Genomic DNA, 221,018 nt, shown 5'->3' on the forward strand with positions numbered 1-221,018 from the left:
CCCCATAAGCGGTCCCCACGCGCCCCTCTGACCTGGGGGGGGTGGGGGTGGTGTTTCGCGGGGGGCGGCGGGGGTCCCCGCGGGGGGGGGGGGCGGCCCCCGCCCCCCCCCCCGCGCCTGGGGGAGGGGGCCTGGGGCGGTGACCTCGCGGTCACATCGCCGGACGGGCACGCAGCTCGGGCGCACAGGGCGCGGGCGGCTGCTGCTTAGGCTTGCGCTGGAACCAGAACGGACGCTGGAAGTCGTGCTTGATGCGGTCCTGCCGGTACTTGATCTCGGCCCGCACCGCGTCGGTCGAGTACATGAACATGATCTCCTCCGAGCTCCTGTCGATGAGTAGACAGTGCGCCCCTGAGGAGACCCCCCACATCCGCACAACTCCCTATGCCCGAGGCAACCAACCCCTTAGAAGCCTCCCCGGCCTACTGCGGACAGCCCCGCGCGCTCCGCAGAGCACGCGGGGCGGCTGTTCGCAGTACGGGTCAGCTGCGGTAGGAGAGGCTTAGTTCGTAGTGGTCTGGGTCCAGGAGTTCGTCGGCGTGTTCGGCGAAGCGGTCGTCGGCGGTCCAGCTGGTGCGGGTGGTGTGGAGGAACCAGGTGCCGGCGGGGCGGTTCAGGTGGCCGGCTTCGACGGGGGTGAGGGGGCGGCCGCGGAGGCGCTGTTCGCAGTGGTCGAGGTAGAGGCCGGCGCGGTTGAGGGTGACGCTGATCGAGCCGTTGTCGAGGCCGCGTTCGGGGAGGTCCCGCAGTGCGTCCAGCGCCGGGATCCGGCTGCGTTCGAGGGAGATCGCCGTACCGTCCGTCAGCTGCCGGACCCGCTCGATCACCACCACCTCGGGCGATTCCAGACCTAGCCGGGACGCCAGCCCGGGATCGGTCGAGCGTTCGATCCGTACCGTTCGCATCCGGGTCTCCACGCCCTGCTCGGACAGGGCATGCGTCCACCCGAGCCGCCCGTCCAGCGGCCGGCCGTCGAACAGCACGTACGAACCCTTGCCGGTATGCGTCGCGATCAGCTGTTCCTCGGCCAGTACGGCGAGCGCCGCGCGGACCGTGTTGCGACTGACCGAGAACCGGCGAGCCAGCTCCACCTCCCCGGGCAGCTGTGCACCACGCCGTACGACGCCGGACTTGATCTCCCGCGCGAGCACCCGTGCGACCCGCTCGTGTTTCAGGGAGATCCGGCGCATCATCGCAATTGCTCCACGTGCACGATCTCGATCATCGGCGCGTACAGCCGCATGATGTCGATCGCCTTGCGATGGTTCTCGTCGGTCGATCCGGCACACGCCTCCTCGACGACCTGGACCTGTACGCCGGCGTCGACCGCAGCCAGCGCCGTACTGATCACGCAGCAGTCCGTCGTCACCCCGCCGAGGACAAGCCGACCGTCCGCCGCGGCCGCCAGCTCCGGACCCCACTTCCCGAAGGAGATCTTGTCCAGAGTTGGAGCGCCCTTGAACTCGTCGACCAGCTCGTACTCCGTCGCGTCGGGCGGCTGCAACGCGAAAGGGAACTCCTGGTAATAAGGCACCCAGGCACCGAACGGTTTCTCCGGCGCCACGAACCGGGTGAAGACGACATCCGACCCGAAGATCTCCAGCAACTCCTTGGTCGGCGCGATCACCCGCTCGAAGCCCGGGGTCGCCCAGCCGGACTCCGGGTCCGCGAAGATCCGTTGCAGGTCGATGAGGGCCAGGACCATCAGGCGGTCGCCTCCTGCCGGCGTACTGCGGCCCCGCGGCCGAACCACTGCACGAGGAACCCGATCACGAGCGCCGCGAGTACGCCGAGGTTCGCGTACGCCCACGCGCCTCCCTTGCCGCCGAGACCGAGCGGCCCGAGCAGGTAGCCCTGCCAGGTCAGCCACGACGCCAGCGTGTTCGTGACCAGGCCCCAGCCGATGCCGGTGGCAACGAGCATCGTGGCCACGGGCAACCACTGCACATCGCCGTACCGCCCGTTCGGCCGGTAGAGGTCGTCCTCGGCGTAGTTCTGGCGCCGGGCCGCGATGTCGGCGAGCATGATCCCGCACCAGGCCGCGATCGGAACGCCGAGCGTGATCAGGAACCCCTGGAACTGGCCCAGGAAATCGCCGCCGTAGAAGACGACGTAGATCGTCCCGCCGATCATCACCACCCCGTCGATGAACGCCGCGACGTACCGCTTGACCGGCAGTCCGAGCGACAGCAGCGCGAGGCCGGACGAGTAGATGTCGAGTACGGCGCCACCGACCAGGCCGAGCACCGCGACGATCACGAACGGCACCAGGAACCACGTCGGCAACGCGCTTGCCAGCGCGCCGATCGGGTCCGCGCCGATCGCCTTACTCAGGTCCGCCGACGAACCCGCCAGCAGCAGACCGAAGATCAGCAGTACGACGGGAGCCACCGAGCCGCCGAACGTCGTCCAGCCGACCACGCCGCGACTCGACGCCTGGCGGGGCAGGTACCGCGAGTAGTCCGCGGCCGCGTTCACCCAGCCGAGCCCGAAGCCCGTCATCAGGAACACCAGCGCGCCGATGACCGCCTGCGACGAACCGCTCGGCAGCGCGGACACCGTGCTCCAGTGGATCTGGTCGGCGACCAGGATGATGTAAACAACGGTGAGTACGCCGGTGACAACGGTGATGACTGTCTGCGCCCGCATGATCAGGTCGAATCCGAGTACGCCGCAAGCGACCGTCAGCAGACCGACCACGACCAGCGCGATCACCTTAGTGAGGTTGCCGCCGCCCCAGCCGAGCCGCTCGAACACGGTCGCGGTCGCGAGCGTCGCGAGGATCGTCAGCACGGTCTCCCAGCCGACGGTCAGCAGCCACGACACCAGTGACGGCAATTTGTTGCCTCGGACACCGAACGCGGCGCGGCTGAGCACCATGGTCGGGGCCGAACCGCGTTTGCCGGCCAGCGCGATCAGCCCGCAGAGCAGGAACGAGAACACCACCCCGATCAGGCCGGCGATCGCCGCCTGCCAGAACGAGATCCCGAATCCGAGCGCGAACGCGCCGTAGCTCAGCCCGAGCACGGAGACGTTCGCTCCGAACCACGGCCAGAACAGCTGGCTCGGGCGGCCCTTCCGGTCCGCGTCGGCGATCACGTTCAGCCCGTTGCTCTCCACCTGGAGCGCGCGGGTCTGCTGCACCTCGAGCTGGTCAGCCATGGTGTCTCCCCACCGGAGTGGACCTGTTCAGTCCTGTTCAACCACGGTAAGCCTGGGTGTGAGAGTGGTCAACACTGCGCGGTTGCCGAAAACTGAGGGCCATGCTGACTGAAGCGGTGGACGGATTCCGGCTGGCGTACGACCGGATCGGCGAGGGCCCGGCGGTAGTGCTGTTGCACGGATGGCCGGGCGATCGCACCGATTACCGGCTGCTCGCGCCGATGCTCGCGGAGCGCGGCTTCGACGTGGTGGTGCCGGATCTCCGCGGGTTCGGTGAGTCGGACGCGGCCGATACCGACCCGGCGCAGTACGGCGTCGCCGCGCAGGGGCGGAGCGTGGTGGGTCTGATGGAGGAGCTGGGGCTGGAGCGTCCGGTGCTCGCGGGGTACGACGTCGGCAGCCGGATCGCGCAGGGGATCGCGCGGAACCAGTCGGAGCTGATCGACGGCATCGTGATCGCGCCGCCGCTGCCGGGGATCGGCAAGCGGGTGTTCTCCGAGCAGGCGCAGGCGGAGTTCTGGTACCAGGCGTTCCATCGGCTGCCGGTGATCGAGGAGTTGATCGACGGGAAGCCGGACGCCGTCCGCTCGTACCTGAACCACTTCTGGACGCACTGGTCCGGGCCGGGGTTCGAGCCGGAGCTCGATCACCTGGTGGATACGTATTCGCAGCCCGGTGCGTTCACGGCGTCGATCCAGTGGTACCGGGCGGGTGCCGGGTCGGTCGCAGTGTCCGCGGCCGAGACGGCGCCTCCGTCGTACGACCGGATCGCCGTACCGACTGTGGTGCTGTGGCCAGAGTTCGACCCGCTGTTCCCGCGGGCGTGGTCGGACCGGGTGGACGACTTCTTCAGCGACGTCCGGGTGCGGTACGTCGACGGCGTCGGGCACTACGCGCCACTCGAATACCCGGAGATCCTCGCGGAGGAGATTGTCGGACTAGGCTGAGCGCATGACCGAGCTGGGGATGCCGACGGTGCGACCGGAAGTCGGCGCGCTGGCAAGGCTCGCGCCGGAGCCGGTCCGGTACCTGCTGAACTGGGGGCGCAAGTACTCGCTCTGGGTGTTCAACTTCGGGCTGGCCTGCTGCGCGATCGAGTTCATCGCCGCGTCGATGGGCCGGCACGACTTCATCCGGCTCGGCGTGATCCCGTTCGCGCCCGGACCGCGGCAGGCCGACCTGATGGTGGTGTCGGGCACCGTCACGGACAAGATGGCGCCGGCGATCAAGCGGCTGTACGACCAGATGCCCGAACCGAAGTACGTGATCTCGTTCGGCTCCTGTTCGAACTCGGGCGGCCCGTACTGGGACTCGTACTGCGTGACCAAGGGCGTCGACCAGATCATCCCGGTCGACGTGTACGTGCCCGGCTGCCCGCCGCGGCCGGAGGCGTTGCTGCAGGGGATCCTCAAACTGCAGGAGAAGATCGCGGGCGAGGCGCTCGCCGACCGGTACGAGGAGCCGTCCGCGGCGGCGCTGACCCGCGGCCTGGTGCAGCCTTGAGCGCCGACGCACTGGAGGCGCTGACGAGTGCCGGCATCACCGCGACGTCGACGGACAGCTTCGGCCCGACCGCGATCGACGTACCGCCGGAGTCGTGGGTGGCGGCGCACGAGGTACTGCGGGATGCCGTCGGGCTCACGTTCTTCGACTTCCTGAGCGCTTCGGACGAGCTGACTGACGGCTTCCGGGTGGTGTCGCACCTCGCGGACTTCTGGGGCGGGTCGCACGTCGATCATGTGCTGGTGCGGACGCTGGTGCCGCGGGACAAGGCGGTGCTGCCGACGCTGTCCGAGGTGTACGCCGGGGCGAACTGGCATGAGCGCGAGACGTTCGAGATGTTCGGAATCAGCTTCGAAGGTCATCCGAATCTGATCACGCTGCTCCTGCCGGACGAGTTCGAGGGCCACCCGCTCCGCAAGGAGTTCGTCCTGGCCTCCCGGGTCGCCAAGCCCTGGCCGGGCGCCAAGGAACCCGGCGAATCCGACCACGCCCCCGCCGGCGCCCCCAGCCGCCGCCGCACCCTCCCACCCGGCGTCCCCGACCCCGAAACCTGGGGCCCGCGCCCACCAGGCTCCCCCGACCCAGACCCGCTAGCGGCCGCGCAGGCAGCCGCAACTCCCGCGCGCCCCCGACGAGCAGCAGGCGCAGGCGGGGAGCGCCGTGCGCGCCGCCAATCCCCGCCCACCGACGCGGCTCCGGCGAGCCCCCCGGACGCGCCGCCTGCGGAGCCCGCGACCGAAGCCGGGCCTGCTGAGCGGTCGGGGGATGGGTCGCCGGAAGAGTCGTCGTGATTCCTTCGGCCGAGGAGCTGGCGCGGTACACGTTGGAGCGTCAGCATCCGTTGACCCGTACGTGGGTCGACGACGCGCGCCGGCTGGCGATCCTGGCCGAAGAGCATGCGGCATTGGACATCCTGCTGGCCGAGGACCTGGACATCGCGACCCAGCGGACCGCGCGCCTGGCGCCGGGCAAGCCGGTCGAGGCGATGCTCAACCATTGGGTTGCCGTAGGCAATGACCTCCAGGTGATGTTCAGCATGCGCTTCGAGAACATGAACCTCGCCAAGCCGTTCGTCGACGCCACCCCGATGAGCCGCTCACCGAAGCCGAGCGACCTATCAGCGCTCGCCGAGGCGGCCCAGGAGTACTACGGCATCCACAATCCGCTCTACCTCCGCCTCTGGAGCGCGGACGCCGGCGTCGAGGGCACCGTGCCCGACCGCCGCTTCCTCGCCGCACCGATCAGCGAGCTGCAACCACGCGACGTACCGCCCGGCCTCGCGCTGCGCCCCGCGAAGAGCGTCGAACACTACGACGAGGCGCGCCGCGCATACGAGGCTGTGGACGCAGACCACCCGCACCACACCGAAGAAGCTGCCATCCAGGACCTCGAGGATCTCCAGGAATCCGCCGACGACGGTTTGCTCTTCGAGATCACGGTGAATGACGAGTGGGCCGGGTACGCCGCGGCCATCATCAAACCCGACGACGCCCTGGGCCTCCCGGCGTACGTCGTCCGCGAGCTCATCCTCGCCAAGCACCATCGCGGCCACGGCTACGGCCCCCACCTGAGCACCCTCCTCGCCCAGGCCCTCCCCGACCCGACCCGCATCTTCATCGGCACCATTCACTCCGCCAACCACGGCGCCCGCACCGCCGCCCTGACCGCCGGCCGCCACGACGTAGGCGGCTGGGTTCAGCTCCCGCTACGTCAGACCTGAGCGAGCCGCTCTGTCGGCTGCCCGGTGAGATTGGCGATGAGTTCGAAGTCCTTGTCCAGGTGAAGTAGAACCAACCCGGTCTGCTCGGCGGTAGCGGCGATCAATAGGTCTGCCACCGAAGGCGCTCGGTGCTGGCCGGCGGATGCGAGCTGCGACTGAACGACGACGGCACGACGCTCGGTCGCTGGGGTGACGTTTTCCACCGGCATAGCTGCGACGGGTGGCTGCTGCAAGAGAGAGCGATGCTCGTCCGCGGATCGCGCCGAGAACCCGACCTCGAGCAGGGTCACCGTGGTGACGTGCACGAGCCCGCGGTTGATGCGGTTCGCCCACTCCTCCCGATCGGGAGCCGTGCTCAGGCGTACCAGAGCCGACTTGTCGATCAGCCAGCGCCGGGAGTCGACGGTTGGTGTCATGACCAGGCCTGGTCCATGACCTCAGGGTCTTCCAGATCGCGAGCCAGGTCTGAGAATCGCTCCAGATCCGCCACGGTCACGGTAACCTCAGAGCGTCCAGCCTCCTGGCTGAGCTGTCGTCGCAGATACTCACTCCTGGACAGGCCCAGGCCGGCCGCTCGATGGTCGATCACCGCGAGCACGTCGTCCGGAACGTCGCGAATGAGAACGTCGCTCATGACGCACCTCCCTCGTCCGATATCTCATGATATCAGGACGGCGCAGGCGTGTAGTAGAAGACGTCTTCGCGGGTTATGTGGCCGGACTCCACGGTGCAGAGGGAGAGTTTGGTGGTTTGGGATTGGGCGCCGGTGGTGGTGTTGCGTTGGGTGAAGGTGAAGCGGATGGCGAAGTGGTTGGTGTGGAGGAGTGGGCCCAGGGTTTCGACGGCGAGGTATTCGATGTCGGTGTTGAGGCGGCGGGCGTTTTCGAGGATTGCGGCTACGCCTTTGAGTTCGGTCGCGGATTCGAGTGGGGCTGTGCGGATCACGTCCGGGGCCAAGTAGGCGACTGCTTCGTCCAGGCGGCCGGCGGACAGTGCGTCGACGTACCCCTGGGCGACCTCGGCCGTGGAGAGGACGCGGAATTCGTCGGCGTGCTCGCGGGCCCACTCCGCGAAGGTGAGGGCGGGGCGGCCGGTTAGTTCGGCGACTGTCGTGGTGACGGGCTCAGGGTTGTCGACGAGCGAGGCCCAGTAGCTGACGGCGCTGGCGGCGAGGGCTGGATCGGCGCCTTGGTCGAGCATGGCCTGACGGGCCTCGTCCCCCACGAGTGGTACGACGTGCATGTCCTTGCCGACCGCACGGGCGATGGTGGCGACCTGCTCGGCCTGGGTGAGTGCCTCGGGGCCCGTGAGCTCGTAGATCTGGCCGACGTGGCCGGGGTTGACGAAGCTGAGTACGGCGACCGCCGCGATGTCGCGCTCGTGGATCATCGACCGCGACGCCTCCGGGTACGGCAGCCGCAGCGTGTCGCCGGAGCGGAAGTCGGCGGCCCACGCCTGAGCGTTCACCGCGAACCCGCTCGGGCGCAGGAACGTCCACGCCTTGTCGGCATCGCGCAGCAACTGCTCGACATCACCCCACACCCCACCCTCGGCGGCGCTGAGCGAAGACAGATACACGACTCGCGAAGGCAACGCCGGACGATCTGCGACGCCCCGTCCGCGCTGAACGAGGGCCACAGCAGGAACGCAGCATCCACGCCGGCCGCAGCCCGTCGTACGGCGGCGACGTCGGTGATATCGCCCTGGATCAGCTCGATTTCGGGTGGGAAACCGGCGAGGTCCGGCGTACGGACGAGAGCGCGAACGGTCACCCCCGCCGCGCGCAGTCCGGCGACGACATGCCGGCCGACCCGACCGGTGGCTCCAGTGACAAGAACGGTAGTCATGACACGATCCTTTGACCTCAACGTTGGTTGAGGTCAAGCCGGACACACTAGGCTGGCGGTCATGCTGGAGTTCGTGGTGCGGGTGGTGGGCGTCCTGGTCGCCTTCCTGGTGGCGCCGTTGCTGGTCGGTCAGGCCGAGCACAAAGTGATGGCACACATGCAGTCACGGCTCGGCCCGATGTACGCCGGCGCGTTCCACGGCTGGGCGCAGCTGGTTGCCGACGGGGTGAAGTTCGTCCAGAAGGAGAGCGTCGTCCCGGCGGCCGCGGACAAGCGGGTCTTCGAGTGGGCCCCGGTCGTCGCGATCCTGCCGTACCTCGCCGCGCTCGCCGCGATCCCGCTGGCGCCCGGCATCGTCGGCGCCGACCTGGATTCCGGGCTGTTCTTCGTGCTCGCGGTGATGAGCATCGGCGTACTCGGTTCGCTGATGGCGGGCTGGGGCAGCGGCAACAAGTACAGCCTGCTCGGCGGACTCCGGGTCGCGGCCCAGCTGATGAGCTACGAGCTGCCGTTCGTGCTGTCCGCCGCGAGTGTCGCGGTCGCCGCCGGATCGCTCAGCCTGACCGGCATCGCGCACGCGTGGAACCCGTGGTGGCTGCTCTGGCAGCTGCCGGGCATGATCGTGTTTTTCATCGCGGGTCTTGCCGAGTTGCAGCGGCCGCCGTTCGACATGCCGGTCGCGGACTCCGAGGTGATCTTCGGCCCGTACACGGAGTACACCGGCCTGCGGTTCGCGATGTTCCTGCTCGCGGAGTACGCCGGGATCGTCGTCCTCGCGGGGCTCACAACGGTGCTGTTCCTCGGCGGCTGGAGCGGACCGGGCCCTGAATCGATCGGCTGGATCTGGACCATCGTGAAGGTCGCGCTGGTCTCGGTCGTGGTGATCTGGGTGCGCGTGTCGTTCCCGCGGATGCGCGCGGACCAGCTGCAGAAGCTCGCCTGGCAGGGCCTGGTGCCGGTGGCGCTGCTCCAGCTCGCGCTCACCGGCATCGGCGTCGTCGTCTTCTGACCCGGACGTGCGCCACTGACCAAACCCGCCTGAGGTGCCGCGCCGCGGGTGTGGTGAGCGCGCGTGCGCGTAGGTCGGGTCAGTTGGTCAGTGACGCAGGTCCGCCTAGGTCGTGGCCAGCGCCTCGGTGGGCGACAGCCGCGAGGCGCGGACGGCGGGGTACAGGCCGGCCAGCGCACCGATTACGAGCGTCGCCACGACTCCACCGGCAAGCGCCCAGACCGGGATCACCGTCAACCAGTTGTGGTACGACGCGTATGCCGCCGTGACCGCGGATCCGAGGAGCGCGCCGCCGACCCCGCCCAGCGCGGAGAGCAGCAGCGACTCGGTGAGGAACTGGGTGCGGATCTGACCGCGGGTCGCGCCGAGCGACCGGCGCAGGCCGATCTCCGCGCGGCGTTCGAGCACGGAGATCACCATGATGTTGGCGACCCCAACGCCGCCGACCAGGAGTGCGACCGCGCCGAGTCCGAGCAGCAGGCCGGTGAACGCCTGTCCAGCTGCTTGCTTCGCGGCGAGCGCGTCGGACGGCCGCGAGACCTCGACCTCGTTCGGCGCCTCGGGGTTGGCGGTTGCCCCGAGCACCGATCGGACCGCCGGCACCTGGGCGTCGTCCGACCTCGTGTAGATCGTGGTCGGGTGTCCGTCGAAGGACAGCTTGCTCGCCGCCGGCCAACCCATGAGCGCGGCGCTGTCCAGCTCCGGTGCGAGTGCGGCCGGCTCGAGGATGCCGAGGACGGTGAACCAGACATGGCCGATCAGCACCTGGGTGTCCGGTCCCGCCTTGGTGATCCCGAGCCGGTCGGCGGCGCTCGAGCCGAGCACGGTCGCCGGGTACGAGCCGGTCGCCGCGTCGATCCACTTGCCGCTGCGGACGGTCGCGCCGATGGTGTCGAGCAGGTTGGCGCGGGCGGCGTACGCGATGATGCCGTTGGTCTCGACGTCCGGGATCTTGTTGGTCCGGTAGACGGACGTGTCGTCGACCTTGCCGACCGCGGACTCGGCCCGGACCGGGCCGATCCGGCGGACCATAGCCTCGGCGGTGAGTGGCAGTTGGGCCTGCTCGCCGGTCAACCGGGTGCCGGGGGCAACCGTCAGAAGATTCGTGCCCAAGGCATCGAGTTGCCCGTCGAGCTCGGCCCGGGAGGACGACGAGATCCCGACGACGGAGACCATCGCGGCAATCCCGATCGCAATCCCCAACGCGGACAGGAACGCGCGGGTCGGCCGGGTCCGCAGACCGACGGCGCCTACCCGGACAACGTCACCCAGCTTCAGGGACGCCGGCTTGAGTTCGCCTCTCATGACCTCACCTCCTCGATGATGCGGCCGTCGCGCATGCGGACCTGGCGGGGGAGGGAAGCGGCGATTTCCCGGTCGTGCGTGATGACGACGACCGTCGTACCGGCCGCGTGCAGGTCGCGCAGCAGTTCCATCACGCCGGCGCCGGATGCGGAGTCGAGTGCCCCGGTCGGTTCGTCGGCGAGCAGTACGGCGGGTTCGCCGGCGACCGCTCGCGCGACGGCGACGCGCTGCCGTTCACCACCGGACAGCTCGTGCGGCTCGTGATCCAGCCGGTGCCCGAGCCCGACCCGTACGAGTGCGGCCGCGGCACGCTTCCGTCGTACGGACAATCGAAGGCCGGAGTAGAGCAGGCCGTCCGCGACGTTGTCCACCGCACGTACGCCCGCGGCCAGGTGGAACTGCTGGAACACGAAGCCGATCCGGGTCGACCGCAATGCCGACAACCCGGCGTCGGAGAGCCGCGCCACGTCGTACCGATCGATGTGGACGGTGCCCGAGGTCGGACGATCGAGAGTGCCGAGCACGTTCAGCATCGTGGATTTGCCGGAGCCGGACGGGCCGACGATCGCGACCAACTCGCCCGCCTCGATCCGCAAGCTGACTCCGTCGAGCGCGTTCACACCGCCCGGGTAGACCTTGGTGACCTCGCTCAGCTCGATCACTTCGGGATCCCCACCGTGGTGCCGGCCTTGATTCCGGAACCGCTGACCTCGACCTGGCCGCTCGCGAACAGCCCTGTCTGCACGGGCACGTAGTGCGACGTCGTGCCGTCGGTGACCTCGACGCCGAACCCGCCTTCGCGGAGCGCGACCAGAGCCGCCACCGGGACGGTCAGCACGTTCTTGCGTTCCGAGGCAGTGAAGGTGACATCAGTTGCCGCTGACGACCAAGCGGCCACCGCCTTTTGGTTGGCGATGGCAACGATCACTTCGACCTTGGTCTCGGGGTCCTTGTCCGGGCTCTCCGCCGGGATGATCACCGTCGACGCCTTCTCGATCCGGCCCGGCACGGTCCTGCCGTCCGGCAGCGCTACCGTCACTGCCGCGTTGAGCGTGGCGAGCCGCTGGTCCGCCGCGTCGAGCTGGACCGTGACGGCCCGGGTCGTGCCGGTGTAGGACAGCACCGGCTGGTTCGGGCCGAGCGGTGTGCCCTCCTGACCTTGCACGCTGTCGACGCGGATATGACCGGGCGCGAACAGCACGCTGCCGAGCTCGACGACGCCGGTCTCGTCCAGACCGAGATCGTCCTGCCACTCCTCGACCGCTTCGGCGGTGGCGGCGGTGTACTCGTCGTCGACGGTGAATCCCGCGTATCCCATCGCCCTGAGGTTCTGCTCGAGCTGCAGCACATCGTTGCCCTCGGCCCCGATCGACAGCCTCCGGTACGCCGGGAGCGCGCCGTACAGCAGGATCGTCGGCTTGTTGTCGATGCTGTAGACGGTGTTCCCGCGCCGCAGCTCCTGCCCGCTGTCCGGTACGGCGGTGACCGTGCCGGCGATCCGGCTGACGGCAGAGGACGTCGTACCGAAGCCGAGCTGGCCGTCCTGGGTCTCGGTGTCCTTCAAGGTCTGTTGCGTGACCTTGGTGGTGTTGACCGGCAAAGCCTGCGCCGGCTGATTCGATGCCTGACTGGTATCGCCGCGATTCACCAGGAACGCGCTCGCCGCGCCCCCGGCGGCCAGGACGACCACAGCCGTGAGGGCCTTCCGCATCACCGCGCCGCCAGGATGCTCTGGCACGCGTCCTGCGCCTTCTGGAAGTCGGGGTCGTCGGCGACGCCCGGGCCGATCATGATGCCGCGCTGGTCCGGCTTCGGGTCCGGGAACTTCTCGACACCGTTCTTCCGCATGCACTCGGCGTACTTGCGCCCGTTCTCGGCCTGCTGCGGGTTAGCGCTGCCCTGCGCCTGCGGGTCGTACTCACGGCAGGCCTCCATCGCCTTCTGGACCTGCTCCTGGGTGACACCGGAGTTCTTGTCGAACCTGAGCATCGGCCCCTTGCCGGGCTCCGGGTCCGGGACATTCAGGCCGTTCTCCCGCAGGCACTGGGTGAACTTGACCGCCATCTCGTCCTGGCTGAGGCTGGCCGGCGCGCTGCTGGGGGCGGTCGACCGGGCCCCTCCACTACCGGAGGCGACCTGAGTGTCGGGCTTGTCCGCTCCGCAGCCGGTGACGAGTACGGCGGCCGCCAGCACGGTGGTGGCCAGGATGGTCTTGCGCATCGGTGCGCTCCTCTCGTTTCCCCGCAGCCTTCGCCGTACGCCGTTTCCCGGCCGTTTCCGAGTGCGCTAACACGGGGGAAACACGGTCGTCGGGGATCATGGGGTGCGTGCGGGTTCTGGTGGTCGAGGACGAACCGTTGCTGGCGGCAGCGATCGCGGAGTGGCTGCGTGACGAGTCACATGCGGTCGACGTGGCCGGTGACGGCGGCGCCGCGCTCGAACGGCTGTCGGTGAACGCGTACGACGTCCTCGTGCTGGACCGCGACATCCCCGTCGTGCACGGCGACGAGGTGTGCCGGCAGTTGGTGCAGTCCGGGTCGGATACTCGCGTGCTGATGCTGACGGCCGCCGCCGCGGTCACCGACCGGGTGGAAGGCCTCGGGCTCGGTGCGGACGATTACCTGACCAAGCCGTTCGCGTTCGCCGAGTTGGCTGCCCGGGTGCTCGCGTTGGGGCGGCGAAGTCGTCCGGCCGATCCGCCCGTACTGCGACGTGCCGGCGTGACGCTGGACCCGGCGCGGCACGAGGTGTTCCGCGACGGCCGGTACGTGCCGCTGTCGAAGAAGGAGTTCGCCGTACTCGCGGAGTTGCTGCGGGCCTCCGGCGCGACCGTGTCGGCCGAACAACTGCTGGAGAAAGCATGGGACGAGCACGTGGACCCGTTCACCGGGGCGGTCCGGCTGACGATCCTCAAGCTGCGCCGGAAGCTGGGCGAGCCGGGGCTGGTCGAGACCGTCACCGGCGTCGGGTACCGCATCCCATGAGGCGGCTGACGCTGCGGGGCCGGCTGACCTTGCTGTACGGCGGGTTGTTCATGGTTGCCGGCGTGGTGCTGCTCGGGGTGACGTATGCGCTGTTCAACGCGAACCTCGGCCAGCAGTACCGCGTGATCGTGAAGGGGACGTACCTCAGTCCGGCGCCTGGAGCCCAGAAGCCACCGCCGCCGACCAACGACGTCTACGTGATGAACAAGGACGGCGCCGTACTCACCGGGTCGGATGCGGAGAGGGTGCTCGAGCAGCAGCGCGAGCAGGTCCGCCAGGCGGCGATCAAGTCGTTGCTGATCCAGGGGAGTGTCGCGCTGGTTGTAGTGGGTGGATTGGCGGCGGGATTCGGATGGTTGGTGGCCGGGCGGGTGCTGGCGCCGCTGCATCGAGTCACCGACACGGCTCGCCGGATCTCGGCTTCACCTGCGGCCTTGCACGAGCGGATTGCGCTCAAGGGGCCTGACGACGAGGTGAAGAACCTGGCCGATGCGTTCGACACGATGGTCGAACGGCTGGACCATTCGTTCGACGGCCAGCGCCGGTTCGTGGCCAACGCGTCGCATGAGCTGCGGACGCCGTTGACGCTCGGCCGGGCGCTGGTCGAGGTCGCGATGCACCGGCGTACGGCGTCTGCCGACGTGAAGGAACTGGGCGAGAGCCTGCTGACGATCAACGCGCGACACGAGCAGCTGATCGAGGGTTTGCTGATCCTCGCGGACTCCGAGAAGCAGCTGACGGCGGTCTATCCGGTGAATCTGAGCGACGTGCTGGACCACGTCTGCAGACAACTGTCCGCTGAGGCGGCGGAAGCGGGCGTCGAGGTGATCCGCGGACCGGGCGACGCGCCGGCGCGGGGGGATGCGCTCCTGCTCGAGCGCCTGGTGCACAACCTGGTACAGAACGGTATCCGCCACAACACGGATCCCCAGGCCATCACAATCGAGCCGCGCCGGGGCGAACAGGCGGGCGACAGTGCGCAGCCGCCAGTTGTGATGGGGCTGGGATCCGGGTCCGCCCGGTGGGTTCGCGTGATCAGCAAGACGGTCGGGGCGTCCGTGCAGGTGATCGTGACGAACACCGGGCCGGAGATCCCGCCGTACGAGGTGGAGAGCCTGTTCAAGCCGTTCTACCGGCTGGGCGCCGAACGGCTGGTCAGCGGGAAGGGCGCCGGGCTCGGGTTGTCGATCGTCCGCTCGGTGGCCGAGGCGCACGGCGGGACTGTCATCGCCGTACCGCGAGCCGGAGGCGGTCTGGAAATTACTGTGGAGCTGCCTGTCGATCCGGGCTGAGGCCATTCGTACAGATGACGAGAAGGAGGACACGATGAACCAGTACCTGCTCAGCATCTACCAGCCCGACGGTCCGATCCCCGAGCCCGAGGTCCTGCAGCCGATCCTGCGGGAGCTTCAGGCGTTGAACGAGGAGATGCAGGCGGCCGGCGTCTGGGTGTTCGCGGCCGGTCTGCACCCGCCGGACACCGCGACCGTGCTGAAAGCGCACGGTGACGAGGTGCTGATCACCGACGGCCCGTTCACCGAGGGCAAGGAGCACCTGGGAGGTTTCACCGTCATCCAGGTCGACGACCTCGACGCCGCACTCCACTGGGCCCGCCGCCTGGCCAAGGTTCTCCGCAACCTGTCCGTAGAAGTCAGACCCTTCCAGTCGTGACACCTGATCTGGCCGCGATCTTCCGCGCCGAGCACGGGCGGGCGGTCGCAGTGTTGACGCGGGTCTTCGGGGATCTGGAGATCGCCGAGGACGCCGTACAGGATGCCTTCGCGACGGCGGTGGAGAAGTGGGCGGAGAGCGGCGTACCGCCGAGTCCGGCCGGCTGGATCATCACGACCGCCCGGAACCGGGCGATCGACCGGCTGCGCCGCGAGTCCGCGCGGGCCGACAAGCAGGCCCAGGCGGCCCAGACGGCACTGTTGCATGCCCAGGACGAGCCGGAGGAGGTGGGTGCGGTGGACGACGATCGTCTGCGGCTGATGTTCACCTGCTGCCACCCGGCCCTCGCGCTGAACGTCCGCGTCGCGCTCACCCTCCGCATGCTCGGCGGCCTCACCACCACCGAGATCGCGCACGCGTTCCTCGTCCCCGAGCCGACGATGGCGCAACGCCTGGTCCGCGCCAAGGCGAAGATCCGCGCGGCCGGTATCCCGTACCGCGTCCCGTACGAGGCCGATCTGCCCGAGCGCGTGCGCGGCGTACTCGCCGTCGTCTACCTGATCTTCAACGAGGGGTACGCCGCGTCGTCGGGCGAATCCCTCGTTCGCGACGAACTCGCGCTCGAAGCCATCCGCCTCGGCCGGCTGGTGGCCGACCTCATGCCCGACGAACCCGAGGCCGTCGGCCTGCTCGCCCTGATGCTCCTTCAACAAGCCCGCCGCCCCGCGCGGGTCGGGGCCGACGGCGGGCTCATCCGCCTCCGCGAGCAGGACCGCACACTCTGGGACCGCCCGCTGATCACCGAGGGCCATGCACTGGTACGCCGATGCCTCCGCCGCAACCAGCCCGGCCCGTACCAACTCCAGGCAGCCATCAACGCCGTCCACGCCGACGCGACATCAGCCGAGTCGACGGATTGGCGCCAGATCGTCCAGCTCTACGACCACCTCCTGACCCTCGAGCCCTCTCCGGTGGTTGCCCTCAACCGAGCCGTCGCAGTCTCTGAAGTCGATGGCCCCGCCGCGGCGCTGACCCTCGTCGACGCGCTCGACCTTGACACCTACTACCTCTTCCACGCGATCCGCGCCGACCTCCTGACGCAACTGGGCCGCGCGCCAGAGGCGCAAGCGGCCTACCAGCGCGCTCTCGCCCTGACCCCCAACGAAGCCGAGCAGCACTTCCTCCGATCACGCCTCGAGCACCTCCCGCCGGGCTGACCCGCCGTTCTGTAAGGTCCACCCGTGCGGGGATTTGAGTTGGTTTGTGAGGTGGAGCCGCCTACCCGGCCTGATCTGAAGCGGGTTCGGCATCAGATCGGGGTGATGAGTCCGATCGCGGACGGGTTCCTGATCCCGGACAACCACATCGGCCGGGCGACCGTTTCCAGCGTCGCGGTGGCCAACGAGGTGCAGTTGATGGGTGCCCGGGGCATCGCCTGCCTCAACTCCCGTGACCGCAACCTGCTCGGCTTCCGCAGGGATCTGCTGACGGCGGCGGCGTACGGCGTGGAGCAGTTCTTGTTCGTCCACGGGGACGAACCCGCGGAAGGTGCCCGGACGAGTCAGCTCACGGTCCGCACGATGATCGAGCAGGCACGCGATACGACGTACCCCGGCTGCAACCCCTTCCAGGTCGGCGCCGCGACCCGCCTGACCAAGGTTCCGCGCTGGAAGGCCGAGGCCGACTTCCTGTACGTGCAGGTCAGCTACGACCTCGACGAGCTCCTCCGCTGGCGCGACTCGGTCGACCTCGGCATCCCGGTGTACGCCGGCGTGATGGTGCTGGCCTCGGCGAAGATGGCCCACGACCTCGCCGCTCTGCCCCAGCTCAAGATCCCGCCGGCCCTGATCGAGGCGGTCGACCAGGACCGCGACGCCGGCGTCGACCACGCCTGCGAGCAAATCCTCGCGATCCGTGACTCGGGTGCGTTCGACGGCGTTCATCTGATACCGGTGAGCCGGTACCGGCAGGTCGCCGCCCGGCTCGAGCGCGAGCTTTAGCGCGCCGGATCGGGTCGTGGGAGGCTAGTGTCCTGCTTAGAGACGGGAGGTGGAGCGTGGGGGTGCCGGGTAAGGGGCTGGTCGAGGGGCTGAAGGTCACCGCGAGGACGCTGGCCCGTCGGTCTGTCACCGAGCAGTATCCGGATGTCCTGCCGGAGTTGCCGCCGCGCAGTCGTGGTGTGATCGCGCTGATGGAGGAGAACTGCACCTCCTGCATGCTGTGCGCCCGCGAGTGCCCGAGCTGGTGCATCTACATCGACTCGCACACCGAGACCGCGCCGTCGGTCGGTGAGCAGGCGCGGGAGCGCAGCCGGAACGTGCTGGACCGGTTCGCGATCGACTTCAGCCTGTGCATGTACTGCGGGATCTGTATCGAGGCCTGCCCGTTCGACGCGCTGTTCTGGTCGCCGGAGTTCGAGTACGCCGAGACCGACCTGCGCAACCTGACCCACGAGAAGGACCGCCTCCGCGACTGGATGTGGACCGTGCCCGCGCCGCAACCCATCGACCCCGGCCCGACGGCAGAGCCCCCCGGCCCGACGGCTGAGACCCCCGGCCCGACGCAAGAGGACGAGGCGTGACCACAGCCCTGTTCAGCGTTGCGGGAGCCGTCGCCCTCATCGCCTCGGTCCTGGTCGTGACCTCCCAGCGGATCGTGCACGCCGCGCTCTGGCTGGTCGTCGCGCTCGGGGCGATCGCCGGCTGCTTCGGCGTCCTGCATGCGGAGTTCGTCGCGCTGGTCCAGATCCTGGTGTACGTCGGCGCCATCGTCGTCCTGGTGCTGTTCGCGCTCATGTTGACCAAAGCGCCGACGAACCCACTGCCGAGCCTGACGACCGGCCGCAGCCCGTTCGCGGCCGTCGTCGCGGCCGTGCTGGCACTGGTCCTCGGCGCCGGCGTGGTTCTTGCTTTTGGCAACGAGAAGATCAAGCCGGTGGTGGACGGATCCGCGCAGGCAGTGGGAACGCAGGTCTTCAAGACCTGGGTGCTCCCGTTCGAAGTTCTCTCGGTCCTCCTGCTGGCCGCGCTGATCGGCGCGATCGCCCTGTCCCAGCGGAAGAAGGAGGACTGACGTGCCGTTGATCCTCCCGCTGCTGCTGGCCGTCGTGCTGTTCTGCATCGGGGTGTACGGCGTTCTCGCGCGTCGCAACGTGATCACCCTGCTGATGGCGTTCGAGCTGATGCTGAACGCGGTCAACCTCAACCTCGTCGCCTTCGACGCCTGGCGGATCAACGACGCCACCGGCCAGACGCTGGCCGTCTTCGTGATCACGCTCGCGGCGGCCGAGATCGGTCTCGGCCTGGCGATCGTCCTGCTGCTGTTCCGCGGCCACGGTCACGTCGACGCCGACGCCGCGCGGGACCTCGCCGAACAGGACGATGCTGAACGGAACGAGCTGGTCGAACAGGAGAAGGCCACGTGATCGCCACCGCCTGGCGGGTGGCCGGCGTCGGCTTCTCGCTCCTCGTCGTGCTGGCCGCCGCTCTCCTGTACGGCGTGGACCCGCAGCAGACCAAGGCCGGCGGCGCGATGATCGGCGAGGACTTCTGGTTCTCGTACGAGTTCCGCACCGACGGCCTCACCGTGCTGATGCTCGCCGTCGTCGGTGTCGTCTCCGCCTGCGTCCAGATCTACTCGATCGGCTACGTCCGCGAGCGCATCGCGTCGTACACGGCTCTTGTCACCCTGTTCACGGCGGCGATGGTGACCGTCGTGATCTCGGACAACCTGTTCGTCCTGCTGATCGGCTGGGAGGTGATGGGCGCCTGCTCGTACCTGCTGATCGGTCACTACTGGGAGCGCCGCGACGCCCGGGCCGGTGCGATGAAGGCGTTCCTGATGACCAGGCTCGGCGACGTCGGCTTCCTGTTCGGGATCTTCGTGCTCGGTGTCGGCTACCACACCTTCCGGATCTCCGAGCTCGGCAGCGGCCCGATCGAGCCGCGCACGTTGACGATCGGCACGATCCTGCTGCTGGTCGGTGTCATCGGCAAGTCTGCGCAGGTCCCGCTGCAGACCTGGCTTCCGGACGCGATGCCTGGCCCGAGTCCGGTCAGTGCGCTGATCCACGCGGCGACGATGGTTGCCGCCGGTGTCTTCCTGATCGCCCGGCTGTACAACGTGTTCGTCGAGGCCCGGACCACCCTGACCGTGCTGGCCGTCGTGGCCTGCGTGACGATGCTGTTCGCCGCCTCCTGCGCGATGGCGGCCGTGGAAGTGAAGCGGGTACTGGCCTGGTCGACCGTCAGCCAGTTGGCGATCATGTTCGCGGCGCTCTCGCTCGGTACGCATGACGGTCGACGTGCAGCGCTCTTCCAGCTGTTGACGCATGCAGCGTTCAAGGGCCTGCTGTTCCTGTGTGCCGGCGTACTCCTGCATCAGGTCGGCAGCGCCGCCTTCGTCGTACTGCGTCGTTACACGCGCCGCGGTGCTTCGCGGAAACAGTTGCGCGTGACGTTCGTGACGATGACGATCGGCCTCGCGGCGCTGGCCGGCGTACCGGGGTTCTCCGGGTTCTTCTCCAAGGACGCCGTGGTCGCAGCAGCGTGGGAGCAGGCGAAGGACGGTTCGACGGTCGGGTGGATCGTGCTCGTCTCGGTCTGCCTGACCGCGGCGATGACGGCGTTCTACTGCGTGCGCATGTGGCTGTGGGTGTTCTTCCGTACTCCGGCGCTCGCGGGCGCGGTCGGCGCGTTCGAAGGCGACGACCCGATGGCGGATCTCGACGAGCCCGACGCGAACAAGCTTCGCGACGGGTCGTGGCTGATGCTCGCGCCGATGGTGCTGCTCGCGATCGGCGCAATCGGGCTGGGCTACGTCGACGGCGTCCACCTCAACCTGCCGATCGCGCTGGTCACGACCGTTCTCGCAGTGCTCGGCGGCTTCGCGGCGTACTCGCTCTGGCAGCGGGGCGCCGATCCGCGACCGGTCGTGCTGGAGCGTGAGTACGGCGTGGATCCGGCGTACCAGCGACTGTTCGTCGTGCCGGTGGAATGGCTGGCGAAGCTCGCGGTCGGCAACGACCGGGACGTGATCGGGGGCTACGTGCGGGCGGCCGGGCGGGCCGGCGTACTGGCCTCGCAGGGCTTCCGGAAGCTGCAGACGGGCAACGTGCAGACGTACCTGACCGCGGCCGTGATCGGTGCGGTCGCGCTGGCGATCCTGGCGGGGGTGATCGGCTCGTGAGCGAATCGTTGCTAATCGCCCTCATCGCGGTGCCGACGCTGACGGCTGTCGTCCTGTGGGCGCTGCCCGTCGTGACGGCCGATCGTGTCGCCGCGCTGGTCGGGACGGTCGTGTCGGGGGTCCTGCTGGTCGCGTCGCTCGTCCTCTGGTGGGACATGCGCCGCCCGCACTGTCCATGCACAGTGGAGGCTGTTTACGGTCCGCTGCCGAGGACCTTGCCCGGCAAGTTGACGCCGGACGTCGACATCAACGTGCCGTGGATCCCGTCGCTGGGCGTGCGATTCCATCTCGCCGTCGACACGATCTCGCTCCCGCTGATCACGTTGACGGCGCTGCTGGTCCTCCTGTGCTGCGTGTACTCGTTGAAGATCACCCCGCGCATCGGCCGGACCCGGTCCCTGATCGCGTTGCTGCTGGTGATCGAAACCGGTGTGATCGGCGCCTTCGCGGCCGCCGACCTCGTGCTGTTCTTCGTGTTCTTCGAGATCGTGCTGATCCCGATGTGGCTCGTGATCGACATCTGGGGCGACGACCACGACCGCGCCGGGCGCCGACGCGCCGCGACCACCTTCATCCTGATGACGGTGTTCGGCTCGGCCTTGATGCTGCTGGGCTTCCTGCTCGTCCATCGGCACGCGGGGACGTTCGACCTGGTGTTCCTCGGGCAGCATCCGATCAAGGGCGGACACGGTGTACCGCTTGCCGCCGCCATCCTGATCGCGGTCGGGCTCGCGGTGAAGATGCCGCTCTGGCCGCTGCACATCTGGTTGCCGGACGCTCACGCCAAGGCACCGACGGTCGGCTCGGTGCTGCTGGCCGGCGTACTGCTGAAGCTGGGCAGCTACGGCATGATCCGCATCCTGCTGCCGGTGCTGCCTGATGCGACGGCCACCATCGCGCCGTACCTGGCCGGGTTCTCGGTCGTCGCGATCGTCGCCGGGTCGCTGGCTTGTCTGGCGCAGACCGATGTGAAGCGGCTGATCGCTTATTCGAGCGTCGGGCACATGGGCTTCATCGGGCTCGGGATCGCGACGATGTCACCGGAGGGTCTGAACGGCGCGCTGTACGCGAACCTTGCCCACGGCATCATCACCGGCCTGCTGTTCTTCCTGGCCGGGGCGATCAAGGACCGGCACGACACCAGCGATCTGCGCGCGATCGGCCGGGCGCTCTACGCGCGGCTTCCCCGGATCAGTGGGCTGCTCACGTACGCCTGCCTCGCGTCGCTCGGGCTACCCGGCCTGGCTGGGTTCTGGGGTGAGATGCTTGTCCTGCTCGGCGCCTACCACCCGGCCGATTGGTTGCCTCGAGCCACTTTCATCGTGCTGATGGTGATCGCCGGACTGGGCGCCGTACTGACCGCGGCGTACTTCCTCCGGCTGATCCGCGAGCTGTGCCAAGGTGATCCCGCCGAGAACCCGCCCGCCGCGTTCGCCGTCGACCTGAGCCGGATCGAGTTCGTGACCTTCGTCCCGTTGGTCGTGCTGACTGTGTTCCTCGGCCTCTGGCCCTTCACGTTGCTCAACCAGTGGACGTTCCTATGACGCTGACCTGGACCGATTGGCAGGCGATCGCCGTACCGCTGGTGCTGGCGATCGGCGCGGTTGCGGTGCTGCTGGTCGACAGCTTCTGGAGAAGCGCTTCGGCCGAGTTGCGCCATACCGTCGTCACGCTGCTGACGAGTGCGGTGATCCTGTTCGGGCTCGTCTTCGTGTGGGCGCAGCGGGGCGGATTCAAGCCCGCGTTCTGCCGGCCGGCGGTCGAAGGGCCGGCGGAGTGCAGTTTCGTGTTCGAGCCGTTGACGGCCGGGTTGTGGGCGGTGCTGCTGGTCGGCGGGCTCGGCGTGGTGGGCCTGTCGACGTACCGGCTCCTGGCCTCGGACGTGCCGATCGGTGAATACCACTTCCTGCTGCTGAGCGCGCTGACCGGCGCGACCGTCCTGGCGGGTGCGCGCGATCTCGCGACGCTCGTGATCGCGCTCGAGGTGGTGTCGCTGCCGAGCTTCGCGATGGTCGGACTGCGGCGGGACCGACGCGGATCCGAGGGCGCGATGAAGGCGTTCCTGGTGTCGGTGCTGTCGACCGCGGTGATGCTCTTCGGTGTCTCCTACTTGTACGGCGTGACCGGCTCGCTCTACCTGGCCACGATCGCGAACCGGCTGAACGGTCTCGACCCCGACCTCGGGCGGGTGGCGTTCGCGGCCGGGCTGTTCGTGATCGTCGGGTTCGCGTTCAAGATCGCGGCGGTGCCGTTCCACGCATGGTTGCCGGACACGTACGTCGGAGCGCCGATCGAGGTCACCACGTTCCTTGCGGTCGTCTCGAAGTCGGCCGGGGTCGCCGGACTGCTCGTGCTGGTGACGGCCGGGATCGCGCCGGACGGCTCGCACCTGCGCACCGTGATCGCGATCCTGGCGGCTCTCACGATGACGGTCGGCAACCTCGCGGCGCTGCGTCAGGTCGAGGCGGTCCGGCTGCTCGCCTGGTCGTCGATCGGTCAGGTCGGCTTCCTGCTCGCACCGTTGGCCGTCGGCGACGCGCAGGCGGTGGTCGGGTACCTGGCGGCGTACGTCGTGGTCACGCTCGGCGCGTTCGGAGCGGTCGCCGTCGTACAGCGTCATCGCCCCGGTGGCCTGTTGACCGACTATCGCGGCATGGTCCGCTCCGAGCCCGGTCTCGCCGCGGCGCTGATCTTCTTCCTGGTCGTTCTCGCCGGTCTGCCGCCCGGTCTGGCGGGCCTGTTCACGAAGTTCGCCGCCTTCCAGGCTGTGATCGACGCACACCTCGGCTGGCTGGCGATCGTGATGGCCCTCAATGTGATGATCGGCCTCGCCGTCTACCTGCGCTGGGTCGCCGAACTCTTCCGGCTCCCCGCCGACGACCCGTTCTCGGTCGACATCGAGACCCCAGCCGTCGCGATGCTCTCCCTGTTCGCCGCCCTCACCGCGGTCGTCTCAGTCCTCCCCAGCGTCCTCTTCGCGCTGGCGACCTAGGAAGTCTTCGTACTGCGACCACACGCGGCGCCAGAGCTGGTCGCGGTCGGAGGCGCTGTAGTGGGGGAGCGGGAGGTGGAAGAGGTCGGCCAGGGCACTGAAGTAGTCGGTCGGGTTTTCGAGCAAGGTGTTGTCGACCCGGTCGGCGAAGGTCTCACTCAGACCGACAGAGCGCAGTACGACCACGGATTTCGGCGTACGGCGGAACGCGGACGCGAGTCGCACGAAAGGTGAGGTGGGATCCGTCGACAACCGAGCGTGCTGGGCGGCGAACGCGTCCAGCCCGACCGGCGCCGACTCGAAGTCCATGCCGATGAGATTCGCGCGGGGATCGTGGTCGAGGCGCCAGCCGTCGGTCAGCTCCGACGGACGCAGGCGCAGCGTGAACGGATACTGATCCACCTCCCCGACCTCGAGCGGCATCGGCTGACGCAGACCATCACCGAGACCGACGTCGGCCAGCCAGACGCGGTCCGGGTCCTCGATCAGTCCGGTCACCGTGAGGACCATGTGGCTGGCGTCGACTCCGCCGGGACGGTTGACCGTTTGTACGCCGCCGCGGTGCATCTGCACGCCGTACCCGAGCTCTGTCAGCAGCAGCGCGAACGACCCGTTCAGCTGAAAGCAGTACCCGCCGGCCTCCCGGGTGATCATCCGCTTCACCACGTCCTCCGGCTCCAGCGGACCGCCCGGCGTCAGCTGGTACTGGATGGACTCGTACGGCACCTGGTCGACAAACGCCTCGTGCAGTCGCGTCAACGCCTCCAGCCGCGGCGGACCGTCATACTCGCCGATTCCGATCCGCTGCAGGAACGCCGTGGTATCCATGCGCCTTAGGCTAGGCGAGGTGATCGACGTCCTCGACCGAACAGCAGCGCTCGCCATAGCTCCTGAGCTCGGGGAGGTGTTCGCCGCGGCCTTCGGCGCTCCTGGGTACGACGAGGAGCCTGATCCCGGCCACTTCGCGACCGACCAGCTCCCGACCCACGCGGACCGCGACGACTTCAGGCTGGTCGCCGCTCGCTCGGACGGGAGTGTCGTCGGCTTCGCGTACGGGTTCACCGGGCAGCGCGGGCAGTGGTGGTCGGATCGGATCGCCAACGCTGTGACGCCGGAGCTCGCCGACGAATGGATCGGCGGCCACTTCGAGGTCGTCGAGCTCGCCGTACGGCCCGATGCCCAACGCAACGGTCTCGGAGCGGAGCTGATGACGGCGTTGATGGCGGGTCTGCCGCATCGCCGGGCGCTGCTCACGACGTACTCCGATGACCGTCCGGCGCCGCGGCTGTACCGACGGTTGGGGTGGCAGCTGCTGGTCCAGGACCTCGGCTGGGGCAGCGCGCTCTACGGTTTGGACAGAGGTGTGCCGGAAACGCGTTGACCTGGCAGGGTAGGGCTCATGACTTCTGAGCGGATCTATGTCGGGAGCTACACCAGTCAGGCCGGCGGCGGCGACGGGATCGCGTTCGGCCCCTTGGACGGGCTGGAGACTGTGGCGACGATCGCCGACCCGTCGTTCCTGGTCAGGTCCGCGGACGGGCGGTTCCTCTACTCGACCGACGAGGAGGACAACGGCCGGATCGCGGCGTTCGCGATCCAGCCGGACGGCGGCCTCGAGCTGCTCAACCAGCAGCCGACCGGCGGCATGCACCCCTGCCATGTGGACGTCGACCCGTCCGGCCGGTTCGTCCTGTCGGCCAACTACACGTCCGGGTCGGTCGCTGTCCACCCGATCAACGAGGACGGCTCGCTCGGCGAGAGGACGTACTTCGTCCAGCGCTCCGGGACCGGACCGAATGCCGAGCGTCAGGAAGGTCCGCACGCGCACCAGATCGCGTTCGACCCGGCCGGTGAGTACGTGTTCGACGTCGACCTTGGGTCCGACACCGTGTACTCGTCGACGCTCACCGAGGACGGGCAGTTCGAGGAGGTCGACCGGTTGCACATCCACCCGGGTGCCGGACCGCGGCACATCGTGTTCCACCCGACGGCGGGCGCGGCGTACGTCATCAACGAGCTCGACTCGACGCTGACCGTCTGCAGCTACGCCGCCGGGAAGCTGCAGACCGTGCAGACCGCTTCGACGAGGCCGGCCGACTCGCCGGGCGAGAACTTCCCGGCCGAGCTGCTGATCTCCGCCGACGGCCGGTTCCTGTACGGCTCGAACCGCGGTGACAACACCATCGCGGTCTTCGCGACCGCGGCCGACGGCCTGTCCGTGGAACTGGTGCAGACCATCGGCTCCGGCGGCGACTGGCCGCGACACCTTGCCTTCAGCAACGACGGACAGACGCTGTACGCCGCCAACGAGCGCTCGGACCAGATCGCGACCTTCAGCATCGCCGACGACGGCCGGCTGACCGCTACAGGTGAGCCGGTCAGCTGGCCGAAGCCGGTGTGCATCCTGCCTGTCTAAGACCTAGACGAGCTTCTCGAAGAAGAACTCGTGCTTGAGGAACGACACGTCGTACTCGTGACCCGGGTACGGCGGGTTCAGCTGCGACGCCTGGAACAGACGCCAGCCGTCCTTGAGCGCGTCCAGTCCGGTCGTGTACGGCGGCTCGTCGGAGTCACCCGTGGTGGGGTGGGTCTCGCCGGTGCCGTCGTACGTCGACCAGCCGACCACGCGCGCGTCCAGCGCGGAGGAGGCCAAGTAGAGCACCAGCACCTGCTGGCGCAGTCCGGTCTGCGCCGGGGTCTCTGCCGTGGCGGTCATACCATCTCCTTCTTGACCTTGGCGTGCGGGTTGTTGGCGCGATCGGTGATGACGCGCTGCGGCCGGTTCGAGACGCGGGTGACCCAGTAGTTCGGGTCGTAGGTGTCGTCGCCGCTGATCGCCCGCCACAGCACGATGCGGTTGTACTTCTCCAGCCGGCCGGTCGCGTTCTCGTACCAGGGGAAGTTCTGCTCGAGCTCCGCCGCGACCGCGTCGTCGTACAGGTCGTCGGTGTTCCAGAGCCGGACCTGCCGGACGGTCGGGTTGAAGCGGATCTTGAACATGTAGCGGTCCAGGTCGCTGTCGTTCTTGCGACCGCCGTGCCAGATGCCGTGGTGCAGGAACTGGACGGTGCCGGCCGGGCAGACCAGTCGGGTCTGGCCGAGCAGGTTCTGGTAGCGGCCGGTGTCGGACTCGTTGGTCCGGCGCAGGTGGCTGCCGGGAACGCTGAGCGTGCCGCCCATCTCGAGCGTCACGTCCTGCGGGTAGTACATGAGTTGTACGTCGAAGGCGTCGGTGCGGACGTCGATGATCGCGTCACCGTGCAGGTTCTGCGCCTCGCCCTCGTGTGCCTTGCGGATGTGCACGGCGTGGTGGTCGACGGTCGGCTCGGGGCCGACCAGGCTGTGGATGGCGCCGGCGACCTCCGGCAACTCCACCAGCCGCTGGACGAAGTCGCTGTCCACGAACGCCTCGGACAGTGGAGTGCCGTACGGGACGGCCGGCACCCCGGCTTTCAGGACCTCGATCGCCTGCTGGTTCATGTCGTCCGGTACGACGGCGTCCATCCGGAGCGCGCCGGTGGCCACGAAATGCGCCATCTGTACCGAGGTGAGCAGGTGCTTGCGATGCGGATGGGGCATCAAGACTCCCATGGTGGGTAGTGGTTACTACTCCTCCAGCGTAAGTTTGGATAGCGTTGTCTCGCGTGGGCTGTGATCACCACTAGTGGTAATTTCTCACCATGATCGAGCTGCATCTGGCCAGTCCGCCCGAGGTGGTGAACGTCGGCGCGGGGATCCACGGGGTGCGTAAGCGCAGGGACGTCTTCCGCCTGCCGGACCTCTGGCAGCTGCACGTCTACAACTACACAGCCGACCTGACCGTCGACGGCACCACCTACGCCGTCACGCCGGGCTGCGTCTCTCTCACCCCTGCGGGGGCGTCGGTGCAGTTCGACTACCTGGGTCGTTCGGAACACCTGTACGCCCACTTCCGGCCGCGCGTGTCCGGCCAGCCGTCGCATGTCCCCGTCGTACAGGACGCGGCCGCGATTGCGCCCCTGCTCTCCACGCTGCTGCGGTCCGCGATCGAGTCCTCCCCGTCCGGCTCCGGGCGTACCACCGCCGAGGTCTGGACCGCTCTGTGGCGCATCGCCGACCTCACGCCGGCCACGACCGAGACCGGGCATCCAGCCGTCGCCACCGCCATCGCCTACATCGAGGCGAACCTCGCCCAACCGCTGACCGTGCCCGCGCTGGCCCGGCTGGCCGGTGTCTCGCACAACCACCTGACCCGTCTCTTCCAGCACGAGACCGGTCAGACGGTCATCGCCTACATCCGCACCCGCCGGATGAACCGCGCCCGCCACCTCCTGGTGTCGTCCACGTTGTCCATCCCCGCGGTGGCCGCGTCGGTGGGGATCCCCGACCTGCAGGCCTTCAACAAGACGTGTCACCGCGAGCTCGGCGCGTCGCCGCGCGCGGTGCGTAATGCGGTGGCCGGAGCAGGGCCGGCGGGCTAGCGTTCCAGCCATGTACGAGCTGATCCCGGTCGCCGACGCCCCGCAGTACGACGAGGAGGCCGAGCAGCGCTTCGTCGAGGAGTGGCCGGAGTTCATCTTCCACGACGAGGGCGTGAAGCCGTACCGGGATCGGCGTGTGCAGTACTTCCCGCAGTGGGAGTTCTATCTCGTGTCGTCCGACGAACGGCTGATCGCGGGGTGCTGGGGAGTGCCGATCGCGTGGGACGGGACGGTCGCGGATCTGCCCGGTGGGTTCACGGATTCGCTGGCGCGGGCGGTGACGTCGTACGAGGAAGGCGTCGTACCGAACACCTTCGTGCTGATGGCGGCCGCCGTACGCTCCGACGAACAGGGGCAGGGCCACGCCGGCCGCGTGATCACGGCCGTCCGCGACCGTGCGATCGCCGGCGGCCTCCCGCAGGTCATCGCCCCGGTCCGCCCCACCCTGAAGTCGCGCTACCCGCTGACCCCGATCGAAACCTTCATGACCTGGACCCGTCCCGATGGTCTACCGCTGGACCCCTGGCTCCGCACGCACGTCCGCCTCGGCGCGACTCTGCTGGCCCCGGCGCCCGCGTCGCAGACCATGACCGGCACGGTCGCCGAGTGGGAGAAGTGGACCTCGATGCTGTTCCCGTCATCCGGCACCTACACGATCCCTGCCGGCCTGACCACTCTGGATGTCGACCGCGACGCCGACCTCGGCACGTACGTGGAGCCCAACATCTGGCTCCGCCACGCCTAGGCCGTGTCGGCGAGGGGGAACGCCGTAGCGACGGCGGCGGTGCGGCTGTTCACGCCGAGACGCTCGTAGATGTTCTCCAGGTGCTTGCGAACGGTGCCTTCGGCAACGAATAGCCGGCGGGCGATCTGGGTGTTGCTGTGCCCGGCCGCGACCAGGCGGAGCAGCTCCCACTGGCGACTGGTCAGATCGGGGATGCCGGCCCGACGGCGCTCCAGGTCGCGGCGGATGTCGACCAGGTGCGGCCGGAGCAGCTGAAGCATCAACCGCTCGCGCTCCGAGAACGCCTGCGCGGTGGTGCGGAACAGCAGCATCCGGCGGTCCTCGCCGTCGTGCTCCGGGAACGGCACCGCGATCTCGCTCCGTACTCCGTTCATCCGCTCCCACAGGCCTGCCTCGCTGTTCGCCAGTTGGCGCGCGGACAGGTAGTCGGACATCATCCAGACGCTTTCGTGGTCGCCGGTCTGCTGGGGCCGGCTGCAGATCTTGTGCCGCCAGTACAACTGCCAGAACAGCTCGTCGCAGTCGTCGTCCAGGCCCGGAGGCGAGCCGGTCAGCTCCTCCAGGCCGATGAACACGCGATCCTGCGGCCGGCTCACCTGGAACGTGATGTCGTCGGCCGGGATCAGCTCGCGGAGGGCACGGAGTACCTCCCGCGGGAACTCCTCCCCGGCGCCGCCCCACCGATGGTGATCGACGACGTCGAGCATCCGGCGCAGATCGCGTTCGGTGACCGTCAACTGTTCCATGGCTGCCTCCCCCCTGCAATTCAGCCTAGATCCGATCTCCCACGGGGCAATACGCCGAACTTCGTATGGCCTGCCGGGCCCGGTCGCGGCAACGGTGGATGAGGGCGGTATCGCGCCGCCCGTTCTCGGGAAGGAACGACCATGAAGCAACTGACTCGTCTGGCCGCACTGCTGGTCACGTTGATCCTGTCCGCGGTGGCCTTGTCCGGTACGGCGTTCGCCATGGAGCCGCGTGATCCTTGGGGGCATTCACCCGTTGCCGCGCCTTCGAGTGCCCCGCCGTCGAACGTCGCGCCATCGATCGTTCATGTGGTGGGACCGTCCACACTGCAGGTGATCGGCCTGATGCTGTGCGCGGCCGTCATCGCATCGATCCTGACCGCCCTCGTCCTGCACCGGCCCCACCTGCACGCGACCGGAATCTCATGAAACCTGCGGCCTCGCCGTGTGCCGCTGCTGCGTCAGGGCTCGGCGCTGACCGCCAACGCTGCGAGGCCGTGGTTGAGGATGCCTTTGACCACGGCCAGCGCGTAGGACTCGTCCGGACCGGTGATGACCTGGTGGGACCAGCCGATGACGTCCTCGAAGGCTCTGACATGGCGGTAGTAATGGATGGCGTCCTGGTCGATGGCGTGCGGGCCGTAGCCGTCGAGGAACGCTTCGAGCTGGGTCGGCGTGGTGGGGCCGACGTCGCCCATGCCGCCGAGCATGAACATCAGGTCCTGCTCGCGGGGCGCGAAGATGACGTCGTCCCAGTCGATGAGATGCAGATGCTCGTCGACCAGGACGTTGCCGAGGTGCGGGTCGCCGTGGCAGACCACCCGCGGGCCGGACGGCGCGGGCGGGCGGTTGGTTCTGAGGTCCGTGATGATGAGCTCGTACTGCTTCCACACCGCCGCCAGCTCCTCCTCGACCTCCCCCTCAGGCGTCTCCAGGCGCTTGCCGACCTCCTCCGCGATCGCCGGCGTCCGTACGTCGATGTGGCTGTGCTTCGGCAGGGCATCCCTCAGGCGCTGCGGCGGCTCCGAGTCGTGCACCCGCCGGATCAGGCCGCCGTACTCCGACCACTGCTCGTCCGTCAGCCCTGATTGAGCCGCCCGCACGCCGTTGATCCACGGCGTGATCGTCAGCCGCTTCTTGGCGTGGACGGACCACAGGCCGCCCTCCGTGGTCCGGATCAGCTCCGGTACGCCGGGCAGCCCGCTGTCGGCCAGGAACGCCGCAACCTGATGACCCGTGTTCGTCCCGGCGGCGCTCCACTTCACGGCGTACGTGTTGGTCGCCGTACCGGCCTTCCACACCTGCGCGGCGATGTCAGCCCCGTACGCCACCGGTGTGAGCTCCACCACCTCGAGCCCGAAGTCCGCCAGCAACCACTTCCGCAGCAACGTCTCACCCACGCCCGCCAGCATGCCCGGCAACCGTCGCGGGTGCGAGCCGATTACCGGGCGTGGCGGCGTCGGCGGGTCAGCGGTAGTTGACGAACTGGACGGCGAAGTCGAGGTCCTGGCCCTTGATCAGAGCCTGAACGGCCTGCAGGTCGTCGCGGCTCTTGCTGGAGACGCGGAGTTCCTCGCCCTGGATCTGCGCCTTGACGCCCTTCGGGCCCTCGTCGCGGATCAGCTTGGACAGCTTCTTCGCGTTCTCCTGCGTGATCCCGGCGTCGATCGTGGCGGTGATCTTGTAGATCTTCCCGGACAGCTTCGGCTCGTCCGCGTCCAGCCCCTTGAGTGAGATCTGCCGCTTGACCAGCTTGTCCTTGAACACGTCCAGCACGGCGCTCACCCGCTCCTCGGTGTTCGCCTGCATGTCGATCGAATCACCGGACCACTTGATCCCGGCGTCCACGTTCTTGAAGTCGAACCGCTGGCTGATCTCCTTCGCCGCCTGGTTCACGGCGTTGTCCACCTCCTGACGGTCCACCTTGTTCACGATGTCGAAGGAGGACTCCGAAGCCATGGGCACATCCTTTCCGATTTGCTGTCAGGGCCACTACCTGTTGTATCGTCTCCCACGCCGGTTCACGAACCGGCAGCACCCTGGCGGGTTGCCCGAGCGGCCAAAGGGAGCAGACTGTAAATCTGTCGGCGTATGCCTACGCAGGTTCGAACCCTGCACCCGCCACCAGCACCAAAAGAGCCTCTGACCTGCGGAAACGCGGACCAGGGGCTCTCTTGCTATGTCCGGCTGTGTCCGGCTGGCTACGGCGATCTACGGGCGTTCCTGTCGAATACCTGTCGAAGTTGCTGTCGTGGGCTGCGCGATGTCTGCTCGGACGGGGGACCGAGCTTGGTCGCACCCTCCTCGCCTGCACCTGCGCACAGCCGTCGAGCGCCGTGCATCGCTGGGTCCTGGCCATGGTGCCAGCAACCGCGGTAGCAGCTGTCCACCGACGGTCGCGAGAAAGTTAGTAGAGCTGGTCGTTGGAGTGGGGGACCATCAGCACCATGAGCGATGAACTGGATGATCAAGCCGAGAGGCTGCGTCGAGCTTTTGCCGTGTTGCCGAAGACTGATGAGGTACGGGCGGTCATTACGGGACTGATCCACCCGAATCGACTTGGGTGGATGTTCGACAACGTGATCCCGTTCTCTTTCGGCGAAGCCAGCTTCGAATTGTCTGTCCACGATGGGCAATTCAACGTTCTGGTCGTCGCAAAGTGGCCAGATGACCCAGCCACGTTCCTGAACGACGTAGGCACGATGGTCCAGGGGTGTGTGGACTCGTTGGGGTTCTGCTTGGCTACACCGCTGCGCGCCGAGATCCTGTCTATGTCGGTCGAGGGGCGAGTCCTGATCTACAGAGCGTCGCAGTGGCCCGATCTGCTCGACGGCAACTCTTCATCGCGCGTCGAGGGCGAGCGACTCGAGCCTCTGACGTCGGCGGCCATCAACGAACCGCTCCTTCGTCTGGCGCTTGCGGATCTGCGCGCTGCTCAGGAGTCGGCCGTCGATACGGTCATGCTCTGCTACCGCGCAATCGAAAGCATCCGCCAGTGGTTCGCAATCGGATCCGGCGAGGGCGATAACGATCGCAAAAGGTCCTGGCAGGACTTGCGAGATCGACTTGAGATTGACCGTGAGGACCTGGATGCGCTGCGCGATCGAGCGCAGGCTCGCCGGCACGGCGGGACTCTCCCGGTCTCCTTTGCGGAGCGCCTGGAGGCCTTGAGGCTCGCGAGGCGAGTCGTCGAGAAGTTCGTGGCCTACAGGCAGTCCACTCTTGAAGCTGAGCAGAGTCAGGAGGAGGGCTGAAGGGCCACAATCCCGAATGGGCGTGACCCGCGTCATCGCAGGCCACGCCCATTCTGGTGTCTCGGTTGGTGATCCGTAGGCTCCGGACCGACGACCGGCGGACAATCGCTCACTGCTTGTGGCGGACGACCTGGTCGTAAACGTCTTGCGCCAGCTCAACGAGGCTGTTGTCGTATGGAAACCGTTCGACGGGTTCGCCTGCGGCGCTGAGCTTCAGGTTGCCGACCTCGCGTCCGTCCGCGTAAATTCAAACGCGGTTTTCGCCGTGCTTGAGGCTGATCTTGGGACAGGTCTCGCGGCCATTCCATCCTCTTTCGGGTCGTGGGGGGCCGGGATCGGTGGGGGTGTCGAGGGCGAGCTCAATCCGTCGCTTGGCTGCCTCGTCTTGGCCGTCAATGCACGATGCGTAGACCTTGAGCAGGACGTTGACGCTGTGCCCGGCCCACTCGGCTACCTGGGTCGCCGGTACACCGGAATTGAGCCAGAGGCTCACGCAGGCGTGCCTCAGGTCGTACGGTCGCCGGGCGAGCGGTGACGCGTACTGCTCCCTGCTGAGTGCTTTCTCGCGAGCCTTGTCCCAGAACCGTGTTGACGTGTTTGGGTGGACGGGGTTGCAGTACGCCTTCAGGGGAACCCGTCCGAACGGGCCGGTTCGGGTCACGAACAGACGCCCACCTGGCCCAGTGCCGAACTCCACCAAATGGCGTTTGATGAGTGCAACCAGCTCGGGGCAGATTGGAACTGTTCGTGTGCTCTTGACTGATCGGTGCTTTAGCGGACGGTCCTCGCGGACCGCGCCGGTGTCGCTCCAGGTCTGGCCGGTTTGCTGTGTCGACCCGACCAACAGCATCTCGCCCCATCCCTCGTCCGGCAGGGTCAGGTGCTGCTCGGCAAGGTGTCGGGCCTCTGCCGGTCGCAGCGCGGCGAAGTACATGCAGCCGTAGTAGGCCTCCAGCGACGGATAGATCTGCCGTACGACAGCAAGCAGAGTGCGCGCCTGTGTGGGGTTTACGACGACGCGACGATCTACCTCATCGTCGTGTTTCGGACTGGTCCAACTGATGGTGTCGATTGGGTTCGCCGCGAAGGTCTTCAGCTCCACGCCGTACTGCAGAACCCCATGCAGGGTGGCGCGCCGGCGGGCGATAGTGCTAGCGGCCGCTGCCTTGCCGTCCTGGCGAATCGAGAGCGCATCGAGCACGCGCCGGGTCACCACCGCATCCTCGAAGTCCGACATGTCGACGGTGTTGTCCTTCAGCCAGCGAATCGCCGAGGCGAACTCGTCCGGCGGTGTCGTAGTCTCAACGTCCTTGCCGTCGCGAGCCGTCTTGCTGAACGCCCAGCTATGGAGCGCCCGACGAATCAGGGCTTCGTCGGGCTTCCCGCGGTCTCCAGTCAGCAAGACAAGAGTTGCTTGCGTAAGGGTCTCGGAGATCCCACGCCGATGACCTGGCGAGATGTGCGGCCACTTCATGTCGACGTACTCGCAGGCGTGCTGGAACCAACTCCGTCGAGTGAGTCGCTTCGCCATCGGCAGAGGCAGTCCGGATCGAACATCGAACGGGACGCCTTCTCTCGCGGCAGTGGTGAGCTTCGAGAGGAACGATTCCGCGAGCTTCTTGGTCCCGTACGTCTTAGGAAAGACCTTCCCGGACACCGACCATCGGACCCGGTACGTCGTCTTGCGCTTGCCGACGTACTCATCGATCTTGTAGAGCCGAACGTCGTAGGAGAGGTTCGTGCTGCTGTCGGTCACGCGGCGTCCTCCAGGCTTTGAAGCCAGCTCTCGTAATCGGTCCGCCGAACGCGGATATCGCCGTTCGGCAACTTGATGCAGCGGGGTGCCTTCTTCGCCGCCCGCCAGTCGTAGAAGGTGGAGCGAGCGATGCCCAGCTCGGCGCAGAACTCTGCGACCGTCATGTTGTTCCGGCGATGCGGGGTTGCCGTGCTCACGCAGATATCTCCTTGGGATCAGGCGGCAGGACAGAACGGACAAAACTGACAAAACTGATGTTGGCTAGCGGTTGAGGTGAGCATTGGGATGGACTTGGTAGGTGTCGCTGGGGCGGCCTCCTTTGCTGCTGGTGGGTGTGGGTTTGGGGCGGATGTGGCCGTGGTCGGTGAGGAGTTCGAGGGCGGGGGTGAGGTCTTTGGCGGTGGCGAATCGGGCTCGGTTTGCGCGGAGTGCGTCGCGGCGGGTGAAGGTGTGGTGGCCGTGTTTGCGGATCCAGTCGAGGAGGGCGCGGGCGTCGTCCAGGTCGGGGTCGGAGCGGCCCATGAGGTCGTAGACGGCGAGAGCGTGGTCGAGGTAGTAGCGGCCGATCTGTTCGGCGTCGCGGATGGTGTCGGCGGTGATGGGGGTGGCGTAGCCGGTGGTGAAGGTGTGGGCGACGTGGAGGAGTCCCGCGACTCGTACGACTGCGCCGGCGAGTTTGGAGGCCCAGTCGGTGATGGGCGCGAGTTGTCCGGTGCGTGGGTCGAGTCGGGGTTCGATCCAGTCCTGGAACTCGAGAAGGACCTGGCGAGCGTCGGCGGTGAGGGCGAGTTCGTGTGGCGTGTCGTGGTCGGCCAGGAGGAGGACGAGGGTGGTGAGTGCGTCGGTGTACGTGGTTTCGGTGTCTTCGGGGACTGGCTTGGGTTGGTTGTCGCGTTGTCCGACGGTGTTGATGGGCAGGCTGTAGAGGATGCGGGCGAGGACGCCTCGGTCGCGGAAGCCGGGTTGGGCTGCGAGGCCTGCGAGGGTGCCGGGTTGGGTGGTGACGCCGAGGGTGAGTGCGGGGCGTTCGACGGTTTCGGAGGCGCGGCCCTTGCGGTCGACTTGGAGCTTGTCGCCGGCGTGGCCTTTCAGGAACACGCCGAGGTTGGGTGCGGCTGAGTAGCGGGTGCCGGTGAGGGTGGCGAACACGTCGCCTTCGGCGGACAGGACGGCGATGCGTCCGCCGTGGGTGGCGAGCAGGGAGATGCACGATTCCGGGGTGACGTCGTCGGTCATCAGCCGGGGCAGCTCCGGTACGGCGATGCCCGCGGCCTCCTTCGCGGCGGCCGTCGCGTCGGCAAGAGCGGTCTGCGGTTCGGCTTGTGCGGTCTCGGCCTTCTTGGCGAGCTGTTCGGCCTTGGCCCAGGCGATTCGCGACGCCAGCTCGGCCTCCACGCGCCGCTCTGCCGCCTGCTCGCGCAATGCGTGCTCGGCGACAGACAGCGGCGTCGTCATGGCCCGGAACACCGGCGACTTGCGCGATCCCGGCGGCAGGGCGGTGACGGTGTAGAGGTTGACCTGCTCCACCCAGGACCGGTCCACCCGTACGAGCACCTTGCCGCCTGCTGCCGTGGACAGGCAGGCCAGCGCGACCGAGGCGGCCAGGTCGATCGGGGTCTGTGTGGCCTCGGCGACCGCGGTCACCAGGTCGGAGAGCCATTCGGGGAACACCTGCACCGGGAACGGCCGGACGAGACGGTCGGTCTTCAGCGGCACTGGTTCGCCGTCCCAGGCCTGGCCGGTCGGGTCCGCCGGCGGGGCCGTTCGATCGGGATGCAATGGTGTGTGCTGGTTTTCGGTCGGTGGGTGGAGCTGGATCGGCACGGCGGGCACGGCGGGTTCGGTGGCCCATGGGTCGTCGTCGGGTGGTTCGGTGAGCGGGGGCAGGGGCGGTAGCCAGTCGGGTAGTTCAGCGGCGTTCATGCGGCTGCTTCTCCGTCCTGTGCGGCGTCCGGGTGCTGGTTGGCCTCTTGGCTGGAGTAGTCGCCGGGGCGTGGCCGGCGCGCGTCCGCGATGCGTGCGGCTTGGGGTGTGGCGTAGTGGGCGCGCAGGGTGAACGCGGCCGGACGGGCGGCGGCCCGGGCGACGTTGACGGCGTCAGCGAACAGGAACGCCCAGTGCGCTTCCCAGGCGGCCTCGAAGGCCTCGCGCTGGTTGGCGAGTTCGTCGCAGAGCCGGTCGGGGAGTTCGTCTTGGTCGGTTGCCCAGCACTCGGCGGCGATGACGGCGGCAGCCAGCTTGTGCGGGTCGTCGTCGGCCAGCGCGGCCCAGTTCGGGGAGCCGTAAGCGGGTAAGCCGGCTGGGGTGGTGGTCGGGTCGGTGATGTGGGCAACCATCGCTTTCGCCCAGGCCCTGCGCGTCTCGGTCGCGGCGGGGTTGGCGGGTGTCCAGCGGGGGACCTTCATCAGCTCGGTTCCTTCCTCAGCTCGGGTTCCAGGGGGTGATTCGTGGAGCGCGCCGCGTGGCTTCCGGGGCCGGACAGAACGGACAAAAGTGACAGAACCGGGGTTTTGTCGGTTTTGTCCGTTCTGTCCGTGGTGGTCAGTCGCCGTAGATGGCCGGTGCCGTGATGCACCGGACGGCGTCTCGCAGTGACGACGCGGCGTTGCGCAGGTGCTGTTCGGTGTCGCGGCCGGCGCAGGTGCGGGTGAACTGCGGGTCCTGGAACTCGATCAGGCCGAGCAGGGCGCGCAGGCTGTCGTCGACGCAGGAGATCGAGTAGCCGAGCGCGGTCTCGAGATCGCGGCGCTCGCGCTCGACCTGGGCGTCCCACTCGGCCGCGATCGCGGCGTCGGTGTCGTTGTCGTCGTGGGTCAGCATCGTGAGCGGGACGTTGATCTGGCTGGTCATGCGGCCTCGATTCCGGTGGTGTCGAACAGGTCGGGCTGGGCAGGTTCTGTGGTGGTTCGGGCGGCCTCGGCGGTGCGGCGTACGCCGGTTTCGCAGGTCGCGCACAGTGCGACCCGTTCAGTGGCGGTGACGGCGGCGGTCAGGGTGGCGAGGGGATCGGCGGCGACGACGGCGAGGCGGTGTGCGGTGCCGTGGATGGTTCCGCAGCGGCCCTTGGTCTTGGTGTGGGGTCGGCCGCACTGGCCGGCGCACTCGCAGCGCCATTGGGCGGCGGTCATGGTTTCTTCCCAGACCCAGGCGCCGATGAGCGGTGGCCGGAACGGGTCGAAGCTGCCGGGCGGTCCGCCGGTCATGACGGCTGTCCGGTCAGGGTCTGGCGGGTGATGGTCAGCAGTTCAGCGGCGAGCTGGGTTGCGTGGCGGCGGGCTCCGCTGTCGCTGAGGTATCCGGATCCGAGCAGAACTTGGCGCATGTACTGCTCGAACGCGGACTGAAGCTCGTCCCAGTGCTGGTCTTCGCGTGGGGTGGTCATGGTGGTGGTTCTCCTAGCGGTTGGTGTGGGCGTCGCGGTGGTCGAGGAGGCGGCGGCCGATCCGTTTGCGGCGGCCGGTGCCTTTGCAGCGGGGGCAGTTGCGGAATTTCTTGCCTGACGGGGAGCGGGACTTGCCCGCGCCGTCGCAGCGACCGCAGTTGGCATAGGGCCAGATCGCGCAGGCCAGCAGGTAGAGACTGGTGAGGATGAGGGCGGCGACGATCAGGACGGCGAGCTGTTCGGGGCGGCTCAGGGCGTGGGCAGCGTCGGCGGCGTCGTTGATAGTCGCGGCTGCCGCGAGGACGAGCCCAGAGCCGCCGACCAGTACGGCGTGGACAGGATCAGTCACAGTCGTCACTTTCTGTAGTGGCCAGTGGGTGTGGTGAACCAGGGCGGGCACCTGTTGGTGGCCGTCCGGTTGGGTTGGTTTGGCTGGATGCGAGGTTGGTTAGCTCGCGGCGATCGGGTTAGGTCCGTAACCTGGGCACTATTCGAGGGCTAATCGGGGCGTGACCTGCGGAAAGTTAGGGAGTGAGCTGGGTTAACCAGGGCCGGAAACTGCCTGGTCAGAGCCGGTTTCGGGCGCCATCCGACCCCGGACGACGGGTTAACTGGCGAGGTCGCTGGCGTCGTCCCCGTCGCCGGTTTCGTCGGTTTCGGGTTGGCCAGAGTCGCGGTCGCGGCGCACGATCGCGTCACGGACCGTAGCCGGATCGAGGGGGTAGCGGTTGCCGGTGGAGGCGACCTTGATGCCGTAGCCGGCCGCGAGCTGCTCGCGCAGCGCCTTGCCGGTCAGCGACTGGTACGGCGTCCACGTCGGCGCGAGCCGCTTGAGTAACGCGGGCACGTCCGCGATCCGCACCGGGTCGTCGCCGAGGACCTGGTCCAGGTCGGCGAGCAGGTCGCGACTCTCGAGCTCCGGCCGCCGCCGGGCGTCGGGCGTGGGCAGGTTGCGCTTGCTGATCGCCGCGAGCGCGCGTTCGATGATCGGCGTGATCTGGTCGTTGCCCTCGGCACCGGACAGGAAGTACCACTGCAACGTCTCGAACTTGGCGGCGGTGAAGCCTTTCACGATCGACGTACCGCGGTTCTCACCGGGGATCAGGTCGGTCGCCCGCACGCCCTGCTTGTACGCGCCCTGACCGAGCAGGCCGTCGTTGGCCACGTAGTCCTGCACGTAGAACGCGACGTTGTTGGTGCAGTTGCGGGTGATGTCCTTTGGCAGGGACGTGGCGGTCGGTGCCTGCGTCGAGGTCCGCAGGTGCATGCCGCGCTTGCGGCCGAGCTTCACGATCGCGACCGCGTACTTGGCGATCTCCTCGCCGTACTCGTCGTGCTGGAACGCCACATGCGCTTCTTCGAGCAGCGCCACGAGCGGGTGCAGGCCGATGTTCTTGTCGGCGAGTTCACGGGTGACCTGCTCGGTCTCGTAGGCCACCAGCAGATCGCCGCGCCGCTGCAGCTCGTCGTACATCTCTTTGAGGTCGTCGCGGATCTGGCGGATCGAGTCGTCGTCGGCGCCCATGACGTAGCGCGAGCAGCGGCGCTTGAACCGCTCGAAGTCGAAGTTCTGGTCCGGCACCCAGATCCGCATCTCCACGGTCGGGTCCAGCGCGCAGCCGGCCATGAACGTCCGCGACGCCGACGACTTGCCCTGTTCCGGAGCACCACCGACGATCGAGTTGCGGCCCATGACCGGTTCGCGCAGGTCGTCGCCGCGCAGCGTCTTGCCCGCGGGGACGCCCTTGAACACGTCCACCAGACCCTCGGTCAGCAACGGATAGACGCCCGGGCCGTTGGCGAGTGCGCCCTTGTCGGCGACCCACAGGTCCAAGATCCCGGCCTCGTCGCCGGTGTTCGGCCACACCTCGGAGCCGGCGCGGTGCAGGCTGGTCGCCAACGCGACCCGGCGCTTGGAGATCTCGGCGGCAGGCACACCGCCGGGAAGCCGGATCACCGCGTGCGTACCGCGGCCCTGCTGGCGGGCGGGGGTGATGAACTGGAGCTTGTAGCCCTGCTTGAGGTAGCGGGTGATGTTCGGGATGCGCAGCGAGTCCAGCGCCTGCGCGATCGTGGACTCATCGATCGCCGAATCCCATTCGGCGTCGGCCGTGGTGACCATCCACGCCGGCGGTTCGGCGGCCCGCTTGCCCTCGCGGAACAGCGCGATCACGAACAGCACCGGCAGTGCGAACGTGAGCAACGTCCACAACACACCACCGACCGCGATCACGAACCCGATCAGCGCGAAGAACCCGCCCCACACGCCTGTGAACGAACCCGAGCCGGTGAGCTTGGCGAATACCGCGATCACGAACACGATGACCGGCGTCGCCAGCGTCGCGCCCACCGCGACCTTCAGCACACCCCACGCGAGCTTCGGCGCGTCCATCAACCGCCGGTGACGGCGCTCGGTCGCGGCCTCCTTCGCGGCCGTCCATTCCTTCAGCGCCTCGCGGTCGCCGGCAGCCTCGGCGGCCTTGATCTGTCGCCGGTAGACACCCATCGTGGACGCGTCCCAGGCCCGCTTGGTGAACGACTCCCCGCCCTTGACGACGGTGTAGGCGTAACGGGCAGCGGTCTTGCTGCCGGACTTGGTGCGGTCGTGCGTGCCGACCCGCACCGCGACCCGCTTAGCGACCTGCCCGGTCGTCACGGCACGCCGTACCAGCGCGCCCCGGTTCGCCAACCGCTCGTCCAGCGCGGCCGACTCCTCCTCGGTCAGGAGCTCAGCATCGACCACCTCACCGTCGTGAACACTGTTCTGAAGCTGATCGGTGTCGATGCGCTCGGCGGTTTCATGAACGATCCCGGCATCCACGTCGTGAAGGTCGTCGTGAACGTCCTCGTGAACCTGGTCCTGAACGTCGCCGTGAAGGCGATGCACGTTGTCGTGGTTGGTGTTCATGACTGCCTCCCGGTGTCGCCGGCGCTGGTCCGAGTCGGAGGTGTCGTCGGGTTGGTCGGTCGGAGTTCGAGGTAGACGCGGACGCCGAACGCTCCCCGGTTGGGATAGGCGCGGTCACCGCCCGCGGTCTCGTACGCCTCGCGCAACACCGCGACCACGGCGGCGATCTGCTCGGGATCGCCGGACAGCCGGACCTTGACCGTCATGCCGCCACCCCCGAACTGTTCGGGTCGTTCCAGGTGTCGGGGTCGCCCACGTCGTGGCCGACGCAGGACGCGGTCGCGGCGATGAGGTCACGCGAGTTGGGCGGGCAGACGGCGTTGCCGATCTGGCGGGCCTTCTCGCGCTTGTTTCCCAGCACGACGTACCTGGTCGGGAAGGCCATGCCGGCGGCCTGCTCGTGCGGTTCCAGCATCCTGAACTCGCAGTCCTCGATGCGCGGGGTGTCGTACTCGAGCAGTGACTGGTGACCTGCGGTGGTGAGGGTGCGCAGCGGTTCGTTTACCGGCGTGGACATTTCCGCACCACCTGAACGGCTGGTGTTGTTGCGCATCACCAGGGCGTACCGGTCGCGGGTCGTGAACGTGCCGTGAGGCTGGTCGGTGGTCCGGGCGCTGGCGTTGCCGTAGTACGGCATGAGTAGCCCGTGATGGTTGCCTGAGGCAGCGAACGTGTCGAATGGATCTCCAGCGCTCTTGGGCGTGTTGTTCGCGCGCAGCGGCACGACCAGCGCGTCGGACTCGGTCGTGGTGCGGGTTCGCATCACCTCCAACACCGAGCTGCCCGAGTCGTTCCAGGTCCCACCGCCCGGAACCAGCAACGCGTTCTCGTTGCGGGTCGTCTGGGTGCGCAGTACAGCTGTGACCGGGAACGGCTGCTTGCCGTCGCGGCCCTCCATCGGCACAACCATCGGCATCCGGCCCCGCGCCTGGATCGCCAACGCGGCCTCGATCCGGGCCATGGTCTTGGCCGCGAGCTCGCGAGTGCGATCCCCGATCCGGACACCGCGAATGCTCCAGTCGATCGCGGCCCGGGCAGGCAGCCAGCCCGGCTCCACCACGGCGTTGCGGCACGACACCCGAGGGCAGCGCCACACGTACTGGGCGCGGTAGCGGCCCCACGGCCTGTCCGGGCGCTTCCACGCCTGCATCGCCCGCACCGCCTCATCACAGCCCGGGCAGTACGCCAGCGGGCGGGTCCAACGATCGAGGTCCGGGCACGGCGTCTTGCTCAGATGCGCAACGACATAGATCCGATCCCGCGACTGAGGCGCGGGCAGCCCGCCGGCCTGGGCGTGCATCGAGTTCGCGTACACCAGATGGCAGCAGTAGCCGAGCGCGTCAAGCGCGGCGCGCCACGCGGGCCACAGCACCCACTTCGCGGCATCTACCACGTTCTCCACGATCATCACCGGATAGCGGTGGTACTCCGCGAACCGGGGAACATCCCACATGGTCGCCCGCGACCGCTCGGCCGCCTCATTCGGCAGCGTCTCCCCGAACAGATCCGGCGTCGCATCGATGTTGCGCTTGCGTGCCTTCGCGATCGAGTGGTTCGTACACTCCGGGGAGAACCACGCCCCGTCGGTCGAGGGGTACCGGCTCGGCTCGACCTGCGACAAATCCGCGCAGTCATGCTCAGTCGTGGGGTGATTGGTGTTGTGCGTGTCCACCGCCAGCCGCCAGTGATTGGCCGCCAGTGCCACACCCATACCCGGAACCTGCACGATCCCGGTCGAGGTGCCACCAGCACCGGCAAAGAAGTCAGTCCACGTCATCGCGTAACTCATCAGGCCGCCTTCCCCTCGAACTGCTCCGTCGTCTCGTCGGTGGTGGTGGGCTGCGTGGAGGCGATCACGTCGCGGACACCGGCTGCGACCTTGGCCGACAGGCCAGCCGAGCAACCGGTCGCCTTGCGCGCCCAGGCCGGCGTGATCTCGTACAGCCCGGCACCCTCCCCGCCCTCGATCGCGGCAACGCCCTCGGTCACGTAATCGGCCAGCAGTTTGCGCCCAGCCTTCTCGGGAACCCTCTTGCGCGACTTCCGTGACGGCTTCTTCGAATCTCCGGCAGCCTCGGGCTGCTCGCCGGGCTGTCCGCCGGTCTGAGCGGCTTCCACGGTGTCGAGAGCCGCCGGGATCTCCGCTGAGGTGTCGAGGCGTTCAGCGGCCTTCTGCGGGTCGGCCAGTGCGGCCGCGCGCTCAGCTCGCAGTACGGCCTCGGTGAGCCGATCCCGCAGAACCGGGGCGGTCTCGGCCGCGCAGTACACCAGCAACGGAGGCACAGAGTGCAGCACCACGCCGGCTACGTCCCTATGGCCGAACGATCCCCATGTGTTCATCGCGTAAGTCGCGGCGAACGCGAACCCCTTGGTCCAGCTGATCCACTTGGTGTCGTCGAACACCTGGTACCTGGCGGTGATCTGCTCGGCCCGTAGCACCGCGATCAGGACCAGCGACACCATCGGGTCGAGCAGCCACGCGGCGAACCACGGCAGCGACCACAGCTCCGCGCCCTGGGCCGCGAACGCCTGAACGTTGACCATCGTGAACGCCAGACCGAGCACGATACCGAACCACATGCACCGGTCGACCTGCGTGCGCACGGCCTCCACCCGCAGCGCCACGACGTCCGGGTGTGTCGACAGCGCCCGGACCTGCGACGCCTCGGCCGCCGACGCCCGTAGCTTGTCCACCCCGCTCGACTTGGAGTCGGTCTCGCCGTTGCTTGCAGCAACGATCTCGGTAGCGGTCATCGCGGGTCACCTCCGGTGACCTGCGCGGCAACCCAGCTGCCTGCGTCGGGCAGTGTGTCGGTGGTGTGCAGGACGTGATCGCCGCGCCAGACGATCCACGCCGTTCCCAGCGCCGTACGGGGCGAGACGACCTGGATGAGGTCGTATCCGCCGCACTTCCACCAGCCCAGATCGACGCGCACGAGCGTCGGCGCGGGCGTCTCAGTAACGAGCTGCGGAGTCATGCGGCGTCCTGCGTCTCGGGATCGCGGTTGGCGAGCTGGCGGGTCACGTGGAGCACCCGGCGCTCGGCCCGCCGTACCCGGCGGGTGTCGAGCACCGACGCCTCCGGACCCGCACTGATCACCGCGATCTGCGCGTTCAGCAGGTCCAGCTCGGCCTCGATCAACGGCCACTCAGCATCGATCGCCGCCAGCTCGGCCGCGGTGGGCTCGTCGCCGCCGACCGGCGAAAGGTGGATCATGGTCATCAGGGTTGTGCTCCTCTACGCAATGGACTGGTGCAACCCGGACGCCTCGGCGGCTCCACCCGCCGGGGCGTCCCTCGTGTGGTCAAGTTCGTCGTCGTTACCGGCGCCACCACGGAAGCTTCTTCGCGGCTTTCTCGGCAGCGGCGTTTAGCTTCAGGTACTTGGCGTCATCAGCGGAGTTGCCGCGGTACGAATGCAGCGCCTTGAGCGCCTTCTGGTACGCAACCTGGTCCTTCTTCTGCTGCGCCTTGTTCGCCTGCTGGTCGTTCTTCGCCACGTCTGCCTCCGAGTGTCCGGGCTGCCGAATACAGCACCGATGCTGTACAGCTTTACAGCAATGGCGCTGTATTGCAAGACTGGTGTCGTCGGCATGTCTCAACTGTGCTGGCGAACCGAGCTGTGATGAACTGACCGGTAGTACGGGTTCTGTTCGGCGTGCAGGCGTAGAACGGAGGTGCTGGGCGAGTGGCGAGAGGCATAACCCTGACCGCTGTGCAGGGTTCCCCTGGGACGCCTGAACTCGGCATCGTTTCGGGCTACCTGTTCAAGCTGCTCCGAGGCTCGCTTGGTCGAACGCAGGTTGATCTCGCCGAGCGGCTCGCCGTGGACGACAACACCATCCAGGGATGGGAGAGCGGCCGGCGTCCGCTCTCAGCGCTTCGGGCCGCAGATTTGACGCGACTGACGCACCGTCTGGCGGCGATGGGTGCGCCAGTCGCTGCGACATCACTGCTGCCATCCGCGGTCGAGGCGGACGTGTTTCTGACGACGGCAGTTCGCGCCGGCGGCTTGGCGTTACCTGCCTGGGAAAATCCCCTTGCCGCCAGCGTTCACCGTCGTAGCTTCGTATCGCTGGTGACGTGGCCGTTTACCGGTGTTGTTCCGGCGGTCGTTCGAAACCTTCCACTTCCGAAGTCGCGCGGCCCCGTTGCCGATCGGCCACAGCTCGCCGCCACGTTGCGTGAGAGCTTCTTCGATCAGATGCGGACCTCCGCTGAGATGGCTGGAACTGACGCCACTCTCGTCCGTCGCCAAGCCACCTATCTGCTGGCTTTTGATGGTCGCGAAGAAACCGCGCATTGGCTTTCTCGGGAACATAAAAGAACTGCAGTGCGTTCCATTAGCGAGAAAGATCTGCCAGCGGGGATTCTCAATCGAACTGCCTCGCTTGCATTGGCGAGGCAAGGTGACCTGGAGCCAGTTCGTCATTTCATTCAAGGGACGTTGTCTAATGATGACCAGACGCTTGCGAGCCTCACATACTGGGCGTACTGGCTGGGTGAGATACCGGACACCTACGCAAGTGACGGTGACATGGTTGAAATGGGGGCGCGCGCCTGGTCGGGACATAGGCTCGCAAGGCACTTAATCGGCCATCTAGGCGATCCGCGAAATGCGGAGATGAACATACACAGCCTGCTGTGTTTGGTGATGGCAAGGAAGGAGCTGCTTGAATCAGACGGTGACCTGCGCAGCCGCACTCTGCTTGCGATTGAACAGGCGGAATCCACTGAACTCAGCAGACATGCACGACAAGAACTCCAGAATCTCCGCTTCGCGACACAGCTCGCTGGGCGTTAAGGGAAGGGCGACAAGCGAATGAGCACAGACGACCAGGCACAGAAGGAAGCCGCGGCTATCGCGGCATTCTCTTTCGAGATGGGCGTCTTGAAGCGGCAGCGCAGGTCTGGTTGGTGGCACGCCGGCGTACGCGATCCGGAGTCGATCGCAGAACACAGCCTCCGGGTTGCGCAGTTGGCAGGGATTATCGCGGCGGCGGAAGGTGCTGATCCGGCAAGGGCTGCGTACATGGGCCTCTGGCACGACTCGCAAGAGACTCGAATTGGCGATATTCCGCACAGTGCCAAGCCGTATGTCCAGGCGAGAGCCAACACTGAAATTACCGCTGATCAAGTTGCGGGAATGCCGGAATCGGTTGCAAGTTCGGTCATCGACGCCGTAGCTGAGTATGAAGCCCGGGAGTCATTGGAGGCGGTTTGCGCTCACGATGCCGACAAACTGGAATGCCTCATTCAGGCAGTGGAGTATCGGGATATCGGTGTCGAGAGAGTGCAGAGTTGGATCGACTCGTCGCGTGCTTCACTCAAGACCGAGACGGCGCAGCGAATCGCCGACGTCGCCCTGACGATTTCGCCGCTGAGCTGGCGGGAGCATTAGATGGGTAAGTCCGAGGGGGAGCTCCCCGCCGACTGGTGGATGACGGATGACGTTGCGACGTTCCTTGGCGTCTCCGGTTCGACGGTCCGGGCCTACATCACGCGGCACCAGATGCCAGAGCCTGATCGCATGTTCGGGCGCTCACCCGGCTGGCGACCGGAGACCATTAAGACATGGCACCAGAGTCGCCCCCGCAAGTCTCAGAAGGGCAAGCAGGCCACGACCGGCGCCCGCTGATCCCGGTGTGACGCCTGAATAACTCCATCTGTCACGTGGCCTCGGGGGCCTGCGAGTTGGGTCCTCCGAGGCCGGCGTGCGCGCAGCAATGGGAAGAGCTTCATTCGGTATCGATGCCGGATCCGGTGGGCGCCCGTTATGCAGGCGTCCTCAACCCGCTGTATCCCACGTCGTATTTACTGCCCGAGCGGCTGAATTCCAGACATTGATGACGCTGAGAACGATCTTGGCCAGTTGGACGACCACTATCGGCTTCTTGCCGACCGCTGGCGTCGTCATTAATTCACTAACATCCTGAGCGTTTCGCAGAATTTGATAGTCGCTTCCATTCTTTGACAAGATGATTGTCCATGTCCCGGCCTGCACGATATCGGCTGGGAGGAGGCTGACTATGTCGTAAACCGCCCGTGGGTCTCCGCCCTTTTTCTCCAGTTCGTAAGCTATCGTCAGCTTTGCAAGATCTTGAAATGTAATGCCATCTACCTCCGCGAGCACCGGGTCCGCGTAGTGCTCGAGCAGGCGTGGGATATGACTTCTATCAATGCCCAGAGCATTCGCGACGGGGAATATTCCCGCGAACTCTCGGACGACCGGCGACTTGGAGCGGATCATGACTCTTTCGAGAGACTCCAGTTCAGATACTTCCTCGACCGTTTCGCTGCTGACGGTAGCGGCGTCGAGGTACCGCTTCGCATTCCTCAGGAAGTCAGATACTGTCGAAATTAACAATTGCTGACCCGTCTCGGCGGCGAGTTCCTCAAATCAAATTCACGTGGGCGCCGACGGCGATGCCCCCGGACTCGAATATCCAATCGCCCTTCGTGACATCATTTGTTACCAGCAGGACAGGTCTTGGGTTGGCAGCGCATGCTCGCTTGATCTCGGCCCACAGCAGGTAGTCGCCGTTGATTCCATGGTCCTTGTCAGTATCCGCGAACCCCGGAGCAATCTTCTCCGCGAATCGACGCCGGCCCTCTTCCTGATCTGCTGCGAGAGTCTCTGGGGTTGGTTGGTTTCCGACGTGGCCGTCAAGCAGTTCAATTAGTCGCGCCAAGACTTCATCGATGCCATGACCCATATCTCTTGGTATGGGAGCGTAGCTGTCTATGACCGATTTCGAGAGAGATTCGATCGACTGGATGCTGCTCTGGGCGGCCCTGAGTTGATCCGTCTGTAGATTTCGTTTCCCGATTCGGTTAATTGAATCCTCCAGCTGCTTCGCTAGTCGTCGCACCTCCTCGTGGTTCTTGTCGAGTTCGGCAAGGTGCTTCTTCACGGTGCCGATCCGATTGCGGTGGAACTCCAGGGCGACCTGGTGGGGTACGAAGAGCTGGTCCTTCACCTGTGTAAGAACATCCAGATACTGCTCGCGCGCAGTTGGCGAGAACTTGTACAGGTCGAGGAGAGCGTTGGTGTCGAGCGCGATGAGGCCAGTGCGGTACGCCTCGGCCCACTGACTGTCGCTTGGCGGGTGGTACTGCTCAAACCCGCCCATCAGCGTTCCTTTGCCAGGGCTCGATTCGGGCTTGGCGGTGGAGCTGTCCATCCGGGCAGGCTAGCGGCCACGGGTCGGCATATCTACCGTGTGCGCTCGGTCGATCCGCCTGCAGATCCCCGCTGACGCGACCGGAATGTTCGCGTAGATTCGAACGTATGAGCGATAGGCGTGGTCCGATGCGGTTCATCGGTCGATACGACGGCGACCATCAGAGGTCGGCGTCCTATCTGTACGGCATCTGGGATAACGCCCGCAGCGAGTGGGCTGCGAGGGGCCTCCCAGGGCCAGAGGCGGGACTTCAGGCGGCAATGCTTTCGCTTCGCTACTCGCGACTGGCAGAGCGGCCAGACCGTGACGCTCGCTGGTTGGCTCCGACGGTGCACGTCGAGCTAACTGTCTCGCCGACTCTGACTGAGGTGGCCCTGCTGCGCATGTGGGCGCGCGAAACCGACGGCTGGTACGGCTACGTCACCTACCTTGAGCGGCACCCGCTAAGCTCCGGTCGATGGGCCCACGCATCGGCTCTGAAGCCGCTGTTGGTGGATGATATCGAGACATTCTCGCGACAGCGGACGGCTCGTCAGTCGGATCGTCCATGATGTGGTGTGCCCTGATCGTGCCCTCGCGACCGGTCCCGTGACCATGTTCTGGCTGTTCAGAACGCCCGATCCGGACGCGAGCGGACGCATTTGAGAGGTCGCCGGCGGAGGCAAGATCGCACGAGATATCCATGATATTGAAACGGTCGCACCCGACCGGGAGCATGCCAGTTCACGTACCCATGTCCAACCCAAGGCGCTCTGGGACCTGGCTGATTGGGTGAGACGCGGGAGACGAACTGAACGGCGGTCAGGCCGAGTACAGGTATTCCTCGATACCTGCCGCCGCACCTGAGACACCTCCCGGGCTACTCATAACTCAGAGATCGCAGGTTCAATCCCTCCCGGCTACGGAAGAGAGCCCGGACCAACAGGTCCTGGCCTCGGCTTTGCATTATGAACTCTAAGCTGAAACGCGTCGCGCTCAGTACCTGCGTTCAGTGAACCTTGCGGTGGAGTCGATTGCGCTTAGGTGTCGCGCTCAATCGCGAGTAGGGTTTCGAGACGATCGGATGCGAGCCGGACGGCGGGCGGCACCTCCAAGTCGATGGCTTGTTGGTAGGCGGCCTTTGCTGCGGTCGTGTCGCCTTCCTTGGCGAGTAGGTCGCCCAGCCCGATTGCGGCGACCGCGGCCGGATCAGGCATGCCGGAGTCGATGGCTTGTTGGTAGGCGGCCTTTGCTCCTGTCGTGTCCCCCTCCTTGGCGAGGAGGTTGCCGAGCGAGTTGGCTGCGTATGCGGCCTGGTTGCTTTCGCCCGAGTCGATGGCCAGTTGGTAGGCGGCCTTTGCTCCTGTCGTATCCCCCTCCCTGGCGAGGAGGTTGCCGAGCGAGTTGGCTGTGTATGCGGCCGGGTGGCTTTCGCCCGAGTCGATGGCCAGTTGGTAGGCGGCCTTTGCTCCTGTCGTATCCCCCTCCTTGGCGAGGAGGTTGCCGAGCGAGTTGGCTGCGTATGCGGCCGGGTTGCTTTCGCCCGAGTCGATGGCCAGCTGGTAGGCGGCCTTTGCTCCTGTCGTATCCCCCTCCCTGACGAGGAGCTGCCCAAGATCGTTTGCCGCATAGGCCTTAGCTCCGCTCGCCGCCTCCGAGTTGATAGCTCGTTGGTAGGCAGCCTTTGCTCCGGTTGTGTCGCCTTCCTCAGCCAGGAGGTCCCCCAAGCTGGCTTCGGCATACGCGGCCGGATTGCTTTCGCCCGAGTCGATGGCCAGCTGGTAGGCAGCCTTTGCTCCTACAGAGTCCCCTTCCTCAGCGAGGAGCTTCCCAAGATCGTTTGCGGCGTATGCACCAGCAAAGGTGTTGCCCGAGTCGATGGCGAGTTGGTACGCGGCCTTTGCTGCTTCGATGTTCCCCTCGTCCTTGAGTAAGTCGCCGAGAAGATCCGCCGCGTAGGGGGAGCCTGACGTGTGGTCGGCGGTTTGAGACGTGACCGAGGTATCGGCCTGCAGATGCGCCGGAGATGTGGCATCCCCGAGTAGTAACCGACGCAGGTTGCTGGCGGAGGGGCTCGCGAGCGCTCCCCTCATCCATGCGAGCTTCGCGATGTGCTTGTTGCCGGAGCGGTAAGCTCGCATGCCCAATCGAAAACATTGGGATATGGATGCATCTGCAGTAGCGGCCATCCATGTTGAGTCGGGTATTTCCCTGTCCTCAGTTGCTAAGTAGTCCAGCAGATAGTCAAACACTCGCCATTCGTCTCCTGAAGGCTCAAGGAGCCTTATGTTGCCAACGATGGGCGTCGACGCCCACTCCAAAGCCACGTCGACTGACTCATCTCCACCAACGCGTGTAGGTACCGCCTTATAAGTATCGGCCAGCTCAATCAATCGGGAGCGAGTAATTCTCTCAAGACCGACTCGTCGCCAGTCCGCAGCCGCTCGCAGCATGGCAACAGCCAGCGGATGTTGAGAAATCCCGGAGTTGAACCTATCGGTTGCCAGGTATCCGCCGCCAACGTACTCGGCTAAGCCATACTGCCGGACGCCACTGCGGAGTTCGATGGGTACCTGGGCGGCGATCCTCTCTCGCTCGACCTCGCTATCGAGCATCCAGATGCGCTCGAATCTCTCTAGTGCCTCCCATTCGGGAAGGCGAGCCTCTCCCGATGGTTGGAAGGATTCGTAGGCGGACGTGCGTATAGTCGCTACGACACGACAATTTCGGTGGCGCATTAAGTCGAGCCATTCGGCTCGAAATGGCTCATCGCTTGTGAGGTAACCCTCAATATCATCTAGCCAGACCACGGTGTCACGCGGGCAACCTTCGGGCATGAGCTGCCGGAGCCCGTTCGGTCGTTCCGGAATCCAAATTGGCCAACTTCCGTAGAGATCGCGTACGATATGCGCGGCCATATGAGATTTTCCGGCCATGGAATGACCCAGAATCAACGCCGGGGCACCTTCAATCAAAGCGTTGCGCAAAGCGGCCTCGCATTCGCGAGATTGGTAGCTAATCTGAATGCTCGCTTTCTGCACCCTGAAATCCGTGAGATTCAGCTCGTTGACGCGGGGCAGTTCGGCAGTGTCTCTGATCCCCCGACTGCCCGCCCTTAGCAAGCTATCCTGGCGGTCGTGATCCGCAGCACGCGATGAAGCCAACTTGTGGAAAGCTCCGCCCAAAACTGACACGATGCCGAGACTAAGCAAGATCCAACTTGGACCTTTCCAGCTATCAATAACTATCCCGGTGACTCCAATGAGGCAGCCGAAAGCGAGCAAGCCGGACGAAGCTGTTCTTTTTGAGCGCCACTGGAACCCCTCACTGTCCTCCATCCACGTGACCATACAGATTCCAGGTGCGGGGAGAAACTGCCGAGACCAGTTTGACTGGTCTGAACTGGCTCCCTGGTTGAGAGGAGAGGCATGGTTGGGGGACTCTGTCAGGGGCCCTCACGCAGGTCACCAGAGGCGAGGTCAATGCGTCCTTGCTTCGTCCGATGCGAGATAGCGGTAGCTCGGCGTCAGACCTCGTACCTAGTTCTGTACGTGTCGGAGCAGACGACGCGCGCTCGTCAACACACATAAGGTCGCGGCATCTCGTTCTAACGGGGGGCTCTGGCGGCCCTTGAGTCGTTTTGGCTTCCACAGGTTCGGGCTGGCCGGCCGAACGCGCCGCACGGCTCCGCGGCCGGGGTATCTCCTCGTGGTTCCTGGGAGGCTAACGGGGAGAATACGACCATGCGTCGGTCTGGACGACATCGGACGTTGGTGGACTCATGGGCGTATGGGGCAACACGTCCGCAGCGCGGGGGAAATTCATTGCATGGAAGAGGTCTTCAGGGGCGGCTTAGCTGCTCTTATCGGGGCGCCTCGGCGAGCATGCAGGCCGTGCCAAGCCTGACCGTTGGCTCGAGCTCGACCCTCCACCTGTTGGTCAAGATCAGCTGGCCGAATGTGGGTCGCCTCGTCGACACACTGCGGCAAGGTACGTGCCTGGGAGACTATGCGCCGAGAGGTGCGGTGATCGAGGAGGGGCCGAAGTGTCGTTGAGTGGAGATATGGAGCAGGTGCTCGCTGTGGCGCCCGAGTTCTCGACAGCTGCGTCGCCGTCGATGGCTCTGCGAGATCAGCACCTCGTGAGTATCGCGCGGCGCTTTGGGGAGCTTCTGGCGGGGCTTGGCGACGAGCTGCTCGGGGATGAGATCCGCCTCGACGTGGAAGTTGGCGGCCGAAGAGGTAGCTATAGCCCGACGGCTTGGGTGCGGATCTACTCCAAGGCCCATTCCCCTTCGGCCACTGAGGGTTTCTATCTCGTCTACCTGTTCGCATCGGATGGCTCGCGCGCGTATCTGTCGCTGAACCAGGGGACCAGCGAATGGCGATCCGGGAAGTTCCGTCCGCTGAACGATGAATCTGAGTTGCGTTCTCGTGCGTCGGAGGCGCGCGGTGCCCTCCGTGACTTGGACTGGGCAGGTCTGGTGCCGGACGGCCTTCTCAGCATCGATCTCGCGGTCGACTCGCTTCAGCTAGGTCCTGAGAGCAAACACCGCAGCAGGAACTATGAGTTCGCAAACGTGATCGCCAAGCGGTATGACCGCTGGGCGGTCCCTGCGGACGAGGTACTGGTCCAAGATCTCAGCGACATGCTTCCCCTGCTCGCGATGCTGTATCAGGCGCCGCAGGCGCTAGCGAGAGCGGTCCAAGCGGGTGAGGGGGAGCCGCCGGCTGGCCGCGACGGTGGTGGCGTCGCCGCTCGCACGAAGGCTCGTATACAAGGGCGGTTACTTGACAGCGCGGCCCGCAGAGCCATGGAGGTGTACGCGGAAGATGCCGCGTACGAATTGCTGAAAGACGAATGGACCGTTGAGCGGGTCGGTCGCTTCAACCGCGGCTACGACCTTGAGTGCACGAACGACGACCAGGTTCTCCACGTGGAGGTCAAAGGGACCCAAGGCACCGGTGAGGAGGTGATTCTGACCAGGGGGGAGGTTCGACATCACCAGGCGCATGGAGGTCACTGCGAGGACGCTCACGCTCTATTCGTACTCGCTGAGATCACTCTCGTTCGGGAGCCGGCGCTGCGATGTGAAGGGGGCGTACCAACTATGCTGTACGACTGGTGCCCCGACCTCGCCGCGTTGACGCCGACAGAATTCAGATATCGCGTGCCTCACGACTGAGGACATGCGGGCACAGGCTGTTGTTCCCACCGTAGGTAGCTGTGGAAGTCCGACTCAGCTGACCCCGTCGTTGGGGTGATTTTGTCGACAGCGTGTCGAAGGCGATCCATGCGCTGCTGTATGCGCAGGTAGAGCCCATCTGTGTGCCGGTCTGTAAATCTGTCGGCGTATGCCTACGCAGGTTCGAACCCTGCACCCGCCACAAGCACCAAAGAGCCTCTGACCTGCGGAAACGCAGACCAGAGGCTCTCTTACTGTGTCCGACTGTGTCCGGCGAGCTACGGCTGTCCTTGCCCTATTCCTGCCCCGGTCGGCGCCCAACCTCATCCCGCACACAATGCCTCAGTACGGTCCGGCGTGCCATGTTGCCCGACAAGCCGCGAGCGTGACGAACAGGGGAGCGGCCCGACCAGTGAGCAACCACCAGTTGCGTGGGTTGGATCCCCACCACGCGCGGCGTCTTCAGGACGAACGAGAACGCGCGGGGCTTCGCATTGCCTAGTCGTGGTCACAACCATGAGTGGTGTGTATGTGGAGTCCGACCTGAGCGGTCTCACGCCGCGTGACAAACCCTAGGTCTTGCGTAGTCGTCTCGTTTGCGGTGTCATTAGGCCCGGATTGTAATCGCCAACTACTGGCGAGGTGCCGTGTGGCGATGGGGGAATCTTGCTGTTCAGGAAACGGAAGCGTTTGACCGTGCCGCCGACATTCATTCCTGCGGATCTGGGGAACTTGGCGCGCGCGAGGTTCCAAAGCGTGATGGCTGAGTTTTCGGCCGACGTCTATTCTGAGGCGCAACGAATCGAAGCGCAGCATAACAGCACGGGCGGACCCAGGGAGATTACAGCTTCAATGATTCTCGATGCTGCGAATTATGTCCGCGGACCATTTAAGACCCGCAGGCGCGACTGGAAAGACGCGTGTGTGTTCGGTGGTAGTACGATCTCCGCGATCGGGCTGGGAGTTGTAAGTAATCAATTGGATAAGAGTTGGGGTCCATTGGTCGGCATTATGCTCGCCGCTATCCTTGCGTTCTTTGGAACGATCTCTTTTATGCGAGGCAACTGATGCCGTCAAGTTCTGAGTTCGATTTCACAGCCGCTGCGAGCGATGCGTTGGATCTCTACCTGGCCAGCCTGCGTCGATCAATATTGGCAACTGCGATGGACATGGCCGCACGAGAGAATAGTCAGCGGATCGATGCTGGCTTGGTCGAGAGGGCGATCGCTGACAGTCGAGAGCCATCAACACCCGGAGAACGTCGAATTTCTCGCACACGGCCTAGCCGGGTGGGTGTCGTCTTGCTGGCGGCACTGCTTCTGCTGCTGGTCATCGCCGCAGTCGTGATTAGCAGCCTTTCAGGCCAAGTTTCAGCCTCGCTGGGGCCGGCGATCCTCTCGATAATCGGCGTTCTGATTGGAGCTGTAGCGGCCGCGGCCACTTGGTGGTCAGTCCCGTCGAGGACAAAGAATCTTGCGGAGACCCGAACCTCGGCTTCCGGCCTGCTCGCTGATTCGGCGATCGAATTTCTTGGCCAGTGGCAGCAATTCGAAAGAACCCTTCGCAGCGTTACGTCCGAGGTCCCGAATGAGGGCGCTCAGCGTCGGCGCACGCTGTCTGAGGACATCAGGCTCGCAACGAACGCCGACTTGATTCATAGTGAAGAAATCGGCGATGTGCGTCGGTTGCTGGCCACAAGAAACGACCTTGTCCACGGGGGCGTCGTCGACGACCCCGCAGCCTTGGCTGACGACTCCGATCGGCTCGCGACCATCGTTCGACGGATGATCGCACGGGCAGCGGCCATGGATGCGGCCGGAGGGAAGGACCTCTAGTGAGTGTTGAGCTTGTCGAGCGTGCCACTGCTTGTTAACTCGAACCTAGCCTTCCCTGAAGGGGCGCAGAGGCTGTCGAGGACTCGGCGCAGTGGTCCAGCGGGGGAGTGGTCTGCGTTGGCCGGCGCCAGGATCCTTAGCCTTTGTCCGGTACAACCGTGAGGAGCTGGCCCCTGACCTAACGGTGACGCAGGTCAGGGGCCAGTGCCCAGGTTGACTTGTGCTGTCCGGTCTCCCGACTATCGCCTGACAGTGTGGGCACTTCCTCTACGTCTGCCATGGCCGTTCGGCGGCGGACTCTTCGTCCTCGTCCGTTGCGAGCATCAGCCGCTTGAGGGCCATGCTGGTCTGCCCGTCGATGCATCCGGCGTAGACCTCCATCACCATCTTGACCGAGTTCCCTGCCCACTCGGCTACCTGAGTGGCAGGTACGCCGGCGTTCAGTTGGAAGGTGATCCCCGCGTGCCGAAGGTCGTACGGCCGGGCCGCATGGCGCTTCGCGATCTGGTCCGCGGTCAGCACCTTCGCACGAGCCTTCGCCCAGGTGCGGGTGACGGTGTTGGGGTGAACAGGCTTGCAGTAAGCCGCTGGCAGCGGTCGTCCGAACCGGCCTGCGCGGGTCACGAACAGGTGGCCGTCAGGTCCGGGGCCGAAGCGCTCCATGTGGCTGCGGAGCGCCCGGACGAGAGCCGGTGGTGCGGGCACTCGTCGCGTGGTGTTCTCGGCGCGGTGCTTGAGCGTGCGTTCCTCGCGCACCTCTCCGTCGTCGGTCCATCGTTTTCCGGCTTGCTGAGTCGATCCGTCCAGGAGCAGTTCGCCCCAGCCTTCTTCGGGCAGGCTGATCAGGTTGTCGGCGTTCACATGGCGCGCCTCCGCCGGCCGCATCGCGGCGTAGTACAGGCAGGCGAAGTGCGCGTCCAACGATGGGTTGATCTCCCGGATTGCTGCGAGCAGGCGCGCGACCGTCTGACGGTTCGGCAACAGCCGTGGATCGACACGGTCGCTGCTCTGCGGTGGATCCCACTGGAGATTGTCCAGCGGATTCGCGGGTATCAGATCCAGTTCGACCGCGTACTGCAATGCGCCATGCAACGTGGCTCGCCGCCTGGTGATCGTCTTGGCCGCCGCTCGCTTTCCATCCGCTTCGTCGCAAGTCCGTCGAGCACTCCGCGCAGAATCTCGCTCTGCTCAACGTCGGACAGATCGAGCGTGTTGCGCTTCAGCCACGGAATCGCGGTCGCGAACTCCTTCGACGGCACAGCGTCTCCGAGCGCCCGTCCGCGGCTGACCAGGCGAGCGCGGCTACAACCGACGATGCCGGCGCGCCCGCGGACGACGATCCTGCCTCTGAGTGATCCACTACTCTCGCCCTGCGCTCACTGCGTAGGCCGCCAGCTGGAACCTAGGAGACTGTCAGATGACTGATATTGGTGGATCGTCGCGCCCCCGGGTCGAGACCCGCAGCGACCGCGACTATGGGCAGGCGAGGCACTATTACTGGCGCTGCACTGCGTGCGGGGCGGAAGGGCCAGAGCGCCGGTCGGCATCTCGAGCCGGCGAGGAAGGCGGTCTGCACCGGTGCTCGGAGCTGATCCCCGGAGACTGATGAGCAATGGCGCGCTGACAGGCTTCGTGGGCCGTTTGTGGGCGACACGTCGGAGTAATCCGGGGAGCCCGTTTGTGAGCCACTCTCAACGGGACCCTCTGCCCTGATCATGCCCTGTGGCGTCCAGCGGCGGCATTTTGCCTGGTCAGAGCACAGGTTGTTGGCTGGGCTGTAAATCTGTCGGCGTATGCCTACGCAGGTTCGAACCCTGTACCCGCCACGAGGGCGATGGGCGAGGCGTGTCGCGCAGTTCCTGCACTGACCGCCTTGCCTTCGTCGCTTTGTGCGGCTGCGCTTCGCTTGCCGCGAGCGGGGGCTCCGCCACCCGCACCCCCTGTGCCTTCGCTTCGCTCGGCTCCGTGGCTGGGGTGCGCAGTCAGCTCACCAGCGTCGGTCGGGTTGAGCGGTGGGTGGCTGATAGTCGGCTAAGAAGATGGGGTTTGGGGCATTTCGGGTCGGGTGGGGTGGTGATACTGGGGGAGACGGCCGGGTGGTCGTGGAGGAGTGTGGGTTATGAGCCTCATTGGTGCCCTGGTGGGGTACGTCTTGTCGGCATTTATCTTGCTGTTGATTGTGCGGATGGTGCTGGACTGGACGGGGGTGTTGGCCAACGGGCCGCAGTGGGTGGGGCGGGTTCGGGGGGTCACGCATGCTTGGACGGAGCCGGTGATTGCGCCGGTGCGGCGGAGGTTGCGGCCGGTGCGGGCCGGGGGGATGGCGTTCGATCTGGCGTTTACGGCGGTGTTTTTTGCGGCGCTGATTTTGAGGTCGATTGCGTTCAGTCTGTAGCCGCGGCTAGGGCGGATTCGTACTCGACGGCTGTGATTCGGACGACCGCTCGGGGGAAATCGGCGTGCGCGTTCTCGGTCGGGGGAATTCTGGCGAGGACGGTTTCCATCGGGATGGGTGGGGTCCAGTGCTTGATGCGAGTCAGCTGTACGCCGTGGGCGGCGTCGGTCCACGCGGAGGCTAGTTCGGCGCGGGCTATGAAGACGCGGTACGGCGGGCCGAGGTAGAGGAGGACCTGGTCGCCGGACGTGAGGGCCTGGGCGTGTGGCTCGCTGGGGTCGATGGGCCAACTGTTGGAGCGCAGGTAGGCCGCGGCCAGGTCGGGGAGGGATTGGCCGGTGGACGGGTCCGTCTTCGTGAGGTTGAAGAGGTAGTGGGCCATGTGCGAGATCGTAACGGGCCTGATTCTGGGAATTCCGGGGTCGGTTGTCGGATTCGGGGGATGGCGTTCGTAGCGTGGGTGGAGGCGGACGCGGGGTCCGCTCGAGCTAAGGAGCGCGGTATGCCTGAGTACCTCATCTACTTCAACCAGCAGTGGGTGGGCGACCACACGCCGGAATGGTTCGGGCAGCGGGCGCCGTTGGCCAAGGCTGTGGTGGACGAGATGAAGACGGCGGGGGTGTATGTGTTCGCCGGCGGACTCGAGGAGGACGGACCGATCTACACCGCCGACCCGAACAGCGGTGACGTGCTGATCACCGACGGGCCGTACGTCGAGTCCAAGGAGTTCCTCGGCGGGCTCACCGTGGTGGACGTGCCCGACGACGAGGTCGCCAAGCTGTGGGCCGGCAAGGTTGCCGAGGCCTGTGGGTGGCCGCAGGAGGTACGCCTGTTCGGACGCCACCCGGATGCATAACTGAAGCGGTAGGTCCAGGCCGCGGCGGGGGGTAACTGGTCTACGGGTTGACCCGGTGATGTCGTCAACGGTTAACCGAGGCGTTCCCCCGTAGGTCGACGGTGGCGGAGTGAAATCTCCTCATCGTTTGCCGACCGGCATAGTCGCCGCCGCGGCCGCCGTGTCCTTGTGGTCCCTTCCCGCGTTCGGGTACGCCGCCGACGCGCCGGCCGGCGGGCTCGCCCTGGTCGACACGACCGAACGCGTCGGGCCCGGCATCGCACTCGATCACGTGAAGAGCGTCGACCAGCGCGGCTGGATCGATGCGCAGTACCTGAGCATCGATCTCGCTGACAAGGCGGTCAGCACCGATCTGCTCACCTCCGGCCCGGTCGCATCCGGCGGCCCCCTGAGCGTCTCCGCCGACAAGGCCGGCGCTGTCGCGGGAGTCAACGGAGAGTTCTTCGACATCGGCAACAGCAACGCCGCCCTCGGTGGCGAGGTCCAGAACGGCCAGCTGATCAAGTCCGCCGACGCCGGCGGCCGCCAGCATGTCGGGGTCAGCAAGGACGGCATCGCACAGCTGGTCGATCTGGCTGTGGACGCGACGGCCACATTCGCCGGCGCCGACCACAAGGTGCTGACCCTCAACGCTGCCAACGGCGGCGGAGTCCCGGCGAACGGCCTGGTCGCCTACACGTCGGCCTGGGGCGAGTACAGCCGCGGCCGCGGATTCACCGGCGTCACCGATCTCGCCGAGGTACTCGTCCAGAACAACAAGGTCGTGAGCGTGAGCCCCACGGCCGGCTCCGGCCCGATCCCGGCGGACGGCTTCTACCTTGTCGGCCGCGACGCAGCTGCGACCGCGCTGCGGGCACTGCAGCCGGGTGACGCGTTGACGCTGCACTACGAGCTCGCCAACGACGTCGCGAAGACGATGAAGTTCGCGCTCGGCCAGGGCGGCACGATCGTGAGCAAGGGCCGGGTCGTGCCCGGCCTCGACACGTCGATCGCCCCGCGGACCGCGCTCGGCTTCAAGAACGGTGGCCGCACCCTCGTCCTCGCCACCTGGGACGGCCCGGGCGGCACCGGCAAGGGCGGCATCGGCATCGACCGCGAGGCACAAGAACTCGCGGCCCGCGGCGTAGAAACCGCGGTCAACCTCGACGGCGGCGGCTCGACGACGATGGTCGCTCGTGCCCTCGGCGAGGACGGCGTCTCGGTCCGCAACAACCCGTCGGACGGGCAGGAGCGCAACGACCCCAACGGCGTCGGCGTCTTCGTCAGCCCCGGTGACGGCAATGTCGACGAGCTGCTGCTGAAGCCGGGTGCGGGCCAGGCTGCCGCGGACGGCGGCCTCAAGGTCTTCCCAGGGATGCACCGCAGACTCGCCGTGAAAGCTGTCGACAACCACCTGACCCCGGTCACGCCTGACCCGAAGAAGCTTGTGTGGAAGGCGAAGGGCGGCAGCATCAAGGACGGCTCACTCACCGCCGGTGCGCGCGGCCCGATCACGGTCAGTACGACGTACGGCAAGGTCCACGCCTCGGAGAAGGTCGACGTACTCGGGCCGCTGAAGAGCTTGGAGCCGTCGACCGGCAAGCTGTCGATTCCTGGGGCGACCGCGGCCGATGCCGTCAGCGTCGCGATCACCGGCCGCGACGGGCAGGGCTATACGGCGCCGGTCGACCCGCGCGATCTGAAGCTCGACTACGACCACACGGTGGTCGACGTACAGCCGGTCGACGGCGAGCTGAAGATCACGCCGCTGTCCAACGCCGGCACGATCCTCACGATGAGCGCCGCCGGCCACGAAGTGAAGCTGCCGATCACGGTCGGCGTCCAGACGAAGGTCGTCTACGAGTTCGACGACAACGTCCTCAGCCGATGGACCAACAACAGTACGGCGGTCACCACGCGCTCGGTCGATCCCGACGGGCTGCGCATCGACTTCCCCGCGATGCGGAACGTCGGCATCTCGGCTGTCGGCGCCGCGAACCGGATCCAGGTCCCGGGGCAGCCGCTGCGACTCCGACTGCGGATCAAGTCGAGCATCGACGTGCCGAGCGGGCTGGACTACCTCGGACTCATCGACGGGAACGGCAAATCCCTCGGCGTGTACGGCCCGGGGCTGAAGGCGAGCCCGGACTACCAGACGATCACCTGGACGCTGCCCGCGAACACGACGTACCCGATCGCGATCTCGTCGTTCCAGGGGATCAACACTGCGGTCGCCCAGCAGAAGGCGGGCACGTTCGTCCTGGATCGGTTCGAGGCCGACGTACCGACGTCGGTCGACCTGCCGGCTCAGCCCGATCTGGTTGCCGACCCGCTCATCTCGACCGACGGCAGCCTGCCCGGCGGGCACGACACCTGGAAGTTCGCGACGCTGTCCGACGTCCAGTTCACTGCGGACAACCCGGCCCTGTCGCAGGTCGCCACGGCGGCGCTCGCCCGGATCCGCAAGACGAACCCGGACCTGGTCGTCCTCAACGGCGACATCACCGACCGCGGGCTGCCGGAGGACCTGTCGCTCGCGCGCAAGGTGCTCACCGACGCGGGGTGTGACCTGATCCCGGTCGGTCAGGAACCGCCGCCGAACAGCACGCCGCACGGTTCGACGGTCCCGTGCTACTACGTGCCGGGCAACCACGAGTCCTACGGGCTCAACAACGTGCAGCAGGACCTGACCAACTTCACCAAGGAGTTCGGTCAGCCGTACCGGACGTTCGACCACAAGGGCACCCGCTTCATCCTGCTCGCCAGCTCGCTCGGCACCCTGCGTACGTCAGCCTGGGACCAGCTCCCGATGCTGAAGGTCGCGCTGGACACCGCCGCCCGTGACAAGTCGATCCACAACGTGATGGTCTTCGCGCACCACCCGGTCGACGACCCGGAGGAGACCAAGGCCAGCCAGCTCGGTGACCGCGACGAGGTCGCGCTGATCGAGAAGATGCTGACCGACTTCCGCGGCAAGACCGACAAGGGCGCCGCCATGGTCGGCTCGCACGCGCAGGTCGCCAACGTGCACCGGGTCGAGGGCGTGCCGTACACGGTGCTCCCGTCGTCCGGAAAAGACCCCTACGGTACGCCGGACCGCGGCGGTTTCACGGGATGGGTCGACTGGTCGATCGACGCGCACAAACCAGCCGACCAGCAGTGGCTCGAGGCCGACGTACGGGCGTTCGCACAGTCGATCACGCTCAACGCGCCGACCGCGCTGCCGGCCGGAACGTCCACCCAGCTCAGCGGAAGCATCGTGCAGCCGGAGGGCGTCGGCGCCGGTACTCGCGTCGTACCGCTGCGCTACCCGATGTCGGTGCACTGGAGCGGTTCGTCCGGTCTCGCCATCGGTTCCGGATCAGACGCGATCAAGAAGGCGCGGAACGCCGGGAAGGTCGCCGTACTGGATCCGGCAACCCGCACTCTGACCGCGCTCCGTCCGGGCACCATCACCGTGTCGGTCACGAACGACTCGATGCGTGCGTACGCCGGCGACGCGTCGCTCGCGCCGATCACGACCGCAACCACGATCAAAGTGGTTCGCTGATCCAACGCGACCGTCGAGGCCCGGCCGGGAACGTCCCCGGCCGGGCCTCGGCCTGGCGGGAAGGCGGTGGGGAATAGGGTCTGCTTGGGCGGGAGTTGTCGGTTATGACGGAGTGTCCGAGCGAGGAGAGCAATGAAACCCACTGAGTTCGTGAAGGTGAACGCGCAGTTCTGGGGGGAACACCTGAAGGAGGCGGCCGGGCACCTGCCGGTGAGCCACCGGGGTGAGCTGCCCGGGCCGATGCTGTTCCCGCGGATGATGGTGCTGACCGAGACGCCGGACTGGAACATCCTCGAGCTGGTCGGACTGAGCCGCGAGTACCGGAGCCCCGAAGTACGGCGGCAGAAGCGCGCAAGCGTCGAGGAGTACTTCGGTGTCGGCGACGGCGGCACCGTGGTGGCGAACCTCGAGGGCCAGAACTGGTTCAAGGACGCGACGATCGCGACCGAGACCGGCCGGAACTCGCTGGACAAGCGGTTCCCGACGGCCGCGAACATGCTCGGGAACGAGCTGGTCGGTCCCGCGGACGAGCTGTTGCGGTTCGCGCCCGGCAACTACTCGACGTTCGACCGGACGCTGCTCGTTCACGGCGGCGGCGACTCGCTGCGCGCGCACTGGGTGTTCTTCGCGCTTGCGATCCACCGCTCGGAGCCGGTCGACAAGTACCTGGACTTCCTGCGGAACTACTCCAACTCCCAGCCGCACCTCGACCCGATCGGCACGATCAGCCTGCCGGTCGACCCGGCCGAGCTGAAGGCGGACGCGTTCGCGAGCACCTACCTCGCGCACGGCCTGCAGGATTCGACCGTCGACGAGTTCCTCGAGAAGCACGAGAGCATCCTGCTGTCGACGTTCGGCGGGACCCGGCTGCTCCGGCAGCCGTCGCTCGACGACCTGCAGCCCGACTTCATCCTCGAGCGCGCCGACGGCCGTCACATCGTCGGCCGCCTCGAGCTCCCGGTCGTCGACGTGGTCAACGGCAAGAAGCGCCGCCGCTCGTTCCGTACGCCGGTCCTCGACAGCGCCGCCGAGCTCGCGCGCTACACGGAGTACCTCGGCACCGCGGACAACCGCTCCCAGGTGAAGTCGAAGTACGACGTCGACGTCGCCGACCCGCGGCAGCTGCTGATCGTGCCGAGCCAGGAGACGGTGGTGCCCGCGCCGGGTGTGGAGATCGTGGACTACGACACGATCCTGCGCCTGCACCTGGCCGGCAAGTGACGCAGTACTTCGTCTATGGCCGCGATCGGGCCGGCGCCGGCGAGCTGAAGGGTCAGCTGACCGAGGAGCACTGGGCCTTCATGGACCGGTACGCCGAGGAGCTGGTCGCCCGCGGCCCGACCCTCACCGAGGACCGCGAGGAATCGACCGGCAGCCTGCACATCGTCGACCTCCCGGACGACGAAGCGCTGAAGACCTTCGCATATGACGAGCCGTACTACGTCGGCGGCGCATTCGACACAGTCGAGCTGTACCGCTTCCACAACCTCACCGGGCGCACGATGTGGGAGTTCACGACCGCGGTCGAGGGCCTCGGCCGCTACCTCGTCCTCACCAAGGACGGCCCGCGACCGCTGACGTCGGACCACCTCATCGTGTACGGCGACCTGCTCGACGGCGACACACACGTGGGTCGGGCGGCTCTCGTCGAGGCGCCCGACGCCGCGGCCGCTGCCGGACTGGTCCAGGCCGAGAACGCCGAAGTACATCCCTGGGAGTTCGGCGGCAGGCGGTAACACTCGCGGGGGGCGACACATGTAGTGGTGGGCTTGAACAGGCAATAACTTGTTCAAGCCCACCACTACATGTGGCAGCCCTCGGTTGTTGGAGGAATGCGGGCGCGGGCTCACTCGGCCTACTTGCCGGTCATTGGGCGAGGATCGACTGCAGGGCCTTGGTGAGGGTTTGGCGGGTGGCGGCGGGGAGCTCGGAAGTGAGGTCCCGGATGCGGTCGACGACCGCGTCGTGACACTGGTGGGCGAGGTCCTTGCCGGCGGCCGTGAGCTCGATGCGGCAGGCGCGGCGGTCGGTGGGGCTGGCGACGCGGGCGACGAGGTCGCGGCGTTCGAGGCGGTCGACCATGCTCGTCAGGCTCGAGCGCTCGATGCTCAGGATCCGGCTGAGCTCGGTCATGCCGAGCGGGCCGGAGATCAGCACGCACAGCAGGTGGGCCTGCTGCGGGGTCAGGCCGAGCGGCCGGCTCGTCTCGGCATGCAGGTCCTGCAGCCGGTGCATCGTCTGCACCAGCGCACTCGCGAGGTCGGAATCCCGAGCCGTCGTCGTCACCATGGCCCCATGATAGTCCGGTCGCCTAATAGTTTGCTGTTCTAATGATTCGTGGTACTACTATTTAGGACAGCGAACTATCTGAGGGAGTCGAGATGAACGTGCGGTTCGGATACGGGTCACCGGACGGGGTGCGGGACGTCGCCGCGATCCTGCGGCTCGCTGAGCAGGCCGATCGGGACGGACTCGACCACGTCAGCCTGTCGGATCATCCGTACGTCCCGGACCTCCTCGACGGGTACGCCGCGATCGCGTTCCTTCTCGGCCGCACCGAGCGACTGTCCGCGTTCGTCAACGTCACCAACCTGCCGCTGCGTCCCGCGCCGGTTCTTGCTCGTACGGCGACGTCGTTGTCGGCCCTGTCCGGTGGACGATTCGTGCTGGGTCTCGGCGCCGGTGGGGCGTGGGACCGGATCACGACGATGGGCGTGCCGGAGCTGCGTCCGGCCGAGGCGGTCGAGGCGTTCGAAGAGGCCATGCAGTTGGTGCACTCGATGTCCGACGGCGGCCACCCGGAGCCGACGAAGCACTACCCGATCGGCGCGCTCCGGCCGGCCGCCGTGCCGGCGCCGTTGATCTGGACCGGCTCCAAAGGCCGCAAGTCGCTCGCCGCGACCGGTCGGCACGCCGACGGATGGATCCCCGGCCACGCCGCGGACTGGCTGAGCGACGGCTACCTTCGGGCCCGCCCGGTCATCGACGAGGCCGCGCTCGCGGTCGGCCGCAAACCCTCCGACATCGCGACCGTCTACAACTTCCCCGGCGCGATCACCGCGACCCCGCTCCGCCGCACCCGAGACGAAGACGGCCGCTGGATCGGCGGTTCCCCGTCCCAGTGGGTCGAAGAACTCACCGACGCCATCCTCAACCACAACGCCGCCGGCTTCACGCTCTTCCCCCGCGGCACCGACCCGTACGACATCCAACTGACCCGCTGGTCCCAAGAGATAGTCCCCGCCGTCCGCTCGGCGATCACCTGATCTCGTAGTTGGCGTTCACGTACTGCGTGTGCTGCCGGAAGCCATTCCGGTACGTGATCCGCAACCCGCTCACCTTGAGCGGACGCTCCACACTCGTGACCCGCACCTTGAACAGGATCACCCGGTCGCGGGGATCTCCACTCAACCGATACCCGTCCACCGGCACGGACGCCACGCCGGTCGGGTCGGCGACGCTCGGGTTCCCGGCGGTCCAGCTCATGTAGGCGCCGCCGGGGAACGCGTCCCGTCGGTAGAGCCGAGCCTCCACGAACTCCAGCCCGTCATCCGCGACCCTCGGCGCGACCTGCACCAGCTCGACCGGCTCGCGGACCTCCAGATCCGCCGCGTAGAAGTAGACGTCGACATCGCGCCCGGCCACCGGTACGCCGACCGTCGTCTCGCCGTCGCGCACCTTGATCGCGTTGCCTTGCTTGCGGTCGACGAGCCAGCCGGCGAGCAGTACCGCGACCAGAAGCCCAACCACGGCGATGATTCGTCCACGCATGTGTGCCCCCTTGGACACAGAGCGTACGGCGGGATCAGTCCAGGCCGGCGAGTTCTTCGGGTGAGAGCTGCAGGGCTCCGGCGGCGATGTTGGCCTCGAGGTGGGACGGGTTGCCGGTGCCGGGGATGGCGAGGATGTTGGGGGAGTGGTGGAGGGTCCAGGCGAGGCGGACCTGCTGTGGGCTGACGTTGTGGGCGGCGGCGATCTTCTCGACGGCGGTCGAGTGGTCGGTGGTGGCGCCGCCTTCGCGGGAGGAGCCGGCGATCGCGAAGAACGGGACGTAGGCGATGCCGCGCTCGGCGCAGAAGTCGATGAGCTGGTCCTCGTCGCGGCGTAGGTCGACGGCGTAGCTGTTCTGCACACAGACGACCGGCGCGATCGCGAGCGCCTCCTCGACGTGATCGATCCGCACGTTCGAAACGCCGAGCTGGCGGATCAGGCCCTCGTCGCGGAGCGCGGCGAGCCAGCCGAAGCGTTCGGTGATCGAGTCCTCGCCGGGCTTCTTCATGATCCGCAGGTTCACCACGTCCAGCGCGTCGACGCCGAGCTGCCGCAGGTTGGTCTCCACCTGCTCCCGCAGTTCCGCGGCCGTCGTCGCGTTGTAGAACCCGCGCTCCGGATCGTCACCCGGCCCGACCTTCGTCGTGATGACAAGACCTTCCGGGTACGGCGCCAGGGCCTCGCGGATCAGCTCGTTCGCGTACCGCTTCTCGCCCTCACCGACCTGCAGCGTCCCACCCGGCGACGCGTAGAACGCGGCGGTGTCGATGTGATTCACCCCGAGCTCGACCGCGCGACGCAGGACCTGGATCGCGACCGACCGATCCGGGTTCGCCGTGATTCGCATGGCGCCGAAGCCCATCCGGTTGACGGTCACGTCGCCGAGCTTCCAGGTGCCGGCCGCCGCTGCTGTCGTCATTCCTCGATCGCCCCTCTCACCGCACGGAGATGTTGCCGGAACGTCAACGACGGATCCGCCGCACGCGCGGTCAGGAAATCCGCGAACCGCACCTGCTCCCGCAACGACCGGCCGGCCCGGATCTCGTCCGCCTGCCGATGTTCGGTGTCCCGGATCGACTCCGCCAGCCCGAACAGCTCGTCCACCCGCTCCGCCGGGACGAAGATCGCGCCGTCCTCATCCGCGAGTACGACGTCGTCCCGGGTCACCGTCCACTCGCCGATCGTTGCCTTGGACAACGCATCCGCGGGCTGCGGATCGAGTCGCAACGGCCCGGTCGGCAACGCACCGAGGCTGAACACCGGCATCCCGATCGCGGTGATGTCGACGGTGTCGCGATGCAGTCCCCAGATCACGATCCCCGCGATCCCGGCAGCCGCCGCCTCCAGCGCCACCAGATCGCCGACACAGGCCTCGTCCCGCCGGCCGCCGTTGTCCACGACGAGTACGTCGCCCGCGGCCGCGGACTCGAACGCCTCCAGGAACACGTCCACGCTGCCCACATGCTGCGCCGGCAACACCCGCCCTGCGACCCGCTCACCGACGACAGCCGTCAGCGACACCGTCCGCACCGGTACGCCCGCGCGAACGCAGGCATCCGCAACATGCGCCGTGGTCAGTTCCGCAAACCGTTCCAGCATCCCCGGCCCCTCTCGATCGGCTCCGGAGACGACCTTAGGACAGGAAGGCAAGGATCTCGTCGAGAGCCGGCTCGTACGTGGTGTCGATGGTGATGCTGGGGACCGGCAGGTCGACGGGCTGGAAGGAGTTGTGGGTCCGGAGTCGGGCGTCGGGGCTGATCTGGGCGTCCTCGTGTGCCGAGCGGCGCGGGTCCGAGCCGGAGCGGGCGGTGATCCGCGCGAGTGCGACCTCGGCCGGTACGTCGCAGTGCACGATCCGGATGTCGGCGCGGCCTAGCAGCGGGGTCAGTCCCGGGTTCCACAGCCGGTCCTGGAATGCCGCCTCGGCGACGACCGTCGTACCGCGGCCGATCAAGAGGCCGATCACGTCGAAGAACGTCGACAGTGTCCGCATCGTGAGCGGGTCCCCGGGCCCGGGGACGAATCCGGGTGTCGCGTGCGCCATGCCTTCCTTGATCTCGTCGCGGCAGATCGCCGGGCAGCCGATCGCGGTCGCGATCCGGTGCGCCAGCGTCGTCTTCCCGGTCCCGGGCGGACCGCTGACCACGACAAGCATCGGTTTCGAATGCACCTGCCGTACCTTAGCGGTGACCTTCGGCGCGCGGGGTAAAACCAGGGTGAGAAAGTGTCGGTGGGCGCGAATAGCGTTGGATCCGTGACGACGTACTCGGCGGTCCGGACGACCGGGATCTACTGCCGGCCCGGCTGTGGCGCCAAACCGCTCGCGGAGAACGTGAGCACGTTCGAGCTGCCTGCCGCGGCGGAGGCTGCTGGGTATCGCGCGTGTCTGCGCTGCCGTCCGTATCGGGTCGCCGGGACGGTGGCGGACGAGGCGCCGGAGCTGGTCTGCCGCGCGGTGCAGTTGATCATCGCCGGTCTGCTGGACGAGTCCGGCGAGGAAGCGCTGGGGGCGCGGCTCGGGGTGTCGGCGCGGCACCTGCGGCGGATGTTCAGCGAGCACCTCGGCGTGACGCCGGATCAGTTCGCGCGATCGCGGCGGGCGCACTTTGCGCGGCGGTTGCTGGACGACACCGATCTCAGCATCGCGGACGTCGCCTTCGCGTCGGGCTTCGGCAGTCTGCGGCAGTTCAACCGGGCGATGCGGGAGATCTTCCGGGCGTCACCGCGCGAGCTGCGCGATCGCCGGCGTCGCGGCGATCGCCTGGCCGCCGATGGAGGTTTGGTACTGCGACTGCCGTTCGCGCCGCCCTACGACTGGGAGGCGATGTGTGCGTTCCTCGAGGCGCGCGCGATCCCGGGCGTCGAGGCGGTCGAGGGCGGTGTGTATCGGCGGACGATCTCGATCGACGGTGAGCCGGGGGTGCTGGAGGTCGGCGCGGGCGGCGATGATCACCTGATCCTTCGCGCGCATCTCCCGTTCTGGGAAGGCGTCATGCACGTCGTGGATCGGGCCGCGTGTTTGGTCGGTCTGGACTACGAGCCGGTCTCGGCCCGTGCGCAGCTGGCGGCGGATCCGGAGTTCGGGCCGTTGGTTGCGGCGCGGCCCGGCGTTCGGGTGCCCGGTGCGTGGGGTCCGTTCGAGGTTGCGGTTTCGGCGGTCGTCCGCGATCAGCTGCCACCGGAGGACGCGACCGAGGCGCTGCGCAAGCTCGTCGAGGTGTACGGCGTACCCGTGCCGGGGCTCGATCACGGACTGACGCACGCCTTCCCCGGGCCGGCCGCGTTGACCAATGCCGAGCTGGTCGGTCCGCTCGCGCGTGAAGTTGCCGACGGCAACATAATTCTCGAAGCCGATGTGCAGGCGTTGACCCACGTGATGAGCAACCGGGCGGCACAAGAGGTCGCGCTCCGCCTCGGCGCGCGCGACGCGTGGCCCCTGCCCGGCGAGAGCGAGCGCCTCAGACCGTGGCGCTCGCTCGCCGCCGTCTATCAACTGACCAGCGCCTCGTAGGTGCCGGTGGTCAGCAGTTCCTTTGCTGCGGTGGTGGCCAAGGCATAGGCCGCGCCGGTGATCGCCGGGCCTACGCTGATCCGAGCGACGCCGAGCTTCGCGAGCTCGCCGATCGTGGGAGCCCCCGGACCGACCATCACGTTGAGCGGCAGCGGCGATCCCTCGACGAGCTCCGCGATCGTCGCGGCGTCGACCACGCCGGGCACGAACAGTACGTCGGCACCCGCGTCGGCGTACAGCTTCGCGCGTTCGAGCGTGCCGGTCTTGTCGCCGAACAGGTACGTATCGGTCCGCGCGTTGATCACCAGCTCGATCCCCGCGGCAACCGCTGCAGCGCGTGCCGCCTTGATCCGCTCGGCATGGACCGACGGCTCATCGAGCACTCGCCCCGTGCTGTCCTCGAGGTTCACGCCGACCACGCCGGCCTCGAGTACGCCGGTCACCGTGCCCGCGACATCGCCGTACCCGGCCTCGATATCAGCCGTCACGGGCACTGACACTGCCGCGCAGATCAACCGAAGCGCCGCGACCGCCGACTCCTGATCGAGACCACCCGCATCGTCGACACCATGCGCCCAGGCAACACCGGCGCTGGTCGTCGCGATCGCCTTCGCTCCCGCGGCCTCGATCGCTCGTGCCGAACCCGCATCCCAGGCGTTCGGCAGCACGAGCGGCGGCCCTTCGTGCAGTGCACGCAACTGTCGCGCCAACTCGTTCTGCGTGCTCACAGGCTCACCAGCAGCTCGTGGTCGATCTCGACGAACTCGACGATCAGGTCGGCGAACCGGCCGGCGATCAGTTCCTTGTACGCCGACGACCCGGTGTGCGCGTCGTACGCAGCCTGGTCGGCGAAGTGCTCGACGAACAGCAGGTAGTCCGGCTTCGCCGGGTCGCGGTACACGCGGAACGACAGCGTGCCCTCCTCCGCGCCCGGCCCCCTCGGCGCGAACTCCTGCACGATCGCCTCGGCGGCGGCCTGGTTGCCGTCCTTCAGCTTGATCGGAAACACCTTTGCCAGCATCTGAATCCTCCTGAAGTTCTTGTTCCTCAAGGTTCGCGCGCCGCAAGCGCCCCGGTCTGGCCATATTCGGTCATGTCCATCGTCTCGTATCTCAAGACAATATGTCTCATAAATCAAGATTGTGGATTAGCGTGGACACTGTCGGAGAGGGCAAAGGAGCCTGGCATGAACAACGTGTACACGCACGGACATCACGAGTCGGTACTGCGATCGCACAGCTGGCGTACCGCGGAGAATTCGGCCGGCTATCTGCTGGCGCATCTGCGGCCCGGGATGTCGGTGCTCGACGTCGGCGCCGGTCCCGGCACGATCACCGCCGACCTCGCCCGCCTGGTCGAGCCCGGCCGGACCACCGCACTGGAAGCCAACGACGCCGCGCTCGACATCACCAGGGCGACGTTCGCGGAGCTGGACCTCGACGTGGAGTTCGTCGTCGGCGATGTGCACGCGCTGGAGCTGCCGGACGATACGTACGACGTCGTGCACGCGCACCAAGTCTTGCAGCACGTCGCGGATCCGGTACAGGCATTGCGCGAGATGCGCCGGGTCTGCAAGCCCGGCGGGATCGTCGCGGTCCGCGACTCGGATTACCACGGTTTCGTCTGGTACCCGGAGCTGCCCGAGCTGGACGAATGGATGGCGCTCTACCAGCGGATGGCCCGCGCCAACGGCGGCGAGCCGGATGCCGGTCGACGCCTCCTGTCCTGGGCCTTGGCAGCCGGATTCGAGAACATCGATGCAACGACGTCGACCTGGGCGTTCACCAAGCCCGATGACCGTGCGTTCTGGGGCGGGATGTGGGCGGACCGCATCCTCAAGTCCGCACTCGCGGATCAGGCTCGCGAATCCGGCGTACCGGAGCAGCAACTGGAAGCGATCTCGCAGGCCTGGCAGACGTGGACGGCCACGCCGGACGCGACCATTTCCATCCTGCACGGCGAACTAATCTGCACCGCCTGACCCCGCGCCCACAGCTGGGTAAGCCAGCCAATTTGCTGGGTGAACCAGGCAATTTGGTGGGTAGACCAGGCAAATTGTGGGTTAGTGACCGAAACTCAAGGTGTAGAACCCCACATTTCGCTGGCTGACCCATCAAATGCGGTCGTGCGCGTCGTGCGCGTCGTGCGCGTCGTGCGCGTCGTGCGCGTCAGGGGGTCGTGCGGGTGCGCTGACGCGAGATCTCGTACAGGACGGCCGTTGCGGCGTTGGCCGCGTTGAGCGAGCTGGCTGAGCCGGTGATGGGGATGCGGACCAGGTGGTCGGCCGCCTCTTTCCAAGCCGTGCTCAGGCCGGCGGTCTCGTTGCCGATCAGGAGCAGGACCGGCTGCGTGAAGTCGAAGTCGTAGACGTCGGTCGATCCGTGCTCATCGGTGCCGACGACAACGATCGGGATCGAGGAACGGCGGACCCAGTCGAGGACCTCGCGATGGGACGGCGCGCGGACGGCGGGAACCGCGAACAGCGATCCCGTCGTCGCGCGCACCGCCTTCGGGTCGTACACGTCGGCCGCATGTCCGGTGACGATCAGGCCGTCCGCGCCGAACGCATCCGCGGACCGGATGATCGACCCGATGTTCCCCGGCCCGGTCGGCCGGTCGAACACGACTCCGAGGAAGTCCGGCCGGACCGGGATCCGGTCGAGATCGTCGTCCGGCAGCTCGAGGACGGCGATCAGCTCCGCCGCCTCGTCCTTCTCGCCGAGCTCAGCCAGCAACTCCGGCGCCATCGCGACCCGCTCGACGTCCGGGAGCCGCCGCAACAGCTCGGACGCCCACTTCGACAGCGGCCGGGAGGCGTCCGTGATCACCGTCCGCACCGGCCAACCGTTGTCTACGGCAACAGAAATTGGCCGCACACCCTGGACCAGGAACTCGCCGGCGCGCTGCCGCTTGGTCCGATTGGTCAGCGACGCCTGCCACACCTGGAACCTGGCGTTCCGCGACGAGATCCGTTGCACAGAACCACCTTAGTGTGCACGCATGCGTCTTCGGCCCCGGTGCCTGAGCCGGAGTACGCCCCACAGAACCAATGCAGGCAACCACAGCACCAGCAGCCAGGGAAGTCGCCACCATCCGGAGCCGCCGTCGAGCTTCGGCTGCTGGGGCGTGACCAACGGTCGCGCGGAGGTCGACCAGGCCAGGAACGCGTCCCCGATCGGCACCGCGCCGAACAGGTACCGCTTGGTTTTCAATCCGGAGAGCGGAAGCCCGAGCAGCTCACCCTCCCGTCCGAGCCGATCGCCGAGCGGATCGTTGTGCACCCGCGCCGCACCCATCGCAACGACAGTCGCGGACAGACTCATCCCGAGCACCAACGGCCCGGAATCAACGTCGCCCTTGCCGCCGGTGCCCTTCGGATACTCGCGGACGCCGGCCCCGGTGACGAACTTGTCCTTGAAGATCTCGTACTGAGTTCGCGCGAACGTCGGGTCGATGTCGACCAGGAAGCGCTGGATCATCGCCTGCGACGAGCCCCGCGCACCGGACACCTGCGGCGCCACCTGATGCGGGAGCAGCCCGGTCGCCGGATCCAGCTTTGTCTTCGCCGTCGTCACCCAGTTCCGCGCGATCTGCCCGAACCGCGGCGCGACCAATGCGTCGTACTGGCGCAGTGAAGCGATCGCGACGACCGAGTCGACCGGCCAGGCCTGACCGGGGTACGCCGCGAGGAACGGCGTCGTCGCGGTCCGGAACGCGGTGGCGAGCTCGACCGACTCGCTGGTGAACGTGTCGAGGTCGGCCGCGTCGGAGTGGCCGAGTGCGATCAGCCCGCCCCGCAACCAGTTCGTCCACCCCGCATAGAAGACGCCGTACTGCGGTTGCAGCGACTCGTCGAACGGCGCCGTACCGTCTCCTGCGGCAAGCCGATCGAGGGACCAGCGGACCTCGGCGGTCGCGTCGGCCGACTGCGCGGGGTCGTCGAGACCGAGTTGGACCCAGCTGAGTCCGTACATTACGTTCAGGAAGAAGTACCCCTCCGGAAACTGTTTCTGCGCAGCTCGATCCGCTCCGTCCTCGATCTCGGCCCGCAGGAATGCGAGCTGCTTGGTCACGCCACCGGTGGGATCGAGAACCAGACGTGCGGTGCCCACCCCCGCCACGAGTGTGGCGATCACCGCTACGCCGACGACGAGCTTGCGCAGCACCCGAACAAATCTAGAGCCCGTTCAGTGACCACTGGGAGTCGTCAAGGTGACGTTCAGGTGCTCAGGTTGGTGCCCCGGTCAGGTGCCCAGTGTCGATTCCCGGGTGATCAGACGGGTGGGCAGCTCCAGCGGGCCGTGATGGGCCGAGCCCGCGATCGCGTCGAGGAGCAGATTCGCCGTCCGGCGGCCGAGCTCCTCGAGCTCCATGTCGACGGTGGTGAGCGGCGGCCGGCTCGCGAGTGCCATCACCGACCAGTTGTCGTAACCGGTGACCGCGATGTCGTCCGGGACCGAGCGGCCCAGCTCACGCAGCCGGTCGCAGACCCCGCGGGCGATCTGGTCACTGCCGCAGGCGATCGCGTCGACGGCGGGTTGGGCCCGGAGCAGTACATCAACCGCGTGCCGGCCCCAGCGTTCGCTCCACTCGCCGTGCAGCGGCTCACCGACGAACGTGTCACCGGCCGCCTCGACGGTGGCGGCGGCGCGGACCTGCGCGCTGTGGTGGGAGTCCGGGCCAGTGACGTGGGCGATCCTCGAGCGACCGAGCGACTGCAGGTGCCGCACGGCCGAGGCCGCGCCGCCGTGGTCGTCGACGATCACCGACGTGTCGTCGGGATCGGTCGACGGGCTGAAGGCGTAGACGACCGGGATCGGTACGTCGATCGGCGCCCGCGGCTCGGTCCGCCGGCCGGTGACGATGATGCCGTCGACCCGGCGGGAGACCAGCGACTTCAGGTAGTGCTGCTCGCGGAGCGGGTCGTCGCGGGTGTCGCAGAGCACGAGCGCCATCTCGCCGGCACTCAGCGCGTCCTCGGCGCCGAGCATGATCGGGATGCTGAACCGGCCGGAGCTGTCGGTCGTGATCAGCCCGACCGTGAAGCTCCGCCCGGACGACAACGCCCGGCCGCGGCTGTCCGGCGTGAACCCGAGCTGCTCGGCGGCCCGGCGCACCCGCGCGCGGGTCTCCTCGCGGAGCTGGCCGGTGTCGTTGAGCGCCTTCGACGCCGTGCTCGTGGAAACACCTGCCAACGCGGCCACGTCGGTGATCCGCGGCTGCGAGCGCAGCGGTGACGCCATCCGGCAACTCCTTTCCGAGGTTTCCGGAAGTCTAGCCCCAAGGGTTGACCGCCGCCACCAACCGCTCTACCTTCGTCCAGGAAAACGTGTTCTGGATTTTCCTAACTCAGGAGCCACGAGATATGAGCGCAGCCACCCGCAGCCCGGCCGCCACGACCAAGGGGCGCCGGCGCCCCCTCGGACTCGGCCAGGCCACGATCACCGGCGGCTTCTGGGCGCCGCGGCAGACCCGCAACGGTCTCGACGCGATCCCCAGCGGCCAGGACCAGCTCGAGAAGGCCGGCAACCTGCAGAACCTCCGCCTGGCGGCGGGTATCGGCGAGGGCGAGGCGATCGGTCCCGTCTTCGCCGACTCCGACGTCTACAAATGGCTCGAGGCCGCGGCCTGGGAGTACGGACGCACTCCCGACGAGGACCTGCTCAAGCGCATCCGCGATCTGACCGCCGTGGTCGCGGCCGCGCAACGCGAGGACGGGTACCTCGACTCGGTCGTCCAGCTCAGGTACGGCGATGAAGGGCGCTATCAGCAGCTCGTCTGGAGCCACGAGCACTACTGCGCCGGCCACCTGATCCAGGCCGCGGTCGCCCAGGTCCGTTGCACCGGCGACACCGCCCTGCTCGAGGTCGCGACCAAGCTCGCGGATCATCTGGTCGCGACGTTCGGCGACGGCAAGACCGTTGACGTCGACGGCCACCCGGTGATCGAGATGGCCCTGGTCGAGCTTTATCGAGAAACCGGTACTGCGGCGTACCTCGACCTGGCCAAGTGGTTCGTGGAGGCGCGCGGTCACGGCATCATCGAGAACCACGGCCATTCGCCGACGTACTTCTCCGACCGTGTTCCGGTCCGCGAGGCGACGACGGTCGAGGGGCACTCGGTCCGCGCGGTCTACCTGGCAGCCGGCGCGACCGATGTCGCGCTGGAGACCGACGACGCGGAGCTGCTCGACGCACTGAAGCGGCAGTTCGACCACATGTGGGCGACGAAGACCTACGTCACCGGCGGTCTCGGTGCACGCTGGGAGGGCGAGGCCTTCGGCGACGAATACGAGCTGCCGGCGGACCGCGCGTACGCCGAGACCTGCGCGGCGATCGGCGGGATCCAGTGGGCGTGGCGGATGCTGCTCGCGACCGGCGAGGCGTCGTACGCCGATGCGATCGAGCGGATGCTCTACAACGGCTTCCTCGCTGGTGTGTCGTTGGCCGGTACGGAGTACTTCTATGTGAACCCGCTGCAGGTGCGCGGGGCGGCGCACCCGGACAACGGGCGCAGTCCGGCGCTCGGTCGACGCGGCTGGTTCGACTGCGCCTGCTGCCCGCCGAACATCATGCGCACCCTGGCGAGCCTCGACGGTTACCTGGCCACTGCCACCGACGACGCCATCCAGATCCACCAGTACGCCACCGGTGTGATCGGCGACCTACAGGTGGAGACCGCGTATCCCTGGGACGGCACAGTCCGCATCACGGCTCCCGAACCGACTGTTGTCGAGCTCCGCATTCCTGGGTGGGCGGAGGGCGCGACTGTGAACGGTGACCCGGTCGCCGCCGGTGGGTATGCCCGGGTAGAAGCAGCCGAGATCGAGCTGTACCTGCCGCTCACACCCCGCGTAGTGGGCGCCGATCCGCGCGTCGACGCAGTGCGTGGGTGCGTAGCGCTCGAGCGCGGGCCGTTGGTGTACGCCGTTGAACAGGCCGACAACGAGGCAGACGTCGACGACCTACACCTGTTGCCTGAGGCACCTACCGTCGAGGAGTCGGAGCTACTGGACGGAGTCACCGTTCTCAAGGGCCGTGGGCGCCGAGGTGAGGGGCATCGGCCGGGATGGCCGTTCGTGGTCGATGCTCAGGATTCCCTGGGCGACGAGGTCGAGGTGACCGCGGTGCCGTACTACGCATGGGCCAACCGAGAGATCGGTGCCATGCGGGTCTGGCTTCCCAGGGGCTGATCGTGGTCACTCGTCGGCAGTTCCTCGGCCTTGCGGCCGGAGCGACCACGGCCGGTCTGATTCCGGGCTGTAGCTCGGTCCTGCCCGAACCCGACGTCCAGGCGGCGGGTTTCGGGCAGGAGGCCACCGGCACCGTGCAGGTGTGGTGCCGGGCGGCAACACAGACCGGTCTGACCGACCTGGTGAAGAAGTTCAACGCGTCCCAGGACCGGCTCACCGTCGAGCTGACGCCGGTCCTGGACGCGCAGTACGTGACCAAGCTGGCGACCGCGATCCGGGGCCGGAGCGTGCCGGACCTGGTCGATATCGACGACATCAACTCGATGCTGTTCATCTATCGCGACGCCTTCACCGATCTGACCGAACCGCTGGCCGCACTGGACTTCCGGGACAAGCTCAGCCCGGGCCACCTGCGGCTGGCGACGAAGAACGAGCGCGTGTACGGCGTTCCGTACCTCGCGGACAACTCGATGTTCTGGTTCAACACCGAGCTGTGCGCCCGCGCCGAGGTCGATCCGGACGAGGCGGTGAAGTCGTTCGACAACCTGCTCGAGGCGGCCAAGAAGCTCCGCAAGCTCGGGGACGACATCTACGCGTGGAGCTTCCCGGCGAACAGCCCGGGCGCACTCGGGTTCGTCGTACAGCCGATGGTGTGGGCCGCGGACACCGACCTGATCCAGGGCACGATCGGCAGCCAGTCCGGGCACATCGTCGGGAACGATGTCGTCCAGCGGATGCTCGAGCTGCACCGGCAGTTGTGGGTCGACGGATTGGTGCCGAGGGCAAACTTCTCCGACGACGCGTCCCGCTGGGGCAGCGACTTCCGGGCCGGCAAGATCGGCATCTTCCCGTCGAACTACAGCGTGGTCGTGTCGGCGTCCGACGATGCCTTCCACCAGAAGGTCGCACCGCGACTGTTGTCCGGGCCGGACGGTGGTTCGGCCTTCTTCGACGGCGGCGACAACATGTGTATCCCGCGTGGCGCGCGCAATGCGTCGGGCGCGTGGGAGTTCGTGCGGTTCGCGCTGGATCTGCCACAACAGATCGATCTGCCGGCCGGTGGCTATACGCCGGTGCGGTCCGACGCTCGGACACCGGAGTTCGCGAAGAAGTATCCGCTGGCGACCCTGCCATTGGAGCGCATCCAGGAGGGATACGCGCCGACGACGCTGTCCTACAACCTCCTCTACAACCAGCCGGACGGGCCGTGGCTGCAGATGTTCCGCCGCGCCGTGTTCGACGGCGAGCTGGAGGCCGCCATGAAGGAAGCCCAGCAGAACTACGACCGCATCCTTAGACAGGGGCAGGCATGAGTACACCACGCGCCTCCTTGACGCACCCGGGGCGAACCGGGTTGCTACTGGTCACGCCCGCGGTGCTCTTCGTCGGCGTCTTCGTGCTGGTGCCGCTGGCGTTCGCGTTGGTGATCTCGCTGACCAACTGGCCACTGATCGGCTCGGTGAAGTTCACCGGACTGAAGAACTACACCGCGATCGTCTCCGATGCCGCCTTCGCCAAGTCCGTCCTCTACACGTTGCTCTACACGGTGATCGTGACCGGGCCGATCCTGGTGCTCGGCTACGCACTCGCAATCCTGGTACGCCGCAAGCGCCGGGGCTCCACGCTGTTGCGAACGGTCTTCTTCCTCCCGTTCGTCGTCGGACTGTCGACGCTCAGCTTCGTCACGGTGCTCGAGGCGCAGCCGGAGAGCGGCGTGATCAACATCGTGCTGAAGAAGCTCGGGATCACCGACGGTACGACGGCCTGGCTGGTGGACGGGCCGCTCGCTACTGGACTGATCTGCGTGCTGGTCATCTGGGCGGTCAGCGGGCTTACGATGATGCTGCTGATGGCCGGCATGCAGGCCATCCCGCGGGAGTACTACGAGTCGGCCGAGCTGGACGGCGCCGGCTGGTGGAAGACCGAGCGGGAGATCACGATCCCGATCCTGCGACGCACGATCGCGATGGCCGTGATCATCTCGGTGATCGGCTCGCTGCTCGCGTTCTCGCAGTTCTATATCCTGACCCGCGGCGGGCCGGGTACCGACACCACGACGGTGGTCCAGTACATCTACAACCGGGCTTTCGTCCAGCTGCAGCTCGGTGCCGCGACCGCGCTGTCGATCGTGCTCGTCATCGTGGTCGGCCTCGTCACCGCGGCCCAGTTCCGGCTGCTTCGGGAGAAGGACTGATGAGACTCAAGAACACCTTCTACGTGATCGGCGGCGGCGGCGCCTTACTCGTCTTCGCCGTACCGTTGCTGTGGGCACTCTTCCGGTCGGTGCAGCCGAACGACGTGATCGTCTCAGGCCCGAACGCATCGACGTTCTTCCATCTGACCTGGGACAACTTCCGGACACTGATCGAGGGGCCGGGCAACCTGATCCGGGCCGTCGGCAACAGTTTGATCGTTGCCCTGAGCACTGCCATCCTGACGGCGGTGCTGGCGACGTTCGCCGGGTACGGGTTCGCGCGGTTCCGGTTCTGGAGCGCGCCGGTGCTGTTCGCGCTCGTGGTGGTGTCGATGATGATCCCGTTCCAGGCGATCCTGACGCCGCTGTACCTCGAGATGAACACGCTCCGGCTGACGGACAGCCTGCTCGGGCTGGTGCTGTTCTACACCACGGTCAACCTGCCGTTCGGCGTCTTCGTGATGCGGAACTCGTTCGCCTCGGTCCCGGTCGAGCTCGAGGACTCCGCCCACGTCGACGGCTGCGGCACGCTGCGGATGCTCGGCTCGGTGCTGCGCCCGTTGATCATGCCCGGCGCGGCGACCGTCGCGCTCTACGCGTTCCTGGCTGCGTGGACCGAGTTCCTCGGGGCCTTGACGTTCCTGACGAAGGACGAGCTCTACACGCTGCCGGTCGCATTGGTGAACGTCCAGGCCGGCGCGTACGGCGAGATCAACTTCGGCTCACTTGTCGCGGGCGCGGTCATCGCGATGATCCCCTGCGTGATCCTCTACATCGGCCTGCAGCGCTTCTACGTCACCGGCCTCGCCTCGGGAGCCGTCAAGGGCTGACTTTGAGCACGCACCAACCATTTCAGCGCGGCCGAAGTGGTTGGTGCGTGCACAAGGTCAGAGGCTGGGGCGGATCTCGTGGTCGGCGTGGGCGGCGGCGTGGGCCTCGCCGACCTGGCGGCACAGGGCCATCAGGTCGGCCTCGTTCAGGACGTGTTGCTTGGCCTTCGGGCCGAGGTCGGTGATGTGGTCGCGGGCGCGGAGCAGTCGCTGGAAGACCCGTTCCCGCTCGGCCGGGTCGTCGGTGTACTCCGGGTCGAGGTACGCGTTCGCGTCGCGGCGGATGTGCGCCATCGCGGTCTGCGTCCGCCCGCGGGTGCTGAACAGTGAGGCGAAGATCGTGATCAGCAGGACGACCAGGATCACCGCCAGCGAGAGGCCGGTGCTGATCTCTACCACCTCGACGTGCTCGCCGCCGTTCACGAACGGCAGGTTGTTCTCGTGCAGCGCGTGCAGGATCAGCTTGGCGCCGATGAACATCAGGATCGCGGCCAGCCCGAAGGACAGGTAGATCAGCCGGTCCAGCAGGCCGTCGAGCAGGAAGAACAGTTGCCGCAGGCCGAGCAGGCTGAACGCGGTCGCGGTGAACACGACGTACACGTTCTGGGTCAGGCCGAAGATCGCCGGGATCGAGTCGAGCGCGAACAGCAGATCGGTGGCGCCGATCGCGACCATCACCAGCAGCATCGGCGTCAGCATCCGCCGGCCGTCGACCACGGTGGTCAGCCGGTCGCCGTCGTACTCCTCGCTGGTCCGGAAGAGTCGACGGGCCAGCCGGACCACGATGTTCTGTGCCTGGTGCGACTCCTCGGTCTCCGGCTTGAGCATGTTGCCGGCGGTCAGCAGCAGGGCGACGCCGAACAGGTAGAACACCCAGGAGAACGTGTGCAGGAGCGCCGAGCCGGCGAAGATGAACGCCGCCCGCGCGATCAGGCTGACCACGATCCCGACCAGCAGCACCTTCTGCTGGTTCTCCCGCGGCACCCGGAACCCGGTCATGATGATCAGGAACACGAACAGGTTGTCGACCGAGAGCGCCTTCTCCGTGACGTACCCGGCGAAGTACTCCGAACCCATCTCGGAGCCGCCGAGGACGAGCGTGCCCAGACCGAACAGGACCGCGATGCCGACGTACAGCGCGGACCAGACCGCGGCCTCGCGGAGTGTCGGGACGTGCGCCGACCGGACGTGGAAGAAGTAGTCGAACAGCAGCAGGCCGGCAATCGCCAGCAACGTCAGCACCCAGACCAGCGGGGAGACCGTCATGTCGTAACCCAACCATGGCGGGCCGGTGAGATTCCCGGGATGGAATGAAATTGCCTAAAAGGCATCTTTGCTCTTTAGGCAACTTCTGCTACCGTCGTGTCATGGCCGAAGGGTTGCGGGAGCGGAAGAAGCAGGAGACGCGGATCGCGTTGAGCTGGGCGGCCGTCCGGCTCGCCGTCGAGCGCGGGTACGGCGCGGTCCGGATCGAGGACATCGCCGCGGAGGCCGGGGTCTCGCTGCGGACGTTCCGCAACTACTTCGACAGCAAGGCCGACGCGATCGCCGCGCGCGAGGTGGATCGCAGCCTGAAGATCGCGGAGGAGCTGCGGGCGCGACCGGCCGACGAGCCGCTGTGGGTGGCGATCCGGGCCGCGATCGAGGCCCATTTCGCGCTCGGCGCGGAGGGTCACGGCGGACGGACGCCGCCGGACGAGCAATGGGTCAAGGGCATCCGGGTGATGATGACCGAGCCCGCTTTGCAGGGAGCGATCGCGCGGGCGTACGCACGGGTCGGCGAGGAGATGGCCGCCGCGATCGCCGACCGCACCGGCACCACCGGGATGTATCCGCGGCTGGTGGCCGAGGTCATCGGCGCGGTCCGGGGCGTCGTGATGGCCGAGTGGATGCGGGCCGACCCGCCGCGATCGATCGCGGACCTGCTGTCCGAGGCCCTCGACCAGGTCGAAGCCGGCCTGCCGGTGCCTGAATAAACCAATTCCTTGATCCCCCTGGCCAGTCGCCGGGGTGGTCAGTCATGCCTCAACGGAGGAACGTCATGGATGCCGAAGTCGTCATTGCCGGGGCCGGACCGAACGGCCTCATGCTCGCCATCGAACTGCGCTTGGCAGGGGTCCAGCCGCTGGTCCTGGAACGGCTGCCCGAACCGAACTCCACTCCACGCGCCAACGGCCTGGTCGGCCAGGTTGTGCGGATGCTCGACCGGCGCGGGTTGTACGAGCGTCTCGCCGGTACGCCCGGTCCGCCGCACCCGCAAGCGGCGTACATCTTCGGGGCCATGGTGCTGCCTCTTTCGGAGCTCGAGGACAATCCCGTGTATCTGCTTCCCGTGCCTCAGGTCCGGGTCGAGGCCGTACTCCGTGAGCGTGCGCTCGAGCTGGGTGCCGAGATTCGGCAGGGGCACGAGCTGTCCGGCCTGTCGCAGGACGCGGACTCGGTCACGGTCGAGGTCACCGGACCGGACGGGGTGTACGAGCTGCGGACCCGCTATCTCGTCGGCGCCGACGGCGGCCACAGCCTCACCCGCAAGCTGGCCGGCATCGACTTCCCGGGCGTGACGAACGACCGGATGGTCTCCCGGACGGCGAGTGCCCTCGTGTCGCCGGAGCTCATCGACCCGGCGACCGGTGCGCTGACCATTCCGGGGTACGGCGTGATCCCGCCGTTCATGCATCACCGGACCGAGCGCGGGATGTTCGTGTTCGCCCCGTTCCCCGGGCGGGAAGCGGTGAGTACGGGAGAGTGGGACGATCCGGCCGATGGCAGCGAGATGACGTTCGAGGAGCTTCAGGCCAGCGCCGATCGCGTACTCGGAGTGCATCTCCCGCTGACACAGCCGGACGGTGACGGGCCTCGGCTGCTTCGCCGGCTCGTCGGTGGCAACAGCCGGCTGGCCGACCGGTATCGAGAAGGTCGGGTGCTGCTGGTCGGTGATGCCGCCCACGTGCACTCGGCGATGGGCGGGCCCGGGCTGAACCTCGGGCTGCAGGACGCGATCAACCTGGGCTGGAAGCTGGCGGCCGAGGTGCAGGGCAGGGCGCCGGAAGGTCTGCTCGACACCTACGAGTCGGAGCGGCGGCCGGTGGGGGAGCGGGTCGTGATGCAGACGCAGGCGCAGACCGCATTGATTGCTCCAGGCAATGAAGTGACGGCGTTGCGGGAACTGTTCGGCGAGCTGCTGACCGAGCCGCGGAACGTCCAGCGGATCGCGGAGCTGATCACCGGCGCGGACGTTCGGTATCACGACGGACCGCATCCGCTGATCGGCCGGTGGGCGCCGGATCTGATGGTCGGCTCGACGCGGTTGGCCGAGTTGATGCGCACCGGCCGTCCGCTACTCGTGGACATCACCGCCGACGGTTCGTTTGCCGCGACCGACGTACCTTCTGAGATCGAGGTGGTCACCGGTCGTGGTGAGCAGTCGCTCGCGTTGCTCATTCGGCCCGACGGGTACGTCGCGTGGGCCGCGGAGCAGGACGGGGTTGCCGAGCGGGACGGTCTGCGGGATGCGCTGGCGCAGTGGTTTCAGGCGCGGCCTTTGACGAGTGCGACCAGGTAGCGGCACGGCGTCGTACCCGGGTTGTGGAAGGTTGTCGCCGAAGGTGGGCCGAGCTGCAGGCAGTCGCCGGTGTGCAGTTCGTGGACCTGCGGTCCTTCGTGGAAGCGGAGCCGGCCGTCGAGGATCCACAGCTGCTGGTATTTGAAGATGTAGGCGTCGGCCGGGTACGAGACCGATGCGCCGGCCGGGAGCTCGACCTCGACCAGCTCCAGCGTTGATTCGGTCACCGGGGACACCGCGCGGCGGTGGTATCCGGTGACCGGGTCCGTCCAGACGGGCTGGTCCTCTGCTCGTCGTAGCAGCTCGCCGGTGTTCTCCGCGCGGGCGACGAGTTCGGACAACGTCATCCCGAGTGCTCCCGACAACTTCCCGAGCAGTACGGCGGTGGGCTGCGCCTCGCCGCGTTCGATCTTCCCGATCATCGCCCGCGACACCCCCGACCGCTCCGCCAGCGCGTTCACGGACAGGTCCTGCGCTGTGCGCGCCTGCTGCACGGTGGCGGCCAGAGAACGAGACAGATCGTCAATCATGTTGCCACTATAGCGGCAGTTGTGGCTACTATCGTGCCATGGTTCAGGTTAGAGACGCTTCGGCAGCGGACGCGGTCGCCTGCGCGGCGATCTACGCCCCCTACGTCACCGACTCCGCCATCACCTTCGAGATCGACCCGCCCGGTCCTGAGGAGATGGCCTCGCGGATCGCTCAGGCGCAATCGACCCATGCCTGGCTGGTCGCCGAGGACGAGGGCCGCGTGGTCGGCTACGCGTACGGCGGGCCGATGAAACCGCGCGCGGCGTACCGCTGGTCTTGCGAGGTCAGTGTCTACCTGGAACCAGGTCGCCGCCGCACCGGCGCCGGCCGTGCCCTCTACGAGGCCCTGTTCACCCGCCTCACTGAGCGCGGTTATCGCACCGCCGTTGCCGGCATGACGCTCCCGAACCCAGCAAGCGAAGGTCTTCATAAGTCGCTGGGCTTCGAACCGATCGGCACCTACCGGAACATCGGCTGGAAACTCGACAACTGGCACGACGTCGCGTGGGTCCAGCGCCCGCTGGCGGTCCTCCCCGACCCTCCTCGAGAACCCAGCTAACCCCGCTTAGTTCTTGGTGGGATCGGTCATCGGTGGGCAGTCCTCGCCTGGCTTGGTGACCAGTTCGAAGTGCCAGATTTCGTTGGAGAGGGTTTGGCAGAGGCCGTAGCGGCTGCCGTGGCGGATCAGCCAGTCGTCGGCGTTGGTCGGACCTATGTCTACGGCGTGGCCGGTCACGTGGTGCGAGGCGTCGGGTTCGGCGACGTACTCGAGGGCCTTCTTCTTGCTGCCGTACTTGCGGATCGCCTTGTCCAGCAGCTCTTCCTGGTACTTCTTGCTGCGCCAACCCGTGGTGACCTGCATCTTGATGCCGTCGTCCTTCATCGCCATCTCGGCCTGCTGGACTGCCTTGCGGAGGGCCGGATCCAGTTTCGCGATGCCCGGGAGGTCAGTGTCGTACGCCGACGTGTGGTCCGGAAGTACGCCGTCGGCGGCGCGAGGAGGGCCGCTCGAACCTGACGTCGACGGGGTTGCGTCGTCCTGGGCGGAGACCGTTGTGCACGACGTCAGGGTGAGACAGGTGACTGCGGCAACGATCGCCAGGACGGTTGTCCGGTTGGCACTGTGGTGATCGGTCAGCATGCCTCACAGTTCATCCAAGGCGATGTTGCGAGAGCGTCTGTAAATCCGGATACGTTTTCGATACGCCCGGCCTGCTTCAATGGGTGTTATGCGGGTGCTGATCGTCGAGGACGAGGTCTATCTCGCCGAGGCGATCCAGGCGGGACTGCGGCTGGAGGCGATCGCGGCCGATCTGGCGTTCGATGGCAACGCCGCGCTCGAATCCGTCACGGTGAACGCGTACGACGTGGTCGTCCTGGATCGCGATCTGCCCGGGGTCAGCGGTGACGAGGTCTGCCGCCAGATCGTTGCGCAAGGCATCGGATGTCGGGTGCTGATGCTCACCGCGGCCGGCGACCTCGACGACAAGGTGACCGGGTTCGAGCTCGGCGCCGACGACTACCTGACCAAACCGTTCGAGTTGCGCGAGCTCGTCGTACGCCTCCGGGCACTGGTACGGCGGCCCGCTGCCGCCACGCCGACGGTGATCGAGTACGCCGGAGTGCGGCTCGACCCGTACCGGCGTGAGGTGTATCGCGCCGGGCGCTACGTGAAGCTCGCGCGCAAGCAGTTCGCCGTACTGGAGGTGCTGATGGCGGCGCGCGGCGGAGTCATCAGCGCGGAAACGCTGCTGGAGAAGGCCTGGGACGAGAACGCCGACCCGTTCAGCAACTCGGTGCGGCTGACGATCTCGGCGCTGCGGAAGAGGCTGGGGGATCCGTGGGTGATCCACACGGTGCCCGGCGTCGGGTACCGGATCGGCGAACCGTGAGCGGCGAACGGTTGATGACGTGGCGGCCGCGGCTGACGGTTCGGCTGCGGTTGACGTTGAGCTACGCGGGGTTGCTCGTGGTCGCCGGTGCCGTCGTGGCGTGCATCATCTGGCTGGTCTTCCGGATCGTGCCGAACTATCCGCTCACCGCCGCCAACCCGCGCGACCAGCAGCCCGCGCCGACCCGCGGCGAGATCCTCCACCTGGTGGTGACGCTGTCCGGATGGGCGCTGGGATTCCTGGCGATCGTCGGGCTCGCCGGCGGGTGGTTCCTCGCCGGCCGGATGCTGAAGCCGCTGCAGGAGATCACCGCCGCGGCCCGGAAGGCTGCGAGCGGGTCGCTGGACCATCGGATCGGGCTGACCGGGATCCGGGACGAGTTCACCGATCTGTCCGACACCTTCGACGAGATGCTCGATCGGTTACAGCGGTCGTTCGAGCAGTACCGGCGGTTCGCGGCGAACGCCTCGCACGAGTTGCGGACCCCGCACGCGGTGATGAAGACGATGCTCGACGTGGCGCAGACGGATCCGGAGCATCAGGATGTGCCGCAGCTGGTGAAGCGGCTGGCGGAAACCAATCAGCGTGGGATCAACATCGTCGAGACGCTGCTCAGCCTGACCGCATTGAGCAACCGGGACGTGGAGCTGGACCCGGTCGATCTGGCCGCGGTACTGCGGTCCGCCTGGCCGGCGCTGTCGTCGGAGGCGGCCGGGGCCGGGGTCACGCTCTCGTCCGAGCTCGACGAGTCCGTTGTCGAGGGCAACGATGTGTTGCTGCATCAACTGGTCACGAATCTGGTGCAGAACGCGATCCGGCACGGTGGTGGCGCCGTCTCGGTCACGGTCGGCCGCGGGAGTCTCGTCGTACGGAACGACGGTGCAGTGCTCGACCCAGCCGTGGTGCGGACGTTCGTGGAGCCGTTCGCGAAGAGCAGGTACGGCGCCGGGCACGGGTTGGGCCTGGCGCTGGTGGATCGGATCGTGGAGGTCCATCACGGGCGGCTCGAACTTGTTGTGAACGTGGACGGTGGGCTGACCGCGACCGTCGTACTGCCTGAGGCTCGTGTCGATACCTGACCCGGCAACCGGTTGGCCTGGTCTGCGGGAGAGGATGGTGCGGTGAGTGACGAGCGACCTTCCGCCGACCATGAGGTGACCGTCCGGCATGCCGTCGAGGAGGACGATGCCGCGCTGCTCGCGATCGAGCAGGTGTCGTGGGACGCGTCGTCGGGATTCCCGTCGTACCAGGACACTCTGGGGAACACGTTCTTCGCGCGCAGCGGCCCGGAGGCGCATCTGGTCGCGGAGTACGACGGTGAGGTTGTCGGGTATCTGCGCCTGCAGGACAAGTACCCGTTCCCGGAAGGCGCCGGCGTACTGACGATCAACGGGCTGGCGATCGCACCGACCGCGCGACGGCTGGGCGCAGCGTCCGCGCTCCTGGAGGCGGCGACGGCCGAGGGCGTACTGCGGGGCGCCCGCAAGATCTCGCTCCACGTCCACAGCACGAACACCGCCGCCCGCCGCCTCTACGAACGCCACGGCTACGTCGTCGAAGGCACCCACCCCAACGAATTCCTCATCGAGGGCGCCCTGATAGCCGCCCTCGACATGGCGAAGATGCTCTAGCGGCTGATGACGGGCGAGAAGATGTTCCAGATGCTGCTCGTCCCCGGCACATACACGCGGTACCGACGGGTCCTGTTCGGGCAGTAGTTGTAGGTCACCTGGCCCACGCTGTTGGTGGTGACATAGGCGAGGCCCTTCCAGGTCGACGTGCCGATGTCCTGGTACTGGATCAGGACCTGCTTGTTGGCCCAGCGGATGTAGCGGCTGCTGTTCGGCCGCCAGTACGAGACGGTCGTGAGCAACGCCGTACGGCTGCCCTTGCGGCCACCGGTCAGCGCGACCGCCGACGTACACCGTGAGATCGTGGTCGCGGAGGCCAGGTCGGCGACCTTGGTGCCATCGAAGGCGGTCGCACCGCCGGCCGGCTTGAACGTGACGGTGCCGATCGGTGGAACCTCACCGAGGATCGTGAAGCTGACGTCGCGAGCGCCGTACAGGAACTGAAGTCGTCCCTCGGGGTACATGGTTGCCGCCGGAGTGCTCTTCCAGACGGCGGTGTAGACGCTGGCGGGGCAGTTCGCCCCTAGCTTGGCCACGAAGTTGTTGTTCGCCGCACCGATGCTCAGCCGCGACGGAACCACGAGCGAGCACGTCGCTGTGGCCTGTTGCGGGGCGGCGTCGGCGGACTGGATCGCGACAAGGCTGGCTGCCATCAGGGCGAGGACAGCCAGCGTCGTCTTGTAGAGCTTCAAGAGTTCCCCCTCTTGGAAGTGTGTGGGGGAACGCTAGCGGACTACGGGTTGAGGCCGTGCTTGCGGAGCCAGGGTTCGGGGTCGATGGGGGCGCCGCCGCCGGGGAGGACCTCGAAGTGGACGTGGGGGCCGGTGGTGTTGCCGGTCATGCCGATGCGGCCGACCATGGTGCCGGCCTGGACGGAGTCGCCGACGGAGACGTCGAACTCTTCCATGTGGCTGTACGACGTGACCGTGCCGTCGGCGTGACGCACCTTGACCTGGCGGCCGTACGCGCCTTCGAAGTCGGCCTGGATGACCTCGCCGGCCATCACCGAACGGACCGGCGTACCCATCGGGGCCGCGAAGTCGAGGCCGGTGTGGTTGTGGGCCCAGCGGCCGCCGGCCTGGTTGAAGCGGGCGGTCAGGTGGTAGCCGGTCGTCGGGAGGACGATCTTCGGCGCGGCCTTCGCGATGGCGGCCGCCTTCGCGATCGCCGCCTTCTTCGCCGCGGCCAGAGCCTTGGCCGAGTCGGCCGCCTTCTTCGCCGAGGCCGCCTTCGCCGCCGCCAGGGCGAGTGCCCGGCGCTGCGTCAGCGTCGCGTTCGCGGCCAGCTTCGCGGCGCGCTGCTGGGCGACCTTCTTGGCCGCCGCTTCGCGGGTGGCTGCCAGCGACAGGTCGATCCGGGTTGCATCGCGCGACCCGAGGTCACGACGCTCGACCCGGGCCGAGGTGAGGGCGTCGGCCTGTGAGGGGCTCAGGCCGGGGCTCTCCTTCGCGGCGGCCGGGCCGGCCGCGGAAGAGCTGAGTCCGACGGCGGTGGTGCCGGCAGCGGCAGCCAGAGCGGCGGTCAGACCGATCAGCTGGGTACGGCGGGTTGCGAGGCGACTGATCGAGCGGTGCTTGGCCACCCGGCGCGGGGCAGCCGGAGGTCGAAGTGCCGGCCGATCCGCTTCCGGCACGTCTTGGTGCGTGGGCACGAGAAAACCTTCCAGGGAGGGGCGTTCGCCGTTTGAGGGGTACGGCGACGTCAACGACCATAAGAGGGGATCTCGAAGGCCTCAAACACGGATTGCGAAAAGATGAACGAAATCGAACACGCTCGGTGAGGCCGTCCTGCCGCCGTGTACGCGCTCAGGCGTGAACCTACCCAGTGAAGACTCAACTATCGGCGTGACGCGGATCACTGGCCGATTGGCGTCGAGCAGGCCCTCCGGACCGGTATAAGGCGTCCATATGTTGAGAGCTTTGTCGACCCACTTACTAAACTTTCAATGGCGTCCCATACTGAAATGACACGAGCAACGAGAGGAGACGGAGATGACGCGCAAGCCGCCGTACTACCGCCTCCACATCGACCTTCTCCGGGTCTCCAGCGCGCTGTGTCTGCGCTGACCTGAGTCACCGCATCTCCAGTTGACGGCGTCCGGCCGGACGTCCGCTGCCCCTTGCCCTCCGCCGCCGCAGGGCCCGCGAAGCCTGCCCACCGCCAGGGAGTCTCATCGTGTCCACCACTTCAGTCACGCCTGTTTCCGGTACGTCCGGCCCGCCGGCGTCCCTAGTACCGCCTGAAGCCGATCTGCCCGTCGTCGCCCGCCGGCATCCGTGGCGTTGGGTCGGTGTTGCCGTTGTACTCGTCCTGCTGGCGATGTTCGTGCACGGTCTCGCCACGAACCCGGGCTGGGACTGGCCGACGTTCTTCCAGTTCTTCGCCACCAGGACGATCTTCTCCGCGCTCTGGGTGACCGTGCAGCTGACCGTCTACGGCACCGTGCTCGGATTCGTACTCGGTGCGGTGCTGGCCTCGATGCGCCTGTCCAGCAGTCCTTTCCTGCAAGTAGTTGCCTGGGGCTACATCTGGGCGTTCCGCTCGATCCCGTTGATCGTCCAGCTGCTGTTCTGGTTCAACATCGCGTACCTCTACAAGGAACTGAGCATCGGCGTCCCGTTCGGGCCGGAGTTCGTGCACTTCAGTACGAACAACCTGTTCGGTCCGCTCGGCGCCGCCGTACTCGGGCTCGCGTTGCACCAGGCGGCGTACGCCGCGGAGATCATCCGCGGCGGGATCATCTCGGTCGACGCCGGCCAGCTGGAAGCGGCCGCAGCGTTGGGGATCCCGCGGATCCGGCAGTTCTTCCGGATCGTGCTGCCGCAGGCGATGCGGTCGATCCTGCCGAACGGCGCGAACGAGGTGATCAGCCTGTTCAAGGGCACGTCGATCGTCTCGGTGATGGCGATCCCCGAACTCTTCTACCAGGTGCAGGTGATCTACGGCCGGAACAGCCGCGTCGTACCGCTGCTGATGGTCGCGACGGTCTGGTACATCGTGCTCACGACGCTGCTGTCGATCGTGCAGTACTACGTGGAGCGCCGCTTCGCGCGAGGTACGGCGCGATGATCGACGTGAAGGGTGTGCACAAGAGCTTCGGCGATCTCGAAGTACTGAAGGGGATCGATCTCGACGTACCGGCCGGCGCCGTCACAGTGATCCTCGGGCCGTCGGGATCGGGCAAGTCGACGCTGCTGCGGTCGATCAACCATCTGGAGAAGGTCGATCGCGGGCTGGTCAGGATCGACGGCGAGCTGATCGGGTACAAGCGGCGCGGCAACAAGCTGCACGAGTTGCGCGAGCGGGAGATCCTGCGGCAGCGGTCGCAGGTCGGGTTCGTGTTCCAGACCTTCAACCTGTTCGGGCACCTGACCGTGCTGCAGAACGTGGTCGAGGCGCCGGTGTCGGCGCAAGGCCGCAAACGCAGCGAGGTCGAGCCGTACGCGCGGGAGCTGCTCGAGCGGGTCGGCGTCGGGGACAAGGCCGACGTGTACCCGCGGCAGTTGTCCGGCGGTCAGCAGCAACGTGTCGCGATCGCCCGCGCCCTGGCGCTGAAACCGAAGGTCCTGCTGTTCGACGAGCCCACCAGCGCGCTCGACCCGGAGCTGGTCGGCGAGGTCCTCGACGTGATCAAGGAGCTCGCCCGCGACGGGGCCACGATGGTCGTCGTCACCCATGAGATCGGCTTCGCCCGGGAGATCGCCGACACCGTGGTCTTCATCGACGGCGGCCGGATCGTCGAGTCGGGTCCACCGCGCGAGGTGCTCGACAACCCCGTCCACGAGCGCACCCGCGCCTTCATCTCGAAGGTTCTCTGATGAAACGTTCTCTGTACGCCGCTGTCGCCGGAGCCGCAGCACTCACGCTGGCGCTGGCCGGATGCGCCGGCGACCCCCAGGCCGTCGCCGCCTCCGACACCGGTGTGAACACCTCGGCCGATCAGAACCGCGTCACCACCAGCAAGAACGATGCCGCCGCCGCCTTGGTCCCGGCGAAGGTCCGTGACCGCGGCACCTTGGTCGTCGGTGGCGGGTTCGGCTCCGGCAGTGTGCCGCTCGGGTTCTACGCCGATGACAACAAGACCCCGATCGGTCTCGAGGTGGACATCGCCTACCTCGTCGCCCAGGCGCTCGGGCTGAAGCCGGAGATCGAGGTGACGAGCTGGGAGAACCTGTTCGTCGGTCTCGACTCCGGCAAGTACGACGTCGGGTTCTCGAACATCACCGTGACGGAGAAGCGGAAGCAGAAGTACGACTTCGCGACGTACCGGAAGGACGACATCGCGTTCGAGGCGAAAAAGGGCGGGACCTGGCGGGTCACCGGCGGGAAGGACATCGCCGGGAAGACGATCGCGGTCGGGTCCGGGACGAACCAGGAGAAGATCCTGGTCGACTGGAACGAGGCGAACGTCAAGGCCGGGTTGCCAGCGGCAACGATCAAGTACTTCCAGAAGAACACCGACACGTACCTGGCGTTGAGTTCCGGGCGGATCGACGCGTACCTCGGGCCGAATCCGTCGATCGCGTATCACGTGAACAGGTCCGGCGAGACCGAGACGATCGGCAAGTTCTCCGGCGCAGGTCCGACGCTGCAGGGCCTGATCGCCGCGACGACCAAGAAGGACGACGGCTTGGTGAAGGCCTACCAGGCGGCCCTCAACGCAGTCATCGCCGACGGCAGCTACGCCAAGGTCCTCGCCCGCTGGAACGTCACCACAGAAGCGGTCGCCAAATCCGAGATCAACCCGCCCGGCCTCCCACTGACGAGCTGAGGACAGCTGATGAGAACACGTTGGAGTTTGGTGGTGGCGGTGGTTGTGCTGGCTGTGGCCGGTTGCGCCGACCCGCAGACGGACACGAAGGCCGCACCATCAGAAGTTGCCTTTGACACCTCGGCCAAGCAGGAGCACATCACGTCCGCCAAGGTGGACAGCATCGCCGCCGAGTTGCCGGCGGAGGTGCGGGAGCGCGGGAAGCTTGTCGTGGGCAACGGGTCTGCGGGGGGTGGCTTGCCGCCGCTCGGCTTCACGGCGGACGACAACAAGACGCCGATCGGTGTCGAGATCGATATCGCGTACCTGGTCGCGAGTGTGCTCGGGCTGAAGGCCGAGATCGACACGACCAGTTGGGAGAACCTGTTCCTCGGGCTCGACTCCGGCAAGTACCAGGTCGGGATCTCGAACATCGGGGTGTCGGAGTTGCGCAAGGAGAAGTACGACTTCGCGACGTACCGGCTCGGTCTGCACGCCTTCGAGGCGAAGAAGGGATCCGGCCTGAAGGTCACCGGCCCGGCCGACATCTCCGGCAAGACCGTCGCGGTCAGCTCCGGCACGCTCCAGGAAGCGATCCTCGTCGACTGGAACAAGCAGAACGTTGCGGCCGGCCGCAAACCCGCGAACCTCAAGTACTACCAGCAGGCCGCGGACACCTACCTCGCCCTGCAGTCCGGCCGTATCGACCTGTACCTCGGCCCGAACCCGAACGCGTCGTACCACGTCGCGACGCAGCACCAGACCGAGATCGTCGGCACGGTCTCGTCCAGCTACCCGGTGCAGGGTCTCGTCGGGATCACCACCAAGAAGGACGACGGCCTGGTCAAGCCGCTCGCCGACGCGCTCAACGCGGCGATCGCGGACGGCAGCTACGCGAAGGTCCTGGCCAAGTGGGGCCTGCAGGCCGAGGCCGTCCCGAAGTCGTTGATCAACCCGCCCGGTCTGCCGAAGAAATAGGAGAACTCGATGGCGACCATCGCAACCCTCTCGAGCAGTCCATCGGTGCCGTCCCGCACGGATGCCGTTCTCGACCATGTCACCAAGCGCCTGATCAGCCACGGTCACACCGTTACGCCGATCGTGTTGCGCGATCTTCCGGCCGAGCCGTTGCTGCGAGGTCAGGCCGATCATCCGGCGATCGCCGCGGCGGCCGCTGTCCTCGAAGCCGCGGACGCTGTCGTCGTCACGACGCCGGTGTACAAGGCGGCGTACTCCGGTCTGCTGAAGGTGTTCCTCGACCTGCTGCCGCAGTACGCACTGAAGGGCAAGACCGTGTTGCCGTTGGCAACGGGTGGTACGCCGGCGCATGTGCTGGTGATCGACTACGCGCTCCGTCCGGTGCTCACGAGCCTCGGTGCCGGAGCAATTGGGCAGGGCTGGTTCGTGCTGTCGTCGCACATCCACTTGTACGACGGGGGCGGGGTCCTGCTCGATCAGGCGGCGTCGGTGCCGCTGTACCAGGTGACGGAGGCGTTCCTCGCGACGGTCGAGGGCGAGCAGGTCATCGAGAGCGGGCCGGTGCAGCTCGCTGCGGTGGAGGCGATCCGGGTGCGGCCCGAAGATCCCGAGGCGGCGCCGCTGCTCTCGGATCTCGTGGTCGAGTACAGCAGCCGGTACGGGCGGATCAATGAGAACACGCAGCTGACCGAAGTGCCGGCGTCCGACTTCCACGTCGAGAGCGGCGGGGCGTTCGTCCTGCTGCGGTACGGCGGGCAGACGGTGGCCGGCGGCGCGATCCGTCGGTACGACGACGAGACGGCCGAGGTGAAGCGGATGTGGACATCCCATCTGCATCGGCGGCAAGGGCTGGGGCGTCGCGTACTGGCCGAGTTGGAGGCCGCGGCTGCGGATCTCGGGTATCGGCGGCTGTACCTGACGACAGGGCCGCGTCAACCGGAGGCGGCCGGGCTGTATCTGGCGGCCGGGTTCGAGCCGCAGTTCGACACGTCGGTCGATCCCGAGTCGATCGGACCGCTGCCTTTCACGAAGGAGATTCCGGTGGCCTTGAAGGTGGCGTCATGATCGTTGGTCTCGAGATCGATGGTGCGGGCGCGGATCCGGCTGCGTGGCGTGGGGCGGAGGTTGATCCGCGGGCGATTCTCACTGGTGAGTTGGCCTTGCGGGCGGTGCAGCGGGCGGAGGCGGCGGGGGTCGACTTCGCCACGTTCGTGGATACGTTGGAGGCGCCGGACGACGTACCCGATCGGGTGAGTGTGCGGCTGGACGCGCTCGGGCTGGCTGCGCGGATCGCGCCGTTGACGGAGCGGATCGGATTGTTGCCGACGATCACTGTCACGCATACGGAGCCGTTCCACGTGCAGGCGTCGGTGGCAACGCTCGATCATGTTTCTGGTGGGCGTGGTGGGTGGGTCGCGGACGTGTCGTCGTCGGCCGCCGCGGCCGCGGTCATCGGCCGGCGTGAGCCCGCACCTGCTGCGGAGACGTGGCGAGAGGCGCGGTACGTCGTCGACGTGAGCCGGCGCCTGTGGGACTCCTGGGAAGACGACGCGATCATCCGCGACGCGTCGACTGGGCGGTATGTCGACCGCGAGAAGCTGCACTACGTCGAGTTCGAGTCACCGACGTTCGACATCAAGGGCCCGTCGATCGTTCCCCGGCCGCCGCAAGGGCATCCGGTCACGGCGATCCGGGCCAGTAGCCCCGAGGCTCTGGAAGCAGCCGCCGACGCCGACCTCGTGCTGCTCCCGGACTCCGACGAACTACCCACCCAGCTGAACGCGCTGGTTGTCGTCTCGGTTGAGGTGCGGCCTCACCTCGATGGGGTGGAGGGGCTTGTTGCAGTCATTGAGGGTTTGGCTGCGGCCGGGGTTGACGGCGTTCATCTGCGGCCGGCGTCGCTGGAGCTTGATGTGCCGGTGATCGCGGACGAGTTGTTGCCGCGGCTGCGGGACCGCGGACTGGTCGGGGCGGCGGAGCGGGGCGGGAGCTTGCGCGGGCGGCTCGGGCTGGGGCGGCCGGGGAACAGCTATGTGGGGAGTGGGCGATGAGCAAGCAGATTCATCTGGCCGCGCATTTCCCGGGCGTGAACAACACGACGGTGTGGGCGGATCCGCAGGCCGGGTCGCAGATCGAGTTCGGCTCGTTCAGGCATCTGGCGGAGACCGCCGAGCGCGGGACGTTCGACTTCTTCTTCCTGGCTGAGGGTTTGCGGCTGCGTGAGGTGAAGGGGAAGATCCACGACCTCGACGTCGTCGGCCGGCCTGAGTCGCTGACCGTGCTGAGCGCACTGGCCGCCGTGACCTCGCATCTCGGTCTCGCGGCGACGGTGAACTCGACGTTCAACGAGCCGTACGAACTGGCGAAGCGGCTGTCCACACTCGACCACGTTTCGGGTGGTCGCGCGGCGTGGAACGTCGTGACGTCCTGGGATGCGTTCACCGGCGAGAACTTCCGTCGCGGCGGGTATCTGGACAAGGCGGACCGGTACGTCCGCGCCCAGGAATCGCTGCGGATCGTGCGGAAACTCTGGGATTCCTGGACCGAGGACCAGCTCGTCCTCGACCAGGCGGCAGGCGCGTTCGCCCGCGAGGGCGCTGGGGCCTTCGCGGACGAAGGCGCGCACTTCGACATCCGTGGGCGGTTCGGCCTGCCGCCGTCACCGCAAGGCCGGCCGGTGATCATCCAGGCGGGTGACAGCGACCAGGGGCGGGAATTCGCGGCGTCGGACGCGGACGTGATCTTCAGCCGGCACGGGACGTTCGAGGCCGGGAAAACCTTCTACAAGGACGTGAAGGCGCGGCTGTCGAAGTACGGACGGACCGAGGATTCGCTGAAGATCATGCCCGCGGTGACGGTCGTGGTCGCTGATACCGACGACGAGGCGATCGACAAGGCGGCGTACATCCGGGAGCAGCAGGTGTCCGGTCCGACCGCGCTCGTCCTCGCGGAACTGCTGTGGGGGCGCGATCTCTCGGCGTACGACCCCGATGGCCCGCTGCCGGCCGAGGACCCGGTGGTGGGGTCGTCGGTGACGCAGGGGCGGGTCGGGTACAACGATCCGTTCCCGGTCGTCGCGGAGTGGCGGGCGCAGGCGGAGGCGCACGGCTGGTCGCTGCGGCAGACGGTCATCAATCAGCAGAACCGGCAGACGTTCATCGGTTCGCCGACCACAGTTGCCGAGGCCGTCAACCATCACGTCCAGGAGGATGCCGCCGACGGGTTCGTGCTGGTCCCACATCTGACCCCGACAGGTCTCGACGACTTCGTCGACCGGGTCGTCCCGCTCCTGCGCGAGCGCGGCGTGTTCCGGGACGAGTACGGCGGTACGACGCTGCGCGACCACCTCGGGCTGCAGGTATGAGCGTGGCGGAGCTGCATCCCTGGAAGGAGCCGCCGGCAACCATCGTGTTCGTCGGCGGAGGGCCGCGGACCGTCGGGCTGCTTGAGCGGTTCGCGGCCAGTGCGCCGGAGTTGCTCGAGGGGCGCGACGTGGAGATCCATGTGGTGGACCCGTACCCGGTGGGCGGCGGGCGGATCTGGCGGCGGGAACAGTCGCGGCTGTTGTGGATGAACTCGATGACGTCGGACGTCACGATCTTCACCGACGAGTCGGTCGAATGCGACGGGCCGATCGTGGCGGGCCCGGATCTCGCGACCTGGGTCGCCGGCGAGGGTGCGGTGATCCTGGAGAAGGCCGGATTGGAGCAGCCGGGGCCGATGGACTTCCCACCGCGGCTGGTACAGGCGGAGTACCTTGCGTGGGTGTGGGAGCGCGTCGTCCGCGATCTCCCCGCGACCGTGACCACCCATCGCGAGCGGGCCGTCGGGCTCACCACGGACCAGCGGGTGATCCTGGAGTCGGGCCGGGAGATCGCGGCCGATGCGGTGATCCTTGCCCTCGGCTACCTGGACCGGTTGCCCACCGCATCGGAATCGGCGTGGGCGGCGCAGGCTGCGGATGCCGGGTTGACGTACATCCCGCCCGGTTACACCGCGGACGTCGACCTCGACGGGTTGTGGCCGAAGTCGCCGGTCATCGTGCGCGGGTTCGGGCAGGCGTTCATCGACCTGATGGTGTTGCTGACCGAGGGGCGGGGCGGCTGGTACGACGAATGCGACGGACTGCTCACGTACCACCCGTCGGGCGACGAGCCGGTCCTGTACGTCGGCTCGCGACGCGGCGTCCCGTACCACGCGAAACTCGGCTACACCGTCGCCGGAACGAAGCCGGTGCCTACGCGGTACCTGACGGCTGAGGCTCTTGGTGAAGGCCTGCTCGACTTCGACCGCGATGTAGCACCGCTGATCGAGAAAGAGTTGGCGTACGCCCACTACAAACAATTGTTCACCGCTCACCCCGAACGAGTCCGAGGGTCCTGGGACCAGTTCGCGCGTGCTCTGGACAACTGGACGCCCGTGGGGCGCGGAGCTGATCGGGAGTTCGAGACCGCGGTTGCGGCCGCTGTTCCTGACTCCGCGGACCGGTTCGTCCGGCACGAGGTGGATCGCCCCCTGGCCGGACGGTCGTTCGAGGACCGTGAAGGTTTCGAACGGTTCATGATCAGGTTGATCGAAGGCGATCTGGTTCGGCGGGCGGATCCGGCGTACTCGGCGGATCTTGCCGTGTTCAACGCCTTGCTGAGCATTTACAGCGTGTTGTCGCGGGCAATTACCGAGGGGCAGTTGTCGGACGAGGACCGGGTCCGCAAGGTCGAGACCGAGTGGCACGGATTCTTCTCGTTCGTGGCCAGTGGGCCGCCGCCACGGCGGTTGGAGGAACTGCTCGCCTTGCATCGGGCCGGGATCGTGCGGTTCGCCGGGCCGGAGCTCGATGTTGCTATCGACAACGACCGGTTCGTGGCCAAGAGCCCCGATATTGCCGGCGAGATCGTCGCGCGGGCGTTCGTCGAGGCGCGGTTGCCACGACCTGACGTACTCGCCACGACCGATCCGCTGCTGCGCGGTCTGCTCGACTCCGGCGCGCTGGCGGCCGACGAACTGTTCGCGGCCGACGGGACCAGCCTCGGTGGTGGGCAGCTCAAAGCCGACTCGCGGTCCCGCGCCATCCGCGCCGACGGATCCACGCACGAGGCGCTGTTCCTGCTGGGGCCGTCCGTGTCGGGCTCGGCCGGTTCGTCCGGGTTCTCCCGGCCGCATTTCAACGGTCCCGGCTTCCGGCAGAACGACGCCGTTGCGCGGGACCTGCTCACGCTGCTCGCACCCACCGTACGGAAGGAAGAACGTCATGCCAGTTGAGTTCCTGGGCATCGCCGGAACCAACCCGGCCAGCGAGGTGACGCCGCGAACCGGCGGCCCGCTGGACCTGGAGTACACGGCCAAGCTCGCCCGCGCGCACGAGGACAACGGCTGGGACCGCATCCTGTTCGCCTATCACTCCGGCTCACCCGACCCGGCCCAGGTCGCGGCGTACGTCGCCGGCCGCACCGGCCACATCAACCTGGTCGTCGCGCACCGGCCGAACGTCGCCTATCCGACGCTGACCGCGAAGACGTTCGCGACGCTTGACCACATCAGTGGGGGCCGGTTCGAGGTCCATGTGATCACCGGCGGGTCTACCGCGGACCAGGCCGCCGAGGGCGACTTCCTCGCCAAGGACGACCGCTACGGGCGGACACGCGAGTTCATCCAGATCCTCAAGCAGGCGTGGACCTCGGACCAGCGGTTCGACTTCACCGGCGAGCACTACCGCTTCGAGCAGTTCCTCGCCGACATCAAGCCGGTGCAGCAACCGCGCCCGCAGATCTCGTTCGGTGGCTCGTCCGACGCGGCGTACGCCGTCGGTGCCGCCGAGGCGGACATCTTCGCGCTCTGGGGCGAACCGCTCGCCGGGACCCGGGAACAGCTCGCGACGATCGATGCCGAAGCTGCTCGCGCGGGGCGCAAAGACCCCCCGACGATCCAGATCGCGTTCCGGCCGATCATCGCGCCGACCGAGGCACTCGCGTGGGAGAAGGCGGAAAACATCCTCGGCCGGATCAAGCAGGTACAGGCCGGCGGCGTGCCGGCGAGCACCCGGTTGCGCTCGAAGACTCCGGAGAATGCCGGCTCGCAGCGGTTGCTGAAGGCGGTCTCCGCCGGAGAGCGGCACGACCGGGCGCTCTGGACCGCACCGACCGGTCTGACCGGCGGTGGCGGAAACTCCACGGCACTCGTCGGAACGCCGGAAACAGTCGCGGCGGCGCTCCTCGACTACTACGACCTCGGCATCCGGATCTTCTCGGCCCGTGGCTACGACATCTACGACGACGCGATCGACTTCGGTCGCTACGTCATCCCGCTGGTCCGCTCCGAGGTAGCCCACCGCGAACAGAGGAAGGCCTCATGACAGTCATCTCCGACCTCGAGCAGGATTGGCACACCTGGCACGCGGCCCGCGAACGTGATCTCGACACGGACTACGGCTGGCTGTCCGTCGTCGCCTTCGACTGGCTGCCCTCGTCACCGGTTGCACTGGCCGGCCTGCCGGGCATCTGGTGGTCCGACGAGCAGCGTGCACACGTGACGGCCGACGGGCAGCTGACGCTCAGCGGCGAGCCCGTGCACGGCACCGTGTCCGCCAGTGTCGCCGAAGCCGGTTCACTCAGCTGGCTGCTGTACGGCGATCGCTTGGTCGAGCTAGTGCTCCGCGGTGGACGGTACGCCGTACGGCAGCGGGATCCGCGCGCTGCCACGAGGCAGGAGTTCAGCGGCGTACCGACGTACCCGCTGGATGACGGCTGGATCGTGACTGGTTACTTCACGCGGATCGCCAAGCCGCAACGAGTAGAGGTGTCCACCGCGCGGGAGGACCTGCGTCAGCACGTGACCGTGGTCGGCGCTGTGCATGTCGCGCTGGAAGGTACTGCGTACGAACTGGTCGCCACCGCAGCCGGGGACGGGCGTCTGAACCTGTCCTTCCATGACAAGACGAACGGCGAGGAGACCGCGCCCTGGCGGACGGTGACCACCGGACCGGTTGCCCGGGACGGATCAGTGGTGATCGACTTCAATCGGACGATCAACCTGCCGTTCGCCTTCACGGCGTACGGCACCTGTCCCGCGCCGGTCGCCGGCAACCGGCTCGGTCTGCCGGTCACCGCGGGCGAGAAGAAGGTCCGATGAGGTTCTGTACCTACACGCTGATCGACAACTCGCCCGATCCGATCAGCGGGGTGCAGCTGACGCCGGCGGAGCGATTCCAGCACGTCGTCCGTCAGGCGCAGTGGGCCGAGGAGCTGGGCTTCGACGCGTACGGCGTGGGCGAGCGCCATGCACAACGCTTCATCTCCTCGTCGCCGCCGGTCGTGTTGTCCTATATCGCTGCCGTGACGTCGCGGATCCGTCTGCTGACCACGGTGACTGTTCTGTCGCTACTGGACCCGGTTCGGGTCGCAGAGGACTACGCGACGCTGGACCAGCTGTCGGGCGGTCGGCTCGACATCATCATCGGCAAGGGGAACGACCCGGACCAGAACGCGCTGTTCGGGTACGAGCTGGACGGGCAGTGGGACCGCAACCGGGAGAAGTACGAGCTGCTCCGGCGGCTGCTGCGGGAGACCGGGGTCTCCTGGTCGGGCCGGTACCGGCCGGCGTTGACGGACGCGACCACGCAGCCTCGGCCCTACCGGGCGGACGGCATCCCGCTCTGGCACGGGTCAGCCTCGTCGACGGAGTCCACCGAGCTGGCGGCTCGCTGGGGTGACCCGTTGTTCTCGGCGAACGGGTTCCACCCGCTGGAGAAGTACGCCGGGTTGATCAGGCACTACCGGGAGCGCTGGGCGGCGTACGGGCGTGATCCCGCTGACGCGGTGGTCGGGGCGGGATTCAACGGGCTCTACGTTCGCAAGAGCTCGCAGGACGCGGTCGAGGGGTATCGGCCAGTCTTCGACGCGTTCATGGACTCGCCCGGGGCACGCCACAACCAGCTGCCGTTCCGGACGCTCGAGGAGTTCCTCGAGGGCGGATCGGTGCTGGTCGGGTCGCCGGAGCAGGTGATCGACAAGTTCGGTCGCTACCAGGAGGCGTTCGGCCATGAGCTGTCCGGCATCTCGCTGGAGGTCGCCGGACTCCCGGAGAGCGAGAACCGGGAGTCCGTCGAGACCTTCGTCACAGAGGTCATGCCAGTCCTGCGCTCGTCGTACCCGAGCCGCGTCTGGGCCTAGCCGTACGTCGGCTCCTGCGGCCAGCCCTCGGGGGAGTCCTCCCAGTCCTCCTGGCGGCCGTACGGCGCGTGATCGAGGAGGTGGTTCACGAAGAGCAGACGGTCGACCCCGCGCGAGCCGGTCGAGTACGTGCGGTACACGGTGTCGCCGTCGCGCAGGAACATGTTGAGGAGGAACCCGCCGCCCGCGCCGCAGTCGGCGGAGAACGACGTACCCGCAGATGAGGCGAACGGGACGTCCCAGCCCATCTTGGTCCAGTAGCCGGCCATCTGGTCGATCGGCATGTCCGACACGGTCGCCCAGGCGACACCGCTCCGTTCCAGCAGGTCGAGGTTGCCGACGTGCTTGGTGAAGTGCGTGCAGCCCGGGCAGAAGTGGTCCGGGCCGGAGTGCATGAACTGGTAGAGCGCGAGCTGCGGCTGGTCGCCGAACAGCTCCCGCAGCGTGACCGGCCCGTCCGGCCCGGCAAACGTGTACTCACCGAACTCCACCATCGGCAGCCGCCGGCGCTGCGCGGCGAGCCGGTCCTGCTCCCGGGTGGCCGCCTTCTCCGCGACCAGTAGCTCCGCGCGAGCCTTCTCCCACTCCTCGGCCGAGACAACTGTCGGCATTGCAGTCATGAGCTGTCCTTCCTTCTTCTAGGTCCTACTCCTATGACGAAGCCGCTCGGACCTTCTCGACATCCGATTTCTGCCGGTCGCAGACGAGTCTGGGTTCCCGGTGCCCGGACCGATAGGACTGTGCACATGAGGATCGCGATTCTGGGTGGGACCCGGTTCATCGGCAGGGCCGTCGTGGAGCGGCTGACGACGGAGGGGCACACGCTGCTGGTGGTCCACCGCGGCGACCACGAGCCGTCCGGCCTGCCGCCCGTCGAGCATGCCCACGTGGACCGCCATGACGGCGCGGCGCTGGCTGCGGCGCTCAAGCCGTTCGACCCGGAGGCGCTGGTCGACATCTCCGGGATGAACGCGGCGGCGGCAGACGCAGCGCTCGGTGCGGTCGGACCGGCGGTCAAGCTGGTCGCGATCTCGAGCTGTGATGTCTACCGCGCGTACGACGGTGTGCACTCGGACCGGACGACAGATGCACTCCCGTTGACGGAGGAGTCACCGCTGCGGGAGCGGCGGTTCATCGACGGATCGCAGTACGAGAACCTGGAGATGGAAGAGCGGTACCTGCCGCGTGGGGCGACCGTGCTGCGGCTGGGTGCGGTCTACGGCGAGCACGACTACCAGACGCGATTCGAGTTCGTACTGCGTCGGGTCCGGGCGGGCAGGAAGCGGATACCGGTCGGATCCGGGCAGTTCCTCTTCAGTCGCGTGTACGTCGGGGACGTGGCCTCCGCAGTGTCCTTGGTGCTGACGGGAGATTTCCCAGGTGCCTTCAACCTGGCGGAGCCGTCGACTGCGCCGTACCGGCTGTTCGCCGAGCAGATCCTGGCCGCGGCGGACGCTGCGGACGTCGAGCTGGTGAGGGTGCGGGACGAGCTGCTGCCGGAGGATCTGTCGCTCACCGGGACCGTCGACCAGCATCTACTGGTCGACTCGTCGAAGGCGCGGACGGTCCTCGGGTGGACGCCCGCGGACCCGGCCGGGACCCTGCTGACCTCGGTCCGCTGGCACCTGGCGAACCCGCCCACCGATGCGTCGGACGACTTCTCCGCGGACGACGCTGTACTGGACTGAAAATTGGTCAGAAGCACTCCTGGGAACCGGTATGCTTTCCGGGACGGACTGAGGGGCCTGCAGGGTCGGCCGGCTCGATTTCACATCGAGGTGGCGGACCGTGTAATCTCTCTCCTCGGCCCGCCCCTTTAGCTCAGTCGGCAGAGCGTCTCCATGGTAAGGAGAAGGTCTACGGTTCGATTCCGTAAAGGGGCTCGGAGAACGGCATCCCACCTTCGGGTGGGATCGCTCACCTCACCCGGCGGGGTAGCTCAGGTGGTTAGAGCACACGGCTCATAATCGTGGTGTCGCGGGTTCGACTCCCGCCCCCGCTACCGAATCAGTTCTTTCGAGAGTGCGATCACCCAAGTTGCGTACTCATTACATGAAGAGGTAGCAGTGGCCAAGTCGACCGACATTCGCCCGAAGATCACGCTGGCCTGCACGGTGTGCAAGGAGCGGAACTACATCACCAAGAAGAACCGGCGTAACGACCCGGACCGTCTTGAGCTGAAGAAGTACTGCCACCGGTGCAACGACCACACCGACCACCGCGAGACCCGCTGACCTCAGGTCTTTCGTAGACCTCATCAGCTTCGCGAGGGCCGCTTCGGATTGCCGAAGCGGCCCTTTGCTGTGCCCTCACACGCTCAGGATCGGGCGGCCGCCCTCATAAGCCGTGAGACGCTCGTCACGCGGAGTCAGACAGCAGGAGCCGCAGAGCGAGCCCTTGCCGACCTCGCTCGTGTAGTAGAGGCAGCAGGTGTTCCGCAGATAGACGAGCTTCCCGGCGGCAACCTCCACGTCCCCGAGCCGCTCGAGTCCGCCGGGTGCCTTCGCCACGAAGGTCCGCCAGCGCTCCAGGAGATACGCCGGTTCCACGGCGACCTCCTCGCGCGTCGCCGCACAGAAACCCATCGCGCATCCGGCCGTGACAGCGCCGTACACCTGGCGGAGTCCGGCCCGGGTCCGCCGGTGCAGCTCCTCGGACAGTGGCAGCAGGTGCTGGCGCAGTACGACGTCGTACAGCGTCTCCAATCCGCCGGGGAGGAAGGTGGCGGCGCGGACTGCGACGGCTGAGAGACCGTGGCCCTCGTGCGGCCGGACCCAGAGGTTCTGCGGGCGGATGTCGAGGACGCGGCCCTCCAGCGCCCAGAGCAAGAGCGCGGTCGCCGGTGCGCGGCCGGCGTAGAACGACATCATGCTGAGCGCGTTCGCATGAGCGGTGCGGTGGTTGCTGGCCTCGTCGTCGCGCTTGAGCAGCTCGGTGAGCTCAGGGCTGCCGGGCTCCAGGATCCGGTCCACGCGCAGCCACCCGTCGCCCTGCGGTTTACCGATCTCCAGCTTGTACCTCGGCGCGTACCGCGCCAGCCCAGCGACTGCCGTCACGTCAACCTTCCCCAGTCGGATCGTGGGCGGCGGCAACCCAGGACGAGTGCGCCCGGCGTGGGACCGCCAGGCGCGCTCCGACAGTCTGCCAGTAGGGTTAGCGGATATGACGATCGACGCCACGATGGTCGGCCGGAGCTACACGGCCGCCGAGTCCTACCAGGTCGGCCGGGAGAAGATTCGCGAGTTCGCCGACGCGATCGGCGACCCCAACCCGGCGTACATCGGTGATGACGCGGTCGCACCGCCGACCTTCGCGTTCATGCTCGGCAGCCGCGCGCTGGAGCAGTTGCTGAACGACGAGGAGCTCGGCCTGCGGCTGGACCGGATCGTCCACGGCGCGCAGAAGTTCAGCTACACCCGCCCGATCAAGGCCGGCGACGACATCGCCGCGACCGCCACCATCACCACTGTGCGCAAGGCCGGTGACGTCGAGGTGATCATGTACGAGACCGCCCTGACCACCGTCGACGGCGACCCGATCGCCACGTCGACGTCGACGATCTCGCACAACCGGGGTGAATCGTGATCGAGGTGGGCACCGAGCTCCCGCCGCTCACCGTGACATTCCGGCGCGAGGACCTGGTCCGGTACGCCGGTGCGAGCGGCGACTTCAACCCGATCCACTGGAGCGACCGGATGGCCGGCGCGCTCGGGCTGCCCGGCGTGATCGCACACGGCATGCTCACGATGGCGTCCGCGGCACGCGTCGTCACGGACTGGATCTCCGATCCGGCCGATCTGCTGGAGTACGGGGTTCGGTTCACGAAGCCCGTCGTCGTACCGGATGACGACAAGGGTGTGAATGTGACGTTCTCTGCCAAGGTCGACAAGGTCACCGACGGCCGCGCCGAGATCGACATCACCGCAGTTGCCGGCGAGGAGAAGGTACTCGGCCGGGCCAGGGCGGTCGTGCGCGTCCAGTGAGAACGCATGTGTCGCTGGCCGACTACACCACGCTGCGGATCGGCGGGCCGGCCGACAAGTTCGTCGAGGTCAGCACCGAGGACGACCTGATCACCGCGGTCCGCGACGCGGACGCCGCCGGCGAGCCGGTGCTGCTGCTCTCGGGCGGCAGCAATGTGGTGATCGGTGACGACGGGTTCCGTGGGACCGTCATCAAGATCGCGACCTCGGGGATCCGGGTGGACGCGGACATGTGCTCCGGGGCGATGGTGCACATCGCTGCCGGCGAGGACTGGGACGGCGTCGTACAACGCGCGATCGCCGAGGAGTGGAGCGGCCTCGAGTCGATGTCGGGCATCCCCGGTCTGACCGGCTCGACACCGGTGCAGAACGTCGGCGCTTACGGTCACGAGGTTGCCGAGACGATCGCGTCCGTGCGGGTGTGGGACCGGGTTCTCGGGCGGGTCGAGACGATCTTCGCCGCCGACTGTGGATTCAGCTACCGCAACTCCCGCTTCAAGGCGGATCCCTCGCGGTACGTCGTCCTCGAAGTCACCTTCCAGTTGACGCTGGGCGACCTGTCCGCGGAGGTCGGGTACGCCGAGCTGGCCCGGGTCCTGGACGTGGAACCGGGCTCCCGCGCGCCGATGACCGAGGTGCGCGAGGCCGTCCTCGGCCTGCGTCGCAGCAAGGGCATGGTCCTGGACCCCGCCGACCACGACACCTGGAGCGCCGGCTCCTTCTTCACCAACCCGATCCTCGACACCCCCGCCGAGGTCCCCGCCGGCGCCCCCCAATGGCCCCAACCCGACGGCCGGGTCAAAACCAGCGCGGCCTGGCTGATCGAACACGCCGGCGTCTCCAAGGGCTTCACCATGGGCGCAGCCGCAGTCTCCACCAAACACACCCTTGCCCTCACCAACCGCGGCAACGCCACCACCAAAGAACTCCTGACCCTGGCCACCCACGTCCGCTCCCAGGTCCAGCAAGCCTTCGACATCACCCTGGTCAACGAACCAGTCCTGGTGAACTGCTCGCTGTAAGGACAGGAGGTGTCGCCCGCCATGGGCGGCCCGGGTCGTCGCCTGAGCGTGGCGTCGCTCGGCCAGCTGGATACCTCCTGTCGTTAGCGACCCTGTGGACAACGCCGGCCGCGATCACGCCGAATCCGGGACGATCGATGGGTGACCTCCGTCGTCGAGATTCTGGCTCGGCTCGGCGGCTGCGCGACGGCCGCCGAGCTGACCGGTGTCGTGTCGTTCGGGGCCTTGAAGGCGGCGGTCCAGCGCGGTGAGGTCGAGCGGCTCGCCCGTGGGATCTATGGACTGCCGGCTCTCGGCCCCGACGTGCTGGCCGCGTATGCCTACGACGGCGTCGTCTCGTACACCAGCGCTGCTGTCGCCTGGGGACTGCCGGTCCTCGTACGGCCGGAGAAGCCACACGTCACCGTTCCCGCGAACCGTAGACCTCGGCCCGGGCGGCCGGCGGAGTTGCACTGGGCGGCGGTTTCCGCGGCCGAGCGCTCCGCGCGGCTGACGTCTCTCCTGCGAACGGTGCTCGACTGCTCTCGGGTCCTGCCGTTCGGCGAAGCGCTCGCGGTGGCCGACGCCGCGCTGGCTAGCGGCAAACTGACGAAGGACGAGCTCGAGGCGGCCGTCACGACCATGCGCGGACCGGGCTGCCCTAACGCCGCGCTCGTCGCAGCCCACGCGACCTGGCTCTCGGAGAGCATCTTGGAGTCGATGCTCCGGAGCCTTCTGATCGACGCGGGGATCGACGGGTTCGAGCCGCAGGTCTTGGTGGACACGGGCGGCATCCGGGCTCGGGTGGATCTCGGTCATCGGCCGGCCCAGATCGCCCTGGAGGCCGAGGGATACGAGTTCCACGGATCTCCGGCGTCGTTCGCCGCGGACTGCCGGCGGTACGACGATCTGGTCACCGCCGGCTGGCTGGTGCTTCGGTTCACTTACCAGCAGGTGATCGGCGATCCGACCTGGGTGGTCGAGAGCGTCCGTCGTGCGCTCCGGGATCGCTAACGACAGGAGGTGTCCCCGTCTCCGCCGATCGCTACGGAGGCGGGAAGAGCCACGGCCGCGTCTCGGAGCCGATACCTCCTGTCGTTAGCGGCTACGAAAAACTTTTGCAGCTGGTCTTCCCTCTCACCGCCGCTGTCGCTAATCTTTTGCAGAATCTGGTGGGAGGTGGAGTGTGAGGCGCAAAAGATTTTCTCGGCGGGAGGTTCTCGCGGGGATGGGTGCGGGGCTGGCGGCCGCGGTGGTGCCGGGATGTGGGAGCGGCGGCGGCGGGCGGTCCGGGGCTTTGCAGGTGTGGGGTGGGGTGCCGGCCGCGTCCGGGCCGGGGGATGTGGTGAAGGCCTTTCAGGAGAAGTTTCCGCAGTACCCGGTGAACTACACGCGGTTCGTCAACGACGATCGCGGCAACCTCAAGCTCGATACCGCGCTGCAGGGTGGCGTCGACATCGACGTGTACTTCACCTACTCGCAGGGTGCGATGGCGCTCAGGGCCGGGTCCGGACTCGCGGCGGACCTGACCGACCGGGTGACCGCTGACCCGGACCTGAAGGTGTTCCTCGACACCGAGCAGCCGCGGTCGTACATCGACAACGGCAAGGTGAAGGCGCTCGCCACCGCCCGGGAGCCGTTCTTCGTGCTGTTCAACGAGAAGCTCAGGCAGCAGGCCGGCGTGGAGCTCCCGCAGGCGTGGACGATCGACGAGTTCCGCAGTACGGCGAAGCGGCTGACCACGGACAAGACCGTCGGCGCCTACACGGTTCCGGACATCGCCCGGATCGCCCTCGGCCCCAACTACTGGTACGACGGCAACCGCAGCAACTTCGGCGACCCGCACTTCGAGCAGGGGTTCCGGGTCGGCCGCGAGATGATCGCCGACGGTACGGCGTTCCCGTGGACGGAGGTGCTCGCCCGGCACCTCGACGCGTACCAGCAGAACTCGTTCCTGACCGAGGAGTTCCATCTCTGGTCGACCGCGCCGTTCAACCTGCGCTACCTGTACGACGCGAAGAAGTACCCGCACGACTTCAAGGTCGCGTTCGCCCCGTCGCCGACCGTCGACGGCAAGGACTGGAACGGCGGCTCGTTCAGCAACTTCATCATGATCAACCCGAAGTCGCCGAAGTTCGAGGCGGCCTGGGCGTTCGTGAAGTTCTGGCTGACCGAGGGCGCGACGCCGATGCTCAAGGGCGGCAAACTCCCCGCGCTCGGCGGCGTCACCGACGACCAGGTGATCACCGGCATGCTCGGCAAGGAGCCGGACAAGTACTTCGACATGGACTCGTTCCGCCGGGTCGTACTCGAGGCGGATCCCAAGCTCGCAACCGATACCCGGCTGACCGGGTTCCCCGAGATCACCCTCGCCGTGAAGCAGCAGCGCGACCTGTGCTGGCTGGGCGAGAAGGACCCGGGCGTCGCGATCCGTGAGGTACGGCGGCTCGCCGACGCCGCGATCGCCCGTAACGAGAGGAGGCCCTGATGGCTACCGCCGCAGTCGCCACCGCCTCGGCGGTCCGGACCGAGAAGGCGCCGGGGATCAAGCCGCGCGGCTGGATCGGGTTCCTGTTCATCGCGCCGAACCTGCTCGGCGTGATCGCGTTCACCCTGATCCCGCTGATCAGCGTAGTTGTCCTTGCCTTCACCGACTGGAACCTGGTGTCCGGTCTCGGCGGCATCACCTTCAACGGCATCGACAACTTCGTCGCGATCGCGCGCGACCCCGGCTTCTGGCACGCGATCGGCCTGACGCTGGTGTACGTCGTGGTGTCGGTCCCGCTGACCGTCGTACTCGGACTCGCCCTCGGCATCGCGCTCAACCGCCCGCTGCCGGGACGCGCCGTACTGCGGGCGATCTTCTTCCTGCCCTACATCGTCAACGTGGTCGCGATCGGCATGACCTGGTTGATGCTGATGAACCCGAAGGCCGGCCTGGTCAACCAGGTCCTCGATGCCTTCGGCATCCGACCGGGCTGGTTCGCCTCGTCGCACTGGGCGCTGCCCGCGCTGATCGTGATGGCGATCTGGGGCGGCGTCGGGTACTGCTCGCTGATCTACCTGTCCGCGCTGCAGGACGCGCCCCGGCAGCTGTACGAAGCGGCCGACATCGACGGCGCGTCCGCGTGGGCGAAGTTCCGTGTGATCACCTGGCCGTCGTTGCTACCGACAACGATCTTCCTGCTGGTCACGCTGATCATCGGAGCGTCGCAGGGCTTCGGTCTGATCGCGCTGATCACCGCCGGCGGTCCCGGCGACTCGACCACGACGATCTCGTACTACATGTACCAAACAGGCTTCCAGTTCTACCGATTCGGCTATGCGTCCGCGATCGGCCTGGTGACGTTCGTCGGCGTACTCGTCCTGACGCTGTTGACCTGGCGAGCGCAGCGAGGAAGGGCCCTCAATGAGTAAGAAATGGTGGTGGGGGATCCCGCTGTGGATCCTGGCGCTGGCATTCCTCGCGCCGTTCGCGTGGATGATCTCGACCGCGCTGAAGCCGGACGTGGACGCGTACAAGATCCCGATGCAGTGGATCCCGAACCCGTTCCAGTGGGACAACTTCACCACGGTGCTGACCGGAGCGACCTCGGTGCTCCCGGCGTTCGGCCGTTCGATCTTCGTTGCGGTACTGCGGGTCGCGGGCGAGCTGATCACCGCGACGATGGCCGGCTACGCCTTCGCGCGGATGTCGTTCAAGGGCCGCGACAAGTTGTTCCTGCTCTATCTCGCGACGGCGATCATCCCGGCGCAGTTGCTGCTCGTGCCGCGGTTCATCTACTTCCAGAAGCTCGGGCTGTACGACACGTTGTGGGCGCTGATCCTGCCCGGCATGTTCACGGTCCTGGGCACGTTCCTGATGCGGCAGTTCTTCATCAGCCAGCCGGCCGAGTTCGCCGAAGCAGCCAGGATGGACGGCGCGAACGAGTGGCGGGTGTTCACCCGGATCTACTTGCCGTTGGCAACGCCGGTGATGAGCGCGCTCGGCATCCTCGCGTTCGTCTGGTCGTGGAACGACTACGAGACGCCGCTGGTGCTGATCAGCAACCCGGACCGCTACACGCTCCCGCTCAGCCTGACCAACTTCGTCGACGAACAGGGACAGATCGCGCCCGGCCTGACGATGGCCGCCTCGGTGATCTCGATCGTGCCGGTGCTGATCGTGTTCGTCGTCCTGCAACGCCGGTTCATCGCCGCCATGACTCACACAGGGATCAAATGAACAACGTCTCAGGTGTCTTCCCGCATCTCGCCCAGGTCGGCGACTTCGGCCCGCCGCGCAGCGAGCTCGGCGTCGGATCGCTGATGCCGTGGAACGGGAAGCTCTATGTCCAGAACTACAACTCCCACAAGGCTCCCTCCGGTGCCGGCGTCAGCCTCCGCCGGATCGACGCCGACTTCTCGATGGAGATCGTCGCGGAGACGCTCGGGGTGGACGGCACGTACACCAACCGATTCGTGCACTTCCCGACGTCCAAGCTCGTGCTCGGCCCGCATGTGATCTCTGCCGACCACAAGATCGTCACCATTCCCGAGCTCCAGCCGTTGCGTGTCTGCGGTACGTCGCGGCACCTGACCAAGCCCGACACGCATGTCTATGTGCTGGCGATGGAGGGCGAGCTGCTCGAGCTCGACCTCACGACGTACGAGTGCACACAGCTCTTCGACCTCAACGACGAGCTCGGCACCGACGGCGAGATGAAGGTGCATTACAAGGACTGCTACACGTCGTTCGGTCGGCTTGTCGTGTGCTCCAACGAGTACGCCGAACCCGAGTGGGCCGGCGTACGGTCGCGGGGACGGCTGGCGGAGTACGACGGTCGGACCTGGAAGGTACTGCGGGAGGATCCGTTCACCGCGATCGGCGGGCGACACGAATTCGGCGGGACGATCTTCGCGACCGGATGGGACCGGGCGTCGGCGATCCTCGAGGTCTTCACCGAGGCCGATCAGCAGTGGACGCGGTACCGGCTGCCGAAGGCGTCGCACTGTTTCGACCACAAGTGGCAGACCGAATGGCCGCGGATCCGGGAGGTCGAGCATGAGCGTCTGCTGCTCGACCATCACGGCATGTTCTACGAGCTGTCGCCGTGGGCGTACGGCGGGCGGATCTGGGGCGTGCGGCCGATCTCGACGCACTTGTGGGTGCTCGGCGACTTCTGCTCCTGGCGCGGGATGCTGGTCGCCGGCGCGGACAACGCGTCGCCGAGTCACGGGTTGAACCCGACTACCGCGGAGCCGCAGTCGGGGTTGTGGTTCGGGAAGACCGACGACCTGTGGAGCTTCGGGAAGCCCGCCGGCTGGGGTGGACCGTGGTGGGAGACGCCGGTCGAGGCCGGGGTGCCGTCCGATCCTTATCTGATGACCGGCTTCGACGGGAAGTGTCTGCATCTGGAGAACTTCTCGGACACTGCCTTGACGTTCACCGTCGAGATCGACTTCCACGGACACGGGCGGTTCGGTGCGGCCGCGGAGTTGACGGTCGAGCCCGGACAGATTCGTACGCACGTCTTCCCGCCCGGGTTCAGTGCGCACTGGGTGCGGGTGGTGAGCGACACCGACGGTGTGGCCAGTGCCCAGTTCGTCTATACGTGATGATCGCTGGATGGCAGACGACCGGGGCGGTGGGTGGGGAAGGGATTTCACATGGACAGAGCTGGTACCGCGAGCCCGTTGCAGCTGGTCAGGCGGGCCCTGCCCGAGCTGAACGGTGCGATGCAGCGGGTCGCCGAGCACATCCTGGCGAACCCGGACGAGGTCGCGCGCGGATCCATCACCAAGCTGGCCGAGGCCGCGCAGACCTCGGCCGCGACGGTGACGCGGCTGTCGACCCACCTCGGGTACGCCGGGTATCCCGCGCTGCGGGCCGCGCTCGCGATGGAGGTCGGCCGCGGGCTGGAAGCCGGGTGGGCGAGCGACATCGGGATGGCGATCGGTCCGGCCGATCCGCCCGAGCAGGTGCTGAACGTGCTCGCGTCGACCCAGGCGAATGCGCTGCGCAACGCGCTCGCCGCCATCGACCTCGCCGCGGCGACCCGGGTCGCGGATGCCATCGCGGGCGCACGACGTACGCATATCTATGGCGAGTGGGGTGACGCGGTCCCGGCCCGGGAGCTCTACATCCGGTTGCTGCGGATCGGGATCCCGGTGTGGTTCTTCGACGGACCGCAGTCCTCGCAGATCGGCGCCGGTCTGCTCGGCTCGGGAGACGTGGCGCTGACCGTCACCCGCTCCGGGACGGACCCGACAACGCTGGAGTTCGTCCGCCGGGCGCACGACGAGGGTGCGCTGACGGTCGCGATCACCGGGATGGTCGGCTCGCCGATCGCGCAGCTGGCCGACGTCACGCTCGACACCGGTACGCCGAACGGCGCCAACTGGACCGAGTTCTTCGCCGGCCGTGCGAGCGACGTACTCACGGCCGGCCTGTTGTTCGTGCTGGTCGCGCAGCGGGTGCCCGATCACCTCACCGCCAATCACCCGAACGGGCCGGGGCAGCCCGTCGTACGTCCGGACGCCGATCTCCATCCCGACACCTTCGTCAATCCTGATACGTGAAAGGTTTCTGAATGCAGCAGCTCGAGATCCAGACCGATCTGACCGTCGTCGGCGGCGGGCTCGCCGGGATCTGTGCGGCGATCGGCGCCGCGCGGCAGGGGAGCAGCGTGGCGCTGGTGCAGAACCGGCCGGTGCTCGGCGGCAACTCGTCCAGCGAGGTGCGGGTGTGGGTGTGCGGGGCGACCGCGCACGGTGTCCAGAGTTTCGCCCGCGAGACCGGCATCATGGGTGAGCTGTTCCTCGAGAACCAGTACCAGAACCCGCTGGGGAACCCCTACTACTGGGATCTCGTGCTGCTGGAAGCGGTCCGCGCCGAGCCGCTGATCACGCTCTACCTGAACACCGACGTGCGTTCGGTCGACGCCGCGGACGGCGAGATCCGCTCGGTGACCGGGTGGCAGATGGGGTCGGAGAAGGAGATCCGGTTCGTCAGTCCGGCGTACGTCGACTGCTCGGGTGACGGGCTGGTGGGGCTGCTCGCCGGCGCGGAGTTCCGCACCGGGCGCGAGCCGCGATCGGAGTACGACGAGTCGTGGGCGCCGCTCGTGCCGGACTCGAACACGCTCGGCAGCACGATCCTCTTCTACACCAAGGACGCGGGGGAGCCGGTGCGGTTCGTGCCGCCGTCGTTCGCTCGGGACGTGACCGAGACCGCGATCCCGGAACGCCGGGTGATCCGCACCGACATGAACGGGTGCGCGTTCTGGTGGATCGAGTGGGGCGGCTCGCTCGACGTCGTCGACGACAACGAGGCGATCCGGGACGAGTTGCAGGCTGTGGTTTACGGGATCTGGGACTACATCAAGAACTCCGGGCGGTTCGATGCGGACAACCTGACGCTGGAGTGGATCGGGTCGGTGCCGGGGAAGCGCGAGTACCGGCGGTTCCTCGGCGATCACGTGCTGACGCAGCACGACGTACTCTCGCAGACTCCGTTCGAGGACCGCGTTGCGTTCGGTGGTTGGTCGATCGACCTGCACCCGCCGGGTGGGGTCTATGCGGCCGAGCGCGGGTCGAAGCATTGGCATCCGGACGGGAACTACCACATCCCGCTGCGGTCTTTGTATTCGCGGAACGTACGCAACCTGTGGATGGCCGGGCGCAACATCAGTGCGAGTCACGTAGCGTTCGGTACGACGCGAGTGATGGCGACGTGTGCGCTGCTCGGTGAGGCGGCCGGGGTCGGCGCTTCTGTGGCCCTGCGCAACGGGTTGCCGCCGCGGGAGCTGGCGCGCTCGCGTTTCGAGCTGGTGAAGCACGCACTGACGCGCGCCGACTCGTCGGTCCTCGGCGTGGTTGACGACGATCCGGCGAACCTTGCGCTGTCCGCTTCGGTGAGCGCGTCGTCGAGTTTGACCCGCCCGGTGGTCGAGGTTTCGTCCGGGACTCTGCCGCTGACCGACGATCTTGGCATGGTCATCCCGGTTGACCCGGCGTTGGACGGTTTCGAGCTGCTCGTCGACTCCGCCGGTGGGTCGTTGACCGTGGAGCTGCATGACCCGGTCAAGCCGCAGAACTACCTGCCGGCCGCTCTGGTCGACTCCTGCACGATCGACGTACCCGCTGGTGAGAAGCGCTGGGTCCAGGTGCCGCTGTCGTGGCATCCGTCCGCTCCGGCCAACGCCTTCGTCGTACTGCGGAAGACGCCGGACATCTCGGTCCACACAGCGTCGACCGCGCTGCCGGGCACGGTGCATTTCACCCATCGTGAGCCGGGGCCTGACGAGCAGTGGACCGAACAGTTCCGTGCCTGGAAGCACATCCTGCCCCGCGGCGGGTTGTGCATCCGCCTCGGCGAGACCGCGGCGTACTCACCCTCGAAGGTGATTGGCGGCTACTCGCGCCCGTACGGCGGGCCCAACCTCTGGTCCTCCGAAGACCTCGCGTGGGACCCGAATCCCTGGCTGGAACTCACCTGGCCCGAGCCGGTCGAGCTCTCGGAGGTCGTCGTCATCCTCGACGCCGACGTCCAGGAAGACCTCATCAACCTCCACCACCACCGCACTCCCTTCGAGTCCCTCCCCACCCTCCTCTCCGACTACACCCTCGAATCCCGCAACGGCACCGACGCCCCCTGGCACCCCATCGCCACCGTCACCGCCAACCACCACCGCACCCAACGCCATCACCTGCACACGCCCATCCAGGCCACCCACCTCCGCCTAACCACTCACGCGACCAACGGCGCCCCAAGAGCCCACGTCGTCTCCATCCGCGCCTACGGTCAGTAGCGCCATTCGAGTTCGTTTTCCTGCATCCATTGGGTGAGTGGGTCGGCTGCGCGGCGGGGGATCGTTGCGCCTGTGAGGAGGTCGGCCAGGACCTGGGCAGGTGCGGCGAGGCGGAGGCCGGTGGAGGTTTTGCGGGAGCGGGTGAAGACGACATCGGACATCGGCTCGGCCAGGACGATCGACCTCGTCTTGGTTGGTACCAGCTCCCAGATGGTTGCGGCTGCTTGGGCGTCTGGGGTGTAGATGACTGTGCGGCCGGTGGGGGTTTCTGGGGACCAGTGGTGGGCTGCAGCGGTGCCAGTGACGGCGTGGCGGATCGGGGTGGTGGGGATTCGGTCCAGGAGGGGTGGGGCGCCGGGTTTGGTGCGCCAGTAGGTGAGGTGGGTGGTCTGGGTGAAGCGGAAGTCCTCGTTCCAGCGGCGGAGTAGGGCGAGCCAGCTGGGGACGGTGACTACTCCTGGGGCTCGGCGTTCGACCAGGTCTTCTTGGTCGAGGGCGTCGATGATGCGGCGCACTGATGGGGCCGGCACGCCGCTGGTGGTGACCAGGTCGTGGGTTGTCCACAGGCTGCGGAAGTCCAGGAGGGCTCGGATGACGCGTGCCGCCGCGTCTCCGGCGTACGGGCCGGTTGCGGTGGCGTTCATCCGCCGGTCCCGTCACGTGGCACTTGGATGCCCAGCGGCACGGTCGCGTACGTGGTCCACTCGTACTGGTTGCGGTCGCGGTTGAGCTCGATCAGCGTGACGTCGGTCAGCTCGGTCGTGGCGACACCGCCGCCGAGTGCCTTCACACGCTTCTCGAGCGGCTCGGCCGGGGCGACCTGGTTCCAGTAGCCCAGGGAGATGTGCGGATCGAGCTCGGGCAGCGCGGGCACGGAGTCGCGGCCCCACACGTCGGTGATCGCGGCGCGCAGCTGAGCGCGGAGGCGGCGCATCCGGTCGACCGGCTCGACCGGGAGTTGCAGGCTCTCGACATCGACGACGGGCGAGCCGACCTTGATCTCGAACGGCCGGAAGTGCTCGAGCCGCCGACGCGTGGCCTCGACGATCAGGTCGAGATCCGGCCGCGGCACCTTGTCCGTGAACCCGACTCCTTGCACCGTGAGATGCAGCCACCGCGCCGGCACCGGTGTGATCCCGGGCAGCGAGTCGACCAGCTGCTGGTACGCCGCGTGTACCTCGGTCACCACGGAGTCTTCGGGAAAGACAACATGCCAGGTGTAGAACGATCGCCCGGGCCGCCAGTTGGGGCGCCAGTACCAGTGATCGCGGACGTCCTTGATCATGTCTGGTCCTCTTTCCTCCGTGCCGGGAGCTGGGTGAACTCGGCGATGCGTGCGCGGAGCATCCGCGCCTTCGGCGTGCGGGCGTACGGCGAGGTGAGCGCCGCGACCTCCGCGAGGCGATGAATCAGCGGACGGACGCGGTACTCCAGCTGAAGGTCCAGCACCGGCTCGACGGCCTCGATCGCACCGTCGAGCTGGCCGAGGAGCAGCCGCGCTTTCGCCTGCTGCAGGCGGGCCATGCGTTCCGATCCTGGGTTCCGCAGCGTGTACGGCGCTGCCTCGAACATCGCGACGCTGTGGTCGGCGTGATTCGACGTGTGCTCCGGCCGGCCGAAGGCGAGATAGGTATCCGCCCACAGTGCCTCGGCGCGTTCCGGCGTGCAGAGCAGGAGGCCGCCGGGCTCGGAGTCGGCCTGGCGCACGGACAGCTGTTGGGCCAGGTCGAGCATGTCGCGGGCTTTGTCGGGTTGGCCGGCGCGGGCGTGGTCGACCGATGCCGCGCTGGCCAGCAACAGTCGTGCGGTGCCGGCGGAGTACCGCAGTCCGTCCTCGGCGTACGACGCGGCGCGGGTGAAGTCCTCCTGCCAGAAGGCGGCAGTGTGTTGGGTGGCGCGGATCCAGCCGCGCAGTACGTCGTGGTCCGCGGCTTCGGCGCAGGCCCAGGCCGTGCGGGTGTGGCTCTCGGCGATGTCGGGGCGGCCGAGGTCGACGGACATCCAGGCGAGCATGGTGATCGCCCAGCCGGCCGCGGAGTACAGGTCGCGGGATTGGCGTGGGGATTGGTTGCCGGCGAGGAGTGCGAAGGCGCGGTCGCGGATCGCGCGGCTCTTGGCGAACAGCGGTCTGGTCGGCGTCCGGAGGTAGGACTGCGCGATGCGCTCGATGTCTGCCTGCAGTTGCTCGACGGTGAGCTCGCCGACGTTGGACTCCTCGGCGAACGACAGCAGCGCGATGGACTCGTCACTCGCGTGGATCAGGTCGTCGTCGTGGCCGACCATCGACGGCGGCGTCGGCTCCGGCTCGGCGACGGCGACGCCGGACGGCGGGTAGAACCCGAGTTCGTTGTCGGAGGCAACATCGAGGACATGGCGCAGGCCGGAACGGTAGGCGGCGCCGGGCCAGCGGACGGCGCCGCGTTCCAGCTTGGCGATGTAGTGACCGTCGAGCTCGTACTTGATCTCGGTCGTGTCCCAGAGCCAGGCACAGATCGCGTCGGCGAGCTCGGCCCGGGACATGTGTTCGCCCGGCGCGCGGCGCGACGGGGTGCGTTCTCGCGCGCCGCGCAACATCTCGTTGGGCTCTGACATGGCGGTAACTGTAAGACGCCGAACACCCTCTGCGACCACGAAATCGGGCCTTGTGGATGATCTGCCCCGCGATGCCCCGAGCTGCCCCGAAAACACTGCTGGGAAAGGGTTTTGGCCGCAATCGCGGACCGGTTCGCGGCCGTAAATCAGGGCATCGAAGCCGGTGGCGCCGCTCCTTCGCGCTTGCTGAGCGTGATCACGGTGGGGCATCGCGGGGCAACCCGGGGCAGATAGGGGCAGCCCCTCCATTCGGGACCGGCAGCCCGTAGGGTTGTCGGGTGGTCGAAGAAGCCGTTACTACCTTGCGTGCCGAGCTGGAGCAGTTCGAGCGGCCCGAGGAGGGGTTCGCTCTGCTCGAGGTGTTTCTCGAGGTGGCTCGGCCGCGATTGGGTGCGGTCGTGCTGGATCCGGTCGGACTGCGGTTGCCGGAGGAGATGACCGACGACCGCGCCGTCGTGCAGAAGCTGATCGACGAGATCGATCAGGAAGTCCGCGGTACGTCGCGGGTGCCCGAGCGCGAGTTCGACATGGACGACGAGCAGGCACGCTGGGACTACGTGCGGCTCGCGTACAGCTCGAGCCAGGCAACGGTGTGGAGCCGACGCCGGCGGACGACGTACTTCGAGGCGTCCGGGCAGCGCAGAGCGACGTACTGGCTGCCGGACAGCCTGAAGACCGACTACTTCGAAGCGCTGAGTTCGCGCGGTTGGGCCATCCCGCCGGACTGGCTCACCGCGGTCGCCAAGCGCCCGAAGCCCTGGTGGAAACGCGGCGGGCGCTAGCCAAGGGCAGGCAGACGGGTCAGGGCGTCGGCGACTGCTGATTGAATCTCGGCGTCGTCCCAGCTGCGGTCGGTCATGGTGCCGGAGAGGTAGGCGTCGTACGCCGCCAGGTCCAGGTGGCCGTGGCCGCAGAGGGCGGTGAGGATGACCTTCTCCTCGCCGGACTCCTTGCAGCGTTGGGCTTCCTCGATGGCGGCGGCCAGGGCGTGAGTGGGCTCGGGGGCCGGGACGATGCCTTCGGTGCGGGCGAACTGGATACCCGCGGCGAAGCACTCGGACTGCGGTTTGGCGACGGCCTCGATCTCGCCGGACTCGTACAGGTGGCTGATCAGCGGGCTCATCCCGTGGTACCGCAGGCCGCCGGCGTGGATCGGGTCGGGGATGAAGTCGTGGCCCAGCGTGTGCATCTTCATCAGCGGTGTCATGCCGAGGGTGTCGCCGAAGTCGTACGCGTACGTGCCTTGCGTCAGCGACGGGCAGGCCGCAGGCTCGACCGCGCGGACGACCGGTGACATCCGGCCGGCCCACTTCTCGCGCAGGAACGGGAACGCCAGGCCGCCGAAGTTCGACCCGCCGCCGGTGCAGCCGACGAGCAGATCGGGGGTCTCGCCAACCATCGCGAGCTGGATCAACGCTTCCTCGCCGATGATCGTCTGGTGCAGCAGAACGTGGTTCAGCACGGAGCCGAGGGCGTAATGCACCTCCGGATCCTGGACCGCGGCCTCGACCGCCTCGCTGATCGCGATCCCGAGTGAACCGGTGGAGTCGGGGTGCTCGGCAAGGATCTTCCGCCCGGCCTCGGTCAGGTCTGACGGGCTCGGGTGCACGGTCGCGCCGAAGACCTGCATCATCGTCCGCCGGTACGGCTTCTGGTCGTACGACGCCCGCACCTGCCAGACCTCGCACTCCAGGTCGTACTGCGCGCAGGCGAAGGCCAACGCCGTCCCCCACTGGCCTGCGCCCGTCTCGGTTGTCAGCTTCCGGACGCCGGACTTCGCGTTGTAGTACGCCTGTGGGACGGCGGTGTTGGGCTTGTGTGATCCCGCGGGCGAGACGCCTTCGTACTTGTAGTAGATGCGTGCCGGTGTATCGAGCGCCTTCTCCAGCCGATGCGCGCGGTACAGCGGGCTGGGTCGCCACAGCCGGTAGACGTCGAGCACTTCGCCCGGGATATCGACGTACTGCTCCTGGGAAACCTCTTGCATGATCAGGTCCATCGGGAACAGCGGCGCCAGATCATCCGGCCCGATCGGTTGCCCCGTCCCCGGATGCAACACCGGCGGCGGAGGCGTCGGCAGATCGTGCAGCACGTTGTACCACCGCGTGGGCATCTCGTCTTCTGGCAGCAGGATCTTCGTCGGCGTCATGCCAGCAAAACTAGGCCCGCCCCCACCCCCAGGCAACGACCCGAACCGGAACTCTCCCAGCACTTAATTTGCACTGCTCAACCGTTCGACCGTGCCGTCGGTCTGCACGCGGTAGACCACGTCGGACGGCTGCCGCGTTACGAGCGCATCCGGTACGCCGAGTTGCCGCAGAAGCACCCGCCCGATCATCTCGTGCGACACCAGCAACGGCCGCCGTACGCCGGCTCGCCCGACCTCCGCAAGCACACGACCTGCGCGGACGTCGCCGTCCGCGTACCTCTCGCCCTGCGGGAAACGGAAGCCGTACTTGTCCCGCTCCCGCTCGGCTCGCTGACCCGGCCAGCCGGCATCGATCTCGGCCGAGGTGAGCCCCGCCCACGATCCGTGATCGATCTCGGCCAGATCCTCGAGCACCTCGACGGTCAGCCCGAGCGCGGCGCCGATGATCGAGGCGGTTCGGCGGGCACGGCCGAGTGGGCTCGCGAAGACGGCGTCGATGCGCTCCGTCGACAACAGTTCACCGTTCCGTGCGGCCTGGCGCAGGCCGAGGTCCGTGAGCGGCGAGTCCAGACGGCCTTGGCGGCGGCCGGCGACGTTCCATTCGGTCTGGCCGTGGCGGGCCAGGTAGACAGTCAGGCCGGGACGGCGGCCGGGGTCCCGAGCCATTGGTCGATCTCGGCGAGGAGGGACTTCTTGACCTCGGGTGGCGCGGTGGCGGCCAGGACAGAGCCGCGTGCCAGGTCGGCCAGCTCGTTGTCGGTGAAGTTGTGGACGGTGCGGGCGGTTTCGTACTGTTCGGCGAGGCGGGAGCCGAAGAGCAGCGGGTCGTCGGCGCCGAGGGCGATGCGGGCGCCGGCCTCGTAGAGGTCGCGGAGGGGGACGTCTTCGGGGCGGCGGTAGACGCCGAGCGAGACGTTGGAGGCGGGGCAGACCTCGAGAGCGATCTGGGCGTCGACCACGCGCTTCAGGAGGTCAGGGTCCTCGACGACGCGTACGCCGTGGCCGATGCGGCCGGCGCCCAACTCGTCGAGGCAGGTGCGCACCGTGGCCGGACCGCACAGTTCGCCGCCGTGGGGTGCGGCGAGAAGCCCCGCGTGGTGGGCGATGCGGAAGGCCGGGGCGAACTCCGACGTCGTGCCGCGGCGCTCGTCGTTGGACAGGCCGAACCCGACCACCCCGCGACCGACGTACTGCGATGCCAACCGGGCCAGCGTCCGTGCATCCAGCGGATGACGGGTGCGGTTGGCGGCGATGATCACCTGGACCGAGATACCTGTCGACTCCGACGCATCGCGCGCGGCGTCGAGCACCAGGTCGGTGAACTCCGTGATCCCGTGGAACCGGTTCGCGTACCCGGACGGGTCGACCTGGATTTCCAGCCAGCGGGATCCGTCGGCGCGGTCGTCCTCGGCTGCTTCGCGGACCAGACGACGTACGTCGTCCTCCGTCCGCAGCACGGAACGGGCGATGTCGTACAACCGCTGGAACCGGAACCAGCCGCGCTCGTCCGCCGCCGACAGCTCCGGCGGCCAGTCCGTCCGCAGTGCGTCCGGCAGCCGGACGCCGTGCTTGTCCGCCAGCTCGACCAGCGTCAGATGCCGCATCGACCCGGAGAAGTGCAGATGCAGGTGTGTTTTCGGCAGCACCCGCAGATCCCGCTGCGTCATTACCGAAGGTTACCGAGGCCCTACCCGCCCGACGAAATCCACCGCCGAAATCCGGCGCTGAATCCCGCAGGCGATCGTGGTCAGCCGAGCAGCTTGGCGATCCGGCTCAGCCCTTCGGCCAGGTCGTCGTCGCCGAGCGCGTAGGACAGCCGCAGATACCCCCGCGCACCGAACGCCTCACCCGGCACGACCGCCACCTCGACCTCGTCCAGGATCAGGTCGGCCAGCTCCGCCGAGGTCGAAGCCGTCCGTCCGTTGATCTCCTTCCCGAGCACCCCCTTGACCGACGGGTACGCGTAGAACGCGCCGGTCGGCTCCGGGCACTCGACGCCGGGGATCTCGTTGAGCATCCGGACCATGGTCCGGCGGCGGCGATCGAACGCCTTCTTCATCTCGTCGACCGCGCTCAGGTCGCCGGAGACCGCGGCGAGCGCGGCCCGCTGGGCGACGTTGCAGACGTTCGAGGTCTGGTGCGACTGCAGGTTGGTCGCGGCCTTGATCACGTCCTTCGGGCCGATCATCCAGCCGACCCGCCAGCCGGTCATCGCGTACGTCTTGGCGACCCCGTTCAGTACGACGGTCTTGTCGGCCAGCTCGGGTACGACGACCGGGATCGACGTCGACCGTGCATCGCCGTACGTCAGATGCTCGTAGATCTCGTCGGTGATCACCCAGAGGTCGTGCTCGAGCGCCCAGCGGCCGATCGCCTCGACGGTCTCCGGGCTGTCGACGGCGCCGGTCGGGTTCGAGGGCGAGCAGATCAGCAGCGCCTTGGTCCGCGGGGTCCGGGCCGCCTCGAGCTGCTCGACCGTGACGGAGTAGTTCTGCGACTCGTCCGCGAACACCTCGACCGGCACGCCGCCGGCCAGCCGGATGGTCTCCGGGTACGTCGTCCAGTACGGCGCCGGCAGCAGCACCTCGTCGCCCGGGTCGAGCAGCGTCGCGAACGCGTTGTAGACCGCGTGCTTGCCGCCGTTCGTGACCAGGACCTGGGCCGCCTCGATCTCGTAGCCGGAGTCCCGCTTGGTCTTGACCGCGATCGCCTGCTTCAGCTCCGGCAGGCCGCCGGCCGGACTGTACCGGTGGTTCTTCGGATCCCGTGCCGCCGCGACCGCTGCTTCCACGATGTAGTCCGGCGTCGGGAAGTCCGGCTCGCCCGCACCGAACCCGATGACCGGGCGTCCGGCTGCCTTGAGTGCCTTCGCCTTGGCGTCGACCGCCAGTGTCGCCGATTCACTGATGGCGCCGATCCGCGCCGAGATCCTGGAACCCATGGCTTCCATCCTGGCACCAGGCGGTCCGGCGGTGCGCGCGGGTTTCACCCCGCGGTCCCGGGAACACGCCAGGGGTGTGGTCCGTTGAGGACCGGTAGAGGCTGTATGGTTCTGACCGCGGTGCGGCGCCCGGGTAAGGGGTCGTTCGGGTGGAGCCTCAGTTCGACCAGGTGGCTCAGACCCCGTACACTCTTCTAGTCCGGGCGTTGGTGGCCCTGATCCGGCATGCCTGAGATCAGGTCCGACGCGGCGTCCAGATGGATTGCAGAGGGCACTAGCTCAACTGGCAGAGCATCGGTCTCCAAAACCGAAGGTTGGGGGTTCAAGTCCCTCGTGCCCTGCAAATCCTGACCGGCGCAGGGCCGGTCAGGCCGCCGCTAGCGAAAGAGGTAGGTCGTGACGGAGACGCGCACCCCGGCACCGTCCGGCGCCGGCAAGCCTGCGGAAGGCAAGCAGCGCCGTGGACTGGTGCGCTTCTACCGCGAGGTGGTCGCCGAGCTCCGCAAGGTCGTCTGGCCGACGCGCAAGCAGCTCTCCACCTACTTCGTGGTCGTGCTGACCTTCGTGGTGTTCGTCATCGCGATCGTCTCGGTCCTCGACCTCGCCTTCGGCTGGGCGATGTTCAAGATCTTCGGCTGAGGTCGGCCACCCGCCCTTCGCCGCAGGTCCCGGGCCCGCGCCCGACCCCAAGCCAGACCACCCCCGATCCACAGATGACGGAGTACGACGTGTCCGATCGCGACGACGAGGTCCTCGAGCTCGAGGACGAGTTCGACGTATCCGAGTCCGACGACGATCTCGAGTTCGACGAGAACGACACCGACGATGACCTCTTCGGTGACGACGACGATGACGACCCGTTCGCGGATCTCGACGACGACGATGAGGACGAGGACGACGACATCACCGACGTCGCGGACGAGTACGTCGCGGACGACGACTCCGAGGAGCCGCCGGCGGACGCGGACGACTCCGACGACGAGCCGCTGGTGGTGGTCGCGGCCGACGACGAGGCCGAGGAGCCCGAGGTCGTGACCGAGGAGGACGTCGAGGACGCCACCGAGGAGCTGGCCGAGGAGACCGCCGAGACCGCGCCGGAGGACACCACCGAGGCGCCGGCCGAGCCGGACGCGGTCGTGTTCTCGAGCGGCGCGGACGCCGACGACGAGACCGCCGAGGACGAGGACGAGGACTCAGCCGACGACGAGACCGCCGAGGCGGCCGTCGAGGCGGAGCCGGAGCCGGAGGAGCCGGGCGACCCGCTCGAGGAGCTCCGCAGCCGGCTGCGTTCGCAGATCGGCGACTGGTACGTCGTGCACACGTACTCAGGGATGGAGAACCGGGTCAAGGGCAACCTGGAGAACCGGATCAACTCCCTGAACATGGAGGACTACATCTTCGAGATCATCGTGCCGACCGAAGAGGTCGCCGAGATCAAGAACGGTCAGCGCCGGATGGTCAAGCGCACCGTCCTCCCCGGCTACGTGCTGGTCCGGATGGACCTGACCGACGAGTCCTGGTCGACCGTGCGGCACACGCCGTCGGTGACCGGCTTCGTCGGGAACAGCCAGAAGCCGGTCCCGCTCAGCCTCGAAGAGGTTGAGAAGATGCTCGCTCCGGCCGTCGTGGCGGCGGCCGAGGCGGCGGCAGCCGAAGCCGGCGCCGCACCCGCCAAGACCGCGGCCAAGAAGAAGGTCGAGGTTGCCGACTTCGGTGTCGGTGACTCGGTCATGGTGGTCGACGGGCCGTTCGCGACCCTGCACGCCACAGTCACGGAGATCAATGCCGAGGCCCAGCGGATCAAGGCCCTGGTGGAGATTTTCGGCCGGGAGACCCCGGTGGAACTCAGCTTCAACCAGATCCAGAAAGTCTAAGGACCCGACAGAATGCCTCCCAAGAAGAAGATCGCTGCCCTGGTCAAGGTGCAGCTCCAGGCCGGTGCCGCGACGCCGGCACCGCCGGTCGGTACCGCGCTCGGTCCGCACGGCGTCAACATCATGGAGTTCTGCAAGGCGTACAACGCCCAGACGGAGTCCATGCGCGGAAACGTCGTACCGGTCGAGATCACGATCTACGAAGACCGGACCTTCAGCTTCATCACCAAGACGCCGCCGGCGCCGGAGATGATCAAGAAGGCCGCCGGGCTGCAGAAGGGCTCCGCCGTTCCGCAGCGCGACAAGGTCGGCAAGATCACCAAGGACCAGGTCCGCGAGATCGCCACGACCAAGATGCCGGACCTGAACGCCCGTGACATCGACGCCGCGATGAAGATCATCGAGGGCACCGCCCGTTCGATGGGCGTCACGGTCGACGGCTGATCGCCGTACACCCCAAGCAATCAGTAGTTGTGGCAGGGCGAAGCGCCGCCCGGACACCACACCCCAGAGAGGAACAGCAATGGCACAGCGCAGCAAGGCTTACCGCGCCGCCGCGGAGAAGATCGACTTCGATCACCTGTACACGCCGCTCGAGGCGATCCGGCTGGCCAAGGAGGCCGCCGGCAGCAAGAAGTTCAACTCGACCGTGGACGTCGCGATGCGTCTCGGGGTCGACCCTCGCAAGGCCGACCAGATGGTGCGCGGCACCGTCAACCTTCCGCACGGTACTGGCAAGACGGCACGGGTCCTCGTCTTCGCCACCGGTGAGAAGGCCGAGCAGGCGAAGGCCGCCGGCGCCGACTTCGTCGGCGACGACGACATGATCAAGAAGGTGACCGACGGCTGGCTCGACTTCGACGCCGTCGTCGCGACCCCTGACCTGATGGGCAAGGTCGGCCGCCTCGGCCGCGTCCTCGGCCCGCGTGGTCTGATGCCGAACCCGAAGACCGGCACGGTCACCCCCGACGTGGTGAAGGCCGTGAACGACATCAAGGGCGGCAAGATCGAGTTCCGGGTCGACCGGCACGCGAACCTGCACTTCATCATCGGCAAGGCGTCGTTCGACGAGGCCCAGCTGGTGGAGAACTACGGCGCGGCGCTCGACGAGATCCTCCGGCTCAAGCCGGCCAGCTCGAAGGGTCGCTACATCAAGAAGACGGTCTTCTCGACCACGATGGGACCGGGTGTCCAGGTTGACCCCAACCTGTCCCGCAACCTGACCGAGGAGTCGGTCGAGGCCTGAGCCTCACCTCTTCACACAGCAAGCCCCCGGGATCTCCCGGGGGCTTGCTGCTTGTCAGCCCCGGGTCAGTCGGAGGGCGTGGTCGGCTGTCTGGACGGTCCAGCCGTCGTCGTGGCGCGCGAGGACGGTGCCGGGTGCAGCTGAGCGGGAGACGTCAGCCGGGTCGGTGCGGACGATGAGGTGGGTCGCGCCGTCCAGATCGGCCAGAGCGCTCGGAGCGGTGACGTTGAGGGCGGCGCATTTGCGGCGGATGACGCGGGACGGCTCGGTCAGGTCCAGGAGACGTTCGGCGTCGGTGAAGAAGGGCGCCTCGGAGGCCAGAGCGGGGTCTTGCGGCTCACCAGGATCGCCGGCCACCATACGCGGTACGGCCTCGGCGAGGCACTCGCGCAGTAGCGTGCCCCAGGACTGCATCAGCCCGGTGCCGTTGAGATCGTCCGGCAGCGGCGTGATGCGCTGGGCGAGGATCGCGCCGGTGTCGAACTCCGACGCGGTCCGGTGCACCGTCGCCCCGACCCGCTCGTCACCTTCGTAGATCAGCCGCTGCGGTGTCGGTCCGCGCCCCGCGGGCAGCGGCGACGGGTGGCAGTTGATCGCGCCGTACTTCGGGATCTCGAGGATCTCGTCCGGTATCAGCCGGGGGAAGGCGGCGGAGATGACCACGTCCGGCCGGAGCGCGGCGATCACCGGGGCCGCGACGGTACGGAGCTTGCGGGTGATCAGGACATTCGTCTCGTCCGGCAGTCCGGCGACCATCGGATCGTCGGCGCCGTACCTCCCGGTCTCGGGCAGCGTCACCACCAGGACGAGCTCGTGCCCGTTCTGTTCGGCGAATTCGTGCACCAGCCGGAAGCCGGGCAGGAACGCGTTCAGGCCGACGATCCGCAACGTCATCTTCCGAGGGTGACAAGGTCGGGGGTCAGCGAGGACGGCGTCGGTTGGCCGATCAGGCGCAGGGTGTGGTCGAGTTCTTCGCCGAGCTCGGTGATCAGCCGGGTCACTCCGGCCGAGGAGTCAACAGTCAAGGCCCAGAGCGCGGGCCGGCCGACGAAGACCGCTCGGGCGCCCAGCGCCAGGGCAGCGAGGATGTGTTCGCCGCGACGGATCCCGCCGTCGACGTACAGCTCGACTCCGGTTCCGGCCAGGGCTTCGGCGACCTCGGGTAGGGCGCGGGCGGTCGGGATCGAGGCGTCGAGCTGGCGGCCGCCGTGGTTCGAGACGATGATTCCGGCGGCGCCCGCGTCGGCGCAGCGTTTCGCGTCGTCGCCGCGGAGTACGCCCTTCACCACCACCGGCAGACCGGTGCGCTCGGCGAGCCAGCCGATCACGTCCGGGTTCAGGTCGTCGGCCTTGTCGAGGTCGTCGTCGGTCCAGTCGCCGTCCGGCAGGTTGGCCAGGAACTGTCCGGGTTGCGCCAGGTCCCAGACCGTGTCGCCGTCGTCCTCCTTCCGGCCGACCACCGGTGTGTCGACGGTGAGTACGACGGCTCGCGCACCGGCTTCGACCGCGCCGTCGAGCATCCGGCGGGTGATCTCGCGGTTCCGCAGGATGTAGATCTGCAGCCACCACGGCACCCCGGTAGCACCGAGCTCGGCGAACGTCGTACCCGCGTTGCTGGAGATCCCGAGCAGCGACTTCGCGGCGCCGACGCCGCGTGCCATCGCGAGCTCGCCGTCCGGGTCGGCCATCCGGTGCATAGTCGACGGCGAGACCAGGATCGGTGCGTCGACGGGTACGCCGAGGACCGTCGTCCTGAGGTCGATCGCGGAGACGTCGTTCAGCACGTGCGGGCGGAAGCGGTACGCCGACCACGCCGCGGTCGCCTCGCCGACGCTGACACCGCCCGCGGAGCCTTGCCGGAAGTACCGGTGCACCGCCTCCGGCAACTTCTCGGCGGCGGCAGCTTCCAGGGTGTCGATCCATCGCATGCGGCTCATCGTCGCACCCGTTCGGATCGGGACCAGATGAATTTCGCGGGCGGCGCTGGGGTGCGGGCGGTACAGTTGAGGGCATGACGCGGTACGGGCGGCGATTTCTGCGCCCCGGCCGGCACGACGGTGCCGACGGGGTGAGCTGCTGCTGCGCTCTCTCCTGAGGTGACCGCGGCCGACCGGGGTGGACCCCCGTCGAGACCGTCATCCTGGAGAGAAACTCATGTCTGTCCTCACTGCTGAAGAACTGCACGCTGCCCTGGCCCTCCGCGACCTCACGGACCCTGCTCAGGGACCACACGCCGTCCAGTTGATCGTCGATTCGATCCGTACGTCGCTGGGCGCGGCCTGGCCGTACACCGAGATCTGGACGCGCCGCGATCATCCCGTCGTACCGCTGGCCGACAACTACGACAACCTCGGCTACGCGACCGACGCGGTGACCCGGGAGGCTCGCTACACGCGCTACGTCTCGGACACCGAAGTACTGCGTAGTCACACGTCCGCGATGATCCCGCCGGCGCTGCGTGAACTGGCCAACTCGGACGCATCCGATGTGCTGATGATCTGCGCGGGCATCTGCTACCGCCGCGACTCCGTCGACTGGCAGCACACCGGGACCCCGCACCAGCTCGATCTGTGGCGGGTCAGCCGCAACGTCACGCTGGGCGAGCCGGAACTGGAGGAGATGATCGCCCGCCTGGTCGACACGATCCTCCCCGGCCAGACCTACCGAACTGTGCCGGCGGTGCACCCGTACACGATCCACGGCCGTCAGATCGACGTTCTGCTGGATGATCAGTGGATCGAGATCGGCGAGTGCGGGGTTGCGGCGCCGCACGTCCTGCGCCTGGCCGGCTTGGACGAGAGCTGGACCGGACTGGCGATGGGCCCCGGTCTCGACCGGCTGATGATGCTCCGCAAGGGCATCCGGGACATCCGCCTGCTCAGGTCGACGGAGCCGCGGGTGGCGAGCCAGATGCTGGATCTCTCGCCGTACAAGCCGGTCTCGTCCATGCCGCCGGTACGACGCGACCTGTCCGTCGTGGTCGGCGCGTCAGCGGATGTGTCGGCGGAAGTCCTCGGTGACAAGGTCCGTGCCGCACTCGGCCCGGACGCCGATGCCGCGGAGTCGCTGGAGGTGCTGGGCGAAACGTCGTACGACGACTTGCCGGCGGCTGCCCGCGAACGCCTCCGGCTGACGCCTGGTCAACGCAATCTGCTGGTCAGGCTGGTCCTCCGGCCGGTCGACCGCACTCTGACCGACGCGGAAGCCAATTCCCTGCGCGACAAGGTGTACCGGGCCCTGCACGAAGGTCCGGTGATGGAGCTCATCGCCTCTTGAGTTCGCGGGCCGCGACCACGAACGCGCACACGGCCAGGGGCAGCTCCAGCAGCAGGGCCTCGGTCAGCGAGAGGGTGCGGTCGAAGCCGGCCGACGCGGTACTCACGTCGAACCAGGCGTCGGCCGTCAGCAGCGTCCCGGCGGCCATCGCGGTCAGAGCGGCGTACCTGTTGCGTTTGTGCAGCAGGTACGCCGTGAGGCCCGCGGCGATCGCGGTGCCGCAGTCGAGCCCGATCCAGGTGAGCTTCCAGTGGCCGGCCTGGTAGGTGCTCGGCAGCGTGGCCGCGAGGATCAGGCACCACGGAAGCAACACCGCCGCAACGCCCGCGGCGACCAGCGCGGCCAGACCTTGAGGGGAGCGGCGTGGGCGGATCCGGCCGTCCAGCCGCCCCTCGGCGATGTAGTCCTCGAGGGCATCGGCCACCCGGTCGTCGATCGCGTCGCCGAGCTTGCCGTCCAGGGTGTCAGCGACCCTGTTGCCGAGTGTCGTCGTCATGGCTTCGAGCATCCCGGCGGCGGTCGTCCGGCACAGTCCGGTCAGCCCACGAACCGGGGTGGGGATAACCCCCGGCCGGCTCCGTGGGATGTCCTCATACCGGCTGCCCGTCCCGACGACGTAAGTTGTGACGGCAAGCAGGCGCTGACACGGGGAGGTGGTCCGGATGACGGTTGCGGCGAACCCGGTTCCCCGGGCTCCATGGCGGCTGTGGCGTTCACCGTACTTGTGGTTGGCAACGATCCACCTGCTCGGCGACGCGGTGGTCGTGCTGACGTCCGGCCTGCTGGTCCTGCTGACGGTCGCGGTCGCGATCCTCGCCTGGCCGCTGGCGTACGTCGGGATCCCGCTGACCGTCGGTGCAAACCGATTCGTTTACTACGTGGCCGGCTGGGAGCTGGCCCGGGCGCGGATCACCCGTGGGCAGCAGATCCAGCCGTTGGTGCCACCGCTGCCGACCGGCTCGCGGATCGCCGACGCCCGGCAGGCGGTGACGGACCAAGGACTGTGGCGGCAGTTCCTGTACTACGTCCTGCTGTTGCCGCTGGCAATGACCTGGATCGTGCTGATCGTGGTTGCCTGGTCCGTCCCGCCGGTGCTGATCGCCCTACCGGCGTACTACTCGAACTACGCCGCCGCACAGGCGCAGCTCGGGCCGTTCGTGATCGACACCGTCACGAGGGCGTCGGTGGTGGCGGCGATCGCGGCGCTGTTCTTGCTTCTGGCGTCGCCCTTCCTGATTCGCGCGGCGTCGGCGCTGGACGCGGAGCTCGCCCGGTCGCTGCTCGGCCGGTCCGAGACCGGTGCACTGGCCGAGCGCGTCTCCCAGCTGGTGACGAGCCGGCAACAGGTCGTCGACTCCGTTGAGGCCGAGCGCCGGCGGATGGAGCGCGACCTGCACGATGGCGCGCAACAGCGGCTCGTCTCGCTCGCGATGACCCTCGGGCGGGCGAAGAACCGGTTGGGCGACAAGGAGCCCGCCGTACGCACGCTGATCGAGGAGGCGCACTCGGAGGCGATGCAGGCGATCGCGGAGATCCGCGACCTCACTCGCGGACTGCATCCTCCGGTGCTGACCGATCGTGGTCTGGACGCGGCGCTGTCCGCGGTCGCGGCCCGTTCACCGGTGCCCGTCCGGCTGAGTGTCGACGTACAGCCCCGGCCGTCGCTGACGATCGAGTCGATCGCGTACTTCGTCGTGACGGAGGCGCTTGCCAACGTGGCCAAACACGCAGAGGCGGCTCAAGCGGAGGTGCGGGTGACACGGGTCGGCGACGTACTGCGGGTCGAGGTACGTGACGACGGACAAGGTGGTGCCGATCCGTCCGGCGGCAGCGGGTTGCGTGGGCTGACGGACCGGGTGGCCGGCGTGGACGGACGACTCACGGTGGACAGCCCGCCCGGTGGCGGGACCACGCTGATCGCGGAGGTGCCTTGTGGCTGAGCTGCGGGTGGTGATCGCCGAGGACTCGGTGCTGCTGCGTGAAGGCATTGTGCGACTGCTGGAGGAGCAGGACTGCACGGTGGTCGCGGCGGTCGGGGACGGCGACGCACTGCTGAAGGCTGTCGAGGCGCATCGGCCCGACGTCTGCGTGGTCGACGTACGGATGCCGCCGACGTTCACCGACGAAGGGCTGCGAGCGGCGTTGGTGATCCGCGAACAGTACGCGGATGTCGGCGTACTCGTGCTCTCGCAGTACGTCGAGGAGCGGTATGCGAGTGAGCTGATCGGTGGGAACCCAGGTGGTGTCGGGTACCTGCTGAAGGACCGGGTCGCCGATGTGGATCAGTTCATCGACGGACTGCGCCGGGTCGCGGGTGGTGGCGCGGCGCTGGACCCCGAGGTGATCTCGCAGCTGCTGGTGCGTTCGCGGCGCGTGGATCCGCTCGCGGTGCTGAGCCCGCGGGAACAGGACGTTCTCCGCGCGATGGCCGAGGGCAAGTCGAACGGCGGGATCGCGCAGGCGCTGGTGGTCGGTGAGGGCGCTGTGGAGAAGCACATCAGCAACATCTTCCTGAAGCTCAACCTCACGCCGACCGACGGGGAACATCGCCGGGTGCTCGCCGTCCTCAAGTTCCTGGGCACGTGATGACGAGCGCTCAGCGAAGGATGCTGATCATCGGACTGGTGCCGTTGCTGGTGTTCGTCATCACCGGCGCCGCGGTGACGGTGTCGGTGATTCGCGGCAAGCTGCCGTACAGCTACTCGGCCGGCTTCGCTCCGGGGGTCGACGGGACGCGGATCACAGCCGACGTGCCGACCCAGGTGCTGGCCAGCGTCGACGGGCACGTGCATGTGAACGTCGACGGGACGTATGCCGCGGCGAAGCCGGACGTGAAGGTGTCGACGGAGGGCGGCCAGTTGCTCGTCGAGACCAGGTGTCCGGATACGCATTGCTCGGTGGATCTGACGGTCGAGGTCCCGACGGCCGCGGCGGTCCAGGCGAAGGTCGAGGCCGCCTCGGTCAACGTGATCGGCGTCTCGTCGCCGCTGAGCCTGGCTGTCAAAGACGGGTCGGTCGACCTGGTCCGGGTGCGGAGTCCGCGCGTATCGGTCGACGTCCAGCGCGGTTCGGCCACGTTGAGCTTCGACAGCCCGCCCGACCAGGTGTCGGCGACCACGAGCGACGGATCGCTGACGGTCCGGGTGCCGCCCGGCGCGACGTACGCGATCGACGCGATCGCCGCGCAGGGTTCCACCGACCTCCATGTGCCGAGCGATCCCGCTGCCACCCGGCACCTCTACCTGCGATCCAGCTACGGCAGCATCACCATCCAATAGCTACAGGGCGGCGCAGAAGGTCTTTGCCTTGGTGGTGATGGACGACCAGTTGGCCGCGGCGACGTCGGCGGGGGAGACGACGTCGGTGCCCGCGCTGACCGCCAGGGCGCCGGCGGCCAGGAAATCGTGCGCGTTGGTGGCGTTGACGCCGCCGGACGGGATCAGCGGTACGCCGGGGAACGGGCCGTTGAGGTCCTTGAAGTACTTCGGGCCGAGGTGATGCGCCGGGAAGATCTTCACCGCGGTCGAGCCGAGAGCCAGCGCCGTCATCACCTCGGAGGGGGTGAAGGCGCCCAGTACGACGGGGATCCCCGCGGCGCGCGCTGCTTCGGCGATGGCGGCGGCCTCGGGGCCTTGTCCGGGGGTGACGAGGAACTGGGCGCCGGCGTTGATCGCCTGCGTTGCCTGATCGGCGGTCTGTACGGTGCCGGCGCCGACCACTGCCCCGGTCTCGGCGGCGGTGGACGCGGCGCGTTCCAGGTGCCGGGGGAGATCGGGGGTGGTGTAGGTGAGCTCGACGACATGGATGCCGCCGGCAACCAGTGCGGCGCAGAGGTCGCGGGCGTCGGAGATCTCCGGGGCGCGGACGACGGTCAGCACCCGGTCGGCTCGAAGCAGCTCCAAGGTGTTCACAACGAGTTCCTCTCAGCTGGTGGTACGGCGAATGGCGTGGCCGGGGCGGGCGGTCGTTCGATGCGAGTCGTCGATGACGGCGACGCCGTTGACGAAGACGTACGGGATGCCTTCGGCCTGCTGGCGGGGCTCGGGGAAGGTGGCCGCGTCCCGGACCTTGGCGGGGTCGAAGAGCACCAGGTCGGCGGCGTATCCCTCGCGGACGAAGCCCCGGTCGGGTAGGCGGAGGCGGCGCGCCGCGCGGCCGGTGAGATGGTGGATGCAGTCGGTGAGCTCGAGGATGCCGAGCTCACGGACGTAATGGGCGAGGTAGCGGGGGAAGGTGCCCCAGGAACGCGGGTGCGGCTTGCCGCCGACCAGGATCCCGTCCGAGCCGCCGGTGTGCGACGGGTGCTGCATGATCGCGCGGACGTTCTCCTCGTGGCCGACGTGCTGCAGGATCGACGTGGCGAGGTCGTCGCCGACCAGGAGGTCGAAGAAGATCTCGGCGGCAGGGGTGCCGGAGCGCGCCGAAAGCTCGGCGACGGTGTGACCGACGGCGTCGGCCAGCAGGGGGTTGCGGACGCCGCCGATCTCAATCGTGTCCCACTCGACGACGCAGCCGTGGCAACCGTCCGAGCCGACCTGCTCGAGCTCGTAGGTGATCTTCGCGCGGGCGTCCGGATCGCCGAGCCGGGACAGCAAGGCGTCCGGCCCACCCTCGGCGGTCCAGCTCGGCAGGATCGCGGCCAGAGTGGTTGCCCCAGGCAAGTACGGGTAGGTGTCGGTGGTGACGTCGATCCCGCCGGTGAGCGCCTCGTCGATCATCGCGACCAGCTCGACCCCGCGGCCGGCGTTCGGCGCGAAGTTCATCACCGCGTGCGTGAGGTGCAGCGCACAGCCGGAACGGCGTGCCACCTCGATCATCTCGGCGTACGCCTCGAGCGCGCCCTTGCCGTACGAGCGTTGGTGCGGGGCGTAGTACCCGCCGTACTGCGCGACGACCTCGCACAACTCGACGAGCTCGTCGGTGCCGGCGAACATACCGGGTGTGTACGTCAGCCCGCTGCTCATCCCGACCGCGCCGTCCCGCAGGCCGTCCGCGAGCAGTTGCTTCATCGTCGCGAGTTCCGAAGCGGTCGCCGGACGGTTGGACGTGCCAACGACCATCATCCGCAGCGTGCCCTGCGGGACCAGGTACGCCGCGTTGCAGGCTATGCCCTGGTCGAGGCGGTCGAGATACCCGGCGACGGTCGACCAGTTGAAGTCGAAGTCGTCCGGTTCACCGTTCCAGCCGGCGATCTGACGACGTACGACGGCCCGCGTCGGATCGTCGATCGGTGCGAACGACAGCCCGTCCTGGCCGAGCACCTCGAGTGTGACACCCTGGCTGACCTTCGCGGTGTGGTCGGGGTTGACCAGGATCTGCAGGTCCGAGTGCGAGTGCATGTCGATGAACCCGGGCGACAGCACCAGCCCGTCGGCGTCGATCGTCCGGTCCGCCGCGGGCAGGTCGTGGCCGATGGCCACGATCCGTCCGGCGTCGACCGCGACGTCGGCGCGGTATCCGGGGGAGCCGGTGCCGTCGATGACCAGCGCCCGGGTGATGAGGAGACCGGTCACGGGGCCTCCCGTCCTGGACTGAGGAGCGGAGGGAGCGAAGCGACCGGAGCGACGAGGGAAGGACGGGAGTTCCAGCCCCGTGACCCGTCGCGCCGGAGGCGTGGCATCAATAGAGTCATCTCAGAAGAACGTCCGGACCAGGTCGACGATGACCGGATCGGCCGCGTCGGGGTCGTCGATGACCGGGATCAGGCCCCACTTGTCGAACGCCGTACAGGGGTGGGAGAGGCCGACGCGGAGTTCGTCGCCGATCACCACCGACTGCTCGTCGCCGAAGCGCAGGTAGCCGTGCTGGTCGTTCAGGTTGGTGACGGTCATCCCGGTGGCAGGCAGGATCGGCGAACCCTCGGCCCGCGGCCGGATCAGCTGCGGTTCGGGCCAGTCCTGGTCGAAGGGGAAGTCGCGACGCCCGCCGTCGAAGATCGCCAGGCCGGGCTCTGGCTGGGACGTGATCCGCATCCAGCCGTGCATCGCCGAGACGAGTTGCTCGCCGTCGGTCCGCGGGTGCTCGCCGAGCGGAGACACCCGGCGGTACAGCCCGTCGTCGTGGGTGATGTAAGCGCCCGATCGCAGTACCACCCGCGCGCCGTCGCCGGCCTCCGATGCGAGGACCTTCGCGACCTGCTCGAAGTACTGGCTCCCGCCCGCACTGACGATGGGTACGACGTCCGCGTCGTACACGCTCTTGAGCCGGTGGTGGACCTCGGCCAGGTCGCGCAGGTACGCGCGGACCTCCTCGAGGTTGGCCTCGTCGACACCGTGCCCGATCGCGCCTTCGTACCCGGCCACGCCGACGAGCCGCAGCGTCGACGCGTCCGCGATCGCATGGCCGACGGCCAGAGCGGTCTCGGCATCGCGGGCGCCGGTCCGGCCGCCGATGCCGCCGACCTCGACCATGACATCGAGCGGGCGCGCGTCGGGTCCGACGTACGCCGACCGTGCTGCCTCCATGATCTCGACGGTGCGGACCGAGTCGGCCCACACCATCACCTCGAACGACGGGTCCGCGGCGAGCTCGTCCGCGATCCAGCGGAGTTGCAGCGGGGAGATCACGGCGTTCGCGATCAGCACCCGCTGTACGCCGTACGCGCGGGCGACGCCGAGCTGGAAGCCGTTCGCGAGCGTGATCCCCCAGGCGCCGGCATCCAGCTGCATAGCCCAGAGGGCGGGCGCCATCGTCGTCTTGCCGTGCGGCGCGAGCTCGACGCCGTGGCGTTTGCACCAGGTGTCGAGCGTGTCCACGTTGTGCCGCAGGCCCGGTGCGGACAGCGTCATCAGTGGGGTGGGCAGCTGGGAGAGCCGTGGCCGGTCGGCGACGACCTCGGCGACGGTCCGGCCCCAGAAGCCGGGCGGCAGGGCCTTGTCCCGCCAGCTCACCTGCTGGTCAGCGAGAGCGGCGACGGCGGCGGCATCGTAAGCAGGCATCTGATCCCCTGGGGTCGAAGTTGCAGAATACGCAACGCTCATTGCGTATTCTGACTCGTCGGTTGTAGCATCGCGGCCAAAGTTGCGTCAACGCACACCCCCATCCCATCACCCCGCCGCCAAGGAGTGCCGATGCCCGAACCGCTCCCTGAGACGGCCCCCGAGACAGCCCGCGAGACAGCCCCCGAGACAGCCGCAGTCTGCATCGGCGAAGCGATGATCATGCTGGCCGGCGGGCCGGGGCCGCTCGCGGATGTCGAGGTGTTCCGGCGGTCGGTCGGCGGCGCGGAGTGCAACGTGGCCGGCGGCCTTGCTGCGCTGGGTGTTCCGACGGCGTGGATCTCGAGGCTGGGGGATGACGGGTTCGGTCAGCACGTACTGCGGGATCTGCAGCAGCGGGGCGTTGAGGTCGGGGGCGTGGAGGTGGACGAGGTCCGGCCGACGGCTCTGTATGTGAAGGAGTCGGAAGACGGTCGCTCGCGGATGCACTACTACCGGACCGGGTCTGCGGCTGCCGCTATGGACCCCGCGTTCCTGGACCGGCCCGCTGTGCGCGAACGGCTCGAGCAGGCGCGGCTGGTGCACACCACCGGCATCACTGCGGCGATCTCTGCGAGCAGCGCGCAGATGTTGGAGCGGTTGGCCACGGAGCCGCGGTCGTTCCTGCTGAGCGTCGACCTGAACTGGCGGCCGATGCTGTGGCGGGACAAGGATCCGGCTCCGCTGTGGCGGTTGCTGAAGGCGGCCGACATCGTGCTGATCGGCGCGGATGAGGCGGAGGTCTTTGCGGGGACCCGTGATCCGGACGAGTTGTACGAGCGTCTGGGGGCGAAGACCTTGGTGGTGAAGGACGACGCGCACATTGCGATGGTGCTCGAGCCGGATGGACGCACCGAGGTCCCAGCGCTGACCGTCGACGTCGTCGAGACGGTCGGAGCGGGGGATGCGTTTGCGGCGGGGTTCCTCACCGGCACGTTGCAGAAGCTTCCGATGGTTCAGCGGTTGCGGTTGGGGCATTTGACCGCCGCCGCTGTGCTGACGGCGCCAGAGGATCACGCGCCACCCCCGGCGCCGGAGGTGCGGGAGCGGTTGCTGAACTGCACCGACGAGGCGTGGGCGGCTACGAAGATCGGCCCGGCATGAGTCAGAGCCTCGGTCGGGCGCTGCAGATCCTCACCAGTCTCGGTGAGGGCGAGCGCTCGCTCGACCAGCTCGCCGCGGAGTTGGGCGTTCACAAGACCACAGTGCTGCGGCTGCTGCGCACCATGGAAGCAGACCGGTTCGTACGCCGGGACGCCGCGCACCGCTACCGGCTCGGGTCCCGCCTGTTCGCTCTCGCGGACGTAGCGCGCGAGCAACACGTCGTACGTGAAGTTGCTGCACCGCATCTGCGTGAGCTGAACCAGAAGACCGGCCAGACCGTCCACCTCGCGGCGTGGGAGAACGGTGAGGTCATCTACGTCGACAAGCTCGACAGCGTGCGATCGGTGCGGATGTACTCCCAGATCGGCGTACCGGCCGCGCTGCACTGCACTGCTGTCGGCAAGGTCCTGCTCGCTGCGCAGCCCAAGCGGCCGCGGGAGGCGCTGATCGAGTCACTGGACTATCACGTGTACACGCCGAACACGATCACCGACCCGGACCGGCTGCGGGACGAGCTGGACACCGTCAGGGAGCGTGGCTGGGCCCAGGACAAGGCGGAGCACGAGGCGTTCATCAACTGCATCGGTGCGCCGCTGAAGGACAGCAGCGGTCGCGTTGTGGGGGCCGTGTCGCTGTCGGTTCCCGACGTACTGCTGAACTATGAGCAGGTGCTCGAACTGCTACCCGAGCTGCTCGCCACCGCCAACGCGATCAGTGCCGACTACAACTGAGAGGTGTCAGACCTGATGTCCGACAAGACCGTCGTCTCCACCACCGACGCGCCGCCGCCGATGCCCGTGTTCTCCCAGGGCGTCCGCAAGGGCAACATCCTGCAGGTGTCCGGCCAGGGCTCGGTCGACCCGGCCAGCGGCGACTTCGTGTTCCACGGTGACGTGAAGGCCCAGACCACCCGTGTCCTGCAGAACATCGAAGCGATCCTGAAGGCCGGCGGGGCGAGTATCGACGACGTGGTCATGCTCCGCGTCTACCTCACCGAGCGCGACAACTTCGCCGCGATGAACGAGGCGTACGCCGACTTCGTGTCGACCCGCACCCCGAGCGGCGTCCTCCCGTCCCGCACCACCGTCTTCACCGGCCTCCCGCTGCCGGACATGCTCGTCGAGATCGACGCCCTCGCCGTTCTGAGCTAGTTCTGTGCTGGTGCTCGGACCAGCGGCTCGTCGTTGACGGCCTGCTGGTCCGGCCCGCGGTCCCACCACAGCTCCTGCCGGGTGGTGAGGTACGGATACCAGCCGTTGACCCCCGTGCCGTGGTGCAACGAGTGCACCACCTCTGACAGGTAGGCCGCGAGGTCCGGCCAGCCGTCCGTGAAGTCGCCGGTGCCGTCGTGAGCCGCCATGCCGAGGCGACCGGTGCGGACGTCGATGACCTGGAGGTCGCCATCGCTGTCGGCCCAGGGGATCCAGGCGGGATGCCAGTACGGCTCCGTAGCAGGCGGACGGACGACGAACCCGCCGAAATCCGCCGCCAGCTCCATCCGCAACTGCCGGCTCTGGGCAATCTGAGCAGCACTCGACGGCTGCGCCTCGGGCAGCAGGTTCGCCCACGCCGTGAGGCCGTTACGGCAGCGCAGCGACTCGATCAGCTCAGGTGGCAGCTCGACAGCGACCCGTAGGTCCGATTCAGTGGCCGGCGGTGCGAGTACGGCGTACGTCGTGGGCGCGTGCTGGTAGAGCCAGCTGTCGAGGGCGCTCCAGCACGCAGTGATGTTCACCGGCTGGACCCTATCTCGACAGGCATCCCGTATGGCGGGATATGGTTTCACAATGCAGGAAACGCGAGGGTCGGTGCAGTCCATAGACAGGGCTGTGGCGCTCCTGCGGTGTTTCGACGCGCGTACTCCGGATCTCGGGATCAGTGATCTGGCCCGGGCGACCGGTCTGTCCACGAGCACCGTGCATCGGCTGTTGCTGGCGATGCAAGAGAACGGGCTCGTCCGGCAGACGGCTCACCGGCGGTACGCGATCGGTCCGCTGGTCGTGCAGCTCGCGCACAGCGGTGGGATTCCGGCAGGCCTGCGGGACGCTGCGATGCCAGTGCTCCGTGCACTCCGCGATGACACAGGGGAGACCGCGGCCGTGCACGAGCTGCTGCCGTCCGGGCAGCGCGTCGTACTGGACCAGGTCGAGAGTCACCACCAGCTGCGCCGTACCTACACGGAATTCGGCCTGCCGGTCGCGTTACCGCTCGGTGCGCCGGGGAAGTCGTTGCTCGCGTTCCTGCCGTTCGAGCGGCAGCAGGAGGTCCTGAAGGGCCCGCTCGAGCAGGTCCAGCCGGCCACCATCACCGATCCCGGCGTACTGGCCGAGCAGTTCGCGGACATCCGCCGGCGCGGGTACGCGATGTCGAGGACCGAGCGGACCGCGGGGATCTGCAGCGTGGCGGCGCCGGTGTTCGGCTACTCCGGACAGGTCGCGGGCTGTCTGAGTGTGTCCGGCCCCGAGATGCGGATGCCGGTGGAGCGGATGGAGGAGTTCGGGATGAGGGTCGTCGCGGGTGCCTGGTCGGTGTCGGAGTTGCTGGGCGCCACCCCGGCCGCACGGGACCGCAGTACGGCGCTGGCCGGCGGCCGGTGATGTCCCAGGCCAGGAGCCTCCTCAAGATCGCCCCCGCGGTCTATCTGCCCGCGCTGCTGTACGGAATCGGTCAGGGCGCGATCGCGCCGGTCGTCGCACTGTCCGCGACACATCTCGGAGCCTCAGTAGCAGTCGCCGGTCTGGTTGTCGCTGCGGCCGGACTGGGCCAGGTGATCGGTGACATCCCGGCCGGTGCGCTGACGAACCGCATCGGTGAGCGCAGCGCGATGCTGGCTGCCACTGTGCTGGTCTCGCTCGCACTGGCTGCTTGTCTCGTCGTGCCGAACGTGTGGGGCCTCGCTATCGCCATCGGCTGCACCGGACTGGCCGGCGCGGTCTGGGGCCTTGCCCGCCAGGCTTATCTGAGCGAGGCCGTCCCGATCGAACTGCGTGCTCGTGCGCTGTCGACCCTCGGCGGCGTCCAGCGCATCGGCTCCTTCATCGGTCCGTTCCTCGGCGCCGGTGCGATGAAGTTCCTGGGCACGGACGGCGCGTACTGGGTGCATCTGGTCGCCGCGCTGCTGGCGTGCGGAGTCCTGCTGAGCCTGCCGGACATCGAAGGCCGCCCCAGGGGGAGCCGCCCGGTTGCCGCACAGTCGACCTGGGTCGTCATCCGCGACCACTTCCCAGTACTGCGAACTCTCGGCGTCGGAGCACTACTCGTAGGAGCTGTCCGCGCGTCCCGGCAGGTGGTGATCCCGCTGTGGGCGCTGCACATCGGGCTGGATCCGCAGACGACCAGCATCATCTTCGGACTGTCCGGTGCGGTGGACATGCTGCTGTTCTATCCAGCCGGATCCGTGATGGACCGGTTGGGCCGCAAGTGGGTCGCCGTACCGTCGATGTTCGTGCTGGGGCTGGCGCACCTCTTACTACCGCTCACCCACACCGCCGTCACGCTGACTCTGGTGGCGCTGCTGATGGGGATCGGGAACGGGCTCGGCGCGGGCGTCATCATGACGCTGGGTGCCGACGCGTCGCCTCCGGTCGGACGGGCGCAGTTCCTGGGCGCCTTCCGGTTGTTCGCGGACACGGGAAACGGCGCGGGGCCACTACTGCTGGCCGGCGCGACTGCGCTCCTCGGGCTGGGTCCGGCGATCGTCATCATGGCGGGAACAGGCTGGGCGGCGGCCACGGCGATGCACCGCTGGATCCCGCCTCATCCACGGACGGAACAGGCCGCCTGAACAACCGATTTGGTCAAACGCTCTGCACCAGGCACACTGGTTACTGCCGAAGACCGCTGGTTGCTGCCCTAGGTAGCTGAAAGTCCCACTCAGGTGGGCGGCCCGCGCAGGTGACTTGGAAAGTGAAGCACGTATGTTCACGCCCTTGCGCCTGCGCAGGGGCGTTTCTCTTTCGTCAGGGGTCCAAGGCGTGGAAGCCGATAGAAGGAGACCCCCATGGCGAGGCCGGACAAGGCAGCCGCTGTCGCGGAGCTGACGGACGAGTTCCGTAGCTCCAATGGCGCCGTGCTGACCGAGTACCGCGGTCTCACCGTTGCGCAGCTCAAGCAACTCCGGACTGCGCTCGGTGACGACGTGAACTACGCCGTGGTGAAGAACACGCTGACCAAGATCGCGGCCAAGGACGCAGGTGTCGACTCGTTCGACTCGCTGCTCGAAGGCCCCTCCGCGATCGCCTTTATCAAGGGCGACCCGGTGGTTGCGGCCAAGGGACTGCGTGACTTCGCCAAGGCGAACCCCCTGCTCGTCATCAAGGGTGGAGTGCTGGAAGGCAAGGCACTCGGCTCTGACGAGATCAGCAAGCTCGCTGACCTGGAGTCGCGTGAGGTCCTCCTCGCGAAGCTCGCAGGTGCGATGAAGGCGGCCCCGCAGCAAGCGGTGTCGCTGTTCGCTGCTCCGCTGTCGCAGGCCGCGCGCCTGTTCGCGGCGCTGCAGGACAAGCTGCCGGCCGACGACGCTCCTGCGCAGGATGCAGTGGCGGACGAGGCACCGGCCGTGCAGGACACGGTCGAGGCACCTGCCGAGGCGAGCACCGAGGAGACCGCTTCAGCCGAGAGCTGAGGCAGATCTCATCCGCAACACCCCATCAGTGATCACCAAGCAACATTTGTCAGGAAGGACCGCCATCATGGCGAAGCTCAGCACCGAAGAGCTCCTCGGCCAGTTCAAGGAACTGACCCTGCTGGAGCTGTCGGAGTTCGTTAAGGCTTTCGAGGAGGAGTTCGGCGTCACCGCCGCCGCCCCGGTCGCCGTTGCCGCTGCCCCGGCCGCGGGTGGAGGCGCCCCGGCCGAAGAGGCCGCGGAGCAGGACGAGTTCGACGTCGTTCTCGAGAGCGCCGGCGACAAGAAGATCCAGGTCATCAAGGAGGTGCGCGGTCTCACCAGCCTTGGGCTGAAGGAGGCCAAGGACCTCGTCGAGTCGGCCCCCAAGGCCGTCCTGGAGAAGGTCGACAAGGCTGCCGCGGAGAAGGCCAAGGAGGCCCTCGAGGGCGCCGGCGCCACCGTCACCCTGAAGTGACCTCAGTTACGTTCCGTTCCGGAGCGTAACGAATGTGTAGAGAAGGGCGGTCCCCGCAAGGGGGCCGCCCTTCTTGCATTTGGTCATGGTTAGGATCGCAACCGCTTGACAGCTAGGGGTTACGAAAAAACGTACTCGTGCGTAACCTAGGCCACTGCCCCGTCGTTGGAACCGGAGTACTCGTCGGTTCGGGGCCAGTCAGATCATTCCCGTGAGGAGGACCGGTGGGCGTCGAAGTCCGCGTCGAAGGTCTCACCAAGTCCTTCGGTAGCCAGCTGATCTGGGGCGACGTGTCCCTGACCCTGCCGGCCGGTGAGATCTGCGTGATGCTCGGCCCGTCCGGCACCGGCAAGTCGGTGTTCCTGAAGACGCTGATCGGGCTGCTGAAGCCCGACAAGGGGCATGTCTGGATCGAGGGCACCGACATCGCCACCTGCAGCGAGCGTGAGCTGTACGACATCCGCCGGCTGTTCGGTGTGCTGTTCCAGGACGGCGCGATGTTCGGCTCGATGAACCTGTACGACAACGTCGCGTTCCCGCTGCGCGAGCACACCAAGAAGTCCGAGTCCGACATCCGCTCCATCGTGATGGAGAAGATGGAGATGGTCGGCCTGGTCGGCGCCGAGCGGAAGCTGCCCGGCGAGATCTCCGGCGGGATGCGCAAGCGGGCCGGCCTGGCCCGCGCGCTGGTCCTCGACCCCGAGATCCTGCTCGTCGACGAGCCCGACTCCGGTCTCGACCCGGTCCGTACGTCGTTCCTCAACCAGGTGATGATCGACCTGAACGAGGCGTTCAGCCCGACGTTCCTGATCGTCACCCACGACGTGAACACCGCGCGGACGGTCCCGGACAACATCGGCATGCTGTACCACCGGCACCTGGCCATGTTCGGCCCGCGGGAGATGCTGCTGTCCAGCGAGGAGCCGGTGGTCCGCCAGTTCCTGAACGCGCAGATGGTCGGCCCGATCGGGATGTCCGAGGAGAAGGACGCCGAAGAGCTGGCCGCCGAGGCCGGCCAGGAGCTGCCGCCGCTGCCGCCGATCCCGATCCAGCAGCTGCCCAGCAGCGGCATGCTTCGCCCGACCCAGCGCGAGCCGGGCGCCTGGTGCCGCGAGAACGGAGTCACCCCGCCACCGGGATCATTCGAGTCGAACGTGGTGGGCGCCAGGTGACAGTTTCCCCAACCGCCCCGCTGAAGCATGCAGGTTCGCTGTTCGCCTTCGCGCTCGACACCGGCCGGGCCACGTTCCGCCGGCCGTTCCAGGTGAAGGAGTTCCTCCAGCAGGCCTGGTTCGTCGCGAGCGTGACGATCATCCCCACCGCGCTGGTCGCGATCCCGTTCGGCGCGGTGATCGCGCTGCAGGTCGGCGGCCTGATCAAGCAGTTCGGCGCGCAGGCGTTCACCGGCTCGGCCGCGGTGCTGGCCGTCGTCCGTGAGGCGTCGCCGATCGCGACCGCGTTGCTGATCGCCGGGGCCGGTGGCTCGGCGATCTGCGCGGACCTCGGTTCGCGGAAGATCCGTGAAGAGCTCGACGCGATGATGGTGCTCGGCATCGACCCGATCCAGCGTCTCGTCGTACCGCGGGTGCTGGCGACGATGCTGGTCGCGTTCTTCCTGAACGGGTTCGTCAGCGTGGTCGGCGTGATGGGCGGCTACGTCTTCAACGTCGTGCTGCAGGACGGCACACCAGGTAGCTACATCGCGTCCTTCACCGCGCTCGCCCACCTGCCCGACCTGTGGCAGGGCCAGGCGAAGGCGCTGGTGTTCGGCTTCATCGCCGCGGTCGTCGCGGCGTACAAGGGTGTGAACGCGGGCGGCGGACCGAAGGGTGTCGGCGACGCGGTGAACCAGTCCGTCGTCATCACGTTCATGCTGCTGTTCGTCGCGAACTTCTCGATGACCGCGATCTACTTCCAGCTCGTCCCGCCGAAGGGGGCGTGACGTGTCGGCCCTGATGGACAACCTGGTCAAGAAGCCGCTGAACTCGCTCGACCACCTCGGCGAGCAGCTCGCGTTCTACATCAAGGCGCTCGCCTGGTCCGGCAAGTCCGTCACCCGGTACAAGCGAGAGATCTTCCGGCTGCTGGCCGAGGTGACGCTGGGCACCGGCGCGCTCGCGGTCATCGGCGGCACGGTCGGCGTGATCACGTTCCTGGCCTTCTTCACCGGCACCGAGGTCGGCCTGCAGGGCTACTCGGCGCTGAACCAGATCGGTACGTCGGCGTTCGCCGGCTTCGTCTCGGCGTACATCAACACCCGTGAGATCGGCCCGCTGATCGCAGGTATCGCGCTCGCCGCGACCGTCGGTTGCGGTTTCACCGCGCAGCTCGGCGCGATGCGGATCAGCGAGGAGATCGACGCCCTCGAGGTGATGGCGATCCCGTCGCTGCCGTTCCTCGTCACCACCCGCATCATCGCGGGACTCATCGCCGTCATCCCGCTGTACGTCGTGGGCCTGCTCGCGTCGTACTTCGCCACGCGGCTCACGGTGACCACGTTCTACGGGCAGAGCACCGGCACGTACGACCATTACTTCCATCTGTTCCTGCCACCCGGAGACGTGCTCTGGTCGTTCGGCAAGGTGCTGGTGTTCTCCGTGCTGGTCATCCTGGTGCACTGCTACCACGGCTACCACGCGACCGGCGGTCCGGCCGGCGTCGGCGTCGCGGTCGGTCGCGCCGTACGGACGTCGATCGTCGTGATCAACGTCGTCGACCTGCTGCTGTCGATGGCCATCTGGGGTACGACGACCACGGTGAGGTTGGCCGGATGACCCGATTGATCTCGCACAAGGTCCTCGGCGTCGCGTTCATCGGCGTGCTGTGCTTCCTGCTGTGGCTGACCTACGCGTTCTACGCGAAGGTCTTCACCAAGACCGTGGACGTCGAGCTGAAGACCAGTCACATCGGTCTGCAGCTCAACGACCATGCGGACGTGAAGCTGCGCGGGATCATCGTCGGCGAGGTCCGCGGAGTCTCCACCGACGGCGACGAGGCGACCGTCAAGCTCTCGCTGAAGCCCGATCAGGTCGACGAGATCTCCAGCGCGGTCAGCGCGCGGATCCTGCCGAAGACACTGTTCGGCGAGAAGTACGTCGCACTCGTACCGCCGAACGGACCGGAAGGCCGCCATATCAAGGCCGGCGACGTGATCAGCCGGGACAAGACCGCGGTCGGCATCGAGATCGAGAAGGTGCTGAACGACGCGCTGCCGCTGCTGCAGGCCGTCGACCCGGCCGACCTGAACGCGACGCTGAACACGCTGGCGACCGCCCTCGAGGGCCGCGGCACCGAGATCGCCGGCACGCTGACCCAGCTCGACGGGTACCTGAAGAAGCTGAACCCGAGCATCCCCAAGCTGATGGACGCCCTGGTCAAGCTCACCCAGGTCTCCGATCTGTACGGCGACGTCACGCCCGACCTGGTCCGTGCCCTGCGCAACCTGACCATCACCGGCAACACCGTGGTGGAGAAGGAACAGCAACTGCAGCAGTTCTTCGGCAACGTGCAGAACCTGTCGACCACCGGCAACGCCTTCCTCAAGGAGAACGAGGACCGCGTGATCCGGCTCGGCCAGGTCAGCCGTCCGGTGCTCGACCTGCTCGAGAAGTACTCGCCGGAGGTGCCGTGCTTCCTCCGGGTGATGGCCGACACCGCCCCGATCCTCAACGACACGTTCCGCGACGGACGGCTGAACATCAACCTCGAGTTGATCACCAACCAGCCCACGCCGTACGAGCCGAACGAGCTCCCGGCGTACAAGGACCACCGCGGCCCGACCTGTGTCGGCAGGAACTACAGCGTCCCGGGGGAGAAGCCCGGCCCGTACAACCAGGAGAACCCGGCGCCCTACGTGACCGGTGACGACGGCGTGATCGGCGACCACAACAAGAACCAGCGCTTCCCGCTGAACGTGCAGCTGAACCGCGCGATGCCCGGGTTCGCGATGGACACCCAAGGCGTCGGCACGCCGGCCGAGCAGAAGGTCGTCGATTCGGTCGTCGGCCCCGAGATGGGTCTCGCACCGAGCGACGTACCGGACCTGACCACGCTGCTGGTCGGCCCGCTGCTCCGCGGAGGCCAGGTGAATTTGAAGTGAGTTTCTTCGACAGGAAGACGACGTTCGACACCGTCCGGCTCGGGATCTTCGTCGTGGTGACCACGATCGCGACCGCGTTGCTCGCGGTGACGATCGGCAACATCACCTTCAACTCGACGACGAAGTACCGGGCCGTGTTCACCGACGCGGTCGGGCTGAACCAGGGTGACGACATCCGGATCGCGGGTGTGAAGGTCGGCCAGGTCGACAAGATCCAGCTGTACCACGACACGTTGGCGATGGTGACGTTCAGCGTCGACTCCGACCAGGTCGTCGACACCTCGACGCACGCCACGCTGCGCTACCGGAACCTGGTCGGCAACCGGTACATCGCGCTGACCGACGGCGTCGGCGGCGGCCAGCGGCTGAAGAAGAACGGCATCATCCCGAAGGAGCACACGACCCCCGCGCTGGACCTGTCGGTGCTGTTCAACGGCTTCAAGCCGCTCTTCACCGCGCTGACGCCCGCCGACGTGAACCAGTTCGCGTTCGAGGTGATCAAGGTGCTGCAGGGCGAGGGCGGCACGATCGAGTCGCTGCTGGCCAAGACCGCGTCGCTGACCACCACGCTGGCCGACGCGGACCAGGTGATCGGCGACCTGATCACGAACCTGACCTCGACGTTGCAGATCGTCTCGCAGCGGCAGCAGAACTTCTCCCAGCTGCTGGTCAACCTGCAGCAGTTCATCACCGGCCTGAGTCAGGACGTCACCCCGATCCTGAACTCGCTCGGCTCGATCAACTCGCTGAACACCAAGACCGCCGGCCTGCTGCAGCAGACCCGGGTGCCGATCAAGGCCGACCTGGACAAGCTCCGGATCACCGCCTCGACGCTCGACGACACTCAGGCGATCTGGGTGAAGACCCTGCAGTTCATGCCGCAGAAGCTGAACACGATGACCCGCACCGCGTCGTACGGCTCCTGGTTCAACTTCTACCTGTGCAACTTCGACGGCAACGTGACGCTGCCGACGGGGACCCGCGTTCCGGTCGCCTACGACCTCAACTCGGCGAGGTGCAAGAAGTGAAGCCGTTCCGCGAGCAGAACCAGGTGACGATCGGCGTGATCGGCCTGACCGTCATCGGCCTGATCATGCTGGCCGCGTTCAAGGCGCAGGACCTGCCGCTGATCGGCGGCGGCACGAAGTACTCCGCGCAGTTCTCCGAGGCGGGTGGCCTGAAGGCGAACGACGAGATCCGGGTGGCCGGCGTCCGCGTCGGCAAGGTCCGCAAGGTCGAGCTCGAGGGCACCCACGTCCGGGTCGACTTCGTGGTCGACAAGGGCGTGAAGCTCGGCGACCAGACCGGCGCCGAGATGAAGATCAAGACCCTGCTCGGACAGAAGTACCTGAAGCTCGACCCGGCCGGTCAGGGCAAGCTCAAGCCCGGTTCGGAGATCCCGCTGGCGCGGACGGTTTCGGCGTACGACGTCGTGGACGCGTTCACAGACCTGGCCAACACGACCGAGCGGATCAACACCGCCCAGCTGGCCAAGGCCCTGGACACGCTCTCGGCGACGTTCAAGAACACGCCCGAGGAAGTGCAGGCCTCGCTGACCGGGCTGTCCCGGCTGTCGCGCAACGTGGCCGCCCGGGACGAGCAGCTCAAGTTGTTGCTCCAGCACTCGAACGTGGTCACCAAGGTCCTTGCCGACCGCAACCAGCAGCTGATCAAGCTGATGAAGGACGGCAACACCGTCTTCCAGGCCGTGCAGGCGCGGCGGGCACTGATCCACCAGTTGCTGGTATCGACGCAGCAGCTGGCCTCGCAGATCACCGCGCTGGTCCGGGAGAACCGCAAGGACCTCGCCCCGACGCTGCAGAAGGTCAACGCGGTGCTCGCCGTCCTGCTGCAGAACCAGAACTCCCTGGACGCGAGCATCAAGGGTCTGGCGCCGTTCGTCCGGGTCTTCACCAACACGCTCGGTACCGGGCCGTGGTTCGACACCTACCTGCAGAACCTGGCGCCGGTCCCGGAGATCCCGTTGCCGAAGGTGCCGATTCCCGGGCTGCCGGCGATCCTGGGAGGTGGCGGCTGATGAAGGTCAACGCCCTGTCCCGGCTGATCGCGATCGGCGTGGTCGTGGTGATCCTCGCGGTCAGCGCCGTGACGCTGTGGCCGAAGCCCGACCGGGTGACCGCGACGGCGTACTTCCCGCGGGCGGTCTCGGTGTACCCGGGGTCCGACGTCCGGATCCTCGGAATCAAGGTCGGCGAGGTGGAGAGCATCACCCCGGCCGGCCGGACCGTCCGGGTGAAGTTCTGGTGGGACGCGAAGCACAAGGTGCCGGCGACCGCGAAGGCCGTGATCGCGTCGCCGTCGATCGTCGCCGACCGGTACATCCAGCTCACCCCGGCGTACTCCAAGGGCGAGGTGATGGCCGACGGCGCACAGATCCCGATCGAGCGCACCGCCGTGCCGCTGGAGCTCGACCAGATCTACCAGAGCCTGAACGACCTGTCCGTGGCGCTCGGGCCGAAGGGCGCGAACGACCAGGGCGCACTGGCGCGGCTCCTGGACGTCTCGGCGAAGAACCTGAACGGCCAGGGCGCCAAGCTGAACCAGACCATCACCGACGTCTCGAAGCTGACCAGCACGCTGTCGGGCAACTCCTCCGCGCTGTTCAACACGATCCGGCAGCTGCAGACGTTCGTGTCCGCGCTGGCGGCGAACGACCAGCTGGTCCGGCAGTTCAACTCGAACTTCGCCTCGGTCTCGACCACTCTGGCCGGTGAACGTCAGGACCTCGGCTCCGCGTTGTCGCTGCTCGCGACCGCGCTCGGCGAGGTCGCGACGTTCGTCAAGGACAACCGCGGTCTGGTGAAGACCACGGTCAGCAGTGCGACCCAGCTGTCGCAGATCCTGGTCAAGGAGAAGGCCGCGATCGCGGAGGTGCTCGACACCGCGCCACTCGGCCTCGGCAACCTGGCCCGGATCTACAACCCGCAGTTCGGCACGCTGGACCAGCGCATCAACCTGGCTCAGCTCGACGATCCGGCGACGTTCATCTGCTCGATCCTGTTGCAGGCGAACCAGTCGATGTCGACCTGCTCGGCGTTGAAGCCGGTCCTCGACGCGCTGGCGAAGCTGCCGTTGATCACCCAGCTGACCGGCGCCAACGCGCCCGTGAGTGGCGGTCCCGCCGGTACGCCGTGGGCCCCGCTACCGAAGGCCCCGTTGAACAGCCCCGACCCGGTCGATCCGACGCTCGGGGGGCTGGTCAAGTGAGACTCCCAAGAATCCAGCGCCGTACGTCGATCGTCGCCGGCGTGATCGCGCTTGCGACCCTGCTGACCGGCTGCGACTTCAGCGTGTACTCGCTGCCGTTGCCCGGTGGCGCGAAGATCAAGGGCCCGTCGTACACGGTCACCGTCGAGTTCGCCGACGTCCTGGACCTGGTGCCGAAGTCGACGGTGAAGGTGGACGACGTCACGGTCGGCACGGTCGAGAAGGTCTGGCTGGACGGATACGTCGCGAAGGTGCGGATCAAGCTGCCGAAGAGCCTCGCGCTGCCGGACAACACGCACGCCACGATCCGCCAGACCAGCCTGCTCGGCGAGAAGTTCGTGTCGCTGTCGCGGCCGACCGGGACCGAGCAGCCGCGCGGCAAGCTCGAGAACGGCGAGCTGATCCCGTTGTCGCGGACGACCAGCAACGTCGAGGTCGAGGAAGTCCTGTCCGCGCTCTCACTGCTGCTGAACGGCGGCGGCGTGGCCCAGTTGCAGATCATCACCCAGGAGCTGAACAAGGCGCTGACCGGCAACGAGCCGGCCATCCGGGACGTGCTGACCCAGCTGAACACCTTCGTCGGCACCCTGGACCAGAACAAGGCCCGGATCGTCACCGCGATCACCTCGGTGGACGCGCTGGCCAAGAAGCTCAACGCACAGAAGGCGACGCTGGCGACCGCGATCGACTCGCTGCCGAAGTCGATCGCGACCCTGGACAAGCAGCGGGCCGCGCTGGTCAAGACGCTGCAGGCGCTGGCGACGCTGGGCAACACCGCGACCCGGGTGATCACCTCGGCGCAGAAGGACCTGGTGGCCAACCTGCAGTCGCTGTACCCGATCCTGACCAAGCTGGCCGAGGCCGGGGCGAACCTACCGAAGTCGCTGGAGCTGCTCTTCACCTATCCGTTCCCGGACCAGGCTGCCAACGCCGCGAAGGGTGACTTCACCAACCTCGGGATCACCCTCGACGTGAACACCCAGAAAGCGCTCAAGGGCCTGCTCGGCCTGGACCTGCCGACAGTCGGCCCGACCGCGTTGCCGACCGGCCGGATCAGCCTGCCGGTGCACCTGCCGACCAGTCCGGGCAAGAGCGGCGGCGGCGTGCTGCCGACGCTCCCGGTCCCGACCGGTACGGCAACCACCTGCATCACCGTGCTCGGCCTGCCGGTCTGCACGCCGCAGCTGAAGCGGTCCGGGTTCGATCCCGACCTTGCCCGCGCGCTGATGCCTGGGGCGGTCGGATGATCACCAGAGCGGTCCGGATCCAGCTGATGGTGTTCCTGCTGATCACCGTCGTCGGCGTCGCGTTCGTCGGCGCGAAGTACGCCCAGGTCGACAAGCTGATCGTCGACACCGACTACACCGTCAGCGCGAGCTTCGCCGAGTCCGGTGGCATCTTCTCCGGCGCCGAGGTGACGTACCGCGGCCAGCCGGTCGGCCGGGTCGGCCAGCTCAAGCTGCTGTCCGACGGCGTCGACGTGAACCTCGTGATCGAGAAGAAGTTCAAGATCCCGAACGACCTGATGGCAGTGGTCGCGAACCGATCCGCGATCGGCGAGCAGTACGTCGACCTGCAGCCGCGCCGCGACGGAGCGCCGTACCTGCAGGACAACTCGAAGATCGCGCGCCAGGACACCGCCGTACCGATCGACACCACCGAGCTGCTGCTGAACCTCGACCAGCTGGTGAACTCGGTCGACAAGAACAGCCTGCGGACGACCGTCCGTGAGCTCGGTGCGGCGCTGAAGGGCAAGGGCGCCGACCTGCAGAAGATCATCGACAGCTCCGGTCAACTGATCGACACCGCGGACGCGAACGTGCTGCAGACGATCAAGCTGATCAACGACGGCGACACCGTACTCGCTACCCAGGTGGCCAGCGGCGACGCGATCAAGACCTGGGCCAAGAACCTCGCGCTGCTGTCCGACACCCTGGTCAGCTCCGACGCGAACCTGCGCAAGGTGATCGACCAGGGTTCGCTCGCCTCCACCCAGCTCACCGGCCTGATCCAGGACAACCGCGCGGACATCGCGGTGCTGCTGGGTAACCTGCTGACGGTGAGCGAACTGACCGCGGTCCGGCTGGATGCCGTCGAGCAGCTGTTCGTCGTCTACCCGGCGGTGGCGATGGGCGGGTACGTCGTACCGGCCAAGGACCCGGGCACCGGGCACTACGACGCGCACTTCGGCCTGGTCGTCGGCCTGACCCCGCCTGCCTGCCGGCCCGGGTACGGCGGCACCGTCAAGCGGGTCCCGCAGAACACCGCGAACACCCCGGCCAACACCAAGGCCGGCTGTACGGCGAGCCCGTCGAGCGGGATCAACGTCCGCGGCTCGCAGAACAAGCCGAGCCCGTCGTCGCGCGACCTGAACCGGACCGGCTACGGCGTCGGGTACGACCCGGTGACCGGCGAGGCCGGCGGGTCGGACGGAATGCCGGCGCTGACGCTCGGCTCGACCGGCGGACAGGAGGAGCTGCTCGGCAGCGACTCCTGGAAGGCCCTGATCCTCGGACCGGTGACGAGCAAGTGATCGCACGGAACGGCCGGATGATTCTGGCGTGGGCGCTCAGCGTGCTGCTCCTGGTGGCGCTCGCCGGGCTGACGCTGTCGGTGGTCGCCCTGAGCAAGCAGCGGGCCGCCGACTCGCAGCGTGACGGCGCGATGAAGGCCGCGCGGCAGTTGGCGCTGGACTTCACGACGTACGACTACCAGACCTGGGACGCGGACTCGAAGCGGGTGCTGGACGACTCGACCGGGCAGTTCAAGCAGGAGTTCCAGTCCGGGATCGACGCCGTGAAGACCGACGTGGTGGCCAACAAGGCGACCTCCAAGGGGGACGTGAAGGAGGCCGCCGTGGTCTCGAACGACAAGGACTCCGCCCAGGTGCTCGTGATCGTGAACGCAGTGGTGACCAACACGGCCTCGACCGACGGGGTCGAACGCCGGTACCGGATCAAGCTGGATCTGGTCCGCGAGAAGGACCACTGGCTGACCGCCGACCTCCAGGTGGTGGGCTGATGGCGGACAATCGCAGCCGACCCCGCATCGCCGGCCAACGCCGCCCGAAGCCGGTCGGGTCGGACATCCAGGATGTCGCCGAGGGTGATCTGAAGACCACCGAGAGCTCTGTCGAGACCCCGGTCGAGGATGTGACACCAGCCACACCCGAGCCTGCGGAGCCCTCGAAGTCCGAGCCGGAGCGCCCTGTTGTCACACAGCGTGAGCGCAGGCAGAGCGACGTACTGCTGGCAGCCCTCGGTCTGGTCGTCGTCGTCACGCTGGTCGTCGCGGCTGTGCTCGGGGTCAAGGCGTGGCACGGGAAGCAGGCCGAGGACGCCCGCGACCAGGCCGCTGCCGCGGGCCGGAAAGCGGCCGAGACCGCACTCAGCTATGACTACCGTGACCTGGACAAAAGCTTCGCCGCGGCCCGCGCGACGATGACCCCGGACTTCGCCCAGAAGTTCGACGCCACCGCCAAGGTGGCCGGCGAGCTGGCCACCAAGACCAAGGCCACGGTGAAGGCCGACGTCCGCGAGGTCGGGGTCCGGGACGGCGACGCCGACCGGGTCACGCTGATCATCTTCGTCAACCAGACCACCACCAGCACGATCACGAAGGGTAGTCCCCGGGTGGATCTGAACCGGACCCGGTTCACAATGGTCCGAAACGGCGATCGATGGCTGGTCCAAGAGATCGCCGGACTGTAATCTCTAGGTGACTCCGCACCAAGAGGACGCTGGATGTCTCGTGGGTGATCTACCCACTGGAGACCCCGGGTCGGTCCTTGACGGACAGGGTGGTCCAACGGCAAACTATTGGACCCCATTGGACAGGCTTGCCTGGATCATGTAGCCTATTGCTTTGCGCTGCCTTTTTCCTCACCTCGGCTTCGGGTCTCGACTTGACTGGGGCGGCTTGGCGTGCGCTCCCAGCACCGATGTGATTTTGCGAGCCCGTGGAAGGACGCCCCTTGGTCGCCTCGCGCAACCCCCAGTCCGACAGCATTTCCAACGTCACCGGCCCCCGCCGCATCTCCTTCGCAAAGATCTCCGAGCCGCTCCAGGTTCCGGATCTGCTTGCGCTTCAGGTGGATAGTTTCGACTGGCTGGTCGGTAACGAAACGTGGCAGGCCCGTGTGGCCGCCGCCGAGGCCGAGGGGCGGTCGGACCTGTCCGGCCCCAGCGGCCTGGAAGAGATTTTCGAGGAGATCTCCCCGATCGAGGACTTCAGCGGCACCATGTCGCTGTCGTTCCGCGACCACCGCTTCGAGCCTCCGAAGAACACGGTCGACGAGTGCAAGGAGCGCGATGTCACGTACTCCGCGCCCCTGTTCGTCACCGCCGAGTTCATGAACAACGAAACCGGTGAGATCAAGAGCCAGACCGTCTTCATGGGCGACTTCCCGCTGATGACGCGCAAGGGCACTTTCGTCATCAACGGCACCGAGCGGGTCGTCGTGTCCCAGCTCGTCCGCTCGCCCGGTGTGTACTTCGAGCGCACCCCGGACAAGACGTCCGACAAGGACATCTTCACCGCCAAGATCATCCCGTCGCGCGGCGCGTGGCTGGAGTTCGAGGTGGACAAGCGCGACATGGTCGGCGTCCGCCTCGACCGCAAGCGCAAGCAGAACGTCACCGTGCTGCTCAAGGCGCTCGGCTGGACCGACGCGCAGATCCTGGAAGAGTTCGGCGAGTACGAGTCGATCCGGCTGACCCTGGAGAAGGACCACACCTCCGGGCAGGACGACGCGCTGCTGGACATCTACCGCAAGCTGCGTCCGGGTGAGCCGCCGACCCGCGAGGCCGCGCAGGCGCTGCTGGAGAACTACTACTTCAACGGCAAGCGCTACGACCTGGCCAAGGTCGGTCGCTACAAGATCAACAAGAAGCTCGGCCGTGACGAGGCGCACGACATGGCGGTGCTGACCGTCGACGACATCGTCGCCACGATCAAGTACCTGGTCGCGCTGCACGAAGGCAAGACCGAGCTGCCCGCGCCGAAGGGCGAGATCGTCGTCGAGGAAGACGACATCGACCACTTCGGCAACCGCCGTCTGCGCACGGTCGGCGAGCTGATCCAGAACCAGCTCCGCACCGGCCTGGCCCGGATGGAGCGGGTGGTCCGCGAGCGGATGACGACCCAGGACGTCGAGGCGATCACGCCGCAGACCCTGATCAACATCCGTCCGGTGGTGGCGGCGCTGAAGGAGTTCTTCGGCACCTCCCAGCTGTCGCAGTTCATGGACCAGACGAACCCGGTCGCGGGTCTGACCCACAAGCGCCGGCTGAACGCGCTCGGCCCGGGTGGTCTGAGCCGTGAGCGGGCCGGCTTCGAGGTCCGCGACGTGCACCCGTCCCACTACGGCCGGATGTGCCCGATCGAGACCCCGGAAGGCCCGAACATCGGCCTGATCGGCTCGCTCGCGTCGTACGGCCGGGTGAACGCGTTCGGCTTCGTCGAGACGCCGTACCGCAAGGTCGTCGAGGGCCAGGTGACCGACCAGGTCGACTACCTGACCGCCGACGAGGAGGACCGGTTCGTCATCGCGCAGGCCAACGCCGCGCTGACCGACGACAACCGGTTCGCCGAGGAGCGCGTGCTGGTCCGTCGCCGTCACGGTGAGGTCGAGCTCGTGCCGATCGACGACGTGGACTACATGGACGTCTCGCCGCGCCAGATGGTGTCGGTCGCGACGGCCCTGATCCCGTTCCTCGAGCACGACGACGCCAACCGCGCGCTGATGGGTTCGAACATGCAGCGCCAGGCGGTGCCGCTGATCACCTCGGACGCGCCGCTGGTCGGCACCGGCATGGAGTTCCGCGGTGCTGTCGACGCCGGAGACGTGGTCGTCTCCGACAAGGCGGGTGTGGTCAAGGAGGTCTCGGCCGACCTGATCGAGATCGCCGCCGACGACGGCACGTACCAGACCTACCGGATGGCGAAGTTCCGCCGCTCGAACCAGGGCACCTGCATCAACCAGCGCCCGCTGGTCGACGCCGGGCAGCGGGTCGAGATCGGTACGCCGCTGGCGGACGGTCCGTGCACCGACGAGGGCGAGATGGCTCTCGGCCGGAACATGCTGGTCGCGTTCATGACGTGGGAGGGCTACAACTACGAGGACGCGATCATCCTCAGCCAGCGCGTCGTACAGCAGGACCTGCTGACCTCGATCCACATCGAGGAGCACGAGGTCGACGCTCGCGACACCAAGCTGGGTCCGGAGGAGATCACCCGGGACATCCCGAACGTCTCCGACGAGATGCTGTCCGACCTGGACGAGCGCGGCATCATCCGGATCGGCGCCGAGGTCACCACCGGCGACATCCTGGTCGGCAAGGTCACGCCGAAGGGCGAGACCGAGCTGACCCCGGAGGAGCGGCTGCTCCGTGCGATCTTCGGTGAGAAGGCGCGCGAGGTCCGCGACACGTCGCTGAAGGTGCCGCACGGCGAGGAGGGCACCGTCATCGGTGTCCGCGTCTTCGACCGCGACAACGGCGACGAGCTGCCGCCGGGCGTCAACCAGCTGGTCCGCGTGTACGTGGCCCAGAAGCGGAAGATCTCGGTCGGCGACAAGCTGGCCGGCCGGCACGGCAACAAGGGCGTCATCTCCAAGATCCTTCCGGTCGAGGACATGCCGTTCCTCGAGGACGGCACCCACGTCGACGTGATCCTGAACCCGCTGGGCGTGCCCGGCCGGATGAACGTCGGCCAGGTGCTGGAGACCCACCTCGGGTGGATCGCCAGCCGCGGCTGGGAGGTCGACCCGGAGAACGAGGCGGAGTGGGCGCAGCGGCTGATCAAGATCGGCGCCGGTGCGGCCGAGCCGATGACGAACGTCGCCACCCCGGTCTTCGACGGCGCCACCGAGGAAGAGGTCACCGGCCTGCTCTCCTCGACGCTGCCGAACCGGGACGGTGTCCGGATGGTCAACGGCCAGGGCAAGGCGCGCCTGTTCGACGGCCGTTCGGGTGAGCCGTTCCCGGACCCGATCGGTGTCGGTTACATGTACATGCTGAAGCTGCACCACCTGGTCGACGACAAGATCCACGCGCGTTCGACCGGTCCGTACTCGATGATCACGCAGCAGCCGCTGGGCGGTAAGGCCCAGTTCGGCGGCCAGCGGTTCGGCGAGATGGAGGTGTGGGCCCTCGAGGCCTACGGTGCCGCCTTCGCGCTGCAGGAACTGCTGACGATCAAGTCCGACGATGTCGTCGGCCGGGTCAAGGTGTACGAGGCGATCGTCAAGGGCGAGAACATCCCGGAGCCGGGTATCCCGGAGTCGTTCAAGGTTCTGGTCAAGGAAATGCAGTCCCTCTGCCTCAATGTCGAGGTGCTCTCGTCCGACGGAAGCCGGGTCGAGATGCGCGACAGCGAGGAGGACGTCTTCCGGGCGGCAGAGGAACTGGGCATCGACCTGTCCCGGCGCGAGCCGAACAGTGTCGAGGAGGTCTGAGCGGGTTGCCGCTTGAGATCAACAACCAACTCACTCAGACCACTTTTAGCAACGGGAGATAACACATCGTGCTCGACGTGAACTTCTTCGACGAGCTTCGGATCGGCCTGGCGACCGCGGATGAGATCCGCCAGTGGTCGCACGGCGAGGTCAAGAAGCCGGAGACGATCAACTACCGGACGCTCAAGCCCGAGCGTGACGGCCTCTTCTGCGAGAAGATCTTCGGTCCCACCCGGGACTGGGAGTGCTACTGCGGCAAGTACAAGCGCGTTCGCTTCAAGGGCATCATCTGCGAGCGGTGTGGCGTCGAGGTCACCCGCTCCAAGGTGCGCCGCGAGCGGATGGGCCACATCGAGCTGGCCGCGCCGGTCACCCACATCTGGTACTTCAAGGGTGTCCCGTCGCGGCTCGGCTACCTGCTCGACCTCGCCCCGAAGGACCTGGAGAAGGTCATCTACTTCGCGGCGTACATGATCACCGACGTCGACGACGAGGCCAGGCACCGTGACCTGTCCTCGCTCGAGGGTCGCGTGGACGTGGAGCGCAAGCAGCTCGAGAACCGTCGTGACAACGACATCGAGCAGCGGATGAAGAAGCTCGAGGAGGACCTGGCGCAGCTCGAGGCCGAGGGCGCCAAGGCCGACGTACGCCGCAAGGTGAAGGAAGGCGCCGAGCGTGAGGTCAAGCAGCTGCGCGACCGTGCGCAGCGCGAGATCGACCGCCTCGACGAGGTCTGGACCCGGTTCAAGAACCTCAAGGTCCAGGACCTGGAGGGCGACGAGATCCTCTACCGCGCCATGAAGGAGCGGTTCGGCAAGTACTTCGAGGGCGCCATGGGTGCCGCCGCGATCCAGCGCCGGCTGGAGACCTTCGACCTGAAGGCCGAGGCGGACAACCTGCGCGAGACGATCAAGACCGGTAAGGGCCAGCGCAAGACGCGTGCCCTGAAGCGGCTCAAGGTCGTCACGGCGTTCCTGGCCACCAACAACAGCCCGATGGGCATGGTGCTCGACTGCGTCCCGGTGATCCCGCCGGACCTGCGGCCGATGGTTCAGCTCGACGGTGGCCGGTTCGCCACCTCGGACCTGAACGACCTGTACCGCCGGGTGATCAACCGGAACAACCGGCTCAAGCGGCTGCTCGACCTGGGCGCGCCGGAGATCATCGTCAACAACGAGAAGCGGATGCTGCAGGAGGCCGTCGACGCGCTGTTCGACAACGGCCGCCGCGGTCGTCCGGTCACCGGCCCGGGCAACCGGCCGCTGAAGTCGCTGTCCGACATGCTCAAGGGCAAGCAGGGTCGTTTCCGTCAGAACCTGCTGGGCAAGCGCGTCGACTACTCGGGCCGTTCGGTCATCGTGGTCGGCCCGCAGCTGAAGCTGCACCAGTGCGGTCTGCCGAAGGCGATGGCGCTGGAGCTGTTCAAGCCGTTCGTGATGAAGCGGCTGGTCGACCTCAACCACGCGCAGAACATCAAGTCCGCCAAGCGGATGGTCGAGCGTCAGCGCGCCCAGGTCTGGGACGTGCTGGAAGAGGTCATCACCGAGCACCCGGTTCTGCTCAACCGTGCACCAACCCTGCACCGGCTGGGTATCCAGGCGTTCGAGCCGCAGCTGATCGAGGGCAAGGCGATCCAGATCCACCCGCTCGTCTGCTCCGCGTTCAACGCGGACTTCGACGGTGACCAGATGGCGGTGCACCTGCCGCTGTCGGCCGAGGCGCAGGCCGAGGCCCGGATCCTGATGCTGTCGACCAACAACATCCTGAAGCCGGCCGACGGCCGTCCGGTCACGATGCCGACGCAGGACATGATCATCGGCATCTACTTCCTGACGATGCTCAAGGACGGCGCCAAGGGCGAGGGCCGGGCGTTCAGCTCGGTGGCCGAGGCGATCATGGCCTTCGACCGCCACGAGCTGTCGCTGCAGGCGAAGATCTCGCTGCGGCTGAGCGGTTCCGCGGCTCCGGCCGACGCGATCGAGCTGGGCGACGGCGGTTTCGCGATGGAGACCACGCTGGGGCGTGCGCTCTTCAACGAGGCGCTGCCGGCGGACTACCCGTTCGTCGACACCGAGGTGGGCAAGAAGCAGCTCGGCGGGATCGTCAACGACCTGGCGGAGCGGTACACCAAGGTCGAGGTCGCACACGCCCTCGACGCGCTGAAGGACCTCGGTTACTACTGGTCCACCCGTTCCGGGGTGACCGTGTCGATCGACGACTTCAGCACGCCGCCGTCCAAGCCGGAGATCATGGCTCGGTACGAGGCCCAGGCCGAGAAGGTCCAGAAGCAGTTCGAGCGGGGTCTGATCACCTCGTCCGAGCGGCGACAGGAGCTGATCGAGATCTGGACCGGCGCCAACGCCGAGGTCGGTAAGGCGATGGAGGAGAACTTCGCCAAGGACAACCCGATCTGGATGATGGTGCACTCCGGTGCCCGAGGCAACATGATGCAGATCCGGCAGATCTCCGGTATGCGTGGTCTGGTGGCCAACCCGAAGGGCGAGATCATCGCCCGGCCGATCAAGTCCAACTTCCGCGAGGGCCTGTCGGTGGTCGAGTACTTCATCGCCACCCACGGTGCGCGGAAGGGTCTGGCCGACACCGCGCTGCGGACCGCCGACTCGGGTTACCTGACCCGTCGTCTGGTGGACGTCTCGCAGGACGTGATCATCCGCGAGGAGGACTGCGGCACCGAGCGGGGCCTGCCGAAGCAGATCGGCGAGAAGGACCCGAGCGGCAAGGTCGTGCACGCCGAGAACGTCGAGACCAGCGCGTACGCGCGGACCCTGGCCACCGACGCCCTGGACGCCGACGGCAACGTCGTGCTCGCCGGTGGCGCCGACCTGGGCGACGTGTCGATCGCGAAGCTGGTCGCGGCCGGGATCGAGGAGGTCAAGGTCCGGTCGGTGCTCACCTGTGACGCCAAGACCGGTACCTGCGCGAAGTGCTACGGCCGTTCGCTGGCGACCGGCAAGCCGGTCGACATCGGCGAGGCGGTCGGCATCATCGCGGCGCAGTCCATCGGTGAGCCGGGTACGCAGCTGACGATGCGTACCTTCCACACCGGCGGTGTCGCGGGTGATGACATCACCCACGGTCTGCCGCGTGTCGTCGAGCTCTTCGAGGCTCGCCAGCCCAAGGGCAAGGCGCCGATCTCGGAGGCCGCCGGCCGGATCTCGATCGAGGACACCGACAAGACCCGGAAGCTGGTGCTCACCCCGGACGACGGTTCCGAGGAGGTCGCCTACCCGGTGTCGAAGCGTGGCCGCCTGCTGATCGAAGAGGGTCAGCACGTCGAGGTCGGTCAGCAGCTGACGCAGGGTACGCCGGACCCGCAGGAGGTTCTGCGGATCCTGGGTGTCCGCAAGGCGCAGGAGCACCTGGTGGACGAGGTCCAGGAGGTGTACCGGTCGCAGGGTGTGGCCATCCACGACAAGCACATCGAGATCATCGTCCGGCAGATGCTGCGCCGGGTCACGGTGATCGAGTCGGGCGACGCCCAGCTGCTGCCGGGTGAGCTCGCGGACCGGATCATGTTCGAGGCGGAGAACCGCCGCGTCGTGGCCGAGGGCGGTACGCCGGCCTCGGGTCGTCCGGTGCTGATGGGTATCACCAAGGCCTCGCTGGCGACGGAGTCGTGGCTGTCGGCCGCCTCCTTCCAGGAGACGACCCGCGTCCTCACCGAGGCCGCGATCCACGGCAAGTCCGACTCGCTGGTCGGTCTGAAGGAGAACGTCATCATCGGCAAGCTGATCCCGGCCGGTACGGGCATGGACCGTTACCGCAACATCCGGGTGGAGCCCACCGAGGAGGCGAAGGCCGCGATGTACTCGATGGTCGGCTACGAGTCGTACGACTACGACTTCGGCCCGTCCTCGGGCCAGTCGGTCCCGCTCGACGACTTCGACCTCGGTTCGTACCAGAACTGATTCGCAGTCACATCGCCGAGGGCGGCATCCCCATCCGGGGGTGCCGCCCTCGCGGCATTTCGGGCCGCTGACGGAGGCGGCTGGAAAAGACACTCGGGGTGGCGGCTGAAAGTGTGCGCGGGATAGGCCAAGATTGGTGCATGACGGATCTGCCGGCCTACCTGCGGCCTTTCGTCTTGGGGGTTCTGGATGGTCCCGATGTACGTGTCGATCGCTTGGGGGAGATCGACCTGTACCGCCCGCCCGGGACCGCCCGAGGCGGTGCAATTCTCTTTGTGCACGGGGGTCCTGGACCTGCCGGTCTCGAGGTCATGCCTCGGGAGTGGCCGGTCTACAAGGGCTATGCGACCGCTGCCGCCAGGCGTGGCCTGGTTGCCGCGGTCGTCGACCACAGCCTGATCCACGGTCTCGACCGACTGGTCGCGGCCGCGGACGAGGTGGAGGCCGCGGTCGGCGTACTGCGTTCGGACCCGCGGGTGGACCCTGATCGGGTCGGCCTGTGGTTCTTCTCCGGCGCCGGCCTGCTGGCCGGGGAGTGGCTGGACAGCCGCCCCGACTGGTTGCGGTTCGTCGCCCTGACCTACCCCCTGCTCGCCACCCCGCCCGGTGTCGACGATTTGGTAACCGCCGCCGAAGTGATCGGCAAACACAAGGACCTGCCGGTTTTGCTGACCAGAGCTGGACTCGAGCGTGAGGAGCTCGCCGGTCCGGTCGCGGAGTTCGTTTCCGCGGGAGGCGCCGCGCTGGACATCATCGACGTACCGAAAGGGCACCACGGGTTCGACATGCTCGACCACACCGAAGAATCACGCGCCGCCGTCACCAAGGCTCTGGACTGGGCTATTGCCCACCTCGGCGAGGAGCCCGGTGACGACGGCAAGCTCCTCGTCCCACCCCCGGCCACCAAGAAGACGACCTCCACCCGGCGGACGACGTCCGCCGCCAAACCGGCCGCAGTGGCCAAGGGAGCGTCTGCCGGCCCCGCTACCCGGCAGACCCCACCCGCGGCCCCCAAAGCCACTCCAGCCCCTTCTGTAGCGCCTTCTGCGGCTCCTTCCGCAGTTCCCTCGACAGCTCCCTCCGCAGCCTCTGTGCAGGCCCCGCTGGCCGACCTGGGGATGGCGACGGTCGCGGCCGTCACCGCCGACACACCGGCAGCCCGGGTGATCAGCCGCGAGCACGCCGCGTTCGACGCGCACGACCTCGAGGCCTTCTTGGCCATGTACTCGCCGACGGCGCGGATCCTGCTCGCCGACGGCACCGAGCTGAAGGGCCGGCGGTTCCTGCGCGAGCACTACCGCCCGCGCTTCGACGCCGGCCGGTGCAAGACCGAAGTCGTCCAGCGCCTGATGCTGGGGGAGTGGGTCGTCGAGCACGTGGTGTCGTACGACGACGGCGGGCCCACCCCGCAGCTCGGCCTGTACCGCGTCGTCGACGGCCTGATCACCGACGTCGAGTTCCGCGCCTGACGCGTGCTCGACCATCCTTCCGAGTTCGAGCGGGCGGCCGGGGACTTCTCGGCCGCCCTCGGCTGGGTCGATCCGGATGCTGTCGTGCCGGCGTGCCCCGGCTGGACAGTCGCCGACCTGGCCCTCCACCTGGGCTCAGGACAGCGCTGGGCAGCGTCGGTACTGCTCAGCGGCAGGTCGCAGAAGGTTCCGCAGGTTCTGCGTACGGCGATCTCCTGGGCGGACTGGTACGCAGGTACTTCCGCCGCCCTCCTGGCCGCGATCCGCGCGGTCGACCCGGACGAACCGTGCTGGAACTTCGCGCCGGTGGACCAGCGTGCCGAGTTCTGGGCCCGGCGACGGCTTCATGAGACGGTGATCCACCTGGTGGACCTGGCCCAGGCCGGCCTGGCCGCGGGTGCGCAGCTCGATCCTGGTCTGGCCGTAGTGCCTGCGGAGATCGCGGCCGACGGGGTGGACGAAGGGTTCGAGGTGTTCCTGCCCCGGATGCGGGCCCGCGGATTCGCGCCGGCGGTGACCCGGCAGATCGGCGTACGTGCCACCGACACCGGCGACGAATGGACGCTGAGCCCTGTGCCACAAGGCGATCGGCCGCGCGTCGAGCGTGGCCGGGCGGCCGGCGAAGCGGTCCTGTCGGGGACCGCGTCGGAGCTCGAGCTCTGCCTGTGGAAGCGCTTGCCGGCCACCGTCCTGACGGTCGAGGGAGCCCCCGGCGTGGCGGCCGATTTCCTCGCGGCGCGAGCCACTGTGTAGGCCTTGTACACTGGAAAAGCGGAAGCTCCTCGACCACGGCCGATTACTCATTTTGACCGTGCTTGAGGCACCCGCTAGTCTTAACGATCGTGCCCGGGGTCTTCCTTGGGCCGTCATGCGTGCCCCTCGTCCAACGGGTCGGGCCGCGTGACACGGGACTTCTTGCCGACAGTCTTGAGATTAAGGCCTCGGTGCGCCCGTGTGCACGCGACACACCCGACCGCGGGGGTCAGGTAAGAGCAACAAACCCAGCCGGACGACAGAAAGAGACCCACGCGGTGCCCACCATTAACCAGCTGGTCCGCAAGGGCCGCCAGGACAAGGTGTCCAAGAACAAGACGCCGGCCCTGAAGGGTTCCCCTCAGCGTCGTGGTGTGTGCACGCGCGTCTACACGACCACGCCGAAGAAGCCGAACTCGGCGCTTCGTAAGGTTGCGCGTGTCCGCCTGACCAGCGGTATCGAGGTCACCGCCTACATTCCCGGCGTCGGCCACAACCTGCAGGAGCACTCGATCGTGCTCGTTCGCGGCGGCCGCGTGAAGGACCTCCCGGGTGTCCGGTACAAGATCATCCGCGGTTCGCTCGACACCCAGGGTGTGAAGAACCGGAAGCAGGCTCGCAGCCTGTACGGCGCGAAGAAGGAGAAGAGCTAATGCCGCGCAAGGGCCCGGCCCCGAAGCGCCCGGTCATCATCGACCCGGTCTACAGTTCGCCGCTCGTCACCCAGTTGATCTCGAAGATCCTGGTCGACGGCAAGAAGCAGATCGCACAGAGCATCGTGTACAGCGCGCTCGAGGGCACTCGCACCAAGACCGGCACCGACCCGGTGATCACGCTGAAGCGTGCGCTGGACAACGTGAAGCCGAGCATCGAGGTGAAGAGCCGCCGCGTCGGTGGTGCCACGTACCAGGTGCCGATCGAGGTCAAGCCCGGCCGGTCCACCACGCTGGCGCTGCGCTGGCTGACGACGTACTCGCGGGCTCGTCGCGAGAAGACCATGTCCGAGCGGCTGATGAACGAGATCCTGGACGCGTCCAACGGTCTCGGTGCGTCGGTGAAGCGCCGCGAGGACACGCACAAGATGGCCGAAGCCAACAAGGCTTTCGCCCACTACCGCTGGTGATCCGGGGTCCGATCCGGACCCCAGCGCTCACCCCTTTGAAGCAAGACAGAATCGAGAGGTAGACCACCGAGGTGGCCGTACAAATCACCACCGACCTGGCCAAGGTCCGCAACATCGGGATCATGGCCCACATCGACGCCGGCAAGACGACGACGACCGAGCGGATCCTCTTCTACACCGGTATCACCTACAAGATCGGTGAGGTCCACGACGGCGCCGCCACGATGGACTGGATGGAGCAGGAGCAGGAGCGCGGCATCACGATCACGTCCGCCGCGACGACCTGCACCTGGAAAGACCACACCATCAACATCATCGACACCCCGGGGCACGTCGACTTCACCGTCGAGGTGGAGCGCTCGCTGCGCGTCCTCGACGGCGCTGTCGCGGTGTTCGACGGTGTCGCCGGCGTTGAGCCGCAGTCCGAGACCGTGTGGCGCCAGGCGGACCGGTACGGCGTGCCGCGGATCTGCTTCGTCAACAAGCTGGACCGGACCGGCGCGGAGTTCATGCGCTGTGTCGACATGATCGTCGACCGGCTGGCCGCGGTGCCGCTGGTGCTGCAGCTGCCGATCGGATCCGAGGCCGACTTCATCGGCGTCGTCGACCTGGTCGGCATGCGCGCGCTGACGTGGCGTGGCGAGACCACGATGGGTGAGGACTACACCGTCGAGGAGATCCCGGCCACCCACACCGAGATCGCCGCCGAGTGGCGCGACAAGCTGATCGAGACGCTGGCCGAGGCCGACGACGAGATCATGGAGATGTACCTGGAGGGCGACGAGCCCACCCAGGAGCAGATCGTCGCGGGCATCCGGCGGGCGACCATCGCCAGCAAGCTGACCCCGGTGCTGACCGGCACGGCGTTCAAGAACAAGGGCGTCCAGCCGCTGCTCGACGCGATCAACGCCTACCTGCCGAGCCCGCTCGACGTCCCGGCCATCGAGGGCCACGACGTCAAGGACCCGGAGGCCGTCGTACTGCGCAAGCCGTCCGACGACGAGCCGTTCTCGGCGCTGGCGTTCAAGATCGCGGCCGACCCGCACCTGGGCAAGCTGACCTTCATCCGGGTCTACTCGGGCAAGCTCGAGACCGGTACGCAGGTGCTGAACCCGACCAAGGGCCGCAAGGAGCGGATCGGCAAGATCTACCGCATGCACGCGAACAAGCGTGAGGAGATCGCGTCGATCGGCGCCGGCCACATCGTCGCCGTGATGGGCCTGAAGGACACCACCACCGGTGAGACCCTGTCCGACCCGGCCAAGCCGGTCGTGCTGGAGTCGATGCAGTTCCCGGCCCCGGTCATCTCGGTCGCCATCGAGCCCAAGTCGAAGGCCGACCAGGAGAAGCTGGGCGTCGCGATCCAGCGGCTCGCCGAGGAGGACCCGACCTTCCAGGTCCGGACCGACGAGGACACCGGCCAGACGATCATCGCCGGTATGGGCGAGCTGCACCTCGAGGTGCTGGTCGACCGGATGAAGCGCGAGTTCCGCGTCGAGGCCAACGTCGGCAAGCCGCAGGTCGCCTACCGCGAGACCATCAAGAAGAAGGTCGAGAAGGTCGACTACACGCACAAGAAGCAGACCGGTGGTTCGGGTCAGTTCGCGCGCGTGATCATCGACATCGAGCCGACTTCGGTCGAGGCCGGTGGCGAGGGTGGCTACGAGTTCGTCAACGCCGTCACCGGTGGCCGCATCCCCCGGGAGTACATCCCGTCGGTGGACGAGGGCGCCCAGGAGGCGATGGAGTTCGGCGTACTGGCCGGCTACCCGATGGTGGACGTCAAGGTGACGCTGCAGGACGGCGCCTACCACGACGTCGACTCCTCGGAGCTCGCCTTCAAGATCGCCGGTTCGATGGCGTTCAAGGACGCCGCGCGCCGGGCGACCCCGGTCATCCTCGAGCCGATGTTCGACGTCGAGGTGATCACCCCCGAGGACTACATGGGTGAAGTGATCGGCGACCTGAACTCTCGCCGTGGCCAGATCCAGTCCATGAACGAGGGTCCCGGTGGCAGCCGGGCGGTCAAGGCCCTGGTGCCGTTGTCCGAGATGTTCGGGTATGTCGGTGACCTGCGGTCGAAGACCCAGGGCCGCGCGTCCTACTCGATGCAGTTCGATTCCTACGCCGAGGTTCCGAAGAACGTGGCGGAAGAGATCATCAAGAAGGCCCGCGGCGAGTAATCTCGCTCCGGTCCAACCAACCCACAGCGCGTCGGCGTACGGCGTAAGTCAACATTTTCCAGGAGGGCCCCAGTGGCTAAGGCGAAGTTCGAGCGGACTAAGCCGCACGTCAACATCGGCACCATCGGTCACATCGACCACGGTAAGACCACTCTTACCGCGGCGATCACCAAGGTGCTGCACGACAAGTACCCGACGCTCAACGAGGCATCGGCCTTCGATCAGATCGACAAGGCGCCGGAAGAGCGTCAGCGCGGTATCACCATCTCCATCGCGCACGTCGAGTACCAGACCGAGGCCCGGCACTACGCCCACGTCGACTGCCCGGGTCACGCGGACTACATCAAGAACATGATCACCGGTGCGGCCCAGATGGACGGCGCGATCCTGGTCGTCGCCGCCACCGACGGCCCGATGCCGCAGACGCGTGAGCACGTGCTGCTCGCCCGTCAGGTCGGCGTGCCGGCGATGGTCGTCGCGCTGAACAAGTGCGACATGGTCGACGACGAGGAGATCCTGGAGCTCGTCGAGCTCGAGGTTCGCGAGCTGCTCTCGGAGCAGGAGTTCGACGGCGACAACGCGCCGATCGTGCGGGTTGCCGCACACCCGGCGCTGCAGGGCGACGCCAAGTGGGGCGAGTCGATCATCGAGCTGATGGACGCGGTCGACTCCTACATCCCGCAGCCGGAGCGCGAGATCGACAAGCCGTTCCTGATGCCGGTGGAGGACGTCTTCACCATCACGGGTCGCGGCACGGTCATCACCGGCCGGATCGAGCGCGGTGTCATCAAGGTCAACGAGACCGTGGACATCGTCGGCATCCGTCCGGAGAAGCAGACCACCACGGTCACCGGTATCGAGATGTTCCGCAAGCTCCTCGACGAGGGCCAGGCCGGTGAGAACGTCGGTCTGCTGCTCCGTGGTACGAAGCGCGAGGACGTCGAGCGCGGCATGGTCGTCATCAAGCCGGGCACCACGACCCCGCACACCAACTTCGACGCCTCGGTCTACATCCTGTCGAAGGAGGAGGGCGGCCGGCACACGCCGTTCTTCCAGAACTACCGTCCGCAGTTCTACTTCCGGACCACGGACGTCACCGGCGTCGTCACGCTGCCCGAGGGCACCGAGATGGTCATGCCGGGCGACAACACCGACATGTCGGTCGAGCTGATCCAGCCGATCGCCATGGAGGAGGGTCTGAAGTTCGCGATCCGTGAAGGTGGCCGCACCGTCGGCGCCGGCCGGGTCACCAAGATCGTCAAGTGATCACACGAGGTCCGCGAGGGCTCGCAGTCTGAGCCCCGCGGACCTCTGCTTTGCGCCTGATCCGGCGCTCAGGTGGTACCGGATCAGGCGTGGAGCCACCCGATTGGCGTTTCGGCGTCGATCTCTGGCACAATATTCAGGTTGCTCAGGCGAGGCCGCCGGGGTGCGCCCCAGATCTTCCGATCTGGCTGGTGCGCCGGACCGGAGACCATGCCGAGGTTCGGTCCGAGACCGGGCCCCGATCACCATCCCAGGTCGAAGAAGCGGTGGGTCACGCGCGTGCCGCGTCCGCGACACACCCGACCGCGGGGGTCGGAGCAACGCACCGAAAGACGATAGAGAAGGACGAAGCGAAGCGATGGCGGGACAGAAGATCCGCATCCGGCTGAAGGCCTACGACCACGAGGTCATCGACAGCTCGGCACGCAAGATTGTCGACACGGTGACGCGTACTGGTGCGAAGGTTGCTGGCCCGGTGCCGTTGCCGACGGAAAAGAACGTGTTCTGCGTCATCCGCTCGCCGCACAAGTACAAGGACAGCCGCGAGCACTTCGAGATGCGCACCCACAAGCGGCTCATCGACATCATCGACCCCACGCCGAAGACCGTCGACTCGCTGATGCGTCTCGACCTGCCGGCCGGCGTCGACATCGAGATCAAGCTCTGAGGGACGCGAACAGCCAATGAGCACTGCTACCAAGAACACGCGCGGTCTGCTGGGCACCAAGCTCGGCATGACCCAGACCTGGGACGAGAACAACCGTGTCGTCCCCGTCACCGTGATCCAGGCCGGGCCCTGTGTCGTCACCGGTGTCCGCACCGCGGACCGCGACGGCTACGACGGCGTCCAGATCGCCTTCGGCGACATCGACCCGCGCAAGGTGACCAAGCCCCTGCGCGGCCACTTCGACAAGGCCGGCGTGACGCCGCGGCGCCACCTGCTGGAGTTGCGCACCGCCGACGCCAGCGAGTACACGCTGGGCCAGGAGATCAAGGCCGAGGCCTTCGAGGCCGGTGAGCGGGTCGACGTTTCCGCGACCAGCAAGGGCAAGGGTTTCGCCGGTGTGATGAAGCGGCACGGCTTCGGCGGTCTGCGGGCCACCCACGGTGTGCACAAGAAGCACCGTTCGCCGGGTTCCATCGGCGGCTGCGCCACCCCGGGCCGGGTTTTCAAGGGTCTGCGGATGGCGGGCCGGATGGGTGGCGAGCAGGTCACCACGCAGAACGTCTCCGTGCACGCGATCGACACCGACCGCGGTCTGATCCTGCTGAAGGGTGCGGTTCCCGGCCCCAAGGGCGGCCTGGTGCTGATCCGCAACGCCGCGAAGGGAGCTGCGAAGTGAGCACCGTCGACGTCGTCGCCGTCAAGGGCGACAAGGTCAGCAAGAAGGGTTCCGCCGAGCTTCCGGCCGAGCTGTTCGACGTCCAGGTCAACGTGCCGCTGATCCACCAGGTCGTGGTGGCCCAGCTGGCGGCGGCCCGTCAGGGTACGCACAAGGCGAAGAGCCGGGGCGAGGTGTCCGGCGGTGGCGCCAAGCCGTACCGCCAGAAGGGCACCGGTCGCGCCCGCCAGGGTTCGACCCGCGCGCCGCAGTTCACCGGTGGTGGCGTCGTCCACGGCCCGGTTCCGCGCGACTACAGCCAGCGGACCCCGAAGAAGATGATCGCCGCCGCGCTCCGCGGCTCGCTGTCGGACCGGGCCCGCGACGGCCGCGTGTTCGTCGTCGAGAGCTTCGTGGACGGCGACACGCCCTCCACCAAGTCGGCGCTGAACGTGCTCTCCCAGGTCACCGACCCGGGTAAGGCGCTGGTCGTGGTCGACCGGGCCGACGAGCTGACCTGGCTGAGCCTGCGCAACGTGCAGCACGTGCACCTGATCGCAGCCGACCAGCTCAACGCGTACGACGTGCTGTGCAGCGACGCGGTCGTGTTCACCAAGAGTGCGCTCGACTCGTTCGTCGCCGGCGCGCCCAAGGGCAAGTCCGTCAAGGCCGTCGCTACGTCGACTGAGGCCGAGGAGGTAGAAGCATGAGCCACGGAGTCAACAAAGACCCCCGCGACGTGCTGCGCCGGCCGGTTGTGAGCGAGAAGAGCTACGGCCTGCTGGACGAGCAGAAGTACACGTTCGAGGTCGACCCGGACGCCAACAAGACCGAGATCAAGCTCGCGGTCGAGAAGGTGTTCAAGGTCAAGGTCGCCGACGTCAACACGCTGAACCGCAAGGGCAAGCGCCGCCGTACCCGCACTGGCTTCGGCAAGCGCCCCGACACCAAGCGGGCGATCGTGACCCTCAAGGGCGACGACCGCATCGATATCTTCGGAGGCCAGTCGTAATGGGAATCCGCAAGTACAAGCCGACGACCCCGGGCCGCCGTGGCTCGAGTGTGGCCGACTTCGTCGAGCTCACCCGTTCGACCCCCGAGAAGTCGCTGCTGCGTCCGCTGCCGAAGAAGGGCGGCCGGAACAACTCCGGCAAGATCACCACCCGGCACCACGGTGGCGGTCACAAGCGGGCGTACCGGCTGATCGACTTCAAGCGGTACGACAAGGACGGCGTGCCGGCCAAGGTCGCGCACATCGAGTACGACCCGAACCGCACCGCGCGGATCGCGCTGCTGCACTACGTGGACGGCGAGAAGCGCTACATCCTCGCCCCGTCGAACCTGCAGCAGGGCACGGTCGTCGAGAACGGCCCGGCCGCGGACATCAAGGTCGGCAACAACCTGCCGCTGCGCAACATCCCGGTCGGTTCCACCATCCACGCGGTCGAGCTGCGGCCGGGCGGTGGCGCCAAGATGGCCCGCTCCGCCGGTTCCAGCATCCAGCTGGTCGCGAAGGAAGGCCGGATGGCCACCCTGCGGATGCCGTCCGGCGAGGTCCGGATGGTCGACGTGCGCTGCCGCGCCACCCTCGGTGAGGTCGGCAACGGCGAGCAGTCGAACATCAACTGGGGCAAGGCGGGCCGGATGCGCTGGAAGGGCAAGCGCCCGACCGTCCGCGGTGTCGCGATGAACCCGGTCGACCACCCGCACGGTGGTGGTGAGGGTAAGACCTCGGGTGGTCGCCACCCGGTGTCCCCGTGGGGTCAGCCTGAGGGCCGCACCCGCACCCGCAAGGAAAGCGACCGCATGATCGTCCGGCGCCGCAAGGCCGGCAAGAAGCGCTGATAGGAGCCGGCCAGAATGCCACGCAGCCTGAAGAAGGGCCCGTTCGTCGACCACCACCTCGCGAAGAAGGTGGAGGTGCAGAACGAGAAGGGCACCAAGAACGTCATCAAGACCTGGTCCCGCCGATCGATGATCGTGCCGGACATGATCGGCCACACGATTGCGGTGCACGACGGCCGCAAGCACGTGCCGGTGTTCGTGACGGACGCGATGGTCGGGCACAAGCTCGGCGAGTTCGCACCGACCCGGACGTTCAAGGGTCACGAGAAGGACGACCGGAAGTCACGGCGTCGCTGATCCTCAGGGACAGTGACGAAGCGAAAGCAACCTACGGAGAGATTCGAACATCATGAGCGTTCAAGAGCGTAGGGCGATCAGCGCCCGTCGCGAGAGCCTGCTGGGCGACGAGCCCGGGGCCTTCGCGGTCGCGCGCTTCGTCCGCGTGACGCCGATGAAGGCGCGCCGCGTGGGTGATCTGGTGCGCGGTCTGGGCGTCGACGACGCACTCGCCACTCTGAAGTTCGCCCCGCAGGCCGCTGCCGCGACCGTGTACAAGGTCGTCGACAGCGCCGCGGCGAACGCCGAGGGCACCGAGCACCTGAGCCGGGCCGACCTGGTCGTGGCCAAGGTCCTCGTGGACGAGGGGCCGACGCTGAAGCGTCACCGCCCGCGTGCGCAGGGCCGGGCCACCCGGATCGACAAGCGGACCAGCCACATCACCATCGTGGTCACCCCGCGGGTCACCGACGAGCCGGTCGAGAAGGCCCCGGCCAAGAAGTCGGCCGCCAAGAAGTCCGCGGACACCGCGGCGACGGCGAAGAAGGCTCCCGCCAAGAAGACGGCCAAGAAGGCCGCCGACACGGCAGAGGCCGCCGAGAAGCCGGCCAAGAAGGCGACCGCGAAGAAGTCGGCCGCCAAGAAGGCCACCGCTGAGAAGAAGGAGTCCTGACGTGGGACAGAAGGTAAACCCGCACGGGTTCCGTCTCGGCATCAGCACCGACCACAAGAGCCGTTGGTACGCCGACAAGCTGTACAAGGACTACGTGGGCGAGGACGTCAAGATCCGCCGCCTGCTGAGCAAGGGCATGGAGCGCGCCGGCATCTCCCGCGTGGAGATCGAGCGCACCCGTGACCGGGTCCGGGTCGACATCCACACCGCCCGTCCGGGCATCGTGATCGGCCGCCGTGGCGCCGAGGCGGACCGCATCCGCGGATCGCTGGAGGAGCTCACCGGCAAGCAGGTGCAGCTGAACATCCTCGAGGTGAAGAACTCCGAGGTCGACGCGCAGCTGGTCGCACAGGGTGTGGCCGAGCAGCTGTCCGGCCGCGTGGCGTTCCGCCGCGCGATGCGCAAGGCGATGCAGACCACCATGCGTGGCGGCGCCCTGGGCATCCGGATCCAGTGCTCCGGCCGGCTCGGTGGCGCGGAAATGTCGCGGTCGGAGTTCTACCGCGAGGGCCGCGTCCCGCTGCACACGCTGCGGGCCGACATCGACTACGGCTTCTACGAGGCCCGGACGACCTTCGGCCGGATCGGCGTGAAGGTCTGGATCTACAAGGGCGACGTCGCGGGCACCCGCGCCGAGCGGGAGGCGCAGGCCGCTGCCCGCGCCGCCACCCAGCAGCGTGGCCGTCCGGCCCGTCGTGACGGTGGCGACCGCGGCGACCGTGGTGGTCGCGGTGGAGACCGTGGCGGCCGTGGTGGCCGTGGCGACGACCGTCGGGACAACGCGCGCAACACCAACGCGGCTCCGGCCGCCGAGGCTGCGCCGGCTGCCGACAAGGCCGCCGAGACGACCGGAACGGAGAGCTGACCGATGCTCATCCCCCGCAAGGTCAAGCACCGCAAGCAGCACCACCCGAAGCGCTCCGGCGCTGCCAAGGGCGGTACGACCCTGGCGTTCGGTGACTTCGGTATCCAGGCGCTGGAGAACCACTACGTCACCAACCGGCAGATCGAGGCCGCGCGTATCGCGATGACCCGGCACATCAAGCGTGGCGGCAAGGTGTGGATCAACATCTACCCGGACCGTCCGCTGACCAAGAAGCCTGCCGAGACCCGGATGGGTTCCGGTAAGGGTTCGCCGGAGTGGTGGATCGCCAACGTCAAGGCCGGTCGCGTGCTGTTCGAGCTCTCCGGCGTGCCGGAGGACATCGCTCGCGAGGCGATGCGCCGCGCGATCCACAAGTTGCCGATGAAGTGCCGCTTCATCTCCCGAGAGGCAGGTGAGAACTGATGGCTACCCTGACCGCCGCCGAGCTGCGGAACCTCGGGCGGGACGAGCTGATGACCAAGCTCGGTGAAGCCAAGGAGGAGCTGTTCAACCTCCGGTTCCAGGCTGCCACGGGCCAGCTGGAGTCCCACGGCCGGCTGCGCGCCGTCCGCAAGGACATCGCCCGCATCTACACGGTGCTGTCCGAGCGTGCGCTCGGGATCACCGAGGAGGTCGACGCCCCGGTTGCCGAGGCGGAGTCCGACGAGACTGCGGACGACAGTGAGAAGGCCAACGCATGACCGAGAACGTGAAGGACGAGACCGTGAGCACGACCACCGAGGCGCGAGGCCGCCGGAAGACCCGTGAGGGTCTGGTGCTGAGCGACAAGATGGACAAGACCGTCACCGTCGAGGTCGAGGACCGGGTCAAGCACAAGCTGTACGGCAAGGTCATCCGGCGGACGAGCAAGCTCAAGGCGCACGACGAGCAGAACGCCGCCGGCATCGGCGACCGCGTCCTCCTGATGGAGACCCGGCCGCTGTCGGCGACCAAGCGCTGGCGCGTCGTCGAGATTCTCGAGAAGGCCAAGTAGTTCCCGGCCCCCGGCCGGAAACCATTCGAAATTATTCGTTCCGCAAGGCTCACGCGAGTGAGAACCAGCGAGACAACCAGGAGATCAACAGATGATCCAGCAGGAGTCGCGACTGAAGGTCGCCGACAACACGGGTGCCAAGGAGATCTTGTGCATCCGCGTTCTCGGTGGCTCCGGTCGGCGCTACGCCGGTGTCGGTGACACGATCGTCGCCACCGTCAAGGACGCGATCCCCGGCGGCGGTGTGAAGAAGGGTGACGTCGTGAAGGCGGTCGTCGTGCGGACCGTGAAGGAGCGCCGGCGTCCGGACGGCTCCTACATCCGCTTCGACGAGAACGCCGCGGTGATCCTGAAGGCCGACGGCGAGCCGCGCGGCACCCGTATCTTCGGGCCGGTCGGCCGGGAGCTGCGGGAGAAGCGCTTCATGAAGATCATCTCGCTCGCGCCGGAGGTGCTCTGAGATGGCCCAGCAGAAGAAGCTGCACGTGAAGAAGGGCGATCAGGTCCGTGTGATCGCCGGTAAGTCCAAGGGCCTCGAGGGCAAGATCATCCAGGTCTTCCCCGACGACGAGAAGGTCATCGTCGAGGGCGTCAACCGGGTGAAGAAGCACACCAAGGTGCAGCAGGCCCAGCGCGGCGGCACCACCGGTGGCATCGTCACCCAGGAAGCCCCGATCCACGTCTCGAACGTGGCGCTTCTGGTCGAGGTCGAGAAGGACGGCAAGAAGCAGAAGGTGACCACCCGCGTCGGCTACAACCGCGTCGAGGTGCAGAAGCGCCGGCCGGACGGTTCGACGTACACCGGTTTCCGGAGCGTCCGGATCGCTCGGAAGACCGGCGAGGAGATCTGATGACCACCGCAGTAACGGAGAACAAGGTCCAGCCGCGGCTGAAGACGAAGTACCGCGAGGAGATCGTCGGCAAGCTGCAGGACGAGTTCCACTACGCCAACGTCATGCAGGTGCCCGGGCTCACCAAGATCGTGGTGAACATGGGTGTCGGCGAGGCGGCGCGTGACTCCAAGCTGATCGAGGGCGCGGTGAAGGACCTGGCCGCGATCACCGGCCAGAAGGCCCAGGTCACCAAGGCCCGCAAGTCGATCGCGCAGTTCAAGCTGCGCGAGGGGATGCCGATCGGCGCCCACGTGACGCTGCGCGGCGACCGGATGTGGGAGTTCCTGGACCGGCTGCTGGCGCTCGCGCTGCCCCGGATCCGCGACTTCCGCGGCCTGTCCCCGAAGCAGTTCGACGGCACCGGGAACTACACCTTCGGTCTGACCGAGCAGGTGATGTTCCACGAGATCAACCAGGACCGCATCGACCGGGTCCGGGGTATGGACATCACCGTGGTGACCACCGCGAAGAACGACGACGAGGGTCGGGCCCTGCTGCGGGCGCTCGGCTTCCCGTTCAAGGAGAACTGACGTGGCGAAGACAGCACTCAAGGTCAAGCAGGCCCGGAAGCCGAAGTTCGCGGTGCGCGGTTACACGCGCTGCCAGCGCTGCGGCCGGCCGAAGGCGGTCTTCCGCAAGTTCGGCCTGTGCCGGATCTGCCTGCGGGAGATGGCGCACCGGGGCGAGCTGCCCGGTGTGACCAAGTCCAGCTGGTGACCGTCTCCACCCCCGAACTTCTCCCCATTCAAAATCTAGTCACCGTAGGTCGCCGCACGGCGAAACCACGGCGGGAAAGAGGCCCCAGGCCATGACGATGACCGACCCGATCGCAGACATGTTGACGCGTCTGCGGAACGCCAACCAGGCGTACCACGAGTCGACCGCGATGCCGTACAGCAAGATCAAGCAGGGTATCGCCGACATTCTCCAGCAGGAGGGCTACATCGCCTCCTACAAGGTGGAGGAGCCCAAGGAGGGCGCCGTCGGCAAGACCCTCATCGTGGACCTCAAGTTCGGCCCGAGCCGGGAGCGCTCCATTGCGGGCGTCCGCCGGATCAGCAAGCCGGGCCTGCGGGTCTACGCGAAGTCGACCAGCCTGCCCAAGGTCCTCGGTGGCCTGGGCGTCGCGATCATCTCGACGTCCCAGGGACTGCTGACCGACCGTCAGGCCAAGAACAAGGGCGTTGGCGGGGAAGTCCTCGCCTACGTCTGGTGACGAAGAACCGGAAGGAGGACCACTGAAATGTCTCGCATCGGTAAGCTCCCGGTCACGGTCCCGTCCGGCGTCGACGTCACGATCGACGGCCAGACGGTCACTGTGAAGGGTCCGAAGGGTCAGCTGTCGCACGTCGTCGCTGAGCCGATCGCGGTCAACCGCGACGAGGATGGCGCGATCGCCGTCACCCGTCCGGACGACCAGCGCAAGAGCAAGGAACTGCACGGTCTGTCCCGCACCCTGATCGCCAACCTGGTGACCGGTGTCACGGACGGCTACGAGAAGAAGCTCGAGATCGTCGGCGTCGGGTACCGCGTCCTGTCCAAGGGACCGACCCAGCTGGAGTTCTCGCTCGGGTACAGCCACACCATCACGGTGGACGCGCCGGAAGGCATCACGTTCAACGTGGAGGCGCCGACCCGGTTCTCGGTGATCGGCATCGACAAGCAGTCGGTCGGTGAGGTCGCCGCCAACATCCGCAAGCTGCGTAAGCCCGAGCCGTACAAGGGCAAGGGTGTGCGGTACGCCGGCGAGCAGGTGCGCCGCAAGGTCGGAAAGGCTGGTAAGTAACCCATGGCGATCGGACTGCGTCCGCACAAGCACTCCGCCAAGAAGACGGCTTCCCGGCTGCGTCGGCAGATCCGGGTCCGGAAGAAGATCAGCGGCACGGCCGAGCGGCCGCGACTGGTGGTCACCAAGTCCTCGAGGCACCTGTTCGTTCAGGTCATCGACGACGTGGCCGGCAAGACGCTGGTCTCCGCCTCCACCATGGAGGCCGACCTGCGCGGCGCCGAGGCCAACAAGACCGACAAGGCCAAGACCGTCGGCGGCCTGATCGCCGACCGGGCCAAGGCTGCCGGGATCGACTCGGTCGTGTTCGACCGGGCCGGGAACAAGTACCAGGGCCGCATCGCAGCCCTGGCCGACGCCGCCCGCGAGGGCGGGCTCGGGTTCTGACATGGCGACGTACAGGGAAGAAGGTAGTTCGAAATGAGCGGAGGCCAGCAGCGTCGCGGAGGCGGCGCCGGTGGTGAGCGCCGTGGCCGCGACGGTGGTCGCGGTCAGCAGGCGGACAAGACCGCCTACATCGAGCGCGTGGTAGCCATCAACCGTGTCGCCAAGGTCGTGAAGGGTGGTCGTCGCTTCAGCTTCACCGCCCTCGTGGTCGTCGGTGACGGTGAAGGCACCGTCGGTGTGGGTTACGGCAAGGCCAAGGAGGTGCCCGCGGCGATCGCCAAGGGTGTCGAGGAGGCCAAGAAGGCGTTCTTCAAGGTGCCGAGGATCCAGGGCACCATCCCGCACCCGGTCCAGGGCGAGAAGGCCGCAGGCGTCGTGATGCTGCGTCCGGCCGCTCCCGGTACCGGTGTGATCGCGGGTGGCTCGGCGCGCGCCGTACTGGAGTGCGCCGGGATCCACGACATCCTGAGCAAGTCGCTGGGCTCGTCCAACTCCATCAACGTGGTGCACGCCACCGTTGAGGCGTTGCGCAGCCTGGAGACCCCGGAGGCCGTGGCCGCGCGCCGTGGTCTGCCGGTCGAGGACGTCGCTCCGGCGGCCCTGCTGAAGGCCCGGGCGGAGGTGTCGTCCTGATGGCACGCCTGAAGGTGACCCAGACCCGTTCCGGCATCGGTGGCAAGCAGAACCAGCGCGACACGCTGCGCAGCCTGGGCGTCAAGCGGATCGGCGACACCGCCGTCCACGAGGACAAGCCTGAGGTTCGCGGCATGGTCCGTGCGGTTCGCCACCTCATCACCGTCGAGGAGGTCGACTGACATGGCGCTCAAGGTTCATCACCTGCGTCCGGCGCCCGGTGCCAAGACCGCCAAGACCCGCGTGGGTCGTGGTGAGGGCAGCAAGGGCAAGACGGCCGGCCGCGGTACCAAGGGCAGCAAGGCCCGCAACAACATCCCCGAGTGGTTCGAGGGTGGCCAGATGCCGCTGCACATGCGGCTGCCGAAGCTGAAGGGCTTCAAGAGCAGGAACCGGGTGGAGTTCCAGGTCGTTAACCTGGACAAGCTCGGACAACTGTTCCCCGAAGGCGGCGAGGTCGGCGTAGCCGAACTGGTCGCCAAGGGCGCGGTCCGTCGTGGTCAGCCGGTCAAGGTGCTGGGTGACGGCGAACTGACCGTGGCTCTGCAGGTCTCGGCGCACAAGTTCTCCAAGTCCGCCACGGACAAGATCCAGGCGGCCGGGGGAACCACGACCGAGGTGTGACACGTGGTCCAGGGCTCGTAACGCCCGGTGCTTGATATCCTGCGCCGGTCGGACGAGCCCTGGCTCGTCTCTTGCCCAGCGGCTTAGCTAGGCCCCTGCCGTGCCCGCGGCGAGGGAAACTTGTGGGAGGACAGGGTGTTAGGCGCCTTTGCCAACGCGTTCAAGACTCCGGACCTGCGCCGGAAGATCTTGTTCGTGCTCTTCATCGTCGTGATCTTCCGGATCGGCTCGGTCGTGCCGGCCCCGGGCGTGAACGTTCAGTCGCTGCACACCTGTATCAAGATCTCGCAGGGCGGCGCGAACGCGAACCTCTACAACCTGATCAACCTGTTCTCCGGCGGTGCGCTGCTGCAGCTCGCGATCTTCGCGCTCGGCATCATGCCGTACATCACCGCCAGCATCATTCTGCAGCTGCTCACCGTGGTGATCCCGCGGCTGGAGTCGCTGAAGAAGGAGGGCCAGGCGGGACAGGCCAAGATCACCCAGTACACCCGGTTCCTGACCGTCGGTCTGGCGATCCTGCAGTCGACCGCGTTCGTGGCGCTGGCCCGGACCCCGGGCCGGCTGTTCCAGGGCTGCACCGAGCCGCTGCTGTACAAGGACGACTGGTTCACGATCAGTGTGATGGTGCTGACCATGACCGCCGGCACCGGCGTGATCATGTGGCTCGGCGAGCTGATCACCGACCGCGGCGTCGGCAACGGTATGTCGATCCTGATCTTCACCCAGATCGTCGCCACCTTCCCGACCCAGCTGTGGAGCATCCGCAAGCAGAAGGGCGTCGCCACCTTCGTCGTGGTGATCGCGATCGGGTTGGTCATCATGGCCGCGGTCATCTTCATCGAGCAGGCCCAGCGCCGGATCCCGGTGCAGTACGCCAAGCGGATGGTCGGCCGGAAGATGTTCGGCGGTACGTCGACGTACATCCCGCTGAAGGTCAACCAGGCCGGCGTCATCCCGGTGATCTTCGCGTCCAGCCTGCTGTATCTCCCCGTCCTGGTCAGTCAGTTCCAGCAAGGCAAGGGCTGGTCGAACTGGATCCAGGGCAACTTGGTCAAGGGCGACCACCCGATCTACATGGTGACGTACGTCGCCCTGATCATCTTCTTCACGTACTTCTACGTCTCGATCACCTTCAACCCGAAGGAGGTCGCCGACAACATGAAGAAGTACGGCGGCTTCATTCCGGGCATCCGGGCAGGTCGGCCGACGGAGGAATACCTCAAGTACGTGTTGGACCGCATCACGCTGCCGGGCGCGATCTACCTCGCGGCGATCTCGATGATCCCGCTGGTCGCTCTCGTCCTGCTGAACGCGAACCAGAACTTCCCCTTCGGTGGTACGTCGATCCTGATCATGGTCGGCGTCGGTCTCGACACGGTGAAGCAGATCGAGTCTCAGCTGCAGCAGCGAAACTACGAAGGGTTCCTGCGCTGATGAGAATGTTGCTGATGGGTCCGCCCGGGGCGGGCAAGGGCACGCAGGCAAAGGTGCTTGCGCAACGCCTGAATATCCCGGCCGTGTCCACCGGCGACATCTTCCGTGCGAACGTCAAGGACGAGACGCCGCTGGGCGTCGAGGCCAAGCGGTACATGGATGCCGGCGACTACGTCCCGGACGAGATCACGAACGCCATGGTGCGCGACCGGTTGTCCGAGGCCGACGCGGGCGAAGGCTTCCTGCTCGACGGGTATCCGCGGACGCTGGCCCAGGTGGGCACGCTGGACGAGATCCTGGCCGATCACGGCCACAAGCTGGATGCGGTGGTCGCGCTGGTCGCCGATACCGACGTGCTCGTCGAGCGGATGACCAAGCGGGCGCACATCGAAGGCCGGACCGACGATTCCGAAGAGGTCGTCCGGCACCGGCAGGACGTCTACACCGCCGAGACCAAGCCGCTGCTGCAGGTGTACGCCGAGCGCGGCCTGCTGGTGGAGGTCGACGGTGTCGGCGAGATCGACGAAGTGAGCGAGCGGGTGCTCGCCGCGCTGAAGACCGTCACCGAATAAGTAAGGCGAGATGTTCAGGGACCGCGGAATCGAGATCAAGACCCGCGAGCAGATTCTGGCGATGCGCAAGGCCGGCCTGGTGGTCGGCCGCACGCTGGAGCTGCTCCGCGGGGAGGTCAAGGCCGGTATCAGCACGGGTGATCTCGACGCGATCGCCGAGGACAACATCCGGTCCTCCGGCGCGATCCCGTCGTTCAAGGGGTACCACGGCTTCACCGGCTCGATCTGCGCATCGGTGAACGACGAGATCGTGCACGGCATCCCCGGCGGTCGGGTGCTGGCCGACGGGGACCTGATCTCGATCGACTGCGGCGCGATCGTGGACGGCTGGCACGGCGACGCCGCGATCACCGTCCCGGTCGGCGAGGCCGCGGACGAGCTGCTCGAGCTCGCGCGGATCTGCGAGGAGTCGATGTGGCGCGGGTTCGCCGCGGCGCGGCTCGGCGGGCGGCTGACCGATATCTCGGCGGCGATCGAGGCGCACGTCCGCGCCAATTCGTCGTACGGGATCGTCGAGGACTTCGTCGGGCACGGGATCGGCTCGGCCATGCACCAGCCGCCGAACGTGCCGAACTTCGGTCGTCCGGGCCGCGGTCCGAAGCTGGTCGAGGGGATGGCGCTGGCCGTCGAGCCGATGCTCACCCTCGGCAAGCAGGACAACCACACGCTCGAGGACGACTGGACGGTCGTCACCGACGACGGCCGGTCGGCCGCACACACCGAGCACACGTTCACTCTCACTCCGCAAGGACCGTGGGTGCTGACCGCGATCGACGGCGGCGAGACCAAGCTGGCCGAGCTCGGAATCACCTTCGGCCCCCTGGCTGATTGACGGACACCGGCGTCCACCCGTCGGGGGACGCCGAGGGGACCGGAGCTGAGGCACACTTGAGACATGCCTCAGTACCAGCCGTACCAGCGTTTCACCGAAGCCGACCGCGACAAGATCGCCGGACGGCTGCGGGATGCGTTCGCGGACGGCCGGCTGGATCAGCCCGAGTTCTCCTCCCGCCTCGACCAGCTCTACACCGTCCAGACGTATGGCGAGCTCGAGCCGCTGGTGCGGGACCTGCCGCCGGTGCGCACCTATCAGACGCCCGCGGTCGTGCAGGACAGCAAACCGGCTCCTGCCCCCGGTGACTTCCCGGAGCGGAAGCGGGACGCACGCCCGCACCGCCACGGGATCGGTGCGCTGGGTGGTGGCTTCACCGGTGTGGTGATGATCAACGTCGTGATCTGGTTCGTGATCGGGCTCGGCAACGGCGGGCACTGGCCGCACTTCTGGCCGGTCTGGCTGCTGATTCCCTGGGCGATCATCGCCCTCGGCGGCCTCGGCAGGCGCCGTTGACAGCGGCCCAGGTCACTCGCCGTCTGGCTGCCCCCCGGCTTCGGCCGGACTGGGCGTGGCAGCTGCATCAGGGGTCTGCGGTCGTCTACGTGATCTGGTTCGCGGTCGCCGTACCGCTGGCGATCGTCGGGCTGCTGCTGGAGCCGCGCTGGGTGGGCTGGTTCGTGCTGGCCTGGTTCCTGGTGCTGGTCGGGTTCACGGTGGCGCTGCGGATCGGTGACGGCCGCCGCAAGCAGTCGTGGGCCGACACAGCGCACCAGCTCGGCTGGCGGCTCAGCGCGTCGGGTGAGGAGCTGAGGGATCGTTGGCCGTTCCCACCGTTCGATGTCGATCCGGGCGCCGCGATCGTTGACGTGACCACGGGCCGGCACCGCGGCCGGGAGTTCTGGACCGGGCGGTTCCGGCACAAGGTCGGGCGACGCGAGCTCGGCTTCGATTTCCTCGACCTCCAGGTGGATCGGCCACTGCCGCCGCTGCAGGTGCTGCCCGCGGGCCTCTCGCCGGTCGCGGCGGCGAGTCTGCTGCCTTTGCCGCTCGCCATCGACGGGTTGCCGGCGCAGTACCGCCTGTTCAACGGCCGGGAGGACCACGCGATGGCGATCCTGCACCCGCGGGCGGTCGAGGCGCTGGCCGACGTACCCCCGTTCGGCTTCAGCTGCGAAGGGCGGCGGTTCGTCGCGATCCTTCCGGCGTACCGCGACGCCACCACCGCCCTGGCCCAGCTCGACGTTGCCTGCGACCTGCTGGATCTGATCCCCGAGCAGGTCTGGCGCGCCGGCGAGCAATGGGCCGCTAACCAGCAGCAGTCCTGAGTACGCCGACGAGCGCCGCCAGGTCGGCCTCGCCGTACCCGCCTGCGACCGCCTTGCGCAGCAGGTCACCCATTGGCACTACCAATGATGGGTCGACGCCTTGGGCGACAGATGCATCGATCAGATTGTCGTACGCCGCTGCCTGCATCGCGAGGTTGGAGCCTGCCGGTTCGGCCGGACCGTCGTCGAGGTCCTTGGCGATGCGGGGGAGGCTGGTGAGCATCGCGGTCAGCCAAGGGAGCAGGAAGCGGTTGGTGAACGATCCGGCCGGGAGTTGTTCGCTGCCGGCCAGCGCCAGAGCGTGGATGGCTCCCGCGAACATGCCGTACATCCCGGTCAGCAAGGCGATGTCGTGGAGCGCGGCCAGCCCGGGGTCGGTGCCGACGTACTCGGGCCGGGCCAGAGTCGCCAGGGTGTCGCGGTGTTGTTCGAACGCTGCGGCCGACCCGCTGTAGAAGATGAAGGCCGCGGAACCGCCGATCATCGCGGGCACGGCCATGATGCCCCCATCGAGGTACTCCGCTGCGTCGAGCAGCTTGGCTGTATCGCGGGCCTGGTCCGGGGTGCTGTTGGTCAGGTTGACGACTGTCTTGCCGGTGAGGTCGATGCCCTCCATCGTGCTGTGGACGGTGGCGTCGACGAGCAGGCAGATGACGACGAGCGGACTGGCGGCGACTGCCTCCGCGGCGGTCGTAGCACGGGTGGCGCCGAGGGCGTCGAGCTCGGGGGAGCGGCCGGGCGTGCGGTTCCAGACGATGGTCGGATGGCCGGCAGCCAGGAAGGCCCGGGCGAGCGCGGTCCCCATCGCCCCGAGCCCCAGGACGGTGACAGGTGGCTTCATACCGACAACCCTTGCGGTCTCGCTTTAGGATGGACAAGTACCTACTAAATAGTCAGGTACAGACGGAAAGGTAAGTATGCGCCCGTACACCTGTGGGCTGGACGCCGCCGCCGATGTGATCGGCGGGAAGTGGAAGCCGCGGATCCTCTGGGCGCTGCATCACGGGCCGATGCGGTTCGGGGAGTTGCGGCGGGAGGTGTCCGGGGTCACGGAGAAGATGCTGATCCAGCAGTTGCGGGAGCTGGAGTCGCGCGACATCGTGCATCGCGAGGTGTTTCACCAGGTGCCACCGAAGGTCGAATATTCACTCACCGAACTCGGGCGGTCACTCAACGAAGCGCTGATACCGTTGGATACCTGGGGATCGGATCATATGGTTGAGCTCGAGGCCTCGCGGATGCGCTGACGAGGTCCCGATTGGGTTTCGCCTGGGTGCGTGGCGTACACTTTTCTCTTGGCTCTTTGTAGCCATAGCCAGTCACGTCTACAGAAGTGCGAGGACATGCCCAAAAAAGAGGGAGTAATCGAACTCGAGGGCACCATCGTCGAGGCCCTGCCGAACGCGATGTTCCGTGTTGAGCTGTCCAACGGGCACAAAGTGCTCGCGCACATCAGCGGCAAGATGAGGCAGCACTACATCCGGATCCTCCCCGAGGACCGGGTCGTCGTGGAGCTGTCGCCGTACGACCTCACCCGGGGTCGCATCGTCTATCGGTACAAGTAACACCCACCAACACCTGTCGAAGAAAGTAGCTCGATGAAGGTCAATCCGAGCGTCAAGAAGATCTGCGACAAGTGCAAGGTGATCCGCCGTCACGGCCGGGTCATGGTGATCTGCGAGAACCCGCGGCACAAGCAGCGGCAGGGCTGACAAAGCTCTACGCAGTACACAGGCACTTTCGCACCACAGCGCGCACGCTCATCCGGGAGAACGTCCCGGATGTTGCCCCCGGAACAGAGGCCGGGGCCCTGCCGGTGAAAACAACTTCTCACCGAGGCGGGCGGGGACGCGGCGCGCCACCACACCTCTGCTGACGAAAGGAACACCGCCACATGGCACGCCTCGTAGGGGTCGACCTGCCGCGCGACAAGCGCATCGAGGTCGCTCTCACCTACATCTTCGGTGTAGGTCGTACTCGCGCCCTGAAGACGCTCGAAGCCACCGGTATCTCCGGTGACAAGCGCGTCCACGAACTGGGCGACGACGAGCTGGTGAAGCTCCGGGACTGGATCGAAGGCAACTACAAGATCGAAGGTGACCTCCGTCGCGAGGTGACCGCGGACATCCGCCGCAAGATCGAGATCGGGTCGTACCAGGGTCGCCGGCACCGCAGCGGCCTGCCGGTGCGTGGTCAGCGCACGCGGACCAACGCCCGTAGCCGCAAGGGTCGCCGTAAGGCGATCGCCGGCAAGAAGAAGAAGTGACCCGGATGCCTGCATACGATTCCGTCGACCAGCCCAGGAGCAACTGACCTATGCCTCCCAAGAGCCGCACCGCGGCCGGCGCGAAGAAGGTGCGCCGCAAGGAGAAGAAGAACGTGGCCGCCGGCCACGCGCACATCAAGAGCACGTTCAACAACACGATCGTGACGATCACCGACCCGACCGGCGCGGTCATCTCGTGGGCCTCCGCGGGAACCGTCGGCTTCAAGGGTTCGCGCAAGTCGACCCCGTTCGCCGCGCAGATGGCCGCCGAGGCTGCCGGACGCCGCGCGATGGAGCACGGCATGCGCAAGATCGACGTGTTCGTCAAGGGTCCCGGCTCCGGACGTGAGACCGCGATCCGTTCGCTGGGTGCCGTCGGCCTCGAGGTCGGCACCATCCAGGACGTCACCCCAGTCGCCCACAACGGATGCCGCCCGCCGAAGCGGCGCCGGGTCTGACCCCAGAGAGAGGAAGGTAGCGAACCATGGCCCGTTACACCGGACCTATGACCAAGAAGTCGCGCCGTCTCGGGGTCGACCTCGTCGGTGGCGACAAGGCGTTCGAGCGTCGTCCGTACCCGCCGGGTATGCACGGCCGCGGCCGCCCGAAGGAGAGCGAGTACCTGCTCCAGCTGCGCGAGAAGCAGAAGGCGCGTTACTCGTACGGCGTTCTCGAGAAGCAGTTCCGCCGGTACTACGAGGAGGCCTCGCGGCGCTCCGGCAAGACCGGTGACAACCTGCTGCAGATCCTCGAGTCCCGCCTGGACAACGTGGTCTACCGCTCCGGCCTGGCCCGGACCCGCCGGCAGGCCCGTCAGCTCGTCGTCCACGGTCACTTCACCGTGAACGGCGTCAAGGTGAACATCCCGTCGTACCGGGTGGCTGCGCACGACATCATCGATGTCAAGCAGAAGTCGGCCGAGACGACGCCGTTCATCGTCGCCCGCGAGACGCACGCCGAGCGCGTCGTCCCCGCGTGGCTCGAGGTGATGCCCGAGCGGCTGCGGATCCTCGTCCACCAGCTGCCGACCCGGCAGCAGATCGACACCCAGGTCGCCGAGCACCTGATCGTCGAGCTCTACTCGAAGAACTGACCGCGTGCCGGCCGGCGGCCCCAGGGCTGCCGGCCGGTCCGGTGTTTTCTTCACCCCTCGCGACCTCAAATAGTGGTCGTCGCGACAGAGAAGGAACACGAAGTTGCTTATCGCACAACGCCCCACCCTGACCGAAGAGGTCGTCGACGAGTACCGCTCGCGGTTCGTGATCGAGCCGCTGGAGCCGGGCTTCGGTTACACCCTCGGTAACTCGATCCGCCGGACCCTGCTGTCCTCCATCCCCGGCGCCGCAGTCACCAGCATCAAGATCGACGGTGTTCTGCACGAGTTCTCGACCGTTGCCGGGGTCAAGGAAGACGCCACCCAGCTGATCCTGAACCTGAAGGACCTGGTCGTCTCGTCCGAGCACGACGAGCCGGTCACCATGTACCTGCGCAAGCAGGGCCCCGGTGACGTGACCGCCGCCGACATCGCGCCGCCGGCCGGTGTCGAGGTGCACAACCCGGACCTGAAGATCGCCACCCTGAACGAGAAGGGCCGGCTCGAGATGGAGCTGGTCGTCGAGCGCGGCCGCGGTTACGTGTCCGCCGTACAGAACAAGTCCGCCGACGCCGAGATCGGCCGGATGCCGGTCGACTCGATCTACTCGCCGGTGCTCAAGGTCACCTACAAGGTCGAGGCGACCCGTGTCGAGCAGCGCACCGACTTCGACCGCCTCGTGGTCGACGTCGAGACCAAGCCGTCGATGCTGCCCCGCGACGCCGTCGCGTCGGCCGGTAAGACCCTGGTCGAGCTGTTCGGTCTGGCCCGTGAGCTGAACGTCGAGGCCGAGGGCATCGACATCGGCCCGTCCCCGGTGGACGAGCAGATGGCCGCCGACCTGGCCCTGCCGGTCGAGGACCTGCAGCTGACCGTCCGGTCGTACAACTGCCTCAAGCGCGAGGGCATCCACACCGTGGGTGAGCTGATCTCGCGCAGCGAGCAGGACCTGCTGGACATCCGGAACTTCGGCTCCAAGTCGATCGACGAGGTCAAGCTGAAGCTGGCCGAGATGGGCCTGTCGCTGAAGGACTCCCCGCCCGGGTTCGACCTCCGCGCCGCGTCCGGTGCCTACGGCAACGAGGCGGACGACGAGGACGAGAGCTTCGCCGAGACCGAGCAGTACTGAGCTGACCGAGGCCCGTCGGGCCCTACAACCCTTCGGCCCGACGGGCCTTAGATTCCTGGAGTTATGAGATGCCAACCCCCACCAAGGGTGCCCGGCTGGGCGGCAGCCCGGCGCACGAGAAGCTGATCCTCAGCAACCTCGCGACGTCGCTGTTCGAGCACGGCGCCATCACCACCACCGCGGCCAAGGCCAAGCGCCTGCAGCCGCTGGCGGAGCAGATGATCACCAAGGCGAAGCGTGGTGACCTGAACTCGCGCCGTCAGGTGATGAAGCGGATCAAGGACAAGAGCGTCGTGCACGTGCTCTTCACCGAGATCGGCGAGCGGTACGCCGACCGTTCGGGTGGCTACACCCGGATCACCAAGCTCGGTCCGCGTAAGGGCGACAACGCGCCGATGGTGAAGATCGAGCTGGTCGAGGCGCTGGCCGACTCGCCGAAGGCGAAGAAGACCGCCAAGAAGGCTCCGGCCAAGAAGGCGGCCGCTCCGCAGGCCGAGGAGAAGGTCGAGGAGAAGGTCGAGGACGCTCCCGTTCAGGACGTCGTGGCCGGCAAGTTCGACAACTCCGCCGCGCCGCTCGAGGACGGCTCCGCGCCCGAGGGCTACACCATCAAGGGCAACGAGGACTCGATGAAGTACCACACCACCGAGTCGCCGTGGTACGACCAGACGGTCGCCGAGGTCTGGTTCAAGACCGAGGCGGACGCCGAGGCCGCGGGCTTCGCCAAGGCCGGCGAGACCGAGGACGACAAGTAAGCATTCCCTCAGAGCCCCCTCACCGCACGGTGAGGGGGCTCTGTTGCGTTAGATTGCCGTGTGCGTTGGCGGATAGACCTCAGGTACGACGGAACGGGCTTCCACGGCTGGGCCCGTCAAGAGGGACTCCGTACGGTGCAGGGCACGCTGGAAGAGGCCATCCGCGTCGTACTGCGGCTGCCGGACCCGCTGACCGTGACTTGTGCCGGCCGGACCGACACAGGCGTGCACGCTCGCGGCCAGGTCACCCATGTGGACGTCGAGGGCGCTGTAGACCCGCTGAGGCTCCTGAGAGGGCTGAACGGCGTCCTGCCCGAGGATGTAGCCGTCACAGCCGTCACGGCGGCTCCAGAGGGCTTTGACGCCAGGTTCTCCGCTCTGGCCCGCCGGTATGTGTACCGCCTGTGCGACGACCCGGCCGGCTGGGACCCGCTGACCCGAGGGCATGTACTCCGGGTAGGGCGGCCGCTCGACGTGGACCGCATGAACGCTGCCGCGGCCGGTCTGCTCGGCGAGCACGACTTCGCGGCGTACTGCAAGAAGCGGGAAGGTGCCAGCACAGTGCGGGCGCTGCTGGACTTCTCGTGGCAGCGGACGGGCGTCGGCCAGCTCGAGGGCACCGTGATCGCGGATGCCTTCTGTCACTCGATGGTGCGGGCTCTGGTCGGTTCGATGATCCCGGTGGGCGACGGACGGCGGGACGTGGAGTGGCCGGGCGTCGTACTGGCGGGGAAGGTGCGTGACTCGGCGGTGTCCGTGCTCCCGCCCCACGGGTTGACGCTGGAGGAAGTGCGGTACCCGGCGGACGACGAGCTGGCCGCACGGGCGTTGCAGGCCAGGCAGGTCAGGGGGGAGGTGCATCAGCGTGGGTGACCACTTCTTCTCCGCGGACCCGCAGTCGGCGGACGTACGGCGTACCGTCGAGGCGCGGATCTGGGGGAAGCCGTATGTCTTCACGACGGCGACCGGTGTGTTCTCCCGCGACCGTCTGGACATCGGTACGGCGGTGTTGCTGCGGGAGATCGAGCCGCCGAAGCAGGCCGGCACGTTCCTCGACCTGGGCTGTGGCTACGGGCCGATCGCCTGCGCGCTGGCGCTGGAAGTCCCGAAGGCGACGGTGTGGGCGGTCGACGTGAACAGCCGGGCGCTCGAGCTGACCGGGGTGAACGCGAAGGCCGCGGGGGTTGCCGAGCGGGTGCATGCTGCGCTGCCGGACGACGTACCCGAGAACTTGCAGTTCGACCAGATCTGGTCGAACCCGGCGATCCACATCGGCAAGCCGGAGCTTCACAAGATGCTGTTGCGCTGGCTGGGACGGCTCGCGCCCGACGGCGTGGCGTGGTTCGTCGTGGGCAAGAACCTTGGCGGCGATTCGTTGCAGCGTTGGATGACCGAGCAGGGCTATCCCTGCGAGCGGATCGGCAGCGCGAAGGGCTTCCGCGTCCTTCGCGCCACCCGCTGACCAGCGCCCGTCGGCTAGCGCCCGGTGAACCGCTGGCCGGCTTTCCCGTTGTCCGTTTGAGGTCCGCGTCGTGCCGCGGGGTCCGCGCCGCCGGCCCGATCGCCGCCGGGACGCGACTGGCCGCTGGTCGCCGCGGCCACGCTCCGCAGCAACGCTTCGTCGCCGGAGATGTCTGCTTGTCTGACAGGCTGGCCGGCCTTCTCGATCGCCGAGGAGAGTTGATGACTCAGCCGTTCGCCGGCCGTGGCCCGGTTCCACGCGTGCAGCTTGGTCTGGCCGGTCCGGTCGGCCTCGGCGGCCCGTGCGACGGTGGCCTCGATGCTTCCGGCCAAGGTTTCGGTGGCTTCCGCCCAACGGTCGCGATCGACAATCGTGCCGGGCTCGCCGAGGCTGAGGGCGGCTGCTCGCTGGATGCGTTCGTTCGAAGGTGCCGTGAGCAACCTGGCCGTGATCTCGTGCGGCTCCAGGCCCTGCCTTCGTGCGGCTGCCTCGGTGAGGGTCGCCATCACCTGCGCCGTAGCGGTTCTGTCGGGTTGGGCTTGGTCCCCGGAGAAGCCAAGGGCGGTGAAGAGGCGGGTCTGCTCCTGACCGACGAAGTCCCGGCAGAGTTGGTCCTCGAAGGCCTGCCCGGCTGGATCGTTCGGCACGGCGCCAGGCGCGACCGGGTTGCACAGGCGGGCGGCCTGGGTTGCGACGACGTCGACAGCGTCCCTCAGCTCCGGAGACGGTGGTTGGGTCGCGTCGGCGTTCGCGAGGACGTCGATCACTTTCTCCTGATCGAAGGTCAGCGAGCGATCGGTCCCGGCGTACCCGAGCGCGCCGTCAGGCAGACCAGAGGTGTGCAGCGCGCCGTTCCAGTAGTCGGTGTTGAGCTTGAGCTGGAGCACCTGCGCATCACTGTCGCGCCCCTGGCCGACCGAGGCTCGGCCCAGGGCGAGATCCGTCTGTACGACGGACATCAGGCTCGCGACCTGTTGGTAGCCAGGCTGCTCAGTGTCGATCGCATCCCTTGCCTGGGCGCAGTGCTGGAGCAGCGACGTGGCCGCCTGTCGCCCGAAGCGCTCGGCGCCCGGATCGAGCTGGCGACCGGGCTCGCCGCACTGCTGGAAGATGTCGTCGAGTTCGTTCCTCAGGTTTGCCTTCAGCCGGTCCACGTGGTCCTGCGGCGGAGTGCGCGACGAGCCGTCCGGCAGCCGACGCTGCAGCGGGTCGTTCTCCACAACGGCGTCGGCCAGCGCCTCGAAACGTTGTGCCGGCGGGGTCCGCACCAGCATGTCCTCGAGTTCGCCTGGCTGCATCCCGAGATGGTTGCCGAGCCTCTCGGTGAGTGTGCGCGTCGCGGTCTCCAAGTACGGCTGCCGCCCCTGGACGTCGCGGATCTCCGGGAAGGCGCCATCGATCCGCGAGCCGTCGATCACCTTCGGGACGACGACGGCGTCGCGGAGACCGGAGTCCAGTGCCTGCAACCCAGGTGTCGTCGCGGGCTCAGGCGGGTCCACCTTCTCGAGGTAGACGGTGATGAAATCGTCCAGCGCCTGCCTGACGTTCTCTGCTTCCTCACGCGTCGGCTCGTATTGGCCGAGGTAGTGCGCGTCGAACATGCGATGGCCGGAAACTCCGATCCAGTACGCCGTCCGCGCGCCCAGCACGATCGAGCCGTCGGGGCGTACGGCGTTCCGGTTGTCCTCCCAGTCCGATCGGGCGTACAGGTCGAACGTGTCGTACCGCGTGTGCCCGAGGGCGACGGTGAGCTGGTACGCCCAGTCGAAGGCCTGCTGGTCGGCACGGCTGAAGCGGCCGTCGATCTTCTGGTACCCGTCCGGCATGCTGCAGCCCTTCCTCCTCGGCGGAACAACCGCGCCAGACTAGCGACGGAACGGGTGATGAACAGCTGGCGTCAAGCACCGATTGGGTTACGCTGCGGACCGTCCGGCGGCAGGAGTCAGGGTCCCGCTGCAACGAACGCGCCCCCGGCGCCGTCCTGGAGGTATGGAGGCAGCCTTGGTGGCAGCGGAGGCACGGACAGGGCCGCTCGACTTCGAGGTGTGGGTCAGCGAGAAGGCGGACGCCCTGCTGCGGTTCGCCTATGTCCTGACCGGCGACGCCAACCTGGCCGAGGACGCCGTACAGGACGCCCTGACGACCGCGTGTGCGCGCTGGGGGCGGGTGAGCCGGGCCGACGATCCTGAGGCGTACGTGAAGCGGATGGTGGTGAATGCGCACATCTCCTGGTGGCGCAAGTTCCGTCGCCGTGAGGCGCCCGCCGCGGACCCGGTGCGGACTGCGCGAGCCGTTTCCGACGGTACGGCGGCACGCGCCGAGTCCGAGGCGATCTGGGCGCTGTGCGCGACGCTGCCGGACAAACAGCGAGCAGCCGTCGTACTGCGGTTCTACGAAGAGCTGTCGTACGCCGAGATCGCGCAGCTGCTGCACTGCGCGGAGGCGACCGCCCGGTCGCATGTCCATCGCGCACTGGCTGCACTGAAGACCACGCTGAGTACTGAGAGCACGGAAGGAGCCGAGGATGCCTGAGCACGACCCTGAGCAGGAGCTCGGCCCCAAGCTCACGTCTGCCCTGCACAACCAGGCCGCCGGACAGAGCGACCTGCAGACGACCGGACTGGCCCGGGAGGCCCGTCGACGTGTGCGCCGCCGTCGTCAGACGTGGTCGGTGGCAGCAGGCGCCGTACTGGTTGCTGCTGCGATCGGAGGTGTGTGGAGCTTTGCCGGGGGAGAATCGCCCGTTGCCACCAGCAACAGCGACTCCAGCGGTGACAGCAAGGCTGCGGCTCCGAACACGGCACCAGGCGTCGCGCCTTCCGCAGAGGCGGTGGGATGCCCGGTCGACCACCCGATCCTGAAGGCTCCCGGTCCGGACGCTGTGCCGCCCGGCACCGGGCTCGACCTGAACACGATGGTGACCGGGCTCCGTGCCTGCCGCTACGGCCTCGCCGAGGGCGGGACCGGACTGCTCGGCCAGGAGTCGTTCAACGCCGCGACCGCGCAGCAGGTGGTGAACGAGATCAAGGTGCTGCCGGAGCGGAACGCCAAGCTCCCGGTGTTCAAGTGCGCGCCGCAGGTCTCCAAGCCGTCCGAGGCCATCGTGCTCCGCTTCGACACCGCGGCCGGTATCCGCGAGATCTGGGTCTGGTACGACGGCTGTGAGTCAGCCGGGTTCTTCACCGGCACGCACACCTACGGCCTGTTCTCGGCCCCGCTCAAGCTGTTCATGACCGGCTCGGTCCGCCCGTCCGGCGGCACGTACCTCGAAGCCCTCAAGGACTGGTAACTCATTCGACCCCGCGCTGTGACTTGCGGGTCGAGGTGATGGGCCGCACGTTGTCCCGCTCACCGGCGTTGGCACCGGACTCGGTGCTGGTGTGCTTGCCCGGCGCGGTGTGCGACCACAGGAACTGCTGCAGTTGGGCGATCTCCTGGTCGCGCTCGCTCGGGTAGATCTGTTGGCGCAGGCCCTCGTAGTACGCCTCTTCGCGACCGGCGACGGGTTGCTGCGCGGGCCACCCCCGATCGGCCCAGATCTGCCGGATTCCTTCCTCGCGGTCGAGAAACGTCTCGCGCAGTGAGTCAGGCAGCGCGGGCGGCTCGACGCCGGGGTGCTTCGCGTGCCAGGAGTCGTAGTGGGCCTTGATGTCCTCGAGATTCAGGTCGAACTCGGTCTCGGTCAGCTCAGCGGCGTCGTGTCCCCAGGTCAACTTCGAGCCCTGGTGGGTCAGTCGGCTGCACTCGGTCATGGTCAGGCCGCTGAGCCCGCGCCGTAGTGGTCCGGTCAGGTCCTGGCGTAGCTGGTCCCGGTGCGCCTCGGGCACGCGGTCGCCGAGTTGCGTGTCGATCACCCGGTCGGCGATCGCGTTGAACCGCTGCGAACGATCCGTGCTCTCGAGCAGGTCGCGGAGCTCGTCGGGCCCCAACCCGGTGGGTCTGCTGAGCGAGTACATCAGCCGGTCCGTGGCCGTCGTGTACGCCGGGAAGGCGGGGAAGCTGTCCAGCGGCAGATCTTGCTCGGTCAGGCTCTCGGCGATCCGGCCGCCGTACGTTCCGGTGAATCGGTCGGCGAGTGCGTTCTCGAGGGCGATGTCTTCGAGCGACCCGATCGGTGACGCGCCGGGGCCGGTGTCGTCACCCAACCCGGACAGCGAGGCGCGTGCCTGGAACACGGCCATCCTCGTCGCAGCCCCGGCCGCGTACCGCTCCTCGTGGCTGAGCGAATGGCCCTCGATGTAACCAGGACGGGCCGGGTCGAGGATGTGCTCGCGGCTGATCGTCATACTGCCGTCGGAGTCGTAGAGGCCGCTGATCGGTCCGGGCTGCTCGTACAGCTTCCCGTTCCAGTGCGAGGGCCGGCCGGCGTACTCCGCCGTCTTGGCGACGACCGACGCGAACCAGTCGTACTCCCAGGTGCCCGGGAGGATCTCCGGACCGCGCTCGAGGAGTTCGTTCATCTGCGCTCCTCGGCGATCAGTTGTGCGATCGAGCTGTTCACCAGCAGTACGGCGGACCGCTCGTCCGGATCGGCCTGCGGCACCAGGTCGCCGATCCGCTGCAGTGTCTGCTGCAGTACGGCGATCCGCCCCTGCCCGGTGGCAGTCGACAACACTGCTTCGGCGTACAGCCGCTGCGCCTCACGATATGCGTCCATCGGCGCTGATCATTCCTCGTCGGAGGGTCGCCTACCGAGCCGCTCCGCCACCGGAACGGAACCTGTCCACGCGCCACGCCGGAGGCGCCGCCGCCGCGGTCCCCGATGCCGCTGCACCTCCACCGGCAGCTGCGCCCGCGCCGCGGTCCGACTGGCTGCCGTTGTCCAGGAACTGCCGCAGGTGTGCGGTTTCCAGCCCGTCGGCCGGCTGCCGGTACTGCTGCTCGAGCGTGCCGAGGGTGCGTTCGAGATTGCGGATCGCGCGGGCGGAGAATTCCCGTCCCAGACCGTCGAGCGCCAACGGGTCCCGGTACGGCGACTCGTACTTGTGCAGTCCGGCGAGCTCCTGACGCAGTGGCCGGCTGAGACTCTTCCTGACCTGCGCCATGTGCGCCGGCGGCATCAGCCCGGCCAGACGGGTGGCGATGACCAGGTCGGCCATCGTGTTGTAGCGCTGCAGTCGCGGTGTCTGCTCGATGGCCGACAGGACGTCGTCGCGTGGCAGACCGGTGATTCTGTGCAGCCCGGTCAGTACCCCATCGACCCCTGCCTGGAAGCCGGGATACAGCGAGCCACTGAAGGCGCCGATGGAGCCGGGAATCGCCTGGTCCATCTGGATGTCCTGCATGATCAGACCGGTGAGGCTGGTCGCCTTCACCTCCGCGAGGCCTTCGCTGAGTGCTTCGTCCTCAGGGCTCAGCTCTTGAATCGCGTCCGGCGCCGAGTCGTCGCCCAGCTCGGCCTGGTGGTGGTCGGTCTCGTGCACGATCACGGCCACGCCGAGGCGGGCTCTCCGGCGGCCGTCGTGGCTGAGTGTCGCCGGTGCGTCGTACGCGCGCATCACCGGGTTGAGGATCTCCGCGCGGCTGACCGACATCGGTCCGTTCGGAACTGCGGCCGCGAGTACGCCGGTCCGGTCCTCGTACAGCCGGCGGTTCCAGGACGACGGGCGACCGGTCCGGCCTACGACCGCCTCGACGACGTACCGCACCCATTCGTACTCACGGGTGCCGGGCAGGATCTCCGGGCCGAGGGCGATGGTTGCCACGCGCGTCACGATAACTGTTCGCATGGGGCGTGCCGGAGCGGTCAGACTGGGGGGATGGGTCACGTGGATGTCGGCGGTGTGGGGTACGAGTTGCCGGACGGGCGGGTGTTGCTGGACGACATCACGTTCCGGGTCGGGGACGGTGCGAAGGTCGCACTGGTCGGTGCGAACGGCTCCGGCAAGACCACGCTGACCCGGATCATCGCGGGCGACCTGAAGGCCCACAGCGGCAGCATCTCCCGGTCGGGCGGGCTGGGCGTGATGCGGCAGTTCGTCGGCTCGGTGCGCGACTCGTCGACCGTCCGGGACCTGCTGCTGGCCGTTGCGCCGGAGCGGATCCAGCAGGCCGCGGCCAAGCTGGACAAGGCCGAGCTGGCGATGATGGAGGACGACACCGAGAAGACCCAGCTCAAATACGCGCAGGCCGTGTCGGACTGGGGCGAGGTCGGCGGGTACGACGCCGAGGTGTTGTGGGACGTGTGTACGACGGCAGCACTCGGCGTACCGTTCGACCGCTGTCGCTGGCGTGAGGTGAAGACGCTGTCCGGCGGCGAGCAGAAGCGCCTGGTGCTGGAGGCGCTGCTGCGCGGGCCGGACGAGGTACTGATCCTGGACGAGCCGGACAACTACCTCGACGTACCCGGGAAGCGCTGGCTCGAGGAGCAGCTGCGTAGTAGTGACAAGACCGTGCTCTACATCAGCCACGACCGGGAGCTGCTGGCCAACACCGCTACCCGGATCGTCACGGTCGAGCTGGGTGCCGCGGGCAACACCGCGTGGACGCACGGTGGCGGCTTCGCGACGTACCACGAAGCGCGGCGGCACCGGTTCGAGCGGTTCGAGGAGCTGCGCAAGCGGTGGGACGAGGAGCACGCGAAGCTCCGGGCGCAGATGCTGATGTACAAGCAGAAGGCGGCGTACAACTCCGACATGGCGTCGCGCTACCGCGCGTCCCAGACCCGGCTGCGCAAGTTCGAGGAGGCTGGGCCGCCACAGGCGTTGCCGCGCGAGCAGAAGGTCAGCATGCGCCTCACCGGCGGCCGCACCGGCAAGCGGGCCGTCGTGTGCACCCAGCTCGAGCTGACCGGTCTGATGAAGCCGTTCGACCTGGAGGTCTGGTACGGCGAACGTGTTGCCGTGCTGGGATCGAACGGGTCCGGCAAGTCCCACTTCCTGCGGCTGCTGGCCAATGGTGGTTCGGATCCGGATGTGGAGCACCAGCCGGTCGGTGAGGTGAAGATCGCTCCGGTGGCGCACACCGGCAACGCGAAGCTCGGTGCACGCGTACGGCCCGGTTGGTTCGCGCAGACGCATGAGCACCCGGAGTTGATGGGCCGGACGTTGCTGGAGATCCTGCACCGCGGTGACGACCACCGTGAGGGCATGGGGCGTGAGCTGGCGTCACGCAAGCTGGACCGGTACGAGCTGGCGCATGCGGCCGAGCAGACCTTCGACAGTCTGTCCGGTGGGCAGCAGGCCCGGTTCCAGATCCTGCTGCTCGAGCTGTCGGGCGCAACGCTGCTCCTGCTCGACGAGCCCACCGACAACCTGGACGTCGAGTCCGCGGAGGCACTGGAGGACGGTCTGGACGCCTTCGACGGCACAGTGCTCGCCGTGACCCACGACCGCTGGTTCGCCAGGGGCTTCGACCGCTACCTCGTCTTCGGCGCCGACGGCTCCGTCTACGAACCCGACGAACCAGTCTGGGACGAAGGCCGCGTAGAGCGCGCACGCTGACCCTTAGAGTTCTCCCACACCGTGGAGGGGGAACTCCGATGACAGCCGATGTGGCCGCTCGCTGGGCCGGCACCGTTGTCCCGAGCTGGATCTACCGCTGGCTGATGCCCACAGGCTGGGTCGCTGCCATCGTGGTGTCGGTCGCGTCCGACACCGGTCGGTGCTCGGTCGAGGACCCCACGGTGTGCGGGCCGGACCGGACCTTCTCACTGGCGTTGATCGCCTGCTTCGCGGCGCTTGTGCTGCTCTGGTGGCAGCCGGTCCTGGCAGCGGCAGCCGGCTTGCTGTTCCTGGTTATCGAGCTCCGGTACGACGATGTGGCAGGCGCGCGCACCGCCTGGACGGTGTACGGCGCGGCGTGCACCGCTCTGCTCGTCTGGCTCGTTGTCAGTCGTCTGAGGCAACGATCCGTGGCAGCCGGTGTGCCGCGGCGAGAGGTGCGGGTTCCGGCGGCCGCACGGATCGGTGTGACCACCAGGCTCCTCGTAGCCGGGGCTCTGGTGCTCGTGGGCGTCGGTGCGCTCGGTCTGATGCGGTGGCAGGACCAGCGCGAGGAGACCCACCTGCGCCGCGCTGTCGAGCAGACAGCCGTTGTGAAGAGCCAGACCGACGACGGGGACCTCGTCCTCCAGCTGCCTGACGGTCGCCACCACACCGTGACCATGCTGGACGACTATGCCGTCGGCGACAGCATCCCGGTCCTCGTCGACCCCGCCGACAGCGGCTGGCTCCGGCCGCGCGCAGAGCTCGCCGACTACACCTACTGGTACACGATCGCGGGCGGTGCCTGGGTGTTGGCGATCCTGTTCGTACTGCGCGACGTACGCCTCCGCCGGGCCCGCCCCCGCAGGGCCTGGACGGGGCAAGGCCTTCCGGTCCGCATCGAGCCGGACTCCTCCGGCGCCTTCGCGGTCCGATCGGCGGATGGTGCGGTCCTGCTGGGCTTCCTGAACACCGAACTGGACGACGACGAGGGCGATGCGCGGCTGTTCGACGCTTTCGACGCGTTGGACGAGGAGGAGAACGAGGCGCCGGCCAAGCTGAAGAGGGAGTGGGAGGAGACCCTTCGGCGGTACCGGGGCGAGGCGTTGCTGCTAGGAGACCTGGCTGAGGGCAGTTGGCCGTCGCTGCTGCTCGGTGAGCAGGTCCTCCGGCCGATAGGTCCGTTCCGGGCGCCGCGCCGGATGCCATGGCAGACCGAGTCAGTGGACGGACTGCCTCAGGATCGCGTCACTCGAGCAACCAAGGGCGTGCCGTTGGAGCCGACCCAGGAGTTGCCGACCCTGCCCTGGGAGGTGCCTCTGGAGACCAAGCCGTGGTGGGACCGCCCAGGGCTCGTCGCCGTACTGGTGCTGGCACCTGTCGTGATCGGGGCCCTAGCGGTGTGGGGCGAGTGGTTCCTGGCGATTGTGGGGACTCTGATCGCCGGGCAGATGGTTCACTTTGTCGGCGTACGGACGTTCTACCGGGTGACGGCCACCGCGACTGACCTGTGGATTCGCAGCGGCTGGTTCGAGAGGCGCGTGCCCTGGCGGTCCGTCGAGACGGTGGAGGTCGACGAGGACCGGCTGAACCTCGAGAGTGGGGACGACTGGCACGCTGTGGGCGGCATCGAGAAGAAGCAGGTAGCCCGCGTGGCCGCGGTGTTCGAGACGCTGCGGGTGCGGTCTCGCACGGGTCTGCCGGTGGAGGCCGTCGGTCGTCGTGTCGCGCACTGTCTGGTGATCGATGTCGTCTTCCTGACCGTCTGCGCACTGATCCTCGTGCTCGCGCGCTGGAACTCGTTCTAGGGCGCGAGGCACCAGCCGTCGCGGTAGGCGGTCCAGTTGGCTTCGGTGGCGGTGAAGTCGACGTACAGAGCCAGTCCGAAGTTCTGGCGGGTTGAGTTGCCGAGGCCGAGGCGGGCGCCGCGGACTGCTGCGGTGACCGTTTCGGCGTGGCCCCAGTGGGACGGGTTGCTCTCCCAGTACGCCGGGAGGCCCATGAGGAGGACCGTGTTCGGGGGAGTGACCTCTAGCGCCAGCTCGGTCTGCTTGGCGACGTACCCGCCGTACAAGGACTCCAGCGGCATCGCGGTGTCGTAGGACATGACGGCGATCTCGTCGACGCGGCTCGCCACCTTGGCGAAGTACTCCTGCGACCACCACTTGTCGATCGGGATTGCGTGCAGGTACCAGAGTGGGTCGATCTGCGCCGCTGCGACCGAGAGGGTGGTGCCGAGTGCGCGTGTCTCGTCCAGCACGGCCAGGTAGCCCGTCGAGCCGGAGCGGACCGGCTCGAAGTCGTAGTGGATGCCCTGGAAGCCCTGTGCCAGCACGGCTTTCGCCGATGCGACCACCTGCTGGCGGACAGCCGGATCGTCGAGGTTCATGCCAGGGTTCTTGCCCGGTTGTACGACGTCGCCGAGCCAGGCCTGCACGCGTACGACGGGGGCCGCCGCGTGCATCGCGTCGACGAACCAGCTCGCCTTCGGCGAAACCTTTGCCAACGGCAACGAACCGTCGTGCTCGAGCGGACCGGTGTGTACGTACACATCGCGGATTCCGGTGCTTTGCAGGCGCTGCGCCAGTGCGGTCACGTCGGCGGTGGTCTTCCGGCCGTCGACCCAGGCGTGTCCGAGCCAGAGCGCGTCGTGGTTGCGAGTGCGCGCCCCGGCCGACGGCTCACCGGCGTACTGCAAGCGAAGTGAGGCCGCGTAGGTACCGAGGGGAGCGATCATCAGGACGACGACAGCGAGCGCGGCCGAGACGAGGATTCGGCGGGCGCGGGACCACGAGCGCCAGCGGCGTCTCACGAACGCGGCGCCAGGCCGTCGTAGATCAGGGCGAGCATCCGGTCGCGGACCGGTGGCTCGAGTTTGGCCGCGGTCGCGCCGCGGGACGCGCCGATCATCAGCGCGTACACCTCGGCCATCTCCGCGTCCGATCGCACGGCACCGGCCCGTTGCGCCGCGGTAAGTAGGCCGTTGAATGCCTCCCGCATGCCGCGGCCGGCAGCTCGTGCTTCCTCGCCGGCAGCTGCGCCGGCCGCGGTCAGCGCCTCGCCGATCGCCAGCTTCGACGCCGATTCGGACACGACCTGCGTGAAGAACTCGAAGAACGCCTTGCCCGGATCGTCGCTGCCGGCCAGTTCGAGCGCGCGGTCCCGCAGGCGCTCGAGCCGCAACGTCAGCACGGCCTCGAGCAGTTCGGTCTTGGTGGGGAAGTGCCGGAACACGGTGGCGATGCCGACCCCCGCCAGTCGCGCGACATCGTCGGTGGACGCGCTCGGCGATCGCCCGAAGACATCGTCCGCCGCGGTCATGATCCTGGCTCGGTTGTCGCGCGCGTCTGCTCGCACCCCAGCTCCCCTTCGTCGCCCTCAGCCCAAGAGACGCTGCGAACCGGCTCAGGGTTGTAAACGAAGTCGTTACTCCATATATTCGAAGTCATCACTCCGTTTATCTCCTGTGAGGAATCCGATGACTCCCGAAGAGCTCTTCCTGAAGCTGGTCCACGGCGTCGCCGACCGCGACTTCGCCGTACTGCCGGGCCTGTACGCCGAGCAGACCGACGTACGCCACCCGATGAACCCGTATGGCGACCACCCGCTGCTGACCCGCGCCGCCCTCGAGGAGCACTTCGGCGTGAACGGTCCGCGGGTGAGCGAGGTGGTCCGCTTCCAGCCGGCCAACATCCGCGTCCATCAGACGGCCGACCCCGAGGTGATCGTTGCCGAATTCGAGTACGCCGGCACTGTGCTGGCGACTGGCGAGCCGTTCACCGCCCCTGCGATCTTCGTACTCCGGGTCCGCGACGGCCTGATCGTCGAGTCCCGCGACTACATCGACCACCTGGCGATGATCCGAGCCCGCGGCCAGGTCGACCAACTCATCACCCACCTCCGGGAACCGTCCGCCACCCCCGCCACGTCCTAGCCCCAGAGCCGCCCGATGGCCCCGGACCGAGACACCAAGCCCGCCCGGGGCCATCTCCAATTCCCCACCCCGCTCGTGCCGCCATCGGGCTGGTCAGCGGGGGTGGGGGTCGGTGAAGTGGTAGTGCTGGGCGAGGGTTGAGGTGCGGAGTACTTGGCCGGTGTGGTGGATGACGTTTGGGTCGGTGGCTAGGGCTGCGACTGCTCGGCCGACGAAGAGTGGGGATTCGGAGTCGGTCAGGTCGATGAACTCCGCCGCGCGGAGGACCGACTCGGTGCGCACGAGGCCGGGATAGAGCGAAACCGCGGTGACGCCGTGGTCGCGGAGTTCGTGGGCCATGCACGCGATCATGTGGTCGGTTGCCGCTTTTGCAGCGCCGTACGCGACGCCGGTTTCGGTCTTCTCGGCACCTTCCGACGACACGTTGACGATCAGGCCGGACCCGGCGGTGACCATAGTCGGAGCTGCCGCAACAGTCGTCACGTAGTGCGCTCGTACGCCGGCCTGGAACGCTGAATCCCAGCGCTCGAGGGGCTGCGTCCAGAAACCGGCCTCCTCCCAGAACGGCGTACCGTCCCAGAAGTACTCGTAACCGCCCCACACGTTGTTGACGAGTACGTCGATCCGCCCGGCCTCATCAACCACCCGCCGCACGGCGGCCCGCGTCTGCTCGTCATCGCGATGGTCACACGCGATCGCCACCCCGCGCCCACCCAGCGCGGTGACCTCCGCCGCGGTCTCCTCGACAGTCCCCGGCAGCGGCGTGGGCGGCGCCGCGCCAGTCGTCGTCCGCCCGGTCACGTAAACAGTCGCCCCCTGCTCGGCGAGCCCGAGAGCGATCCCCTTCCCCACCCCACGACTCGCCCCGGTGACGAGCGCAACCTTCCCCACCAACGTCGCCATTGACCGAAGCTAACAGCGCCCACAGACAGAAAACCGCGGAGCAGGCCTCTAGATGTCCGCCGGCGGCTGCGGTCCGTCGGGGCGGCAGCGCGAGCACCAGGTCGCAACGCCGGCGACACTTGGACGGGACGCATCCGGCGGGCCGAGGTGGAGCGCGCGGAGTGGTTGCGGTGAGGAGCGGAGCGACGAAGGTAGCGCCTGCGAAGGGACGCGGGGGCCTACAAGCAAACGGCCCCTCGACCAGGGAGTGGTCGAGGGGCCGTACAAAGAGAGGGTCAGCGGTCGCCCATGGGGACGTACTGGACGCCTCGGGCGCCGGTGTAGATCTGCTTGGGGCGGGCGATCTTCTGGTCGCCGTCGCCGAGCATTTCGAGCCACTGGGCCAGCCAGCCGGAGGTGCGGGGGATGGCGAACAGGACCGTGAACATCTCCGGCGGGAACTGCAGGGCCTCGTAGATCAGGCCGGAGTAGAAGTCGACGTTCGGGTAGAGCTTGCGGGAGACGAAGTACTCGTCCTCCAGCGCGATCTTCTCCAGCTCGACGGCGATCTTCAGCAGCGGGTTGATGCCGGTGACCTCGAAGACGTCGTCGGCGGCCTTCTTGATGATCTTCGCGCGCGGGTCGTAGTTCTTGTAGACCCGGTGGCCGAAGCCCATCAGCCGCTCTTCGCCGTTCTTCACGCCCTCGATGAACGAACCGACGTTGTCGACCGAACCGATCCGGCGGAGCATCTTCAGCACGGCCTCGTTGGCGCCGCCGTGCAGCGGGCCGTAGAGGGCACCGATCCCGCCGGCCACCGCGGTGTACGGGTCGACCTGGGTGGAGCCGATCGCGCGGACCGCGTTGGTGGACGCGTTCTGCTCGTGGTCGGCGTGCAGGATGAACAGGATCTCCAGCGCCCGCACCAGGCGGTCGTCGGCGGCGTACTTCGGCTCGCTCATCTTGAACAGCATCGACAGGAAGTTCGCCGTGTAGCTGAGCTCGTTGTCCGGGTACACGTACGGCTTGCCCTGCGCGTGGCGGAACGCGAACGCGCCCAGCGTCGGCATCTTGGCGATCAGCCGGCGGATCTGCAGCGCCCGCGACTCCTCGTCGAAGATGTTGCGCGACTCGGGGTAGAACGTGGACAGCGCGCCGACCGAGGCCAGCAGCATGCCCATCGGGTGTGCGTCGTACCGGAAGCCCTGCATGAAGGTCTTCAGGTTCTCGTGCACGAACGTGTGATACGTCACGTCGTGTGCCCAGGCCTCGTACTCCGCCTTGTTGGGCAGCTTGCCGTTCACCAGGAGGTACGCGACCTCGAGGTAGTTGGACTGCTCGGCGAGCTGCTCGATCGGGTACCCGCGGTACTCCAGGATGCCCTTGTCGCCGTCGATGAACGTGACGGAGGAGCGGCAGGACGCGGTGTTGACGAAGCCCGGGTCGTAGGTGGCCAGGCCACCGTCGCCGTCGGATGCGCTGATCTGCTTGAGGTCGGCGGCACGGATAGTGCCATCGGTGATGGCAAGGTCGAAGTCCTTGCCGGTCCGGTTGTCCCGGACGGTGAGCGACTGTTCGGTCACAATGCCCTCTTCGGAAGCTGGCGTCATCGCCTGGATGAATGAGGGTAGATCAGCCGGCGGGACGCGGGTTCGGACTGCAATCTTCACCGCTAAACTAGTGCGGTCCTCAGCTGCTTCCAAGCCGGGGTCCCCTCGGCGTGTGGGCTCGCTTTGACCCACGCGTGCCGTCGCCGGTATTCTGGGCTGCTGTTGTGCGTTCCAGGTCGATGCCGTGTCGGCTGACCGCTCGCCGACGTCCAGTTTTAGTCAACCTCTGAGAAACGAAGGTCAACGACCGTGCGCACGTACAGCCCGAAGCCTGCTGACGTCACTCGTGAGTGGCACGTGATCGACGCCACCGACGTCACGCTCGGTCGGCTCGCCGTCCAGATCGCCACCCTGCTGCGCGGCAAGCACAAGCCGACGTTCGCCCCGCACGTGGACGGCGGCGACTTCGTCATCGTCGTCAACGCCTCCAAGGTGGCCCTGTCGGGCACCAAGCGGACCGACAAGCTGGCGTACCGCCACTCGGGTCACCCGGGTGGTCTGACCGCGACGCCGATCGGCGAGATCCTCGACAAGGACCCGCGTAAGGCCGTCGAGAAGGCCGTCTGGGGGATGCTGCCGAAGAACCGCCTGAGCCGGAAGCTGCTGACCAAGCTGAAGGTGTACGCCGGCCCGGAGCACCCGCACACGGCCCAGCAGCCGAAGCCGTTCGAGATCACCCAGATCGCCCAGTAAGCGATCGACGAACCAGGTAAACGAGGATTCACAGCGTGAGCGACATCACCACCGAGACCGAAGAGTTCGACCCCGAGGTCCCCATCGACAGCGAGGGCCCGGTCGCCTACACCTCCGAGACGAACCCGACTCCGGAGCAGCGCGCCGAGACGGGTCGGGTCGCGGTCATCAACCCGGCCGGCGCCACTGGTCGCCGCAAGGAGGCCGTCGCCCGCGTCCGGATCGTCCCGGGCACCGGCAAGTGGAAGATCAACGGGAAGGACCTCGACGTCTACTTCCCGAACAAGGTCCACCAGCAGCACGTGAACGAGCCGTTCGTCGTCGCGGGCCTCGAGGGCTCGTACGACGTGATCGCCCGGATCAACGGCGGCGGTATCACCGGCCAGGCCGGTGCGCTGCAGCTCGGTGTCGCCCGCTGCCTGAACGCGGCCGACCTCGAGGCCAACCGTCCGGGTCTGAAGAAGGCCGGTCTGCTCACCCGCGACGCGCGGATCAAGGAGCGTAAGAAGGCCGGTCTCAAGAAGGCCCGTAAGGCGCCTCAGTACAGCAAGCGCTGATCACCTGATGGGGCGTTTGTTCGGTACGGACGGAGTCCGTGGCCTGGCGAACGTGGACCTGACCGCGGAGCTGGCGCTCGACCTGTCGGTCGCGGCAGCTCACGTACTCGGCGAGGCCGGTGCCTTCGAAGGGCACCGGCCGCGCGCCGTTGTGGGCCGGGATCCTCGTGCCAGTGGTGAGTTCCTCGAAGCCGCCGTCGTCGCTGGTCTTGCCAGCGCCGGCGTCGATGTCGTCCGGCTCGGCGTCCTGCCGACCCCGGCCGTCGCGTACCTGACCGGCTCGACCGGCGCCGATCTCGGTGTGATGCTGTCCGCCAGCCACAACCCGATGCCGGACAACGGCATCAAGTTCCTGGCCCGCGGCGGGATCAAGCTCGACGACGTGATCGAGGACGCCATCGAGGCCCGGATGAACGAGGAGTGGCAGCGCCCGACCGGCGCTGACGTCGGCCGGGTCACCGACGACGGGCAGGGCTTCGAGACCTATGTCTCGCACCTGGTCCGCTCGGCCCCGAACCGGTTCGACGGTCTCAAGGTCGTCATCGACTGCGCGAACGGCGCGGCCTCGCAGACCGCGCCGGAGGCACTGCGCCGGCTCGGCGCGGAGGTGGTCACGGTCGCTGCCGCGCCGGATGGCCTGAACATCAACCTGAACTGCGGATCCACGCATATCGAGGGTCTGCAGCGTGAGGTGATCGGTCACCGCGCGGACGTCGGCATCGCGCTCGACGGCGACGCGGACCGCTGCCTGGCGGTGGACGCGAACGGCGAGCTCGTCGACGGCGACCAGATCCTCGCGGTCCTGGCGCTCGCGATGCGCGACAGCGGCCGGCTGTCGAACGACACGGTCGTCGCGACCGTGATGAGCAACCTGGGCTTCGTCCAGGCGATGGTGCGGGAGCGGATCGCGGTCGAGCAGACCAAGGTCGGCGACCGGTACGTGCTCGAGGCAATGAAGGCCGGCGGCCACAAGCTCGGCGGTGAGCAGTCCGGGCACGTGATCCTGTCCGACCACGCCACCACCGGCGACGGCACGCTGACCGCGGTCATGCTGCTGGCCCGGGTCGCGCAGACGGGGAAGACCCTGGCCGATCTGGCCGGCGCGATGACCCGCCTCCCGCAGGTCCTGGTCAATGTGAAGGACGTGGACAAGAACCGCGCAGGCACCGATGCCGCAGTCCAGTCCGCCGTCGCGGATGCCACCTCCCGACTGGGTGACTCGGGCCGGGTTCTGCTCCGCCCGTCGGGCACCGAGCCGCTCGTCCGCGTCATGGTCGAGGCCGAGTCCTCGGACACCGCACACGAGATCGCCCATTCCCTCGCCGACGTCGTCGCGACTTCGCTCAAGCTGTAGAACTCTGCACAACCAAGGACGCCGGAGAGCCGCCAGGCTCTCCGGCGTCCTTGCGTTCGCGGTCGTTGTGCCTAAGGACAGGAGGTAGTGCCGATTTCGTCGCCGTGGCGGCGGCTCTCAGGCGTGAGGTCTGGTTCAGTGGGCGTATACGTCCTGTCGTTACGGCACCATCACCGGAGGGATGAGCGTGGAGCGGGAGTTGGGATTGTTCCTGCATCTGGCGCGCACGTTGAACTACGGGCGGACCAGCCTCGAGTGCCATGTGAGCGCGGCGACACTGACCCGGACCATCCAGCGGCTGGAGAGGCGGGTCGGCGCCCGGTTGCTGGATCGCGGGCCGCGGGGTGTCGTACTGACCGAAGAGGGTCGGCGGTTCACGGCGTACGCCGAGCAGGCGCTGGAGCTGTGGGGCGACTACCAGGCCGGATCCGACGAGCCGGCCGGGCTGACCGGCGACCTGCGGATCTTCGCCACCGTCACGGCATGCCAGACTCTTCTGCCCGACCTTCTCGAGCCGTTGCGGGCAACGCATCCGCAGATCCGGCTCGATGTGCGGACCGGTGATGCCGCGGCCGCTCTCGCGCGACTCGACGAGGGCGAGGTCGATGCAGCCGTCGCGGGTATCCCGAAGCGCCTTCCGCAGACGCTCGTGAGTCGACCGGTGGCAGTCACGGACCTCGTGCTGGTGCACGCCCGGGACAGCGAGCCCGACGGGTCGTACGTCGTACCCGCGCGCGGCCTGGTTCGGGAGACGGCGTTCCGGTGGTTCCGCAGATCGGGGGTGAAGCCAACGATCGCCGCGGAGCCGGACGGGCACGAGGCGCTGCTTGCCCTGGTGGCGCTGGGATGCGGGACCGGCGTCGTGCCGCGGCTGGTGCTGGACTCGTCGGCGGTGCGCGAGCGGCTGGTCGAAGTGCCGGCGGAGCTGGGGGAGCTGACTATCGGGCTTTGCGTGCGGCGCGGCGACCTGCGGAGGCCTTTGGTTGCGGCGCTTTGGGGGCTGTGACCGTCGCTCCGGGGAAGAGTTTGGCGGGGACCAGTTGGGGCGGGAGCGGGTCGGCGCCTTCGAGTTCGCGGATCAGAGCCTCGGTGCCGAGCTGGCCGAGCTCGGGCCCCGGGGTTCGCATCATCGTGAGCTCGGGATCCGTCATCGCCGCGGTTTCCGGGACCATCAGCAGGGACAGGACCGACACGTCGGCGGGGATCTCGCGACCGCTGCGCCTCAGGCCGGCGACGACGCCGAGCGCGGCGTACTCGTTCAGGACCAGGACCGCTGTCGTCTCCGGATGCTCGGCCAGCAAGCGCTCCGCGGCCAGCTTGCCGGCCTGAGTGGTGTCCGAACAGGGCAGGACGACGACGGGCAGTCCGTACGACGCGGCGACCCGGCGATAGGCGTCCTCGGTCCGGACCCAGGGACCGTAGGCGTGGAACCGCGGATCGTCCAGATCGCCCGAGATCAAGGCCATTTCGCGATGCCCGTGGTCGTACAGATGCTTCACCGCATCCTCGACCGTCGTGTCGAAGTCGATGTCGACGTGCGACAAACCCTCGAGCTCGGTCGTCCGGCCGATCAACGCGAACGGCGTACCGGCCTGCTGCAGTACGTCGACTCGCGGATCGTCCAGCTGCACCTCCATCAGCACGACGCCGTCGACCAGGCCCTGCCCGAGCAGCTCTCGCAGTTCGACCCCGTCGTTGCCGACTGGCCAGAGCACCAGGTGGTAGTCCTCCTTGCGTGCCGCCTCGGCCGCGCTGGTGAAGAACTCCGCGGTCGACATCCCGAACCGGTGCTCGAGCGCCGGGTAGGCCATCGCGATGATGTGCGTACGCCGACTGGCCAGCGCGCGGGCCACCATGTTGCGTCGATAGCCGAGTTCGACCATCGCCTGCTCGATCCGCGCCCGGGTCGCCGCCGTCACCGGTTTGGTGTCGTTCAGCAGGAACGAGACGGTCGCGATCGACACCCCGGCACGCTGAGCGACGTCCCGCATCGTGACCATCGAATCCCCCTCTGAACTCTTGACAGCGATGTGACCTACGGAACATAGTCCTTCAACGCCTCAGTTAAGCGGTTTACCGCCCAATCGACAAGTGCAGCACGGTTTTCCCTCGTCCGTTGGTTAAACGCTTAGAAGGAGTCCGATGTCATGATCAGCAAGCGGATCGCCGCCGCGCTGGCGGGTGCGACGACGGTGTCGCTCCTGCTGGTCGCCTGCGGTGACAACGGCGGCGGTGGCCAGTCGTCGTCATCGTCCGGCGACAGCGTCAAGAGCCTCACGATCCTGGACTACTACAACAACGACCCGGACAAATCCCTTGTCCAGAAGGGACTTGACTCCTGCGCGTCGCAGCTCGGCATCACGATCCAACGGGAGACGGTGCCTGGTGACACCTTGATCCAGAAGGTGCTGCAGCAGGCGTCCTCGAAGACGCTGCCCGACGTGCTGATGCTCGACAACCCCGACGTACAGCAGATCGCCGCGACCGGCGCGCTGGCGCCCCTGAACGACATGGGGCTGAACGGCGACGGAGTCATCAAGGGCATGGTCGACGCGACGTCGTACCAGGGCAAGCTCTACGGACTCGCGCCGGTGACCAACACGATCGCGTTGTTCTACAACAAGGACATGCTGGCCGAGGCCGGCGTCCAGCCACCGAAGACCTGGGACGAGCTGAAGGCCGCGGCCAAGAAGCTCACCAAGCCCGGCCGGTACGGAATGGCGTTCAACGCGAACGCGACGTACGAAGGTTCGTGGCAGTTCCTGCCGGCGATGTGGACCAACGGCGGTGACGAGACCGACCTGACCAGCCCGCAGGTGGCCGAAGCCCTGCAACTGTGGGTGGACCTGGTGAAGTCGGGTTCGGCGTCGAAGAGCGTCATCAACTGGACCCAGGGCGACGTCAACGACCAGTTCATCGCTGGCAAGGCCGCGATGATGGTGAACGGGCCCTGGCAGATCCCGGCGCTGAACAAGTACCCCAAGATCAAGTGGGACGTGGTCACGTTCCCGCTGAACAAGCCGGACCAGACGCCGGTCGCACCGCTCGGCGGCGAGGCCTGGACCGTCCCGCTGAACAAGGACCAGGCCAAGCAGCAGAAGGCCGCGGACTTCGTGAAGTGCCTGAACTCGGACGCGAACGAGCTGGCCTGGGCGAAGGCCCGGTTCACCCTCCCGACCAAGCTCGCGCTGCTCGACCAGTACGCCAAGGACGTGCCATCGATGAAGGCCTTCGCCGAGCAGGTGAAGACCGCCCGCGCGCGGACCGGCAAGCTCGGCGACAAGTGGCCCGACGCGGCGAAGGTGATCTACCAGGCCATCCAGCTGGCGCTGACCGGTAAGGCCTCTGCCCAGGACGCCTTCAAGCAGGCCTCCGGGGGCTGATCCGATGGTGGTACTCACACGTACGACGGTGGCCGGCCGCGAGCGCGTTCGCGGCCGGCGCCGCCGGGGCGAGGACCTGACCAAGGTCCTGTTCGTGCTCCCGGCCGCGGTGGCGATGATCGCCCTGTTCGGCTACCCGGTGGTGAAGAACCTGCTGATGAGTCTGCAGGACTACACCCTGAAGACGTTCTTCACCGGCGTCGCGCCGTGGGTCGGGCTGCAGAACTACTCCACGGTGGTGCACGACAAGCTGTTCGCGGACGCGATGCTCAACACCGCGCTGTTCACAATCGGGTCGATCGCATTCCAGTTCGTGATCGGGCTCGGCCTGGCGCTGTTCTTCCGGAATCGCTTCCCGCTCGGCGGCCTGCTGCGCTCCCTGCTCCTGCTGCCGTGGCTGCTGCCGCTGATCGTGTCGAGTGCTACCTGGCGCTCGATCCTCGAGCAGGACAGCGGCATCCTCAACCGGACCCTGATGGGCCTGCACATCGTCAACGATCCGGTGCCGTGGCTGAACTCGCCGTCGGTCGCGCTGATCGCGGTGATCGGCGTGAACATCTGGATCGGCATCCCGTTCAACGTGACGCTGCTGTACTCCGGTCTGTCCGAGATCCCGGACGAGTTGTACGAAGCCGGGCAGCTCGACGGCGCGACCGGATGGCGCGCGTTCTTCCACATCACCTGGCCGAACCTGCGCTCGGTGGCGGGTGTGGTGCTGATGCTCGGGGTCGTCTACACGATCAAGGTCCTCGACATCATCCTCGGCCTCACCGGCGGTGGACCGGCGAACGCGACGCAGACGCTCGCCACCCAGTCGTACGAGAAATCCTTTGTGGACTTCAAGTTCGGGCAGGGCGCCGCGTTGAGCAACATCCTGATCGCGATCTCGTTCGTGTTCGCGATCTTCTACCTGCGCAGCACCCGCCGCGCGGTCGACGAGTAGGAGGTCAGCATGCGACGTACGGCGTACACCGTCATCGGGATCGTGATCCTGGCCGTGATGCTATTCCCGGTCTACTGGATGGTCAACGCGTCCCTGCAGCCGTCCGGGAACACGTTGACCGCCGGCTTCCTGCCGTTGCACCCGACGTTCACCGGCTACAAGCGCGCCCTCGACGAGCAGGGCGGCAACCTCGTCACCAGCATGATCATCGCGGCCGGGACCGTCGTCCTCAGTCTCGCGATCGCGACCCCGTGTGCGTACGCGCTCTCGCAGTTCCGCTCCCGCTGGGTGTCGATCGGGCTGCTGGCGATCCTGATCTCGCAGATGATCCCGGGGATCGTGATCGCGAACGCGTTGTACACGGCGTACGAACGGATCGGGCTGCTGAACTCGATCCCCGGTCTGATCGTGGCGAACTGCAGCAGCGGGATACCGTTCGCGATCCTGATCCTGCGGTCGTTCATGATGTCGCTGCCGCCGTCGCTGGTGGAGGCCGCGCGGGTGGACGGCGCCGGGCTGTTCCGGGCGTTCGTGGCGATCGTGCTGCCGATCAGCAGGAACTCGCTGATCACCGCGGGACTGTTCAGTTTCCTCTTCTCCTGGAGCGACTTCCTGTTCGCGCTGACGCTGACCACGAAGGGCGGCGTACGGCCGGTGACGCTGGGGATCTACCAGTACCTCGGCACGCAGGTGCAGAACTGGAACGCGGTGATGGCGACCGCGGTGCTCTCGGCGATCCCGGCCATCGTGCTGCTGGTCGCCGCGCAGAAGTACATCGCCGCCGGTGCCATCGGCGGGGCAGTCAAATAACCCTTTAAGGACAACGAATATGACGTTGAACGTACTCGTCTGGGGCGAGAACCGGCACGAGCAGATCGAGCCGCACGTCCGCGAGATCTACCCGGACGGCATGCACGAGACCATCGCCGCCGGTATCCGCGAGAACCTCTCCGACGCCAAGGTCTCCACCACGACGCTGGACGAGCCGGAGCACGGCCTGACCGACGAGGTGCTGGCCGGGACCGACGTCCTCGTGTGGTGGGGGCATGCCGCGCACGGTGAGGTCGACGACAAGGTGGTCGATCGCGTGTACCAGCACGTCCTGTCGGGTATGGGCCTGATCGTGCTGCACTCCGGTCACTGGTCCAAGATCTTCGGCAAGCTGATGGGTACGACGTGCACCCTGCGCTGGCGCAGTGAGCGCGACCGCGAGCTGGTGTGGACGATCAACCCGACACACCCGATCGCGCAGGGCGTCCCGCACCCGATCGTGATCGAGCAGCAGGAGATGTACGGCGAGTTCTTCGACATCCCGGTGCCGGACGAACTGGTCTTCGTGTCGTCGTTCTCCGGCGGCGAGGTGTTCCGCTCGGGCTGCACGTTCCGCCGCGGGCACGGCAAGATCTTCTACTTCTCACCCGGCGACCAGGACTACCCGGTGTACCACCACAAGGACGTCCGCAAGGTGATCGCGAACGGCGTGAAGTGGGCTCGCACCGATCTGCCCGAGCGGGCGCTGCCGACCTTGCTGCGCTACGAGACCGACGACTTCTTCAACGGTCACGGCTACTCCGGCCCGATCGAGGAGCCCGCGGATGCCTGAGCCCTTGCGGCTGATCCAGGTCGGCGCCGGCGGTATGGGCCGGGCCTGGCTCCGTACCATCGCCGCGAACGCGGACGTCGAGCTGGTCGGCCTGGTCGACCTGGACCTCGAAACCGCCCGGTCCGCCGCTGACCAGCACGGCTTCCCCGATCTCCCCATTGCGAGCTCTATCGACGAACTGAGCAAGGATGCTGACGCGGTCATCGACGTCACCGTCCCGGTCGCCCATCCGAAAGTCAGCGTCGACGCACTCCTCGGCGGCCTCCCGGTGCTGTGCGAGAAGCCACTGGCCGAGACAGTCCGCGAGTGCCTGGTCATGGTGGCGGCGAGCGAGGTCAGCGGGAAGCTGTTGATGGTCTCGCAATCCCGGCGCTACTTCCGCGCCGTGGCAGCCTTCCAACGGCAGTTGGCCGAGCTCGGGCCGATCGGCACGCTGTCGTGCGAGTTCTACAAAGCCCCCCACTTCAGCGGCTTCCGCGAACGCATGGCCGAACCGCTCCTCGTCGACATGGCGATCCACCAGTTCGACCTGTCCCGCAAGCTCATGGGGTCCGAGCCGGTCTCGGTGTACTGCGACTCGTACAACCCGCCCTGGAGCTGGTTCGACGGTAACGCCGCCGCGTCCGCGATCTTCACGTACGCCGACGGCTCCCGCTTCACCTTCACCGGCAGTTGGTGCGCCCCGGGCCTCGAAACCTCCTGGAACGGTTTCTGGCGCGCGAGCACCGCCGCCGGCACAGCAACCTGGGACGGCGACAACGCGCCCGTCGCCGAGCTCGTGTCGGGCGAGCCCCTGCCGGCCGTCATGTCCGACGAACCCCAGGAGATCGCCGGCTCGCTGGTCGAGTTCGTGAACGCGGTCCGTACGTCGGCAACCCCGCAATCCGAGGTCCATTCCAACGTCGTAAGCCTGGCGATGGTCGAAGCCGCCGTCCGCTCCGCCACCACCGGAGCCCCGGTCCGCATCGCCGACGTCATCACCGAGGCCCACACCGAGGCCATCGCCACCACCCAGGACCCAGCCCTGCAGGCAGCCCTCAAGTCCTGGCCCAACCCGCTCAAGGCAGTCGGTCTGGAGCCCTAGCCTTTCAGTCCGTGCAACAGGGCGGTGCGTACATTGCGCTTGCTGCAATGTGCGCACCGCCCTTTGACTGGTGGCATGAAGAGTTCGGTGTTTCGGGTCGAGAGCATGGTCGTGCCGGGTGGGACGGAGTCCATCGTGCGGGGCGGACGGGACCTGTTCCCGCTGCTGCCCGAAGCGCTGCACGGGGTGGAGCGCATCGGCGTACTGGGTTGGGGGCCGCAGGGACGGGCGCAGGCCCTGAACCTGAGGGACTCGCTCGCCGGGACCGGGATCACCGTGAGCGTTGGGCTTCGGCCGGGGTCGGCGTCCGCGGAGGATGCTCGGGCCGAGGGGTTCAGCGAGGACGACGGCACGCTCGGCGACTGGCTGGAGGTTGCGGCCGCATCCGACCTGGTTATCTTGCTCATCGCCGACGCCGCCCTCGCCGCTGAGCACGAGAAGATCTTCGCGGTGCTGAAGCCGGGCGCCACCATCGGCCTCTCGCACGGCTTCCTCCTGGGCCACCTGGAGGCGATCGGATCGGCCTTCCCTGAAGGGCATCCGGTGATCGCGGTCTGTCCGAAAGGGATGGGAGATTCCGTCCGCCGTCTCTACCGGCAAGGTGAAACGGTGAACGGGGCCGGGATCAACGCGAGCATCGCCGTCCACGCGGATCCGGACGGGCAGGGGTGGGACCGGGCGCTCGCGTGGTCGATCGGGCTGGGGTCGCCGTACACGTTCGCGACCACGCTGGCCGACGAGTACCGGTCCGACATCGTCGGTGAGCGGGCGATCCTGCTCGGCGCCGTCCACGGGCTGGTGGAGGCGCTGTACAGGTACTTCCGGATCGGCGGGTCCGATCCGGTGACGGCGTACGAGCGTTCCACCGAGGCGATCACCGGGCCGATCGCACGGACGATCTCGAACGAGGGCCTGGCCGCCGTCCGCGCGGCCTGCGGGGATCAGGACCTGTTCGACCGCGCGTACTCCGCGGCGTACCGGCCGGCCCGCGACCTCGTCGCGGAGATCTACGATGAAGTTGCCGACGGCACCGAGTTGCGGAGCGTGATCCTGGCCGAGCAGCGGCTCGCCACCCGGCCGATGACCGAGATCGGCGGCAGCCCGATGTGGTCGCACAGCGCCGAGGTGCACGCCCGCCGCACAACAGCCGACCAAAAGATCGATCCGGTCACCGCGGGACTGTTCGTCGCGACGATGATGGCGCAGGTCGACGAGTTCGCCGCCCGCGGGCACGCCTGGTCGGAGATCGTGAACGAGTCGGTGATCGAAGCGGTCGACTCGCTGCTGCCGTACATGCACGCCCGCGACGTCGCGTACATGGTCGACAACTGCTCCCGCACCGCCCGCCTCGGCACCCGCCGCTGGGGCCCGCGCTTCCAGGCGGCGTACGAGCAGATCGCCCTCCCGCGGCTCGACCGTCCCGCGGACCGAGCACTGCTGGAGGACTTCGAAGGCAACCCCGCCCACGACGCTCTGGCCGCGGCTGCGAAGCTACGCCCCTCGGTGGATATTTCCGTTTAGCCTGGGCGCCATGACGTCCCCGACGATGACGCGGTCACGGCTGATCCCCATGCGCCCGCGGGATCCGCACGAGCCCGGCCGGACCGCGTCCTCGCTCGAGCTGTTCTTCGACCTGGTGTTCGTGGTCGCGGTGAGTGTCGCCGCGTCCGAGTTGCATCACGCGCTGTCGGACAAGCACATCGTCGACGGCCTGGGGTCGTACGCGATGGTGTTCTTCGCGATCTGGTGGGCGTGGATGAACTTCACCTGGTTCGCCACCTCGTTCGCCACCGACGACTGGCTCTACCGGCTGCTGACGATCCTGCAGATGAGCGGGGTGCTCGTGCTCGCCGCAGGCATCGAGCAGGTCTTCGCCGACCGCGATTTCACCGTGGTGGTCTTCGGGTACGTCGTGATGCGGGTCGCGATGATCGCGCAATGGCTGCGGGCATCGCACCGGACCGGGGAGAGCCGGCAGGCGACCCTGCGGTACGCCGCTGGGATCGCCGTCGTGCAGGTGCTGTGGCTGACCACGTTGGCGATGTCCGGGACGGTGGTGGTGGTCGCCTGGTGCGTGTTCGTGCTCGCCGAACTCCTCGTGCCTGTCGTCGCGGAGCGGCGCTGGACGACGCCGTGGCACCCGCACCACATCACGGAGCGGTACGGCCTGTTCACGCTGATCCTGCTCGGCGAGAGCCTGCTCGCGTCCGCCAACGCGATCATCGAGGCCGTCCACGACCACGAGGCGCTCGGCCCGCTGATCGCGCTCTCCGTGCTCACGCTCGTGGTCACGGCGGCGATGTGGTGGATCTACTTCTGGCCGCCGCACCACACCGCGATCAGGACGTTCGCGAGCTCGATACGGTACGGCTACGTGCACTACTTCGTCTTCGCCGCGGCCGGCGCGTTCTCGGCCGGGATCGAGGTCGAGATCGACAGCATCACGCACCACACCGAGCTGAGCGAGGTCGCCGCCTCCTACACGGTGACGATCCCGATCGCGATCTTCGTCTTCGGCATCTGGTGGATCGCGATCAAGGACAATGCAGATCGGACGGTCAACATCGTCGTACCGCTCGGTGCCGGCCTGGTCCTGCTGGATCCGCTGATCCCGATCCCGTTCGCCCTGACCGCCGTCTTCATGGCGCTGATCGTGGCGACGCTCGTCATCCACCCGCCGGTGCAGCGTTCAGATGAGGGCTCAGGCGGGGGTGCCTAGCTCGGCCAGGGCGGTGGCCACGCGGCCGTGAGCGGCGTCAAGGGCGGCTCGGGCTTGGGCGACGGGTGATCCGGTCAGGAGGTGGACGAGGGCCGGCTTGAGCTCGCCGTCGGCCTCGGCCAGGGCGGCTTCGCAGGCGGCCTCGTCGGCGCCGGTGGCCTCGGCGAGGATGCGCAGCATCCGGCCGCGGAGCTTGGCGTTGGTCGCCACCAGGTCGACCATCAGGTTGGACCAGGTGCGGCCGAGCTTGATCATCAGCGTCGTCGAGAACGCGTTCAGGATCATCTTCTGCGCGGTGCCGGCCTTCAACCGGGTCGAGCCGGCGATGACCTCGGGGCCGGTGTCCGCGGCGATCACGACGTCGGCCAGCGGCGCCAGCGGGGCGTCCGGGTTCGACGTGACCAGCACGGTGGTCGCCCCGGCCGCGCGGGCGGCCTTCAGGGCGCCGGCGACGTACGGCGTGCTTCCGGAAGCGGCGAGGCCGACGACGAGGTCCTGGCCGGTGACCGCGGCCGCATCGGCGGCGCCGCCGTCCTCGGAGTCCTCGACGTTCTCGACCGCGCGCAGCAGCGCCTCCATCCCGCCGGCGTGGTGGGCGACCACCAGTCCGTCCGGCACGTGGAACGTGGGCAGCAGCTCGGCGGCGTCCAGGACCGCCAGGCGTCCCGACGTACCGGCGCCGAAGTAATGCACCCGGCCGCCGCCGCGGACCGCCTCGACGGCGGCGTCGACGGCCTTGGTCAGCTCCGGGATCACAGCACTGACGGCACCCGCGACGCGGGCGTCCTCGTTGTTCAGCATCTGGAGGATCTCGGACGTGCCCACCGCATCGATGGCGAGCGTCCTCGGGTTGCGCTGCTCGGTCGGTGAGGTCACAGGATCGATGTTAGTTTTCTACTGAAGGTTTTTCAATTCCGTTCATCTTTGACGGAAATGGTTGACGTCACTCGGATCCTTTGAGCCGGTGCCCGCGGACCGCGCTGGCGGTCTCCTCGAGCGCCTTCCGGGCGTCCGGCAGCACCTGCTGCGCGACCCCGATGAACAGGCAGTCGATGACGGTCAGCTGAGCGATCCGCGAAGCCATCGCCCCCGAGCGGTACGTCGTCTCGCGCGCGGCGGTGGTCAGTACGAGGTCCGCGGTACGGGCCAGCGGCGAGCGCGGGAAGTTCGTCACCGCGACCGTGGTGGCGCCGTGCTTGGCCGCCTCCTCGAGCGCCTCGACAACCTCGACCGTAGTGCCGGTGTGCGAGATACCGATCGCGACGTCGCCCTCACCGAGCAGCGCGGCGCTGGTCAGCGCGATGTGTACGTCGGACCACGCGAACGCCACCCGCCGGATCCGGTGCAGCTTCTGCTGCAGGTCGAGCGCAACGAACGCGCTCGCGGCGAAACCGTAGAGGTCGACCCGCGGCGCCTTCACGACCGCGTCGACCACCTTCGCCAGTGCGTCCACGTCGACCTGCTGCGCGGTCTCGCGGACCGCCCGCTCGTCGGCGAACGCGACCTTGCTGACAACGTCGGCCAGCGAGTCGCCGGGCTCGATGTCGCCGCCCACCTCGGGGCGGATACTCTCCTGCGCCGACTGGGCCGCCAGCTGCAGCCGCAGCTGCGGGTAGCCGGGGACGCCGATCTGCTTGCAGAACCGGATGACCGTGGTCTCCGAGGTGGAGGCCACCTCGGCCAGTTCGGAGATCGTCATCGCCGCCACTCCGCCCGGGTCAGCGAGGACTGCGTTCGCCACCCGCTGCTCGGCCGGCGCCAGCGCGGGCATCACCGCGCGGACCCGGACCAGCAGCGGCCCCGTGGGTTCTGGAGAGGTTGTTGAATTCATGACAGCCACGGTACGGCGACTATGCACGAAGTGGGGTCACCGACGCGAAAGTCTCCAACCTGTTGCGGTAAATGATTCAGGCGTGCGCTCACCGTCGAGAAGAACACCAGTCCCGCTCGTGATTTTCACACCGTCGACGTAGACACCGCGGCCCTGGTACAGCGGGTCGCTGGTGTATCGCCAGCGGATGGTCTGGTCGCCGGCGCCGAGCTCCGCGGTCACCTGATGCCAGTGCCGGTCGCCGGAACCGCTGATCGAGCCGTCGTGGTCGACCACGGACCCACGATCGCGCACTGTGAAAGGCACCTTGTTCCAAGTGGTTCCGTCGGTCGAAGACTCCAGATACAGCAGATCGGTGTCCTCGGTGTCGACGAACAGGTCGAAGGCCAGCTTGGCTCCACCGGCCGGTACGGCGACCTTCGTCGAGAGTGTCGTGGTCGCGCCGTCCGTCGTACCGGAGAACCAGGCGTCCTTGCCGTGGCGCGGGCCGACGCCGAGGGCCAGTGCGAGCCCTTGGGTGACGGCCCGACGGGCCGGGTTGTTGCTGCCCCAGTCGCGGCTCGGGTGGACCCGGTTGGTCAACAGGATCGCGAACGACCGCGAGTCGAAGTCGATCACGATCGACGTGCCCGTGTACCCGGTGTGGCCGGCCGTGCGCGGTCCGGACAATCCGCCCATGTACCAACGCTGGTTGAGCTCGAAGCCGAGGCCGTGGTCGTTCCCCGGGAAGCCCTGGTTGAAGTTCGTGATCATCGCGGTGACCGAGGATTCCTTGAGGATCCGTGCGCCGCGGTAGCTGCCGCCGTTCAGGAACGTCTGCGCCAGTACGGCGAGGTCGTCCGCAGTACTGAAAACGCCCGCGTGGCCGGCGACACCGCCCAGGGACCAGGCGTTCTCGTCGTGCACCTCGCCCCACACCATCCCGCGCGGCGGCGAGGTCTGGTACTCCGTGGCCGCGATCCGGGGCTTCTTCTTCGGGTCCGGGTTGTAGCCGGTGTCGCGCATCTGCAGCGGTTTGGTGATGCCGTCGGCGACCAGCTTGTCGAGCGTCTTGCCGGTCACCCGGTGCGCGACCTCACCGAGCGAGATCAGGTTGAGGTCGCTGTAGAGGTAGGTGCTGCCGGGCGGGTTCAGGAGCTTGGCGGTCAGCGCCATGTGCAGGCGGGAGGCCGGGTCGGGCTGCGAGCTCCACAGCGGCAGCCAGGACGGGAAGCCGCTGGTGTGCGTGAGCGCCATCCGGACCGTGACGGCTTCCTTGCCGTTCTCGGCGAACTCCGGGACGTACGTCGCGATCGGCGCGTCCAGGTCGACCTTGCCCTTCTCGACCAGCTGCAGCACGACGATCGACGTGAACAGCTTGGACACCGACGCCAGATCGAAGATCGTGTCGGTCCGCATCGGGATCTGCTGGTCCGGCGGCAGCTCGGTGCCGGCGCCGTCGGCGTACTTCAGCGCCATGCCGGTGGCCGTCCGGGTGACGATCTTCCCGTCGTGGCCGAGCAGCGTGACCGCACCGGCGTACAACGGTTTCGTCGTACCGCTCGGTTGCGTCCAGCCCGCGACCTGGGTCAGGGCCGCGTCGATCGGCGCCGGGTCGAGACCCGCGGCGGCCGGGGTCGAGTCGCGCAGCAGCGTGGTCTTCGGCGCGTACCCGTCGTACGGGTGGTCGAACCAGCCCGACTTGTTGCCGCCAGCAACCGCAGGCGTTCCCATCGTCACCATCACCGCCGAAGCAATCGTGAGCGCGGCGAGCCGTTTCATCGGTGCGCGCCCTTGTACAGAAGGTATTTCGCCCGCCGCGCCGTCCAGGCGTCGGTCTCGGGCTTCCAGGCTGCCACGATCTCCTCGGCGGTCGCATCCGCCAAAAGCATGGTCCGGAACCGATCGGAACCGGTCAGGAGATCGATCCACCGGCCGGGTGGGGTCTCCTCCCGCCAGGTGAATTGCGGGTAGAGCTTACGGGCCTCGACGATCATGTGCGTCGCCGCGGTGATCGCCTCGACGCTGTGCGGGTCGGTGATCTGGACCTGTACGCCGCCGCAGAGCACGTTGGCGTTCTTGCTGATCGTCGGCGTGAAGTACGCCTCGCGGAACGCGACGCCCGGGATGTGCTTGGTCTGCAGCGCCTCGGCCCACCGGTAGTCGACGTACGGCGCGCCGATCAGCTCGAACGGCCGCGTCGTACCGCGGCCCTCGGACATGTTGGTCGCCTCGAACAGGCACAGGCCCGGGTACACCAGGGCGGTGTCCGGCGTGGGCATGTTCGGGCTCGGCATCACCCAGGTCAGCCCGGTGTCGTCGTACAACTGGTCGCGCTTCCAGTTCGACACCTCGATGACCTGGAGTTCCTTCAGCCGGCCGCCGTTAGGCTCCAGCGGCAGGTACTCCGCGTCGAACATCCGGGCCAGCTCCCCGACGGTCATCCCGTGCTGCTGGACGATCTCCTTCTTGCCGACTCCCGAGGTGTAGCCGGGCTTCAGCATCGGACCGCGCGCGTAGCCGCCGACCGGGTTCGGGCGGTCGAGGACGACGAACTTCGCGCCGGTGCGGACCGCGGCGAGCATCGCCTCGAACATCGTCCAGATGTAGGTGTAGAAGCGCGCGCCGACGTCCTGGATGTCGAAGACGACGGTCTCGACGCCGGACTTCGTGTAGAGGCCGGCCAGCTTGTCCGCGTTCGCGCCGTACGCGTCGTAGACCATGATCCCGGTCCGCGGGTCGATGTGGTCGCCCTCCGAACCGCCCGCCTGCGCGCTGCCGCGGAACCCGTGCTCGGGGCCGAACACCGCGACGATGTTCACCTGCCCGGACGCGTGCATCGTGTCGACGATGTGCTGGTAGTCCGGCAGGATGCCGGTCGGGTTGCTGATCACGCCGACCTTCTGGCCGGCCAGCGCCCGCCAACCGTCGTTCGCCAGCACCTCGGCGCCGGTCATCACCTTGCGCTTCTGGGCGGGGTGGGCGGCCTGGGCGGCCGGTACGTCGATCAGCGGTGCGGCGGCCAGCGCACCGGCGCCGGCGAGCAAACTACGTCGCTTCATGGACATCTCCTCAGGGACGGAACGCGAGGTCGGCAATCATCGGGCGGTGGTCGCTGGCAGCCTCGGCCACGGGGACTTCGGCGGGCACCTCGGCACGGAGCACCTTCAGGCTAGTACCGACCGTGACGAAGTCGATCCGCTTGGTGGCGGCGACCGCGGGGTAGGTGTACGGGCCGCCGGTCGTCGAACCGGCCGCTGTCCACGCGTCGGTGAGTCGGGTCCACAACCCGGCCAGCTCGGGCGCGGAGGCCTCCGCATTGAAGTCACCGACGAGCACCTGCAGATCCTTCTTACGGTCCTGGGCCAGGATCTTGAGCGTGTCTGCTACCTGCAGCTGCCGAACGGACGGATCGGCTCGGTAGTCCAGATGCGTGCAGTAGACGTGCAGCCGACGTCCCCGCACGTCGAGCTCCGCCTCGAGGAATCCGGGCGCGGGTGCGGGGACCGGATTTGGATCCTGCGTGGACAGCCGCGTGATCGAATGGTTCTCGGTCCGGATGAGCGGGAAGCGCGACAGCAGCCCGACACCGTACTGACGCCTCGGCTGACCGGCAGCGGGCGGGTCGAAGTCGTAGATCGGCGCGAATGCCGAGTGCAGGCCCAGCTTGGTCGCGAGTTCGGCGAGAGTGTCCAGCCACTGGCTGCGGGCATCCCAGTGGACGTCGACCTCTTGCAGCCCGATCACGTCCGCATCGAGCGCCTTCAGAGCCGCGGCAGTACGGTCGAGGTCGAAGACGTTGTCCTCACCGGCGCCGGCGTGAATGTTGTATGAGGCAACGGTCAGGCGGGTCTGTTGCGCGTCGAAGGTCAGGCCGTGGCCGAACGGGTACATGGCCTGAGTCGGGTCGGCCTTGGTCGGGATCTCCACGGGAAGCTTGCCGGTCGGCGCGATCTCGCCGTAGAGGACCTTGGCGAGCGCCTCCATCGACGGCGCCGTGCTGCTATACGTGACGAGTGTGGTCGGCGCGGGGTCGAAGTACGCGACGTCGTACGGGTCGCGGACCGGGACGACGATCACCGGCCGGCCGGTGGCGAGCAGCGCGTTGACGAGCTTCTGCTGTTTGGCCTGCTTGTCGGTGACCTCGGTGTCCCACGCCTTGTTGGTCAGCACCACCGTGAGATCCGCGACCGTCGCCACCGCGTCGGCGATCTTGGCGTCTGTCGGTGTCGTGCCGGTGTCCTTCACGACCGCGGTCGCGCCGCGGGACTGCAGCGCGGTCGCCAGGTTCGCGGGGCTGTAGCCGGTAACGAGGATCGTCCGCGGCGCGGGGGAGAGCGGCAGGAGGGCGGCGTCGTCGCGGAGGAGCGTCGTGCTGTGGTCTGCGATGCGCTGGGCTTCGGCGTAGTTGGCCGGCGTACCGACGATCTTCGCGACGCGGGCCAGGTCGACGTACGGGTGGTCGACCAGACCGGTCTCGTGCTTCAGCGTGAGGATGCGCCGGACGCTCTCGTCGATGCGGGCCTCGCTGATCCGGCCGCTGCGCACCGCGTCGAGGACCGAGTTGTACGCGAGCCCCGGATCGACCGGCATCAGCAACTGGTCGACGCCGGCCTCGATCGCCCGGAGCGGGATCTCGGCATCGCCGTACTTGTCGCGGACGCCCTGCATCCCCAGCGAGTCGGTGATGACGACCCCGTCGAACTCGAGCTGCTCGCGCAGGATCC

241 protein-coding genes, 4 tRNA genes and 1 pseudogene (1 of these 246 running past the window's edge) are annotated in these 221,018 nt (G+C 67.5%); 161 read left to right on the forward strand and 85 right to left on the reverse strand.

Features of this window, described 5'->3' with window-relative positions; translation table 11 throughout:
• Positions 1–151: 151 nt before the first annotated feature.
• From EV653_RS41365 to EV653_RS27595, 4 genes are all read right to left on the reverse strand, one after another.
• Positions 152–304 carry a hypothetical protein gene (locus tag EV653_RS41365; protein WP_166679602.1) on the reverse strand — a complete coding sequence of 51 codons (153 nt, stop codon included), beginning with the start codon at positions 302–304 and terminating at the stop codon, positions 152–154.
• 178 nt (positions 305–482) lie between these two features.
• On the reverse strand, positions 483–1,193 hold the full coding sequence (locus tag EV653_RS27585) for a GntR family transcriptional regulator (protein WP_238160303.1): 711 nt from the start codon (positions 1,191–1,193) through the stop codon (positions 483–485).
• Positions 1,190–1,705, reverse strand: coding sequence for a cysteine hydrolase family protein (locus EV653_RS27590; protein ID WP_134106883.1), 516 nt, complete (start codon positions 1,703–1,705; stop codon positions 1,190–1,192). The genes EV653_RS27585 and EV653_RS27590 overlap by 4 nt, the downstream gene beginning before the upstream one ends.
• Positions 1,705–3,162 carry a purine-cytosine permease family protein gene (locus EV653_RS27595; protein WP_202871871.1) on the reverse strand — a complete coding sequence of 486 codons (1,458 nt, stop codon included), beginning with the start codon at positions 3,160–3,162 and terminating at the stop codon, positions 1,705–1,707. Before EV653_RS27595 ends, EV653_RS27590 begins: the two co-directional genes overlap by 1 nt.
• 101 nt (positions 3,163–3,263) lie before the next feature.
• On the opposite strand from EV653_RS27595, the gene EV653_RS27600 reads away from it, so the two are divergent.
• The 4 genes from EV653_RS27600 to EV653_RS27615 are packed head-to-tail and all read left to right on the forward strand — an operon-like array spanning position 3,264 to position 6,385.
• Complete coding sequence (locus tag EV653_RS27600) at positions 3,264–4,109, forward strand: alpha/beta fold hydrolase (protein WP_134106885.1); 846 nt, start codon at positions 3,264–3,266, stop codon at positions 4,107–4,109.
• A gap of 4 nt (positions 4,110–4,113) precedes the next feature.
• Positions 4,114–4,665 carry an NADH-quinone oxidoreductase subunit B gene (locus EV653_RS27605; protein ID WP_134106887.1) on the forward strand — a complete coding sequence of 184 codons (552 nt, stop codon included), beginning with the start codon at positions 4,114–4,116 and terminating at the stop codon, positions 4,663–4,665.
• Positions 4,662–5,456, forward strand: coding sequence for an NADH-quinone oxidoreductase subunit C (locus tag EV653_RS27610; protein WP_134106889.1), 795 nt, complete (start codon positions 4,662–4,664; stop codon positions 5,454–5,456). The genes EV653_RS27605 and EV653_RS27610 overlap by 4 nt, the downstream gene beginning before the upstream one ends.
• A complete protein-coding gene (locus tag EV653_RS27615) occupies positions 5,453–6,385 on the forward strand; it encodes a GNAT family N-acetyltransferase (RefSeq protein WP_238160304.1) in 933 nt (310 codons plus the stop codon). The genes EV653_RS27610 and EV653_RS27615 overlap by 4 nt, the downstream gene beginning before the upstream one ends.
• On the opposite strand, the gene EV653_RS27620 is transcribed toward EV653_RS27615, so the two are convergent.
• The 4 genes from EV653_RS27620 to EV653_RS42295 are packed head-to-tail and all read right to left on the reverse strand — an operon-like array spanning position 6,376 to position 8,232.
• Positions 6,376–6,801: a PIN domain nuclease gene (locus tag EV653_RS27620; protein ID WP_134106891.1), complete on the reverse strand. Its 426-nt coding sequence runs from the start codon at positions 6,799–6,801 to the stop codon at positions 6,376–6,378. The genes EV653_RS27615 and EV653_RS27620 overlap by 10 nt on opposite strands.
• Positions 6,798–7,019, reverse strand: a complete 222-nt coding sequence (gene vapB, locus EV653_RS27625; protein WP_134106893.1) for a type II toxin-antitoxin system VapB family antitoxin — start codon at positions 7,017–7,019, stop codon at positions 6,798–6,800. The genes EV653_RS27620 and vapB overlap by 4 nt, the downstream gene beginning before the upstream one ends.
• 32 nt (positions 7,020–7,051) lie before the next feature.
• Entirely contained in the window at positions 7,052–7,927 is an 876-nt protein-coding gene (locus EV653_RS42290) for a nuclear transport factor 2 family protein (RefSeq protein WP_238160309.1), read from the reverse strand.
• Positions 7,849–8,232 (reverse strand): SDR family oxidoreductase, encoded by a 384-nt coding sequence (locus EV653_RS42295; protein ID WP_238160318.1) that lies wholly within the window; start codon positions 8,230–8,232, stop codon positions 7,849–7,851. The genes EV653_RS42290 and EV653_RS42295 overlap by 79 nt, the downstream gene beginning before the upstream one ends.
• A 61-nt stretch (positions 8,233–8,293) precedes the next feature.
• On the opposite strand from EV653_RS42295, the gene EV653_RS27640 reads away from it, so the two are divergent.
• Entirely contained in the window at positions 8,294–9,241 is a 948-nt protein-coding gene (locus EV653_RS27640) for a complex I subunit 1/NuoH family protein (RefSeq protein WP_238160324.1), read from the forward strand.
• Between the two features lie 105 nt (positions 9,242–9,346).
• Here EV653_RS27640 and EV653_RS27645 read toward each other — a convergent pair whose 3' ends face one another.
• The 4 genes from EV653_RS27645 to EV653_RS27660 are packed head-to-tail and all read right to left on the reverse strand — an operon-like array spanning position 9,347 to position 12,766.
• Positions 9,347–10,546 (reverse strand): ABC transporter permease, encoded by a 1,200-nt coding sequence (locus EV653_RS27645; RefSeq protein WP_134106897.1) that lies wholly within the window; start codon positions 10,544–10,546, stop codon positions 9,347–9,349.
• Positions 10,543–11,208 carry an ABC transporter ATP-binding protein gene (locus EV653_RS27650; RefSeq protein ID WP_134106899.1) on the reverse strand — a complete coding sequence of 222 codons (666 nt, stop codon included), beginning with the start codon at positions 11,206–11,208 and terminating at the stop codon, positions 10,543–10,545. The genes EV653_RS27645 and EV653_RS27650 overlap by 4 nt, the downstream gene beginning before the upstream one ends.
• The gene (locus EV653_RS27655; RefSeq protein WP_238160332.1) at positions 11,205–12,284 is read right to left on the reverse strand and encodes a peptidoglycan-binding protein; all 1,080 of its coding nucleotides are present in this window, start codon (positions 12,282–12,284) and stop codon (positions 11,205–11,207) included. Before EV653_RS27655 ends, EV653_RS27650 begins: the two co-directional genes overlap by 4 nt.
• On the reverse strand, positions 12,257–12,766 hold the full coding sequence (locus EV653_RS27660) for a hypothetical protein (RefSeq protein WP_134106901.1): 510 nt from the start codon (positions 12,764–12,766) through the stop codon (positions 12,257–12,259). The genes EV653_RS27655 and EV653_RS27660 overlap by 28 nt, the downstream gene beginning before the upstream one ends.
• Before the next feature lie 107 nt (positions 12,767–12,873).
• Here EV653_RS27660 and EV653_RS27665 point away from each other — a divergent pair, with 107 nt between their 5' ends.
• From EV653_RS27665 to EV653_RS27715, 11 genes and pseudogenes are all read left to right on the forward strand, one after another.
• On the forward strand, positions 12,874–13,530 hold the full coding sequence (locus EV653_RS27665) for a response regulator transcription factor (RefSeq protein ID WP_134106903.1): 657 nt from the start codon (positions 12,874–12,876) through the stop codon (positions 13,528–13,530).
• Positions 13,527–14,822: a sensor histidine kinase gene (locus EV653_RS27670; protein ID WP_134106905.1), complete on the forward strand. Its 1,296-nt coding sequence runs from the start codon at positions 13,527–13,529 to the stop codon at positions 14,820–14,822. The genes EV653_RS27665 and EV653_RS27670 overlap by 4 nt, the downstream gene beginning before the upstream one ends.
• A gap of 34 nt (positions 14,823–14,856) precedes the next feature.
• Positions 14,857–15,201 (forward strand): YciI family protein, encoded by a 345-nt coding sequence (locus EV653_RS27675; RefSeq protein ID WP_134106907.1) that lies wholly within the window; start codon positions 14,857–14,859, stop codon positions 15,199–15,201.
• A complete protein-coding gene (locus EV653_RS27680) occupies positions 15,198–16,418 on the forward strand; it encodes an RNA polymerase sigma factor (RefSeq protein ID WP_134106909.1) in 1,221 nt (406 codons plus the stop codon). The genes EV653_RS27675 and EV653_RS27680 overlap by 4 nt, the downstream gene beginning before the upstream one ends.
• Before the next feature lie 105 nt (positions 16,419–16,523).
• Positions 16,524–17,201: a methylenetetrahydrofolate reductase gene (locus EV653_RS27685; protein ID WP_238160342.1), complete on the forward strand. Its 678-nt coding sequence runs from the start codon at positions 16,524–16,526 to the stop codon at positions 17,199–17,201.
• 191 nt (positions 17,202–17,392) lie between these two features.
• Positions 17,393–17,608 (forward strand): annotated as a pseudogene (locus tag EV653_RS42300) (4Fe-4S binding protein); the annotation flags it as partial.
• A gap of 170 nt (positions 17,609–17,778) precedes the next feature.
• A complete protein-coding gene (locus tag EV653_RS27695; protein ID WP_134106915.1) occupies positions 17,779–18,273 on the forward strand; it encodes an NADH-quinone oxidoreductase subunit J family protein in 495 nt (164 codons plus the stop codon).
• Between the two features lies 1 nt (position 18,274).
• Positions 18,275–18,625, forward strand: a complete 351-nt coding sequence (gene nuoK / locus EV653_RS27700) for an NADH-quinone oxidoreductase subunit NuoK (protein WP_134106917.1) — start codon at positions 18,275–18,277, stop codon at positions 18,623–18,625.
• Entirely contained in the window at positions 18,622–20,388 is a 1,767-nt protein-coding gene (locus EV653_RS27705) for an NADH-quinone oxidoreductase subunit 5 family protein (protein WP_134106919.1), read from the forward strand. The genes nuoK and EV653_RS27705 overlap by 4 nt, the downstream gene beginning before the upstream one ends.
• Entirely contained in the window at positions 20,385–21,932 is a 1,548-nt protein-coding gene (locus EV653_RS27710; RefSeq protein WP_134106921.1) for a complex I subunit 4 family protein, read from the forward strand. The genes EV653_RS27705 and EV653_RS27710 overlap by 4 nt, the downstream gene beginning before the upstream one ends.
• Positions 21,929–23,380, forward strand: a complete 1,452-nt coding sequence (locus EV653_RS27715; protein ID WP_134106923.1) for an NADH-quinone oxidoreductase subunit N — start codon at positions 21,929–21,931, stop codon at positions 23,378–23,380. The genes EV653_RS27710 and EV653_RS27715 overlap by 4 nt, the downstream gene beginning before the upstream one ends.
• Here EV653_RS27715 and EV653_RS27720 read toward each other — a convergent pair.
• Entirely contained in the window at positions 23,342–24,208 is an 867-nt protein-coding gene (locus EV653_RS27720) for an arylamine N-acetyltransferase family protein (protein WP_166679603.1), read from the reverse strand. The two genes, EV653_RS27715 and EV653_RS27720, sit on opposite strands and share 39 nt — an antisense overlap.
• Positions 24,209–24,227: 19 nt before the next feature.
• On the opposite strand from EV653_RS27720, the gene EV653_RS27725 reads away from it, so the two are divergent.
• Both EV653_RS27725 and EV653_RS27730 read left to right on the forward strand, forming a co-directional pair.
• The gene (locus tag EV653_RS27725; RefSeq protein ID WP_166679604.1) at positions 24,228–24,761 is read left to right on the forward strand and encodes a GNAT family N-acetyltransferase; all 534 of its coding nucleotides are present in this window, start codon (positions 24,228–24,230) and stop codon (positions 24,759–24,761) included.
• Between the two features lie 18 nt (positions 24,762–24,779).
• A complete protein-coding gene (locus EV653_RS27730) occupies positions 24,780–25,796 on the forward strand; it encodes a lactonase family protein (RefSeq protein WP_134106929.1) in 1,017 nt (338 codons plus the stop codon).
• 3 nt (positions 25,797–25,799) lie between these two features.
• Here EV653_RS27730 and EV653_RS27735 read toward each other — a convergent pair whose 3' ends face one another.
• Together EV653_RS27735 and EV653_RS27740 are read right to left on the reverse strand one after the other, a co-directional pair.
• Positions 25,800–26,096: a hypothetical protein gene (locus tag EV653_RS27735; RefSeq protein ID WP_202871872.1), complete on the reverse strand. Its 297-nt coding sequence runs from the start codon at positions 26,094–26,096 to the stop codon at positions 25,800–25,802.
• Positions 26,093–26,959 (reverse strand): phytanoyl-CoA dioxygenase family protein, encoded by an 867-nt coding sequence (locus EV653_RS27740; protein WP_202871873.1) that lies wholly within the window; start codon positions 26,957–26,959, stop codon positions 26,093–26,095. Before EV653_RS27740 ends, EV653_RS27735 begins: the two co-directional genes overlap by 4 nt.
• A gap of 101 nt (positions 26,960–27,060) precedes the next feature.
• Between EV653_RS27740 and EV653_RS27745 the strand changes: the two genes are divergently transcribed.
• Complete coding sequence (locus EV653_RS27745) at positions 27,061–27,840, forward strand: helix-turn-helix domain-containing protein (RefSeq protein ID WP_134106931.1); 780 nt, start codon at positions 27,061–27,063, stop codon at positions 27,838–27,840.
• 10 nt (positions 27,841–27,850) lie between these two features.
• The gene (locus tag EV653_RS27750) at positions 27,851–28,585 is read left to right on the forward strand and encodes a hypothetical protein (RefSeq protein ID WP_134106933.1); all 735 of its coding nucleotides are present in this window, start codon (positions 27,851–27,853) and stop codon (positions 28,583–28,585) included.
• Here EV653_RS27750 and EV653_RS41790 read toward each other — a convergent pair.
• A complete protein-coding gene (locus tag EV653_RS41790) occupies positions 28,582–29,331 on the reverse strand; it encodes a response regulator transcription factor (RefSeq protein WP_238160353.1) in 750 nt (249 codons plus the stop codon). The genes EV653_RS27750 and EV653_RS41790 overlap by 4 nt on opposite strands.
• Positions 29,332–29,472: 141 nt before the next feature.
• On the opposite strand from EV653_RS41790, the gene EV653_RS27760 reads away from it, so the two are divergent.
• Complete coding sequence (locus EV653_RS27760; protein WP_134106935.1) at positions 29,473–29,760, forward strand: hypothetical protein; 288 nt, start codon at positions 29,473–29,475, stop codon at positions 29,758–29,760.
• A 32-nt stretch (positions 29,761–29,792) separates the two neighbouring features.
• Here EV653_RS27760 and EV653_RS27765 read toward each other — a convergent pair whose 3' ends face one another.
• Positions 29,793–30,731 carry a phosphotransferase enzyme family protein gene (locus EV653_RS27765; RefSeq protein ID WP_166679605.1) on the reverse strand — a complete coding sequence of 313 codons (939 nt, stop codon included), beginning with the start codon at positions 30,729–30,731 and terminating at the stop codon, positions 29,793–29,795.
• Between the two features lie 67 nt (positions 30,732–30,798).
• A complete protein-coding gene (locus EV653_RS27770) occupies positions 30,799–31,290 on the reverse strand; it encodes a YajQ family cyclic di-GMP-binding protein (RefSeq protein ID WP_134106938.1) in 492 nt (163 codons plus the stop codon).
• Positions 31,291–31,372: 82 nt separating this feature from the next.
• Between EV653_RS27770 and EV653_RS27775 the strand changes: the two genes are divergently transcribed.
• Both EV653_RS27775 and EV653_RS27780 read left to right on the forward strand, forming a co-directional pair.
• Positions 31,373–31,458 (forward strand) — tRNA-Tyr (locus EV653_RS27775).
• 320 nt (positions 31,459–31,778) lie between these two features.
• A complete protein-coding gene (locus EV653_RS27780; protein WP_134106940.1) occupies positions 31,779–32,585 on the forward strand; it encodes a hypothetical protein in 807 nt (268 codons plus the stop codon).
• 247 nt (positions 32,586–32,832) lie between these two features.
• Here EV653_RS27780 and EV653_RS27785 read toward each other — a convergent pair whose 3' ends face one another.
• From EV653_RS27785 to EV653_RS27855, 15 genes are all read right to left on the reverse strand, one after another.
• Positions 32,833–34,116, reverse strand: coding sequence for a tyrosine-type recombinase/integrase (locus tag EV653_RS27785; protein ID WP_202871875.1), 1,284 nt, complete (start codon positions 34,114–34,116; stop codon positions 32,833–32,835).
• Between the two features lie 221 nt (positions 34,117–34,337).
• On the reverse strand, positions 34,338–34,538 hold the full coding sequence (locus EV653_RS27790; protein WP_238160360.1) for a helix-turn-helix transcriptional regulator: 201 nt from the start codon (positions 34,536–34,538) through the stop codon (positions 34,338–34,340).
• Positions 34,539–34,602: 64 nt separating this feature from the next.
• The gene (locus EV653_RS27795; protein WP_134106942.1) at positions 34,603–36,264 is read right to left on the reverse strand and encodes a YfjI family protein; all 1,662 of its coding nucleotides are present in this window, start codon (positions 36,262–36,264) and stop codon (positions 34,603–34,605) included.
• Positions 36,261–36,746: a DUF2742 domain-containing protein gene (locus EV653_RS27800; RefSeq protein WP_134106944.1), complete on the reverse strand. Its 486-nt coding sequence runs from the start codon at positions 36,744–36,746 to the stop codon at positions 36,261–36,263. The genes EV653_RS27795 and EV653_RS27800 overlap by 4 nt, the downstream gene beginning before the upstream one ends.
• A 136-nt stretch (positions 36,747–36,882) precedes the next feature.
• Positions 36,883–37,191, reverse strand: coding sequence for a hypothetical protein (locus EV653_RS27805; protein ID WP_134106946.1), 309 nt, complete (start codon positions 37,189–37,191; stop codon positions 36,883–36,885).
• The gene (locus EV653_RS27810; RefSeq protein ID WP_134106948.1) at positions 37,188–37,544 is read right to left on the reverse strand and encodes a hypothetical protein; all 357 of its coding nucleotides are present in this window, start codon (positions 37,542–37,544) and stop codon (positions 37,188–37,190) included. The genes EV653_RS27805 and EV653_RS27810 overlap by 4 nt, the downstream gene beginning before the upstream one ends.
• Entirely contained in the window at positions 37,541–37,723 is a 183-nt protein-coding gene (locus tag EV653_RS27815) for a hypothetical protein (protein WP_134106950.1), read from the reverse strand. Before EV653_RS27815 ends, EV653_RS27810 begins: the two co-directional genes overlap by 4 nt.
• A gap of 13 nt (positions 37,724–37,736) precedes the next feature.
• On the reverse strand, positions 37,737–38,072 hold the full coding sequence (locus tag EV653_RS27820; protein ID WP_238160366.1) for a hypothetical protein: 336 nt from the start codon (positions 38,070–38,072) through the stop codon (positions 37,737–37,739).
• Between the two features lie 258 nt (positions 38,073–38,330).
• Positions 38,331–40,631, reverse strand: coding sequence for a cell division protein FtsK (locus EV653_RS27825; RefSeq protein ID WP_238160368.1), 2,301 nt, complete (start codon positions 40,629–40,631; stop codon positions 38,331–38,333).
• Positions 40,628–40,837 carry a hypothetical protein gene (locus EV653_RS27830; protein ID WP_134106952.1) on the reverse strand — a complete coding sequence of 70 codons (210 nt, stop codon included), beginning with the start codon at positions 40,835–40,837 and terminating at the stop codon, positions 40,628–40,630. The genes EV653_RS27825 and EV653_RS27830 overlap by 4 nt, the downstream gene beginning before the upstream one ends.
• Positions 40,834–42,408, reverse strand: coding sequence for a DNA cytosine methyltransferase (locus EV653_RS27835; protein ID WP_202871876.1), 1,575 nt, complete (start codon positions 42,406–42,408; stop codon positions 40,834–40,836). The genes EV653_RS27830 and EV653_RS27835 overlap by 4 nt, the downstream gene beginning before the upstream one ends.
• 11 nt (positions 42,409–42,419) lie before the next feature.
• A complete protein-coding gene (locus EV653_RS27840) occupies positions 42,420–43,385 on the reverse strand; it encodes a hypothetical protein (RefSeq protein ID WP_134106956.1) in 966 nt (321 codons plus the stop codon).
• The gene (locus EV653_RS27845; protein WP_134106958.1) at positions 43,382–43,609 is read right to left on the reverse strand and encodes a hypothetical protein; all 228 of its coding nucleotides are present in this window, start codon (positions 43,607–43,609) and stop codon (positions 43,382–43,384) included. The genes EV653_RS27840 and EV653_RS27845 overlap by 4 nt, the downstream gene beginning before the upstream one ends.
• Positions 43,606–43,854 carry a DUF6284 family protein gene (locus tag EV653_RS27850; protein ID WP_134106960.1) on the reverse strand — a complete coding sequence of 83 codons (249 nt, stop codon included), beginning with the start codon at positions 43,852–43,854 and terminating at the stop codon, positions 43,606–43,608. Before EV653_RS27850 ends, EV653_RS27845 begins: the two co-directional genes overlap by 4 nt.
• Positions 43,855–43,951: 97 nt before the next feature.
• The gene (locus EV653_RS27855; protein WP_134106962.1) at positions 43,952–44,131 is read right to left on the reverse strand and encodes a hypothetical protein; all 180 of its coding nucleotides are present in this window, start codon (positions 44,129–44,131) and stop codon (positions 43,952–43,954) included.
• Between the two features lie 215 nt (positions 44,132–44,346).
• Here EV653_RS27855 and EV653_RS27860 point away from each other — a divergent pair, with 215 nt between their 5' ends.
• The 3 genes from EV653_RS27860 to EV653_RS27870 are packed head-to-tail and all read left to right on the forward strand — an operon-like array spanning position 44,347 to position 46,269.
• Positions 44,347–45,435, forward strand: coding sequence for a helix-turn-helix domain-containing protein (locus tag EV653_RS27860; RefSeq protein ID WP_238160371.1), 1,089 nt, complete (start codon positions 44,347–44,349; stop codon positions 45,433–45,435).
• 18 nt (positions 45,436–45,453) lie between these two features.
• Positions 45,454–46,032 (forward strand): HD domain-containing protein, encoded by a 579-nt coding sequence (locus EV653_RS27865; RefSeq protein WP_134106966.1) that lies wholly within the window; start codon positions 45,454–45,456, stop codon positions 46,030–46,032.
• Positions 46,033–46,269, forward strand: coding sequence for a helix-turn-helix transcriptional regulator (locus tag EV653_RS27870; protein ID WP_134106968.1), 237 nt, complete (start codon positions 46,033–46,035; stop codon positions 46,267–46,269). It abuts the gene before it with no gap.
• A gap of 150 nt (positions 46,270–46,419) precedes the next feature.
• Here EV653_RS27870 and EV653_RS27875 read toward each other — a convergent pair whose 3' ends face one another.
• From EV653_RS27875 to EV653_RS27885, 3 genes are all read right to left on the reverse strand, one after another.
• Positions 46,420–46,998 carry a hypothetical protein gene (locus EV653_RS27875; protein WP_134106970.1) on the reverse strand — a complete coding sequence of 193 codons (579 nt, stop codon included), beginning with the start codon at positions 46,996–46,998 and terminating at the stop codon, positions 46,420–46,422.
• Between the two features lie 28 nt (positions 46,999–47,026).
• Entirely contained in the window at positions 47,027–47,815 is a 789-nt protein-coding gene (locus tag EV653_RS27880) for a PIN domain-containing protein (protein ID WP_134106972.1), read from the reverse strand.
• A gap of 1,019 nt (positions 47,816–48,834) precedes the next feature.
• A complete protein-coding gene (locus EV653_RS27885; protein WP_166679606.1) occupies positions 48,835–51,132 on the reverse strand; it encodes a tetratricopeptide repeat protein in 2,298 nt (765 codons plus the stop codon).
• Between the two features lie 725 nt (positions 51,133–51,857).
• On the opposite strand from EV653_RS27885, the gene EV653_RS27890 reads away from it, so the two are divergent.
• From EV653_RS27890 to EV653_RS27900, 3 genes are all read left to right on the forward strand, one after another.
• Positions 51,858–52,979 (forward strand): MrcB family domain-containing protein, encoded by a 1,122-nt coding sequence (locus EV653_RS27890; RefSeq protein WP_134106976.1) that lies wholly within the window; start codon positions 51,858–51,860, stop codon positions 52,977–52,979.
• A 759-nt stretch (positions 52,980–53,738) separates the two neighbouring features.
• Complete coding sequence (locus EV653_RS27895; protein ID WP_134106978.1) at positions 53,739–54,047, forward strand: hypothetical protein; 309 nt, start codon at positions 53,739–53,741, stop codon at positions 54,045–54,047.
• 221 nt (positions 54,048–54,268) lie between these two features.
• Positions 54,269–54,814, forward strand: a complete 546-nt coding sequence (locus EV653_RS27900) for a hypothetical protein (RefSeq protein WP_134106980.1) — start codon at positions 54,269–54,271, stop codon at positions 54,812–54,814.
• A 267-nt stretch (positions 54,815–55,081) separates the two neighbouring features.
• Here EV653_RS27900 and EV653_RS27905 read toward each other — a convergent pair whose 3' ends face one another.
• Together EV653_RS27905 and EV653_RS41370 are read right to left on the reverse strand one after the other, a co-directional pair.
• On the reverse strand, positions 55,082–55,894 hold the full coding sequence (locus tag EV653_RS27905; RefSeq protein WP_166679607.1) for a tyrosine-type recombinase/integrase: 813 nt from the start codon (positions 55,892–55,894) through the stop codon (positions 55,082–55,084).
• Positions 55,867–56,073, reverse strand: coding sequence for a hypothetical protein (locus EV653_RS41370; RefSeq protein WP_166679608.1), 207 nt, complete (start codon positions 56,071–56,073; stop codon positions 55,867–55,869). The genes EV653_RS27905 and EV653_RS41370 overlap by 28 nt, the downstream gene beginning before the upstream one ends.
• 860 nt (positions 56,074–56,933) lie before the next feature.
• Here EV653_RS41370 and EV653_RS27910 point away from each other — a divergent pair.
• Positions 56,934–57,209: a YggT family protein gene (locus tag EV653_RS27910; protein ID WP_134106984.1), complete on the forward strand. Its 276-nt coding sequence runs from the start codon at positions 56,934–56,936 to the stop codon at positions 57,207–57,209.
• Here the strand turns inward: EV653_RS27910 and EV653_RS27915 are convergent.
• The gene (locus EV653_RS27915; protein ID WP_134106986.1) at positions 57,199–57,591 is read right to left on the reverse strand and encodes a hypothetical protein; all 393 of its coding nucleotides are present in this window, start codon (positions 57,589–57,591) and stop codon (positions 57,199–57,201) included. The two genes, EV653_RS27910 and EV653_RS27915, sit on opposite strands and share 11 nt — an antisense overlap.
• 120 nt (positions 57,592–57,711) lie before the next feature.
• On the opposite strand from EV653_RS27915, the gene EV653_RS27920 reads away from it, so the two are divergent.
• From EV653_RS27920 to EV653_RS27935, 4 genes are all read left to right on the forward strand, one after another.
• The gene (locus tag EV653_RS27920) at positions 57,712–58,065 is read left to right on the forward strand and encodes a YciI family protein (protein WP_134106987.1); all 354 of its coding nucleotides are present in this window, start codon (positions 57,712–57,714) and stop codon (positions 58,063–58,065) included.
• A 109-nt stretch (positions 58,066–58,174) separates the two neighbouring features.
• The gene (locus EV653_RS27925; RefSeq protein ID WP_134106989.1) at positions 58,175–61,594 is read left to right on the forward strand and encodes a phosphodiester glycosidase family protein; all 3,420 of its coding nucleotides are present in this window, start codon (positions 58,175–58,177) and stop codon (positions 61,592–61,594) included.
• A gap of 132 nt (positions 61,595–61,726) precedes the next feature.
• Positions 61,727–62,815, forward strand: coding sequence for a hypothetical protein (locus EV653_RS27930; RefSeq protein WP_134106991.1), 1,089 nt, complete (start codon positions 61,727–61,729; stop codon positions 62,813–62,815).
• Positions 62,812–63,330, forward strand: a complete 519-nt coding sequence (locus tag EV653_RS27935) for a YciI family protein (RefSeq protein WP_134106993.1) — start codon at positions 62,812–62,814, stop codon at positions 63,328–63,330. The genes EV653_RS27930 and EV653_RS27935 overlap by 4 nt, the downstream gene beginning before the upstream one ends.
• Before the next feature lie 130 nt (positions 63,331–63,460).
• On the opposite strand, the gene EV653_RS27940 is transcribed toward EV653_RS27935, so the two are convergent.
• On the reverse strand, positions 63,461–63,883 hold the full coding sequence (locus EV653_RS27940; protein WP_134106995.1) for a MarR family winged helix-turn-helix transcriptional regulator: 423 nt from the start codon (positions 63,881–63,883) through the stop codon (positions 63,461–63,463).
• Between the two features lie 92 nt (positions 63,884–63,975).
• Between EV653_RS27940 and EV653_RS27945 the strand changes: the two genes are divergently transcribed.
• Positions 63,976–64,860, forward strand: coding sequence for an LLM class flavin-dependent oxidoreductase (locus EV653_RS27945; protein WP_134106997.1), 885 nt, complete (start codon positions 63,976–63,978; stop codon positions 64,858–64,860).
• On the opposite strand, the gene EV653_RS27950 is transcribed toward EV653_RS27945, so the two are convergent.
• Genes EV653_RS27950 through EV653_RS27965 form a run of 4 tightly spaced genes read right to left on the reverse strand, consistent with a single transcriptional unit; the run spans position 64,853 to position 67,535 of the window.
• Positions 64,853–65,365 carry a hypothetical protein gene (locus tag EV653_RS27950; protein ID WP_134106999.1) on the reverse strand — a complete coding sequence of 171 codons (513 nt, stop codon included), beginning with the start codon at positions 65,363–65,365 and terminating at the stop codon, positions 64,853–64,855. The two genes, EV653_RS27945 and EV653_RS27950, sit on opposite strands and share 8 nt — an antisense overlap.
• 34 nt (positions 65,366–65,399) lie before the next feature.
• The gene (locus EV653_RS27955; protein ID WP_134107001.1) at positions 65,400–66,284 is read right to left on the reverse strand and encodes an aldo/keto reductase; all 885 of its coding nucleotides are present in this window, start codon (positions 66,282–66,284) and stop codon (positions 65,400–65,402) included.
• Positions 66,281–66,964 carry an RraA family protein gene (locus EV653_RS27960; protein WP_134107002.1) on the reverse strand — a complete coding sequence of 228 codons (684 nt, stop codon included), beginning with the start codon at positions 66,962–66,964 and terminating at the stop codon, positions 66,281–66,283. The genes EV653_RS27955 and EV653_RS27960 overlap by 4 nt, the downstream gene beginning before the upstream one ends.
• A gap of 34 nt (positions 66,965–66,998) precedes the next feature.
• Positions 66,999–67,535 carry an AAA family ATPase gene (locus EV653_RS27965; protein ID WP_238160372.1) on the reverse strand — a complete coding sequence of 179 codons (537 nt, stop codon included), beginning with the start codon at positions 67,533–67,535 and terminating at the stop codon, positions 66,999–67,001.
• Positions 67,536–67,619: 84 nt separating this feature from the next.
• Between EV653_RS27965 and EV653_RS27970 the strand changes: the two genes are divergently transcribed.
• The gene (locus tag EV653_RS27970; protein WP_134107004.1) at positions 67,620–68,876 is read left to right on the forward strand and encodes an AlkA N-terminal domain-containing protein; all 1,257 of its coding nucleotides are present in this window, start codon (positions 67,620–67,622) and stop codon (positions 68,874–68,876) included.
• Here EV653_RS27970 and EV653_RS27975 read toward each other — a convergent pair.
• Both EV653_RS27975 and EV653_RS27980 read right to left on the reverse strand, forming a co-directional pair.
• On the reverse strand, positions 68,855–69,604 hold the full coding sequence (locus EV653_RS27975; protein ID WP_134107006.1) for an isocitrate lyase/PEP mutase family protein: 750 nt from the start codon (positions 69,602–69,604) through the stop codon (positions 68,855–68,857). The genes EV653_RS27970 and EV653_RS27975 overlap by 22 nt on opposite strands.
• On the reverse strand, positions 69,601–69,897 hold the full coding sequence (locus EV653_RS27980) for a putative quinol monooxygenase (protein ID WP_134107008.1): 297 nt from the start codon (positions 69,895–69,897) through the stop codon (positions 69,601–69,603). The genes EV653_RS27975 and EV653_RS27980 overlap by 4 nt, the downstream gene beginning before the upstream one ends.
• Before the next feature lie 165 nt (positions 69,898–70,062).
• Here EV653_RS27980 and EV653_RS27985 point away from each other — a divergent pair, with 165 nt between their 5' ends.
• Complete coding sequence (locus EV653_RS27985) at positions 70,063–70,857, forward strand: class I SAM-dependent methyltransferase (protein WP_134107010.1); 795 nt, start codon at positions 70,063–70,065, stop codon at positions 70,855–70,857.
• 187 nt (positions 70,858–71,044) lie between these two features.
• On the opposite strand, the gene EV653_RS27990 is transcribed toward EV653_RS27985, so the two are convergent.
• The 3 genes from EV653_RS27990 to EV653_RS28000 form a co-directional block, all read right to left on the reverse strand.
• Positions 71,045–71,854 carry an RNA methyltransferase gene (locus EV653_RS27990; RefSeq protein WP_134107012.1) on the reverse strand — a complete coding sequence of 270 codons (810 nt, stop codon included), beginning with the start codon at positions 71,852–71,854 and terminating at the stop codon, positions 71,045–71,047.
• Between the two features lie 9 nt (positions 71,855–71,863).
• A complete protein-coding gene (locus EV653_RS27995) occupies positions 71,864–73,042 on the reverse strand; it encodes a hypothetical protein (RefSeq protein WP_134107014.1) in 1,179 nt (392 codons plus the stop codon).
• A 78-nt stretch (positions 73,043–73,120) separates the two neighbouring features.
• Positions 73,121–74,119, reverse strand: coding sequence for a LacI family DNA-binding transcriptional regulator (locus tag EV653_RS28000; RefSeq protein ID WP_134107016.1), 999 nt, complete (start codon positions 74,117–74,119; stop codon positions 73,121–73,123).
• A gap of 122 nt (positions 74,120–74,241) precedes the next feature.
• Here EV653_RS28000 and EV653_RS28005 point away from each other — a divergent pair, with 122 nt between their 5' ends.
• From EV653_RS28005 to EV653_RS28020, 4 genes are read left to right on the forward strand one after another with little or no spacing between them, the layout of a single operon-like run.
• On the forward strand, positions 74,242–76,068 hold the full coding sequence (locus tag EV653_RS28005) for a glycoside hydrolase family 127 protein (protein WP_134107019.1): 1,827 nt from the start codon (positions 74,242–74,244) through the stop codon (positions 76,066–76,068).
• Positions 76,069–76,070: 2 nt separating this feature from the next.
• A complete protein-coding gene (locus EV653_RS28010) occupies positions 76,071–77,381 on the forward strand; it encodes an extracellular solute-binding protein (RefSeq protein ID WP_202871877.1) in 1,311 nt (436 codons plus the stop codon).
• A complete protein-coding gene (locus EV653_RS28015) occupies positions 77,378–78,262 on the forward strand; it encodes a carbohydrate ABC transporter permease (RefSeq protein ID WP_134107023.1) in 885 nt (294 codons plus the stop codon). Before EV653_RS28010 ends, EV653_RS28015 begins: the two co-directional genes overlap by 4 nt.
• Positions 78,262–79,092, forward strand: a complete 831-nt coding sequence (locus tag EV653_RS28020; RefSeq protein ID WP_134107025.1) for a carbohydrate ABC transporter permease — start codon at positions 78,262–78,264, stop codon at positions 79,090–79,092. The genes EV653_RS28015 and EV653_RS28020 overlap by 1 nt, the downstream gene beginning before the upstream one ends.
• Before the next feature lie 57 nt (positions 79,093–79,149).
• Here EV653_RS28020 and EV653_RS28025 read toward each other — a convergent pair whose 3' ends face one another.
• Positions 79,150–80,358 carry a TerC family protein gene (locus EV653_RS28025; protein ID WP_134107027.1) on the reverse strand — a complete coding sequence of 403 codons (1,209 nt, stop codon included), beginning with the start codon at positions 80,356–80,358 and terminating at the stop codon, positions 79,150–79,152.
• Positions 80,359–80,459: 101 nt separating this feature from the next.
• Here EV653_RS28025 and EV653_RS28030 point away from each other — a divergent pair, with 101 nt between their 5' ends.
• The gene (locus EV653_RS28030; RefSeq protein WP_134107029.1) at positions 80,460–81,068 is read left to right on the forward strand and encodes a TetR/AcrR family transcriptional regulator; all 609 of its coding nucleotides are present in this window, start codon (positions 80,460–80,462) and stop codon (positions 81,066–81,068) included.
• Between the two features lie 65 nt (positions 81,069–81,133).
• Positions 81,134–82,654 (forward strand): FAD-dependent monooxygenase, encoded by a 1,521-nt coding sequence (locus tag EV653_RS28035; protein WP_134107031.1) that lies wholly within the window; start codon positions 81,134–81,136, stop codon positions 82,652–82,654.
• On the opposite strand, the gene EV653_RS28040 is transcribed toward EV653_RS28035, so the two are convergent.
• Positions 82,621–83,184, reverse strand: a complete 564-nt coding sequence (locus EV653_RS28040) for a helix-turn-helix domain-containing protein (RefSeq protein WP_134107033.1) — start codon at positions 83,182–83,184, stop codon at positions 82,621–82,623. The two genes, EV653_RS28035 and EV653_RS28040, sit on opposite strands and share 34 nt — an antisense overlap.
• Before the next feature lie 38 nt (positions 83,185–83,222).
• On the opposite strand from EV653_RS28040, the gene EV653_RS28045 reads away from it, so the two are divergent.
• Complete coding sequence (locus tag EV653_RS28045) at positions 83,223–83,744, forward strand: GNAT family N-acetyltransferase (protein ID WP_134107035.1); 522 nt, start codon at positions 83,223–83,225, stop codon at positions 83,742–83,744.
• Positions 83,745–83,750: 6 nt separating this feature from the next.
• Here EV653_RS28045 and EV653_RS28050 read toward each other — a convergent pair whose 3' ends face one another.
• Entirely contained in the window at positions 83,751–84,326 is a 576-nt protein-coding gene (locus EV653_RS28050) for a M15 family metallopeptidase (protein ID WP_134107036.1), read from the reverse strand.
• Positions 84,327–84,414: 88 nt separating this feature from the next.
• On the opposite strand from EV653_RS28050, the gene EV653_RS28055 reads away from it, so the two are divergent.
• From EV653_RS28055 to EV653_RS28065, 3 genes are read left to right on the forward strand one after another with little or no spacing between them, the layout of a single operon-like run.
• A complete protein-coding gene (locus tag EV653_RS28055) occupies positions 84,415–85,077 on the forward strand; it encodes a response regulator transcription factor (protein ID WP_134107038.1) in 663 nt (220 codons plus the stop codon).
• Positions 85,074–86,156: a sensor histidine kinase gene (locus EV653_RS28060; RefSeq protein ID WP_202871878.1), complete on the forward strand. Its 1,083-nt coding sequence runs from the start codon at positions 85,074–85,076 to the stop codon at positions 86,154–86,156. Before EV653_RS28055 ends, EV653_RS28060 begins: the two co-directional genes overlap by 4 nt.
• Positions 86,157–86,198: 42 nt before the next feature.
• A complete protein-coding gene (locus tag EV653_RS28065; protein WP_134107040.1) occupies positions 86,199–86,708 on the forward strand; it encodes a GNAT family N-acetyltransferase in 510 nt (169 codons plus the stop codon).
• On the opposite strand, the gene EV653_RS28070 is transcribed toward EV653_RS28065, so the two are convergent.
• Entirely contained in the window at positions 86,705–87,400 is a 696-nt protein-coding gene (locus EV653_RS28070; protein WP_134107042.1) for a hypothetical protein, read from the reverse strand. The genes EV653_RS28065 and EV653_RS28070 overlap by 4 nt on opposite strands.
• A gap of 41 nt (positions 87,401–87,441) precedes the next feature.
• Entirely contained in the window at positions 87,442–88,359 is a 918-nt protein-coding gene (locus EV653_RS28075) for a M23 family metallopeptidase (protein ID WP_238160389.1), read from the reverse strand.
• A 340-nt stretch (positions 88,360–88,699) separates the two neighbouring features.
• Between EV653_RS28075 and EV653_RS42755 the strand changes: the two genes are divergently transcribed.
• The 12 genes from EV653_RS42755 to EV653_RS28130 all read left to right on the forward strand — a co-directional run bounded on the left by EV653_RS42755 (position 88,700) and on the right by EV653_RS28130 (position 100,601).
• Positions 88,700–88,774, forward strand: coding sequence for a putative leader peptide (locus tag EV653_RS42755; RefSeq protein WP_355483003.1), 75 nt, complete (start codon positions 88,700–88,702; stop codon positions 88,772–88,774).
• A gap of 109 nt (positions 88,775–88,883) precedes the next feature.
• On the forward strand, positions 88,884–89,777 hold the full coding sequence (locus EV653_RS28080) for an amino acid ABC transporter permease (RefSeq protein ID WP_134107044.1): 894 nt from the start codon (positions 88,884–88,886) through the stop codon (positions 89,775–89,777).
• Entirely contained in the window at positions 89,774–90,526 is a 753-nt protein-coding gene (locus tag EV653_RS28085) for an amino acid ABC transporter ATP-binding protein (RefSeq protein WP_134107046.1), read from the forward strand. The genes EV653_RS28080 and EV653_RS28085 overlap by 4 nt, the downstream gene beginning before the upstream one ends.
• Complete coding sequence (locus tag EV653_RS28090) at positions 90,526–91,479, forward strand: ABC transporter substrate-binding protein (protein WP_134107048.1); 954 nt, start codon at positions 90,526–90,528, stop codon at positions 91,477–91,479. The genes EV653_RS28085 and EV653_RS28090 overlap by 1 nt, the downstream gene beginning before the upstream one ends.
• Positions 91,480–91,488: 9 nt before the next feature.
• Positions 91,489–92,436, forward strand: coding sequence for an ABC transporter substrate-binding protein (locus EV653_RS28095; protein ID WP_134107050.1), 948 nt, complete (start codon positions 91,489–91,491; stop codon positions 92,434–92,436).
• 9 nt (positions 92,437–92,445) lie between these two features.
• A complete protein-coding gene (gene ssuE, locus EV653_RS42610; protein ID WP_134107052.1) occupies positions 92,446–93,501 on the forward strand; it encodes an NADPH-dependent FMN reductase in 1,056 nt (351 codons plus the stop codon).
• A complete protein-coding gene (locus EV653_RS28105; protein WP_134107054.1) occupies positions 93,498–94,487 on the forward strand; it encodes an LLM class flavin-dependent oxidoreductase in 990 nt (329 codons plus the stop codon). The genes ssuE and EV653_RS28105 overlap by 4 nt, the downstream gene beginning before the upstream one ends.
• Complete coding sequence (locus tag EV653_RS28110; protein WP_134107056.1) at positions 94,484–95,800, forward strand: NtaA/DmoA family FMN-dependent monooxygenase; 1,317 nt, start codon at positions 94,484–94,486, stop codon at positions 95,798–95,800. Before EV653_RS28105 ends, EV653_RS28110 begins: the two co-directional genes overlap by 4 nt.
• Positions 95,797–97,695 carry an FAD/NAD(P)-binding protein gene (locus EV653_RS28115; RefSeq protein ID WP_134107058.1) on the forward strand — a complete coding sequence of 633 codons (1,899 nt, stop codon included), beginning with the start codon at positions 95,797–95,799 and terminating at the stop codon, positions 97,693–97,695. The genes EV653_RS28110 and EV653_RS28115 overlap by 4 nt, the downstream gene beginning before the upstream one ends.
• Complete coding sequence (locus tag EV653_RS28120) at positions 97,685–98,785, forward strand: LLM class flavin-dependent oxidoreductase (RefSeq protein WP_134107060.1); 1,101 nt, start codon at positions 97,685–97,687, stop codon at positions 98,783–98,785. Before EV653_RS28115 ends, EV653_RS28120 begins: the two co-directional genes overlap by 11 nt.
• Entirely contained in the window at positions 98,782–99,561 is a 780-nt protein-coding gene (locus EV653_RS28125; RefSeq protein ID WP_134107062.1) for a DUF1684 domain-containing protein, read from the forward strand. Before EV653_RS28120 ends, EV653_RS28125 begins: the two co-directional genes overlap by 4 nt.
• Positions 99,558–100,601 carry an LLM class flavin-dependent oxidoreductase gene (locus EV653_RS28130; protein WP_134107064.1) on the forward strand — a complete coding sequence of 348 codons (1,044 nt, stop codon included), beginning with the start codon at positions 99,558–99,560 and terminating at the stop codon, positions 100,599–100,601. Before EV653_RS28125 ends, EV653_RS28130 begins: the two co-directional genes overlap by 4 nt.
• Here EV653_RS28130 and EV653_RS28135 read toward each other — a convergent pair.
• On the reverse strand, positions 100,598–101,221 hold the full coding sequence (locus EV653_RS28135; protein WP_134107066.1) for a DUF899 family protein: 624 nt from the start codon (positions 101,219–101,221) through the stop codon (positions 100,598–100,600). The genes EV653_RS28130 and EV653_RS28135 overlap by 4 nt on opposite strands.
• A 126-nt stretch (positions 101,222–101,347) precedes the next feature.
• Here EV653_RS28135 and EV653_RS28140 point away from each other — a divergent pair, with 126 nt between their 5' ends.
• From EV653_RS28140 to rpmG, 4 genes are all read left to right on the forward strand, one after another.
• Positions 101,348–102,289, forward strand: a complete 942-nt coding sequence (locus EV653_RS28140; protein ID WP_166679609.1) for an NAD-dependent epimerase/dehydratase family protein — start codon at positions 101,348–101,350, stop codon at positions 102,287–102,289.
• Positions 102,290–102,411: 122 nt separating this feature from the next.
• A tRNA-Thr gene (locus tag EV653_RS28145) sits at positions 102,412–102,484 on the forward strand.
• Positions 102,485–102,529: 45 nt separating this feature from the next.
• Positions 102,530–102,603: transfer RNA gene (locus tag EV653_RS28150), tRNA-Met, on the forward strand.
• A gap of 64 nt (positions 102,604–102,667) precedes the next feature.
• The gene (gene rpmG, locus EV653_RS28155; RefSeq protein WP_130384703.1) at positions 102,668–102,835 is read left to right on the forward strand and encodes a 50S ribosomal protein L33; all 168 of its coding nucleotides are present in this window, start codon (positions 102,668–102,670) and stop codon (positions 102,833–102,835) included.
• Positions 102,836–102,910: 75 nt separating this feature from the next.
• On the opposite strand, the gene EV653_RS28160 is transcribed toward rpmG, so the two are convergent.
• The gene (locus EV653_RS28160) at positions 102,911–103,657 is read right to left on the reverse strand and encodes a hypothetical protein (RefSeq protein WP_238160395.1); all 747 of its coding nucleotides are present in this window, start codon (positions 103,655–103,657) and stop codon (positions 102,911–102,913) included.
• 106 nt (positions 103,658–103,763) lie between these two features.
• On the opposite strand from EV653_RS28160, the gene EV653_RS28165 reads away from it, so the two are divergent.
• The 10 genes from EV653_RS28165 to EV653_RS28210 all read left to right on the forward strand — a co-directional run bounded on the left by EV653_RS28165 (position 103,764) and on the right by EV653_RS28210 (position 114,377).
• On the forward strand, positions 103,764–104,186 hold the full coding sequence (locus EV653_RS28165; protein ID WP_134107070.1) for an FAS1-like dehydratase domain-containing protein: 423 nt from the start codon (positions 103,764–103,766) through the stop codon (positions 104,184–104,186).
• Positions 104,180–104,584, forward strand: a complete 405-nt coding sequence (locus EV653_RS28170) for a MaoC/PaaZ C-terminal domain-containing protein (protein ID WP_134107072.1) — start codon at positions 104,180–104,182, stop codon at positions 104,582–104,584. Before EV653_RS28165 ends, EV653_RS28170 begins: the two co-directional genes overlap by 7 nt.
• On the forward strand, positions 104,581–105,606 hold the full coding sequence (locus tag EV653_RS28175) for a UDP-N-acetylmuramate dehydrogenase (RefSeq protein WP_238160406.1): 1,026 nt from the start codon (positions 104,581–104,583) through the stop codon (positions 105,604–105,606). Before EV653_RS28170 ends, EV653_RS28175 begins: the two co-directional genes overlap by 4 nt.
• 141 nt (positions 105,607–105,747) lie before the next feature.
• Positions 105,748–106,599 (forward strand): type IV toxin-antitoxin system AbiEi family antitoxin domain-containing protein, encoded by an 852-nt coding sequence (locus EV653_RS28180; RefSeq protein WP_134107074.1) that lies wholly within the window; start codon positions 105,748–105,750, stop codon positions 106,597–106,599.
• Between the two features lie 214 nt (positions 106,600–106,813).
• On the forward strand, positions 106,814–108,073 hold the full coding sequence (locus tag EV653_RS28185) for an ABC transporter substrate-binding protein (protein ID WP_238160410.1): 1,260 nt from the start codon (positions 106,814–106,816) through the stop codon (positions 108,071–108,073).
• Positions 108,073–109,002: a carbohydrate ABC transporter permease gene (locus EV653_RS28190; protein ID WP_134107076.1), complete on the forward strand. Its 930-nt coding sequence runs from the start codon at positions 108,073–108,075 to the stop codon at positions 109,000–109,002. Before EV653_RS28185 ends, EV653_RS28190 begins: the two co-directional genes overlap by 1 nt.
• Positions 108,995–109,810 carry a carbohydrate ABC transporter permease gene (locus EV653_RS28195; RefSeq protein ID WP_134107078.1) on the forward strand — a complete coding sequence of 272 codons (816 nt, stop codon included), beginning with the start codon at positions 108,995–108,997 and terminating at the stop codon, positions 109,808–109,810. The genes EV653_RS28190 and EV653_RS28195 overlap by 8 nt, the downstream gene beginning before the upstream one ends.
• Positions 109,807–111,183, forward strand: a complete 1,377-nt coding sequence (locus tag EV653_RS28200; RefSeq protein ID WP_134107080.1) for a hypothetical protein — start codon at positions 109,807–109,809, stop codon at positions 111,181–111,183. The genes EV653_RS28195 and EV653_RS28200 overlap by 4 nt, the downstream gene beginning before the upstream one ends.
• A gap of 51 nt (positions 111,184–111,234) precedes the next feature.
• Entirely contained in the window at positions 111,235–112,146 is a 912-nt protein-coding gene (locus tag EV653_RS28205) for a MurR/RpiR family transcriptional regulator (RefSeq protein ID WP_134107082.1), read from the forward strand.
• Between the two features lie 11 nt (positions 112,147–112,157).
• Complete coding sequence (locus tag EV653_RS28210; RefSeq protein ID WP_134107084.1) at positions 112,158–114,377, forward strand: FAD-dependent oxidoreductase; 2,220 nt, start codon at positions 112,158–112,160, stop codon at positions 114,375–114,377.
• Here the strand turns inward: EV653_RS28210 and EV653_RS28215 are convergent.
• The 3 genes from EV653_RS28215 to EV653_RS28225 are packed head-to-tail and all read right to left on the reverse strand — an operon-like array spanning position 114,371 to position 116,969.
• Positions 114,371–115,021: a hypothetical protein gene (locus tag EV653_RS28215; RefSeq protein WP_134107086.1), complete on the reverse strand. Its 651-nt coding sequence runs from the start codon at positions 115,019–115,021 to the stop codon at positions 114,371–114,373. The two genes, EV653_RS28210 and EV653_RS28215, sit on opposite strands and share 7 nt — an antisense overlap.
• On the reverse strand, positions 115,018–115,662 hold the full coding sequence (locus tag EV653_RS28220) for a 2'-5' RNA ligase family protein (RefSeq protein ID WP_134107088.1): 645 nt from the start codon (positions 115,660–115,662) through the stop codon (positions 115,018–115,020). The genes EV653_RS28215 and EV653_RS28220 overlap by 4 nt, the downstream gene beginning before the upstream one ends.
• Positions 115,659–116,969 (reverse strand): hypothetical protein, encoded by a 1,311-nt coding sequence (locus EV653_RS28225; protein ID WP_238160416.1) that lies wholly within the window; start codon positions 116,967–116,969, stop codon positions 115,659–115,661. The genes EV653_RS28220 and EV653_RS28225 overlap by 4 nt, the downstream gene beginning before the upstream one ends.
• Positions 116,970–117,247: 278 nt before the next feature.
• On the opposite strand from EV653_RS28225, the gene EV653_RS28230 reads away from it, so the two are divergent.
• A complete protein-coding gene (locus EV653_RS28230) occupies positions 117,248–117,751 on the forward strand; it encodes a hypothetical protein (RefSeq protein WP_134107090.1) in 504 nt (167 codons plus the stop codon).
• On the opposite strand, the gene EV653_RS28235 is transcribed toward EV653_RS28230, so the two are convergent.
• From EV653_RS28235 to EV653_RS28250, 4 genes are all read right to left on the reverse strand, one after another.
• Positions 117,748–119,118, reverse strand: a complete 1,371-nt coding sequence (locus EV653_RS28235) for a TrpB-like pyridoxal phosphate-dependent enzyme (RefSeq protein ID WP_134107092.1) — start codon at positions 119,116–119,118, stop codon at positions 117,748–117,750. The genes EV653_RS28230 and EV653_RS28235 overlap by 4 nt on opposite strands.
• Positions 119,119–119,181: 63 nt before the next feature.
• Entirely contained in the window at positions 119,182–119,784 is a 603-nt protein-coding gene (locus tag EV653_RS28240; RefSeq protein ID WP_134107094.1) for a histidine phosphatase family protein, read from the reverse strand.
• Complete coding sequence (locus tag EV653_RS28245) at positions 119,751–120,785, reverse strand: adenosine deaminase (RefSeq protein ID WP_134107096.1); 1,035 nt, start codon at positions 120,783–120,785, stop codon at positions 119,751–119,753. The genes EV653_RS28240 and EV653_RS28245 overlap by 34 nt, the downstream gene beginning before the upstream one ends.
• An 80-nt stretch (positions 120,786–120,865) precedes the next feature.
• Positions 120,866–122,059 carry a pyridoxal phosphate-dependent aminotransferase gene (locus EV653_RS28250; protein WP_134107098.1) on the reverse strand — a complete coding sequence of 398 codons (1,194 nt, stop codon included), beginning with the start codon at positions 122,057–122,059 and terminating at the stop codon, positions 120,866–120,868.
• 268 nt (positions 122,060–122,327) lie between these two features.
• Between EV653_RS28250 and EV653_RS28255 the strand changes: the two genes are divergently transcribed.
• The 5 genes from EV653_RS28255 (at position 122,328) to rplA (ending at position 125,179) form a co-directional block, all read left to right on the forward strand.
• Positions 122,328–122,400 (forward strand) — tRNA-Trp (locus EV653_RS28255).
• Between the two features lie 55 nt (positions 122,401–122,455).
• Entirely contained in the window at positions 122,456–122,698 is a 243-nt protein-coding gene (gene secE, locus EV653_RS28260; protein WP_134107100.1) for a preprotein translocase subunit SecE, read from the forward strand.
• A 263-nt stretch (positions 122,699–122,961) separates the two neighbouring features.
• The gene (nusG, locus tag EV653_RS28265) at positions 122,962–123,933 is read left to right on the forward strand and encodes a transcription termination/antitermination protein NusG (protein WP_166679658.1); all 972 of its coding nucleotides are present in this window, start codon (positions 122,962–122,964) and stop codon (positions 123,931–123,933) included.
• Between the two features lie 12 nt (positions 123,934–123,945).
• Complete coding sequence (gene rplK, locus EV653_RS28270; RefSeq protein ID WP_134107104.1) at positions 123,946–124,377, forward strand: 50S ribosomal protein L11; 432 nt, start codon at positions 123,946–123,948, stop codon at positions 124,375–124,377.
• Between the two features lie 79 nt (positions 124,378–124,456).
• Positions 124,457–125,179 carry a 50S ribosomal protein L1 gene (gene rplA / locus EV653_RS28275; RefSeq protein WP_134107106.1) on the forward strand — a complete coding sequence of 241 codons (723 nt, stop codon included), beginning with the start codon at positions 124,457–124,459 and terminating at the stop codon, positions 125,177–125,179.
• A 54-nt stretch (positions 125,180–125,233) separates the two neighbouring features.
• On the opposite strand, the gene EV653_RS28280 is transcribed toward rplA, so the two are convergent.
• Together EV653_RS28280 and EV653_RS28285 are read right to left on the reverse strand one after the other, a co-directional pair.
• Positions 125,234–126,073 carry a methionyl-tRNA formyltransferase gene (locus tag EV653_RS28280; RefSeq protein ID WP_134107108.1) on the reverse strand — a complete coding sequence of 280 codons (840 nt, stop codon included), beginning with the start codon at positions 126,071–126,073 and terminating at the stop codon, positions 125,234–125,236.
• Positions 126,070–127,107 carry an alpha-hydroxy acid oxidase gene (locus EV653_RS28285; RefSeq protein ID WP_134107110.1) on the reverse strand — a complete coding sequence of 346 codons (1,038 nt, stop codon included), beginning with the start codon at positions 127,105–127,107 and terminating at the stop codon, positions 126,070–126,072. Before EV653_RS28285 ends, EV653_RS28280 begins: the two co-directional genes overlap by 4 nt.
• A gap of 226 nt (positions 127,108–127,333) precedes the next feature.
• Between EV653_RS28285 and srmL the strand changes: the two genes are divergently transcribed.
• On the forward strand, positions 127,334–128,455 hold the full coding sequence (gene srmL / locus EV653_RS28290) for a PheS-related mystery ligase SrmL (protein WP_134107112.1): 1,122 nt from the start codon (positions 127,334–127,336) through the stop codon (positions 128,453–128,455).
• Here the strand turns inward: srmL and EV653_RS28295 are convergent.
• Positions 128,442–128,951, reverse strand: a complete 510-nt coding sequence (locus EV653_RS28295; RefSeq protein WP_134107114.1) for a hypothetical protein — start codon at positions 128,949–128,951, stop codon at positions 128,442–128,444. The genes srmL and EV653_RS28295 overlap by 14 nt on opposite strands.
• 166 nt (positions 128,952–129,117) lie before the next feature.
• Between EV653_RS28295 and EV653_RS28300 the strand changes: the two genes are divergently transcribed.
• From EV653_RS28300 to EV653_RS28310, 3 genes are read left to right on the forward strand one after another with little or no spacing between them, the layout of a single operon-like run.
• Positions 129,118–130,395: a sensor histidine kinase gene (locus EV653_RS28300; RefSeq protein ID WP_134107116.1), complete on the forward strand. Its 1,278-nt coding sequence runs from the start codon at positions 129,118–129,120 to the stop codon at positions 130,393–130,395.
• A 1-nt stretch (position 130,396) separates the two neighbouring features.
• Positions 130,397–131,041, forward strand: a complete 645-nt coding sequence (locus EV653_RS28305; protein WP_134109271.1) for a response regulator transcription factor — start codon at positions 130,397–130,399, stop codon at positions 131,039–131,041.
• 20 nt (positions 131,042–131,061) lie between these two features.
• Positions 131,062–131,733, forward strand: coding sequence for a DUF4097 family beta strand repeat-containing protein (locus EV653_RS28310; RefSeq protein WP_134107118.1), 672 nt, complete (start codon positions 131,062–131,064; stop codon positions 131,731–131,733).
• On the opposite strand, the gene EV653_RS28315 is transcribed toward EV653_RS28310, so the two are convergent.
• The 3 genes from EV653_RS28315 to EV653_RS28325 all read right to left on the reverse strand — a co-directional run bounded on the left by EV653_RS28315 (position 131,734) and on the right by EV653_RS28325 (position 135,393).
• Positions 131,734–132,366: a bifunctional 4-hydroxy-2-oxoglutarate aldolase/2-dehydro-3-deoxy-phosphogluconate aldolase gene (locus EV653_RS28315; protein ID WP_134107120.1), complete on the reverse strand. Its 633-nt coding sequence runs from the start codon at positions 132,364–132,366 to the stop codon at positions 131,734–131,736.
• Between the two features lie 12 nt (positions 132,367–132,378).
• A complete protein-coding gene (locus EV653_RS28320) occupies positions 132,379–133,968 on the reverse strand; it encodes an N-acyl-D-amino-acid deacylase family protein (protein ID WP_134107122.1) in 1,590 nt (529 codons plus the stop codon).
• 120 nt (positions 133,969–134,088) lie between these two features.
• Entirely contained in the window at positions 134,089–135,393 is a 1,305-nt protein-coding gene (locus EV653_RS28325; protein ID WP_134107124.1) for an amino acid deaminase, read from the reverse strand.
• A 132-nt stretch (positions 135,394–135,525) separates the two neighbouring features.
• Here EV653_RS28325 and EV653_RS28330 point away from each other — a divergent pair, with 132 nt between their 5' ends.
• The 3 genes from EV653_RS28330 to EV653_RS28340 are packed head-to-tail and all read left to right on the forward strand — an operon-like array spanning position 135,526 to position 137,687.
• On the forward strand, positions 135,526–136,536 hold the full coding sequence (locus EV653_RS28330) for a sugar kinase (RefSeq protein WP_134107126.1): 1,011 nt from the start codon (positions 135,526–135,528) through the stop codon (positions 136,534–136,536).
• Entirely contained in the window at positions 136,533–137,267 is a 735-nt protein-coding gene (locus EV653_RS28335) for an IclR family transcriptional regulator (protein ID WP_134107128.1), read from the forward strand. The genes EV653_RS28330 and EV653_RS28335 overlap by 4 nt, the downstream gene beginning before the upstream one ends.
• A 15-nt stretch (positions 137,268–137,282) precedes the next feature.
• Positions 137,283–137,687: a RidA family protein gene (locus EV653_RS28340; protein ID WP_134107130.1), complete on the forward strand. Its 405-nt coding sequence runs from the start codon at positions 137,283–137,285 to the stop codon at positions 137,685–137,687.
• Here EV653_RS28340 and EV653_RS28345 read toward each other — a convergent pair.
• The gene (locus EV653_RS28345; RefSeq protein WP_202871879.1) at positions 137,684–138,271 is read right to left on the reverse strand and encodes a hypothetical protein; all 588 of its coding nucleotides are present in this window, start codon (positions 138,269–138,271) and stop codon (positions 137,684–137,686) included. The two genes, EV653_RS28340 and EV653_RS28345, sit on opposite strands and share 4 nt — an antisense overlap.
• A 52-nt stretch (positions 138,272–138,323) precedes the next feature.
• Between EV653_RS28345 and EV653_RS28350 the strand changes: the two genes are divergently transcribed.
• From EV653_RS28350 to EV653_RS28590, 49 genes are all read left to right on the forward strand, one after another.
• Complete coding sequence (locus EV653_RS28350) at positions 138,324–139,133, forward strand: IclR family transcriptional regulator (RefSeq protein WP_202871880.1); 810 nt, start codon at positions 138,324–138,326, stop codon at positions 139,131–139,133.
• A complete protein-coding gene (locus EV653_RS28355; protein ID WP_134107134.1) occupies positions 139,133–140,320 on the forward strand; it encodes an MFS transporter in 1,188 nt (395 codons plus the stop codon). The genes EV653_RS28350 and EV653_RS28355 overlap by 1 nt, the downstream gene beginning before the upstream one ends.
• A gap of 216 nt (positions 140,321–140,536) precedes the next feature.
• Positions 140,537–141,160: a 50S ribosomal protein L10 gene (gene rplJ, locus EV653_RS28360; RefSeq protein WP_134107136.1), complete on the forward strand. Its 624-nt coding sequence runs from the start codon at positions 140,537–140,539 to the stop codon at positions 141,158–141,160.
• 67 nt (positions 141,161–141,227) lie between these two features.
• The gene (gene rplL / locus EV653_RS28365; RefSeq protein ID WP_134107138.1) at positions 141,228–141,617 is read left to right on the forward strand and encodes a 50S ribosomal protein L7/L12; all 390 of its coding nucleotides are present in this window, start codon (positions 141,228–141,230) and stop codon (positions 141,615–141,617) included.
• Positions 141,618–141,841: 224 nt separating this feature from the next.
• Positions 141,842–142,789: an ABC transporter ATP-binding protein gene (locus tag EV653_RS28370; protein ID WP_134107140.1), complete on the forward strand. Its 948-nt coding sequence runs from the start codon at positions 141,842–141,844 to the stop codon at positions 142,787–142,789.
• On the forward strand, positions 142,786–143,559 hold the full coding sequence (locus tag EV653_RS28375) for an MlaE family ABC transporter permease (RefSeq protein ID WP_134107142.1): 774 nt from the start codon (positions 142,786–142,788) through the stop codon (positions 143,557–143,559). Before EV653_RS28370 ends, EV653_RS28375 begins: the two co-directional genes overlap by 4 nt.
• A gap of 13 nt (positions 143,560–143,572) precedes the next feature.
• Positions 143,573–144,391, forward strand: a complete 819-nt coding sequence (locus EV653_RS28380; RefSeq protein ID WP_134109275.1) for an MlaE family ABC transporter permease — start codon at positions 143,573–143,575, stop codon at positions 144,389–144,391.
• Entirely contained in the window at positions 144,388–145,716 is a 1,329-nt protein-coding gene (locus EV653_RS28385; RefSeq protein ID WP_238160423.1) for an MCE family protein, read from the forward strand. The genes EV653_RS28380 and EV653_RS28385 overlap by 4 nt, the downstream gene beginning before the upstream one ends.
• Positions 145,713–146,744, forward strand: coding sequence for an MCE family protein (locus EV653_RS28390; RefSeq protein ID WP_134107144.1), 1,032 nt, complete (start codon positions 145,713–145,715; stop codon positions 146,742–146,744). The genes EV653_RS28385 and EV653_RS28390 overlap by 4 nt, the downstream gene beginning before the upstream one ends.
• A complete protein-coding gene (locus EV653_RS28395) occupies positions 146,741–147,754 on the forward strand; it encodes an MCE family protein (RefSeq protein ID WP_134107146.1) in 1,014 nt (337 codons plus the stop codon). Before EV653_RS28390 ends, EV653_RS28395 begins: the two co-directional genes overlap by 4 nt.
• On the forward strand, positions 147,754–148,944 hold the full coding sequence (locus tag EV653_RS28400) for an MCE family protein (protein ID WP_134107148.1): 1,191 nt from the start codon (positions 147,754–147,756) through the stop codon (positions 148,942–148,944). The genes EV653_RS28395 and EV653_RS28400 overlap by 1 nt, the downstream gene beginning before the upstream one ends.
• On the forward strand, positions 148,941–150,191 hold the full coding sequence (locus EV653_RS28405) for an MCE family protein (protein ID WP_134107150.1): 1,251 nt from the start codon (positions 148,941–148,943) through the stop codon (positions 150,189–150,191). Before EV653_RS28400 ends, EV653_RS28405 begins: the two co-directional genes overlap by 4 nt.
• Complete coding sequence (locus EV653_RS28410) at positions 150,188–151,477, forward strand: MCE family protein (protein WP_134107152.1); 1,290 nt, start codon at positions 150,188–150,190, stop codon at positions 151,475–151,477. The genes EV653_RS28405 and EV653_RS28410 overlap by 4 nt, the downstream gene beginning before the upstream one ends.
• 17 nt (positions 151,478–151,494) lie before the next feature.
• Entirely contained in the window at positions 151,495–151,965 is a 471-nt protein-coding gene (locus tag EV653_RS28415; RefSeq protein ID WP_134107154.1) for a hypothetical protein, read from the forward strand.
• Complete coding sequence (locus EV653_RS28420; RefSeq protein ID WP_134107156.1) at positions 151,965–152,654, forward strand: hypothetical protein; 690 nt, start codon at positions 151,965–151,967, stop codon at positions 152,652–152,654. The genes EV653_RS28415 and EV653_RS28420 overlap by 1 nt, the downstream gene beginning before the upstream one ends.
• Positions 152,655–152,917: 263 nt before the next feature.
• Positions 152,918–156,400, forward strand: coding sequence for a DNA-directed RNA polymerase subunit beta (gene rpoB / locus EV653_RS28425; protein WP_134109279.1), 3,483 nt, complete (start codon positions 152,918–152,920; stop codon positions 156,398–156,400).
• A gap of 68 nt (positions 156,401–156,468) precedes the next feature.
• Positions 156,469–160,329, forward strand: coding sequence for a DNA-directed RNA polymerase subunit beta' (locus tag EV653_RS28430; protein ID WP_134107158.1), 3,861 nt, complete (start codon positions 156,469–156,471; stop codon positions 160,327–160,329).
• 311 nt (positions 160,330–160,640) lie between these two features.
• The gene (locus EV653_RS28435) at positions 160,641–161,798 is read left to right on the forward strand and encodes a nuclear transport factor 2 family protein (RefSeq protein WP_238160431.1); all 1,158 of its coding nucleotides are present in this window, start codon (positions 160,641–160,643) and stop codon (positions 161,796–161,798) included.
• 3 nt (positions 161,799–161,801) lie between these two features.
• Complete coding sequence (locus EV653_RS28440; protein WP_134107162.1) at positions 161,802–162,551, forward strand: maleylpyruvate isomerase N-terminal domain-containing protein; 750 nt, start codon at positions 161,802–161,804, stop codon at positions 162,549–162,551.
• Positions 162,552–162,829: 278 nt separating this feature from the next.
• Entirely contained in the window at positions 162,830–163,204 is a 375-nt protein-coding gene (rpsL, locus tag EV653_RS28445; RefSeq protein WP_130384649.1) for a 30S ribosomal protein S12, read from the forward strand.
• Complete coding sequence (rpsG, locus tag EV653_RS28450; RefSeq protein WP_131286359.1) at positions 163,204–163,674, forward strand: 30S ribosomal protein S7; 471 nt, start codon at positions 163,204–163,206, stop codon at positions 163,672–163,674. The genes rpsL and rpsG overlap by 1 nt, the downstream gene beginning before the upstream one ends.
• 122 nt (positions 163,675–163,796) lie before the next feature.
• Complete coding sequence (fusA, locus tag EV653_RS28455; protein WP_238160640.1) at positions 163,797–165,857, forward strand: elongation factor G; 2,061 nt, start codon at positions 163,797–163,799, stop codon at positions 165,855–165,857.
• A gap of 72 nt (positions 165,858–165,929) precedes the next feature.
• Complete coding sequence (gene tuf / locus EV653_RS28460) at positions 165,930–167,123, forward strand: elongation factor Tu (protein WP_134107166.1); 1,194 nt, start codon at positions 165,930–165,932, stop codon at positions 167,121–167,123.
• Between the two features lie 358 nt (positions 167,124–167,481).
• Positions 167,482–167,790, forward strand: a complete 309-nt coding sequence (gene rpsJ, locus EV653_RS28465; RefSeq protein ID WP_012923688.1) for a 30S ribosomal protein S10 — start codon at positions 167,482–167,484, stop codon at positions 167,788–167,790.
• Between the two features lie 16 nt (positions 167,791–167,806).
• Positions 167,807–168,466 carry a 50S ribosomal protein L3 gene (rplC, locus tag EV653_RS28470; protein ID WP_134107168.1) on the forward strand — a complete coding sequence of 220 codons (660 nt, stop codon included), beginning with the start codon at positions 167,807–167,809 and terminating at the stop codon, positions 168,464–168,466.
• Positions 168,463–169,155, forward strand: coding sequence for a 50S ribosomal protein L4 (gene rplD, locus EV653_RS28475; RefSeq protein WP_134107170.1), 693 nt, complete (start codon positions 168,463–168,465; stop codon positions 169,153–169,155). The genes rplC and rplD overlap by 4 nt, the downstream gene beginning before the upstream one ends.
• Positions 169,152–169,457 (forward strand): 50S ribosomal protein L23, encoded by a 306-nt coding sequence (rplW, locus tag EV653_RS28480; RefSeq protein ID WP_134107172.1) that lies wholly within the window; start codon positions 169,152–169,154, stop codon positions 169,455–169,457. Before rplD ends, rplW begins: the two co-directional genes overlap by 4 nt.
• The gene (gene rplB, locus EV653_RS28485) at positions 169,457–170,290 is read left to right on the forward strand and encodes a 50S ribosomal protein L2 (RefSeq protein ID WP_130441498.1); all 834 of its coding nucleotides are present in this window, start codon (positions 169,457–169,459) and stop codon (positions 170,288–170,290) included. The genes rplW and rplB overlap by 1 nt, the downstream gene beginning before the upstream one ends.
• A 15-nt stretch (positions 170,291–170,305) precedes the next feature.
• Entirely contained in the window at positions 170,306–170,587 is a 282-nt protein-coding gene (gene rpsS / locus EV653_RS28490) for a 30S ribosomal protein S19 (protein ID WP_130441496.1), read from the forward strand.
• A 52-nt stretch (positions 170,588–170,639) separates the two neighbouring features.
• Positions 170,640–171,239, forward strand: coding sequence for a 50S ribosomal protein L22 (gene rplV / locus EV653_RS28495; RefSeq protein WP_134107174.1), 600 nt, complete (start codon positions 170,640–170,642; stop codon positions 171,237–171,239).
• Between the two features lies 1 nt (position 171,240).
• The gene (rpsC, locus tag EV653_RS28500) at positions 171,241–172,104 is read left to right on the forward strand and encodes a 30S ribosomal protein S3 (protein ID WP_134107176.1); all 864 of its coding nucleotides are present in this window, start codon (positions 171,241–171,243) and stop codon (positions 172,102–172,104) included.
• A gap of 3 nt (positions 172,105–172,107) precedes the next feature.
• A complete protein-coding gene (gene rplP, locus EV653_RS28505) occupies positions 172,108–172,527 on the forward strand; it encodes a 50S ribosomal protein L16 (RefSeq protein WP_134107178.1) in 420 nt (139 codons plus the stop codon).
• Positions 172,527–172,805 carry a 50S ribosomal protein L29 gene (rpmC, locus tag EV653_RS28510; RefSeq protein ID WP_134107180.1) on the forward strand — a complete coding sequence of 93 codons (279 nt, stop codon included), beginning with the start codon at positions 172,527–172,529 and terminating at the stop codon, positions 172,803–172,805. Before rplP ends, rpmC begins: the two co-directional genes overlap by 1 nt.
• Positions 172,802–173,098 (forward strand): 30S ribosomal protein S17, encoded by a 297-nt coding sequence (gene rpsQ, locus EV653_RS28515; protein WP_134107182.1) that lies wholly within the window; start codon positions 172,802–172,804, stop codon positions 173,096–173,098. The genes rpmC and rpsQ overlap by 4 nt, the downstream gene beginning before the upstream one ends.
• Before the next feature lie 91 nt (positions 173,099–173,189).
• The gene (gene rplN, locus EV653_RS28520; protein WP_012923677.1) at positions 173,190–173,558 is read left to right on the forward strand and encodes a 50S ribosomal protein L14; all 369 of its coding nucleotides are present in this window, start codon (positions 173,190–173,192) and stop codon (positions 173,556–173,558) included.
• 1 nt (position 173,559) lies between these two features.
• Complete coding sequence (rplX, locus tag EV653_RS28525) at positions 173,560–173,949, forward strand: 50S ribosomal protein L24 (protein ID WP_134107184.1); 390 nt, start codon at positions 173,560–173,562, stop codon at positions 173,947–173,949.
• Entirely contained in the window at positions 173,949–174,521 is a 573-nt protein-coding gene (gene rplE / locus EV653_RS28530; RefSeq protein WP_134107186.1) for a 50S ribosomal protein L5, read from the forward strand. Before rplX ends, rplE begins: the two co-directional genes overlap by 1 nt.
• Position 174,522: 1 nt before the next feature.
• Positions 174,523–174,708, forward strand: coding sequence for a type Z 30S ribosomal protein S14 (locus EV653_RS28535; protein ID WP_012923674.1), 186 nt, complete (start codon positions 174,523–174,525; stop codon positions 174,706–174,708).
• A gap of 91 nt (positions 174,709–174,799) precedes the next feature.
• Complete coding sequence (gene rpsH / locus EV653_RS28540; protein ID WP_134107189.1) at positions 174,800–175,207, forward strand: 30S ribosomal protein S8; 408 nt, start codon at positions 174,800–174,802, stop codon at positions 175,205–175,207.
• Positions 175,208–175,234: 27 nt separating this feature from the next.
• Positions 175,235–175,777, forward strand: coding sequence for a 50S ribosomal protein L6 (gene rplF / locus EV653_RS28545; protein ID WP_134107191.1), 543 nt, complete (start codon positions 175,235–175,237; stop codon positions 175,775–175,777).
• Positions 175,778–175,780: 3 nt separating this feature from the next.
• Positions 175,781–176,164, forward strand: a complete 384-nt coding sequence (rplR, locus tag EV653_RS28550; RefSeq protein WP_134107193.1) for a 50S ribosomal protein L18 — start codon at positions 175,781–175,783, stop codon at positions 176,162–176,164.
• A 33-nt stretch (positions 176,165–176,197) separates the two neighbouring features.
• Entirely contained in the window at positions 176,198–176,797 is a 600-nt protein-coding gene (rpsE, locus tag EV653_RS28555; RefSeq protein WP_134107195.1) for a 30S ribosomal protein S5, read from the forward strand.
• Positions 176,797–176,979 (forward strand): 50S ribosomal protein L30, encoded by a 183-nt coding sequence (rpmD, locus tag EV653_RS28560; RefSeq protein ID WP_134107197.1) that lies wholly within the window; start codon positions 176,797–176,799, stop codon positions 176,977–176,979. The genes rpsE and rpmD overlap by 1 nt, the downstream gene beginning before the upstream one ends.
• 1 nt (position 176,980) lies before the next feature.
• Complete coding sequence (rplO, locus tag EV653_RS28565; protein ID WP_130441472.1) at positions 176,981–177,421, forward strand: 50S ribosomal protein L15; 441 nt, start codon at positions 176,981–176,983, stop codon at positions 177,419–177,421.
• A gap of 135 nt (positions 177,422–177,556) precedes the next feature.
• The gene (gene secY, locus EV653_RS28570; RefSeq protein WP_134107199.1) at positions 177,557–178,858 is read left to right on the forward strand and encodes a preprotein translocase subunit SecY; all 1,302 of its coding nucleotides are present in this window, start codon (positions 177,557–177,559) and stop codon (positions 178,856–178,858) included.
• The gene (locus EV653_RS28575; protein WP_202871881.1) at positions 178,858–179,430 is read left to right on the forward strand and encodes an adenylate kinase; all 573 of its coding nucleotides are present in this window, start codon (positions 178,858–178,860) and stop codon (positions 179,428–179,430) included. Before secY ends, EV653_RS28575 begins: the two co-directional genes overlap by 1 nt.
• Positions 179,431–179,440: 10 nt before the next feature.
• A complete protein-coding gene (gene map / locus EV653_RS28580; RefSeq protein WP_134107201.1) occupies positions 179,441–180,262 on the forward strand; it encodes a type I methionyl aminopeptidase in 822 nt (273 codons plus the stop codon).
• A gap of 63 nt (positions 180,263–180,325) precedes the next feature.
• Positions 180,326–180,778: a DUF1707 SHOCT-like domain-containing protein gene (locus tag EV653_RS28585; RefSeq protein WP_134107203.1), complete on the forward strand. Its 453-nt coding sequence runs from the start codon at positions 180,326–180,328 to the stop codon at positions 180,776–180,778.
• A gap of 89 nt (positions 180,779–180,867) precedes the next feature.
• Complete coding sequence (locus tag EV653_RS28590) at positions 180,868–181,590, forward strand: hypothetical protein (protein WP_238160442.1); 723 nt, start codon at positions 180,868–180,870, stop codon at positions 181,588–181,590.
• Here the strand turns inward: EV653_RS28590 and EV653_RS28595 are convergent.
• A complete protein-coding gene (locus tag EV653_RS28595) occupies positions 181,571–182,431 on the reverse strand; it encodes an NAD(P)-dependent oxidoreductase (RefSeq protein ID WP_134107204.1) in 861 nt (286 codons plus the stop codon). The genes EV653_RS28590 and EV653_RS28595 overlap by 20 nt on opposite strands.
• Positions 182,432–182,507: 76 nt before the next feature.
• On the opposite strand from EV653_RS28595, the gene EV653_RS28600 reads away from it, so the two are divergent.
• From EV653_RS28600 to EV653_RS28645, 10 genes are all read left to right on the forward strand, one after another.
• Positions 182,508–182,837 carry a winged helix-turn-helix transcriptional regulator gene (locus EV653_RS28600; RefSeq protein ID WP_134107205.1) on the forward strand — a complete coding sequence of 110 codons (330 nt, stop codon included), beginning with the start codon at positions 182,508–182,510 and terminating at the stop codon, positions 182,835–182,837.
• A gap of 96 nt (positions 182,838–182,933) precedes the next feature.
• Complete coding sequence (gene infA, locus EV653_RS28605) at positions 182,934–183,155, forward strand: translation initiation factor IF-1 (RefSeq protein WP_012923661.1); 222 nt, start codon at positions 182,934–182,936, stop codon at positions 183,153–183,155.
• A gap of 33 nt (positions 183,156–183,188) precedes the next feature.
• A complete protein-coding gene (rpmJ, locus tag EV653_RS28610) occupies positions 183,189–183,302 on the forward strand; it encodes a 50S ribosomal protein L36 (protein WP_008361054.1) in 114 nt (37 codons plus the stop codon).
• A gap of 182 nt (positions 183,303–183,484) precedes the next feature.
• A complete protein-coding gene (rpsM, locus tag EV653_RS28615; RefSeq protein WP_130441462.1) occupies positions 183,485–183,856 on the forward strand; it encodes a 30S ribosomal protein S13 in 372 nt (123 codons plus the stop codon).
• A gap of 50 nt (positions 183,857–183,906) precedes the next feature.
• Positions 183,907–184,314 carry a 30S ribosomal protein S11 gene (gene rpsK, locus EV653_RS28620; protein ID WP_131286332.1) on the forward strand — a complete coding sequence of 136 codons (408 nt, stop codon included), beginning with the start codon at positions 183,907–183,909 and terminating at the stop codon, positions 184,312–184,314.
• Between the two features lie 26 nt (positions 184,315–184,340).
• A complete protein-coding gene (rpsD, locus tag EV653_RS28625; protein WP_134107206.1) occupies positions 184,341–184,949 on the forward strand; it encodes a 30S ribosomal protein S4 in 609 nt (202 codons plus the stop codon).
• Between the two features lie 103 nt (positions 184,950–185,052).
• On the forward strand, positions 185,053–186,078 hold the full coding sequence (locus tag EV653_RS28630) for a DNA-directed RNA polymerase subunit alpha (protein WP_130384620.1): 1,026 nt from the start codon (positions 185,053–185,055) through the stop codon (positions 186,076–186,078).
• A 68-nt stretch (positions 186,079–186,146) separates the two neighbouring features.
• Positions 186,147–186,833: a 50S ribosomal protein L17, sunset domain variant gene (gene rplQ, locus EV653_RS42760; RefSeq protein WP_134107207.1), complete on the forward strand. Its 687-nt coding sequence runs from the start codon at positions 186,147–186,149 to the stop codon at positions 186,831–186,833.
• A gap of 60 nt (positions 186,834–186,893) precedes the next feature.
• Positions 186,894–187,706: a tRNA pseudouridine(38-40) synthase TruA gene (truA, locus tag EV653_RS28640; RefSeq protein ID WP_134107208.1), complete on the forward strand. Its 813-nt coding sequence runs from the start codon at positions 186,894–186,896 to the stop codon at positions 187,704–187,706.
• Entirely contained in the window at positions 187,699–188,295 is a 597-nt protein-coding gene (locus EV653_RS28645; RefSeq protein WP_134107209.1) for a class I SAM-dependent methyltransferase, read from the forward strand. The genes truA and EV653_RS28645 overlap by 8 nt, the downstream gene beginning before the upstream one ends.
• 14 nt (positions 188,296–188,309) lie before the next feature.
• Here the strand turns inward: EV653_RS28645 and EV653_RS28650 are convergent, their stop codons facing one another.
• Positions 188,310–190,121: a hypothetical protein gene (locus tag EV653_RS28650; RefSeq protein WP_134107210.1), complete on the reverse strand. Its 1,812-nt coding sequence runs from the start codon at positions 190,119–190,121 to the stop codon at positions 188,310–188,312.
• A gap of 163 nt (positions 190,122–190,284) precedes the next feature.
• Between EV653_RS28650 and EV653_RS28655 the strand changes: the two genes are divergently transcribed.
• Together EV653_RS28655 and EV653_RS28660 are read left to right on the forward strand one after the other, a co-directional pair.
• Positions 190,285–190,827: an RNA polymerase sigma factor gene (locus EV653_RS28655; RefSeq protein ID WP_134107211.1), complete on the forward strand. Its 543-nt coding sequence runs from the start codon at positions 190,285–190,287 to the stop codon at positions 190,825–190,827.
• Positions 190,820–191,584: a hypothetical protein gene (locus EV653_RS28660; protein ID WP_134107212.1), complete on the forward strand. Its 765-nt coding sequence runs from the start codon at positions 190,820–190,822 to the stop codon at positions 191,582–191,584. Before EV653_RS28655 ends, EV653_RS28660 begins: the two co-directional genes overlap by 8 nt.
• A gap of 1 nt (position 191,585) precedes the next feature.
• On the opposite strand, the gene EV653_RS28665 is transcribed toward EV653_RS28660, so the two are convergent.
• Genes EV653_RS28665 through EV653_RS28675 form a run of 3 tightly spaced genes read right to left on the reverse strand, consistent with a single transcriptional unit; the run spans position 191,586 to position 194,000 of the window.
• On the reverse strand, positions 191,586–192,755 hold the full coding sequence (locus tag EV653_RS28665) for a hypothetical protein (RefSeq protein WP_134107214.1): 1,170 nt from the start codon (positions 192,753–192,755) through the stop codon (positions 191,586–191,588).
• Positions 192,752–192,952, reverse strand: coding sequence for a hypothetical protein (locus tag EV653_RS28670; RefSeq protein WP_134107216.1), 201 nt, complete (start codon positions 192,950–192,952; stop codon positions 192,752–192,754). Before EV653_RS28670 ends, EV653_RS28665 begins: the two co-directional genes overlap by 4 nt.
• Before the next feature lie 31 nt (positions 192,953–192,983).
• Positions 192,984–194,000 (reverse strand): hypothetical protein, encoded by a 1,017-nt coding sequence (locus EV653_RS28675; RefSeq protein ID WP_134107218.1) that lies wholly within the window; start codon positions 193,998–194,000, stop codon positions 192,984–192,986.
• Positions 194,001–194,054: 54 nt separating this feature from the next.
• On the opposite strand from EV653_RS28675, the gene EV653_RS28680 reads away from it, so the two are divergent.
• Complete coding sequence (locus tag EV653_RS28680) at positions 194,055–195,737, forward strand: ABC-F family ATP-binding cassette domain-containing protein (RefSeq protein WP_134107220.1); 1,683 nt, start codon at positions 194,055–194,057, stop codon at positions 195,735–195,737.
• A gap of 38 nt (positions 195,738–195,775) precedes the next feature.
• Positions 195,776–197,527 carry a hypothetical protein gene (locus EV653_RS28685; protein ID WP_134107222.1) on the forward strand — a complete coding sequence of 584 codons (1,752 nt, stop codon included), beginning with the start codon at positions 195,776–195,778 and terminating at the stop codon, positions 197,525–197,527.
• On the opposite strand, the gene EV653_RS28690 is transcribed toward EV653_RS28685, so the two are convergent.
• Together EV653_RS28690 and EV653_RS28695 are read right to left on the reverse strand one after the other, a co-directional pair.
• Positions 197,524–198,531 (reverse strand): hypothetical protein, encoded by a 1,008-nt coding sequence (locus tag EV653_RS28690; RefSeq protein WP_238160445.1) that lies wholly within the window; start codon positions 198,529–198,531, stop codon positions 197,524–197,526. The genes EV653_RS28685 and EV653_RS28690 overlap by 4 nt on opposite strands.
• Positions 198,528–199,076, reverse strand: a complete 549-nt coding sequence (locus EV653_RS28695; protein WP_238160453.1) for a TetR/AcrR family transcriptional regulator — start codon at positions 199,074–199,076, stop codon at positions 198,528–198,530. The genes EV653_RS28690 and EV653_RS28695 overlap by 4 nt, the downstream gene beginning before the upstream one ends.
• A 121-nt stretch (positions 199,077–199,197) precedes the next feature.
• Between EV653_RS28695 and EV653_RS28700 the strand changes: the two genes are divergently transcribed.
• Positions 199,198–199,653, forward strand: coding sequence for a nuclear transport factor 2 family protein (locus tag EV653_RS28700; RefSeq protein ID WP_134107224.1), 456 nt, complete (start codon positions 199,198–199,200; stop codon positions 199,651–199,653).
• 93 nt (positions 199,654–199,746) lie between these two features.
• Here EV653_RS28700 and EV653_RS28705 read toward each other — a convergent pair whose 3' ends face one another.
• Complete coding sequence (locus EV653_RS28705) at positions 199,747–200,556, reverse strand: SDR family NAD(P)-dependent oxidoreductase (RefSeq protein WP_134107226.1); 810 nt, start codon at positions 200,554–200,556, stop codon at positions 199,747–199,749.
• A 275-nt stretch (positions 200,557–200,831) separates the two neighbouring features.
• The gene (locus EV653_RS28710) at positions 200,832–202,118 is read right to left on the reverse strand and encodes a citrate synthase (protein WP_238160463.1); all 1,287 of its coding nucleotides are present in this window, start codon (positions 202,116–202,118) and stop codon (positions 200,832–200,834) included.
• A 276-nt stretch (positions 202,119–202,394) separates the two neighbouring features.
• Here EV653_RS28710 and rplM point away from each other — a divergent pair, with 276 nt between their 5' ends.
• The 4 genes from rplM (at position 202,395) to EV653_RS28730 (ending at position 205,755) form a co-directional block, all read left to right on the forward strand.
• Positions 202,395–202,838, forward strand: coding sequence for a 50S ribosomal protein L13 (gene rplM, locus EV653_RS28715; RefSeq protein WP_130441431.1), 444 nt, complete (start codon positions 202,395–202,397; stop codon positions 202,836–202,838).
• Positions 202,839–202,873: 35 nt separating this feature from the next.
• Complete coding sequence (gene rpsI, locus EV653_RS28720; protein ID WP_134107230.1) at positions 202,874–203,395, forward strand: 30S ribosomal protein S9; 522 nt, start codon at positions 202,874–202,876, stop codon at positions 203,393–203,395.
• Between the two features lie 7 nt (positions 203,396–203,402).
• Positions 203,403–204,749 carry a phosphoglucosamine mutase gene (gene glmM, locus EV653_RS28725; RefSeq protein ID WP_134107232.1) on the forward strand — a complete coding sequence of 449 codons (1,347 nt, stop codon included), beginning with the start codon at positions 203,403–203,405 and terminating at the stop codon, positions 204,747–204,749.
• 181 nt (positions 204,750–204,930) lie between these two features.
• The gene (locus EV653_RS28730; RefSeq protein WP_134107234.1) at positions 204,931–205,755 is read left to right on the forward strand and encodes a LysR substrate-binding domain-containing protein; all 825 of its coding nucleotides are present in this window, start codon (positions 204,931–204,933) and stop codon (positions 205,753–205,755) included.
• On the opposite strand, the gene EV653_RS28735 is transcribed toward EV653_RS28730, so the two are convergent.
• Positions 205,688–206,749, reverse strand: a complete 1,062-nt coding sequence (locus EV653_RS28735; RefSeq protein WP_134107236.1) for a LacI family DNA-binding transcriptional regulator — start codon at positions 206,747–206,749, stop codon at positions 205,688–205,690. The two genes, EV653_RS28730 and EV653_RS28735, sit on opposite strands and share 68 nt — an antisense overlap.
• Before the next feature lie 147 nt (positions 206,750–206,896).
• Here EV653_RS28735 and EV653_RS28740 point away from each other — a divergent pair, with 147 nt between their 5' ends.
• The 7 genes from EV653_RS28740 to EV653_RS28770 all read left to right on the forward strand — a co-directional run bounded on the left by EV653_RS28740 (position 206,897) and on the right by EV653_RS28770 (position 214,481).
• A complete protein-coding gene (locus tag EV653_RS28740) occupies positions 206,897–208,132 on the forward strand; it encodes an ABC transporter substrate-binding protein (RefSeq protein ID WP_134107238.1) in 1,236 nt (411 codons plus the stop codon).
• Positions 208,133–208,136: 4 nt separating this feature from the next.
• Positions 208,137–209,075 carry a carbohydrate ABC transporter permease gene (locus tag EV653_RS28745; RefSeq protein ID WP_134107240.1) on the forward strand — a complete coding sequence of 313 codons (939 nt, stop codon included), beginning with the start codon at positions 208,137–208,139 and terminating at the stop codon, positions 209,073–209,075.
• Positions 209,076–209,084: 9 nt separating this feature from the next.
• Positions 209,085–209,885, forward strand: a complete 801-nt coding sequence (locus EV653_RS28750; protein ID WP_134107242.1) for a carbohydrate ABC transporter permease — start codon at positions 209,085–209,087, stop codon at positions 209,883–209,885.
• Between the two features lie 19 nt (positions 209,886–209,904).
• Positions 209,905–210,678, forward strand: coding sequence for a ThuA domain-containing protein (locus EV653_RS28755; RefSeq protein WP_134107244.1), 774 nt, complete (start codon positions 209,905–209,907; stop codon positions 210,676–210,678).
• A complete protein-coding gene (locus EV653_RS28760; RefSeq protein WP_134107246.1) occupies positions 210,671–211,762 on the forward strand; it encodes a Gfo/Idh/MocA family protein in 1,092 nt (363 codons plus the stop codon). Before EV653_RS28755 ends, EV653_RS28760 begins: the two co-directional genes overlap by 8 nt.
• Positions 211,763–211,837: 75 nt before the next feature.
• Positions 211,838–213,283, forward strand: coding sequence for a ketol-acid reductoisomerase (locus tag EV653_RS28765; protein ID WP_134107249.1), 1,446 nt, complete (start codon positions 211,838–211,840; stop codon positions 213,281–213,283).
• A 10-nt stretch (positions 213,284–213,293) separates the two neighbouring features.
• On the forward strand, positions 213,294–214,481 hold the full coding sequence (locus EV653_RS28770; RefSeq protein ID WP_202871882.1) for a low temperature requirement protein A: 1,188 nt from the start codon (positions 213,294–213,296) through the stop codon (positions 214,479–214,481).
• On the opposite strand, the gene murQ is transcribed toward EV653_RS28770, so the two are convergent.
• From murQ to EV653_RS28795, 5 genes are all read right to left on the reverse strand, one after another.
• The gene (murQ, locus tag EV653_RS28775; protein ID WP_134107251.1) at positions 214,464–215,357 is read right to left on the reverse strand and encodes an N-acetylmuramic acid 6-phosphate etherase; all 894 of its coding nucleotides are present in this window, start codon (positions 215,355–215,357) and stop codon (positions 214,464–214,466) included. The genes EV653_RS28770 and murQ overlap by 18 nt on opposite strands.
• A gap of 67 nt (positions 215,358–215,424) precedes the next feature.
• A complete protein-coding gene (locus EV653_RS28780) occupies positions 215,425–216,312 on the reverse strand; it encodes a MurR/RpiR family transcriptional regulator (protein WP_134107253.1) in 888 nt (295 codons plus the stop codon).
• Positions 216,313–216,348: 36 nt separating this feature from the next.
• Complete coding sequence (locus tag EV653_RS28785; protein WP_134107255.1) at positions 216,349–218,073, reverse strand: serine hydrolase domain-containing protein; 1,725 nt, start codon at positions 218,071–218,073, stop codon at positions 216,349–216,351.
• Positions 218,070–219,353, reverse strand: coding sequence for an exo-beta-N-acetylmuramidase NamZ family protein (locus EV653_RS28790; RefSeq protein WP_238160467.1), 1,284 nt, complete (start codon positions 219,351–219,353; stop codon positions 218,070–218,072). The genes EV653_RS28785 and EV653_RS28790 overlap by 4 nt, the downstream gene beginning before the upstream one ends.
• A 10-nt stretch (positions 219,354–219,363) precedes the next feature.
• A protein-coding gene (locus EV653_RS28795) for a glycoside hydrolase family 3 N-terminal domain-containing protein (protein ID WP_134107259.1) crosses the window boundary here: on the reverse strand, positions 219,364–221,018 show its 3' portion. Its footprint extends 895 nt past the window's final position; only the last 1,655 of its 2,550 coding nucleotides appear in the window; the start codon falls outside the window, past its right edge; it ends in the stop codon at positions 219,364–219,366.

This window comes from Kribbella pratensis (genome assembly GCF_004365355.1).
Taxonomy (GTDB): Bacteria; Actinomycetota; Actinomycetes; order Propionibacteriales; family Kribbellaceae; genus Kribbella.

Coding starts and splice junctions, on each gene's coding strand:
- EV653_RS41365 (WP_166679602.1), bottom strand. CDS start 304: ATGTACTCGACCGACGCGGTGCGGGCCGAGATCAAGTACCGGCAGGAC.
- EV653_RS27585 (WP_238160303.1), bottom strand. CDS start 1,193: ATGATGCGCCGGATCTCCCTGAAACACGAGCGGGTCGCACGGGTGCTC.
- EV653_RS27590 (WP_134106883.1), bottom strand. CDS start 1,705: ATGGTCCTGGCCCTCATCGACCTGCAACGGATCTTCGCGGACCCGGAG.
- EV653_RS27595 (WP_202871871.1), bottom strand. CDS start 3,162: ATGGCTGACCAGCTCGAGGTGCAGCAGACCCGCGCGCTCCAGGTGGAG.
- EV653_RS27600 (WP_134106885.1), top strand. CDS start 3,264: ATGCTGACTGAAGCGGTGGACGGATTCCGGCTGGCGTACGACCGGATC.
- EV653_RS27605 (WP_134106887.1), top strand. CDS start 4,114: ATGACCGAGCTGGGGATGCCGACGGTGCGACCGGAAGTCGGCGCGCTG.
- EV653_RS27620 (WP_134106891.1), bottom strand. CDS start 6,801: ATGACACCAACCGTCGACTCCCGGCGCTGGCTGATCGACAAGTCGGCT.
- vapB (WP_134106893.1), bottom strand. CDS start 7,019: ATGAGCGACGTTCTCATTCGCGACGTTCCGGACGACGTGCTCGCGGTG.
- EV653_RS42295 (WP_238160318.1), bottom strand. CDS start 8,232: ATGACTACCGTTCTTGTCACTGGAGCCACCGGTCGGGTCGGCCGGCAT.
- EV653_RS27640 (WP_238160324.1), top strand. CDS start 8,294: ATGCTGGAGTTCGTGGTGCGGGTGGTGGGCGTCCTGGTCGCCTTCCTG.
- EV653_RS27645 (WP_134106897.1), bottom strand. CDS start 10,546: ATGAGAGGCGAACTCAAGCCGGCGTCCCTGAAGCTGGGTGACGTTGTC.
- EV653_RS27660 (WP_134106901.1), bottom strand. CDS start 12,766: ATGCGCAAGACCATCCTGGCCACCACCGTGCTGGCGGCCGCCGTACTC.
- EV653_RS27670 (WP_134106905.1), top strand. CDS start 13,527: ATGAGGCGGCTGACGCTGCGGGGCCGGCTGACCTTGCTGTACGGCGGG.
- EV653_RS27675 (WP_134106907.1), top strand. CDS start 14,857: ATGAACCAGTACCTGCTCAGCATCTACCAGCCCGACGGTCCGATCCCC.
- EV653_RS27685 (WP_238160342.1), top strand. CDS start 16,524: ATGAGTCCGATCGCGGACGGGTTCCTGATCCCGGACAACCACATCGGC.
- EV653_RS27715 (WP_134106923.1), top strand. CDS start 21,929: ATGACGCTGACCTGGACCGATTGGCAGGCGATCGCCGTACCGCTGGTG.
- EV653_RS27720 (WP_166679603.1), bottom strand. CDS start 24,208: ATGGATACCACGGCGTTCCTGCAGCGGATCGGAATCGGCGAGTATGAC.
- EV653_RS27730 (WP_134106929.1), top strand. CDS start 24,780: ATGACTTCTGAGCGGATCTATGTCGGGAGCTACACCAGTCAGGCCGGC.
- EV653_RS27735 (WP_202871872.1), bottom strand. CDS start 26,096: ATGACCGCCACGGCAGAGACCCCGGCGCAGACCGGACTGCGCCAGCAG.
- EV653_RS27740 (WP_202871873.1), bottom strand. CDS start 26,959: ATGCCCCATCCGCATCGCAAGCACCTGCTCACCTCGGTACAGATGGCG.
- EV653_RS27745 (WP_134106931.1), top strand. CDS start 27,061: ATGATCGAGCTGCATCTGGCCAGTCCGCCCGAGGTGGTGAACGTCGGC.
- EV653_RS27750 (WP_134106933.1), top strand. CDS start 27,851: ATGTACGAGCTGATCCCGGTCGCCGACGCCCCGCAGTACGACGAGGAG.
- EV653_RS41790 (WP_238160353.1), bottom strand. CDS start 29,331: ATGGAACAGTTGACGGTCACCGAACGCGATCTGCGCCGGATGCTCGAC.
- EV653_RS27760 (WP_134106935.1), top strand. CDS start 29,473: ATGAAGCAACTGACTCGTCTGGCCGCACTGCTGGTCACGTTGATCCTG.
- EV653_RS27770 (WP_134106938.1), bottom strand. CDS start 31,290: ATGGCTTCGGAGTCCTCCTTCGACATCGTGAACAAGGTGGACCGTCAG.
- EV653_RS27780 (WP_134106940.1), top strand. CDS start 31,779: ATGAGCGATGAACTGGATGATCAAGCCGAGAGGCTGCGTCGAGCTTTT.
- EV653_RS27785 (WP_202871875.1), bottom strand. CDS start 34,116: ATGGCGAAGCGACTCACTCGACGGAGTTGGTTCCAGCACGCCTGCGAG.
- EV653_RS27795 (WP_134106942.1), bottom strand. CDS start 36,264: ATGAACGCCGCTGAACTACCCGACTGGCTACCGCCCCTGCCCCCGCTC.
- EV653_RS27800 (WP_134106944.1), bottom strand. CDS start 36,746: ATGAAGGTCCCCCGCTGGACACCCGCCAACCCCGCCGCGACCGAGACG.
- EV653_RS27805 (WP_134106946.1), bottom strand. CDS start 37,191: ATGACCAGCCAGATCAACGTCCCGCTCACGATGCTGACCCACGACGAC.
- EV653_RS27810 (WP_134106948.1), bottom strand. CDS start 37,544: ATGACCGGCGGACCGCCCGGCAGCTTCGACCCGTTCCGGCCACCGCTC.
- EV653_RS27815 (WP_134106950.1), bottom strand. CDS start 37,723: ATGACCACCCCACGCGAAGACCAGCACTGGGACGAGCTTCAGTCCGCG.
- EV653_RS27825 (WP_238160368.1), bottom strand. CDS start 40,631: ATGAACACCAACCACGACAACGTGCATCGCCTTCACGGCGACGTTCAG.
- EV653_RS27830 (WP_134106952.1), bottom strand. CDS start 40,837: ATGACGGTCAAGGTCCGGCTGTCCGGCGATCCCGAGCAGATCGCCGCC.
- EV653_RS27835 (WP_202871876.1), bottom strand. CDS start 42,408: ATGACGTGGACTGACTTCTTTGCCGGTGCTGGTGGCACCTCGACCGGG.
- EV653_RS27840 (WP_134106956.1), bottom strand. CDS start 43,385: ATGACCGCTACCGAGATCGTTGCTGCAAGCAACGGCGAGACCGACTCC.
- EV653_RS27845 (WP_134106958.1), bottom strand. CDS start 43,609: ATGACTCCGCAGCTCGTTACTGAGACGCCCGCGCCGACGCTCGTGCGC.
- EV653_RS27850 (WP_134106960.1), bottom strand. CDS start 43,854: ATGACCATGATCCACCTTTCGCCGGTCGGCGGCGACGAGCCCACCGCG.
- EV653_RS27865 (WP_134106966.1), top strand. CDS start 45,454: ATGAGCACAGACGACCAGGCACAGAAGGAAGCCGCGGCTATCGCGGCA.
- EV653_RS27870 (WP_134106968.1), top strand. CDS start 46,033: ATGGGTAAGTCCGAGGGGGAGCTCCCCGCCGACTGGTGGATGACGGAT.
- EV653_RS27880 (WP_134106972.1), bottom strand. CDS start 47,815: ATGGACAGCTCCACCGCCAAGCCCGAATCGAGCCCTGGCAAAGGAACG.
- EV653_RS27885 (WP_166679606.1), bottom strand. CDS start 51,132: ATGGAGGACAGTGAGGGGTTCCAGTGGCGCTCAAAAAGAACAGCTTCG.
- EV653_RS27890 (WP_134106976.1), top strand. CDS start 51,858: ATGGAGCAGGTGCTCGCTGTGGCGCCCGAGTTCTCGACAGCTGCGTCG.
- EV653_RS27895 (WP_134106978.1), top strand. CDS start 53,739: ATGGCTGAGTTTTCGGCCGACGTCTATTCTGAGGCGCAACGAATCGAA.
- EV653_RS27910 (WP_134106984.1), top strand. CDS start 56,934: ATGAGCCTCATTGGTGCCCTGGTGGGGTACGTCTTGTCGGCATTTATC.
- EV653_RS27915 (WP_134106986.1), bottom strand. CDS start 57,591: ATGGCCCACTACCTCTTCAACCTCACGAAGACGGACCCGTCCACCGGC.
- EV653_RS27920 (WP_134106987.1), top strand. CDS start 57,712: ATGCCTGAGTACCTCATCTACTTCAACCAGCAGTGGGTGGGCGACCAC.
- EV653_RS27930 (WP_134106991.1), top strand. CDS start 61,727: ATGAAACCCACTGAGTTCGTGAAGGTGAACGCGCAGTTCTGGGGGGAA.
- EV653_RS27940 (WP_134106995.1), bottom strand. CDS start 63,883: ATGGTGACGACGACGGCTCGGGATTCCGACCTCGCGAGTGCGCTGGTG.
- EV653_RS27945 (WP_134106997.1), top strand. CDS start 63,976: ATGAACGTGCGGTTCGGATACGGGTCACCGGACGGGGTGCGGGACGTC.
- EV653_RS27950 (WP_134106999.1), bottom strand. CDS start 65,365: ATGCGTGGACGAATCATCGCCGTGGTTGGGCTTCTGGTCGCGGTACTG.
- EV653_RS27955 (WP_134107001.1), bottom strand. CDS start 66,284: ATGACGACAGCAGCGGCGGCCGGCACCTGGAAGCTCGGCGACGTGACC.
- EV653_RS27960 (WP_134107002.1), bottom strand. CDS start 66,964: ATGCTGGAACGGTTTGCGGAACTGACCACGGCGCATGTTGCGGATGCC.
- EV653_RS27980 (WP_134107008.1), bottom strand. CDS start 69,897: ATGCTGGCAAAGGTGTTTCCGATCAAGCTGAAGGACGGCAACCAGGCC.
- EV653_RS27985 (WP_134107010.1), top strand. CDS start 70,063: ATGAACAACGTGTACACGCACGGACATCACGAGTCGGTACTGCGATCG.
- EV653_RS28000 (WP_134107016.1), bottom strand. CDS start 74,119: ATGGCGTCACCGCTGCGCTCGCAGCCGCGGATCACCGACGTGGCCGCG.
- EV653_RS28005 (WP_134107019.1), top strand. CDS start 74,242: ATGAGCGCAGCCACCCGCAGCCCGGCCGCCACGACCAAGGGGCGCCGG.
- EV653_RS28015 (WP_134107023.1), top strand. CDS start 77,378: ATGAGTACACCACGCGCCTCCTTGACGCACCCGGGGCGAACCGGGTTG.
- EV653_RS28020 (WP_134107025.1), top strand. CDS start 78,262: ATGAGACTCAAGAACACCTTCTACGTGATCGGCGGCGGCGGCGCCTTA.
- EV653_RS28025 (WP_134107027.1), bottom strand. CDS start 80,358: ATGACGGTCTCCCCGCTGGTCTGGGTGCTGACGTTGCTGGCGATTGCC.
- EV653_RS28030 (WP_134107029.1), top strand. CDS start 80,460: ATGGCCGAAGGGTTGCGGGAGCGGAAGAAGCAGGAGACGCGGATCGCG.
- EV653_RS28035 (WP_134107031.1), top strand. CDS start 81,134: ATGGATGCCGAAGTCGTCATTGCCGGGGCCGGACCGAACGGCCTCATG.
- EV653_RS28040 (WP_134107033.1), bottom strand. CDS start 83,184: ATGATTGACGATCTGTCTCGTTCTCTGGCCGCCACCGTGCAGCAGGCG.
- EV653_RS28045 (WP_134107035.1), top strand. CDS start 83,223: ATGGTTCAGGTTAGAGACGCTTCGGCAGCGGACGCGGTCGCCTGCGCG.
- EV653_RS28050 (WP_134107036.1), bottom strand. CDS start 84,326: ATGCTGACCGATCACCACAGTGCCAACCGGACAACCGTCCTGGCGATC.
- EV653_RS28055 (WP_134107038.1), top strand. CDS start 84,415: ATGCGGGTGCTGATCGTCGAGGACGAGGTCTATCTCGCCGAGGCGATC.
- EV653_RS28085 (WP_134107046.1), top strand. CDS start 89,774: ATGATCGACGTGAAGGGTGTGCACAAGAGCTTCGGCGATCTCGAAGTA.
- EV653_RS28090 (WP_134107048.1), top strand. CDS start 90,526: ATGAAACGTTCTCTGTACGCCGCTGTCGCCGGAGCCGCAGCACTCACG.
- EV653_RS28095 (WP_134107050.1), top strand. CDS start 91,489: ATGAGAACACGTTGGAGTTTGGTGGTGGCGGTGGTTGTGCTGGCTGTG.
- ssuE (WP_134107052.1), top strand. CDS start 92,446: ATGGCGACCATCGCAACCCTCTCGAGCAGTCCATCGGTGCCGTCCCGC.
- EV653_RS28105 (WP_134107054.1), top strand. CDS start 93,498: ATGATCGTTGGTCTCGAGATCGATGGTGCGGGCGCGGATCCGGCTGCG.
- EV653_RS28110 (WP_134107056.1), top strand. CDS start 94,484: ATGAGCAAGCAGATTCATCTGGCCGCGCATTTCCCGGGCGTGAACAAC.
- EV653_RS28115 (WP_134107058.1), top strand. CDS start 95,797: ATGAGCGTGGCGGAGCTGCATCCCTGGAAGGAGCCGCCGGCAACCATC.
- EV653_RS28120 (WP_134107060.1), top strand. CDS start 97,685: ATGCCAGTTGAGTTCCTGGGCATCGCCGGAACCAACCCGGCCAGCGAG.
- EV653_RS28125 (WP_134107062.1), top strand. CDS start 98,782: ATGACAGTCATCTCCGACCTCGAGCAGGATTGGCACACCTGGCACGCG.
- EV653_RS28130 (WP_134107064.1), top strand. CDS start 99,558: ATGAGGTTCTGTACCTACACGCTGATCGACAACTCGCCCGATCCGATC.
- EV653_RS28135 (WP_134107066.1), bottom strand. CDS start 101,221: ATGACTGCAATGCCGACAGTTGTCTCGGCCGAGGAGTGGGAGAAGGCT.
- EV653_RS28140 (WP_166679609.1), top strand. CDS start 101,348: ATGAGGATCGCGATTCTGGGTGGGACCCGGTTCATCGGCAGGGCCGTC.
- EV653_RS28165 (WP_134107070.1), top strand. CDS start 103,764: ATGACGATCGACGCCACGATGGTCGGCCGGAGCTACACGGCCGCCGAG.
- EV653_RS28185 (WP_238160410.1), top strand. CDS start 106,814: ATGGGTGCGGGGCTGGCGGCCGCGGTGGTGCCGGGATGTGGGAGCGGC.
- EV653_RS28190 (WP_134107076.1), top strand. CDS start 108,073: ATGGCTACCGCCGCAGTCGCCACCGCCTCGGCGGTCCGGACCGAGAAG.
- EV653_RS28195 (WP_134107078.1), top strand. CDS start 108,995: ATGAGTAAGAAATGGTGGTGGGGGATCCCGCTGTGGATCCTGGCGCTG.
- EV653_RS28200 (WP_134107080.1), top strand. CDS start 109,807: ATGAACAACGTCTCAGGTGTCTTCCCGCATCTCGCCCAGGTCGGCGAC.
- EV653_RS28205 (WP_134107082.1), top strand. CDS start 111,235: ATGGACAGAGCTGGTACCGCGAGCCCGTTGCAGCTGGTCAGGCGGGCC.
- EV653_RS28210 (WP_134107084.1), top strand. CDS start 112,158: ATGCAGCAGCTCGAGATCCAGACCGATCTGACCGTCGTCGGCGGCGGG.
- EV653_RS28215 (WP_134107086.1), bottom strand. CDS start 115,021: ATGAACGCCACCGCAACCGGCCCGTACGCCGGAGACGCGGCGGCACGC.
- EV653_RS28220 (WP_134107088.1), bottom strand. CDS start 115,662: ATGATCAAGGACGTCCGCGATCACTGGTACTGGCGCCCCAACTGGCGG.
- EV653_RS28225 (WP_238160416.1), bottom strand. CDS start 116,969: ATGTCAGAGCCCAACGAGATGTTGCGCGGCGCGCGAGAACGCACCCCG.
- EV653_RS28235 (WP_134107092.1), bottom strand. CDS start 119,118: ATGACGCCGACGAAGATCCTGCTGCCAGAAGACGAGATGCCCACGCGG.
- EV653_RS28240 (WP_134107094.1), bottom strand. CDS start 119,784: ATGGCTCGGGACCCCGGCCGCCGTCCCGGCCTGACTGTCTACCTGGCC.
- EV653_RS28245 (WP_134107096.1), bottom strand. CDS start 120,785: ATGACGCAGCGGGATCTGCGGGTGCTGCCGAAAACACACCTGCATCTG.
- EV653_RS28250 (WP_134107098.1), bottom strand. CDS start 122,059: ATGGGTTCCAGGATCTCGGCGCGGATCGGCGCCATCAGTGAATCGGCG.
- rplK (WP_134107104.1), top strand. CDS start 123,946: ATGCCTCCCAAGAAGAAGATCGCTGCCCTGGTCAAGGTGCAGCTCCAG.
- rplA (WP_134107106.1), top strand. CDS start 124,457: ATGGCACAGCGCAGCAAGGCTTACCGCGCCGCCGCGGAGAAGATCGAC.
- EV653_RS28280 (WP_134107108.1), bottom strand. CDS start 126,073: ATGACGTTGCGGATCGTCGGCCTGAACGCGTTCCTGCCCGGCTTCCGG.
- EV653_RS28285 (WP_134107110.1), bottom strand. CDS start 127,107: ATGCGATGGATCGACACCCTGGAAGCTGCCGCCGCCGAGAAGTTGCCG.
- srmL (WP_134107112.1), top strand. CDS start 127,334: ATGTCTGTCCTCACTGCTGAAGAACTGCACGCTGCCCTGGCCCTCCGC.
- EV653_RS28295 (WP_134107114.1), bottom strand. CDS start 128,951: ATGACGACGACACTCGGCAACAGGGTCGCTGACACCCTGGACGGCAAG.
- EV653_RS28300 (WP_134107116.1), top strand. CDS start 129,118: ATGACGGTTGCGGCGAACCCGGTTCCCCGGGCTCCATGGCGGCTGTGG.
- EV653_RS28310 (WP_134107118.1), top strand. CDS start 131,062: ATGCTGATCATCGGACTGGTGCCGTTGCTGGTGTTCGTCATCACCGGC.
- EV653_RS28325 (WP_134107124.1), bottom strand. CDS start 135,393: ATGCCTGCTTACGATGCCGCCGCCGTCGCCGCTCTCGCTGACCAGCAG.
- EV653_RS28330 (WP_134107126.1), top strand. CDS start 135,526: ATGCCCGAACCGCTCCCTGAGACGGCCCCCGAGACAGCCCGCGAGACA.
- EV653_RS28335 (WP_134107128.1), top strand. CDS start 136,533: ATGAGTCAGAGCCTCGGTCGGGCGCTGCAGATCCTCACCAGTCTCGGT.
- EV653_RS28340 (WP_134107130.1), top strand. CDS start 137,283: ATGTCCGACAAGACCGTCGTCTCCACCACCGACGCGCCGCCGCCGATG.
- EV653_RS28350 (WP_202871880.1), top strand. CDS start 138,324: ATGCAGGAAACGCGAGGGTCGGTGCAGTCCATAGACAGGGCTGTGGCG.
- EV653_RS28355 (WP_134107134.1), top strand. CDS start 139,133: ATGTCCCAGGCCAGGAGCCTCCTCAAGATCGCCCCCGCGGTCTATCTG.
- rplJ (WP_134107136.1), top strand. CDS start 140,537: ATGGCGAGGCCGGACAAGGCAGCCGCTGTCGCGGAGCTGACGGACGAG.
- rplL (WP_134107138.1), top strand. CDS start 141,228: ATGGCGAAGCTCAGCACCGAAGAGCTCCTCGGCCAGTTCAAGGAACTG.
- EV653_RS28380 (WP_134109275.1), top strand. CDS start 143,573: ATGGACAACCTGGTCAAGAAGCCGCTGAACTCGCTCGACCACCTCGGC.
- EV653_RS28385 (WP_238160423.1), top strand. CDS start 144,388: ATGACCCGATTGATCTCGCACAAGGTCCTCGGCGTCGCGTTCATCGGC.
- EV653_RS28400 (WP_134107148.1), top strand. CDS start 147,754: ATGAAGGTCAACGCCCTGTCCCGGCTGATCGCGATCGGCGTGGTCGTG.
- EV653_RS28410 (WP_134107152.1), top strand. CDS start 150,188: ATGATCACCAGAGCGGTCCGGATCCAGCTGATGGTGTTCCTGCTGATC.
- EV653_RS28415 (WP_134107154.1), top strand. CDS start 151,495: ATGATTCTGGCGTGGGCGCTCAGCGTGCTGCTCCTGGTGGCGCTCGCC.
- EV653_RS28420 (WP_134107156.1), top strand. CDS start 151,965: ATGGCGGACAATCGCAGCCGACCCCGCATCGCCGGCCAACGCCGCCCG.
- EV653_RS28435 (WP_238160431.1), top strand. CDS start 160,641: ATGCCTCGGGAGTGGCCGGTCTACAAGGGCTATGCGACCGCTGCCGCC.
- rpsG (WP_131286359.1), top strand. CDS start 163,204: ATGCCGCGCAAGGGCCCGGCCCCGAAGCGCCCGGTCATCATCGACCCG.
- fusA (WP_238160640.1), top strand. CDS start 163,797: ATGGCCCACATCGACGCCGGCAAGACGACGACGACCGAGCGGATCCTC.
- rpsJ (WP_012923688.1), top strand. CDS start 167,482: ATGGCGGGACAGAAGATCCGCATCCGGCTGAAGGCCTACGACCACGAG.
- rplC (WP_134107168.1), top strand. CDS start 167,807: ATGAGCACTGCTACCAAGAACACGCGCGGTCTGCTGGGCACCAAGCTC.
- rplW (WP_134107172.1), top strand. CDS start 169,152: ATGAGCCACGGAGTCAACAAAGACCCCCGCGACGTGCTGCGCCGGCCG.
- rplB (WP_130441498.1), top strand. CDS start 169,457: ATGGGAATCCGCAAGTACAAGCCGACGACCCCGGGCCGCCGTGGCTCG.
- rpsS (WP_130441496.1), top strand. CDS start 170,306: ATGCCACGCAGCCTGAAGAAGGGCCCGTTCGTCGACCACCACCTCGCG.
- rplV (WP_134107174.1), top strand. CDS start 170,640: ATGAGCGTTCAAGAGCGTAGGGCGATCAGCGCCCGTCGCGAGAGCCTG.
- rplP (WP_134107178.1), top strand. CDS start 172,108: ATGCTCATCCCCCGCAAGGTCAAGCACCGCAAGCAGCACCACCCGAAG.
- rpmC (WP_134107180.1), top strand. CDS start 172,527: ATGGCTACCCTGACCGCCGCCGAGCTGCGGAACCTCGGGCGGGACGAG.
- rpsQ (WP_134107182.1), top strand. CDS start 172,802: ATGACCGAGAACGTGAAGGACGAGACCGTGAGCACGACCACCGAGGCG.
- rplN (WP_012923677.1), top strand. CDS start 173,190: ATGATCCAGCAGGAGTCGCGACTGAAGGTCGCCGACAACACGGGTGCC.
- rplX (WP_134107184.1), top strand. CDS start 173,560: ATGGCCCAGCAGAAGAAGCTGCACGTGAAGAAGGGCGATCAGGTCCGT.
- rplE (WP_134107186.1), top strand. CDS start 173,949: ATGACCACCGCAGTAACGGAGAACAAGGTCCAGCCGCGGCTGAAGACG.
- rpsH (WP_134107189.1), top strand. CDS start 174,800: ATGACGATGACCGACCCGATCGCAGACATGTTGACGCGTCTGCGGAAC.
- rplF (WP_134107191.1), top strand. CDS start 175,235: ATGTCTCGCATCGGTAAGCTCCCGGTCACGGTCCCGTCCGGCGTCGAC.
- rplR (WP_134107193.1), top strand. CDS start 175,781: ATGGCGATCGGACTGCGTCCGCACAAGCACTCCGCCAAGAAGACGGCT.
- rpsE (WP_134107195.1), top strand. CDS start 176,198: ATGAGCGGAGGCCAGCAGCGTCGCGGAGGCGGCGCCGGTGGTGAGCGC.
- rpmD (WP_134107197.1), top strand. CDS start 176,797: ATGGCACGCCTGAAGGTGACCCAGACCCGTTCCGGCATCGGTGGCAAG.
- rplO (WP_130441472.1), top strand. CDS start 176,981: ATGGCGCTCAAGGTTCATCACCTGCGTCCGGCGCCCGGTGCCAAGACC.
- EV653_RS28575 (WP_202871881.1), top strand. CDS start 178,858: ATGAGAATGTTGCTGATGGGTCCGCCCGGGGCGGGCAAGGGCACGCAG.
- map (WP_134107201.1), top strand. CDS start 179,441: ATGTTCAGGGACCGCGGAATCGAGATCAAGACCCGCGAGCAGATTCTG.
- EV653_RS28585 (WP_134107203.1), top strand. CDS start 180,326: ATGCCTCAGTACCAGCCGTACCAGCGTTTCACCGAAGCCGACCGCGAC.
- EV653_RS28595 (WP_134107204.1), bottom strand. CDS start 182,431: ATGAAGCCACCTGTCACCGTCCTGGGGCTCGGGGCGATGGGGACCGCG.
- EV653_RS28600 (WP_134107205.1), top strand. CDS start 182,508: ATGCGCCCGTACACCTGTGGGCTGGACGCCGCCGCCGATGTGATCGGC.
- infA (WP_012923661.1), top strand. CDS start 182,934: ATGCCCAAAAAAGAGGGAGTAATCGAACTCGAGGGCACCATCGTCGAG.
- rpmJ (WP_008361054.1), top strand. CDS start 183,189: ATGAAGGTCAATCCGAGCGTCAAGAAGATCTGCGACAAGTGCAAGGTG.
- rpsM (WP_130441462.1), top strand. CDS start 183,485: ATGGCACGCCTCGTAGGGGTCGACCTGCCGCGCGACAAGCGCATCGAG.
- rpsK (WP_131286332.1), top strand. CDS start 183,907: ATGCCTCCCAAGAGCCGCACCGCGGCCGGCGCGAAGAAGGTGCGCCGC.
- rpsD (WP_134107206.1), top strand. CDS start 184,341: ATGGCCCGTTACACCGGACCTATGACCAAGAAGTCGCGCCGTCTCGGG.
- rplQ (WP_134107207.1), top strand. CDS start 186,147: ATGCCAACCCCCACCAAGGGTGCCCGGCTGGGCGGCAGCCCGGCGCAC.
- EV653_RS28650 (WP_134107210.1), bottom strand. CDS start 190,121: ATGCCGGACGGGTACCAGAAGATCGACGGCCGCTTCAGCCGTGCCGAC.
- EV653_RS28655 (WP_134107211.1), top strand. CDS start 190,285: ATGGAGGCAGCCTTGGTGGCAGCGGAGGCACGGACAGGGCCGCTCGAC.
- EV653_RS28660 (WP_134107212.1), top strand. CDS start 190,820: ATGCCTGAGCACGACCCTGAGCAGGAGCTCGGCCCCAAGCTCACGTCT.
- EV653_RS28665 (WP_134107214.1), bottom strand. CDS start 192,755: ATGAACGAACTCCTCGAGCGCGGTCCGGAGATCCTCCCGGGCACCTGG.
- EV653_RS28670 (WP_134107216.1), bottom strand. CDS start 192,952: ATGGACGCATATCGTGAGGCGCAGCGGCTGTACGCCGAAGCAGTGTTG.
- EV653_RS28680 (WP_134107220.1), top strand. CDS start 194,055: ATGGGTCACGTGGATGTCGGCGGTGTGGGGTACGAGTTGCCGGACGGG.
- EV653_RS28685 (WP_134107222.1), top strand. CDS start 195,776: ATGACAGCCGATGTGGCCGCTCGCTGGGCCGGCACCGTTGTCCCGAGC.
- EV653_RS28700 (WP_134107224.1), top strand. CDS start 199,198: ATGACTCCCGAAGAGCTCTTCCTGAAGCTGGTCCACGGCGTCGCCGAC.
- EV653_RS28705 (WP_134107226.1), bottom strand. CDS start 200,556: ATGGCGACGTTGGTGGGGAAGGTTGCGCTCGTCACCGGGGCGAGTCGT.
- glmM (WP_134107232.1), top strand. CDS start 203,403: ATGGGGCGTTTGTTCGGTACGGACGGAGTCCGTGGCCTGGCGAACGTG.
- EV653_RS28730 (WP_134107234.1), top strand. CDS start 204,931: ATGAGCGTGGAGCGGGAGTTGGGATTGTTCCTGCATCTGGCGCGCACG.
- EV653_RS28735 (WP_134107236.1), bottom strand. CDS start 206,749: ATGGTCACGATGCGGGACGTCGCTCAGCGTGCCGGGGTGTCGATCGCG.
- EV653_RS28740 (WP_134107238.1), top strand. CDS start 206,897: ATGATCAGCAAGCGGATCGCCGCCGCGCTGGCGGGTGCGACGACGGTG.
- EV653_RS28745 (WP_134107240.1), top strand. CDS start 208,137: ATGGTGGTACTCACACGTACGACGGTGGCCGGCCGCGAGCGCGTTCGC.
- EV653_RS28750 (WP_134107242.1), top strand. CDS start 209,085: ATGCGACGTACGGCGTACACCGTCATCGGGATCGTGATCCTGGCCGTG.
- EV653_RS28755 (WP_134107244.1), top strand. CDS start 209,905: ATGACGTTGAACGTACTCGTCTGGGGCGAGAACCGGCACGAGCAGATC.
- EV653_RS28760 (WP_134107246.1), top strand. CDS start 210,671: ATGCCTGAGCCCTTGCGGCTGATCCAGGTCGGCGCCGGCGGTATGGGC.
- EV653_RS28765 (WP_134107249.1), top strand. CDS start 211,838: ATGAAGAGTTCGGTGTTTCGGGTCGAGAGCATGGTCGTGCCGGGTGGG.
- EV653_RS28770 (WP_202871882.1), top strand. CDS start 213,294: ATGACGTCCCCGACGATGACGCGGTCACGGCTGATCCCCATGCGCCCG.
- EV653_RS28780 (WP_134107253.1), bottom strand. CDS start 216,312: ATGAATTCAACAACCTCTCCAGAACCCACGGGGCCGCTGCTGGTCCGG.
- EV653_RS28785 (WP_134107255.1), bottom strand. CDS start 218,073: ATGAAACGGCTCGCCGCGCTCACGATTGCTTCGGCGGTGATGGTGACG.
- EV653_RS28790 (WP_238160467.1), bottom strand. CDS start 219,353: ATGAAGCGACGTAGTTTGCTCGCCGGCGCCGGTGCGCTGGCCGCCGCA.